Source organism: Streptomyces sp. NPDC101234, from assembly GCF_044767525.1.
GTDB classification, from domain to species: domain Bacteria; phylum Actinomycetota; class Actinomycetes; order Streptomycetales; family Streptomycetaceae; genus Streptomyces; species Streptomyces sasae.
Genome location: NZ_JBIWOA010000001.1, coordinates 111,369 through 337,426, shown reverse-complemented (window position 1 = coordinate 337,426; position 226,058 = coordinate 111,369). Strand labels below are relative to the sequence as shown.

General features: G+C 71.2%; 210 protein-coding genes, 5 pseudogenes and 2 riboswitches (1 of these 217 only partly in view). Of the genes and pseudogenes, 95 read left to right on the top strand and 120 right to left on the bottom strand.

Features of this window, described 5'->3' with window-relative positions; all coding sequences use genetic code 11:
* Together ACIRR9_RS01625 and ACIRR9_RS01620 are read left to right on the top strand one after the other, a co-directional pair.
* On the top strand, positions 1-8 hold the final stretch of the coding sequence (locus tag ACIRR9_RS01625) for a hypothetical protein (RefSeq protein ID WP_403746423.1). It extends 790 nt beyond the left edge of the window; the window shows 8 of its 798 coding nt (coding positions 791-798); its start codon lies off the left edge, out of view; it ends in the stop codon at positions 6-8.
* Positions 9-173: 165 nt separating this feature from the next.
* Positions 174-458, top strand: coding sequence for a hypothetical protein (locus ACIRR9_RS01620; protein WP_403746420.1), 285 nt, complete (start codon positions 174-176; stop codon positions 456-458).
* Positions 459-701: 243 nt separating this feature from the next.
* Here ACIRR9_RS01620 and ACIRR9_RS01615 read toward each other — a convergent pair whose 3' ends face one another.
* The 4 genes from ACIRR9_RS01615 to ACIRR9_RS01600 all read right to left on the bottom strand — a co-directional run bounded on the left by ACIRR9_RS01615 (position 702) and on the right by ACIRR9_RS01600 (position 4,944).
* Entirely contained in the window at positions 702-2,009 is a 1,308-nt protein-coding gene (locus ACIRR9_RS01615; protein WP_403746419.1) for a vanadium-dependent haloperoxidase, read from the bottom strand.
* 286 nt (positions 2,010-2,295) lie between these two features.
* Positions 2,296-2,793: a hypothetical protein gene (locus tag ACIRR9_RS01610; protein ID WP_123974550.1), complete on the bottom strand. Its 498-nt coding sequence runs from the start codon at positions 2,791-2,793 to the stop codon at positions 2,296-2,298.
* 296 nt (positions 2,794-3,089) lie between these two features.
* The gene (msrA, locus tag ACIRR9_RS01605) at positions 3,090-3,602 is read right to left on the bottom strand and encodes a peptide-methionine (S)-S-oxide reductase MsrA (protein ID WP_403746417.1); all 513 of its coding nucleotides are present in this window, start codon (positions 3,600-3,602) and stop codon (positions 3,090-3,092) included.
* Positions 3,603-3,747: 145 nt separating this feature from the next.
* Entirely contained in the window at positions 3,748-4,944 is a 1,197-nt protein-coding gene (locus tag ACIRR9_RS01600; protein WP_403746414.1) for an alpha/beta hydrolase family protein, read from the bottom strand.
* 174 nt (positions 4,945-5,118) lie between these two features.
* On the opposite strand from ACIRR9_RS01600, the gene ACIRR9_RS01595 reads away from it, so the two are divergent.
* Positions 5,119-6,225, top strand: coding sequence for a serine hydrolase domain-containing protein (locus tag ACIRR9_RS01595; protein WP_403746411.1), 1,107 nt, complete (start codon positions 5,119-5,121; stop codon positions 6,223-6,225).
* A gap of 42 nt (positions 6,226-6,267) precedes the next feature.
* Here ACIRR9_RS01595 and ACIRR9_RS01590 read toward each other — a convergent pair whose 3' ends face one another.
* Positions 6,268-6,786 (bottom strand): hypothetical protein, encoded by a 519-nt coding sequence (locus ACIRR9_RS01590; RefSeq protein ID WP_403746408.1) that lies wholly within the window; start codon positions 6,784-6,786, stop codon positions 6,268-6,270.
* A gap of 89 nt (positions 6,787-6,875) precedes the next feature.
* On the opposite strand from ACIRR9_RS01590, the gene ACIRR9_RS01585 reads away from it, so the two are divergent.
* Positions 6,876-7,316 (top strand): GNAT family N-acetyltransferase, encoded by a 441-nt coding sequence (locus ACIRR9_RS01585; RefSeq protein WP_403746404.1) that lies wholly within the window; start codon positions 6,876-6,878, stop codon positions 7,314-7,316.
* 161 nt (positions 7,317-7,477) lie between these two features.
* The gene (locus ACIRR9_RS01580; RefSeq protein ID WP_403746403.1) at positions 7,478-8,215 is read left to right on the top strand and encodes a hypothetical protein; all 738 of its coding nucleotides are present in this window, start codon (positions 7,478-7,480) and stop codon (positions 8,213-8,215) included.
* Here the strand turns inward: ACIRR9_RS01580 and ACIRR9_RS01575 are convergent.
* Together ACIRR9_RS01575 and ACIRR9_RS01570 are read right to left on the bottom strand one after the other, a co-directional pair.
* Positions 8,197-8,580 (bottom strand): VOC family protein, encoded by a 384-nt coding sequence (locus ACIRR9_RS01575; RefSeq protein ID WP_403746400.1) that lies wholly within the window; start codon positions 8,578-8,580, stop codon positions 8,197-8,199. The genes ACIRR9_RS01580 and ACIRR9_RS01575 overlap by 19 nt on opposite strands.
* A gap of 88 nt (positions 8,581-8,668) precedes the next feature.
* A complete protein-coding gene (locus ACIRR9_RS01570) occupies positions 8,669-9,712 on the bottom strand; it encodes an NAD(P)-dependent alcohol dehydrogenase (RefSeq protein ID WP_403746398.1) in 1,044 nt (347 codons plus the stop codon).
* Positions 9,713-9,886: 174 nt separating this feature from the next.
* Here ACIRR9_RS01570 and ACIRR9_RS01565 point away from each other — a divergent pair, with 174 nt between their 5' ends.
* Positions 9,887-10,810, top strand: a complete 924-nt coding sequence (locus ACIRR9_RS01565; protein WP_403746396.1) for a helix-turn-helix domain-containing protein — start codon at positions 9,887-9,889, stop codon at positions 10,808-10,810.
* Between the two features lie 145 nt (positions 10,811-10,955).
* Here the strand turns inward: ACIRR9_RS01565 and ACIRR9_RS01560 are convergent, their stop codons facing one another.
* From ACIRR9_RS01560 to ACIRR9_RS01540, 5 genes are all read right to left on the bottom strand, one after another.
* Positions 10,956-14,261 (bottom strand): S8 family peptidase, encoded by a 3,306-nt coding sequence (locus tag ACIRR9_RS01560; protein WP_403746393.1) that lies wholly within the window; start codon positions 14,259-14,261, stop codon positions 10,956-10,958.
* Positions 14,262-14,491: 230 nt separating this feature from the next.
* Positions 14,492-15,175, bottom strand: coding sequence for an ABC transporter ATP-binding protein (locus ACIRR9_RS01555; protein ID WP_403746390.1), 684 nt, complete (start codon positions 15,173-15,175; stop codon positions 14,492-14,494).
* A gap of 252 nt (positions 15,176-15,427) precedes the next feature.
* Positions 15,428-16,924, bottom strand: coding sequence for an ABC transporter permease (locus tag ACIRR9_RS01550; RefSeq protein WP_403746387.1), 1,497 nt, complete (start codon positions 16,922-16,924; stop codon positions 15,428-15,430).
* A 155-nt stretch (positions 16,925-17,079) separates the two neighbouring features.
* Positions 17,080-18,330, bottom strand: coding sequence for an Ig-like domain-containing protein (locus ACIRR9_RS01545; protein ID WP_403746385.1), 1,251 nt, complete (start codon positions 18,328-18,330; stop codon positions 17,080-17,082).
* A gap of 232 nt (positions 18,331-18,562) precedes the next feature.
* A complete protein-coding gene (locus ACIRR9_RS01540) occupies positions 18,563-18,910 on the bottom strand; it encodes a hypothetical protein (protein ID WP_365340258.1) in 348 nt (115 codons plus the stop codon).
* Between the two features lie 109 nt (positions 18,911-19,019).
* Between ACIRR9_RS01540 and ACIRR9_RS01535 the strand changes: the two genes are divergently transcribed.
* The gene (locus ACIRR9_RS01535) at positions 19,020-19,346 is read left to right on the top strand and encodes an LAETG motif-containing sortase-dependent surface protein (protein ID WP_365340259.1); all 327 of its coding nucleotides are present in this window, start codon (positions 19,020-19,022) and stop codon (positions 19,344-19,346) included.
* 41 nt (positions 19,347-19,387) lie between these two features.
* Positions 19,388-20,158 (top strand): hypothetical protein, encoded by a 771-nt coding sequence (locus ACIRR9_RS01530; protein WP_403746381.1) that lies wholly within the window; start codon positions 19,388-19,390, stop codon positions 20,156-20,158.
* A gap of 89 nt (positions 20,159-20,247) precedes the next feature.
* Here the strand turns inward: ACIRR9_RS01530 and hutH are convergent, their stop codons facing one another.
* The 3 genes from hutH to ACIRR9_RS01515 all read right to left on the bottom strand — a co-directional run bounded on the left by hutH (position 20,248) and on the right by ACIRR9_RS01515 (position 23,963).
* The gene (gene hutH, locus ACIRR9_RS01525; protein WP_403747021.1) at positions 20,248-21,786 is read right to left on the bottom strand and encodes a histidine ammonia-lyase; all 1,539 of its coding nucleotides are present in this window, start codon (positions 21,784-21,786) and stop codon (positions 20,248-20,250) included.
* A gap of 76 nt (positions 21,787-21,862) precedes the next feature.
* On the bottom strand, positions 21,863-23,008 hold the full coding sequence (locus ACIRR9_RS01520; protein WP_403746378.1) for a diguanylate cyclase domain-containing protein: 1,146 nt from the start codon (positions 23,006-23,008) through the stop codon (positions 21,863-21,865).
* A gap of 160 nt (positions 23,009-23,168) precedes the next feature.
* Entirely contained in the window at positions 23,169-23,963 is a 795-nt protein-coding gene (locus ACIRR9_RS01515; RefSeq protein ID WP_403746376.1) for an enoyl-CoA hydratase/isomerase family protein, read from the bottom strand.
* A gap of 208 nt (positions 23,964-24,171) precedes the next feature.
* Between ACIRR9_RS01515 and ACIRR9_RS01510 the strand changes: the two genes are divergently transcribed.
* Together ACIRR9_RS01510 and ACIRR9_RS01505 are read left to right on the top strand one after the other, a co-directional pair.
* The gene (locus ACIRR9_RS01510; RefSeq protein WP_403746373.1) at positions 24,172-24,732 is read left to right on the top strand and encodes a hypothetical protein; all 561 of its coding nucleotides are present in this window, start codon (positions 24,172-24,174) and stop codon (positions 24,730-24,732) included.
* 72 nt (positions 24,733-24,804) lie between these two features.
* Positions 24,805-25,101, top strand: a complete 297-nt coding sequence (locus ACIRR9_RS01505) for a hypothetical protein (RefSeq protein WP_403746370.1) — start codon at positions 24,805-24,807, stop codon at positions 25,099-25,101.
* A 31-nt stretch (positions 25,102-25,132) separates the two neighbouring features.
* Here the strand turns inward: ACIRR9_RS01505 and ACIRR9_RS01500 are convergent, their stop codons facing one another.
* Entirely contained in the window at positions 25,133-26,245 is a 1,113-nt protein-coding gene (locus ACIRR9_RS01500; protein ID WP_384576701.1) for an adenylate/guanylate cyclase domain-containing protein, read from the bottom strand.
* Between the two features lie 278 nt (positions 26,246-26,523).
* Entirely contained in the window at positions 26,524-27,390 is an 867-nt protein-coding gene (locus tag ACIRR9_RS01495) for a biotin--[acetyl-CoA-carboxylase] ligase (protein WP_403746368.1), read from the bottom strand.
* 110 nt (positions 27,391-27,500) lie between these two features.
* Between ACIRR9_RS01495 and ACIRR9_RS01490 the strand changes: the two genes are divergently transcribed.
* The 4 genes from ACIRR9_RS01490 to ACIRR9_RS01475 all read left to right on the top strand — a co-directional run bounded on the left by ACIRR9_RS01490 (position 27,501) and on the right by ACIRR9_RS01475 (position 30,192).
* Complete coding sequence (locus ACIRR9_RS01490; protein WP_403746365.1) at positions 27,501-29,096, top strand: acyl-CoA carboxylase subunit beta; 1,596 nt, start codon at positions 27,501-27,503, stop codon at positions 29,094-29,096.
* Positions 29,097-29,105: 9 nt separating this feature from the next.
* Positions 29,106-29,318 carry an acyl-CoA carboxylase epsilon subunit gene (locus tag ACIRR9_RS01485; RefSeq protein WP_365340276.1) on the top strand — a complete coding sequence of 71 codons (213 nt, stop codon included), beginning with the start codon at positions 29,106-29,108 and terminating at the stop codon, positions 29,316-29,318.
* 105 nt (positions 29,319-29,423) lie between these two features.
* Positions 29,424-29,552: a morphogenic membrane protein MmpB gene (gene mmpB, locus ACIRR9_RS01480; RefSeq protein ID WP_260327982.1), complete on the top strand. Its 129-nt coding sequence runs from the start codon at positions 29,424-29,426 to the stop codon at positions 29,550-29,552.
* Positions 29,553-29,589: 37 nt separating this feature from the next.
* On the top strand, positions 29,590-30,192 hold the full coding sequence (locus ACIRR9_RS01475) for a Maf family protein (protein ID WP_403746361.1): 603 nt from the start codon (positions 29,590-29,592) through the stop codon (positions 30,190-30,192).
* Here the strand turns inward: ACIRR9_RS01475 and ACIRR9_RS01470 are convergent.
* Positions 30,164-30,727 carry a hypothetical protein gene (locus tag ACIRR9_RS01470; protein ID WP_403746358.1) on the bottom strand — a complete coding sequence of 188 codons (564 nt, stop codon included), beginning with the start codon at positions 30,725-30,727 and terminating at the stop codon, positions 30,164-30,166. The two genes, ACIRR9_RS01475 and ACIRR9_RS01470, sit on opposite strands and share 29 nt — an antisense overlap.
* Before the next feature lie 375 nt (positions 30,728-31,102).
* Here ACIRR9_RS01470 and ACIRR9_RS01465 point away from each other — a divergent pair, with 375 nt between their 5' ends.
* Both ACIRR9_RS01465 and ACIRR9_RS01460 read left to right on the top strand, forming a co-directional pair.
* A complete protein-coding gene (locus tag ACIRR9_RS01465) occupies positions 31,103-32,875 on the top strand; it encodes an acetyl/propionyl/methylcrotonyl-CoA carboxylase subunit alpha (RefSeq protein WP_403746356.1) in 1,773 nt (590 codons plus the stop codon).
* Positions 32,876-32,949: 74 nt separating this feature from the next.
* Entirely contained in the window at positions 32,950-33,498 is a 549-nt protein-coding gene (locus ACIRR9_RS01460; RefSeq protein WP_403746353.1) for a TetR/AcrR family transcriptional regulator, read from the top strand.
* A gap of 14 nt (positions 33,499-33,512) precedes the next feature.
* On the opposite strand, the gene ACIRR9_RS01455 is transcribed toward ACIRR9_RS01460, so the two are convergent.
* Positions 33,513-34,472: a DeoR/GlpR family DNA-binding transcription regulator gene (locus ACIRR9_RS01455; RefSeq protein ID WP_316777354.1), complete on the bottom strand. Its 960-nt coding sequence runs from the start codon at positions 34,470-34,472 to the stop codon at positions 33,513-33,515.
* A 166-nt stretch (positions 34,473-34,638) separates the two neighbouring features.
* A complete protein-coding gene (locus tag ACIRR9_RS01450; protein ID WP_403746349.1) occupies positions 34,639-36,087 on the bottom strand; it encodes an NAD(P)H-quinone dehydrogenase in 1,449 nt (482 codons plus the stop codon).
* A 97-nt stretch (positions 36,088-36,184) separates the two neighbouring features.
* Between ACIRR9_RS01450 and ACIRR9_RS01445 the strand changes: the two genes are divergently transcribed.
* From ACIRR9_RS01445 to ACIRR9_RS01430, 4 genes are all read left to right on the top strand, one after another.
* A complete protein-coding gene (locus ACIRR9_RS01445) occupies positions 36,185-36,625 on the top strand; it encodes a gamma-glutamylcyclotransferase (RefSeq protein WP_365336545.1) in 441 nt (146 codons plus the stop codon).
* Positions 36,626-36,790: 165 nt separating this feature from the next.
* Entirely contained in the window at positions 36,791-37,615 is an 825-nt protein-coding gene (locus ACIRR9_RS01440; protein WP_403746346.1) for a purine-nucleoside phosphorylase, read from the top strand.
* A gap of 445 nt (positions 37,616-38,060) precedes the next feature.
* Positions 38,061-39,692 carry a phospho-sugar mutase gene (locus ACIRR9_RS01435; RefSeq protein ID WP_403746343.1) on the top strand — a complete coding sequence of 544 codons (1,632 nt, stop codon included), beginning with the start codon at positions 38,061-38,063 and terminating at the stop codon, positions 39,690-39,692.
* 192 nt (positions 39,693-39,884) lie between these two features.
* Complete coding sequence (locus ACIRR9_RS01430; RefSeq protein ID WP_403746340.1) at positions 39,885-41,072, top strand: hypothetical protein; 1,188 nt, start codon at positions 39,885-39,887, stop codon at positions 41,070-41,072.
* A 25-nt stretch (positions 41,073-41,097) separates the two neighbouring features.
* Here the strand turns inward: ACIRR9_RS01430 and ACIRR9_RS01425 are convergent, their stop codons facing one another.
* From ACIRR9_RS01425 to ACIRR9_RS01365, 13 genes are all read right to left on the bottom strand, one after another.
* Positions 41,098-41,847 (bottom strand): hypothetical protein, encoded by a 750-nt coding sequence (locus ACIRR9_RS01425; RefSeq protein ID WP_403746337.1) that lies wholly within the window; start codon positions 41,845-41,847, stop codon positions 41,098-41,100.
* Positions 41,844-42,662: a phosphate ABC transporter ATP-binding protein PstB gene (gene pstB, locus ACIRR9_RS01420; RefSeq protein ID WP_403747018.1), complete on the bottom strand. Its 819-nt coding sequence runs from the start codon at positions 42,660-42,662 to the stop codon at positions 41,844-41,846. Before pstB ends, ACIRR9_RS01425 begins: the two co-directional genes overlap by 4 nt.
* A gap of 67 nt (positions 42,663-42,729) precedes the next feature.
* Positions 42,730-43,644, bottom strand: coding sequence for a sortase (locus ACIRR9_RS01415; RefSeq protein ID WP_403746334.1), 915 nt, complete (start codon positions 43,642-43,644; stop codon positions 42,730-42,732).
* A gap of 75 nt (positions 43,645-43,719) precedes the next feature.
* Entirely contained in the window at positions 43,720-45,198 is a 1,479-nt protein-coding gene (locus tag ACIRR9_RS01410; protein ID WP_403746332.1) for a hypothetical protein, read from the bottom strand.
* Positions 45,199-45,311: 113 nt separating this feature from the next.
* The gene (locus tag ACIRR9_RS01405; protein WP_403746330.1) at positions 45,312-46,277 is read right to left on the bottom strand and encodes a substrate-binding domain-containing protein; all 966 of its coding nucleotides are present in this window, start codon (positions 46,275-46,277) and stop codon (positions 45,312-45,314) included.
* Between the two features lie 241 nt (positions 46,278-46,518).
* Positions 46,519-48,978: a hypothetical protein gene (locus tag ACIRR9_RS01400; protein WP_403746327.1), complete on the bottom strand. Its 2,460-nt coding sequence runs from the start codon at positions 48,976-48,978 to the stop codon at positions 46,519-46,521.
* Complete coding sequence (pstS, locus tag ACIRR9_RS01395; RefSeq protein WP_403746324.1) at positions 48,975-50,678, bottom strand: phosphate ABC transporter substrate-binding protein PstS; 1,704 nt, start codon at positions 50,676-50,678, stop codon at positions 48,975-48,977. Before pstS ends, ACIRR9_RS01400 begins: the two co-directional genes overlap by 4 nt.
* Before the next feature lie 41 nt (positions 50,679-50,719).
* Positions 50,720-51,988 (bottom strand): phosphate ABC transporter permease PstA, encoded by a 1,269-nt coding sequence (pstA, locus tag ACIRR9_RS01390; RefSeq protein ID WP_403746322.1) that lies wholly within the window; start codon positions 51,986-51,988, stop codon positions 50,720-50,722.
* A gap of 130 nt (positions 51,989-52,118) precedes the next feature.
* Positions 52,119-53,141, bottom strand: a complete 1,023-nt coding sequence (pstC, locus tag ACIRR9_RS01385) for a phosphate ABC transporter permease subunit PstC (protein ID WP_403250726.1) — start codon at positions 53,139-53,141, stop codon at positions 52,119-52,121.
* Between the two features lie 176 nt (positions 53,142-53,317).
* On the bottom strand, positions 53,318-53,650 hold the full coding sequence (locus ACIRR9_RS01380) for a hypothetical protein (RefSeq protein WP_365336556.1): 333 nt from the start codon (positions 53,648-53,650) through the stop codon (positions 53,318-53,320).
* A 351-nt stretch (positions 53,651-54,001) separates the two neighbouring features.
* Entirely contained in the window at positions 54,002-55,261 is a 1,260-nt protein-coding gene (locus ACIRR9_RS01375) for an esterase/lipase family protein (protein ID WP_403746319.1), read from the bottom strand.
* Positions 55,262-55,416: 155 nt separating this feature from the next.
* Positions 55,417-55,746, bottom strand: a complete 330-nt coding sequence (locus ACIRR9_RS01370) for a branched-chain amino acid transporter permease (RefSeq protein ID WP_403746316.1) — start codon at positions 55,744-55,746, stop codon at positions 55,417-55,419.
* Entirely contained in the window at positions 55,739-56,446 is a 708-nt protein-coding gene (locus ACIRR9_RS01365; protein WP_403747015.1) for an AzlC family ABC transporter permease, read from the bottom strand. Before ACIRR9_RS01365 ends, ACIRR9_RS01370 begins: the two co-directional genes overlap by 8 nt.
* A 167-nt stretch (positions 56,447-56,613) precedes the next feature.
* Here ACIRR9_RS01365 and ACIRR9_RS01360 point away from each other — a divergent pair, with 167 nt between their 5' ends.
* Positions 56,614-57,072 (top strand): Lrp/AsnC family transcriptional regulator, encoded by a 459-nt coding sequence (locus ACIRR9_RS01360; protein WP_403746314.1) that lies wholly within the window; start codon positions 56,614-56,616, stop codon positions 57,070-57,072.
* Between the two features lie 33 nt (positions 57,073-57,105).
* Here ACIRR9_RS01360 and ACIRR9_RS01355 read toward each other — a convergent pair whose 3' ends face one another.
* Together ACIRR9_RS01355 and ACIRR9_RS01350 are read right to left on the bottom strand one after the other, a co-directional pair.
* Positions 57,106-58,008, bottom strand: coding sequence for a hypothetical protein (locus tag ACIRR9_RS01355; protein WP_403746312.1), 903 nt, complete (start codon positions 58,006-58,008; stop codon positions 57,106-57,108).
* A gap of 210 nt (positions 58,009-58,218) precedes the next feature.
* The gene (locus tag ACIRR9_RS01350) at positions 58,219-58,902 is read right to left on the bottom strand and encodes a PH domain-containing protein (protein ID WP_384561621.1); all 684 of its coding nucleotides are present in this window, start codon (positions 58,900-58,902) and stop codon (positions 58,219-58,221) included.
* Between the two features lie 157 nt (positions 58,903-59,059).
* Between ACIRR9_RS01350 and deoC the strand changes: the two genes are divergently transcribed.
* From deoC to ACIRR9_RS01335, 3 genes are read left to right on the top strand one after another with little or no spacing between them, the layout of a single operon-like run.
* Entirely contained in the window at positions 59,060-60,013 is a 954-nt protein-coding gene (gene deoC / locus ACIRR9_RS01345) for a deoxyribose-phosphate aldolase (RefSeq protein ID WP_403747012.1), read from the top strand.
* A gap of 20 nt (positions 60,014-60,033) precedes the next feature.
* A complete protein-coding gene (locus ACIRR9_RS01340) occupies positions 60,034-61,470 on the top strand; it encodes an aldehyde dehydrogenase family protein (protein ID WP_403746309.1) in 1,437 nt (478 codons plus the stop codon).
* On the top strand, positions 61,463-62,362 hold the full coding sequence (locus tag ACIRR9_RS01335) for an aldehyde dehydrogenase family protein (RefSeq protein ID WP_403746308.1): 900 nt from the start codon (positions 61,463-61,465) through the stop codon (positions 62,360-62,362). The genes ACIRR9_RS01340 and ACIRR9_RS01335 overlap by 8 nt, the downstream gene beginning before the upstream one ends.
* A 103-nt stretch (positions 62,363-62,465) precedes the next feature.
* Here the strand turns inward: ACIRR9_RS01335 and ACIRR9_RS01330 are convergent, their stop codons facing one another.
* The gene (locus tag ACIRR9_RS01330) at positions 62,466-62,861 is read right to left on the bottom strand and encodes a hypothetical protein (protein WP_403746305.1); all 396 of its coding nucleotides are present in this window, start codon (positions 62,859-62,861) and stop codon (positions 62,466-62,468) included.
* A 127-nt stretch (positions 62,862-62,988) separates the two neighbouring features.
* Between ACIRR9_RS01330 and ACIRR9_RS01325 the strand changes: the two genes are divergently transcribed.
* Complete coding sequence (locus tag ACIRR9_RS01325) at positions 62,989-63,630, top strand: uridine kinase (RefSeq protein WP_403746302.1); 642 nt, start codon at positions 62,989-62,991, stop codon at positions 63,628-63,630.
* Positions 63,631-63,924: 294 nt separating this feature from the next.
* Here the strand turns inward: ACIRR9_RS01325 and ACIRR9_RS01320 are convergent, their stop codons facing one another.
* The gene (locus tag ACIRR9_RS01320) at positions 63,925-64,662 is read right to left on the bottom strand and encodes a SigE family RNA polymerase sigma factor (RefSeq protein ID WP_123974596.1); all 738 of its coding nucleotides are present in this window, start codon (positions 64,660-64,662) and stop codon (positions 63,925-63,927) included.
* Positions 64,663-64,928: 266 nt separating this feature from the next.
* Between ACIRR9_RS01320 and afsQ1 the strand changes: the two genes are divergently transcribed.
* The 5 genes from afsQ1 (at position 64,929) to ACIRR9_RS01295 (ending at position 68,789) form a co-directional block, all read left to right on the top strand.
* Positions 64,929-65,606 (top strand): two-component system response regulator AfsQ1, encoded by a 678-nt coding sequence (afsQ1, locus tag ACIRR9_RS01315; RefSeq protein WP_177232965.1) that lies wholly within the window; start codon positions 64,929-64,931, stop codon positions 65,604-65,606.
* Complete coding sequence (locus ACIRR9_RS01310) at positions 65,603-67,159, top strand: ATP-binding protein (RefSeq protein WP_403746299.1); 1,557 nt, start codon at positions 65,603-65,605, stop codon at positions 67,157-67,159. The genes afsQ1 and ACIRR9_RS01310 overlap by 4 nt, the downstream gene beginning before the upstream one ends.
* Complete coding sequence (locus tag ACIRR9_RS01305) at positions 67,159-67,770, top strand: hypothetical protein (RefSeq protein WP_403746297.1); 612 nt, start codon at positions 67,159-67,161, stop codon at positions 67,768-67,770. The genes ACIRR9_RS01310 and ACIRR9_RS01305 overlap by 1 nt, the downstream gene beginning before the upstream one ends.
* A 174-nt stretch (positions 67,771-67,944) precedes the next feature.
* On the top strand, positions 67,945-68,496 hold the full coding sequence (locus ACIRR9_RS01300; RefSeq protein ID WP_403746294.1) for a VanZ family protein: 552 nt from the start codon (positions 67,945-67,947) through the stop codon (positions 68,494-68,496).
* A 95-nt stretch (positions 68,497-68,591) separates the two neighbouring features.
* On the top strand, positions 68,592-68,789 hold the full coding sequence (locus ACIRR9_RS01295) for a PspC domain-containing protein (protein ID WP_123974599.1): 198 nt from the start codon (positions 68,592-68,594) through the stop codon (positions 68,787-68,789).
* Positions 68,790-68,863: 74 nt separating this feature from the next.
* Here the strand turns inward: ACIRR9_RS01295 and ACIRR9_RS01290 are convergent, their stop codons facing one another.
* Both ACIRR9_RS01290 and ACIRR9_RS01285 read right to left on the bottom strand, forming a co-directional pair.
* Positions 68,864-69,217, bottom strand: a complete 354-nt coding sequence (locus tag ACIRR9_RS01290; protein ID WP_365336569.1) for an ATP-binding protein — start codon at positions 69,215-69,217, stop codon at positions 68,864-68,866.
* Between the two features lie 157 nt (positions 69,218-69,374).
* A complete protein-coding gene (locus tag ACIRR9_RS01285) occupies positions 69,375-70,532 on the bottom strand; it encodes an adenosine deaminase (RefSeq protein ID WP_403746290.1) in 1,158 nt (385 codons plus the stop codon).
* A gap of 123 nt (positions 70,533-70,655) precedes the next feature.
* Between ACIRR9_RS01285 and ACIRR9_RS01280 the strand changes: the two genes are divergently transcribed.
* Positions 70,656-71,420, top strand: coding sequence for an alpha/beta hydrolase family protein (locus tag ACIRR9_RS01280; protein WP_403746288.1), 765 nt, complete (start codon positions 70,656-70,658; stop codon positions 71,418-71,420).
* 99 nt (positions 71,421-71,519) lie between these two features.
* Here ACIRR9_RS01280 and ACIRR9_RS01275 read toward each other — a convergent pair whose 3' ends face one another.
* The gene (locus ACIRR9_RS01275) at positions 71,520-72,473 is read right to left on the bottom strand and encodes a LysR family transcriptional regulator (RefSeq protein WP_365336572.1); all 954 of its coding nucleotides are present in this window, start codon (positions 72,471-72,473) and stop codon (positions 71,520-71,522) included.
* 62 nt (positions 72,474-72,535) lie between these two features.
* Between ACIRR9_RS01275 and ACIRR9_RS01270 the strand changes: the two genes are divergently transcribed.
* Entirely contained in the window at positions 72,536-73,804 is a 1,269-nt protein-coding gene (locus ACIRR9_RS01270; RefSeq protein ID WP_403746285.1) for an MFS transporter, read from the top strand.
* Between the two features lie 158 nt (positions 73,805-73,962).
* Here ACIRR9_RS01270 and ACIRR9_RS01265 read toward each other — a convergent pair whose 3' ends face one another.
* The gene (locus ACIRR9_RS01265) at positions 73,963-74,340 is read right to left on the bottom strand and encodes a zinc ribbon domain-containing protein (protein ID WP_403747009.1); all 378 of its coding nucleotides are present in this window, start codon (positions 74,338-74,340) and stop codon (positions 73,963-73,965) included.
* Between the two features lie 71 nt (positions 74,341-74,411).
* Positions 74,412-74,609 (bottom strand): annotated as a pseudogene (locus tag ACIRR9_RS01260) (transposase); the annotation flags it as partial.
* 888 nt (positions 74,610-75,497) lie between these two features.
* On the opposite strand from ACIRR9_RS01260, the gene ACIRR9_RS01255 reads away from it, so the two are divergent.
* Positions 75,498-76,511 (top strand): sigma-70 family RNA polymerase sigma factor, encoded by a 1,014-nt coding sequence (locus ACIRR9_RS01255; protein WP_403746282.1) that lies wholly within the window; start codon positions 75,498-75,500, stop codon positions 76,509-76,511.
* Here the strand turns inward: ACIRR9_RS01255 and ACIRR9_RS01250 are convergent.
* A complete protein-coding gene (locus ACIRR9_RS01250; RefSeq protein WP_403747007.1) occupies positions 76,395-76,670 on the bottom strand; it encodes an STAS domain-containing protein in 276 nt (91 codons plus the stop codon). The genes ACIRR9_RS01255 and ACIRR9_RS01250 overlap by 117 nt on opposite strands.
* A 274-nt stretch (positions 76,671-76,944) precedes the next feature.
* Between ACIRR9_RS01250 and ACIRR9_RS01245 the strand changes: the two genes are divergently transcribed.
* A complete protein-coding gene (locus ACIRR9_RS01245) occupies positions 76,945-77,865 on the top strand; it encodes an AEC family transporter (RefSeq protein WP_403746281.1) in 921 nt (306 codons plus the stop codon).
* A gap of 28 nt (positions 77,866-77,893) precedes the next feature.
* On the opposite strand, the gene ACIRR9_RS01240 is transcribed toward ACIRR9_RS01245, so the two are convergent.
* The 8 genes from ACIRR9_RS01240 to ACIRR9_RS01205 form a co-directional block, all read right to left on the bottom strand.
* Entirely contained in the window at positions 77,894-79,177 is a 1,284-nt protein-coding gene (locus tag ACIRR9_RS01240; RefSeq protein ID WP_403746279.1) for a thymidine phosphorylase, read from the bottom strand.
* Positions 79,178-79,256: 79 nt separating this feature from the next.
* Positions 79,257-79,661, bottom strand: coding sequence for a cytidine deaminase (locus ACIRR9_RS01235; RefSeq protein ID WP_316777293.1), 405 nt, complete (start codon positions 79,659-79,661; stop codon positions 79,257-79,259).
* Entirely contained in the window at positions 79,658-80,920 is a 1,263-nt protein-coding gene (locus ACIRR9_RS01230) for an ABC transporter permease (protein ID WP_403746276.1), read from the bottom strand. Before ACIRR9_RS01230 ends, ACIRR9_RS01235 begins: the two co-directional genes overlap by 4 nt.
* The gene (locus tag ACIRR9_RS01225) at positions 80,920-82,041 is read right to left on the bottom strand and encodes an ABC transporter permease (RefSeq protein ID WP_123974611.1); all 1,122 of its coding nucleotides are present in this window, start codon (positions 82,039-82,041) and stop codon (positions 80,920-80,922) included. The genes ACIRR9_RS01230 and ACIRR9_RS01225 overlap by 1 nt, the downstream gene beginning before the upstream one ends.
* Positions 82,038-83,738 (bottom strand): ABC transporter ATP-binding protein, encoded by a 1,701-nt coding sequence (locus ACIRR9_RS01220; RefSeq protein ID WP_403747005.1) that lies wholly within the window; start codon positions 83,736-83,738, stop codon positions 82,038-82,040. Before ACIRR9_RS01220 ends, ACIRR9_RS01225 begins: the two co-directional genes overlap by 4 nt.
* Before the next feature lie 272 nt (positions 83,739-84,010).
* Entirely contained in the window at positions 84,011-85,069 is a 1,059-nt protein-coding gene (locus tag ACIRR9_RS01215; RefSeq protein ID WP_403746273.1) for a BMP family protein, read from the bottom strand.
* A 255-nt stretch (positions 85,070-85,324) separates the two neighbouring features.
* On the bottom strand, positions 85,325-86,356 hold the full coding sequence (locus ACIRR9_RS01210) for a BMP family protein (RefSeq protein ID WP_403746271.1): 1,032 nt from the start codon (positions 86,354-86,356) through the stop codon (positions 85,325-85,327).
* A gap of 344 nt (positions 86,357-86,700) precedes the next feature.
* Positions 86,701-87,918, bottom strand: coding sequence for a M20 family metallopeptidase (locus tag ACIRR9_RS01205; RefSeq protein WP_403746269.1), 1,218 nt, complete (start codon positions 87,916-87,918; stop codon positions 86,701-86,703).
* A gap of 271 nt (positions 87,919-88,189) precedes the next feature.
* On the opposite strand from ACIRR9_RS01205, the gene ACIRR9_RS01200 reads away from it, so the two are divergent.
* Positions 88,190-88,846, top strand: a complete 657-nt coding sequence (locus ACIRR9_RS01200) for a class I SAM-dependent DNA methyltransferase (RefSeq protein WP_385679651.1) — start codon at positions 88,190-88,192, stop codon at positions 88,844-88,846.
* Between the two features lie 426 nt (positions 88,847-89,272).
* Here the strand turns inward: ACIRR9_RS01200 and ACIRR9_RS01195 are convergent, their stop codons facing one another.
* Complete coding sequence (locus ACIRR9_RS01195; protein ID WP_403746266.1) at positions 89,273-90,106, bottom strand: helix-turn-helix transcriptional regulator; 834 nt, start codon at positions 90,104-90,106, stop codon at positions 89,273-89,275.
* A 151-nt stretch (positions 90,107-90,257) separates the two neighbouring features.
* Here ACIRR9_RS01195 and ACIRR9_RS01190 point away from each other — a divergent pair, with 151 nt between their 5' ends.
* Both ACIRR9_RS01190 and ACIRR9_RS01185 read left to right on the top strand, forming a co-directional pair.
* Positions 90,258-90,524 carry an Atu4866 domain-containing protein gene (locus ACIRR9_RS01190; RefSeq protein ID WP_403746265.1) on the top strand — a complete coding sequence of 89 codons (267 nt, stop codon included), beginning with the start codon at positions 90,258-90,260 and terminating at the stop codon, positions 90,522-90,524.
* Positions 90,521-91,255, top strand: coding sequence for an SDR family oxidoreductase (locus ACIRR9_RS01185; RefSeq protein ID WP_403746262.1), 735 nt, complete (start codon positions 90,521-90,523; stop codon positions 91,253-91,255). Before ACIRR9_RS01190 ends, ACIRR9_RS01185 begins: the two co-directional genes overlap by 4 nt.
* Positions 91,256-91,345: 90 nt before the next feature.
* Here ACIRR9_RS01185 and ACIRR9_RS01180 read toward each other — a convergent pair whose 3' ends face one another.
* On the bottom strand, positions 91,346-91,750 hold the full coding sequence (locus tag ACIRR9_RS01180; RefSeq protein WP_403746260.1) for an ATP-binding protein: 405 nt from the start codon (positions 91,748-91,750) through the stop codon (positions 91,346-91,348).
* 193 nt (positions 91,751-91,943) lie between these two features.
* Between ACIRR9_RS01180 and ACIRR9_RS01175 the strand changes: the two genes are divergently transcribed.
* Positions 91,944-92,795, top strand: coding sequence for a helix-turn-helix domain-containing protein (locus ACIRR9_RS01175; RefSeq protein WP_403746258.1), 852 nt, complete (start codon positions 91,944-91,946; stop codon positions 92,793-92,795).
* Positions 92,796-92,803: 8 nt separating this feature from the next.
* Positions 92,804-93,001 carry a DUF397 domain-containing protein gene (locus ACIRR9_RS01170; RefSeq protein ID WP_403746256.1) on the top strand — a complete coding sequence of 66 codons (198 nt, stop codon included), beginning with the start codon at positions 92,804-92,806 and terminating at the stop codon, positions 92,999-93,001.
* A gap of 62 nt (positions 93,002-93,063) precedes the next feature.
* Here ACIRR9_RS01170 and ACIRR9_RS01165 read toward each other — a convergent pair whose 3' ends face one another.
* Complete coding sequence (locus tag ACIRR9_RS01165) at positions 93,064-93,507, bottom strand: nuclear transport factor 2 family protein (protein ID WP_403746253.1); 444 nt, start codon at positions 93,505-93,507, stop codon at positions 93,064-93,066.
* A 258-nt stretch (positions 93,508-93,765) separates the two neighbouring features.
* On the opposite strand from ACIRR9_RS01165, the gene ACIRR9_RS01160 reads away from it, so the two are divergent.
* From ACIRR9_RS01160 to ACIRR9_RS01145, 4 genes are all read left to right on the top strand, one after another.
* Entirely contained in the window at positions 93,766-94,041 is a 276-nt protein-coding gene (locus tag ACIRR9_RS01160) for a winged helix-turn-helix transcriptional regulator (protein WP_403746250.1), read from the top strand.
* Between the two features lie 93 nt (positions 94,042-94,134).
* Positions 94,135-94,827 carry a metal-dependent hydrolase gene (locus ACIRR9_RS01155; RefSeq protein WP_403746247.1) on the top strand — a complete coding sequence of 231 codons (693 nt, stop codon included), beginning with the start codon at positions 94,135-94,137 and terminating at the stop codon, positions 94,825-94,827.
* Entirely contained in the window at positions 94,824-95,393 is a 570-nt protein-coding gene (locus ACIRR9_RS01150) for a helix-turn-helix domain-containing protein (protein ID WP_403746244.1), read from the top strand. Before ACIRR9_RS01155 ends, ACIRR9_RS01150 begins: the two co-directional genes overlap by 4 nt.
* A gap of 37 nt (positions 95,394-95,430) precedes the next feature.
* The gene (locus ACIRR9_RS01145; RefSeq protein ID WP_403746241.1) at positions 95,431-96,483 is read left to right on the top strand and encodes a threonine aldolase family protein; all 1,053 of its coding nucleotides are present in this window, start codon (positions 95,431-95,433) and stop codon (positions 96,481-96,483) included.
* Between the two features lie 26 nt (positions 96,484-96,509).
* Here the strand turns inward: ACIRR9_RS01145 and ACIRR9_RS01140 are convergent, their stop codons facing one another.
* Both ACIRR9_RS01140 and ACIRR9_RS01135 read right to left on the bottom strand, forming a co-directional pair.
* The gene (locus ACIRR9_RS01140) at positions 96,510-97,016 is read right to left on the bottom strand and encodes a carboxymuconolactone decarboxylase family protein (protein WP_403746238.1); all 507 of its coding nucleotides are present in this window, start codon (positions 97,014-97,016) and stop codon (positions 96,510-96,512) included.
* Entirely contained in the window at positions 97,016-97,294 is a 279-nt protein-coding gene (locus ACIRR9_RS01135; RefSeq protein ID WP_403746235.1) for a hypothetical protein, read from the bottom strand. The genes ACIRR9_RS01140 and ACIRR9_RS01135 overlap by 1 nt, the downstream gene beginning before the upstream one ends.
* Here ACIRR9_RS01135 and ACIRR9_RS01130 point away from each other — a divergent pair.
* A pseudogene (locus ACIRR9_RS01130) lies at positions 97,218-97,444 on the top strand (aldo/keto reductase); the annotation flags it as partial. The gene ACIRR9_RS01135 and the pseudogene ACIRR9_RS01130 overlap by 77 nt on opposite strands.
* A 42-nt stretch (positions 97,445-97,486) precedes the next feature.
* On the opposite strand, the gene ACIRR9_RS01125 reads toward ACIRR9_RS01130, so the two are convergent.
* The 4 genes from ACIRR9_RS01125 to ACIRR9_RS01110 are packed head-to-tail and all read right to left on the bottom strand — an operon-like array spanning position 97,487 to position 102,233.
* Complete coding sequence (locus ACIRR9_RS01125) at positions 97,487-98,626, bottom strand: hypothetical protein (protein ID WP_403746232.1); 1,140 nt, start codon at positions 98,624-98,626, stop codon at positions 97,487-97,489.
* A 35-nt stretch (positions 98,627-98,661) separates the two neighbouring features.
* Positions 98,662-99,597, bottom strand: coding sequence for an N-acetylneuraminate synthase family protein (locus tag ACIRR9_RS01120; RefSeq protein WP_403746230.1), 936 nt, complete (start codon positions 99,595-99,597; stop codon positions 98,662-98,664).
* A gap of 15 nt (positions 99,598-99,612) precedes the next feature.
* The gene (locus tag ACIRR9_RS01115; protein WP_403746228.1) at positions 99,613-100,863 is read right to left on the bottom strand and encodes a cytidylyltransferase domain-containing protein; all 1,251 of its coding nucleotides are present in this window, start codon (positions 100,861-100,863) and stop codon (positions 99,613-99,615) included.
* A 47-nt stretch (positions 100,864-100,910) separates the two neighbouring features.
* Complete coding sequence (locus tag ACIRR9_RS01110; RefSeq protein ID WP_365336600.1) at positions 100,911-102,233, bottom strand: DUF6716 putative glycosyltransferase; 1,323 nt, start codon at positions 102,231-102,233, stop codon at positions 100,911-100,913.
* A gap of 198 nt (positions 102,234-102,431) precedes the next feature.
* On the opposite strand from ACIRR9_RS01110, the gene ACIRR9_RS01105 reads away from it, so the two are divergent.
* The 5 genes from ACIRR9_RS01105 to ACIRR9_RS01085 all read left to right on the top strand — a co-directional run bounded on the left by ACIRR9_RS01105 (position 102,432) and on the right by ACIRR9_RS01085 (position 110,230).
* On the top strand, positions 102,432-103,409 hold the full coding sequence (locus ACIRR9_RS01105) for a glycosyltransferase family 2 protein (protein WP_123974624.1): 978 nt from the start codon (positions 102,432-102,434) through the stop codon (positions 103,407-103,409).
* Complete coding sequence (locus ACIRR9_RS01100) at positions 103,406-104,740, top strand: alpha-2,8-polysialyltransferase family protein (RefSeq protein WP_365336602.1); 1,335 nt, start codon at positions 103,406-103,408, stop codon at positions 104,738-104,740. The genes ACIRR9_RS01105 and ACIRR9_RS01100 overlap by 4 nt, the downstream gene beginning before the upstream one ends.
* 252 nt (positions 104,741-104,992) lie before the next feature.
* Positions 104,993-107,668 carry a glycosyltransferase gene (locus ACIRR9_RS01095; RefSeq protein WP_403746224.1) on the top strand — a complete coding sequence of 892 codons (2,676 nt, stop codon included), beginning with the start codon at positions 104,993-104,995 and terminating at the stop codon, positions 107,666-107,668.
* Positions 107,669-108,010: 342 nt separating this feature from the next.
* Positions 108,011-109,120, top strand: coding sequence for an acyltransferase family protein (locus tag ACIRR9_RS01090; RefSeq protein WP_403746221.1), 1,110 nt, complete (start codon positions 108,011-108,013; stop codon positions 109,118-109,120).
* A gap of 189 nt (positions 109,121-109,309) precedes the next feature.
* Positions 109,310-110,230 (top strand): class I SAM-dependent methyltransferase, encoded by a 921-nt coding sequence (locus ACIRR9_RS01085; RefSeq protein WP_403746220.1) that lies wholly within the window; start codon positions 109,310-109,312, stop codon positions 110,228-110,230.
* Between the two features lie 122 nt (positions 110,231-110,352).
* On the opposite strand, the gene ACIRR9_RS01080 is transcribed toward ACIRR9_RS01085, so the two are convergent.
* Positions 110,353-111,003: a TetR/AcrR family transcriptional regulator C-terminal domain-containing protein gene (locus ACIRR9_RS01080; RefSeq protein WP_403746218.1), complete on the bottom strand. Its 651-nt coding sequence runs from the start codon at positions 111,001-111,003 to the stop codon at positions 110,353-110,355.
* Positions 111,004-111,074: 71 nt separating this feature from the next.
* Here ACIRR9_RS01080 and ACIRR9_RS01075 point away from each other — a divergent pair, with 71 nt between their 5' ends.
* The gene (locus ACIRR9_RS01075; protein ID WP_403746216.1) at positions 111,075-112,466 is read left to right on the top strand and encodes an FAD-dependent monooxygenase; all 1,392 of its coding nucleotides are present in this window, start codon (positions 111,075-111,077) and stop codon (positions 112,464-112,466) included.
* A gap of 10 nt (positions 112,467-112,476) precedes the next feature.
* On the opposite strand, the gene ACIRR9_RS01070 is transcribed toward ACIRR9_RS01075, so the two are convergent.
* Positions 112,477-113,103, bottom strand: a complete 627-nt coding sequence (locus tag ACIRR9_RS01070) for a TMEM175 family protein (RefSeq protein ID WP_403746213.1) — start codon at positions 113,101-113,103, stop codon at positions 112,477-112,479.
* 141 nt (positions 113,104-113,244) lie between these two features.
* On the opposite strand from ACIRR9_RS01070, the gene ACIRR9_RS01065 reads away from it, so the two are divergent.
* Positions 113,245-113,766, top strand: a complete 522-nt coding sequence (locus ACIRR9_RS01065; RefSeq protein ID WP_403746210.1) for a PadR family transcriptional regulator — start codon at positions 113,245-113,247, stop codon at positions 113,764-113,766.
* A 4-nt stretch (positions 113,767-113,770) separates the two neighbouring features.
* On the opposite strand, the gene leuE is transcribed toward ACIRR9_RS01065, so the two are convergent.
* Both leuE and ACIRR9_RS01055 read right to left on the bottom strand, forming a co-directional pair.
* Positions 113,771-114,421, bottom strand: coding sequence for a leucine efflux protein LeuE (gene leuE, locus ACIRR9_RS01060; protein WP_403746208.1), 651 nt, complete (start codon positions 114,419-114,421; stop codon positions 113,771-113,773).
* A gap of 45 nt (positions 114,422-114,466) precedes the next feature.
* Positions 114,467-116,047 (bottom strand): methylmalonyl-CoA mutase, encoded by a 1,581-nt coding sequence (locus ACIRR9_RS01055; protein ID WP_384561508.1) that lies wholly within the window; start codon positions 116,045-116,047, stop codon positions 114,467-114,469.
* A 99-nt stretch (positions 116,048-116,146) separates the two neighbouring features.
* Between ACIRR9_RS01055 and ACIRR9_RS01050 the strand changes: the two genes are divergently transcribed.
* On the top strand, positions 116,147-117,010 hold the full coding sequence (locus ACIRR9_RS01050; RefSeq protein ID WP_403746204.1) for a L,D-transpeptidase family protein: 864 nt from the start codon (positions 116,147-116,149) through the stop codon (positions 117,008-117,010).
* Positions 117,011-117,231: 221 nt separating this feature from the next.
* On the opposite strand, the gene ACIRR9_RS01045 is transcribed toward ACIRR9_RS01050, so the two are convergent.
* The 5 genes from ACIRR9_RS01045 to ACIRR9_RS01025 all read right to left on the bottom strand — a co-directional run bounded on the left by ACIRR9_RS01045 (position 117,232) and on the right by ACIRR9_RS01025 (position 120,986).
* The gene (locus ACIRR9_RS01045; RefSeq protein WP_403746201.1) at positions 117,232-118,299 is read right to left on the bottom strand and encodes a hypothetical protein; all 1,068 of its coding nucleotides are present in this window, start codon (positions 118,297-118,299) and stop codon (positions 117,232-117,234) included.
* A complete protein-coding gene (locus ACIRR9_RS01040; RefSeq protein WP_123974636.1) occupies positions 118,299-118,961 on the bottom strand; it encodes an RNA polymerase sigma factor in 663 nt (220 codons plus the stop codon). The genes ACIRR9_RS01045 and ACIRR9_RS01040 overlap by 1 nt, the downstream gene beginning before the upstream one ends.
* A 334-nt stretch (positions 118,962-119,295) precedes the next feature.
* Positions 119,296-119,481 carry a hypothetical protein gene (locus tag ACIRR9_RS01035; RefSeq protein ID WP_403746199.1) on the bottom strand — a complete coding sequence of 62 codons (186 nt, stop codon included), beginning with the start codon at positions 119,479-119,481 and terminating at the stop codon, positions 119,296-119,298.
* 74 nt (positions 119,482-119,555) lie between these two features.
* Positions 119,556-120,290, bottom strand: a complete 735-nt coding sequence (locus tag ACIRR9_RS01030; protein WP_403746197.1) for a hypothetical protein — start codon at positions 120,288-120,290, stop codon at positions 119,556-119,558.
* Positions 120,291-120,368: 78 nt separating this feature from the next.
* Positions 120,369-120,986, bottom strand: coding sequence for an RNA polymerase sigma factor (locus ACIRR9_RS01025; protein WP_365336726.1), 618 nt, complete (start codon positions 120,984-120,986; stop codon positions 120,369-120,371).
* Between the two features lie 295 nt (positions 120,987-121,281).
* On the opposite strand from ACIRR9_RS01025, the gene ACIRR9_RS01020 reads away from it, so the two are divergent.
* Positions 121,282-123,561 (top strand): N-acetylmuramoyl-L-alanine amidase, encoded by a 2,280-nt coding sequence (locus tag ACIRR9_RS01020; protein WP_403746195.1) that lies wholly within the window; start codon positions 121,282-121,284, stop codon positions 123,559-123,561.
* A 10-nt stretch (positions 123,562-123,571) separates the two neighbouring features.
* Here ACIRR9_RS01020 and ACIRR9_RS01015 read toward each other — a convergent pair whose 3' ends face one another.
* From ACIRR9_RS01015 to ACIRR9_RS00995, 5 genes are all read right to left on the bottom strand, one after another.
* Positions 123,572-125,044, bottom strand: coding sequence for a DHA2 family efflux MFS transporter permease subunit (locus tag ACIRR9_RS01015; RefSeq protein ID WP_403746193.1), 1,473 nt, complete (start codon positions 125,042-125,044; stop codon positions 123,572-123,574).
* A gap of 90 nt (positions 125,045-125,134) precedes the next feature.
* A complete protein-coding gene (locus ACIRR9_RS01010) occupies positions 125,135-125,515 on the bottom strand; it encodes a hypothetical protein (RefSeq protein ID WP_403746191.1) in 381 nt (126 codons plus the stop codon).
* Positions 125,516-125,776: 261 nt separating this feature from the next.
* Positions 125,777-126,334 (bottom strand): hypothetical protein, encoded by a 558-nt coding sequence (locus ACIRR9_RS01005; protein WP_403746188.1) that lies wholly within the window; start codon positions 126,332-126,334, stop codon positions 125,777-125,779.
* A 206-nt stretch (positions 126,335-126,540) separates the two neighbouring features.
* Entirely contained in the window at positions 126,541-127,302 is a 762-nt protein-coding gene (locus tag ACIRR9_RS01000; RefSeq protein ID WP_403746186.1) for a DUF4328 domain-containing protein, read from the bottom strand.
* 121 nt (positions 127,303-127,423) lie between these two features.
* Positions 127,424-129,091 carry a glycoside hydrolase family 20 protein gene (locus ACIRR9_RS00995; RefSeq protein ID WP_403746183.1) on the bottom strand — a complete coding sequence of 556 codons (1,668 nt, stop codon included), beginning with the start codon at positions 129,089-129,091 and terminating at the stop codon, positions 127,424-127,426.
* A 155-nt stretch (positions 129,092-129,246) separates the two neighbouring features.
* Between ACIRR9_RS00995 and ACIRR9_RS00990 the strand changes: the two genes are divergently transcribed.
* The 11 genes from ACIRR9_RS00990 to ACIRR9_RS00940 all read left to right on the top strand — a co-directional run bounded on the left by ACIRR9_RS00990 (position 129,247) and on the right by ACIRR9_RS00940 (position 136,901).
* Positions 129,247-129,819, top strand: coding sequence for a 2-oxo-4-hydroxy-4-carboxy-5-ureidoimidazoline decarboxylase (locus ACIRR9_RS00990; protein WP_403746180.1), 573 nt, complete (start codon positions 129,247-129,249; stop codon positions 129,817-129,819).
* Between the two features lie 191 nt (positions 129,820-130,010).
* Positions 130,011-130,391: a succinate dehydrogenase, cytochrome b556 subunit gene (gene sdhC, locus ACIRR9_RS00985; RefSeq protein ID WP_362312441.1), complete on the top strand. Its 381-nt coding sequence runs from the start codon at positions 130,011-130,013 to the stop codon at positions 130,389-130,391.
* A gap of 5 nt (positions 130,392-130,396) precedes the next feature.
* Positions 130,397-130,879: a succinate dehydrogenase hydrophobic membrane anchor subunit gene (locus ACIRR9_RS00980; protein WP_384561478.1), complete on the top strand. Its 483-nt coding sequence runs from the start codon at positions 130,397-130,399 to the stop codon at positions 130,877-130,879.
* A 19-nt stretch (positions 130,880-130,898) separates the two neighbouring features.
* Positions 130,899-132,653 (top strand): succinate dehydrogenase flavoprotein subunit, encoded by a 1,755-nt coding sequence (gene sdhA, locus ACIRR9_RS00975; protein WP_403746178.1) that lies wholly within the window; start codon positions 130,899-130,901, stop codon positions 132,651-132,653.
* On the top strand, positions 132,653-133,417 hold the full coding sequence (locus tag ACIRR9_RS00970) for a succinate dehydrogenase iron-sulfur subunit (RefSeq protein WP_359218005.1): 765 nt from the start codon (positions 132,653-132,655) through the stop codon (positions 133,415-133,417). The genes sdhA and ACIRR9_RS00970 overlap by 1 nt, the downstream gene beginning before the upstream one ends.
* A 148-nt stretch (positions 133,418-133,565) precedes the next feature.
* Positions 133,566-133,973 carry a hypothetical protein gene (locus tag ACIRR9_RS00965; RefSeq protein WP_403746176.1) on the top strand — a complete coding sequence of 136 codons (408 nt, stop codon included), beginning with the start codon at positions 133,566-133,568 and terminating at the stop codon, positions 133,971-133,973.
* A 72-nt stretch (positions 133,974-134,045) separates the two neighbouring features.
* Positions 134,046-134,456: a VOC family protein gene (locus ACIRR9_RS00960; RefSeq protein ID WP_365336626.1), complete on the top strand. Its 411-nt coding sequence runs from the start codon at positions 134,046-134,048 to the stop codon at positions 134,454-134,456.
* Between the two features lie 94 nt (positions 134,457-134,550).
* Positions 134,551-134,958, top strand: coding sequence for a hypothetical protein (locus tag ACIRR9_RS00955; protein ID WP_365336627.1), 408 nt, complete (start codon positions 134,551-134,553; stop codon positions 134,956-134,958).
* Positions 134,955-135,449 carry a thiol-disulfide oxidoreductase DCC family protein gene (locus ACIRR9_RS00950; protein WP_403746174.1) on the top strand — a complete coding sequence of 165 codons (495 nt, stop codon included), beginning with the start codon at positions 134,955-134,957 and terminating at the stop codon, positions 135,447-135,449. Before ACIRR9_RS00955 ends, ACIRR9_RS00950 begins: the two co-directional genes overlap by 4 nt.
* 9 nt (positions 135,450-135,458) lie before the next feature.
* Positions 135,459-136,202 carry a TetR/AcrR family transcriptional regulator gene (locus tag ACIRR9_RS00945; RefSeq protein ID WP_403746172.1) on the top strand — a complete coding sequence of 248 codons (744 nt, stop codon included), beginning with the start codon at positions 135,459-135,461 and terminating at the stop codon, positions 136,200-136,202.
* Positions 136,203-136,292: 90 nt separating this feature from the next.
* On the top strand, positions 136,293-136,901 hold the full coding sequence (locus ACIRR9_RS00940) for a Uma2 family endonuclease (RefSeq protein ID WP_403747002.1): 609 nt from the start codon (positions 136,293-136,295) through the stop codon (positions 136,899-136,901).
* Here ACIRR9_RS00940 and ACIRR9_RS00935 read toward each other — a convergent pair.
* Positions 136,894-139,302: an MMPL family transporter gene (locus ACIRR9_RS00935; RefSeq protein WP_403747000.1), complete on the bottom strand. Its 2,409-nt coding sequence runs from the start codon at positions 139,300-139,302 to the stop codon at positions 136,894-136,896. The two genes, ACIRR9_RS00940 and ACIRR9_RS00935, sit on opposite strands and share 8 nt — an antisense overlap.
* 177 nt (positions 139,303-139,479) lie before the next feature.
* On the opposite strand from ACIRR9_RS00935, the gene ACIRR9_RS00930 reads away from it, so the two are divergent.
* Positions 139,480-140,178, top strand: coding sequence for a response regulator transcription factor (locus tag ACIRR9_RS00930; protein ID WP_403746170.1), 699 nt, complete (start codon positions 139,480-139,482; stop codon positions 140,176-140,178).
* Positions 140,175-141,608: a sensor histidine kinase gene (locus ACIRR9_RS00925; protein ID WP_403746167.1), complete on the top strand. Its 1,434-nt coding sequence runs from the start codon at positions 140,175-140,177 to the stop codon at positions 141,606-141,608. The genes ACIRR9_RS00930 and ACIRR9_RS00925 overlap by 4 nt, the downstream gene beginning before the upstream one ends.
* A gap of 75 nt (positions 141,609-141,683) precedes the next feature.
* Here ACIRR9_RS00925 and ACIRR9_RS00920 read toward each other — a convergent pair whose 3' ends face one another.
* Together ACIRR9_RS00920 and ACIRR9_RS00915 are read right to left on the bottom strand one after the other, a co-directional pair.
* Positions 141,684-142,085 (bottom strand): ATP-binding protein, encoded by a 402-nt coding sequence (locus ACIRR9_RS00920; RefSeq protein WP_403746165.1) that lies wholly within the window; start codon positions 142,083-142,085, stop codon positions 141,684-141,686.
* Between the two features lie 59 nt (positions 142,086-142,144).
* Positions 142,145-143,686, bottom strand: a complete 1,542-nt coding sequence (locus ACIRR9_RS00915; protein ID WP_403746162.1) for an ABC transporter substrate-binding protein — start codon at positions 143,684-143,686, stop codon at positions 142,145-142,147.
* A gap of 528 nt (positions 143,687-144,214) precedes the next feature.
* On the opposite strand from ACIRR9_RS00915, the gene ACIRR9_RS00910 reads away from it, so the two are divergent.
* Both ACIRR9_RS00910 and ACIRR9_RS00905 read left to right on the top strand, forming a co-directional pair.
* Positions 144,215-144,889, top strand: a complete 675-nt coding sequence (locus tag ACIRR9_RS00910) for a trimeric intracellular cation channel family protein (protein WP_403746159.1) — start codon at positions 144,215-144,217, stop codon at positions 144,887-144,889.
* A gap of 800 nt (positions 144,890-145,689) precedes the next feature.
* A complete protein-coding gene (locus ACIRR9_RS00905; RefSeq protein WP_403746157.1) occupies positions 145,690-146,061 on the top strand; it encodes a hypothetical protein in 372 nt (123 codons plus the stop codon).
* A 56-nt stretch (positions 146,062-146,117) separates the two neighbouring features.
* On the opposite strand, the pseudogene ACIRR9_RS00900 reads toward ACIRR9_RS00905, so the two are convergent.
* Positions 146,118-146,287, bottom strand: a pseudogene (locus tag ACIRR9_RS00900) (metallophosphoesterase); the annotation flags it as partial.
* A gap of 276 nt (positions 146,288-146,563) precedes the next feature.
* Positions 146,564-146,803: an SCO4848 family membrane protein gene (locus ACIRR9_RS00895; RefSeq protein WP_123974656.1), complete on the bottom strand. Its 240-nt coding sequence runs from the start codon at positions 146,801-146,803 to the stop codon at positions 146,564-146,566.
* 91 nt (positions 146,804-146,894) lie between these two features.
* Between ACIRR9_RS00895 and ACIRR9_RS00890 the strand changes: the two genes are divergently transcribed.
* Entirely contained in the window at positions 146,895-148,169 is a 1,275-nt protein-coding gene (locus ACIRR9_RS00890; RefSeq protein WP_403746154.1) for a D-alanyl-D-alanine carboxypeptidase family protein, read from the top strand.
* Here the strand turns inward: ACIRR9_RS00890 and ACIRR9_RS00885 are convergent.
* Genes ACIRR9_RS00885 through ACIRR9_RS00870 form a run of 4 tightly spaced genes read right to left on the bottom strand, consistent with a single transcriptional unit; the run spans position 148,117 to position 150,960 of the window.
* A complete protein-coding gene (locus ACIRR9_RS00885) occupies positions 148,117-149,022 on the bottom strand; it encodes a YihY/virulence factor BrkB family protein (RefSeq protein ID WP_403746153.1) in 906 nt (301 codons plus the stop codon). The genes ACIRR9_RS00890 and ACIRR9_RS00885 overlap by 53 nt on opposite strands.
* A gap of 14 nt (positions 149,023-149,036) precedes the next feature.
* The gene (locus tag ACIRR9_RS00880; protein ID WP_403746150.1) at positions 149,037-149,435 is read right to left on the bottom strand and encodes a GtrA family protein; all 399 of its coding nucleotides are present in this window, start codon (positions 149,433-149,435) and stop codon (positions 149,037-149,039) included.
* On the bottom strand, positions 149,432-150,439 hold the full coding sequence (locus tag ACIRR9_RS00875) for a decaprenyl-phosphate phosphoribosyltransferase (protein WP_403746147.1): 1,008 nt from the start codon (positions 150,437-150,439) through the stop codon (positions 149,432-149,434). Before ACIRR9_RS00875 ends, ACIRR9_RS00880 begins: the two co-directional genes overlap by 4 nt.
* Positions 150,436-150,960, bottom strand: coding sequence for a phosphatase PAP2 family protein (locus tag ACIRR9_RS00870; RefSeq protein ID WP_403746144.1), 525 nt, complete (start codon positions 150,958-150,960; stop codon positions 150,436-150,438). The genes ACIRR9_RS00875 and ACIRR9_RS00870 overlap by 4 nt, the downstream gene beginning before the upstream one ends.
* A 139-nt stretch (positions 150,961-151,099) precedes the next feature.
* Between ACIRR9_RS00870 and ACIRR9_RS00865 the strand changes: the two genes are divergently transcribed.
* A complete protein-coding gene (locus tag ACIRR9_RS00865) occupies positions 151,100-152,455 on the top strand; it encodes an FAD-binding protein (protein WP_403746142.1) in 1,356 nt (451 codons plus the stop codon).
* Positions 152,456-152,481: 26 nt separating this feature from the next.
* Positions 152,482-153,237, top strand: a complete 756-nt coding sequence (locus ACIRR9_RS00860) for a decaprenylphospho-beta-D-erythro-pentofuranosid-2-ulose 2-reductase (RefSeq protein ID WP_365336647.1) — start codon at positions 152,482-152,484, stop codon at positions 153,235-153,237.
* Between the two features lie 96 nt (positions 153,238-153,333).
* Here the strand turns inward: ACIRR9_RS00860 and ACIRR9_RS00855 are convergent, their stop codons facing one another.
* From ACIRR9_RS00855 to ACIRR9_RS00845, 3 genes are all read right to left on the bottom strand, one after another.
* The gene (locus ACIRR9_RS00855; protein ID WP_403746139.1) at positions 153,334-153,912 is read right to left on the bottom strand and encodes a 2'-5' RNA ligase family protein; all 579 of its coding nucleotides are present in this window, start codon (positions 153,910-153,912) and stop codon (positions 153,334-153,336) included.
* Between the two features lie 199 nt (positions 153,913-154,111).
* Positions 154,112-155,125, bottom strand: coding sequence for a tryptophan--tRNA ligase (trpS, locus tag ACIRR9_RS00850; protein WP_123974665.1), 1,014 nt, complete (start codon positions 155,123-155,125; stop codon positions 154,112-154,114).
* Between the two features lie 144 nt (positions 155,126-155,269).
* Positions 155,270-156,724 (bottom strand): glycine hydroxymethyltransferase, encoded by a 1,455-nt coding sequence (locus ACIRR9_RS00845; RefSeq protein ID WP_123974666.1) that lies wholly within the window; start codon positions 156,722-156,724, stop codon positions 155,270-155,272.
* 32 nt (positions 156,725-156,756) lie between these two features.
* Positions 156,757-156,847: riboswitch (ZMP/ZTP riboswitch) on the bottom strand.
* Positions 156,848-156,950: 103 nt separating this feature from the next.
* Between ACIRR9_RS00845 and rocD the strand changes: the two genes are divergently transcribed.
* Positions 156,951-158,156: an ornithine--oxo-acid transaminase gene (rocD, locus tag ACIRR9_RS00840; RefSeq protein WP_403746137.1), complete on the top strand. Its 1,206-nt coding sequence runs from the start codon at positions 156,951-156,953 to the stop codon at positions 158,154-158,156.
* A 108-nt stretch (positions 158,157-158,264) separates the two neighbouring features.
* Here the strand turns inward: rocD and ACIRR9_RS00835 are convergent, their stop codons facing one another.
* Both ACIRR9_RS00835 and ACIRR9_RS00830 read right to left on the bottom strand, forming a co-directional pair.
* Positions 158,265-159,449: a glutathionylspermidine synthase family protein gene (locus ACIRR9_RS00835; RefSeq protein ID WP_403746134.1), complete on the bottom strand. Its 1,185-nt coding sequence runs from the start codon at positions 159,447-159,449 to the stop codon at positions 158,265-158,267.
* Positions 159,450-159,458: 9 nt separating this feature from the next.
* Positions 159,459-159,803 carry a hypothetical protein gene (locus tag ACIRR9_RS00830; RefSeq protein WP_316777146.1) on the bottom strand — a complete coding sequence of 115 codons (345 nt, stop codon included), beginning with the start codon at positions 159,801-159,803 and terminating at the stop codon, positions 159,459-159,461.
* A gap of 259 nt (positions 159,804-160,062) precedes the next feature.
* Between ACIRR9_RS00830 and ACIRR9_RS00825 the strand changes: the two are divergent.
* Both ACIRR9_RS00825 and ACIRR9_RS00820 read left to right on the top strand, forming a co-directional pair.
* A pseudogene (locus ACIRR9_RS00825) lies at positions 160,063-161,001 on the top strand (hydrolase); the annotation flags it as partial.
* Between the two features lie 109 nt (positions 161,002-161,110).
* Complete coding sequence (locus ACIRR9_RS00820; RefSeq protein ID WP_403746998.1) at positions 161,111-161,974, top strand: DMT family transporter; 864 nt, start codon at positions 161,111-161,113, stop codon at positions 161,972-161,974.
* On the opposite strand, the gene ACIRR9_RS00815 is transcribed toward ACIRR9_RS00820, so the two are convergent.
* Positions 161,955-162,743 (bottom strand): DUF3050 domain-containing protein, encoded by a 789-nt coding sequence (locus ACIRR9_RS00815; protein WP_403746131.1) that lies wholly within the window; start codon positions 162,741-162,743, stop codon positions 161,955-161,957. The genes ACIRR9_RS00820 and ACIRR9_RS00815 overlap by 20 nt on opposite strands.
* A 216-nt stretch (positions 162,744-162,959) precedes the next feature.
* On the opposite strand from ACIRR9_RS00815, the gene ACIRR9_RS00810 reads away from it, so the two are divergent.
* The 6 genes from ACIRR9_RS00810 to ACIRR9_RS00785 are packed head-to-tail and all read left to right on the top strand — an operon-like array spanning position 162,960 to position 171,171.
* Positions 162,960-163,574: a hypothetical protein gene (locus tag ACIRR9_RS00810; protein WP_403746995.1), complete on the top strand. Its 615-nt coding sequence runs from the start codon at positions 162,960-162,962 to the stop codon at positions 163,572-163,574.
* 30 nt (positions 163,575-163,604) lie between these two features.
* Positions 163,605-166,010, top strand: coding sequence for an aminodeoxychorismate synthase component I (gene pabB, locus ACIRR9_RS00805; RefSeq protein WP_403746130.1), 2,406 nt, complete (start codon positions 163,605-163,607; stop codon positions 166,008-166,010).
* On the top strand, positions 166,007-167,578 hold the full coding sequence (locus ACIRR9_RS00800; protein WP_403746128.1) for an AMP-binding protein: 1,572 nt from the start codon (positions 166,007-166,009) through the stop codon (positions 167,576-167,578). Before pabB ends, ACIRR9_RS00800 begins: the two co-directional genes overlap by 4 nt.
* Positions 167,579-167,618: 40 nt before the next feature.
* Positions 167,619-169,169 (top strand): class I adenylate-forming enzyme family protein, encoded by a 1,551-nt coding sequence (locus ACIRR9_RS00795; protein WP_403746125.1) that lies wholly within the window; start codon positions 167,619-167,621, stop codon positions 169,167-169,169.
* Complete coding sequence (locus ACIRR9_RS00790; protein WP_403746123.1) at positions 169,166-170,350, top strand: FAD-dependent oxidoreductase; 1,185 nt, start codon at positions 169,166-169,168, stop codon at positions 170,348-170,350. The genes ACIRR9_RS00795 and ACIRR9_RS00790 overlap by 4 nt, the downstream gene beginning before the upstream one ends.
* Before the next feature lie 29 nt (positions 170,351-170,379).
* The gene (locus ACIRR9_RS00785) at positions 170,380-171,171 is read left to right on the top strand and encodes an aminotransferase class IV (protein ID WP_403746994.1); all 792 of its coding nucleotides are present in this window, start codon (positions 170,380-170,382) and stop codon (positions 171,169-171,171) included.
* A 146-nt stretch (positions 171,172-171,317) separates the two neighbouring features.
* Here the strand turns inward: ACIRR9_RS00785 and ACIRR9_RS00780 are convergent, their stop codons facing one another.
* Together ACIRR9_RS00780 and ACIRR9_RS00775 are read right to left on the bottom strand one after the other, a co-directional pair.
* Positions 171,318-171,803 carry a carboxymuconolactone decarboxylase family protein gene (locus ACIRR9_RS00780; RefSeq protein ID WP_403746121.1) on the bottom strand — a complete coding sequence of 162 codons (486 nt, stop codon included), beginning with the start codon at positions 171,801-171,803 and terminating at the stop codon, positions 171,318-171,320.
* A gap of 63 nt (positions 171,804-171,866) precedes the next feature.
* Entirely contained in the window at positions 171,867-173,294 is a 1,428-nt protein-coding gene (locus tag ACIRR9_RS00775; protein ID WP_403746118.1) for a PLP-dependent aminotransferase family protein, read from the bottom strand.
* A gap of 46 nt (positions 173,295-173,340) precedes the next feature.
* Here ACIRR9_RS00775 and ACIRR9_RS00770 point away from each other — a divergent pair, with 46 nt between their 5' ends.
* A complete protein-coding gene (locus tag ACIRR9_RS00770; protein WP_123974679.1) occupies positions 173,341-173,838 on the top strand; it encodes a carboxymuconolactone decarboxylase family protein in 498 nt (165 codons plus the stop codon).
* Positions 173,835-174,590, top strand: coding sequence for an isocitrate lyase/phosphoenolpyruvate mutase family protein (locus ACIRR9_RS00765; protein ID WP_403746116.1), 756 nt, complete (start codon positions 173,835-173,837; stop codon positions 174,588-174,590). The genes ACIRR9_RS00770 and ACIRR9_RS00765 overlap by 4 nt, the downstream gene beginning before the upstream one ends.
* On the opposite strand, the gene ACIRR9_RS00760 is transcribed toward ACIRR9_RS00765, so the two are convergent.
* From ACIRR9_RS00760 to ACIRR9_RS00725, 8 genes and pseudogenes are all read right to left on the bottom strand, one after another.
* Positions 174,587-175,537, bottom strand: a complete 951-nt coding sequence (locus tag ACIRR9_RS00760) for an ABC transporter substrate-binding protein (RefSeq protein WP_403746114.1) — start codon at positions 175,535-175,537, stop codon at positions 174,587-174,589. The genes ACIRR9_RS00765 and ACIRR9_RS00760 overlap by 4 nt on opposite strands.
* 2 nt (positions 175,538-175,539) lie before the next feature.
* Entirely contained in the window at positions 175,540-177,471 is a 1,932-nt protein-coding gene (locus tag ACIRR9_RS00755; protein ID WP_403746112.1) for an ABC transporter permease, read from the bottom strand.
* Entirely contained in the window at positions 177,471-178,802 is a 1,332-nt protein-coding gene (locus ACIRR9_RS00750) for a glycine betaine/L-proline ABC transporter ATP-binding protein (RefSeq protein ID WP_403746109.1), read from the bottom strand. The genes ACIRR9_RS00755 and ACIRR9_RS00750 overlap by 1 nt, the downstream gene beginning before the upstream one ends.
* On the bottom strand, positions 178,802-180,322 hold the full coding sequence (locus ACIRR9_RS00745; RefSeq protein ID WP_403746106.1) for a GMC family oxidoreductase: 1,521 nt from the start codon (positions 180,320-180,322) through the stop codon (positions 178,802-178,804). The genes ACIRR9_RS00750 and ACIRR9_RS00745 overlap by 1 nt, the downstream gene beginning before the upstream one ends.
* A 49-nt stretch (positions 180,323-180,371) precedes the next feature.
* Positions 180,372-181,883, bottom strand: a complete 1,512-nt coding sequence (locus ACIRR9_RS00740) for an aldehyde dehydrogenase family protein (protein ID WP_403746104.1) — start codon at positions 181,881-181,883, stop codon at positions 180,372-180,374.
* Positions 181,884-182,079: 196 nt separating this feature from the next.
* Positions 182,080-182,817: a DUF2637 domain-containing protein gene (locus tag ACIRR9_RS00735; RefSeq protein ID WP_365336667.1), complete on the bottom strand. Its 738-nt coding sequence runs from the start codon at positions 182,815-182,817 to the stop codon at positions 182,080-182,082.
* Positions 182,818-182,840: 23 nt separating this feature from the next.
* The gene (locus ACIRR9_RS00730; protein ID WP_123974687.1) at positions 182,841-183,020 is read right to left on the bottom strand and encodes a hypothetical protein; all 180 of its coding nucleotides are present in this window, start codon (positions 183,018-183,020) and stop codon (positions 182,841-182,843) included.
* A gap of 186 nt (positions 183,021-183,206) precedes the next feature.
* Positions 183,207-183,449 (bottom strand): annotated as a pseudogene (locus ACIRR9_RS00725) (LysR family transcriptional regulator); the annotation flags it as partial.
* 236 nt (positions 183,450-183,685) lie between these two features.
* On the opposite strand from ACIRR9_RS00725, the gene ACIRR9_RS00720 reads away from it, so the two are divergent.
* Positions 183,686-184,372, top strand: coding sequence for a siderophore-interacting protein (locus ACIRR9_RS00720; RefSeq protein ID WP_403746101.1), 687 nt, complete (start codon positions 183,686-183,688; stop codon positions 184,370-184,372).
* A gap of 3 nt (positions 184,373-184,375) precedes the next feature.
* Here the strand turns inward: ACIRR9_RS00720 and ACIRR9_RS00715 are convergent, their stop codons facing one another.
* From ACIRR9_RS00715 to ACIRR9_RS00680, 8 genes are all read right to left on the bottom strand, one after another.
* A complete protein-coding gene (locus ACIRR9_RS00715) occupies positions 184,376-185,200 on the bottom strand; it encodes a hypothetical protein (RefSeq protein WP_403746099.1) in 825 nt (274 codons plus the stop codon).
* 661 nt (positions 185,201-185,861) lie between these two features.
* Positions 185,862-186,851: a malate dehydrogenase gene (locus tag ACIRR9_RS00710; protein WP_403746098.1), complete on the bottom strand. Its 990-nt coding sequence runs from the start codon at positions 186,849-186,851 to the stop codon at positions 185,862-185,864.
* Between the two features lie 306 nt (positions 186,852-187,157).
* Entirely contained in the window at positions 187,158-188,300 is a 1,143-nt protein-coding gene (locus tag ACIRR9_RS00705; protein ID WP_403746097.1) for a DUF2690 domain-containing protein, read from the bottom strand.
* Positions 188,301-188,653: 353 nt separating this feature from the next.
* On the bottom strand, positions 188,654-189,115 hold the full coding sequence (locus ACIRR9_RS00700) for a helix-turn-helix transcriptional regulator (RefSeq protein WP_365336674.1): 462 nt from the start codon (positions 189,113-189,115) through the stop codon (positions 188,654-188,656).
* Between the two features lie 254 nt (positions 189,116-189,369).
* Positions 189,370-190,047: a response regulator gene (locus ACIRR9_RS00695; protein ID WP_403746095.1), complete on the bottom strand. Its 678-nt coding sequence runs from the start codon at positions 190,045-190,047 to the stop codon at positions 189,370-189,372.
* Positions 190,044-191,207, bottom strand: coding sequence for a sensor histidine kinase (locus ACIRR9_RS00690; protein ID WP_403746092.1), 1,164 nt, complete (start codon positions 191,205-191,207; stop codon positions 190,044-190,046). Before ACIRR9_RS00690 ends, ACIRR9_RS00695 begins: the two co-directional genes overlap by 4 nt.
* 268 nt (positions 191,208-191,475) lie before the next feature.
* A complete protein-coding gene (locus tag ACIRR9_RS00685) occupies positions 191,476-191,883 on the bottom strand; it encodes a DUF3017 domain-containing protein (RefSeq protein ID WP_123974696.1) in 408 nt (135 codons plus the stop codon).
* Positions 191,873-192,727: a bifunctional methylenetetrahydrofolate dehydrogenase/methenyltetrahydrofolate cyclohydrolase gene (locus ACIRR9_RS00680; RefSeq protein ID WP_403746090.1), complete on the bottom strand. Its 855-nt coding sequence runs from the start codon at positions 192,725-192,727 to the stop codon at positions 191,873-191,875. The genes ACIRR9_RS00685 and ACIRR9_RS00680 overlap by 11 nt, the downstream gene beginning before the upstream one ends.
* Positions 192,728-192,955: 228 nt before the next feature.
* Between ACIRR9_RS00680 and ACIRR9_RS00675 the strand changes: the two genes are divergently transcribed.
* Positions 192,956-193,561, top strand: a complete 606-nt coding sequence (locus ACIRR9_RS00675) for an RDD family protein (protein ID WP_403746088.1) — start codon at positions 192,956-192,958, stop codon at positions 193,559-193,561.
* 91 nt (positions 193,562-193,652) lie between these two features.
* Here the strand turns inward: ACIRR9_RS00675 and purH are convergent, their stop codons facing one another.
* Together purH and purN are read right to left on the bottom strand one after the other, a co-directional pair.
* A complete protein-coding gene (purH, locus tag ACIRR9_RS00670; protein WP_403746085.1) occupies positions 193,653-195,218 on the bottom strand; it encodes a bifunctional phosphoribosylaminoimidazolecarboxamide formyltransferase/IMP cyclohydrolase in 1,566 nt (521 codons plus the stop codon).
* Positions 195,215-195,844 carry a phosphoribosylglycinamide formyltransferase gene (gene purN / locus ACIRR9_RS00665; protein WP_403746083.1) on the bottom strand — a complete coding sequence of 210 codons (630 nt, stop codon included), beginning with the start codon at positions 195,842-195,844 and terminating at the stop codon, positions 195,215-195,217. Before purN ends, purH begins: the two co-directional genes overlap by 4 nt.
* A gap of 370 nt (positions 195,845-196,214) precedes the next feature.
* Between purN and ACIRR9_RS00660 the strand changes: the two genes are divergently transcribed.
* Complete coding sequence (locus tag ACIRR9_RS00660; RefSeq protein ID WP_123974701.1) at positions 196,215-196,955, top strand: hypothetical protein; 741 nt, start codon at positions 196,215-196,217, stop codon at positions 196,953-196,955.
* A 22-nt stretch (positions 196,956-196,977) separates the two neighbouring features.
* On the opposite strand, the gene ACIRR9_RS00655 is transcribed toward ACIRR9_RS00660, so the two are convergent.
* Positions 196,978-198,885, bottom strand: coding sequence for a DUF6350 family protein (locus ACIRR9_RS00655; RefSeq protein ID WP_403746080.1), 1,908 nt, complete (start codon positions 198,883-198,885; stop codon positions 196,978-196,980).
* Positions 198,886-198,981: 96 nt separating this feature from the next.
* Between ACIRR9_RS00655 and ACIRR9_RS00650 the strand changes: the two genes are divergently transcribed.
* Positions 198,982-199,824, top strand: coding sequence for an RNA polymerase sigma factor (locus tag ACIRR9_RS00650; protein WP_403746079.1), 843 nt, complete (start codon positions 198,982-198,984; stop codon positions 199,822-199,824).
* A 143-nt stretch (positions 199,825-199,967) separates the two neighbouring features.
* Here ACIRR9_RS00650 and sucD read toward each other — a convergent pair whose 3' ends face one another.
* From sucD to ACIRR9_RS00615, 7 genes are all read right to left on the bottom strand, one after another.
* The gene (sucD, locus tag ACIRR9_RS00645; protein ID WP_123974704.1) at positions 199,968-200,852 is read right to left on the bottom strand and encodes a succinate--CoA ligase subunit alpha; all 885 of its coding nucleotides are present in this window, start codon (positions 200,850-200,852) and stop codon (positions 199,968-199,970) included.
* A gap of 27 nt (positions 200,853-200,879) precedes the next feature.
* Positions 200,880-202,061, bottom strand: coding sequence for an ADP-forming succinate--CoA ligase subunit beta (gene sucC, locus ACIRR9_RS00640; RefSeq protein WP_403746076.1), 1,182 nt, complete (start codon positions 202,059-202,061; stop codon positions 200,880-200,882).
* Positions 202,062-202,519: 458 nt separating this feature from the next.
* The gene (locus ACIRR9_RS00635) at positions 202,520-204,136 is read right to left on the bottom strand and encodes a hypothetical protein (protein ID WP_403746074.1); all 1,617 of its coding nucleotides are present in this window, start codon (positions 204,134-204,136) and stop codon (positions 202,520-202,522) included.
* A gap of 229 nt (positions 204,137-204,365) precedes the next feature.
* Positions 204,366-205,259: a hypothetical protein gene (locus ACIRR9_RS00630; protein WP_403746071.1), complete on the bottom strand. Its 894-nt coding sequence runs from the start codon at positions 205,257-205,259 to the stop codon at positions 204,366-204,368.
* Between the two features lie 248 nt (positions 205,260-205,507).
* Positions 205,508-206,692 (bottom strand): VWA domain-containing protein, encoded by a 1,185-nt coding sequence (locus tag ACIRR9_RS00625; RefSeq protein WP_316777052.1) that lies wholly within the window; start codon positions 206,690-206,692, stop codon positions 205,508-205,510.
* Positions 206,689-209,310, bottom strand: coding sequence for a DUF5682 family protein (locus tag ACIRR9_RS00620; protein WP_403746068.1), 2,622 nt, complete (start codon positions 209,308-209,310; stop codon positions 206,689-206,691). Before ACIRR9_RS00620 ends, ACIRR9_RS00625 begins: the two co-directional genes overlap by 4 nt.
* Positions 209,307-210,425 (bottom strand): AAA family ATPase, encoded by a 1,119-nt coding sequence (locus ACIRR9_RS00615; RefSeq protein WP_403746065.1) that lies wholly within the window; start codon positions 210,423-210,425, stop codon positions 209,307-209,309. The genes ACIRR9_RS00620 and ACIRR9_RS00615 overlap by 4 nt, the downstream gene beginning before the upstream one ends.
* A gap of 132 nt (positions 210,426-210,557) precedes the next feature.
* Between ACIRR9_RS00615 and ACIRR9_RS00610 the strand changes: the two genes are divergently transcribed.
* Both ACIRR9_RS00610 and ACIRR9_RS00605 read left to right on the top strand, forming a co-directional pair.
* Entirely contained in the window at positions 210,558-211,913 is a 1,356-nt protein-coding gene (locus ACIRR9_RS00610) for an SWIM zinc finger family protein (RefSeq protein WP_403746063.1), read from the top strand.
* 61 nt (positions 211,914-211,974) lie between these two features.
* Positions 211,975-213,570, top strand: coding sequence for a DUF5691 domain-containing protein (locus tag ACIRR9_RS00605; RefSeq protein ID WP_403746061.1), 1,596 nt, complete (start codon positions 211,975-211,977; stop codon positions 213,568-213,570).
* A gap of 147 nt (positions 213,571-213,717) precedes the next feature.
* Here ACIRR9_RS00605 and ACIRR9_RS00600 read toward each other — a convergent pair whose 3' ends face one another.
* Positions 213,718-214,134 (bottom strand): cobalamin B12-binding domain-containing protein, encoded by a 417-nt coding sequence (locus ACIRR9_RS00600; protein ID WP_403746060.1) that lies wholly within the window; start codon positions 214,132-214,134, stop codon positions 213,718-213,720.
* Between the two features lie 316 nt (positions 214,135-214,450).
* Between ACIRR9_RS00600 and ACIRR9_RS00595 the strand changes: the two genes are divergently transcribed.
* A complete protein-coding gene (locus ACIRR9_RS00595; RefSeq protein ID WP_403746059.1) occupies positions 214,451-215,305 on the top strand; it encodes an esterase/lipase family protein in 855 nt (284 codons plus the stop codon).
* A gap of 267 nt (positions 215,306-215,572) precedes the next feature.
* Entirely contained in the window at positions 215,573-217,051 is a 1,479-nt protein-coding gene (locus ACIRR9_RS00590; RefSeq protein ID WP_403746056.1) for a M23 family metallopeptidase, read from the top strand.
* Between the two features lie 57 nt (positions 217,052-217,108).
* Here ACIRR9_RS00590 and pcrA read toward each other — a convergent pair whose 3' ends face one another.
* Positions 217,109-219,595, bottom strand: coding sequence for a DNA helicase PcrA (gene pcrA / locus ACIRR9_RS00585; RefSeq protein ID WP_403746055.1), 2,487 nt, complete (start codon positions 219,593-219,595; stop codon positions 217,109-217,111).
* Positions 219,596-219,918: 323 nt separating this feature from the next.
* Positions 219,919-220,090, top strand: a riboswitch (cyclic di-AMP (ydaO/yuaA leader).
* Positions 220,091-220,098: 8 nt separating this feature from the next.
* Between pcrA and ACIRR9_RS00580 the strand changes: the two genes are divergently transcribed.
* The 5 genes from ACIRR9_RS00580 to ACIRR9_RS00560 all read left to right on the top strand — a co-directional run bounded on the left by ACIRR9_RS00580 (position 220,099) and on the right by ACIRR9_RS00560 (position 225,489).
* The gene (locus ACIRR9_RS00580; RefSeq protein WP_403746053.1) at positions 220,099-221,265 is read left to right on the top strand and encodes an NlpC/P60 family protein; all 1,167 of its coding nucleotides are present in this window, start codon (positions 220,099-220,101) and stop codon (positions 221,263-221,265) included.
* A 217-nt stretch (positions 221,266-221,482) separates the two neighbouring features.
* Entirely contained in the window at positions 221,483-222,241 is a 759-nt protein-coding gene (locus ACIRR9_RS00575; protein ID WP_403746052.1) for a hypothetical protein, read from the top strand.
* Between the two features lie 11 nt (positions 222,242-222,252).
* Positions 222,253-224,166, top strand: coding sequence for a WD40 repeat domain-containing protein (locus ACIRR9_RS00570; RefSeq protein WP_403746049.1), 1,914 nt, complete (start codon positions 222,253-222,255; stop codon positions 224,164-224,166).
* Positions 224,167-224,184: 18 nt separating this feature from the next.
* Complete coding sequence (locus ACIRR9_RS00565; RefSeq protein WP_403746993.1) at positions 224,185-224,289, top strand: PQQ-binding-like beta-propeller repeat protein; 105 nt, start codon at positions 224,185-224,187, stop codon at positions 224,287-224,289.
* Between the two features lie 231 nt (positions 224,290-224,520).
* Positions 224,521-225,489, top strand: a complete 969-nt coding sequence (locus ACIRR9_RS00560) for a tellurite resistance/C4-dicarboxylate transporter family protein (protein ID WP_403746047.1) — start codon at positions 224,521-224,523, stop codon at positions 225,487-225,489.
* A 3-nt stretch (positions 225,490-225,492) separates the two neighbouring features.
* On the opposite strand, the gene ACIRR9_RS00555 is transcribed toward ACIRR9_RS00560, so the two are convergent.
* On the bottom strand, positions 225,493-225,846 hold the full coding sequence (locus ACIRR9_RS00555) for a hypothetical protein (protein ID WP_362312304.1): 354 nt from the start codon (positions 225,844-225,846) through the stop codon (positions 225,493-225,495).
* Positions 225,847-226,058: the final 212 nt, after the last annotated feature.

The following is a 226,058-nucleotide window of genomic DNA, read 5'->3' as shown; positions in this document are numbered from 1 at the left end:
GCGGCTGACGCCGCACAGCACCGCCGGGGCGGGTGTCCGGGCCGACGGCCGCCGTTCGGATCGCCCGAGGCGGCCCTTCAGGTGATTGCGGACGCCGCATGGGCCGGACAGCCACCGCGGGGGTACGACGTCTCAGCAGAGGACGAACCCAGAACGCCGTGAGGAGCTTGGGGATGTACGCAGCAATCCGGCGGTACGAAGGCGTGACCGATTCGGCCGAGGCGGCCCGTCTCGTGAACGAGGAGTTCGTGCCGCTCATGCGTCAGGTCTCCGGTTTCGTGGCCTACTTCTGGATCGATGCCGGGGACGGAGTGATGGTCTCGACCAGCGTGTTCCAGGACCAGGCCGGTGCCGATGAATCGATCTCGAGGGCTGCGGACTTCGTACGGAACCACCTTGCGTCACTGCTTCCCAACCCGCCCGAGGTCATGGCCGGTGTGGTGGTGGCTTCCGCGTGACAGCGCCCGGACCAGCCGCACGCGATGGTTTCCAAGGCCGTCCCGACCTGCGCGCTCGGGCCGATCGGAGCGGTTGACGTCGGTCGGGCGGAGCTCGGTCGGGTGAAGCTCGATCGGGTAGGGCTCGATCGGGTAGGGCTCGGTCGGGTGAGGGGGCGTGGGACTGGCGGGCACCTGGTCGCGGCTTGCCCTGGGCGCGGATCGGAGGCCCGGCTCGGCGCCGGGCCTCCTCGGCTCTGTGGCTCAGGCTTTGCCGTCGCCGCACTTCGGCTCGGCGGGCCTGTCCTGCCCGGCCGTCGGCGGGAACGGCTGGGTGCCGTTCTTGGTGACCGGCCGGAAGTAGTGGTCCAGGGCCCAGGCGGCCACGTGAGCGCCGGCCCGGCAGCCGGCCACGTCCGCCGTGCGGGAGTGGACGCCGCCCCACACCCGGGCGTCGACGACGTCCCGGTCGAGGTCAGCGGCGGACCCGTAGTACCGCGTGGTGCCGGTGACGTCGGAGGGCACGTAGAGGTCGATGTGCGAGGTGCCGAGGACGCCGGTCAGGGCGCGTGCCACGGCGGCGGCGACGGTCGTATGGCCGGCGACGTAGTCCGGGTGCGGTGGGGTGACGAGCAGCGGCTCCCAGGCGGGGTCCGCGGTCGTCGCGGGGTTGCCGTCGGTGTCGGCGAGGCGGATGGCGGTGATCGGCCGCCAGGTGCCGTAGTGGAGCTTGGCGTCCCATGCCGTGACGACGGCGTCGGTCGCCGACGCGTTCACCGCGGCGAACAGTCGGGCCGTCTCGGCGATGCCCAGCCGGTGCCGGGCGGCGTGGTCCCGTACGGCGGTCTGGATCTGTCCGTCCAGGTTGCCGCTGAAGAAGAGGGCGGTCTCGGTCTGCTGTGCGCTCCTGCCCGAGCCGGTCTTCGCGCCCATGGTCTTCAGCTCCTGAAGATCCTTGGCGTAAGCGGTCGAGGTGAGGGCGGGAGGTACGCCGGGGCGGAACTGCTGCGGGGAGGAGAGCAGGAGGGGGCGGAGCCTGGCGAGCCAGGTGTCGATGAAGGGCTGGAACGCGGGTGGGGTGGGCCGCCAGACCCCCGGCGCCGGGGAAGCGGTGAAAGGAACGTCCGCGAACCTTCCGTCCCCTTCCCGGAGTTCGATGATGCGGGCGGCGGCGCGCTTTCCGTAGTTCACGCCCTGGTCTCTGGCCTGACCGGCCGGGAGAGCGGCGAGCGAGTCCGCGTAGGCGGTGTCGAGCCGCGCCTTGGCGGCAGGGAAGCAGGTGAGCAGCACGTCGTGGGCCGCGGTGGCGGCGGCCGCCGCGGAGGAGGCCTTGGCCGGACCGCGCTCGTGCCATTTGTAGAGGGCGTAGCCGCCTTCGATCCCCACCACGGCGTTGTACACGGCGACGGAGACGAACCCCTCCCAGATCGCCGCCTGCCCGGAGGGACGTGGGCCGAGGCCGGCCTTGATCGTGTCGGTGGCGACGGCGTTCCACTCGCGGACCACGGCCGCCGGGTCCGCCGCGGTTCGGGTGCCTGCGGCGGAGGGACTTGTCGCGGCGGTGAGCGTCACGAGGGCGAGGGCCGCGACGGCGCAGACGAATCCCCGGACACGTGAACGCGGAGGAACGGCAAGAGGGGGCTCTTGATGCACAGCTTGCTCCCTGGAGTCGAGTGCCCAAGGCTTAGCAACGGCCCACTGGACGAGCAAGACAACTCGCCGCGAACCGGGCAGGCCGAGGGTGCGCTCGAAGGCCTCAGGATCAAGCCGTCGTTCCGGTGGATGATCTACCACTGCGGCGGGGGGCGCCGGGGAGTGGCTCTGTCGAGCTACGTGCGCGGGATGCAGCCGGCTGCGGTCACATCCCGCGGCGCTGCTCCCGGACGGCCTTCATGAGCTCCTCCATGGCGGACTGGGTCTCGCGGCCACGCCGGTCGTCGATCGCTTCGAGAGCGGCGGCCGCGGCCTCGCGGATCTGATGAGGGAGCCCGTCGGCCGCCGTGAGGCGGTATGCGGCCTTGCGGCGCGCCATGCGCTCGGTGGCGTCCACCGCGTCGGGGCCGGCCAGCGGAAAGGCGGCGGCCCGGTATGCCGATATCCCGAGCACCATCATGTCCGCGATTCCGTCGGAGTATCCGAGGGCGGCGGCCTTGCCCTGGCCTTCCCGAATGGTTGCGATCATCAGACGGCGGGACAGGATCGTGCCGAGCGTGCCGCCGCCGGCCAGAGAAAGTGCGCAGGTGACGGCGAGGAACGGTCCGTCCCACGCGTAGCCGGTGAATCCTCCCAGGATCGCGAGCGCGACGGTCCATGCGGCCGCTGTCCGGGCGCTTATCTGCTCGGGTGTGGTGTCCATGGCGAAAGTGTCCCAGCCGGTACGGCAGGCACCGGCGCGGGGTGGACCGCCGACGCCGGACCGCCGGACGTTGGACATCGACCGCCGGAAACCGGACAACGGAGCATCGGCCGGTCAGCGGTCAGCCCCCAGACGTCGAGCACCGAGTCCGGCTCAGTGCCCGCGCCCTCGCCGTGCCCGCGCCCTCGCCCTCGCCCTCCGTCTGAGGGACCCGATCGCAGTGGGCGCCGGTCATGGGTTTCATGGGTATGACCGGCGCCCCTCCGCCGTCCGCCGGGCCGTCTCGTGTCTGTCGGTCAGTCCTTGGCTCGGGTGGGCAGTCGCCATCCCGGGCGCGGGAAGTGGCAGGTGTAGCCGTCCGGGTAACGCTCCAGGTAGTCCTGGTGCTCGGGCTCGGCCTCCCAGAAGGGGCCGACGGGCTCGACCTCGGTGACGACCTCGCCCGGCCACAGCCCGGACGCGTCCACGTCCGCGATGGTGTCCTCGGCGATCCGCTTCTGCTCGTCGTCCACGTAGTAGATCGCCGAGCGGTAGCTGAGGCCGATGTCGTTGCCCTGGCGGTTCTTGGTGCTCGGGTCGTGGATCTGGAAGAAGAACTCCAGGATCGCGCGGTAGTCGGTCTGCTCGGGGTCGAAGAGGATCTCGATGGCCTCCGCGTGCGTGCCGTGGTTGCGGTACGTCGCGTTCGCCACGTCACCCCCGGTGTATCCGACCCGGGTCGCCGTCACCCCCGGGAGCCGGCGGATCAGGTCCTGCATCCCCCAGAAGCATCCGCCCGCCAGCACGGCCCTCTGCGTCTGCGCAGCCATTTCGGCCCCTCCAATATCTGTCAGCTCGGTCATCCGGGTCACCCGGTCGGCACACCACCGGCATCCCACGGCCACTCACCTCAACACGCGAGGGCTCCGGACGATTCCGAGGCCCGTTGGTCCGTCCGCCGCCCGGGTGTCCTGGTCACCGCGAGTGGAACGTCACCTCCGGGTAGGCCGGGGAGGGGCCGTTCAGGATGGGTTCGGGGATACCCCGTAGGTGGAGGGCGAAGAAGGCCGCCACGTAGGTGCGGGTGAGCTGGACGGCGCGTCGGGCGGAGAGCGTCGTGTCCGGGGGTTCGGGGATGCCCAGCTTCTCGGCGAGGACCGGGATGTCGGTGAAACTGGAGTGATCGGAGCCGGTGACGGTCAGCCATCGTTTCCAGCCGGTGAGGCGGTTCCAGGTGTCCGTCCAGGTGGGATCCTCGTCGGTGCCCACGGGGTGGCCCATCAGCATGAACGGGCGGCCGCCCAGGCCGTCGTCGGGGACGGGCGAGAAGATGGTGCCGTCGAGGTCGACCCCCGCCAGGACCCGTTTGTCATGGGCCATCGTGGAGACCGCGGCGGCGCCGCCGAGGGAGTGTCCTGCCACGCCGATCCGGCTGCCGTCGATCATGCCGGAGTGGCGCCAGGCCGGGTGGCGGCGGTCGGTCACCGCGTCGATGACGAACGACAGATCCTTCGCCCGGCTCTCCTGGATGGTCGCGGGCGGGTACGCGTCGGGGTCGTCGCAGACGGCGCAGGTGAGGGTCTGCCCGTCGGGGAACGTGGTGCCGGTGTTCTCGTAGGTGTGGTCGACCAGAGCGACGACATAGCCACGGCTGGCCAGGTCCTCGGCGAGGCTGGTGATCTCCGTGCGGGGCATGGTGAAGCCCGGGGAGAGCAGCAGCAGCGGGTACCTGCCGTGCCGCGGGACCGCGTCGGTGTGCGACCAGGTGCGGGTCCCGCTGACCGCCTCGGCCGGGATCGTGGTTCCCGGGAGCTTCGTCCGGAGCAGCAGCCGGGCGGCCTCGGTGGTCATGTAGGGGGCGGGGCCGCCGGTACCGGGGCGGGCGGGGTAGTACATCGACACCATGAGTTGCCGGGGACCCGCCGAGGGGACCCAGGGGTCCTGACGGTACTCGTCGACGAGGTGCAGGATGTGCCGGCCGACGGCGTACGGCCCGGTCGGGGCGGGCAGTTCGGCCGGGGACACGTCGGTGTCGGTGGCCGCCCGGGTGCGGTTCACGGAGGTGGCGGCCGGGGCGGCCGATGCGTGGGCCGCCGCGAACATGGGCAGCGGCAGTGCCAGGGCCAGTAAGGCGGCGGTGACGGCGCGACGGGTTCTGGGTCGTCTGGTCATGCCGGTGACGCTAGGTCCCCGGCGGCGGATCCGGCGTCCGCTCGGAGAGGTAACCCGGTGTCCCCTCAAAGAAGTAGCGGACCCCCGCTGTAAACCCCCTGGAGAACCCACCTGCCCGGAACAGCCCCGGAAATTGGGTTGCCCCGGCCCCGCCGGGACGGCTGAATACGCTGTATGGCCGACATCCATGGCTCTTACGACGACCTGTTCACCGCCGTGCCCGCCGCGCTCGCCGCACTCCTGGACGAGGGGGACGTGGGGGGCGCCGTCGCCGTCTTCGTGGACGGGGAGCCCGTGGTGGACGTGTGGGGTGGGTTCGCCGACGCCGGACGGACGGTTCCGTGGGAGCGGGACACGATCGTCGGGGTGTATTCGGTGACCAAGACGATGACGGCGTTGTGCGCGCTCGTCCTGATCGACCGGGGTGAGCTGGATCCGGACGCGCCGGTCGCCCGGTACTGGCCCGGGTTCGCCGCGGTCGGCAAGGAGAAGGTGCTGGTGCGCCAGCTGCTGTCGCACACCGCGGGGCTGCCCGACTGGGACGGCCAGGTCGAGGAGTTGTACGACTGGACGACCGCCACGGCGCGGCTCGCCGGTCAGGCTCCGCGGTGGGAGCCGGGTACCGCCGCCGGGTACCACTCGCTCACCCAGGGGTTCCTGGTGGGTGAGGTGGTGCGGCGGATCACCGGGCGGAGCCTGGGCGAGTTCTTCGCCGCGGAGGTGGCCGGACCGCTCGGCGCGGACTTCCATATCGGACTGGGGGCCGAGCACGACCGGCGGGTGGCGCTCAGCGTGCCGCCGCCCGGCAAGGACGAGGACTACGTGGCCGGTGCGGCGAGCCGCGACGCGACACCGACCGCCGCCACCGCCCTGCGGGTCCGGGACGGCAACAGCATCGCCTGGCGTCGTGCGCAGATCCCCGCGGCGAGCGGCTTCGGCAACGCCCGCTCGGTCGCCCTCGTCCAGTCGCTGCTCGCCTGCGGCGGAACCGTCGGCGGGGTGCGGGTCCTGTCGCCGGAGGGGTGCGAGCGGGCGCGGGATGTGCAGTTCGAGGGCGAGGACCGCGTCCTCGGCATGCCGGTCAGGTACGGCCTGGGCTACGGCCTCTTCGGCAACGCCATCGGCTGGGGCGGCTGGGGCGGCGCGCTCGTCTGGGTCGACCCCGAGGAGCGGATGGCAATGGCGTACGTGACGAACCAGATGCGCGAACCCGCGGCCGACAACCGGGGCATCGAGCTGGTCATGGCCGCGCAGGACGGCCTCAAGGGGCTGCGCGCCTGACGGGGGCTGCGCGCCTGACGGGGGCTGCGCGCCTGACGGGGCTCAGCAGGGCGGCTTCGCCTCCAGGTGGTATGTCGTGTCCACCCAGAAGCCGCCCATGGCCTCCGCCCTGATCTCCAGGACGTACTGGCCTGGCGTCAGCGGTGTGATGCCACCCCAGATTCCCCAGGCGAAACGGCGGATCAGGCCGGTGCGGAACGGGCCGGCGAACTCCTGCAGCCGCAGCTCGACGCCGTTCAGGAACGCCGTGGCCCTGCTGACCCCCGGTATCTGGGGAACCTTCGAATGCCCCCTGGTGTGCTGCATGTTGAGCACCGGGAAGAACACCGGCCGGTCCGAGGGCACGGCACAGGTGCGGACCACCCGGCCGCCGTAGGTACCGGCGAGGAACCAGAGGTCGTCCGGCTGCTTCCAGTCGGCGTGCTCGCCGGTGGTGTCGAATACGGGGCTCACCGCCTCCGGGGCGGACAGCGCCCACTTCCACCACCGCCCGGCGAGCGCCCCGCCCTGCTCGTCGCTCAGCCGCCACGTGCTGCTGCCCACCGACTCCGTACCGCCCACGACGCCCTCCCCTGCGCGCCCCCGGAAGCGGGGCCCGCCTCGATCACAAGGTCATTATCCGGGGTGAGGCCCGGGGTTAGGCTCGCCGCATGGACGTCCAAGTGGAGATCGCCGGGGACGTGGGTCCCGAACTCGTCGACGCCTTCGGCCGGCTGCTGCCGCAGTTGTCCCCGACCGCCGCACCGCTCGACCACGCGGCGGTCGAACGGATGCTGACCTGCGACGCGAACACGGTGCTGGTCGCCCGGGTGGCGGGCTCGATCGTCGGCATGCTCACCCTCGTCCTGCTGCCCCTGCCGGCCGGGCTGCGCGGCCGGATCGAGGACGTGGTCGTGGACGGGGACGCGCGGGGCAGGGGGATCGCCGGTCTGCTCGTCCAGGAGGCGCTGCGGATCGCCGCGCAGGCCGGCGCCCGGACCGTCGACCTCACCTCACGGCCGGACCGCGAGGCCGCGAACCGGCTCTACGAGCGCATCGGTTTCGAGGCACGGCAGTCGAAGGTGTACCGGTACCCGGTCGAACGGGCCTGACCGGTCCGCACCGGCGGACAGGCGGACAGGCGGACAGGCGGACAGGCGGACAGGCGGACAGGCGGACAGGCGGACAGGCGGACAGGCGGGCAGGCGGGCAGGCGGGCAGGCGGGCAAACAGACATGCGCGGACAAACAGACATACAGGGGGAGGCAGCGGAATGAGCGGTGGGATCTTTCTCATCGGTGGGGGCTGGGACGCCGTCGAGATGTACGAGCCCCTGGTACGGGCCGCGGGAGGCGGCCGTATCGGGTGCGTGATCGTCGACGAGGGGGACGGGGAGGAGCAGTTCGCGCGGTACGCGGGGGCGTTGCGGGCCGCCGGGGAGTGTGTGCCGGTGCCGCTGCTGGTGCCGCTCGGCGGAGCGTTCGAGGCGGGCCTTCTGAAGGAGGGCCTGGACGGGTTGCTGGTGTGCGGTGGACTGACACCGGCCTATCAGGAGGCGTTCGCGCACTGCCTGGAGCCGCTGCCGGGGCTGCTCGCCGAGCACGGCCTGCCCTACGCCGGGTTCTCCGCGGGTGCCGCCCTCGCCGCCCGGCGGGCCGTGGTCGGGGGCTGGCTGGTGGACGGCGTCCCGGTCTGTCCGCCGGACACCGCCGAGGACCTGGAGGAGGTCGAGGTACGGCCGGGTCTGGGGCTCGTGCCGTTCGCGGTGGACGCGCACGCGGCGCAGTGGGGCACGCTGGGCCGGCTGGTCGCGGCCGTGTCCCGCGGGTCCGTGCCGTACGGTGTCGCGATCGACGAGAACACCGTGCTGGAGACGGCGGACGGCGAGGGCCGGGTCGGCGGGCGCGGGCGGGTGCATGTCGTACGGCCGTCGGGCGACGGGGCGGGCGCGGTCGTACGGTCCTACGCGGCCGGCGAGGCCGTCCCGCTGGGTCAGCCGCCGCTGCCGTAGGGGCGGGTGAGGATCTCCAGGCGGTGGCCGTCGGGGTCGTCGAAGTAGGCGCCGCGGCCGCCGTCGTTGGTGTTGATCTCGCCGGGGCGGCTGTGGGACGGGTCGGCCCAGTAGGGGAGACCGGCCTCCTGGACGCGGGTGAAGATCTCGTCGAAGTCGTCCTCGGAGACCAGGAAGGCGTAGTGCTGCTTCGGGATGTTCCCCGGGGTGTCCATGTAGTCGAGGGTGACGCCGTTCGGCAGTGCGACCGGGGCGAACGGGCCGTAGTCCGGGCTGACCTCGAGGCCGAGGATGTCGGCGAGGAACCTCGCCGAGGCGTGCTTGTCGTGTGCGGCGACGATGGTGTGGTTCAGGTTCACGGTCATCGTGGGACCTCTTCCTGTCCGACTTCCTGTCCGGCGCACCTCCGGCACCGCATGAGGCAGGGCCTGCCTCATGCGGTGCCGGGGAGGATCAGATGGTCGCCGTGTCGATCACGAAGCGGTAGCGCACGTCGCTGTTCACGACCCGCTCGTACGCCTCGTTGATCTGGTCGGCGCCGATGAGCTCGATCTCGGCGCCCAGGTTGTGCTCGGCACAGAAGTCGAGCATCTCCTGGGTCTCCGGGATGCCTCCGATGCCGGAGCTGCTCAGGCTGCGGCGGTTGCCGAAGACGGAGGAGAGGAGGATGTGGACCGGCTCCTCCGGGATGCCGACGTTCACCATGGCGCCGTCGGTGCGCAGCAGCGACAGGTAGGCGTCGAAGTCGAGCGGTGCCGACACCGTGTTCAGGATGATGTCGAACGTGCCCTTGAGATCGGCGAAGGTCTGCGGGTCGCTGGTCGCGCGGTAGTGCGTGGCGCCCAGCTTCAGGCCGTCGTCCTTCTTGCGGAGGGACTGGGACAGGACGGTGACCTCGGCGCCGAGCGCCGCCGCGATCTTCACGCCCATGTGGCCCAGGCCGCCGAGACCGACGACCGCGACCTTCTTGCCGGGGCTGGCGTTCCAGTGCTTCAGCGGGGAGTACGTGGTGATGCCGGCGCAGAGCAGCGGGGCGGCGACGTCGAGGGACAGGCCGTCCGGGATCCGGACGACGTAGTTCTCGTCGACGACGATCTTCTGCGCGTAGCCGCCGTAGGTGGGCTGCCCGTCCTTGCCGACGGCGTTGTACGTCCAGGTCGGGCCGCCACCGGTGCAGTACTGCTGCAGACCGGCCTTGCAGTTGTCGCACTCGCGGCAGGAGTCGACCATGCAGCCGACGCCCACCCGGTCCCCCACCGCGTACTTCGTGACACCCGGGCCGACCTCGGAGACGATGCCCGCGATCTCGTGGCCGGGCACCATCGGGAAGATCGCCGTCCCCCAGCCCTCGCGGGCCTGGTGGATGTCGGAGTGGCAGATACCGGCGAACTCGATGTCGATGAGGACGTCGAACTCGCCGACCGCGCGCCGCTCGATCGTGGTCCGCTCCAGCGGGGCCTTCGCGGCGGGCGCGGCGTAAGCAGCAACAGTGGTCATGAGGGGGGTTCTCCTAGTGGTGTCTTCGCGCCCGGTCGTCTTCTGCCTCCCCGGGCGCGCCTCCAGCCTCCTCCACGCTACGTCCGTCACCCAGCCCCCGCCTCTGCGTACGTCTGCCGTGCCTACCACTGGCGGGGTCAGGTTCCGGTGCGTACGACCGTGAATACTGGATGTATGGAAGACCACCCCCTGCCCTCCCCCACCCCCTCGGAGCCCCTGCCCTCCTCCGCGCCCCTGGACCGGCGCGCCGAGCTCAGCGAGTTCCTGCGCTCCCGGCGGGCCCGGCTGCTCCCCTCCGACGTGGGGCTGCCGGACTTCGGGCGGCACCGCAGGGTGCCGGGGCTGCGGCGCGAGGAGCTGGCGCAGCTGGCCGGGGTGTCGGTGGCGTACTACACGCGTCTTGAGCAGGGCAACGGACGGAACGTCTCGGCGGAGGTGCTGGACTCGATCGCCCGTGCGCTGCGGCTGACCGACGCCGAGCACGCGCATCTCATCCACCTCGCCAAGGGCAAGCAGCACAAGAAGAAGGCGTCGGCGCGGCCGCAGCAGGTGCGGGCGTCGCTGGGGCAGCTGCTGGAGGCGATGGACGGGGTACCGGCGTACATCGTGGGGCGCCGCTCGGAGATCCTGGCGTGGAACCGGATGACGGCGGCGGTCTTCGGTGACTGGGCGGAGCTGCCGGTGACGGAGCGCAACTGGGCGCGGCTGACGTTTCTGCGCCCCGACTACCGCGATCTCTTCGTGGACTGGGAGCAGAAGGCGATCGACATCGTCTGCCAGCTGCGTATGGACGCGGGCTGCTATCCCGACGATCCGCGGCTGTCCGCGCTGGTCGGCGAGCTCTCCGTGAAGAGCGAGGAGTTCCGCCGGCTGTGGGCGACGCACGACGTCAAGGAGAAGAGTTACGGGCTGAAGCGGATGCATCACCCGCTGGTGGGCGAGCTGTCGCTGAGCTACGAGTCCTTCCGTATGCCGGGCGATCCGGACCAGGCCCTGGTCACCTACCACGCGGAGCCGGGCTCCCCGTCGGCGGAGGCCCTGCGGCTGCTGGCCAGCTGGGGGACGGACGCGACCCGGGTCGCCCCCACCACGCGCTGAGACCGCACACCGAGACCACGCACTGAGACCACGCGCTGAGCCCTCGCGCTGAGCCCCCGGAACATGGAGAACGGCCCGCCGGAAGCCGCGCTTCCGACGGGCCGCTCGCTGTGGATCCACTCAGCGGCTACGACTCAGGCATGTCTCACTTGGCGTAGTACGCGTTGTAGATGGAGATCGTCGACTTGTTTCCGTTCTTGTCGGCGATCTTGGCGTGGAACGAGATGGCCTTGCCCTTGGCCGGGTTCTTGACGGTGATCCTGCCGTTGGTGACCGTCAGCTTCTTCCAGGTCTGGCCGTAGTCGTACGACACGTAGACCGTGAGGGACTTCAGGTTGCGGCCGGCGGCGGCACCCTCGACGGTGACCGGGAAGGTGACCGTCCTGCCCGCCTCGACGCGGCTGTCCAGGCCGGTCGCGGCGCCGAAGTGGACGGTGGAGGCCGGGAGCTGGACCGAGCGGCCGTTGGCCGGCTTCTTCGAGTGGAAGGTCCAGCTCGCGTCGATCCGGGTGGAGGCGGCCGCGACCTTGACCGAGCGGATGACCGAGGTGGTCAGCTTGTACTCGGCGTCGGCGGACGGCACGGTGAAGGCGTCGCCGCCGAACAGCGGGTCCTTGTTGGAGCCCACCTTGGTGCCGTTGCGGTACAGGGTGGTGTTCACCGACAGGAAGTCGGAGGACCCGGGGTGCTTGTTGCCGTCGGCGAACAGCGGGACCACGCCGTAGATCTGGTTCTCCGCGCGGAACAGGCCGTACTCGCTGCTCAGGTGCGGGCCGAAGACCGCCGTGTTGAAGGTGTTCCTGTAGGTCAGGCCCGCCTTGTAGGCCTTCGGGTTGTCCAGGGTGTAGCCGGCGTCGGCGATCGGCAGGCCCTGGGCGTCGTGGCCGCTGTACTGCAGGGCGTCGAATCCCCACATGGCGCTGTCGGCGGTGGAGACGTGGAAGGTGCGGGTGCTGGGCAGCTTCTGCTCGACCGCGTCACCGATGACCACGTCCGCGCCGACGACACCCCAGGGGCTGACCGCGCCGGTCTTGCCGGGGGCTGAGGCGCCGACGGTGTTCTTCACCGTGGCGAGTTCACCGGCCTTGAAGTGCCGGACCTTGTCGCCCTGGACCTTCTTGACCTGGGCGCTGGTGGCGACGTCGTACTCCTCGTTGTCGCCCTTGGTGAACTGGCCGCTCCAGGTCTGGGTCAGACCGCCCGTGACCTCGCCGCCCAGCGGCGCGATCCGGATCCTGTCGAAGGAGTCGAAGCCGACACCGATCCCGATGCCCGCCGGGTCGTACATGTAGTCGACCATCGCGAAGTGCGGGGTGGCCTGCGCGTCCGGCACGGTGATGTCGGCCGACTTGGCGGTGCGGGCGTCGATGGTGACCGTGAGGTCCTTGGTGACGCTCAGCTTCGGCTGGACCAGCCAGTCGAGACCGCCGTCGAAGGTGGTGAAGTCCTTCGCGATCCAGGAGTCGAGCAGGTACGTGCCCTTCGGTACCCGGATCGTGGTGGTCCCGGAGTCGGACGTCGGCACATTGATGCTGCGGTCCTCACCGAGGCCCGAGTAGCCGCTCAGGCCGGTGTTGTAGACACCGGTCGGGTTGCCGTCGCGTCCGATGTGCTTGACGGTGACGCTGTACGACTGCACCTCGCGCTGCACCGCGGCCGCCGTGCGGACGCTCTGGCCGCCGCCGGTCGCGGTGACGTACGCCGAGTAGGCGCCGTCGAGGGTGCCGCCCAGCTTGGTGTCGACGGCGAGGTCGACGGAGGCCTTGCCGCCCGCCGGGACGGTCACCTTGGTGGCGCCGAGCTTGAAGAAGCCGGCCGGGGCCGCCGCGCCCTCGGGGCCGGTGGCGGACGACTTCAGTGTGAGCGTCACATCGGAGGTGCCGAGGTTGCGGTAGGTCAGCTGCTTGGTGACCGGGGTGTCGTCGGTGTGCGGCCACTGCTGCACACCGAAGTTGACCGACACCGGGTCGGAGATCACCGTCTGCCTGATGGCCTTGTCGACGGCGATCCGGCCCGAACCCTGCTCGAACGGCGTGTAGTTGCCGCCCTTGGCGGAGCCGGTCAGGGCCGCCTTCAGCTCCTCGTAACCCCAGTCGGGGTGCTCCTGCTTGAGGATCGCGGCGGCGCCCGCGACATGCGGGGTGGCCATCGACGTACCGGAGATGGTCAGGTAGCCGGGCGGGTTCTCGCCGACCTCCTGGTCGATGACGCTGCCCTTGGCCGCGGCCGCGGTGATGTCGACGCCGGGCGCGGTGACGTCCGGCTTGATGGAGCCGTCGGCGGCGGGGCCGGTGGAGGAGAAGTCGGCCAGCTTGTCGTTGCCGTCGACGGCGCCGACGGTGAGCGCGGACTCGGCGCTGCCCGGCGAACCGATCGACTCGGGGCCCTCGTTGCCCGCGGCGATCGCGAACAGGATGCCCTTCTCCTTGGAGAGCTTGTCGACCTCGGCTTCCAGGGGGTCGATCTCCGGGGTGTCGGTGCCGCCCAGGCTGAGGTTGACGACGGAGGCGCCCTCGGCGGCCGCCCACTCCATGCCGGCGAGGATGCCGGAGTCGTCGCCGGAGCCGGTGTCGTCCAGGACCTTGCCGTTGAGGATCTTCGCGCCGGGCGCGACACCGGTGTACTTGCCGTGGGACTTGGCGCCGGTGCCGGCCGCGATGGACGCGACATGCGTGCCGTGGCCGAAGTGGTCCATGGCGTCGGCGGCCGAGGTGAAGTTCTTGGAGGCGATCACCTGGTCCTTGAGGTCCGGGTGGGTGGTGTCCACACCGGTGTCCAGGACGGCGATCTTCACGCCCTTGCCGTTGTAGCCGGCCGCCCATGCCTTGGGGGCGCCGATCTGCGGCACGGACTTGTCGAGGCTGGCCTTGCGGACACCGTCGAGCCAGACGTGCGCGATGCCGGCGGCGGCCTTGTCCCCGTCGGTGACCGCGTCCCACAGTTCGGGCGCGTCCTTGACCGGGGTCTGCACGGCGTCCGCGTTCAGCGTCCTGAGGCTGTGGCGCAGGGTGCCGGCGTCCCGGACGTCGGCCTTGGCGGCGGTGGCGGCACCCTTGTACCCGACGATGACCTTCAGGCCGTTCCGCTGGGCCCCACGGGTCGCCGCCTTGTTCAACTCGGTGACGTCGAACAGCCGTTGGTCCAGCTTGCCGGAGGTCACCAGCTGCACGGCGTCGCCGGGGACGACGAGGGTGTGCCCGTCGACCTTGCTGATCCGGAAGGGGATGCGCTCGCGTCCCTTGGCCCGCTCCAGGCCGACGACGCGGCCCTTGGCGTCGAGGGCGACGCGGTCGCCGGTGATCAGGGTGACGTGGTACTTGGCGGTGAGCGACGCGGAGGCGGCCGGGACGGCGGCGCGCTGCTCCGGCTTCGCCGACGCCGGGCTGGTCATGCCTGCGGCGAGGGCGACGGCCGCTGCCGTGGCCACCGTGGCCGCGGCAGCTCTTTTCACTTGTCTGCGCAAGACTCCCCCTGGAGACGGTGTGCCGGGCGAATTCCCCGTTCACCCGGTCGGGGGCAGTCCCGTACGCACATACGTCAACCCCCCGGTACACGGAGTATGCCGGGGGGTGATCAGCGGGCTCAATAGATGAGAGACCGGTAAGAAGAGTGCGTGACAACTGTTACGCGCCGGGGCGAACACCGTTACGCAACCGCGCGGTTGTGCGAAGGGGTTCGATGTTACGCGCCGGCGTTCTCCTTGACGGTGATCTTGCCCTTGCGGATGGTCGCGAGACGCGGGGCCTTCTTCGCGATCGCGGAGTCGTGGGTGACCATGATGAAGGTCAGCCCGTGCTCCTTCCACATGCTCTCCAGCACGTCCATGATCTCGTCGCGCATGCCCTCGTCGAGGTTGCCGGTGGGCTCGTCGGCGAGCAGCACCTTGGGCTGCTTGACCAGGGCCCGGGCGATGGCGACGCGCTGCTGCTGGCCGCCGGACATCTCGCCGGGGAGGTGGCCGAGGCGCTCGCCCAGACCGACCGACGTCAGTGCCTCGGCGGCGCGTTCACGCCGTTCCTTGGTCTTGACGCCGAGGGGGACGAGGGCGGTCTCGACGTTCTCCTGTGCGGTGAGCGTCGGGATCAGGTTGAAGGACTGGAAGACGAAGCCGATGTTCTCGCTGCGGACCCGGGTCAGCTTGGTCTCGGAGAGCTTGGCGAGGTCGGTGCCGTCCAGGACGACCTCACCGGACGTCGGACGGTCCAAGCCGCCGAGCATCTGCAGGAGGGTGGACTTGCCGCCGCCGGTGGGGCCCTGGATGACCAGGCGGTCGCCGTCGGCGATGGTGAGGTCGATGCCGTCGAGGGCGCGGACGGTGTCCTTGCCGCGTGAGTAGAGCTTGGTGACGTTTCTGAGGTCGTACATGGGGGCTCCTGGTTTCCGTCGGGGTGGGGGCGGATCGTTGTCGGCTGCCGGCCGGTGGGGGCTGGTCGCGCAGTTCCCCGCGCCCCTGACGGGGCGCTGCAGTCGCGTCAGCTACATAGCTGTGGGCAGGCGTGCCGCAGGGCGGCACGGGTGGGCGATGGGGGTCCCCCGCTCGAGCGAAGTCGAGAGTGGGGGAGGCACCCCGCAAGCGCGGGCGAGCGAAACCCCCACCCCAGCCACACCCAACGGCGGCTACTCCACGCGCCGCAACGCGTCCGCCGGGCGGAGCCGGGACGCGCGCCAGCCGCCGAACGCGCCCGCGATCAGGCCGCCGGCCACTGCCAGGCCCACCGCGAGGACGATCGTCGTCACGCTGACCGGGGCCGTCAGGGCGACCTCCAGGGTCTTCGCGGCCTGCCGGCCGGGGCCGAAGCCACCGCCGCCGCCACCGCCGAAGCCGCCACCGCCGCCGGGGCCGCCACCCGTGTTGCCGCCGCCGCTGCTGCCGAGGGAGGCCTGCAGGGTGGGGCTGATCTCGGTGACGACGTACGCGCCCGCCAGACCGAGCGCGATGCCGAGCGCGCCGCCGACCAGGCCGTTGACCATGGCCTCGCCGATGACCTGCCGGGTGACCCGGCCGGACTTCCAGCCCAGCGCCTTCAGCGTGCCGAACTCACGGACGCGCCGGGAGACCGCCGAGGAGGTGAGCAGACCGGCGACCAGGAACGCGGCCACCAGCACCGCGATGGACAGCCACTTGCCGACGTTGGTGGCGAGGCTGGAGGCGGTGGAGAGGGAGCCGGAGACGGTCTTGGCGAGGTCGGCGGAGGTGGTGACCGTCGTACCCGAGACGTTCTTCTGGATCGCGCTCTTGACGGTGTCGATCTGCTTGGAGTCGGTCGCCTTGACGTAGATCGTGGTGACCTTGTTCTTCTCGCTGGCCAGCGTCTGCGCCTGCTGCAGCGGGATGTACAGGTTGGCCGCGGAGTCACCGGAGTTGGCGGTGGCGACGCCGATCACCGTGAACTTGACGCTCTTGATGGTGACCGTGGAGCCGACCTTGTACTTCTTCTGCTTGGCGTAGGCCGAGTCGACGACCAGGACCTTGGCGTCCGTCTCGGACGACTTGAAGGTACGGCCGCTGGTGATCTTCGAGGAGGTCAGCGGGCCGAGGTCGGCGTTGCTGACGTCGGTGCCGAAGACGCTGTAGCTGTTGACGTCGAAGTTGGCGCCGCCGCCCTGGACCTGACCCTGCGGCGCGCCGGTGCCGCCGCCGTTGCCGCCGCGTTCGCCGCCCTGGCCGGTGCCGCCCGAGTTCTGGTTCTGCTGGAACTGACCCCGGGTGAACTGGCCGCTGATCTTGACCACGTTGAGGCTCAGTCCGCCGACCGCGGTCGAGACGCCCTTCTGGTCGGAGACCTTGGTGACGGTCGAGGAGGCGAGGGTGGTGAACCCCTGCACCATGACCCGGTCACTGCTCTGTGTCTTCGACGAGCCGTTGTTCTGCGCGTCGAAGTTGAATCGCGGACGCTGCGCGTCACTCGTGGTCGCCGACGCGGCCTTGGTGACCGTCATGTCCGTACCCAGGCCGTACAGCGACTGGAGGACCTTGTCCTGCGCCTTCCCCATGCCGTTGGACACGGAGTTGACCACGATGACCAGTGCGATGCCCAGCGCGAGGCCGGAGGCGACGACGAGAGCCGCCTTTCTGCGGCGGCGCAGTTCGCGCCTCAGGTAGGTGAAGAACATGACCGCAAGTTAGGGACGCACCGTGATGGCTCGATAAGGCCGAAATGAGAGAAGCATGAGAAGGCTGTGGTGGACCCCAGAAATGCCGGTGCCGCCCCTGGGGGCGGCACCGGTGAGCTGTGTGGTGGCTGTGCGTCAGGCGCGGCCGGACCGGCTCAGACGGCCGAACCGGCCTTCCACTGGGTCCAGTTCATGTTCCAGCCGTTGAGGCCGTTGTCGGGGGCCACGGTCTTGTCGCCGGTGTTGGAGATGACCACGACGTCACCGACGATCGAGTGGGTGTACATCCAGTAGGCGGGCGTGGTGGTGTCGTTGGCACCCTTGGTGTCGGACAGGCCCACGCAGCCGTGGCTGGTGTTCACGGAGCCGAAGATGGACTTGGCGCCCCAGTAGTTGCCGTGCAGGAAGGTGCCGGAGCTGGTGAGGCGGATGGCGTGCGGTACGTCCTTGATGTCGTACTCGGCCTTGCCGTCGTTGTCGGTGAAGCCGACGGTCGTGCCGTTCATCCGCGTCTGCTTGTACTTCTCGGACATCACCATGATGCCTTCGTACGTGGTGTGCTCCGGCGAGCCGGCCGAGATCGGGATGGTCTTGACGGTCTTGCCGTCTTCGGTGACCCGCATCTCCTTGGTCTTGGCGTCGACGTAGGAGATCTGGTTGCGGCCGATGTGGAAGGTGACCGTCTTCTGCTGGACGCCGTAGACACCGGAGGCGCCCTCGACACCGTCGAGCGCGAGCTTCAGCGTGACGGTGGAGTTCTCCTTCCAGTAGGTCTCGGGACGGCAGTCCATGCGCTGGGTGGAGAACCAGTGGCAGGCGACCTCCTGGCCGCTGCTGGAGGTGACCGTGACGCCCTTCTGGACGGCGGCCTTGTTGGTGATCTGCTTGTCGAAGTTGATCGACACGGGCATACCGACGCCGACGGTCGAGCCGTCCTCGGGGGTGAAGGTGCCTATGAAGCTGTTGGACGGGGAGACCGTGGTGAAGGTGGCGTTCTCGTGCGCGACCAGGCCGGCGGAGTCCTTGGCCTCGGCGGCGACCTTGTAGGTGGTGGACCGCTCCAGCTGGGCGTTGGGCTTCCAGCTCGTCTTGTCGGCGGACAGGGTGCCGGCGACCGCGGTACCGGTGGCGGTGGTCATGGTCACGCCGGTGAGCGTGCCCTTGCTGACGGTGACGGCGGCCGAGTTGTTGATCGACGCGCTGTCGGAGCCGTCCTTGGGGGTGATGGTGATGTCGGCCTTGGACGACTTCTTGGCCGCGGCCGCGTCCGCCTGGGACTGCGAGCTGTCACCGCCGCTGCCGGAGGACGACTTGCCGTCGCCGCCGGAACACGCCGTGAGCACCAGTACACCGCCGAGCAGTGCGGACGCGGCCATCAGGCCCTTGCGCCGCTTACTGTCCGTCATCACACGCTTCTCCATCGCTGCCGAGTCCGCGAACACACCGGGAGTCCCCGTCAAGAACCTTCAACGCTACGGCCGCTTCGCCCCGTTCCACATTCGCCGGATGTGTGGGGCACACCACGTCCGCCGGGGCGGCCGGTACGGGAGGGGCGGGCGGGGCCGGTCCGTGCGCCCCCTGAGACGACGAAACCCCGGACGGCGGTTGCCGTCCGGGGTCACAGGTTCCCCGGGACGCTCAGCCGATGCCGCCCTCTTCTTCTTCGTCGTCCTCGCCATCATCCTCGTCGAGATCCCAGTCCGGCGAATCCGGATCGTAGGAAATGCGCTCGCTGGACCAGGAGGCCTGCTGGAGCTCGACGCCGGGCACCTCACCTACCAGGTCGAACGGATCGACGAGATAGGCGAGGGCCTCGGCGGTGTCTTCCGTCACAGCCGCCTCGGCGTGCGTCCGCTCCTCGTCGGGCAGCTCGGGATCGTCCGCGATCCTGCGCAGTGCGGCCTTGGTGACCGCGTCGACGTCCTCGACTTCGACGACCAGCTCCACCCGAAGCCGTACAAAACGTGATGTCTCTGGAGTGCTCATGCCCGGAGCGTACGACCGAAACCTCCCGTGACTTTCCCGTGACCCGCGATTTTCACTAACATCTGCCCACACGGCCAATTCGCCAGCGTCACAAGGGGATCGATATTCCGTGTCATCCGCTCGCCGCCCGTTGCTGACCGCCACCGCCGCAGGCACGCTCCTGTGCGCACTGTGGTTCGTTCCGTCCGCCAACGCGTCGCAGGACGCCCCGGCGAGAACCGGCGCGTCGGAAAGTACGGAGAGTACGGCGACACAGGTCACCCAGCAGGCCAGGGCGCTGTCCGTGGCCACCACCGAGGCGACCGGGGACGCCACCCGCCTCGCCGACACCGGCAGCCCGGACACCACGCCGTACGTCGTCGGCGGCACCCTGTTCCTCGCCGTCGGCGCGGGCTTCGTGGTCTATTCGGTCCGCCGTGAACGGCTGGAATTCTAAATTACTTGACCGATCTTTGACCTGGGACCCACAGTCCTCCCATGAAGAGATCACCGGGCATGCGGACCTGCGCCCTCGCGGTCGGCGGCGCACTGTCCCTCGCCATCATCACGGGCTGCTCCGAGGGGAGTTCGAAGGAACCGTCCGGCTCGTCCTCCGTGCGGGCGCTGAGCGCCGCGGAGTTGAAGCAGCGGATCCTCGCGCAGGGCGAGGTGGACGGCTACAAGGTGAACGCGATCGGCGAGGCCGCGCCGACCAGGAACAAGATCAGGTCCAGCGACGAGAAGTGCCGCCCGCTGGCCTACGTCCTCACCGGCCTCGCACCGGCCGCCCCGGCCGCGGAGATCGGCCGCACGGTGCGGGAGGACAAGAAGGACCCGACCGACGACGCGACGTCCATGGACGACCTGGCCGACGGCAGGTTCGAGAGCGCGCTCAAGGAGTCGATGGACCTGGACGTCACGTCCGTGGACCTGTCCTCGTACGACGGCAAGGGCGCGGAGGACGCCCTGAAGGCGGTCTCCGCCGCGCTCCGGTCCTGCGCGACCGGCTTCACGGGCGGCGCGTCCGGTGACGAGCAGAAGATCACGAAGGTGACGGCGGTGAAGCCGTCGGGCGCGGGCGACGGGTCGGTGGCCTTCACGGCGATCACCGACATGGACGGCGACAAGGCCCCGCTGCACGCGGAGGTGGTCCGCCACGGCCCCACGCTCGCGACGTACTTCACGATGAACATCGGCGCGATGATGGCGGGCAAGACGTACAGGATACCGACAGCGGTGATCAGGGCCCAGTCGGCGAAGCTGGGCTGAGCGCTCCGGCGAAGGGGCGCTGCAGAGGAGCGCCCCTTGGGGGCGCGGGGAACTGCGCGACCAGCCCCCACGCACCCGCACCCGACGAACTACCGCAACGGCCCGGTCACCGTCTCCGCCGCCACGACAACCGCCCCGCCCCGCACGAACTCCTCCGCCGCAGCAAGGTCCGGCGCCAGGTACCGGTCCGGCCCGACACCCTGCACCCCCGCGGAGCGCACCGCCTCGATCACGGCCCGGGACGCCGGCGCCGGCGTCAGCCCTTCCCGCAGCTCGATCGCCCGGGTCGCCGCGTACAGCTCGACCGCGATGATCCGCGTCAGATCGCCCACGGCCGTCCGCAGCTTGCGTGCGGCCGACCAGCCCATGGACACATGGTCCTCCTGCATCGCGGAGGACGGGATCGAGTCGGCCGACGCCGGAACGGCGAGCCGCTTCAACTCACTGACCAGCGCCGCCTGCGTGTACTGGGCGATCATCAGCCCGGAGTCGACGCCCGCGTCGTCGGCGAGGAACGGCGGCAGCCCGTGGCTGCGGTTCTTGTCCAGCAGCCGGTCGGTCCGCCGCTCGGCGATGGACCCGAGGTCGGCCACGGCGATGGCGAGGAAGTCGAGGACGTAGGCGACCGGCGCCCCGTGGAAGTTGCCGTTGGACTCGACCCGCCCGTCGGGCAGCACCACGGGGTTGTCGACGGCGGACGCCAGCTCCCGCTCGGCCACCAGCCGGGCATGGGCGAGGGTGTCCCGGCCCGCCCCGGCGACCTGCGGAGCACACCGCACCGAGTACGCGTCCTGGACGCGCGGCGCGTCGTCCTGGTGGTGCCCGGTGAGCTGGGACCCCTTGACCACGGCGAGCATGTTGGCGGCGCTGTCGCCCTGCCCGGGGTGCGGCCGGATCGCGTGCAGCTCGGGCGCGAGCACCTTGTCCGTGCCGAGCAGCGCCTCCAGGCTCAACGCGGCGGTGACGTCGGCCGACTTGTAGAGCATGTCGAGGTCGGCGAGGGCCATGACCAGCATGCCGAGCATGCCGTCGGTGCCGTTGAGGAGCGCGAGCCCCTCCTTCTCGCGCAGTTCGACGGGCGCGATCCCGTGCTCGGCGAGCAGCTCACCGGCGGGCCGGACGACCCCGTCCGGACCCTCGGCCTCCCCTTCGCCCATCAGCGTGAGGGCGCAGTGGGAGAGCGGGGCCAGGTCGCCGGAGCAGCCGAGGGAGCCGTACTCGTGCACGACCGGGGTGATACCGGCGTTCAGTACGTCGGCCATGGTCTGGGCGACCTCGGGACGCACACCGGTGTGTCCGGAGCAGACGGTCTTCAGCCGCAGGAACATCAGCGCCCGTACGACCTCGCGCTCGACCCGCGGTCCCATGCCGGCGGCGTGCGAGCGGACGATGTTGCGCTGCAGCTGGGCCCGGAGCTCCTGGCTGATGTGCCGGGTCGCGAGGGCACCGAAGCCGGTGCTGACGCCGTAGACCGGCTCCGGCTTGGCCGCCAGCGCGTCCACGATCTCCCGGGCCGCCGCGAGCGCCGCGACCGCCTCCGCCGACAGTTCGATCCGGGCGCCGCCGCGCGCCACGGCGAGAACGTCGGACGCGGTGACACCGGACGTCCCCACCACCACAGTGTGCATATCCATATTCAGGAGCGTACGCATTGAATGCGGGCGCTGTCACTAGTGGGGTACAGGGTTGCCCCTTACTTGTACGTCACAGTCCCCGGCGTCCGCGGAAGCTGCGCCGCTCGGCCCGTTCCGGCGGAGGCGCGTCGGCCAGTCGCAGGACCGGGTCGTCCGGCCCCTCCCGCCCGGCCACCACCGGCCGGTCCGCACGCAGGGCCTTGGCCCGGTACTGGGCCGCGTCGGCGAGCCGGAACAGACGGCGGGCGGAGCGCACCGGACCGATCGGGTCCGCGGTCGAGGCGATCCCGCAGGCCACCCCCTCCCCCAGCTCCAACTCCCCGGCCCGGCGGCAGAGTTCGTCGGCCGCCTTGACCACGTCGTCGGCCTGCGGGCCGACCGCCAGCAGACAGAACTCGTCCCCGCCGAGCCGCGCGGCGAGGGTGCCCGGGAGCATCGCCCCGCACAGGGACAGCACCGAGCCGAAGCGTTCGAGGAGCCGGTCGCCGACGGCGTGCCCGCGGGTGTCGTTCACCTTCTTCAGCCCGTTGAGGTCGCAGACGACGAGACTGACCACGGCCCCCTCCGTGCGATACCGGTCGATCGCCTCGTCGAGGCCCGCGTCGACGGCACGGCGGTTGGCGAGCCCGGTCAGCGCGTCGGTGTACGCGAGCCTGCGGGCCTCCTCCAGGCGCTCGGTCTGTGCGATCCCGGCGGCGACGACGGAGGCCAGGACGGTGGCGAAGTCGGCGTCGGCGCGGCCGAAGACGGGGGCGTGGACGGGGCGGGCCACATACAGCTCGCCCCAGGCCCTGCCGTGCAGCACGATCGGGGCGACCAGGCAGCAGCCGCGGCCCCTGCGGCGCAGGGCGGCGACACGCTGGTGGGAGTAACCGGGGCGGCCGGCGGCGGGACCCTCCGCCGTCTCGACCCAGGCGTTGGGGCCGCCGCCGCCCGCCCAGCGTTCGTGGAGGAACTCGGTGATCTCCGGGAACTGGTGCACCGGATAGGCCTCGGCCTCGGGGAACTCCTCCTCGCCCGGGGCGCGCTCCCCGACGTTCACGAGGACCCGCAGCCGGCCGAGTTCGCGCTCCCAGACGGAGAGCGCGGCGAAGCTGCCGTCCAGCGCGCGGCAGGCGCCGGCCGCGGCGGCGTGCCAGCACTCACGTGGGGTGTGCGCCGCGGCCATGCCCTGCGCCAGCGCTACGACGGCGGCGAGCCGGTGGTCATCGCCCATTACTCCAGGTTAGGGATGATTTGGCTCATTCGGGACGTTGGTGCGGCGAACAGGTGTTGCGACCGATCGTCTCGTCGCGGACTGCGGGCCGGTGGGGGTTGCTCGCGCCCGCGCGGCGGAGCCGCATATCGATATAGCCCCGCGCCCCTCACGGGGCGCTTCACTCCCCCGGCCACTCCGGCTTGCGCTTCTCGTTGAAGGCTGCGACTCCCTCCGTGCGGTCGCCGGAGAAGGCCACCGTGCGCCAGGCCGCGTCCTCGATCTCCAGGCCCGCCCGGAGATCCAGCCCATGGCCCAGCCGCAGCGCGCGCTTCGCCGCCCGCAGCCCCACCGGCGAGTTCGCGGCCATGCGTTCCGCCAGCGCCAGGGCGGCCTCGCGGTCCTGCCCCGCCGCCACCAGCTCGTCGACCAGGCCCAGCTCGTGCGCCTCCGCCGCCTCCACCCGCCGCGCCGAGAAGATCAGCTCGGCCGCCCGGGCCGCCCCGACCCTGCGGGGCAGCAACTGCGTACCGCCGCCGCCCGGGATCACCCCCACCGACACCTCCGGCAGGCCCACCACCGCCGTACCGTCGGCCACGATCACATCGCATGACAGCGCCAGTTCGAAGCCCCCGCCGAGCGCGTAGCCGTGCACGGCGGCGATCGTCGGCATCGGCAGCTCCAGCACACCGGTGTACGCCCCGCGCGACAGCGGCCGCGCCCGGTGCAGCTCCGCGTCGGTGAGCGAGTTGCGCTCCTTCAGGTCGGCGCCGACACAGAACGCCCGCTCGTGCGACGAGGTCAGCACCACCACCCGTGCGTCCCGGTCGGCGCCCAGCGCGGTACACGCGGCCACGATGGAGCGGACCATCTCCGCCGACACCGCGTTCATGGCCTTGGGCCGGTCCAGTACGAGCTCCACGACGTGACCGTGCCGCCGTACCAGCACGAACTCCCCGTACCTCTCCTCGCTCATGACACCCTCCGCTCGACTCGCCAACGAGTTAACGCCTGTTAACCGCCCGATCATCGCAGCCTGGGCAGGCCCGGGAAAAGGCCCTCGGCCAGTCTCGAACACCCTCGTTCGGGTGACATCCCGGGAGACTCCCGGCGCACGCCCCACAGGAGCGCATAACGTGCGCTCGCCGCGGCGCATCGGGGGCGCGCAGCGAGGAGGGGATGTCATGACAGGAACTCCGTCGGCCGGTCGCCGAGGACGGCACCGCAAGCCCCGGCCGCGCAAGGTGCTGTTCGCCGCCGGAGGGCTCGCGCTGGCGGCCGGCGCGCTGAGCCTCGTACACCTGGTCCCGGAGGGCGGTACCGGCGCACCCGGCACGGCGGAGGCCGAGCCACGGCTGGATCCGACCGCCGACGCGACGCCGGACCGGTCCGCGAACACGGCCGTCAGCGTCGGCACGGTCCTCAGGGCGACCCCCTCCGGGGCCGACGTCATGGGCGGCACGAGCGCGACACCGACGACCACGGCGGCCGCCGCGCCGTCCGGGTCGCCGTCGTCCTCATCGACCGCGCCGCCCGGCCCTGCCACGGTCCCCACGACCATCCCGACGGCCCCGGCACGACCGACGAGCCCTCCACCTGCACCACAGGCCACCGGCACCCCCGCGTCCACTCCCGGCCCGACCTCGACCGCCGGCGCACACCAGCCCGGCGTGGGCGTCTGCCTGCCGATCGTCGGCCTGTGCGTGGACCCGCTCGCGGCCACGACTCCCCGTCGGGGCGGGTGAGCGGCCCGCGTTCACCTCGTGTCCATCCACCACGGCCAACATGGCACGGCCCCCGGAGCGACGAGGTGTCTGGTGATCAGCTTTCAGGTACGCAGGGAAACCGGCGACATGGTGGCGCACGGTTCGTCCCGACTGGACTGGATGAACACACTGCAGCACGTGGACGCCGACAGGTTTCCCTTCCTGGGGAGCCTGCTGCCGTACGCGGACACGATGTTCAACTCGCGGCAGATCGTGAGGCTTCGGCAGGAGCTCGCCGACCGGTCGGTGCGTGAGCTCCTGGGACAGGACACGGCAGCGGAGATCGAAGCGCTCTGCCTGCAGGTGGAGGGCACATCGCATCTCTACCTGTGGTTCCTGGGGGACTGATCCGGCAGAGCGGTGCCGCCGGCCGGGAGGATCAGGGGGCCGGCGGGTCGTCCCGGCGGGTGAGCAGCCACGGCTCCACCACGCCCAGGCCGCGGACCGGGCGCTGCCACATCGGCTGGAGTGCGAAGCGGTACGTCGGAGGCTCCTCGCCCTCCTTCTCGGCGGTCGCCGCCTCCTCCGCGGCGGCCGCCTCCGACGCCGGGGCCTCGCCCACCCGGATCAGTTCCTCCGCGAACGCGCTGTCCACCAGGACGGCGTCGCGGGGGGCTATGGAGGTGAGGCGGGAGGCGAGGTTCACGGTCGTACCGAAGACATCGCCCATTCGGGTGGTCACGGTCCCGAAGGCCATGCCGACGCGCAGCTCCGGCATCGTCTCGTCATGTGCCATGGTCTCGACGAGGCGCAGCGCGATGTCGGCGGCGATGCCCGCGTCGTCGGCGGCGTACAGCACCTCGTCGCCGAGGGTCTTGATGAGCCGGCCGCCGCGGGCCGCCACCAGGTCGGCGGCGGTGGTCTCGAAGGCCTCGACCAGTTCGCCGAGCTCCTCCTCCTCCATCCGGCGGGTCAGCCGGGTGAACCCGACGAGGTCGGCGAAGCCGACGGCCAGCCGCCGGTCGACCATCTCCTCGTCGTCGGCGGCCTGTACGACCCGGCCCGCCGAGGCGGCGAGCTGGCGGCGCCAGACGTAGACGAGGAACTCCTCCAGTTCGGGGAGCAGCAGTTCGACGATGGGGTACGTGACCTCGGTACGGGTCATGCCCGGCTCCGGGGGCTCGGTCAGACCCTCCAGGAAGGAGTCGATCTGCCACTCCGCCAAACGGGCGGTGGTCTGCCCGGTCGACCGCGCCACCTGCACGGCCATGGCCTCGCTGAGCAGCCCCGCCTCGACGAGACCGGCGAGCCGGCGCAGGGCCAGCACGTCGGCCTCCGTCAGCGCCTTGGCCTGCCCGATGTCGGCGAAGCCCATCGCGCGCCAGAACCTCGACGCCAGCTCCATCGAGACACCGGCGCTGCGGGCCGCCTGGAACGGGGTGTAGCGACGCTCGGCTCCGAGGATCAGGCCTTCGAGGCGCAGCGCGAGGGGGTCCTCGCCGGAGTCGGCGGCGTCCGCGCCCTCGCCGGAGCCCGTGTCGTCGACGGTCACGCGTGCTGCCCTTCCGATCTACCGCGGTCGCATACCGACCGGCCTCAACTCTACGGCAGGTGTGCGGTAGCTCACTTCGTGAGGTAAGCCGACATCAGGGGTTGCGGGGTGGTGAGTGCGGGGCGGTGTTGCGGTGGGCGTGCACTGGGGGCTGCCGCCCCCAGACCCCCACAGGGATCGCCTTGCATTCCGGCTGCGGGTGAGCGGGGGCTGGTCGCGCCCACGCGGCGGAGCCGCACATCGATAAAGCCCCGCGCCCCTTGCGGGGCGCGCTGCCCTTACGCAGGTCGCAAGTGGACGATGTCGCCTGCTCCCACCGGTTCCTGGACGCCGTCCGCGGTGGCCAGGACCAGGCGTCCGTCGCCGTCGATCGCCACCGCCTCGCCCACCAGCGAACGGTCCCCCGGCAGCTCGGCGCGTACCGTGCGCCCCAGCGTCGAGCAGCCCGCCGCGTACGTCTCCTGGAGTCCGCTGCGCGCCGGGTCGCCGCCCGCCGCGCGCCAGCGCCCGTACCAGTCCTCCAACGACCGCAGGACCGCCCGCAGCAGCGGATCCCGGTCCGTGTTCACCGCCCCCGCCAGCGCCAGCGACCCCGCCTGCGGTACCGGCAGCTCCTCCGCGCGGAGCGTGACGTTGATGCCCACGCCGACCACCACCGTGTCCTCCCCGGCCCGCTCCGCCAGGATGCCCCCGGCCTTCCGCTCCTCGTCACCGACGGTGACCAGGAGGTCGTTCGGCCACTTGAGTGCCGTGTCGATGCCCGCCGCCCGCGCCAGGCCCGTCGCCACCGCCACGCCGGTGAGCAGCGGCAGCCACCCCCAGCGGGCCACCGGGACCTCGGCCGGCTTCAGCAGCACCGAGAAGAACAGGCCCGAGCGCGCCGGCGCCGACCACTGCCGGTCCAGACGGCCCCGCCCGGCCGTCTGCTCCTCGGCGACCAGCACCGCGCCCTCCACGGCCTTGCCCGCCGCCGCCCGGGAGACCAGCTCGCTGTTGGTGGAGCCGATGCGCTGGACGACCTCCACATCGCTCCACAGCCCGCCCTCCCGCACCACGGCCCTGCTCAGCGCCGTGGCACTGAGTGGTGGACGGTCCAGGTCGGACCAACGATTGTTGTTGTCGTCTGCTGCATCTCGCGGCGTCATGCAAGCCACCCTAGGTGTGTTGTACGCCGCACCGCCGTTTGGTAGGCACGCCACTACTCTACGAATGAGTAACCGTCCCCCCTTTTGAGCAGGCAGGGAGCCGCATCCCGATGTCCGAGCCGGAAGAGATCGACATTCACACGACCGCGGGGAAGCTCGCGGATCTCCAGCGCCGTGTCCATGAAGCGACACACGCCGGTTCGGAGCGCGCGGTCGAAAAGCAGCACGCCAAGGGCAAACTGACGGCCCGTGAACGGATCGAGCTGCTCCTCGACGAGGGTTCCTTCGTCGAGCTGGACGAGTTCGCCCAGCACCGCTCCACCAACTTCGGCCTGGAGAAGAACCGGCCGTACGGCGACGGCGTCGTCACCGGCTACGGCACCGTCGACGGCCGGCCCGTCGCCGTCTTCTCCCAGGACTTCACCGTCTTCGGCGGCGCCCTCGGCGAGGTCTACGGCCAGAAGATCGTCAAGGTGATGGACTTCGCCCTGAAGACCGGCTGCCCGGTCATCGGGATCAACGACTCCGGCGGCGCCCGGATCCAGGAGGGCGTCGCCTCGCTGGGCGCCTACGGCGAGATCTTCCGCCGCAACACCCACGCGAGCGGTGTGATCCCGCAGATCAGCCTGGTCGTCGGGCCCTGCGCCGGCGGCGCGGTCTACTCCCCCGCCATCACGGACTTCACGGTCATGGTCGACCAGACGTCCCACATGTTCATCACCGGCCCGGACGTCATCAAGACGGTCACCGGTGAGGACGTCGGCTTCGAGGAGCTCGGCGGCGCCCGCACCCACAACTCGGTCTCCGGCGTGGCCCACCACATGGCCGGCGACGAGAAGGACGCCGTCGAGTACATCAAGCAGCTGCTGTCCTACCTGCCGTCCAACAACCTCTCCGAGGCCCCGGTCTTCCCCGAGGAGGCCGACCTCGCGGTCACCGCCGAGGACCTGGAGCTGGACACGCTCGTCCCGGACAGCGCGAACCAGCCGTACGACATCCACACGGTGATCGAACACGTGCTGGACGACGCCGAGTTCTTCGAGACGCAGGCCCTGTTCGCCCCGAACATCGTCACCGGCTTCGGCCGTGTCGAGGGCCACCCGGTCGGCATCGTCGCCAACCAGCCGATGCAGTTCGCCGGCTGCCTGGACATCAAGGCCAGCGAGAAGGCGGCCCGCTTCGTCCGCACCTGCGACGCCTTCAACGTCCCGGTCCTCACCTTCGTCGACGTCCCGGGCTTCCTGCCCGGCGTCGACCAGGAACACGACGGCATCATCCGCCGCGGCGCCAAGCTGATCTACGCCTACGCCGAGGCGACGGTCCCCCTGATCACCGTCATCACCCGCAAGGCCTTCGGCGGCGCCTACGACGTCATGGGCTCCAAGCACCTGGGCGCCGACCTCAACCTCGCCTGGCCGACCGCCCAGATCGCCGTCATGGGCGCCCAGGGCGCGGTCAACATCCTGCACCGCCGCACGATCGCCGAGGCGGCGGCGAACGGCGAGGACGCCGAGGCCGTCCGCGCCCGCCTGATCCGGGAGTACGAGGACACCCTCCTCAACCCCTACACGGCGGCCGAGCGCGGCTACGTCGACGCGGTGATCATGCCGTCCGACACCCGCCGCCATGTCGTACGGGGCCTGCGCCAGCTGCGCACCAAGCGCGAGTCCCTGCCCCCGAAGAAGCACGGCAACATCCCCCTGTAAGGAGCCGCTGTGACGATCAAAGTCGTACGGGGCAACCCCACCCCGGAGGAGCTGGCCGCCGCACTGGCGGTGGTGAGGGCGAGGGCGGCGGCCATGGCGGCGGCCGTCCCCGACCAGGCCCCGGGCACGAAGGACGCATGGTCCGACCCGGCCCGCATCGCCCAGCACCGGCTACCGCAGCCGGGCCAGAGCGCCTGGACCCGCTCTTACTGGCCGAGCTAGACCTCATCAGGGGAGCGGGGAACCGCGCACTGAAGAGGAACCCCGCCCACCGATTTGAGTACCCCTACTCAGGCGCCGCCCCCGGCCCAGCCGCACGCTGGTGACATGCTGTGGTCGGACCCCGAAGACGAGCCGCCGAAGGACCTGCAGGACATGCAGAACACCCTCCGGCGGCTCGGCGTCTTCCTGGCCCTGGTCATGCTCCTGCTGATGATCGTGCTCGGCGTGCGATGAGAGTCCCCCGGTCGGCCCGCACCGATACGCTGACGCCATGCGCAGACTCGTCCTCGCCTCCCAGTCCCCCGCCCGGCTGAACCTCCTGCGCCAGGCAGGCCTCGCCCCCGAGGTGATCGTCAGCGGTGTCGACGAGGACGCCGTCACCGCCCCCACCCCGGCCGACCTGGCCCTCGCCCTCGCCGAGGCCAAGGCCTCCGTCGTCGCCGCCCGTCCGGACGTGCACGGCGCCATCGTGATCGGCTGCGACTCCGTGCTGGACCTCGACGGCCAGGCCCTCGGCAAGCCCGCGGACGCCGAGGAGGCCACCGCCCGCTGGAAGTCGATGCGCGGCCGGGCCGGCACCCTGCAGACCGGGCACTGCGTCTGGGACACGGTGACCAACCGGCACGCCTCGGCGACCGCATCCACCGTCGTACGGTTCGGCGAGCCCACCGACGAGGAGATCGCCGCGTACGTCGCCTCGGGCGAACCCCTCTACGTGGCGGGTGCGTTCACGCTGGACGGCCGCAGCGCGCCGTTCATCGACGGCATCGACGGCGACCACGGCAACGTGATCGGCATCAGCCTGCCCCTGGTCCGCCGGCTGCTCGCGGAGCTCGGCGTCGGCATCACGGAGTTGTGGGCGCCGGCGGAGTGAGCGGTCCGGGGACCGGCGCGTCCTTCGTCACCGGCTCCGGTTCCGCTTCCGGTCCGGGGCCGTCCTGCGGACCCGGACCGGCCCCGAGGCCGCCCTCGCCGCCGTCCTGGCCCCCGTCGGCGTCCGCCCCGGCGCCGGCCTCGTCCGCGCGGTCGTACGTCATCAGCAGCAGGACGACGAGCGCGAGGACGACCACCATGAACAGGAACGCCTGCGTGCCGACCAGGCCCCACACCAGGGCGCCCAGCAGGCCGTGGACGACCGCGACGCTGATCAGCAGGACCCGGCCGAGGCCGGCGGGCGCGCGGTTGCGTATGGCGACCAGCAGGGCCACCAGGGCGCAGAGCGCGAAGTAGAGGCCGAAGACCACACCGCCGATCTTCGCGGACATCGACATCTTTTCCGGGTCGAGGCCGGCCATCGACATGTTCTGCCGGCTGACGACCTCTCCCGTGAACCAGTTGAGCGCCGCAATGCCGAGTGCCTCGACGAAGAGTACGACCGCCACGACCCACGCCACCGGTCTGCGCACCACCGGTCCCCACCCGCCTTCGTTCCCCGGCCCGACCGAGCCGGTGTTACTTGAAGTTCGTTCAAGACATCGCGAACGCTACTAACGGGTAAAGCGGGGGACAAGGGTTCGGGCGGCAGCAAAGATTCGTTGGGCCATTCGTAGGGACTCGACAAAGAAACGTTGTGGGGCGCGGCACGCTCTCACAGAGACCTTGAGCACATCACGGGGCTAGGGTTTCCCGGAGGAGTCCTGCGTACCTCGGTGCGACAAGGGATTTCACGGGTAGGGCGAGCCTCGCATCACGCTCCGTGTGGGCAAGCTCACCATTGGGGACGGGTCGAAGTGCCGTGTCGGCCTTCCCTAAACTCGGCTTGTTTCAAGGAGGGAGCCTCAATCGTGCGCAAGGTGCTCATCGCCAACCGTGGCGAAATCGCTGTCCGCGTGGCCCGGGCCTGCCGGGACGCCGGGATCGGGAGCGTGGCCGTCTACGCGGACCCGGACCGGGATGCTCTGCATGTCCGCGCCGCGGATGAGGCGTTCGCCCTGGGCGGTGACACCCCGGCCACCAGCTACCTGGACTTCGACAAGGTCCTCAACGCGGCGCGTGAGGCCGGGGCGGACGCCGTTCATCCGGGCTACGGCTTCCTCTCGGAGAACGCGGAGTTCGCGCAGGCGGTCCTGGACGCGGGCCTGACCTGGATCGGCCCGCCGCCGCAGGCGATCCGGGACCTGGGTGACAAGGTGGCGGCCCGTCACATCGCCCAGCGTGCCGGTGCCCCGCTGGTCGCCGGTACCCCGGACCCGGTCGCGGGTGCCGACGAGGTGGTGGCGTTCGCCGCCGAGCACGGCCTGCCGATCGCCATCAAGGCGGCCTTCGGCGGTGGCGGACGCGGTCTGAAGGTCGCCCGTACCCTGGAGGAGGTCCCGGAGCTGTACGAGTCGGCGGTGCGTGAGGCGGTGGCCGCGTTCGGCCGCGGCGAGTGCTTCGTCGAGCGCTACCTCGACCGCCCCCGCCACGTGGAGACCCAGTGCCTGGCGGACACCCACGGCAACGTGGTCGTCGTCTCCACCCGTGACTGCTCGCTGCAGCGCCGCCACCAGAAGCTCGTCGAGGAGGCCCCCGCGCCCTTCCTGACACAGGAGCAGACCGCCCAGCTCTACCAGGCGTCCAAGGCGATCCTGCGCGAGGCCGGCTACGTCGGTGCGGGTACCTGTGAGTTCCTGGTCGGCCAGGACGGCACGATCTCGTTCCTGGAGGTCAACACCCGTCTGCAGGTCGAGCACCCGGTGACCGAGGAGGTCGCCGGTATCGACCTGGTCCGTGAGATGTTCCGGATCGCCGACGGCGAGGCACTCGGCTACGGCGACCCGGAGCTGCGCGGTCATTCGTTCGAGTTCCGGATCAACGGCGAGGACCCGGGCCGTAACTTCCTGCCCGCCCCGGGCACCGTCACCCGCTTCGACGCGCCCTCCGGCCCCGGTGTCCGCCTGGACGCCGGCGTCGAGGCCGGATCGGTCATCGGTCCGGCCTGGGACTCCCTGCTCGCCAAGCTGATCGTCACCGGCCGCACCCGCGCCGAGGCGCTCCAGCGGGCCGCCCGGGCCCTGGACGAGTTCCAGGTCGAGGGCATGGCCACCGCCATCCCCTTCCACCGCGTCGTCGTCCGCGACCCCGCGTTCGGCCCCGAGCTCACCGGCTCCGAGGACCCCTTCACGGTCCACACCCGCTGGATCGAGACCGAGTTCGTCAACGAGATCAAGCCCTTCACCGCCCCGGCCGACGCCGAGGCCGAGGAGGAGAACGGCCGTGAGACGGTCGTCGTCGAGGTCGGCGGCAAGCGTCTCGAGGTCTCCCTGCCCGCGTCCCTGGGCATGACCCTGGCCCGCACCGGCCTCGCCGCCGGTGCCAAGCCCAAGCGCCGCGCCGCCAAGAAGTCGGGCCCGGCCGCCTCCGGTGACAGCCTCGCCTCGCCCATGCAGGGCACGATCGTCAAGGTCGCGGTCGAGGAGGGCCAGGAGGTCAAGGAAGGCGATCTGATCGTCGTCCTGGAGGCCATGAAGATGGAGCAGCCGCTCAACGCCCACAAGGCCGGCACCGTCAAGGGCCTCGCCGCCGAGGTCGGCGCCTCCCTCACCTCCGGCGCCCTGATCTGCGAGATCAAGGACTGACCACACCCCGAACCGCGTCGCCCGGCGAACGGCATCCGACCGTTCGCCGGGCACCCGACTTTCTGGAACGGCCCATGCGTGCCGACGCCCGCCGCAACCACGACCGGCTGCTCGCCGAGGCCCGCACGGTGTTCGCCGAGCACGGCACCGACGCCTCGCTGGAGGATGTGGCCCGCCGGGCGGGCGTGGGCATCGGCACCCTCTACCGCCACTTCCCGAACCGGCACGCCCTGATGAGCGCGGTGTTCGAGGACGCGGTGAACGAACTCCTGTTCCGGGCCCGCGAGTTGCTGACCGCCCCCGACCCGTGCCAGGCCCTGCTGACCTGGCTCCACGAGGTGGTCAGCCACGCGGCGGAGTACCGGGGCCTGTCGAGGACCCTGATGTCGGTGTCGTCCACCGACTCTGCCTCGGCCCTGTCCCGCTGCGGCACCCCGATGAGGGAGGCGGGCGCCGCACTGCTGACCCGCGCTCAGGAGGCGGGGACGGTACGCGAAGACGTACAGATCGCCGACCTGCTCCAACTCACACATGCCATCGCCCTGGCAAGTGAGGAGTCACCGGGAGACCCGGGGTTGGCGGACCGCTTGCTGACCCTGACGTTGAAGGGGCTCAAACCCTGACTCCGCAGTGGCGCTCAGCGCCGCCGCATATCGGCGACCCGCCCCCGCTCGGCTCCGGCCGGCGGCTCCCCCAGCACCGACGCGGACCGCAGCCCGTTCCCCGGCACGCCTCGCCGCGGCCCCGGAAGGGACACGTCCCGACGCTGTTGATGCTGTTGCCGCGCCGGGACCTGATCACCCCCCGGGTTTCCCGACGCCCCGGCCACGGCGATCTGCACCCCCTGATCGGCGAGGGCCTGGAGCTCGGTGGCCGCCCGGTCGTCGTGGGCGGGAGGCTCGTCGGTGACCAGCCGGGTGATGAGGTCGGTCGGCACCGTCTGGAACATCGTGTCGGTACCGAGCTTGGTGTGGTCGGCGAGGACCACGACCTCCGAGGCGGCCTGCACCAGCGCCCGGTCGACGGACGCCGACAGCATGTTGGACGTGGACAGTCCCCGCTCGGCCGTCAGGCCGCTGCCCGACAGGAAGGCCTTCGAGACCCGCAGCCCCTGCAGGGACTGCTCCGCACCGGAGCCGACGAGGGCGTAGTTGGAACCGCGCAGGGTCCCGCCGGTCATCACGACCTCGACTCTGTTGGCATGGGCCAACGCCTGCGCCACCAGCAGGGAATTGGTGACGACGGTGAGTCCGGGTACCCGCGCCAGCCGGCGTGCGAGTTCCTGTGTGGTGGTTCCCGCCCCGACCACGATGGCCTCGCCTTCTTCGACGAGGCCCGCGGCGAGATCGGCGATGGCCGTCTTCTCGGCGGTCGCGAGATGAGACTTCTGCGGAAAGCCGGACTCCCGCGTGAACCCGCCCGGCAGTACCGCACCGCCATGCCGGCGGTCGAGGAGTCCTTCTGCCTCCAGTGCGCGCACGTCCCGCCGTACGGTCACTTCGGAGGTCTGGACGACGCGGGCGAGCTCACGGAGCGACACGGCCCCGTTCGCTCGCACCATTTCGAGGATCAATTGGCGACGTTCTGCAGCGAACACGAAACTGACAGTAACCCCAACGACCGTCTGCTTTCAGCAGTTTGCGCCGAATAGCAGAAGTTGTTCGCACAGCAGGGTCGCAAGTGGTATAGAGCCTGGGCCAGCCGCCTATGCCGCACGCATGCTCGACAACTCCCCGTGACCAGCGGGGAGTCGGTTCCGGCCGTCAGAGCTCGCTGCCGGTCTTCCGGGTGTGCAGCTGCCGTGCGACCTCGGCGATCGACCCCGAAAGGGACGGATACACGGTGAACGCGTTCGCGATCTGTTCGACCGTCAGATTGTTGTCGACGGCGATCGAGATCGGATGGATGAGCTCCGAGGCGCGCGGCGACACGACCACACCGCCCACCACGATCCCCGTCCCCGGCCGGCAGAACAACTTCACGAAGCCGTCCCGGATGCCCTGCATCTTGGCGCGCGGGTTGCGCAGCAGCGGCAGCTTCACCACCCGGGCGTCGATCTTCCCAGCGTCCACGTCCGCCTGCGTGTAGCCCACCGTCGCGATCTCCGGGTCGGTGAACACGTTCGACGACACGGTCTTCAGGTTCAGCGGCGCCACGGCATCACCGAGGAAGTGGTACATGGCGATACGACCCTGCATGGCGGCGACCGACGCGAGAGCGAAGACCCCGGTCACGTCACCGGCCGCATACACACCCGGCGCGCTCGTCCGGCTCACCTTGTCGGTCCAGATGTGCCCGGAGTCGCGCAGCTTGACGCCCGCTTCCTCCAGTCCGAGACCCGCGCTGTTCGGAATGGCACCCACGGCCATCAGACAGTGCGACCCGCTGATGACCCGTCCGTCCGCGAGCGTGACCTCGACCCGGTCCCCCACCCGCTTGGCGGCGGCAGCCCGCGACCGGGCCATGACGTTCATGCCCCGCCGCCGGAAGACGTCCTCCAGCACGGCCGCCGCGTCCGGGTCCTCACCGGGCAGCACCCGGTCCCGCGACGACACCAGCGTGACCTTCGACCCCAGCGCCTGATAGGCACCGGCGAACTCGGCACCGGTCACACCCGACCCGACCACGATGAGCTCCTCGGGCAGCTCGGTCAGGTCGTACACCTGCGTCCAGTTCAGGATCCGCTCGCCGTCGGGCAGGGCGTCGGGCACCTCACGGGGATGACCACCGGTGGCGATCAGCACCGCGTCCGCGACAAGAGTCTCCTCACTGCCGTCCGCGGTGGTGACGACGACCTTCCGCGACCCGTCCAGGGCCTGCATGCCCTCCAGCCGCCCCCGCCCCCGCATGACCCGCGCACCCGCACGCGTCACCGAGGCCGTGATGTCGTGCGACTGGGCAAGCGCGAGCCGCTTCACACGCCGGTTGACCTTCCCCAGATCGACCCCGACCACCCGCGCCGCCTGCTCCAGCGGCGGAGTGTCATCGGCGACGATGATCCCCAATTCCTCGTACGACGAATCGAAGGTCGTCATGACCTCGGCCGTAGCGATAAGGGTCTTCGACGGCACGCAGTCGGTCAGCACCGACGCCCCGCCCAGACCGTCGCAGTCGACGACGGTCACCTCCGCGCCGAGCTGCGCGGCCACCAGCGCCGCTTCATAGCCGCCGGGTCCGCCACCGATGATCACGATCCGAGTCACGTACTCCATTGTCCCGCACGCCTCAAGGTGCTACTGCCCGGGGGGCGGCACCCGGTGCTTCCTGGGGCAGGAGTGACACCCGGGACGGCTGCCGTACCCTCTCTCCATGTCGTCGCTCTACGCCGGGTACGCCGGCAATCTCGACGCGCGGCTGATGTCCCGCCGCGCCCCGCACTCCCCCCTGCGCGCCACCGGATGGCTGAACGGCTGGCGGCTGACCTTCGGCGGGGAGCAGATGGGCTGGGAAGGCGCGCTGGCGACGATCGTCGAGGACCCCCTCTCCCAGGTCTTCGTCGGCCTCTACGACATCGCGCCGATGGACGAGGAGTCCATGGACCGCTGGGAAGGTGTCGGCCTGGGCATCTACCGCCGCGCCCGGGTCCGTGTCCACACCCTGGAGGGCGAGGAGACCGCCTGGCTCTACGTCCTGGACGGCTACGAGGGCGGCCTCCCGTCCGCGCGCTACCTGGGCGAGATCGCGGACGCGGCGGAATCGGCGGGTGCGCCCCACGACTACGTGATGGAGCTGCGCAAGCGCCCCTGCTGAGGCAGGCCGCGGCGGCCGGTGACCGGCTGGACGGTCGGCAAGGGCCGTCACCGACGAGTGACCACCCTCACCCGCACCCCTCGTTGGAAACGACAAGACAACGATCGCCATCCCGTGACCTCCGTCATCTACGCGCGTAGGCCCAGACCGGCTACTCTCATCGGCGTGAACGCATCTCTTCTTCCGGACGACATCCAGGGCGACCCCCACGCCGCCGCCGACGCGGCCGCCGCTCGCCTGCGCGAGCTCACGGGCGCCGACACCCACGACGTCGCCCTCGTGATGGGCTCCGGCTGGGCTCCGGCCGTCGACGCCCTGGGCGCTCCCGACGCCGAGTTCCAGGTCACCGAGCTGCCCGGCTTCCCGCCGCCGGCCGTCGAGGGGCACGGGGGCAAGATCCGCTCCTACGCCATCGGTGACAAGCGCGCGCTGGTCTTCCTGGGCCGCACGCACTACTACGAGGGCCGGGGCGTGGCCGCCGTCGCACACGGCGTCCGCACCGCCGTGGCCGCCGGCTGCAAGACGATCGTCCTCACCAACGGCTGCGGCGGCCTGCGCGAGGGCATGCGCCCCGGCCAGCCGGTCCTGATCAGCGACCACATCAACCTGACGGCGACCTCCCCCATCGTCGGCGCCAACTTCGTCGACCTCACCGATCTCTACTCCCCCCGTCTGCGCGCCCTGTGCAAGGAGATCGACCCCAGCCTCGAAGAGGGCGTCTACGCCCAGTTCCCCGGCCCGCACTACGAGACCCCGGCCGAGATCCGCATGGCCCGCGTGATCGGCGCGGACCTGGTGGGCATGTCGACGGTCCTCGAAGCGATCGCCGCGCGCGAGGCGGGCGCCGAAGTACTGGGTATCTCGCTGGTGACCAACCTGGCGGCGGGCATGACCGGCGAGCCGCTGAACCACGAGGAGGTCCTGCAGGCGGGTAGGGACAGTGCCGCGCGGATGGGTTCCTTGCTGGCGCAGGTACTGGGCAGGCTCTGAAGAACGCCGTAGGGGGTGCCACGACGGTCGTAAGGCGGCTACGGGCTCGTCGTGGCCGATCGCGCAGCTCCTCCCCCGGCCGAAGGCTGGGGGTACCCCCAGCCTTCGGCCGGGGGTACCCCCAGCGCCCCTGACGGGGCGCTGCAGCCACCGTCGGCAGACGGGCGACGACGAACCCGGAGTGCCGCAGTCACCGTCTCCGACGGTTGGTGGGACTCTGAAGCCGCCCACGGTGAGAAGGGGACGGGGTGGGGAGTTTCCGCCCGCAGCGGTCGGCGTTCGGCACCCCGCGCAGCCCGAGAGACAGCACCGCCGACCCGAGGACGGAGACTCCCCCGCCCGGCCCCGACCCACCCACCGCCCGTAGGCGCTACGCGCACCCCCACCGAAGCCGCACCGGCGCCGCAGGCATCCACGCGGACCACCCGAGACCAGGAGACCGACCGTGCAAGACGATCTCATCGCCCGGGCCAGGACCTGGCTCGCCGAGGACCCCGACCCGGACACCCGCGACGAGCTGGCCAAGCTCATCGACACCGGCGACACGGAGGAACTGTCGGCCCGATTCGCCGGCACGCTGCAGTTCGGCACCGCCGGCCTGCGCGGTGAGCTGGGCGCCGGCCCGATGCGCATGAACCGCGCCGTCGTGATCCGCGCCGCGGCCGGTCTCGCCGCGTACCTGAAGAAGCAGGGCCAGGGCACCGGCACCGTCGTCATCGGCTACGACGCCCGCCACAAGTCCGCCGACTTCGCCCGCGACACCGCCGCCGTGATGACCGGCGCCGGCCTCCGCGCGGCCGTACTGCCCCGCCCCCTCCCCACCCCCGTCCTGGCGTTCGCCATACGTCACCTGGGCGCGGTCGCCGGCATCGAGGTCACCGCCAGCCACAACCCGCCCCGCGACAACGGCTACAAGGTCTACCTCGGCGACGGCTCCCAGATCGTCCCGCCGGCGGACGCGGAGATCGCCGCCGAGATCGACGCCATCGCGAGCCTGCACGACATCCCCCGCCCGGACACCGGCTGGGAAACCCTCGACGACACCGTCCTGGACGCCTACCTGGCCCGTACGGACGCCGTCCTGGCCCCCGGCTCCCCCCGCACCGCCCGCACGGTCTACACGGCCATGCACGGCGTGGGCAGGGACACCCTCCTCGCCGCCTTCGCCCGCGCCGGCTTCCCCACCCCCGTACTCGTCGCCGAACAGGCCGACCCGGACCCGGACTTCCCCACCGTCGCCTTCCCCAACCCGGAAGAACCCGGCGCGATGGACCTCTCCTTCGCCCGGGCCCGCGAGACGAACCCCGACCTGATCATCGCCAACGACCCGGACGCGGACCGCTGCGCGGTGGCCGTCAAGGACGGCGACGCCTGGCGCATGCTCCGCGGCGACGAGGTCGGCTCGCTGCTCGCCGCCCACCTGGTCCGGCGCGGCGCGGCCGGCGTGTTCGCCGAGTCGATCGTCTCCTCCTCCCTCCTCGGCCGGATCGCCGAGAAGGCGGGACTGCCGTACGAGGAGACCCTCACCGGCTTCAAGTGGATCGCCCGCGTCGACGGCCTGCGCTACGGCTACGAGGAGGCCCTCGGCTACTGCGTCGACCCGGAGGGCGTCCGCGACAAGGACGGCATCACGGCGGCCCTCCTGATCACGGAACTCGCCTCACAGCTCAAGGAGGAGGGCCGCACCCTCCTCGACCTCCTCGACGACCTCGCCGTGGAGCACGGCCTGCACGCCACCGACCAGCTCTCGGTCCGCGTCCAGGACCTCTCCCTCATCGCCGACGCGATGCGGCGCCTGCGCGAGCAGCCCCCCACCGAACTCGCGGGCCGCGCCGTCACCAAGGCCGAGGACCTCACCCAGGGCACCGACAAGCTGCCCCCCACCGACGGCCTGCGCTACACCCTCACCGGCGCCCGGGTCATCGTCCGCCCCAGCGGCACCGAGCCCAAGCTGAAGTGCTACCTGGAGGTCGTGGTCCCGGTGACCGCGCACGCCGACCTCCCGGCGGCCCACGCCGAGGCGGCCAGGACGCTGGCCGCGATCAAGCACGACCTGTCGGCGGCGGCCGGCATCTGACATCCCGTCGGGGTGCCTCCCCTCCCGGGGGCACCCCAACGGGTGATTTCGCGGCGGCGACCGCCCCACCCACCGCTCCCCGCCCCGGCTCCCGGGGAACGGTGAACCGGTACCGAACGAACCGGTATCGAACGAACCGCTGCCGAACGCACCGGTACCGCCCGCCGCAGCCGTCGCACTGGAGCCGCCGCCGTGTCCTCGACCGCCCCCGACACCGTCCCCAGCGGGCACATCCCGGGCACCCGACGACGACCCCACCGACCCATGGCGCCCGTCCCCCGGCACGCCCTGCGCCGGGCGGCTCCCGCACTCGCCGCGTATCTCGCCGTACGGCTGACCGGGCTGGCGTTCTTCGCCGTCTGGGCGCACCGGCGGCACCACGGGGTGTGGCCGATGCTGGCGACGCAGTGGGACTCCCGCTGGTATCTCGGGATCGCCGACCACGGGTACGCGCACGAGCTGGGCCTCGCGTACGACCACAACAACCTGGCGTTCTTCCCGCTGTACCCGCTGCTGGTGAAGGCCGTCGCCGTCCTGACCCCGGGCACCCGCGCCAGCACCGGCCTGGGCATCGCCGTGCTCGCGTCGCTCCTCGCGGCCTGGGGGGTGTTCGCGGTGGGCGACCGGGTGGCGGGGCGCCGCACAGGGGTGCTGCTCACCGTGTTGTGGGCGGCGTACCCGGTGGCTCTGGTCCAGTGGATGGGGTACACCGAGTCGCTGTTCACGGCGTTCGCCGCGTGGACGCTGTACGCGGTGCTGGACGAACGCTGGCTGTGGGCGGCGGCGGGCTCGGTCCTCGCCGGGCTGACCCGGCCGACGGGCATCGCGGTGGCCGCGGCCGTCACGGTGACCGCGCTGCTCTCCCTGCGTTCCCGCTTCTCGGCACGCGCCCTGACGGCGGCTCTCGCGGCCCCGCTCGGCTGGTGCGCGTACGTCGGCTGGGTGGGGCTCAGACTCGGCCGCTGGGACGGCTATTTCGCCGTACAGCGGATGTGGCACAACGAGCTGGACGGCGGGGCGCAGACCGTGCGCTGGCTGCGGCAGCTGTTCGGGCAGGTCTCGCGGCCGGAGCTGTTCCTGGTCGTGGTGAGCCTGACGATGCTGGTGTCGGTGGTGCTGTTCGGGTGCGCGGTGTGGGACCGGCAGCCGGTGCCGCTGCTGGTGTTCACCGGAGTCCTGCTGGTGATCGTGCTGGCCAGCGGCGGCGTCTACTTCCCGCGCGCCCGCTTCCTGCTCCCCGGCTTCCCGCTGCTGCTGCCGGTCGCCGGGTATCTCGCCCGCGCCTCGGGACGACTGCGCGCGCTCGTACTGACGGCGGCGGTCCTGGGATCCGCGTACTTCGGGGCGTACATGCTGCTGGTGTGGCCGAGCGCGCCGTGACACCTGCCCCGCCCGGAGGCCTCCGTCAGAGCCGCACGAGGTAGCTGAAGCCGGTGTCCGGGCCGACGCAGGACTGGAGCGTGAGATCGCCCCAGTACAGCCCGGCCGCGGGTACTCCCCGGCCGGGGGTCACGTAGTCGGCGTACACCTCGTAGGTGTAGGTGCCCCTGGTGGTGGTGAGGGTGACCCGGGTGCCCTGGGGGAGCTGCGCGAAGCGGTCGTAGCCGCCGCAGTAGTCGTGGCCGACGATCACGACGGTGCGCAGCTTGTAGCCGTCCTCGCGGCCGATGTCGGGGCCGGTCCACTGCACGGCGTTCCGGCAGGCGTCGACCGCGTCCTGGCCGCCGCGGGCGACGTACGACGACCAGTCGCCGATGCGGATGACGGCGCGGCCGACGGCCGCGGTGAGGCCGACTGCCCTGGCCGTCGCCTTCGCGGAGGCGGTGGGCGACGGGGACGGGGACGGGGTCCGGGAGAGATCGGGCCCCTTGACGCGGGTGGCCGCGGGGGCGGGCGACCGGGTCGTAGCCGTCGGCGCCGGCGCGCGCACGACACGGGTGTGCGTGCGGGTGGCGCTCGGGGAGGGCGACGCGTGGGCGGGCGGTACGGCACGGCCGGTGTCCCCCGCCGCGACGGCGGCACCGGACCGCGTGGCCGACGCCGTGTCGCCCGTCCGTGCCGCGTCCACACCCTGCGCCTCCGCGCAGCCGGCGAGCAGGATCCCGGTAAGCAGGGCGACGGGTGCCCGCAGCGCCCGTCCCGGACCGGCCGTCACCCGAACCGTCCGTTCACGTAGTCCGACGTGCGCTCGTCCTGCGGGGAGTGGAACATCGCGTCCGTGTCGCCGTGTTCGACGATCACACCCGGGGTGCCCTGGGCGGCGAGGAAGAACGCGCACTTGTCGGAGACCCGGACCGCCTGCTGCATGTTGTGGGTGACGATGACGATGGTCACCTCGGACTTGAGCTCGGCGATGGTCTCCTCGATGCGCCGGGTGGAGGTCGGGTCGAGGGCGGAGCAGGGTTCGTCCATCAGCAGCACCCTGGGCCGTACGGCCAGCGAGCGGGCGATGCACAGGCGTTGCTGCTGGCCGCCGGAGAGCGCGCCGCCGGGCTGGCGGAGCCGGTCCCTGACCTCTTTCCACAGGCCGCCCTTGGTCAGGCACTCCTCGACCAGGTCGTCCTTGTTCTCGCGGGTCGCCTTCACGCCGTTGAGCCTGAGTCCGGCCACGACGTTGTCGTAGATCGACATCGCCGGGAACGGATTGGGCTTCTGGAAGACCATGCCGATCTCACGGCGGGCGTGGGTGATGCGGCGGCCGCGGTCGTAGATGTCGTCGCCGTCGAGCAGCACGCGGCCGGAGAGCGAGGCCGAGCCGATCAGCTCGTGCATCCGGTTGAGGATGCGCAGGAACGTCGACTTTCCGCAGCCGGACGGGCCGATGAGCGCGGTCACCCGGCGGGCGGGCATGGTCAGCGAGACCCGGTCGAGGACCTTGTGGTCGCCGAACCAGGCGGAGACCTCCTCGGCCTGGAGGGTGGCCGGTCCGGCGGCGGGTCCGGCGCCGGGGACGACGGCCGGCTGGACGATCGTGTCGATGAAGTCGGACGACGACACCGTGCATCAACTCCCGTATCAGAACGCTATTTCAGGGGGGTCACAGGACGTTCGGCAGCAGCCGGGTGAGGGCCGAGGAGACGGCGAGCCCGAGGGAGAGCAGGACCGGCACCGCGCAGATCCAGGTCTTCCAGCGGCCCCAGGCGCGGTACGTCCACACGGTCAGCAGCGCGGCGGCCAGCAGCGCCTGGGACCAGAGGAAGACCGCGAGCCAGGCGTCGCCGTCGGTGCCGAGGGCCTCCTCGGCCGGGGTGATCCAGCCGGTCTGCAGCAGCCGGGGCGGGTTGGGCTGGACGGCGGTGACCAGGCGGGCGTCGACGCGCAGCACGCCGTTCGGGGTGTACGGGCCGCCGGTGGCCGTGATGAGGGTCAGCCGGCCCTGTCCCGAGGTGAGGGGGGCGGGCAGTTCGTCGCCGGCCCGGCGGATGCCGGTGACCTCGTAGACGGACCTGCCCTGGCCGGTGGTGAACTCGATCCGGCTGCCGACGGGCAGGTCGCCGATCTTGAGGAAGGGACTGCCGTAGGCCCACTGCCGGCCCATGATCACGACGGTGCCGACCTGGCCGGGCAGCGGGGTGTCGCGGCGGTGCCCCGGCCCCTTCATGAGGATGCCGGAGGTGGTGCCCTCGCCGACGACCTCCTTCGTGCCGAGCGCGGGGATGCGCAGCAGGGCAACCGGGGCGCCGGGGGCGAGGGGCTTGCCGTCGTAGGTCTGCTGACCCACGGGGGCGGTGCCCTCGGCGAGTTCCTTGCGCAGTTCGGCGTACTGGGTGCGCTGGTCCCGGGCGTGCTGGAGGTGGCCGACGAGGGTGAGGTTCGCGGCGAAGCCGAGCAGCACGGCGGCGAGCACGCACAGCGCGGCCCCGGCCAGGGCGAGCCCGGGGCGCGCGGGCGGCCGTTCCCCGGCCTGCCGGATGAGGGGAGGCGCCGGGGGCGGCGGGGCGAGCACGGTCACGGTGGTGCGCTCCTCAGGCGGATGCGGCCCGGGACGGGTTCGGTGCCGTCCCGGGCCGGTCGGGTGTACGTGGGCTCACAGGTGCTTCGGGGTGTCGCTGTTGCCGCCGCCGAACACGTCGGCGAAGGTCAGCAGGCCCTTGCGGCGGACGTGCACGACCAGCGCGGCACCCGCGCACAGCAGGGCGACCGCGCCGGCCCCGTACGCGCCGATCCGGGCACCGGTCGAGGCCATCGCACCGCTTCCCGAACCGCCGGACGAGCCCGCGGAGGAGCCGCTGCCGGAGGTGCCGGAGCCGGAGGTGTCACCGGCGGACGGGCTCGGGCTGCCGCTCGACGCGCCCGTGGTGAACGGGAAGTCGACGCTGTTGCCGCCGGCCTGGGCGAAGGTCAGGACGTGGTCGCCGTCGGCGATGTCCTTCGGCACGGTGAAGGAGTAGTCGGTGACGGTGCCGTCGGTGCCGGCGGTGGCGTCGCCGAACTTGGCGTCGCTGTCGGCGAGGGTGACGCCGACCTTGGCGCCGGCGTCGTAGCCGCGGGCCGTGATCTTCACCTTCTCACCGGCCGTCAGGTTCGGGTCGGCCCCCAGGGTGTTGCCGTCCTCGTCGGTGACGGTGAGATCGGGGTTCGTGGACGCGGACGCGGAGGGCGAGTCACTGGGCGAGGACGAGCCGCTGGGGGACGCGGAGCCGCTGGGGCTCGGGCTGGTGCTGGTGCCGGCGGAGGGCGACGGGGAGGGGCTCGGCGCGGTGATCACCACGCGCTGCGAGGCCTCGCTGGGGCTGTAGGCGTCGGTGCTGGTGGGTGTGAACGTGGCGTAGTACAGGTAACTGCCCGCGGTCGCCGGGGCCGTGGTGGTCAGCACCGCCTTGCCGTCGGTGACGGTCGCCGTGCCCAGCGAGGTGCGCGTGGCGTCGGCGCTCGTGGCGTACGAGAAGGCGACGGTTCCGGCGGCGCCGCTCGGGGTCAGCGCGGCGGTGAGGGTGAGGGCGGCGCCGGTCGTGCCGCCGTCCGCGGTCAGGGCGGTGGTGGTGGGCTGGGCCTGGACGAGGCTCCAGGTGGTCCCGCTGACCTGGACGGTGGCCATGAACGCGGCGGCCGAGGTGCCCGCGCCGCAGGCCAGGGCGAGCGTGTACCGGCCGTCCAGGGAGGAGCCGTCCGTGATGTAGCCGCGCAGCCGGGTCTCCAGGGACGGGTTGCCGGTGCTGCCGGTCATCGGGACGGTGAAGGGCGCGGTCGTGGAGATGGTGTCCCCGGCCGAGCTCTTGGCGAGCTGCAGGCCCGCGGTGGTGCTGCCCGGCTTGAGCAGCCACATGTACATGATCGTGGCGGCGCTCGGGCAGGGCGAGTCGGTGGTGGCGGACGTGATCGCCATCGGCGCGTCGGTGATGCTGCCGGAGGCGGGCGACAGCGTGAACTTGCCCGCCGAGGTGAAGGCGCTCGCCCGCCCGGCGAACGCCAGCACGCTCGCGAGCGCGCCCAGCAGCAGCGCGCAGCACATCAGCAGCGAGACGGGTGATCGCAGCGGCGATCTCGGTGTTGCCTGGCCGTTCATGAGGTGGTCCCCCCAGAGGTGGTTGCGGTCGGGAACGGGGCGTGGGAAGCGCCGCTGGGCCGGGCACCCGCGAGGGGTGCCCGGCCGTGGTGCGGTTCAGGGAGAGGTGCTGGTCAGCGCTCGCCCTTGAGGGTGGTGGTGCCGCAGTTGCTGATCGCGCCGAAGCCGTAGAGCTCGATCGTGGCGGTCTCGGCGCAGACGCTGGAGTTCGCGCCGACGAAGGTCGGGTTGATGACCGAGTCGCTCAGCTTCGAGGTCGGGACGACGTCGTAGACGTCGCGGGAGTAGGGGAAGCTGACGTTCAGGGTGCCGTCGGCGTTGGTCGGGGAGACGCCGTTGACCTCGCCGAGGACGGTCTTGCCGTGGATGTCGGTGACCACACCGCTGGTCTGCGCGATGTACTTGGCGATGGAGTACGGCGCGATGTTGCCGGCCGCCGTCAGGTACCGGCCGTCGTGCTCCTCCATGGTGCCGACGCAGGAGCCGACCTGGGCCTCGGTCACACCGATCTGGCCGAGGAAGAAGGAGCGGGTGCCGGAGTTGGCCTGCGGCAGCAGCGGGGCCAGGGTCACGCCGTTGAGGGTCGTGGTCTGGCAGGTGTAGATGGCGGCCAGCTGGGCCGTGGTCAGGTTCAGGTTGTTGTTCAGGGCGCTGTCCGAGCGGACCGCGACGGTCACGGCGTCCCGGGCGAACGGGATCCAGGTGAGGTCGGTCGTGGAGGTGTCGGCCGGCACCCGCGAGGAGCGCGCGAAGTCCAGGCAGCCGGTGTTGTTGTCGACGGCGTTGCGCAGCGCGTCGATGCCCGCCGAGGAGCCGTTGGGGCGGTTGATGACACAGCCGGTGTCACGCGTCTGGATGGTGGCGGAGCCGGTGGCGTCGTAGGAGGCGATGGTGCCGCCGCCGTCGACCGTCTCGCTCAGGCCGTTCACGACGTCCTGCGTGGTGTCGGAGCCGACGCCGGCGAGCAGACGGTGGCTGCCGTCCGCCGGGTCCGCGACGGCCGGTGCGGCCATGGCACCGAGGGCGAGGGCGGCGACACCGACGACAGCACCGAGACGTGCACGGGACTTGACGTTCACTGTTTCTCCTCCGTGAATACGAATTCCGGGGAATGCACGATTTCCGGGGAATGCACGGCCGGGACCGGTTTCCCGAGGCCGACCGCCGTAAACAATTCCGCACGGCAGATCGCGGCGGCCACCAAATCCAGCCGCCCATTGAGTTAAGAGAACATTTCCAAGGTCACACATAGAGAATTCATTGATCGGTACGCGTTTTCCCCGGCGGAGCGTCCGCCGGGGAAATGCCGGCGGTATCAGCTCATCGGGCCTCCCCCGTGGTGGCGCCGCGCCGTGCGGACAGCCGCCACAGCACCGGTCCGCTCAGCGCGGCGGCGCCGCCGACGATCAGCACGGCGAGCAGCACCCAGCGGATGATGCCGAGCGCCTCGGCCGGGGTGAGCCCGCCGGAGGAGGCGACGTTCTGCTTGACCGGATCGCCGGGTGCGGCGGACGGGCCGGCGGAGCCGCCCGACGCCGAGCCGGGCGCGGTGGAGGAGCCGTGCGTCGCGGCGCCCCCGCCGGCCGTTCCGGTGCCGCCGGCCGCACCGCCCGCGCTTCCGGCGCCGCCGGAACCGCCGCCCGACGAGCCGCCGCTGCCGGAATCGGCGACACCACCGCCGTCGTCGGAGCCGGTGACGCCCTTTTCCAGGACGGCGGCGGCCTGTTCGGCCTGGGTGCGCCAGGCGGTGGGCAGCGGGGCGTACCCCAGGGGCAGTTCACCGCGGGCGGTGCCCTGGGTCTGGCCGGTGCCGGCCGCGTAGCGGATGAGACGCGCGTAGTCCTGACGGACGTCCTTGGCCTGGTCGACCGAGGCGGCGGCGTAGACCGGGATGGCCAGCGGGTAGGCGCCGTTCCTGGCCCTTCCCGGGGCGGGCGCCTTCACTCCTTTGACCGAGGAATCGGGCATCTCGGCCGCGGCCTTCAGCAGCGAGGTGCCGGTCGGCTTGACGTAGTCGCCGTCGGCGTTCTTCATCGCGGCGATGTCGAGCTGGTAGCGGCTGGCCGAGGCGGCGTCCGTGATGGCGTAGGCGCGCCGCTGTCCCGCGACGGGTGTGTCGCCGACCAGCTTCGGGGGGATGTTCTCGCCGACCCGGTAGGCGCTGCCCTCGTTGCCCCGGCGGGTTTTCAGTGCGGCGTCGTGCATGTCCGCCGCGTACGGGCCCAGGTCCAGGACGCCGTAGTCGAGGGACGCCGTGCCCGCGGTCACCGTGGTGGTGGTGGGGTCGGCCTTGGGGAAGTCACTGACGGTGGTGTCCGTGGCCAGGTTCAGTTCCTTGTAGTAGGGGTTTATTTTCATCCCCCACGGATCGGCCTTTCCGATCAGGAAGTTCCGTGCATCGGTATCGGACCGCAGATAGTTCCAGACCACCTTGTTCACATCGGAGTTGTCGGTGGTCACCATGACGGGAAAGGGTGCGTCGGCATCGATGGCGCCCTTGAACTCCGGATTCAGTTCCAGGAACTCGGGGTCCGAGACGATGGATACCGGATTTCCCTTGAGATGGTCGGGGACCGTCTGCCCCGACGTGAGCAGCCGCACGTCCCTCGAATAGGACTCGGTCAGCATCTTCGCGAGCAGCCGGGCGTTCAGTCTCATGTCCTTCATGTGGCCGCCGAGCTTCGGGTCCTCCCACAGGAAGCCGACGGCCAGACCGCTCAGCGCGACGGGCGCCTGGACCACGGGCGCCGCCCCCTCGGGGGCCACGACGGGATCGACCGTGAAGGCCAGGCCGGGGGACGAGGTGCCGGGGTCGGTGATCTGCGACCTGGCGTAGTCCTCGCCGCTCTGTGTGAACGTGAACCGGTTGCTGCCGCTCTCGCACAGCTTGGCCTGCCACGAGGTGATCGCATCGGTGACCAGCTCGGAACCGATCACCCGGCGCTCCGCCTTGTCGGCGGCGCAGTTGTCGCCGACGGGCAGGAAGTCGAGCCGGAAGACGATCCGCTGGTTCCAGTTGGACTGGCTGAGCGCGGAGGTGCGCAGCTGGCTGTCGCTGGGCGAGCTGCCGTCCGGGTCGTGCGTACCGCGCGGGACCACCACCAGCCAGCAGGGCTCGACCGTGCCCGAGGAGGTGGTGCGGGCCCCGCAGCCCAGGTGCGGGGACTCGCGCGAGGACTTCATCTCGAAGACCGTCTCGCCGCTGCCGTCGGCCTGGTCCGGCAGGAACGACTGGGAGTTGGTGTCCTCGGGGCCGAAGTAGGTGTGGTCGGTGGACGAGGTCGTCGCGGCTCCCGACACGGGCTTGAAGGGCACCCAGGCGTTGGTGAACCGGTCCGGGTCCTTCAGCGTCTCCGCCGGGTCGCCGAGGATCTGCGGAACCTGCCGCAGGGCCTCGTAGTAGGTCGAGGCGCCCGCCTCGGTGCCGAACTCGCACTGCGTGCGGTCCGGTCCGTTCGCCGCGTCGTCGCCCCAGCACTGCATGACCTGGAGGAAGTTCACGTGCTTGCCCTCGGCGTTGCCCGGCCCGCCCCCGGTCCAGGTCACCTTCACCCCCTGCCCTCGCAGATCCTTCGTCTGGTGCACGGTGACCTTGAGCCGGGAGAAGTCGTCGTACGGCCCCTTCGCCCCTGACTCGGTCACCGCCGAGTCCTCGGTGCCGGCCGCCGTGGCGGGCTGCGCGGGCAACGGCGCCAGCCCCACCAGCACCGCCGCGGCCAGCGCGCCGACCCCGGCCGCCACCCGGGCCCGTCCGGCCGACCGGAACGCCGCGAACCTCATGCCGCACCGCCTCTGCGCCGGGCCCGCGCCGCCATCGTGCGGGCGACGAGCGGCGGTCCCACCACGACCCCGAGCAGCAGCACCGCGGACAGCGCCATCAGCGCGCCGCGCATGCCGAGTCGGGAGCCGTAGCCGACGTTCATGGGATTCGCAGCGATGTTCGTGGTGCCGGTGCTCGCCCCGTCGCCGAGGACCTGGCCGGTGTCGGGGTCGACGGAGGCGCCGCCCGTGCCGCCGGCCGAGGTCCCCGTGCCGGGCTTGCCGTCACCGTTGGCGTCGGTGCCGCCCGAGGAGCCGGAACCCCCCGTCGTACCGGACGAACCGCCGCTGCCCGAGCCGCCGCCGCTGCCCGACCCGCCGGATGTGGACCCGCCGTTGGCCGACTGGTTCACCTGGGTCGGGGTCTTGGCGCCCGCCGTGCCGTCGGAGCACTGCGTGGCGCCCTTCTTGTCGCAGGACTTGGGGTACGGGGCGTTCTTGATCAGGGTGTTGACGCCGCCGGAGAAGGTGGGGTTGCGGCAGTCGTTGATGTTGATGGACGACGTCGGTGCGCCGGGCACCTTCTCCAGCTGGTCGAACCCGGCCTGCACCAGGTTCTTCGGCAGCGGCGAGTAGCCCAGCTCCTCGGCCTGCTGCTGGCCGTCGCAGAGGAAGTAGCGGCCGAAGGTGCCCAGCGAGAGGCCCTTGGCCTCGGTCATCGGGTTCTTGTCGCCGCCGATCGACGTCGGCAGGATCATGTAGCTGTAGCTCGACATCGGGTAGGTGCGGCGGTCGCTGTTCTCGTAGACGTTGTCGAGGATCTGCGTCAGGTAGTCGGACGAGCTCTTGTCCTGGTCGATCTGCGCGCCGGTGAGGGCGACGGCCACGCTGGAGGCGGTCGGCTCGACGTAGTAGCCCGAGCTGTTGAGCATCTTGGCCACCGGGAAGCCGGTCTTGATGGCGTAGGAGTACTCGACGTAGGTGATCGAGCCCTCGGCCTGCGGCTGCCGGACGAAACCGGAGACGCCGAGCGAGCCGGACTTGGCGATCATCGAGGAGCCGGTCAGCACCGGGTAGTACGAGGTCATCCCGCAGTTGCCGCCGCGCCCGACCTGTGCGCAGTACGCGTTCCAGGTGGCCGGCTGCTCCTTGGCCATCCAGGTGGTGAACTGGGCCGTCGTACCGGAGCCGTCGGAGCGCACCACCGGGACGATCCGGCGGGCGGGGAGGGTCAGACCGGGGTTGTCGGCCTTGATCTCCGGCGCGTTCCACATGGTGATCCTGCCGGTGAACATCTTGGCGATGGAGTCCCCGGACAACCGGAGGTTCGTCACCGCCTTGCCGCCGATCTTGAGGTTGTACATGAAGGCCGTACCACCGGCCACGATCGGCATGTACGCGTAGCCGCGGGTCGGCGGCGCGTCGGTGACCCCCTGCTCGGTGAGCCCGTACGGGATCTCCGACACGGCGAAGTCGACGACACCGTTCTTGAACTGCTCGCGGCCCTGCGAGGAGCCGTTGGCGGTGAAGTTGACGGTCATGCCGAGGTTGGCGGAGATGTTGCGCCGCCACTGGTCGAGCGCGTTGGAGCTCCAGGTCGAACCGGAGCCGGTGATCTTCGTGTACGACACGGCGTGGGCGTCCGGCGGATGGACGGCGAGCAGCGCGCACAGCAGCGCCGCGACGGTCGCCCCCAGACGGAAGGCGGTTGCGGGTCTCACGGGAGAACTCCTCGTATGCGTACGGGCGTTGGAGTCGGGGGCTAGGTGCCGACGGCGTCTTGGGGGGTGCTGGGGGTCTCGCGGTCGCGAACCGCGAAGCGCTGGGCGTCCCGGCGGGAGGCGGTGACGCGGCGGTGTTCCTGGCGGCGGGTGAGATGCCCCGGGCCGCGGCCGCCGATGATGCGGGCGGCCACGAACAGCAGCAGCACCAGCGCCAGCAGGGTGGCCGCCGTGCCGAAACCGCGGGCGATCATGGCGGGTTCGGGCGACTGGACGAAGGTGAAGGTGGCCAGCGGCAGGGAGACCATCGGGCCCGAGGTCGGGTCGAGGTTCATCTCGGCGGTGAAACCGGCGGTGAGCAGGACCGGGGAGGTCTCGCCGATGCCGCGTGCGGTGCCGAGGATGACGGCGGTGGTCAGGCCTGAGCGGGCGGTGGGCAGCACGACATGCCACACCGTGCGCCAGCGCGAGGCGCCGGTGGCGTAAGCCGCCTCGCGCAGCGTGCCGGGCACCAGGCGGATGACGACGTCGGCGGCGCGGATGATGATCGGCAGCATCATCACCGACAGGGCCAGCGCGGCGGCGAGGCCGGAGCGGTCCAGCCCCAGGCCCAGGATGAGGGTCGCGTAGATGAACAGACCGGCGACGATCGAGGGCAACGCGGTCATCGCCTCGACGATCGTCCTGACGAACCGGGCGAAGCGGCCGGGGACCTCGTTGAGGAACACCGCGCAGATGAGGCCGATCGGCACGGTCACGACGAGCGCGATGGTGATCTGCATGAGCGTGCCGGTGATCGCGTGCAGGATGCCGCCGACGCTCAGCGGGTCCAGCGGGCCGGCCAGCTTCATGTCCTGGGTGAAGAAGTTGAGGTGGGGCAGCGCCCTGCGGCCCTCCCACAGCGCGTACCCGACGACGAAGACCAGTACCGCGACCAGCAGCAGCCCCATCGACCTGACGAAGGCCCCGGCGATCCGGTCGGCCACGGCCGGGCCGTCCTCGTCGAAGGACACGAGCAGCGCGTACAGCGCCAGGAACAGCGCATAGGCGATGACGACGAAGCCGACCGCGCCGTCGAAGGGCAGCAGCCTGGTGAACAGCAGCCAGGTCAGGGAGAGCGACCCGAGGGCGGCGCCGACGACCGCGAAGACGTCGCTGGCACGCAGCCGCGTGAGGGCGCGGCGCCGCTCCCCGCCGGGCCGGCCGGGGCCGGGGGCGGGCAGGACGGTGCGCGGTGGTCCGGAGGCCGCGGTCGACGCCTCGGGTACGGCGACCGCGGGCGTGTCGGGAACCTGGGGCGCGAGGGTCATACGCGCTCTCTCCTTGTGAGCCCGGAAACCCTTGTGGACCGGGAAAGCGGCGTGAGTCGGGAAAGCGGTGCGGGCCGGGGTGGCCGTGCCGGTGCTGACGGCCCAGCCGGCACTGACGGCCTGGTCGGGCTCATGCGTCGCTCGCCGCGCCGGACCTGCTGCGGGCGACGATCGAGGACGCGGCGAAGTTGACGACGAGGGTCATCAGGAACAGGGCGAAGCCGGCCGCCATCAGCGCGGACATGCTGAACTCGCCGGCCTCGCCGTAGCGCAGGGCGATCAGCGAGGAGACCGAGCTGGTGCCGGACTGCAGGATGTGCGGCTGCACGGCGAAGACCGGCGAGATGACCATGTAGACGGCGATGGTCTCGCCGAGCGCCCGGCCCAGCCCGAGCATGGTGCCGCCGATCATGCCGCCCTTGCCGAACGGCAGGACGACGCTGCGGATCATGCCCCACTTGGTGGCGCCGAGCGCGTACGCACCCTCGCGCTCGCCGGCCGGGGCCTGGGAGAAGACCTCGCGCATGATCGAGCAGATGATCGGCGCGACCATCATGCCGACGACGAGGCCCGCGATGAAGGTGGACGAGGTGTAGACGGTCTCGGGCGCGAGCGGATCGTGCGGATCGGCGCCGTCGACCTTGAAGAGCGGGATCCAGCCGAAGTACGTGGCGATGAACCGCGCCGTCGGCAGCACATGACCTTCGAGCCAGAAGAAGCCCCACAGGCCGTACACCACGGAGGGCACGGCGGCCATCAGGTCGACGACGCTGATGAGCGTCTGCCGCAGCCGGGGCGAGGCGTACTCGGAGATGTACAGGGCGGCACCGGTGGCCAGCGGTACGGCCACGCACACCGCCACCAGCGCGATGAGCACGGTGCCGAGCAGCACGGCCGCGATACCGAAGTGGCCGCTGTCCGGGTCCCAGGCGGCCGTCGTCAGGAAGGACCAGCCCGCCCTGCGCAGCGCCTCCCAGGCCCTGAGCAGCAGGAAGCCGCCGACCAGGAGCATGACGGCGAGCACCAGGCCGCCACCGCCCCGGGCGACGGCACGGAAGACGCGGTCGGGTACTCCCGGGTCCGCGAACAGCCGTCTGGGTACGTCGTCCGCCTCACCGGCCGCGGGCAGGGGGCGTCTCTTCAACGTGGGCACGGGTCCGACGCTCCGGCCGCCACGTTGACATGCTCATCCCGAGGTGTGAACTACGGGTTCCCTAAGGGCAACTTCGGTCCCCGGCGCACGGGCACGCCTCATCCACAACCAGGGACTCTGCGGCTCCGGTTGACGGAAGACCGTGGACTACGCCCGCGGACCGACGGGCTCTTGACCTACTCGCCCCATAACTCCGGCCCCGCATAGACCAGTTCGGCGATCGTCGCGCGGAACCGGTCATAGGACGCGCGGCAGGTGGCATGCCTCTCGTACGTCCGCGCCGAGCCGGCCAGATGGCGGCCGGACTCGTCCCAGACCGCCCACACCCAGCCGCCGCCGTCGGAACTGTGCTGCACTCCGCCCCCCGTACGGGAGTGCAGCGCGCACATGCGGTGGAACGCGGCGCGACATCGGGCGTGGGTGTCGTGCGCGGTGAGCGACACCGCCACCGATCTCCCGTTCGGCGCCACCAGGCGCCAGCCGAATCTGCCCTGCCCGTCGATGTCCACCTGGCATCTCATTCCGGCTGCCCCGGCGGCAGGTCTTGCCGCCCTCTCGGACCGGTCCATGTCCCCACCCCCGCCGCCCAATCAAGAAGCAAAATCCGCAGGTACGGCACTCCGGGGCGGCAGCAGCAATCTACTGAGAGGCAGGTGACGGCGCCCGGACAAAACTGACCGCCGAGGCCACGCTTCATGTAGAGGTATCCCCTAGGTAACCCGTAGGCAAGACACAGAGAAAGCGCTCCCACGCGGACCGGGACAACGTTGCCAATTGGGGCGCCTCCACAACCCGTTGCCCTACCGCCTGGTGGGGTGGGCGGGTTTCCCTTCGGTGCGGTCCGCCCACCCCACCGATGGTCAGCTGCTCGCGACGATCTCGTTCACGATCCACGCGCCGAGTTCTTCGGTCATGGTGGTGTGTCCTTCGTTGCGGCTGGCGCACAGGTAGGCGTCGAGTGCGCTGCGGTCCGGTGTGATCGCCCGGTAGAGCGCCTTCGGGTCGTTGATGTCGCCGGCGTCGACGGCGCTGATGCTGGGGATGAAGCAGGACGTGGTGATGACGTCCGGGTCCACCTCGTTGCCGATGAGGGCCATGAGCAGGGCGGCCAGACCGAAGCTGCCGGTGTCGCCCGCGGGGGACGGCAGGACGAACAGGCCACCGGGAGCGCCGTCGATGTCGGGCAGCCCGCTGGTGCGGACCTCCGTCGCCTCCTCACCCGTCTTCTGCAGGCGGGCGACCACCTGGTCACCCTTCGCCTGGGTCTTGAGCCAGGTGTCGTGCAGCGTTTCGCCGTCGCACCTCACCGCGATCACACCGGCCTTGACGCCGTTGCCGGTGCCGGTGTCCACGCCGTTGGCGACACCGATCCTGCGGACGTTGCGCGGCCATCCCCCGACCTTGTCGAGCTCCTTGAGGAACGCCGTCCGCTCCGGTGCCTGCGCCGGGGTGTCGCCGACCTTCTCGATGTGCCACCGAGCCATCTGCTTCGCCGCGGGACTGTTGAGCAGTCCGGAGAACTGGCGCAGGACGGGACCGATACCGGGAGCGTCTCCCCACTTGTCCGTCGCGTAGTGCGTGAACGCCTGGAGGGCGATGGGGAGCCAGCCGCCCTGGTGGGGGGAGTCGTAGGAGAAGTAGAGGGCCGTCTCGTGGTCGGGACAGGCGGGGTCCTGCTCCATCCTGGCCAGCGCGTAGCGGGTGACCATTCCGCCCATGCTGAAGCCGCCGACGGCCAGCTTCGCCCGGCCCACCCGCTCGGAGAGGGCCCGGCGGATGCATTCGATGGCGGTGTCGGCGTTGTCCGTGATGGACGCCGTCCGGTCGTCGTAGCCGAGGATGATCACGTCCCGGCCGGACGCGTGGAGCTCGGAGATGAAGCGGTAGTCGCCGTTCTCCTCCAGGCCGTGAAAGAGCTGGTCGAGGTCGCTCGACCCGCTGGAGAAGCCGTCGGAGAGGATGACGGGCCTGACGAGCTGCCTGCGGTTCAGCGGGCTGTAGTAGACCCAGGCCTTTCCTCCGGAGAGGTGCCATGCCTCATGCGGTTCCGGAGCGGAGGGGTACGAGGAGCGGGCTCCGGGGGCGACCGGGCCCCAGACGTCAACGACGGGTGCGGACATGATCAGCTGACTCCTTGCGCGGTTCGGGGGTTCGTCGAACGGCGGCCCCGTCACGTCGTCATCGCGCGATCAGGACCGCCCGGACACCATGGTCGCAGAATGTGCACATATGGCTACTTAAAGCATCTGTCCGGTCGCGCCCTCACGCTGTTCGGTCAGCCCGCGAAGACCGTGCTGGCCAGCGCCACGCTCACGACGGTGCCGCCGACGATGCTCAGCAGGGCGTTGCGGCGCCACAGATGCAGCCCGACGGTGACCGCCAGGGCGGCCAGGGGCGCGACGGCGCGGGACTGGGTCAGCGGCAGGTCACGCAGGCAGTAGACGAAGAGGATCACCATGACGCCGGCGGGCATCCGGGCGCCGAGGTAGCGCACGGTGCCGCTGGCCCGCAGCGAGGCCAGGACGGTGAACGGCAGCGCGCGCAGCGCCCAGGTGACGGCGGCCGAGACGGCGACGGCCAGCAGCAGGTAACGGGTGTCAGGCACGGGACTCCTCCACACGGCTCTCCATACGGCTCTCCATACGGCTCTCCTTGCGGCTCTCCGTACGACTCTCCTTCCCGCCCTCCTTGCGGCTCCGGACCAGCAGCGCGGCGGTGAACAGTGCGAACGCGGCGAGCAGCATCTGGCCGGGCAGGACCAGCCTCGCGACCAGGGCGCTGAGCAGCGCGAGGAGCGGGGTGGGCAGGTCGCCGCTCCGCTCCCGGACGGCGTCCAGGGCCAGTACGGCGAACAGGGCGGTCATCGCGAAGTCCAGACCGGTGACGCTGTCGGGTACAGCCGAGCCGAGCAGGGCACCGGCGGTGGCACCGCCGACCCAGTACAGCTGCATGAACAGCTGCAGCCACAGGATGCGGGCACCGGACCAGGACCGGGCCCGGTCACCGGTGGTCAGGGCGTAGGCCTCGTCGGTCAGGGCGAAGGTGCTGTAGGCCTTGCCGAACCGGCCCCGCACGCGGTCGAGGGGGAAGGACAGTGCGTAGAACACATGCCGGACGTTCACCAGGAAGGCGGTGAGCGCGACCGCCGCCAGCGGGGTGGCCGCGACGGCCAGGTTCACGAGGAGGAACTCGAACGACCCGGCATAGACGACGGCGGTGAACAGGCTCGCGCACCACCAGGGCAGGCCGGCGTGGGTGATCAGCACCCCGAAGGCGAGACCGAGCGGGAGCAGGCCGAGCCCCACGGAGGCGGAGTCCTGCAGGGCGGCCAGGGCCGTGGACCGGAGCGGCGGCGGAGAGGCGGGAGCGGACCGGGGAGGATCGCCCGCGGCGACGGAAAGCGTGCGCATATTGAAATTTTAGGAGGATTGTCGCCACATATGGTTTCCAATAATTCCCGTAAGCTGATGTGATGCGCAATGAATTGCAGCTCGATGCCGTCGACCGGGACATTTTGTTTCACCTGCGCCAGGACGGTCGGCTGACCAACGTCGAGCTGGCCAAGCGGGTCGGGCTGACCCCGCCGCCGTGTCTGCGCCGGCTGAAGCGGCTGGAGGACGCCGGTGTCATCACGGGCTACCGCGCCGTCATCAACCCGGAGGCCGTCGGCCGGGGCCTGGAAGTCATGATCGACATCGAGGTCTCCGCCAACGACCTGAAGACCGTCGAGACCCTGGAGGAGACGCTCTCCTCGTACGAGGAGGTCATCGAGTTCCGCCGGATGTACGGGCGCCCCGACTATTTCCTCCGCGTGGCCGTCGCCGACGACGCCGCGTACAACGCCTTCCTCATCGGCAAGCTCACCGGACTCCCCGGCATCCTGCGCGTCGAGTCCCACCTGACGATGAAGAAGATCAAGACCGACGACTGACGGCCGACGGGCCGCCGCCCACGGCAGCCCCCGTCAGTCCAGATGGCGGCGGTTCCATACGACCACCCGGAAGGAGACACGGTCCGGCGCTCCTGTCTCGTCCTTCCGGACGCCGGTGATGCGCAGCATGGCGACGAGGTCGTCGCTGGTGATGTCGCACAGTACGCGGCCGGTACGGATGCCGTTTGCCGCCAGCTTCACGCCGTAGTCCTGTTCGTCGGCGCAGTCGGTGAAGGTGCCGGCCTTTCCCGGAGGCAGTACGGCCATGTCCGCGTTCCGCAAGCCGGTGAGCGCGCGCGCCGACTCGAACTCGATGTCCGCGGACGGTGGACCCGGGTCGCCGGTGACGCCCCAGCCGCGCGCCGTGGAGTCCAGATCCACGACCTGATCCGGCACCAGCTGCAGAGTTCCCTGCCGGCGTACGGGCACCTCGTCCACGACGGTGCCGCCGGTGCCGGTGCTGGTGCCGGTGCGTGTCCCGGAGGGCCGGTGGGGTGTTTGGTGCCCGTCGTCGCGGGCCACGGCGAGGGCTCCCGCGGTGGCCGCCAGAGCCACGCAGGACGCGGCCACGGCCCTCACGAGACGACGTGGGCGACGACGTCCGCCGGACACGGGAACGGCGTCCGGGGACGGGGGCAGGTCCGGCTCCGGGGCGTTCGGGGCCGGCCGGGGTGCGGTGCCGGGGGCAGTCGCGGCGGGGGATGCCGGCGCCGCCGAACCCTCGGACAGTTCCTTCTTCACCGCGTGCCAGCGCCGCGCCCACTCGGCCTGGGCGGACTGATCTCCCCGGCAGGCGCGTACGAAGGCCAGCGTGGCCTCCAGGGTGGGGAAGCGGCGGCCCGCGGCGGCCGTGGACAGGGTGCTGGGAGCGCACCCCGCACGGCGGGCCATCGACCGGTAGTCCGGGTTTCCCACCGACTCACGCAGGATCTGCAAGTCGTACGCGAACCGTTCCCCCGGACCCGCCTGTGGATCCGGCCGATTGCGTAAGCCCGCCACGAGGTTCCCTCCCGCGCCCTGCCCAGCCTCCACGGTGTTCCGACGCACCCCATGTTCGACCTGGTCACCGCCGCGCACAACGCCGCGTGTTCGAAGTGTTCGACAAGAGGTGTCAAACAACAGCCCATGGGCTCTGCCCGGCTCGCGCTACCCCACCAGCAGCAGGATCACCAGCAGCACCGCGCCCGCCACCGCCGGCGCGGCCACCTCGTACGCCCATCGCACCGTGACCTCGCCCTGCGCCGACTCCGCCGGGCCCCTGTTCTCCAGCATCTCCCGCAGATCGTCCATGATCTTGTCGGTCTCCGCGCGCATCGGCCCGGCCGCGTCGTCGGCGTCCCGCAGCCCCCCGAACCCGCCGCCGAAGCCGCCACCGAACCCGCCGATGCCGCCGGACCCACGCCCCGCGGACCCCGTCCGCCCACGCCGCGCGTCCGCCTCCGCCCTCGCGCTCCGGCGTGCCGCCTTCTTGCGACCCCGCAGGGACACCGGGATCGCCCACAGCTGGTACTTCGTCCCGGACTTCGTGATCGCCTCGTTCGAGTAACCGGAGCGGAAGGAGGCGACCTCACCCCACGGCAGGGTGATCACCCGGAACGGGTTGCGCACCCGCAGCCGGTCCTCGCCCGCGAACACCGCCGGGCGCAGGGTGAAGGCGACGACCAGCGGCACGATGAGGATCAGCGCGGCGAGCGCCAGCCAGGGGGCGTGGCCGTGGCCCCGGAGCAGCGCGTCGATGCCCAGCCAGCCGACGATCGCGAGCAGCAGGACACCGCCGATCAGCGCCTGGGGCGAGCGGTAGATGCGGTCCTTGACGAGGGGCGAGGTCATAGGGCCGATTCTGCACCAGACGTTCGCATTGGTGCGGTGGGGGCATCGTCGCCACGGCCCGCGCCTCTTCGGGGCGCGGACACCACCCCACCTCAAGAAGAACCGGTCCCTCGGGGTGTACAGCTGCTACGCGCGTAGATATGCTCGGCTGGTGACCATGCCCACCACCGCACCCCACGCACTTGCTGACGTCACCGGGTCCGACAGCACGCTGCGCCGCTTCCTCCACGGGCTGCCCGGCGTCGACGCGGTCGGCCTGGAGGCGCGTGCCGCCTCGCTCGGCACCCGTTCCATCAAGACCACCGCGAAGGCGTACGCCATCGACCTCGCCATCTCGATGGTCGACCTGACGACGCTGGAAGGCGCGGACACCCCGGGCAAGGTCCGGGCGCTCGGCGCCAAGGCGGTCCACCCGGACCCGACGGACCGCACGACCCCGGCCACGGCCGCCGTCTGTGTCTACCCCGACATGGTGGCCGTCGCCAAGGAGGCCGTCGCCGGCTCGTCGGTCAAGGTCGCCTCCGTCGCCACCGCCTTCCCGGCCGGCCGCGCGGCGCTCGACGTCAAGCTCGCCGACGTGCGGGACGCCGTGGCCGCGGGTGCCGACGAGATCGACATGGTCATCGACCGCGGCGCGTTCCTCGCGGGCAACTACCTGAAGGTGTACGACGAGATCACCGCCGTACGCGAGACCTGCGGCACCTCGGCCCGCCTCAAGGTCATCTTCGAGACCGGCGAGCTGTCGACGTACGACAACATCCGCCGCGCCTCCTGGCTCGGCATGCTCGCCGGTGCCGACTTCATCAAGACCTCCACCGGCAAGGTCGCCGTCAACGCCACCCCCGCCAACACCCTGCTCATGCTGGAGGCCGTCCGCGACTTCCGTGCGCAGACCGGCGTCCAGGTCGGCGTGAAGCCCGCCGGCGGCATCCGGACCAGCAAGGACGCGATCAAGTTCCTCGTCCTGGTCAACGAGACCGCGGGCGCGGACTGGCTGGACAACCACTGGTTCCGGTTCGGCGCCTCCTCGCTCCTGAACGACCTGCTGATGCAGCGTCAGAAGCTGGCCACCGGCCGCTACTCCGGCCCCGACTACGTGACGGTGGACTGATCACCATGGCCAAGGAAAAGATGACCACCGCATTCGAGTACGCACCGGCGCCCGAGTCCCGCTCGGTCGTCGACATCGCGCCCTCCTACGGCCTCTTCATCGACGGCGAGTTCACCGACGCCGCCGACGGCAAGGTCTTCAAGACCGTCAGCCCGTCGACCGAGGAGGTCCTCTCCGAGGTCGCCCAGGCCGGCGAGGCGGACGTCGAGCGCGCCGTGAAGGCCGCCCGCAGGGCGTTCGAGAAGTGGTCCGCACTGCCGGGTTCCGAGCGCGCCAAGTACCTCTTCCGTATCGCCCGGATCATCCAGGAGCGCAGCCGTGAGCTGGCCGTCCTGGAGACGCTGGACAACGGCAAGCCGATCAAGGAGACGCGCGACGCGGACCTCCCCCTGGTCGCCGCGCACTTCTTCTACTACGCGGGCTGGGCCGACAAGCTCGACCACGCGGGCTACGGCGCGAACCCGCGGCCGCTCGGCGTCGCCGGCCAGGTCATCCCCTGGAACTTCCCGCTCCTGATGCTGGCCTGGAAGATCGCCCCGGCGCTCGCCACCGGCAACACGGTGGTCCTGAAGCCCGCCGAGACGACCCCCCTCTCGGCGCTGTTCTTCGCGGACATCTGCCGCCAGGCGGGCCTCCCCAAGGGCGTCGTCAACATCCTCCCCGGGTACGGCGACGCGGGTGCCGCGCTCGTCGCGCACCCCGACGTGAACAAGGTCGCCTTCACCGGCTCCACCGCCGTCGGCAAGGAGATCGCGCGCACGGTCGCGGGCACCCGCAAGAAGCTCACGCTGGAGCTGGGCGGCAAGGGCGCGAACATCGTCTTCGACGACGCCCCCATCGACCAGGCCGTCGAGGGCATCGTCACCGGGATCTTCTTCAACCAGGGCCAGGTCTGCTGCGCGGGCAGCCGTCTCCTCGTCCAGGAGTCGATCCACGACGAGCTGCTCGACTCCCTCAAGCGCCGCCTGTCGACGCTCCGCCTCGGCGACCCGCTGGACAAGAACACGGACATCGGCGCGATCAACTCCGCCGAGCAGCTGGCCCGCATCACCACCCTCGCCGACCAGGGCGAGGCGGAGGGCGCCGAGCGCTGGTCCCCGGCCTGCGAACTCCCCGCCTCCGGCTACTGGTTCGCCCCGACGCTCTTCACGAACGTCACCCAGGCGCACACCATCGCGCGCGACGAGATCTTCGGTCCCGTCCTGTCGGTCCTGACCTTCCGCACGCCCGACGAGGCGGTCGCCAAGGCCAACAACACGCAGTACGGCCTCTCCGCCGGCATCTGGACCGAGAAGGGCTCCCGGATCCTGGCCGTCGCGAACAAGCTGCGTGCCGGTGTCGTCTGGTCCAACACGTTCAACAAGTTCGACCCGACCTCGCCGTTCGGCGGTTACAAGGAGTCGGGCTTCGGCCGCGAGGGCGGCCGCCACGGCCTGGAGGCGTACCTCGATGTCTGACCGCACCAATGAGCGTCTGAGCGTCTTCAAGACCTACAAGCTGTACGTCGGCGGGAAGTTCCCGCGTTCCGAGAGCGGCCGGGTGTACGAGGTGACCGACTCCAAGGGCAACTGGCTGGCCAACGCACCGCAGTCCAGCCGCAAGGATGCCCGGGACGCGGTCGTCGCCGCGCGCAAGGCGTTCGGCGGCTGGTCCGGGGCCACGGCCTACAACCGGGGCCAGGTCCTCTACCGCGTCGCGGAGATGCTGGAGGGCCGCCGGGACCAGTTCGTCCGCGAGGTGGCGGACGCCGAGGGGCTGGGCAAGTCCAAGGCGGCCGCGGTCGTGGACGCGACGATCGACCGCTGGGTCTGGTACGCGGGCTGGACCGACAAGATCGCCCAGGTGGTCGGCGGCGGCAACCCGGTCGCGGGCCCGTTCTTCAACCTCTCCTCCCCCGAGCCCACGGGCGTGGTGGCCGTCCTGGCCCCGCAGGAGTCGTCGTTCCTGGGCCTGGTGTCGGTGGTCGCGCCCGTGATCGCCACGGGCAACACCGCCGTCGTCATCGCCTCCGAGAAGGCCCCGCTGCCGGCCCTCTCCCTCTCCGAGGTCCTCGCCACCTCCGACGTCCCCGGCGGAGTCGTCAACGTCCTCTCCGGCCGTACGGCGGAGATCGCGGCGCCCCTCGCCGCCCACCAGGACGTCAACGCGATCGACCTCGCGGGCGCCGACGAGGCGCTGGCGAAGGAGCTGGAGATCGCGGCGGCCGACAACCTGAAGCGCGTGCTGCGTCCACAGCCTGTGGACGACTGGACGGCGACGCCGGGGACCGACCGCATGACGGCGTTCCTGGAGACCAAGACGGTCTGGCACCCGACGGGGGCGCTGGGAGCGTCCGGCTCTTCTTACTGATTTCACCCCTGCGAGTGGGGAACTGCGGGCCGTCCGTGGCTGGTCGCGCAGTTCCTCCCCCAGCCTTCGGCCGGGGGCACCCCCAGCGCCCCTTGCGGGGCGCTCAGCCCCCCAGAATCTTCCCCACCACCGGAAGCGACCCGATCGACGGCGCCTGCGCCAGCGGTCCCGTCAGCATCTTCGACGTCAGCGGCTTGAAGTCGGCCAGTTGCGCCCCCACCCCGTTGTCCAGCGGGTCCACGCCGGTGCCCGCGAGCGGGTTGGGCTTCAGCCCGGCCACCGGCCCGGTGACGTACGGCAGTACACCGCCCAGCACCTTCAGGCCCGTCTGCGGGTCGATCTGACCGAGCGCGGTGGGGTGGGTGCGGACCACGTCCAGCGCGGGCCGGGTGTCCGCGGCGGCCGTCGCGGCGCCCGCGCCGAGCGCCACCCCTGCCGTGGCCAGGGCCGCCAGGGCACGCCGAGCGGTCGGGTTCGGGGAGGACGTGTGTCGGGGCATTGCTGGTGCCACCTTCCGGTGCGCAGGGTAGTAACGTCGGCACACAGGGTAGTTGAGGTGTGACTCACGCTCCAAAGCCGACCCGCGGGGTCGGCAGGAGGCCCACCATGCGTCAAACTGGTGTTCCGTGAGCATTCATCCTCCGCCCCCCGCCCGCGTCGTGCTGCTGTGCGGCCCCTCGGGTTCGGGCAAGTCACTCGTCGCCGCCCGTTCCGGGCTTCCCGTCCTGCGCCTCGACGACTTCTACAAGGAGGGCGACGACCCGACTCTGCCCCTGGTGACGGGGAGTTCGGACATCGACTGGGACCACCCGGAGTCCTGGGACGCAAAGGTCGCGGTCGAGGCGATCGGCCGGCTGTGCGCCACGGGCTCGGCGGCGGTGCCGGTGTACGACATAGCGCTGAGCGCCCGCACCGGCGAGGAGATGCTGCACATCGGCCGTACCCCGCTGTTCATCGCGGAGGGCATCTTCGCCGCCGAGATCGTGGAGCGCTGCCGTGAGCTGGGGCTGCTGGCCGACGCGCTCTGTCTGAGCCGGGGGCCGGTGAAGACCTTCCGGCGCCGTTTCCTGCGCGACCTCAAGGAGGGCCGCAAGTCGGTGCCGTTCCTGCTGCGCCGCGGCTGGCGGCTGATGCGGGCCGAACGCACGATCGTGAGCCGTCAGGTGTCACTGGGCGCGCACCCGTGCGACCGGGACGAGGCGCTGGGCCGGATGGCGGCGGCCGCGGTGGGTCGGCAGCACCGGGACCGGACACAGGCACCGGCGTGACAGCCGAAGAAGAAGCGCCGTAGAGAAGTCGTACAAAAAAAGTCGCAGGACGAAGTCGCGGGACGAAGTCGCAGAAAAAAAGCGGGACTGGATGGACCCCCCGGCCCTCCAGTCCCGCTTCCCCCGTTGCTCCGCCGAACACCCCCGTGTCCCCCGTGGCGGAGCTCCCCCGTGCTTTCCCCCCAGGTCCCCCCCGGACCCGCTTTTCCCCCGTGAGTCCCCCCGGACCCTCCCCCAGGTCCCCCGTGTTCCCCCGGTTCTCCCCCGTCAGGATCCCCCCGGATCCCCTTACCTTCAGGCGACGAGCTCCCCGAAGGCGTCCTCCTCGTCACGGCCGAAGCTGAGGACCTCGTCCTCGCGCAGCCGGCGGAGCGACCGCCAGATGCTGGACTTCACCGTGCCGACACTGATGTCGAGGATCTCCGCGATCTCCGGGTCCGTGCGGCCCTCGTAGTAGCGCAGGACCAGCATGGTGCGCTGGAGTTCGGGGAGCCGGGCGAGCGCCTGCCACAGGACCGCGCGCAGCTCCGTGCCGCTCATCGCGTCCGTGTCGCCGGGCGTCTCCGGCAGTTCCTCGGTCGGGTACTCGTTGAGCTTGCGGCGCCGCCAGGCACTGATGTGCAGGTTGGTCATCGTCCGGCGCAGGTAACCGCCCACGGCCGCCTTGTCGCTGATCCGGTCCCACGCCTTGTACGTCGAGAACAGCGCGCTCTGCAGCAGGTCCTCGGCCTCGTAGCGGTCACCGGTCAGGTGGTAGGCGGTCGCGTACAGGGAGGCGCGGCGCTCCTGGACGTAGGCGGTGAACTCCGCCTCGGTCAGCGAACGACGCTCCCCCGTGTCCTCCCTGTATGCGGTTCCCCCGTGTGCTTCCCCCGTGAAGCCGTCAACCACCGTCATGTAACCGGTGTGCTGACGCCCGGTGCCGCGAGCGCACCCCCGCCCGCTCACGGCACCGGACTTCTCGGAACCCCGGTGCACGTCGTGCAGACGCGTGACTACTGCGCTGGTGCTGTGGCTGATCAGCGTGTTCATCTCGCGCCCCCCGTCGTGGACTTCCGGTAGTTCGGCTTGCCCAGGCCCCGCGCCGCCCGGCTCTTGGCCGCTTGCTCGTCTGCCTGTGCCGAGAACTCTGCCGGGCCACCTTCACGGCCGTATCCGCCGACTGTCACAGACCTGTCACAGGGGTCCGGTACAGAGAGTCCACAGTCGATGCACAGGTGGTGGCGCTAAGGAGGTTTGCGGGCACCTGCGAGCCGCACAGGTCGTACGACGGGCCCCGCATGGGCCAGAATGAGCCCGTGCCTTCCCTGTTGCTGATCGAGGACGACGACGCCATCCGTACGGCCCTGGAGCTCTCACTGACGCGCCAGGGGCACCGGGTGGCCACCGCTGCGACCGGTGAGGACGGTCTGAAGCTGTTGCGTGAGCAGCGGCCCGATCTGATCGTCCTCGACGTCATGCTGCCCGGCATCGACGGGTTCGAGGTGTGCCGGCGCATCCGGCGCACGGACCAGCTGCCGATCATTCTGCTGACCGCGCGCAGCGACGACATCGACGTGGTGGTCGGGCTGGAGTCCGGCGCCGACGACTATGTCGTCAAACCCGTCCAGGGCCGGGTGCTCGACGCCCGGATCCGGGCCGTGCTGCGGCGCGGGGAGCGGGAGTCCACCGACTCGGCGACGTTCGGCAACGTCGTCATCGACCGGTCCGCGATGACCGTGACGAAGAACGGCGAGGACCTCCAGCTCACTCCGACCGAACTGCGGTTGCTCCTGGAGCTGAGCCGGCGGCCGGGGCAGGCGCTGTCCCGGCAGCAGTTGCTGCGGCTGGTCTGGGAGCACGACTACCTCGGTGACTCCCGGCTCGTCGACGCCTGTGTGCAGCGGCTGCGCGCCAAGGTCGAGGACGTGCCCTCGTCCCCGACCCTGATCCGTACCGTGCGTGGTGTCGGCTACCGCCTGGACGCCCCTCAGTGACCGACCGGCAAGAGGGTTTCCGCGGCTGGGCCGCGGATCGCAAGGGAGCCGTGTCCCGGCTGCGCTTCACCAGTCTGCGGCTGCGGCTCGTCGTCGTCTTCGGGCTCGTCGCGCTGACCGCCGCGGTGTCCGCGTCCGGCATCGCGTACTGGCTCAACCGCGAGGCCGTGCTCACCCGTACCCAGGACGCGGTGCTGCGTGACTTCCAGCAGGAGATGCAGAACCGGGCCGGCGCGCTGCCCGTCCATCCCACCCAGGACGAACTCCAGCGCACCGCCGGGCAGATGGCCAACAGCAGCCAGCGTTTCAGTGTGCTGCTGGTCGGCGAGGACACCGGCGGCAAGGTGGTGTACGGCAATTCGGGCGGGCTCAGCGGGTTCGCGCTGGACGACGTGCCGACCTCCCTGCGCAAGGCCGTCGACAAGCAGCAGAAGATGTCCGACAGCAACAAGTCGGCGTACCACCTGTACTGGCAGCGGGTCGTCGACCACGGCACGCCGTACCTGGTGGCCGGGACGCGGCTGATCGGCGGCGGGCCGACCGGCTACATGATGAAGTCCCTGGAGCCGGAGGCGAAGGACCTCAACTCGCTGGCGTGGTCGCTGGGGATCGCGACCGGGCTGGCGCTGATCGGCTCGGCGCTGCTCGCGCAGGCCGCCGCCACGACCGTGCTGAAGCCGGTGCACCGCCTCGGAGTCGCCGCCCGCCGGCTCGGCGAGGGCAAGCTGGACACCCGGCTCCGGGTCTCCGGCACCGACGAACTCGCCGATCTCTCCCGGACGTTCAACGACGCGGCCGAGGCACTGGAGAAGCGGGTCGACGACATGGCCGGGCGCGACGAGGCGTCCCGGCGGTTCGTCGCCGACATGAGCCATGAACTGCGAACCCCGCTCACCGCGATCACCGCCGTGACGGAGATCCTGGAGGAGGAGCTGGAGGCGGAGTCGGGGTCGATCGACCCGATGATCGAGCCCGCCGTCCGGCTGGTCGTCAGCGAGACACGGCGGCTCAACGACCTCGTCGAGAACCTCATGGAGGTCACCCGCTTCGACGCCGGTACGGCCCGGCTGGTCCTCGACGACGTCGACATCGCCGACCAGATCACCGCCTGCATCGACGCCCGCGCCTGGCTGGACGCGGTGGACCTGGACGCCGAACGCGGTATCCACGCCCGCCTCGACCCGCGCCGCCTCGACGTCATCCTGGCCAACCTCATCGGCAACGCCCTCAAGCACGGCGGCTCGCCGGTGCGGGTGTCGGTGCGGATCGAGGGCGACGACTTGGTCATCGCCGTGCGCGACCACGGTCCGGGCATCCCCGAGGACGTCCTGCCGCATGTCTTCGACCGGTTCTACAAGGCCAGCGCCTCCCGGCCGCGCTCCGAGGGCAGCGGCCTGGGCCTGTCCATCGCGACGGAGAACGCCCGTATCCACGGTGGCTCGATCACCGCCGCGAACTCCCCCGAGGGCGGTGCGGTGTTCACGCTGCGGCTGCCCCGGGACGCCTCGGAACTGGCCGAGGAGACCAAGGACGGCGGGGCGAAGGACGCGTGATGCAGGAACTGCGGGTACGAAGACTCCTTGCCGTCGCCGGGCTGGCGCTCGCGCTCTCCGGGTGCGGGATCCGGGCCACCGAGGTGCCGACCGACTTCGGCGGGGCACCCTCGCGGGTGCCGTGCTCGATGAACCAGCCGGATCTGTCGGCCCAGGACGAGCACGGGGTGCCGGTGCAGGTGTTCCTGCTGTGCGGCGCCTCGCTGGTGACCGTCGACCGGGAGGTGCGGGTCCCGGACGGTACGGCGGACGCCAAGCGACGGGTGATCGTCGCGCAGGGGCTCCTCGACCAGCTCGCCGAGACGCCGTCGGCCGCCGAGAAGGAGGCCGGCTACACGACGTATGTGCGCGGCGGGATGAGCGTGGGCGGGCCGCGGGCCGGGGACCCCGACGACACGCTGCGGCTGAGCACGTCGCCGCCGCAGCTGACGTCGTACGCGCTCGCGCAGATCGTGTGCACGCTGTCCGACTCGGCGGCGGCGGAGGGGGACGGGTCGGTGATCCTCGGCGGGCCGGGGACGGAGCCGTTGCGGCGGTACGAGTGCACCGACGCCGTGCGGAATGCGCCGAGTGGGAACCGGCCGCCGTCCAGTGAGGTTGCTTCCGGGTGAGGGGTGTTCGGGCGCCTCAGGGGGTGCCACCTGGGGTTGTGGGGCGGGTGCGGGTCGCATTCGGTTGCTCGCGCAGTTCCCCGCGCCCCTGACGGGGCGCTGTTGCCGGCCTGTGTTTCAGGCCTCATCGGCTGATCCGGAACCGATCGTGTGCGTGGGTGCGTCTTGGGGGGCGTGCAGCGTCAAGGCTCCATCGGCGGCAGCGCCGCGATCCGCGTCCGTGTGACAGGGGGTGTCCTCCTTGTCGCACATCTCGCGTTCGTCGCCTGGCTGATGCTGCGGCCGCTGGACGTGCCCTGGGTGATGCCCGCCAACCTGCACCCGTTCGCCGGTATCCGTACCGACCTGTCGCTGGGCTGGCGGGAGGCGGCGCACCGGATCGGTGAGGGGCTCGCGCTGCTCGCCCCGCTGGGTGTGCTGCTGCCGATGGTCCACGGCAGACTCGACGCCTCCCCGCTCGGCTCCCTGATCCGTACGGCCACCGCGGGCGCCCTGATCTCGCTGGGCATAGCCCTGCTGCAGACCGGGGTGCCCGGTCGTGTGGTGGACGTCGACTCGATCCTCCTGAACACGACCGGTGTGGTGCTGGCGCATCTCGCCGTGGTGCCGGCGGGCCGGTCCCGGCTGCGCCGCAAGGGGGAGCGGGTGAGGCGTACGGCCGTACCGCAGGAGGAGACGGCTCAGGGTCGTACCCCGACGATTCCCAGGGTGGGGATCGCCCCGTAGAGCGACGCTTCGACCCGGTTCGTCACCGTAGCGTGGAGGGCAGTCGAGAGGCCGTACGGGCCGCCTCGCACCGGACGCTCACGAAGGAGCCGCAGATGTCCAGCCTCGCCCGCCCCACCAACGGCCGCATGATCGGCGGAGTGTGCGCCGCGCTGGCCCGGCGCTTCGGCACCTCCGCGACGACGATGCGGGTGATCTTCCTGCTCTCCTGCCTGCTGCCGGGCCCGCAGTTCCTGCTCTACATAGCGCTGTGGATCCTGCTCCCCGCGGAGGAGAAGGCCTCGGCCTGGTAGTCCCTTACACGACAACGCCGTTGGGGCGCCCCGGTCGGATCCGGGGCGCCCCAACGGCGTTCGCTCGGGCGGGGTCAGCCGAGCGGAATCCCGTTCACGGGCAGGCCGTGCGTGGGCAGGCCCTGGAGCGGCAGTCCGCCGAGGAGGCCGGCGACGGGCTTGGTCGGGCCTGCGGCGAGAAGCTGCTGGGCGGCGGGCTGGGCGGCGGCGAGCCCCGCACCGAGGGCGGTCTGCCCCTGCCCGAGGACCTCACCGGCACCGGGCAGGGTCTTGGCGACGTTCTCGGCCGGCAGCGTCCTGGTGACGGTGTCCAGGGCCTGCGGGGCGTCGGGGACGGCCGGGGCCGCGTTGGCCGCGCCCGCACCGACGGCGGCGAAGGCGGCACCGAGGGCGGCGACACCGAGGGTCTTGGCAGCAGACTGCTTCATCGTTGATGCGTCCTTGGATTTTGGAATGCGGTAACGGGGTCGATAACACGCTGAGCGGTCCACGACCGTAAACACGACGGACCGCCCGCCGCAAACACCGAAATGCGGACGACTTGTGAACAGCCGTCCGCATTCCGTGCCCCGTCCGGACGCCCGGTCAGTCCTCCGGGTCGACAGAACCGCTGGTGGAGGCGGTCTGCCGGAACAGCCATTCGGACTTCAGCTCCGCATAACCCGGCTTGACGACGTCATTGATCATCGCCAGGCGTTCATCGAAAGGAATGAACGCTGATTTCATCGCATTGACGGAGAACCACTGCAGGTCGTCGAGCGTGTAATCGAATGCCTCGACGAGATGCTCGAATTCCCGGCTCATACTGGTCCCGGACATCAGCCGGTTGTCGGTGTTCACCGTGGCCCGGAAGTGCAGCCGGCGCAGCAGCCCGATCGGGTGGTCGGCATAGGAGGCGGCGGCGCCGGTCTGGAGGTTGGAGCTGGGGCACAGCTCCAGCGGGATCCGCTTGTCGCGGACGTACGACGCGAGCCGGCCGAGCTTGACCGTGCCGTCCTCGTGGACCTGGATGTCGTCGATGATCCGCACGCCGTGCCCGAGCCGGTCGGCGCCGCACCACTGGAGGGCCTGCCAGATGGACGGCAGTCCGAAGGCTTCGCCGGCATGGATGGTGAAGTGGTTGTTCTCGCGCTTGAGGTACTCGAAGGCGTCGAGGTGCCGGGTGGGCGGGTAGCCGGCCTCGGCGCCGGCGATGTCGAAGCCGACGACGCCCAGGTCCCGGTAGCGGTTGGCGAGTTCGGCGATCTCCAGGGAGCGGGCCGCGTGCCGCATCGCGGTGAGCAGGGCGCCGACCCGGATCCGGTGGCCGTTCTCCCGCGCCAGGGCCTCGCCCTGCCGGAAGCCCTCGTTGACGGCCTCGACGACCTCTTCGAGGGACAGGCCCTGTTCGAGGTGCTGCTCGGGCGCGTAGCGCACCTCGGCGTAGACGACGCCGTCCTCGGCGAGGTCCTCGGCGCACTCGCGGGCGACCCGGATGAGCGCGTCCCGGGTCTGCATCACGCCGACGGTGTGCGAGAAGGTCTCCAAGTACCGTTCCAGCGAGCCGGAGTCGGCGGCCTCGCGGAACCAGATGCCGAGTTTGTCCGGGTCGGTCTCGGGGAGCTGGGAGTACCCGCCCTCCCGGGCCAGGTCGGCGACGGTACCGGGACGCAGGCCGCCGTCCAGATGGTCGTGCAGCAGAACCTTCGGTGCCCGGCGGATCTGCTCCGGCGTCGGGGTGTTCGCGGTGCTCTGGCTCGTCATTTCCGCACTCTAACTCCTACGCGCGTAGATCGCTCGGTGTCCCACGTTTTACTTATGCGTCGATACGTAACGGTGACCGCACGGACCGGTGGCGTACACCGCTTCTTCTGACACTGTTCTGTCATGGCACAGCAAGCGACGCCGGTCCGAACGGCCAGGCTGGGCAGGGCAGTCGGCCAGGAGCCGACGACGGCGACCGGGGTGGTTCTGCTGCTCCCGGGCGGCGAGGAGGTTTCCGAGCGCAAGCCCTCCCCCGTATGGGCGACAGGGCTCGTCCGCGCGCTGGGACGCCGGCTCGCCCGGGACGGCCGCGACGAGGGGCTGGCCGCGCACATCGTCCACTACCGCTATCGCGGCTGGAACGGCAGCGAGGCACACCCCGCGGGGGACGCGACCTGGGCCGCGGACGAGGTGGTAAGACGGTACGGCGATGTGCCGGTATGCCTGATCGGGGTGGGCATGGGCGGCCGGGCCGCACTGCGCGCGGCCGGACACGAGGCGGTCAACTCCGTCGTCTCCGTCGCCCCTTGGCTGCCGGAGACGGATGTGGCGGCACCCGAGGAGCCGGTACGGCAGCTGGCGGGGCGGCGGGTGCTGATCGTGCACGGCACGAACGACGAACGGACCGATCCCGAACTGTCGTTCCGGCTGGCGGCGCGGGCGAAGAAGGCGAACCGGGAAGTGTGCCGGTTCGAGGTGCACTCGGACGGGCACGGGCTGCATCAGCACCGGGACGAAGTCCTCGCTCTCGCTTCGGACTTCGTCATGGGGGCGTTGTACGGGGATGCGGTGTCGCGGCCGGTGGAGGATGCGTTGGCTGCGCCGCCGCCGATCGGGTTGCGGATGCCACTTGCCGCGGGCTTCGGCCGGTCGCTTCGTAAGGGCTGACGATCGGTTTCGGGGTGCGGGTCGTGGGTGGCTGGTCGCGCCCACGCGGCGGTAGCCGCATATCGGATACAGCCCCGCGCCCCTGACGGGGCGCTGTTCCTAGGTCGGGAGCAGGTTGCCCCTTCTCGAGAGCAGGAACTTCTTGAAGGCTGCCACCGGTGGGGTGTCCGGGTGGCCGTCCAGCCATGCCACGCCGATCTCGCGGACCGCACGTGGGGCCGTGACCGTCAGTTCCGCGACTCCCGGTCGGGGGAACGCCGGTGGCGGCAGCAGCGCCACCCCCAGTCCGGCCGCGACCAGGCCCCGCAAGGTCTCCGCCTCCTCGCCCTCGAAGGCGATGCGCGGTGTGAAGCCCGCCTCCTTGCAGAGGTCGTCGGTGATGCGGCGCAGACCGTAGCCCGGTTCCAGGGTCACGAACGTCTCCTCGGCCGCCTCCGCCAGGCGGATGCGCTTGCGGGTGGCCAGGGGGTGATCCACGGAGACCACCAACCGCAGTTTCTGTTCGTCCAGGCGGCGCGCCACCAGGTCGGGGGCGTCCGGGACCGGGGAGGTCAGACACAGGTCCAGCTCCCCCGCCCGAAGCTTCTCGATCATCGCCTCGCCGTAGTTCTGGACGAGGCTGAAGCGGATGCGGGGATGGTCGGCGCGGAAGGCCTGGAGGAGACCGGGGACGGTCTCCACGCCCATCGTGTGCAGGAAGCCGAAGGCGACCTTGCCGGTGGTGGGGTCGGCGTCGGCGCGTACCTCGTCGGCGGCGCGCCGGACCTCGGCGAGGGCGCGTTCGACCGAGGTGAGGAAGGTACGGCCGGCCGGGGTGAGGGAGACGGTGCGGCCGTGGCGGCTGAAGAGGTCGACGCCCAGGTCCTGTTCCAGGCGGGCCATCGCACGGGAGAGCGTGGACTGGGGGACGTTGAGCTCCTGCGCGGCCCTGGTGACATGCTCCGTGCGGGCCACCCCGGCGAAGTACGCGAGGCGTGGAGCCAGCAACATCGTCATGTCTTCTGTGTCACTGTACGGTGACAGGCGCTCGGCTGACCTCTGCTGATGCATCACGGGAACGATTATGACGATTCCATGCATTGGACGGATGACAGCGGGGTCCGTACGTTCGAAGCATGTCTCCCGCCAGTACCGGGGCGTCCACCATCATGGGCGCCGCAACGACCGTCCCCGCCCCCGACTCCCGGCTGACCCCGGGCGGCCCCGGCTACCGCCGGATGAGCTTCGCCCTCTTCCTCGCCGGTGTCGCGACCTTCGCCCTCCTCTACTCCACGCAGGCCCTGCTGCCACTGATCTCCAACGGTTTCGGGGTGAGCGCGAGCGACGCGAGCTGGACGGTGGCGGCGGCGACGGGCGGCCTGGCGCTGTTCGTCCTCCCCATGAGCGCCCTCTCCGAGCGCTTCGGGCGCCGTACGGTCATGACGGCCTCGCTGGCGGTGGCGGTGACCGTCGGACTGCTGGTCCCCTTCGCGCCCTCGCTGGGCGTGCTGGTGGTGCTGCGGGGCGTCCAGGGCGCGGCGCTGGCCGGACTGCCGGCCTCGGCGACGGCGTATCTGGCGGAGGAGGTCCGCCCGAAGGCGCTGGTCACGGCGATCGGTCTGTTCGTCGCGGGCAACAGCGTCGGCGGGATGAGCGGCCGGGTCATCACCGGCTGGGTCGCGCAGGAGTGGGGCTGGCGCATCGCCGTCGGCGTCGTGGGCGCGATCGCCGTCGGCTGCGCCATCGCCTTCCGGCTGCTGCTCCCGGCCCCGCGGCACTTCAAGGCGGGCTCGCTGCACCCGCGCCGGCTGCTCGGCACGGTCCGCGACCACCTCGCGAACCCGCTGCTGCGCCGCCTGTACGCGATCGGCGCGCTGTTCATGACCGTCTTCGGCGGCGTCTACACGGTGATCGGCTACCGCCTGACCGAGGAGCCCTTCTCGCTCCCCCAGGGCATCATCGGCTCGATCTTCCTGGTGTACCTGGTCGGCACGGTGTCGGCGTCGACGGCGGGCCGGCTGGTGGGCCGCCTGGGCCGCCGAGGCGCCCTCTACCTGGGCGGCGGCACGACGGCCGCCGGTCTCCTCCTCTCCCTGGCCGACTCGCTCCCGCTGGTCCTGCTGGGCCTGGTCCTGATCACCGCGGGCTTCTTCGCGGGCCACGCGGTGGCCTCCTCGGCGGTCAGCAAGACGGCGACCCACGGCCGGGCCCAGGCCTCGGCCCTCTACCAGTCCGCGTACTACATCGGCTCCAGCGCGGGCAGCACGATCGGCGCGATGGCCTTCCACGCGAGCGGCTGGTCGGGCACGGTCGGCGTCGGCCTCCTGGCGATCCTGGGCGTCGTGACGATCACCGTCCTCGGCTCCCTGGCCGCGCGCCGCGCACCGGTCGCCGCCCACTCGTAAGAGCGCGCGTTCCCCGTATCTGCTCATGTCGGTCACCTTCTCGGCCGTGAACGGCCGAGAAGGTGCACTCGGTCGTTCACACCTCGTCGCGCTCCCGACTGCCCCCTACGACAGGACGGTCACGGGTCGCATCCACCCAACCCCCGAAGATTTCAGGGTTAGAGTGCGGGTGCGGTGACAAGCACCCACGCCGAGCGTGCGCGATCACGCACATTGACCCCGGCGACGACATCGGCCGGGCCAGCGAGCCCGCACCGACGACAGCGGAAATGGTCCCGGTCGGGCCGGTTGGCCCGCTCGGTGTGCCCGCAGCGCGGGCAACGCTGCGAGGTATGACGCGCGTCCACCTCAAGGAACGGGACCCCGGCCCGCCTGGCCTTGTAGGCAAGATACTGTCCGAGCTGGTGGAAGGGCCAGGAGGAGAGCGTGACCCGCTGGTCGCGACGAAGCCGTACCCGCTCACGGATCCCGCCGAGCTCTTCGACGGCGATCCCGCGACCGGTGCTCCCCCAGCCTTCGGCCGGGGGTACCCCCACGCGCGAAAACCGGACACGATCTCCTTGCTGATGCGGTGGTTCACGTGCGCGGCATGGCGCTTCTCCTTCTGCGCGCGGCGGGCGAGGCAGCGGGTGGCTGAGCGGGTCTGCTTCGCCTGGAGCTCGGCGCGTTTGCGGGCCGGCCAGCGCCGGTAACGGGAAAGTCGACGGCCCTGATGGTTGGTTCCGTCGGAGGTGGTGGCCAGGTTCACGATCCCCCGGTCCACCCCGATCCAGTCGACCGGCTCGTACACTTCCGGCTCGGGCATGTCACAGGTGGCAACCAGGTACCACTTGCCGTCGCGCCGGAGGAGATCGCTCTCACCTTTTCGGTACTGCACCAGTGTCTTGAGCTGGTCAGGCGAGCAAGCGAACCGGATCCCTTTCATCCGCCTGTTCACGGTCCAGATCGAGACTGTACGGGTGTCGTACTGCCAGGACAGACAGCGGTCATCGAACGGCTGGGCCGCCTCAGGCCTGAAGACGATCGGCGTACCAACCGCCCTGCGGTACCGCGTCGAGGTGGGCGGACCCAGATTTCCGGCCTGCAGACTGGCCTTCAAGGCCGTGTAGGCGTCGACGACCTTCTTCACCGCCCGCACCACCGGCTGAGCAGACAGTCCGAACGTCGCCTTCAGATTCGTGTACACCTCCTTCTGCAGGCCGTTGCGGTCCTTGAGGCCTTTGGTAAAGGCGATCTGCGAGGCGTAGGTGGCGGCCCGGTTGCAGGCGTGCAGGGTCGCCTCAAGTGCCGACGCCTGTTCGGGTGTCGGCAGCAATTTCACCTGGAGCACCAGCTTCATGACATCGGACCGTAGTTCGGCCACCGTACGCACGATCGCCATTCGTTCGGCGATCACTACGACCAGCGATCCCTAGGTCAGGTGTTCGCATTCGTCGCCTTTGCCGAGCAGCCTCTACGGGTACCCCGCGCCTGGCAATGTGCATGCGGCGACGCTCCACGTCACTGGGACGGGAGGCAGTCCCTCCTCGGGATGAACGTCGGGGCGTCCTCGCCAGGACCATGTGAAGCAACTGGTCTGAGCTGGGCTTTTCCGCACTTCAGGGGCCATTGTCAGTGGGCTGCGGTAGCTTCCGAAGTGCTGGGGCGCAACGGCGCGCGAACAGGAACGGCCACAGGGGTGGGTGGACGGACGATGAGTGACAGCACGGCGACGGCGGACCTCGACGTCGCTCTGGAGAAGCACCGGACCGAGCTGACCGGGTACTGCTACCGCATGCTCGGTTCGTCCTTCGAGGCCGAGGACGCCGTACAGGACACGCTGGTGCGGGCCTGGCGGAGCTACGACAAGTTCGAGGGCCGCTCCAGCCTGCGGTCGTGGCTGTACCGGATCGCGACGAACGTGTGCCTGGACATGCTCAGCGCCGGCAACAAGCGGGCCCGCCCGATGGACCTCTCCGAGTCGACGCCGCTCGCACAGGCGGCGCTCTCCCCCCGGCCCGACAACACCTGGCTGGAGCCGGTGCCGGACGCGCGTGTGCTGCCGACCGTGGACGACCCGGCGGAGGCGGCCGTGGCCAAGGAATCCATCCGGCTCGCCTTCATGGCGGCCCTGCAGCAACTGCCGCCGAAGCAGCGGGCGGTGCTGATCCTGCGCGAGGTGCTGGCCTGGAAGGCGAGCGAGGTCGCCGAGCTGCTCGGGACCTCGGTCGCGTCGGTCAACAGCGCGTTGCAGCGGGCCCGGGCCACGCTGGCGGAGCAGCAGCAGTCGGGGGCGGCCGCCGAGGTCTCCGATCCGCTGGACGAGGAGCAGCAAAAGCTCCTGGAGCGCTATGTCGCGGCCTTCGAGGGCTACGACATGGCCGCGCTCACAGCGCTGCTCCACGAGGACGCCGTGATGACGATGCCGCCGTTCGACCTGTGGCTCACCGGCCACGACGACATCACCGGCTTCATGACCACCCTCGGCTCCGCCTGCGAGGGCTCGCGGCTGTTCCCGGTCCAGGTCAACGGCCTGCCCGGGTTCGCCCAGTACAAGCCCGACCCGGACACCGGCGGCTGGAGCCCCTGGTCCGTCCAGATCCTGGAGATCTCAGACGGCCGGCTCACCGGGTTCCACTTCTTCCTCGACACCAAGCGCTGGTTCCCGCTCTTCGGCCTCCCCCTCCACCTGGAAGCCAAGACCGACGAGACGGAGGAGGGAGCGTAGGGCCGGGTCGGGATCCCGCAGCCGGATCCGCCCGCCGGCCCGGCGAGCCGCCAGCTCCAGCCGGGCCAGCAGATCGACGACGGCGAGCCCGGGCGGCCCCACACCGCCCACATCGCAGACGACGACCCCGGCCTCGGTGACATCGAGCAGCTCACGCACCGCGTCGCACAGCCCCGGCACCTCATCCCTGGCGACGGGGCCGGACAGTACGAGTACGGCGGGGGTCACGGCATCCACGAACCGGTAGACCGCCGACGGTCTGACAACTCATCGGTAGGGCAGCGGACTCCCGCTGGGTCACGTAGATCACAAGGGTCATAACGTTGACCTGCGACTGACCGGACTCGAGGGTTAGGTGCATGCCCCACGGATCACCTCACGGATCAGCACCGCCCCGGACGACCCGCGGGCTCCTCCCCCTCAAGGGGGTGCCGTGCAGGGGGTGTTGAGCGGCTTCGCGGTGATCGCGATCGTCATCGCCGTCGGCTACCTGCTCGGCCGCGGCGGCCACCTAGGCACCAACGGCCGTGAGGTCCTCACCAAGCTCGCCTTCCACGTCGCCTCCCCCGCCCTTCTCTTCACCACCCTCGCCAAGGCCGACCTGGCGGTGATCTTCTCCAGCCGCCTCCTGGTGACGGCCCTGTCCACGGCCGCGGCGGCGGGCGCGTTCGTGACGGTGGGTGTCGTACGGCACTGGGGCGTGGGCCGTACGACGATCGGCGCGCTGTGCTCCAGCTACGTCAACTCGGGCAACCTCGGCATCCCGATCGCGGTGTACGTGCTCGGCGACGCGTCACTGGTGGCACCGGTGCTGCTCTTCCAGGTCGTCGTCCTCACCCCGGTCGCCCTGACGATCCTGGACCTGTCGGGCGCGGGCGAGAAGGGCCCGTGGTGGCGCCGTCTGCTGACCCCGCTCCGCAACCCGATAGCCGTCGGCTCACTGTCCGGCGTCGCGGTCTCGGGGCTCGGCATCCATGTCCCCGGCCCGGTGATGGACCCGCTCACCCTGATCGGCAACATGTCCGTGCCGGCCGTCCTGCTCGCCTTCGGCATCTCCCTGCGCGGCAGCACGCTCCCCGGCCGGGGCCGCGAACGGCACCCGGTGTTCCTGTCCGTCGCCCTGAAGTCGGTGGGCCAGCCCCTGGTCGCCTGGGCCCTGGCGTCGGCCGTCTTCGACCTGCACGGGGCGCCCCTGCTCGACGTGACGGTGACATCGGCGCTACCGGCCGCGCAGAACCTGTACACGTACGCCGGCACCTACCGGGTCGGCGAGGAACTGGCCCGTGACTCGATCCTGCTCTCGACGGTGCTGTCGGTCCCGGTACTGGTGGTGGTCGCGGCGCTGCTGGGGTGACACCCCTGCAGCGCCGCATCCGACCCGGTCAGGCGATGCGCTCCAGCACGACCGGCGATGCCGTGAACTCCGTGCCCGCCGCCGCGATGTCGTACGAGCCCTCGACCGACTGGAGCGCGTACTCGAAGCGCTCCGGGGTGTCCGTGTGGAGGGTGAGGAGGGGCTGGCCCGCGGTCACCGTGTCGCCGGGCTTGGCGTGCAGTTCGACGCCCGCGCCCGCCTGCACCGGGTCCTCCTTGCGGGCGCGGCCGGCGCCCAGGCGCCAGGCGGCGACGCCGATGCCGTAGGCGTCGAGGCGGGTCAGGACACCCGTCGACGGGGCCGTGATGACGTGCTGCTCGCGCGCCACCGGCAGCGCCGCGTCCGGGTCGCCGCCCTGGGCCGCGATCATCCGGCGCCAGACGTCCATCGCCGAACCGTCGGCCAGCGCCTTCGCCGGGTCCGCGTCCTTCACACCGGCCGCGTCCAGCATCTCGCGGGCCAGGGCGATGGTCAGCTCGACGACGTCCGCCGGGCCGCCGCCGGCGAGGACCTCGACCGACTCGCGGACCTCCAGGGCGTTGCCCGCCGTGAGACCGAGGGGGGTGGACATGTCCGTGAGCAGCGCGACCGTCTTCACGCCGTGGTCGGTGCCGAGGCCCACCATGGTCGAGGCCAGTTCGCGGGCGTCCTCGATGGTCTTCATGAAGGCGCCGGTGCCGACCTTCACGTCCAGGACCAGGGAGCCGGTGCCCTCGGCGATCTTCTTCGACATGATCGAGGAGGCGATCAGCGGGATCGCCTCGACCGTGCCGGTGACGTCGCGGAGCGCGTAGAGCTTCTTGTCGGCGGGGGCCAGACCGTCGCCCGCCGCGCAGATCACCGCGCCGGTGGTGTCGAGCACGTGCAGCATCTCCTCGTTGGAGAGCAGGGCGCGCCAGCCGGGGATCGACTCCAGCTTGTCGAGGGTGCCGCCGGTGTGGCCGAGGCCGCGGCCGGAGAGCTGCGGGACGGCCGCGCCGCAGGCCGCCACCAGGGGCGCGAGCGGCAGCGTGATCTTGTCGCCGACGCCGCCCGTGGAGTGCTTGTCGGCCGTCGGGCGGGACAGCGACGAGAAGTCCATGCGCTCGCCGGACGCGATCATCGCGGCCGTCCAGCGGGCGATCTCGCGGCGGTTCATACCGTTGAGGAGGATGGCCATCGCGAGCGACGACATCTGCTCGTCGGCGACCTCGCCGTGCGTGTACGCGTCGATGACCCAGTCGATCTGCTCGTCGCTGAGCTCACCGCGGTCCCGCTTGGTGCGGATGACGGAGATGGCGTCCATGGCCATGACGTTCCCTTCGAAGCATTGCGAAACGCGCGGCCCCTCCGGGCGACGGGCGGGGAGGGGCCGTACGGGATTACCTGGATTACTTGGTGAGGTGGGCCGGGCCGAAGGCCTGGGGCAGCATCTCGGAGAGGGGCAGGACGCCCTCCGGGGTGTCCAGGAGGAGGTCCGGGCCGCCGAACTCGTAGAGGAGCTGGCGGCAGCGGCCGCACGGGACGAGGAGTCCGCCGGTGCCGTCCACGCAGGTGAAGTGCGTGAGGCGGCCGCCGCCCGTGCGCTGCAGCTGGGAGACGAGTCCGCACTCGGCGCACAGGCCCAGGCCGTAGGACGCGTTCTCCACGTTGCAGCCGGTGACCGTGCGGCCGTCGTCGACCAGGGCCGCGACCCCGACCGGGAAGCCGGAGTAGGGGGCGTAGGCGTGGGACATGGCCTCCCGTGCCTCGGCCCGCAGGGGCTCCCAGTCGAAGTCCGCGGCCGCGGCCGTCACTTGCCCTGTCCCTTCCGGTACGGCAGACCGTCCGCCTTCGGCATCCGCAGGGACTGCGCGGACAGCGAGAGCACCAGGAGGGTGACGATGTACGGGGTCGCGGTCACCAGCTGGCGCGGGACCTCGTTGGTGGTGGCGTACCAGATGAACATCAGGACCGAGACGACGATCGTGATGACGGCCGGGACGTACTTCTTGCGCCAGGCCAGGTAGGCGGCGCCGAACACCAGGAGGATCGCGATCAGCAGGATCAGCGCGTGGACGTTCACGGTGCCGCCGCGCAGGTTGAGGCTGTCGGTGTAGCCGAACAGGCCGGCGCCGAGGGCGAGGCCGCCCGGCATCCAGTTGCCGAAGATCATCGCGGCGAGACCGATGTAGCCGCGGCCGGCCGTCTGGCCGTCGAGGTACACGTTGGAGGCGACGATGGACAGGAAGGCGCCGCCGAGGCCCGCGAAGCCGCCGCTGATGAGCACGGCGATGTACTTGTACTTGTAGACGTTGACGCCGAGGGACTCGGCCGCGACCGGGTTCTCGCCGCAGGAGCGCAGGCGGAGGCCGAAGGCCGTACGCCACAGGACCCACCAGGTGACCGGGACGAGGGCGACCGCGAGGACCGTCAGCGGGGAGAGGTCGGTCAGCAGACCGCCGACCAGGCCCGCGATGTCGGAGACCAGGAACCAGTGCTTCTCGTTGAGCGTGTTCAGCCAGTCGGAGAGGCCGGGGACGCTGAAGGTGCCGGGCGAGTTGATCGGCGGGGACTGCTTGGAGGAGCCGCCCTGGGCGTTCTCGAAGGTGAACTTGGAGAGGTAGCGGGTGGCGCCCAGGGCGAGGATGTTCAGGGCCACACCGGAGACGATGTGGTTGACGTTGAAGGTGACGGTGGCGATGGCGTGCAGCAGGGCGCCGAGCGCACCGCCGATGATGCCGAAGACGACGCCGACCCAGGGGCCCCACTGGTAGCCGGCCCAGGCGCCGAACCAGGTGCCGAGGATCATCATGCCTTCGAGGCCGATGTTGACGACGCCCGCGCGCTCGGCCCACAGACCGCCGAGACCGGCGAGGCCGATCGGGACGGCGAGGCGCAGCGCGGTGGACATCTGGCCGGTCGAGGTGATGCCGTCGGCGCCGGTGATGAGACGGACGGCCGAGGTCAGGACCAGTACGCCGGCGATGACCAGCAGCAGGACCGGGAGGGACATTCGGCGGCCGCCCTTGCGGGGCTGCTTCGCCTGCGGCTTGGCGACGGTCGCGGTGGACATCAGGCCGCCACCTCCTTCTTGGTGTTCTGGGCGGCGGCCGCGGCGAGTTCCGCGCCGACCTGGCGCTGCTGGCGGCGCAGGCCCCACTGGCGTACGGCTTCGTAGGAGATGACGACGGAGAAGACGATCAGGCCCTGCATGATCGTGGCGATCTCCTTCTCGTACGCCACCGGGGTGGCGTAGTCGAGGGCGGGCGAGGCCTTGTCGAGGAAGGACCACAGAAGGGCGGCGAAGGCGATGCCGCCGGGGTTGTTGCGGCCGAGCAGGGCGATGCCGATGGCGGTGAAGCCGAGGCCGGCCGGGAAGTCGAGGCTGTAGGTGTGGGAGTCGCCGAGCAGCAGCGGGAGGCCCGCGAGGCCGGAGACGGCACCGGAGATCAGCATGGAGACCAGGACCATGCGCTTGGCGTCGACGCCGGAGGCGGCCGCCGCGGACTCGGAGGCGCCGGTGGCGCGCAGGTCGAAGCCGAAACGGGTGCGGTTGAGGACCACCCAGTAGCCGATGCCGAGGGCGATGGCGACGAAGACCATGCCGTAGATGTCGCCGACGTCGGAGCCCAGGTTGATGCCGGGGAACCAGCCGGACTTCTTCATCACGCCGGTCGTCATGTTGTTGCCGACCTGGACGCCCCACACGTTCGCGAGGGTGACATAGCCGATGACGCTGGTGGCGATGGCGTTCAGCATGATCGTGGAGACGACCTCGCTGACCCCTCGGGTGACCTTGAGGACGCCCGCGATACCGGCCCAGAAGGCGCCGGTGAACATGGCGACCAGGAGCAGCACCGGGATCTGGAGGAAGGCGGGCAGGCCGATGTTGGCGCCGACCACGGCCGTCATCACGGCGGCGAGGCGGTACTGGCCGTCGACGCCGATGTTGAAGAGGTTCATGCGGAAGCCGAGGGCGACCGCGATGGCCGCGATGTAGTACATCGCCGCCTGGTTGATGATCAGGACCTGGACGTCCGAGTACGGCAGCTGCTGGAGCATCAGCACATACGGCTCGAACGGGTTGCGGTTCGAGGCCAGCAGCACGATCGAGGTGAGCGCGATCGCCAGGACGAGCGCGATGACCGGGCCGGCCACCGCCAGGAGCACCCGCTCCTTGTTGAACTTCTTCATCGGTCCTGGTCCTCCCCGGACACACCGTCGGAATCGTGATGCTCCAGGTGGCCGGTGGCGGCACCTGTCATGGCCGAGCCCAGTTCCTCGGGCGTGATGGTGGCCGGGTCGGCGTCGGCGACCAGCTTGCCGTCGTAGATCACCCGCAGGGTGTCGGAGAGGCCGATCAGCTCGTCGAGGTCGGCGGAGATCAGCAGCACGGCCAGGCCCTCGCGGCGGGCGTCCCGGATGCGGTCCCAGATCTGCGCCTGGGCGCCGACGTCCACACCGCGGGTGGGGTGGGCGGCGATCAGGAACTTCGGGCTGTGGCTCATCTCGCGGCCGACGATCAGCTTCTGCTGGTTGCCGCCGGAGAGGGAGGCGGCGGTGACGTCGATGCCGGGGGTGCGGACGTCGTACTCCTCGACGATCCGACGGGTGTCGTCCTGGGCACCCTTGATGTCCAGCCAGAAGCCCTTGGCGTTGGGCTTCTCGGTGACATGGCCGAGGATGCGGTTCTCCCAGAGCGGGGACTCCAGGAGCAGGCCCTGGCGGTGGCGGTCCTCGGGGATGTAGCCGACGCCGGACTCGCGGCGCTTGCGGGTGGCCCAGCCGGTGATGTCCTCGCCGAGGAACTCGATCGCGCCGGAGTCGGCGTTGCGGGTGCCGATGAGGGCGTCGATCAGCTCGGTCTGGCCGTTGCCCTCGACACCGGCGATGCCCATGACCTCACCGGCGTGGATGGTGAAGGTGACGTCGTCGAGGACGCGCTTGGCGGCGCCGGGGGTGGTGGCCTCGGTGAGGACGTCGGCGCCCGGGGCGGCGCCGGCCGAGCCGGCCGTCGCGGTCTCGGGCTGGGCGCCGAGCTCGCCGAGGGAGGCGATGCCGCCGCTGGCGTGGACGGTGAGGTTCTTGACCGTGACGACGGCCCGGTCGGTGACCGTGGACTCGGCGGTCTCCGGGGTGGGGAGCTCGCTGCCGACCATCAGCTCGGCGAGCTGGCGCGGGGTGGTCTGGGACGGGATCGCCGTGCCCACCGTCGTACCGCGGCGGATGACGGTGATGTCGTCGGCGACGGACAGCACCTCGCCGAGCTTGTGGGAGATGAAGATGACCGACAGGCCCTCGGACTTCAGCTCGCGCAGGTTGTCGAAGAGCGCGTCGACCTCCTGCGGGACCAGGACGGCGGTGGGCTCGTCGAGGATCAGGATCCGGGCGCCGCGGTAGAGGACCTTGAGGATCTCCACGCGCTGCCGGTCGGCGACACCGAGGTCCTCGACCAGGAGGTCCGGGTGGATGCCGAGGCCGTAGCGGTCGGAGATCTCCTTGATCTTCTTGCGGGCGTTGCCGCCGATGCCGTACAGCTTCTCGCTGCCCAGCACGACGTTCTCGAGCACGGTCAGGTTGTCGGCCAGCATGAAGTGCTGGTGGACCATGCCGATGCCGCGCGCGATGGCGTCGGCCGGGGACGAGAAGGCGGCCTGCTCGCCGTCGACCGCGATGGTGCCCTCGTCCGGCTTCTGCATGCCGTAGAGGATCTTCATCAGGGTCGACTTGCCGGCACCGTTCTCCCCGACGAGGGCGTGGACAGTGCCCTTGCGGACGGACAGGTGGATGTCGTGGTTGGCTACGACACCCGGGAATCGCTTGGTGATCCCCGCCAGCTCGACCGCGGCTGTCGTCTCTGCGGTGAGCGGAGGGCTGCTGGACGCGTCGATGGCGCACTCTCCTAGGGAAAGGGGCCGCTCTACGCGCGTAGCGCCCCTGCTTTAAATAGTGCCCGGACCTGACCGAGTTCTTACGACTCTCGATCCGTTCCGAGCATTCTGCCGCGCGAACGAGGTGTGTCCCCGCCGTAGACCGTCTGGACGGTACTGGTTCTACGGCAGGGGCGCGGGAAGGTCATCCTTCCCGCACCCCGTTCCGTGGCCGTAACGCTGCCATTACAGCGTTCTTTTGGCCATGGGCCGAGCGGCCCGATGACGCCGGATCAAGAAGTCTTGACCGTGATGGAGCCGTCCTTGATGCCGGCCTCGGCCTTCTTGAGCGCGGCCTGCAGGGCGGCGTTGTTCTTGAAGACCGGGTTGGAGTCGGCCAGGCCGACGCCACCGTTGGTCAGGGAGCCGCGGACCTCGCCGGACAGCGGCTTCTTGTCCTTGATGACCGACTTGGCGAGGTCGTAGACCGCACCCTCGACGTTCTTGAGGGCCGAGGTCAGGATGTAGTTCTTGTACTTCGACAGCGCGGCCTGGTTGTACTGGTCGGAGTCGACGCCGATCGCCCACACCTTGTGCGCGGCGGCGGCCTTGATGACGCCCTGGCCGGAGAGGCCGGCGGCGGCGTAGACCACGTCGGCACCGGAGCCGATCTGGCCCTCGGCGGCGGCCTCGCCCTTGTCGGGGCTGGAGAAGCCGCCCTCCTGGGCGGTCTGGGTCAGGTACTGGGCCTTGACCTTGACGTTCTTCTTGGTGGCCTTGACGCCCTGCTCGAAGCCCGCCTCGAACTTGTGGATCAGCGGGACGTCCACGCCGCCGATGAAGCCGACGGTGTTCGACTTGGTGGTCAGCGCCGCGGTGACACCGGCCAGGTACGAGGACTGCTCCTCGTGGAAGACCATGTCGGCGATGTTGCTCGCCTGGTCCTCGTTGTCGTCGATGATGCCGAAGCTGATCTTCGGGAACTTCGCGGCGGCTTCCTTGACGGCGGGCGCGTAGGCGAAGCCGACGCCTATGACCGGGTTGTAGCCGGCGCGGGCCAGGGTCTCCAGCCGCTGCACCTTGTCGGCGTCCGTCTCGTTGTCCTGCGGCTCGATGTCCCGGCCGGTGACACCGAAGTCCTTCTCGGCCTTCTGGAAACCGGCGTAGGCGGCGTCGTTGAAGGACTGGTCGCCCTTGCCGCCGACGTCGTACGCGAGACCGACACCCTTGGACGCGCCGCCCTTGCCGGCGGACGAGCTGGACGAGCTGGAAGAGCTGCCGCACGCTGAAACGGTGACGGCGAGGGCTGCGGTTGCAACGCCTGCAACCGCGATACGGGACACCCGGCGCATGGAACGTGACTCCTTCGTGCAAGCGCCCAAACCAGGCGCTGGTTCCGCGGCAGCGTAACGCGCGTAGACCAGACGGAAAACCCCCAATGTCCGGTCCGTTATCTACCTGTGGCCACTGTCACGGCCGAGGTGACGGACAGCAGTGCGCCCCTTGCGGGAGGCAAGGGGCGCACGAACTGCAACGGGGCACGGCGGCCGTACGTCCGGCCGTCCGCATACGGCCCGGTGATCACCCGGCCGTATATATATGTCCCATTACTTGGTGTTGACGGTGACCTTGCCGTCGATGATGTCCTGCTTGGCCTTGTCGACGGCGGCCACGACCTTGGTCAGGGCCTTGTACTTCGGGTTGGTGTCGGCGAAGCCGACACCGCCGGTCTTGAGGGTGCCCTCGATGACACCGCTCTCCGGCTTGCCCTGGTAGACGGACTTGACGAGGTCGTACACCGCGCCGCCGACGTTCTTCAGGGCGGAGCCCAGGATGTAGTCCTTGTACTTGGCGAGAGCGCTCTGGCCGTACTGGTCGGAGTCGACACCGATCGCCCAGATCTTGGCGGTGGCGGCGGCCTGGATCACACCCTGCCCGGAGAGACCGGCCGCGTGGTAGATCACATCCGCACCCGCGTCGATCTGGCCCTGCGCCGCGGCCTTGCCCTTGTCCGGGCTGGAGAAGCCGCCCTCCGCAGGCGTCTGGGTCAGATACTGCGACGAGATCTTGATCTTCGGGTTGACCGACTTGGCACCCTGGTCGAAGCCCGCCTCGAAGGTGTGGATCAGCGGGATGTCCACGCCGCCGATGAAGCCGATGTGGTCCTTCTTGGTCGCGGAGGCCGCGGCCACACCCGCGAGGTACGACGACTGCTCCGCCGCGAAGACCATGTCGACGACGTTCTTGGCCGCCACTTCGTTGTCGTCGATGATGCCAAAGGTGATCTTGGGGTACTTGGCCGCGATCTCCTTGACCGCCGGCGCGTACACGAAGCCGACACCGATGATCGGGTTGTAGCCGGCCTTGGCCAGCTGGTCGAGCCGCTGCACCTTGTCGGCGTCGGTCTCGTTGTCGGCGGGCTCGACGTCCCGGCCGCCGACGCCGAACTCCTTCTCGGCCTTCTGGAAGCCGGCGAAGGCGGCGTCGTTGAAGGACTGGTCACCCTTGCCGCCGATGTCGTAGGCGAGGCCGATGCCCTTGCCGTTGTACTTGCCGGACGAGCTGGTGCTGGAGGCACCGGTGTCCTGGCTGGACTTACCGCACCCAGCGGCCGCGAGGGCGATGACGGCGACGGTCACCGCAGTTTGGGAGAACCTCGTCCTCCGAGAGACAGAACGCACAGCACGTACCCCTTCGTCCCCACGGCACCGTCACCGGCCCGCTTCCCCAACCGGCCACCTGCGGTGGCGATTTCGGCGCACAGTAACGCGCGTAGAAGCGGAGGGGAACGGGGTTTCTCCGGGCCGTTATCGAACCGTGCCGACTCCGGGTTACAAGCGGAGATCACCGGTTACAGCGGGGTGACACAAGGGGGTGAAAGGGTGCCGATCGGACACCCCTTCGCCCCCTGCGCCAAGCTGACCGTTTCTCCAGCCGTTCGAACCGTTTCTCCAGTCGTCCGATACGACTCCCGCCGATGCGACTACCTCGTCGCGTCGATCAGGGCGGCGGCCGTGAACAGCTCCACGCCCACGGTGATCGCCCGCTCGTCGGCGTCGAAGTCGCCCTGGTGCAGGTCACGCACCGTCCGCTCGCCCGGTGTCCGCACCCCGAGCCGCGCCAGCGCGCCCGGCACCTGCTCCAGGTACCAGGAGAAGTCCTCGCCGCCGAGGCTCTGCTCGGTGCCCTCGACGGAGTCGGTCCCGCGCCGGGCGGCCATCGCGTCCCGCAGCAGTTCGGTGATCACCGGGTCGTTGACGACCGGCGGCACCCCGCGCACGTAGTTGATCTCGGACTTGGCCCGGTGCAGCGTCGCGACCTCGTCGATCGCCGCGTGCACCACGTCCGGCGCCGTCCGCCAGGCCTCCAGGTCCAGGCAGCGCACGGTCCCGGACAGCTCGGCGTGCTGCGGGATCACGTTCGGCGCGTGCCCGGACTCGATCCGTCCCCAGGTCACGGCGAGTCCGCTACGGCTGTCCACGCGCCGCCCGATGATCGCGGGCACGTCGACGGCGACCCGGGCGGCGGCGGTGACCAGGTCGGTGGTCAGATGCGGCCGGGCGGTGTGCCCGCCGGGCCCGTCCAGGGCCACCTCGATGCGGTCGCAGGCGCTGGTGATGGCGCCGGTGCGCAGCCCGATCCTCCCCACGTCCACCCGGGGGTCGCAGTGCACGGCGATGATCCGCCCCACTCCGTCCAGCACCCCGCAGTCGATGGCGTCGGTGGCACCGCCGGGCAGCACCTCCTCGGCGGGCTGGAACAGCAGCCGCACCGGACGGGGCAGCAGCCCCCGCTCGTGCAGCTCGGCGAGTACGAGCCCGGCGCCCAGCACGACTGTCGTATGTACGTCATGTCCACAGGCGTGGGCCCGGTCCGGCACGGTCGACCGGTAGGCGCACTCGGTCTTCATGTCCGGGATGGGCAGCCCGTCGATGTCGGCCCGCAGGGCGAGCATCGGCAGCCCGTCCCCCACCGGCCCGATGTCACAGATGAGTCCGGTCCCCATCGCGAGGACACGCGGCCGGAGCCCGGCCTTCTCCAGCCGTTCCTTGATCGCGGCCGTCGTGCGGAACTCCTGGTTGCCTAGCTCGGGGTGCATATGCAAGTCGCGGCGGAAGGCCACGAGTTCGGCGTGCAGCTCCTCGCTGAGCACGCCGGGGAGCACATCCCCGGGGAGGTCGGCCTCGGACTCTAGGGACATCAATTGGTTCACCCTCTGAAGGGTAGGACGCCCGGACGGTCAACTGACCCGAGATCAACAAAAGTTCAACCCGTTAGGTGAAGAAAATCTGACCGCGGAGGTATGACCTGGGGCGTGGCTGGGTAACAACTATGTTTCCTCTTCCACGCTTACCACGCCTCTCGACGATCGCGCCGGTCCTGTCCACCCACCGGAACAGGACCGGGCCGGAACCGGGCCGGAACCGCGACTTCCCCACGCCGGGCGCGCCCGACCGGTAGCGTGCGCGACCGTGACGGACTCGGACACGACCGATTTCATAGAGACCACCCGTACGTCCTACGACACGATCGCCAAGGACTACTCCGCCGAATTCCCGGGCCTGCCCGACCGGCCGGTGGACATGTCGTTGATCGCCGCCTTCGCCTCACTGGTGAAGGCGAACGGCACCGCCCCCGTGGCCGACCTGGGCAGCGGCCCCGGCCACATCACCGCCCACCTGAACGACCTGGGCGTCCCGGCCTTCGGCATCGACCTCTCCCCCGCCATGGTCGCCCTGGCCCGCGAGAGCCACCCCGGCCTGCGCTTCCACCGGGGCTCGATGACGTCCCTGGACCTGCCCGACGAGACCCTGGGCGGCATCCTCGCCCTCTACTCGATCATCCACATCCCCGACGCCCACCTCCCGGCGACCTTCGCCGGCTTCCACCGGGTCCTGGTCCCGGGCGGCCATGTCCTGCTCGCCTTCCAGAAGGGCGAGCAGTCCGGCCTCCACGTCACGGAACGCTTCGGCCACGAGATCGACCTCCACTACCACTGGCGCCCGGCATACGCGGTGGGCGACATGCTCGTGACGGCGGGCCTGGAGGTGGCGGCGACACTGATCCGGGAGCCGCTGGGCCCGGAGAAGTGGCCCCGGGCCTTCGTACTTGCCCGCAAACCGGGCTGACCCCCCGCCCGACCACCGACAGGCCGCCCGCACTCCCTCTCCCCGCCCCGCACCGAGGGAAACGGGCGGCCCCGACGGTCGCTCCTCGACGAACAACTCCGCGGCGTCCGTGACGTGTACCGCCAGTTGCGTCCAGGCCTGCAGCTGGTCCAGGTCCGTGCACACCGGACTCGGCACCCCTGTGCGGCCTTGGTGATCAGCGACCGCCACAGAGAGGCCGGGCAACCGGACCGGTGCGGAGAGACGGACACCACTTCACGGTCCGGACCGACCCTGATCGCCTTCTGCGCGGCTGCCGGCCACAACACCGCCGCGTCCAGAACCGAGGCGAGCAGGTGGGCGCGGGGGGGGCGCTCTCGGCCGTGGCGTGCGGAAATATCTCCGCCCTGGCCACCGAGAAGCAGTTGTTCACGGGGTGCGCCGGGGCTACCTGGCGTCCTGGTTCGAGGTCGCGTGGAGCGAGCCGAGCAGGGTCAGCGCCTGGGCGCTGGGGCTGCCGGGTTCGGCCTGGTAGACGACGAGTTGCTGGCCCGGCGCGTCGCGTACGTCGAACGCCTGGTAGGTGAGCGTAAGGGGGCCGACGTCGGGATGGAGCAGGTGCTTGGCGTCCTGGGTCTTGCCACGGACGGCGTGGGTGTTCCAGAGGCGGGTGAAGTCCGCGCTGTGCTCGGTGAGGATGTGGACGAGTTCCCGCAGGCGTGGGTCGTCCGGGTCGAGGCCGGCCGCCTGGCGCAGGTGGCCCACAGTGGTCTGCGCCGTGTGGCTCCACCGGGTGTAGAACTGCCGGCCCGCCGGGTCGAGGAAGGTCATGCGGGCCAGGTTGTGCGCCTGCTCGAAGGGGGAGTGCAGGGCCTCGGCCAGGGCGTTGCCCGCCAGGACGTCCAGCGTCCTGTTGACGACGAACGCAGGGGCGCCCGGGTAGCCGTCCATCAGCTGGCGAAGGGCGGGACTGACGCGGTCCGTGGTGTGGCTGAACTGGTTGCCCGGCACCGTCCCCGCCAGCTGGTGCAGGTGCGCGTGGGCGTCGGGGTCCAGCCGCAGGGCGCGGCCGAGCGCATCGAGGACGGGGGCCGAGGGGTGGCGTTCGCGACCCTGTTCCAGGCGGGTGTAGTAGTCCACGTTCACCCCCGCCAGCACCGCGACCTCCTCACGGCGCAGACCGGCGACCCTGCGCACGCCGTGGCTCGCCATCCCGACGTCCTGCGGCCGCAGGCCCGCCCTGCGTGCGCGCAGGAACTCTCCCAGGTGGTTGTCGGTCATGCCCTCAGGCTAGGCCGAAGGGGTGTGTGTTGCCTGGGTGTACGGCACCCAGGCAACACACGCCCTGGCCGGCGGCCTCCGACCAGCCCAGACTCGGCCGGGCAGACAGATCCGCATCATTCGACGTCGACTTCGACGAGAGGAGCCCGTCATGACCGGGAACACCGACGAGACGCATGCCGACGTGGTCGGCATGTGGGTGACCGCGGACGGTTACATCCGCCAGGAATTGCGGGCGGACGGCCGCTACGACGAGGCCCGTGGCAACCGGTGCAGCGCCTACACGGGCCGCTACACCGCGACCGGCCTCCACATCGACTACGTCGACGACTCCGGGTTCACCGCGACGGGTGACATTCGCGCCGGAGTGCTCCATCACGAGCACCTCGTGCTCTACCGAGAGGAAAAGCAGGTATGACGAACGCAGCCAAGGTCGTGGCGGTCACCGGAGCGAGCAGCGGGATCGGCGAGGCAACCGCCCGTCGGCTCGCCGCCGACGGCCACCGTCTGCTCATCGGCGCACGTCGCACCGACCGTCTCGAAACGCTGGCCGAGGAGATCACCACGGCAGGCGGCACCGCGGCCTTCCGACGGCTGGATGTCACGGACGCCGCCGATGTCCGGGCCTTCGTGTCCACCGCCCGGGAGCGCTACGGCCGGGTGGACGTGATCGTGAACAACGCCGGCGTCATGCCGCTCTCGCCACTGGACGCGCTCAAGACCGACGAATGGGATCGGATGATCGACGTCAACGTGCGGGGAGTCCTGCACGGTATCGCCGCCGCCCTGCCCATGATGCGCGCCCAGGGCGGCGGGCACTTCGTCAACGTCGCCTCTGTCGGGGCGTACGAGGTCTCGCCCACCGCCGCCGTCTACTGCGCCACCAAGTTCGCCGTCCGCGCGATCTCCGAAGGACTGCGGCAGGAGTCCAGCGGGAACATCCGGGTCACCCTCGTCTCCCCGGGCGTGACCGAGTCCGAACTCGCCGACAGCATCTCCGACCCCGCCGCCAGGGAGGCCATGAAGACCTACCGCGCCGTGGCACTCCCCGCCTCGGCCATCGCGGAGGCCATCGCCTACGCCGTCTCCCAGCCTGCGCAGGTCGACGTCAACGAAATCGTCGTCCGCCCCACGGCGAGCGCTCAGTAATCTCAGGCGCGCAGCTCGGTCGGCGTGCGCGGAAGCGGTCAACCGGGCTGAGCCCCGACCAAGACGAACTGCACGTACCTGTGCTCCCTTCTACGCCTCGGCCAGCTCGCACCACACGTACTTCCCCCGGTTCCCGAACCTGGACAGCGGCTGCCAGCCCCACAGATCCGAGCAGGCACGTACGAGTGCCAGCCCCCGCCCCTCCTCCAGTTCACCGAGCCGCTCCAACGGCACGGGCGGCTTCGGCGGTTCAGGGTCCGCGTCCCACGCGCCGATCCGCAGCGTCCCGGGCGGTGACCAGCACACGCGCAGAGCGGCCGGCCCCTTCGTATGCCGTACGGCGTTGGACACCAGCTCCGCCGCGAGGAGTTCCGCCGTGTCGGCGAGACCGATCAGGCCGTGCATCGTCAGGATCAGACGCAGGGTGCGGCGGCAGATCGTCACCGCTCTGAGGTCGTTGGGGACGGAGAGGGTGTAGTCCCAGGTTTCGGGCATGCGTCATCAACTCCGGTCGATGGTGGGGGGTTTCATGCACGGTGGCATCGCCGCATGACGGTGCGGCGTGCTTCCGCAGCGTGTGCGTTGCGTCACCGACGGTAGATCTTAGAATTAAGAAGAGGCAAGGCGATCCCGTAATCTGACCCCGAACGAGGGGCGTGGACAGACACGTTGAACCAAGGAGCGGCCGATGGGGACCAAGCGCGAGCCCACCGCACGTCAGATGCGACTGGCGGTGGAACTGCGCAGGCTCCGCGAGGCAGCGGGCCTCAGCTCCCGCGAGGCGGCCGCACTGCTCGACGTGAACTCGGTCCAGATCAGCCAGATCGAGGCCGGCACTTCAGGAGTGAGCGAGCAGCGTCTGCGCCGCATGGCCGCCAACTACGCATGTGCGGACGGCGAGTTCATCGACGGGCTGGCGGCGATGGCCACCGACCGGACCCAGGGCTGGTGGGAGGAGTACCGGGGTGTCCTCCCGGCGGCCTACCAGGACCTGGCCGAGTTGGACCATCACGCGCGGTTCCGCAACGACGTGACCGTGATCCACGTGCCGGGGCTCTTCCAGACCGAGGCCTACGCCCGCGCCCTCTTCGCCTACATGAACCCGGAGTTCCCGGACAGCGAGGTGGGACTACGGGTGGAGCACCGGATGAGGCGGCGGGTCGTCATCGAGGGCCCCGACCCCATCCCGTACGAGACCGTCATCCACGAGGCGGCGCTTCGCATCAGCGTGGCCGGACGCGCCGCGACCCGGGCTCAACTGACCTGCATTCTGGGCATGTCCGAGGCCGACCACATCACGGTCCGGGTCATCCCCTTCGCCCTGGCCGACTTCGCGGGGGCCGGGAGCACCTTGGTGCACCTCGGTGGCGTGGTGCCACAGCTGGACACCGTCGTACGCGATGCTCCGCACGGCACGGCTTTCGTCGACTCCGACGCACAACTGGAGCACTTTCGAAAACTCTTCCGTAGGGTGAAGGAAGCAGCGCTGCCCCCGCAGCAGTCACGTGACCTCATCCATCAGTTGGCCAAGGAGCTGTGAGGACCGGCATGACCGCCCCCACCCCGTGGAAGAAGTCGTCGCATTCCGGCGGAGGCGAGGGCAACGACTGCGTCGAAGTCGCGGACACGGCCACCCACATATCCATCCGCGACTCCAAGGCCCCGGCCGCCGGAACCCTCACCTTCGCCGTCGCTTCGTTCGCCCCCTTCGTCAACGCTCTCAAAGACCGCGCGTCGCGCCCCTGAGCCGGTTCCGTGCCGTTCGCGTCCGGCCGTGGCCTGCGGCCGGACGCCGTTCCGTTCCGGGGCTACGGTGCCGAGACGAGCGCCGGCTCGGTGGACTCCTGGGTCACGGCCGACACGACCTTGGCGGTGCGGTGGGAGATACGCCAGCCGTCCGGGGTGCGTACCAGGGTGTCGTCGTAGGTGCCGTGCAGTTCCAGGAACTTCTCGGGGTGTGCCCGGTCGGCCTGGAGGACGGCGTTGCCGTACGAGCGCGCGGTGGCCGTGTCGCCGTCGACGGTGACGACGACGTTGTCGACGTGGTGCACGGTCAGGCCCAGGTCCGCGTGCCATTCCGCCATGAAGGACGCGAGATCCTCCCGGTTCGTCCAGGTGCCGGTGGGGAAGTCGGCCGTGACGTCGTCGGTGAAGCAGGTGCGGTACAGCGTCCAGTCCCTGAGGTCGATCGCGGTCGAGTACCGGGTCAGGACGTCGGAGATCGCCGTCCTGTCGTCGTGGTCGATGGGCATGGTTCTTCTTCCTCCTGGTCTTGGTATCGGTTCGTGGCCACGGATCGATCCTCTGGCAGTCGGTATCTGTTGTGAAGTAGGCACCTTTTTGCTACCCAGGTTCCTTATGGATACCAATGAGCGGGCCGCCGTACTCACGGACCCCGAGTGGTTCGCCGCCCAGATGCGCGACTGCCCCACCCGTACGGTCGTCGAGGTGCTCGCCAGCAAGTGGGGGTGCTGTACGTGCTCGGTGCTCTTCAGCGGAGCGGCGGTCCGATGCGCTTCAGCGAGCTGCGCCGCCTGCTGGACGGCATCACACAGAAGATGCTCACCCAGACCCTGCGCGCCCTGGAGCGGGACGGCCTCGTCACGCGCGCCGTGTATCCGACGGTGCCGCCCCGGGTCGAGTACGCGCTCACCGAACTCGGCGCGGACATCGCGAGGTTGACCAACGCCCTCGCCGACTGGTCCTACCTGCACACGGAGCAGATCCTCGCCGCCCGGGAGCGGTTCGACGCCCGTGACGACCTTGCGGAGCCCGTGTCGCCGTAGCTCCGGGACTGCGGACCGGGGTGCGGACGCGCTCGCCGTCGACCGATGCGTTCGTTATAGTGAACGCATCGTTCATCGATTATGGAGTATGTGATGCAGGTCAGGAGCTATCTCGACGACACCTACGCGGAGCAAGTGGATACCCGGGTGATCGCCGTGGGTGAGCGCGAGGGGCGGGCCTGGGCCGCCGTGGAGCACTGTCTGTTCCATCCGCAGGGCGGTGGCCAGCCCGCCGACCACGGGTGGCTGGACGATGTCGAGGTGGTCCCCGTGCGGGACGCGTCGTCGGGGCTCGTCGTGGTCGAACCCGTCGGCGACGAGCGCGGGTGGCCCGGGTTCGCCGACGGGCAGCCGGTGCGGGCACGGATCGACCTGGAGACACGGCTCGCGCACGCGGCCCTGCACACGGCCGGTCATCTGGTCGAGGCCGCGGGCCGTGCCCAGGGCTGGGAGCTGGCCGCGAACAACCACTTCCCCGGCCAGGCGCGCATCGAGTTCACCGCCCCGCGGCCGGATCCCCGGCTCACCGAGCCCGAGGGCCGGGAGGAGGTGCTCACCGAACTGCGCAAGGCGGTCGCGGCGGCCGTCGCCGAGGACCTGCCGGTGACCGCGGCGGTGGACGGCCAGGGGCTGCGCGTGGTGTCCCTGGGCGCCCTGCACTCCGCACCCTGCGGCGGCACCCATGTGCACGGCCTCGGCGACCTCCGTGACGTGGAGCTGTCCCTGAAGGTGAAGCGGGGCCACATCCGGGTGTCGTACTCCGCCGCGCACGGGCCGCGCCGATGACGCCGCCGCCCGGACAGTCGACGAGCAGCACCGCCGCCGCGGTGGGAGCGCAGATCCGCCGGCGCCGTGAACAGCGCGGGATGAGCGGGTCGGAGCTGGCCCGGCGCGCCGGTCTCAGCAAGGCGACGCTGTCGCAGCTGGAGGCCGGCCGGGGCAACCCGACGATCGAGACACTCGACGCGCTCGCGATCGCGCTCCGGATCCCGCTGACCGACCTGCTGACCCGTGACACCGACCCCGGCCCGGTGTTCCTGGCCGGTACCGACCTGCCCGAGGACGAGGTCGGCCGGGAGCTGCTCCGCCGGATCAGCAGCGGCCACAGCCTGGAGATCTGGCGGCTGCGGATGCCCGCCCACACCGAACTGGCGGGTGTGCCGCACGCGACCGGCACCGTGGAGCACCTGCTCGTCGCCGCGGGGCGGCTGACCGCCGGACCCGCCGACGCCCCGCGCCTGCTGGGGGCGGGCGACCTGCTCGCCTTCGCCGGAGACGCGCCCCACGTCTACCGCACCGAGACCGAACCGGCGGACGTCACCGTCGTCATCGCCTCGCCCATCGTCAGCTGACCGACAGCCGACCGACGACAGAAGCCGGAATCGCACCGTGAGCACGACCACCCCCTACGCCCATGCCTTCGCCAGCGACAACGTCGCCGGTGCGGCCCCCGAGATCATCGACGCCGTGGCCCGCGCCGCCGCCGGACCGGCCGCGCCCTACGGCGCGGACGACGTCACCGCCGACGTCCGGCGCCGTCTGTGCGAGATATTCGAGCGCGACGTCGACGTACTGATCGTCTCGACCGGCTCCGCGGCCAACGCGCTGAGCCTGGCCGCCCTGACCCCGCCCTGGGGCAGTGTGCTGTGCCACCGCGACAGCCACATCAACAACGACGAGTGCGGTGCGCCCGAGTTCTACACCGCGGGTGCCAAACTCGTCCCGCTGCCCGGCGCCGACGCGAAGATCGACCCCGGTGCGCTGCGGGCGGCCGCCCGGCACAAGCGGGGGGACGTGCACAGTGTGGAGCCGTCCGTGGTGAGCGTCACCCAGGCCACCGAGACCGGCGCCGTGTACACGCTCGGCGAACTCCGCGCCCTCGGGGCCGTCGCCGAGGAGGCGGGGCTGCGCCTTCACATGGACGGCGCGCGTTTCGCGGGCGCGGTCGCCGCGCTCGGCTGCAGCCCCGCCGAGACGACCTGGCGGGCGGGTGTCGACCTGCTGTCCTTCGGGGCCACCAAGAACGGCACCATGACCGCCGACGCGATCGTCGTCTTCGACCGCTCCCTCACCCCCGAACTGGCCTTCCGCGCCAAGCGCGCCGGCCAGCTCGCGTCCAAGATGCGCTTCCACGCCGCCCAGCTGGACGCCTATCTGACGGACGGCCTGTGGCTGCGGAACGCGGACCGTGCCAATGCCATGGCCGCCCGCCTCCAGGAGGGGCTCAAGACCGTGCCGGGCGTCCACCTCCCGGGCACGGCCGAGGCCAACATCGTCTTCTGCCACCTGCCCCAGCAGGTCGTCGACGCGCTCCTTGCCGAGGGCTACGCCTTCTACCACGACCGCTGGGAGCCGGGCGTCGTCCGCCTCGTCACCTCCTTCGCGACCACGGCGCAGGACGTCGACGGTCTGGTCGACGCCGTCCGCCGGGCCGTGGTCTGAAGGTCACGGCGCCGCGGGCGGCGGTCTCACTTCCAGGGCGCGTTGAACGACCGCCCCGGTACCGGCTTGGCGATCAGCGCGATCGGGACGAAGAAGTTGACCTGGCCGATCACGAACATCAGGGTGGCGAGCGCCTTGGGCTCGTAGTGCTCGGCCGCCTGGGCGTACAGCTCGTCGGAGACCCGCTCGCCCCCCGCCGACGGCCGGAGGACGGCCTCCACCAGGGCCAGCGCCGCCCGCTCGGGCCCCGTGAAGTACGGCGAGTCCTGCCACGACGCCACCGACGTGATCCGCTCCTCCGACTCCCCCGCCTTGCGCAGGAAGCCCGTGTGCAGAACGGTCAGATACGTGCTGCCGACGATCTGACCGGCCCGCAGCTGGACCAGGCTGATCGTGGGACGCGGTACGGAACCGTTGCCGGCGGCCCGGAACAGCGCCGCGGACACCTCCGCCAGCTCGGGGACGAGCTGTGCCGGGTCCTCGGACATCCGCGGGCCCGTCGGGACCTCGGCCGTGATCGCACGTGTTTCCATCACCGTCTCCTCAGCGCTTGTGTGTTGCTGTCATCGCACTGACGGATCGGGACGCGGGAATGTGACCGGCGGGGCTGCGACCCCGTCGGCGCGGGGGTCGCACGGGTGAGGCGGGCGCGCAGCCGGGCCGCGTCCTGGACCGGGGGGAGGCCGCAGGTGGTGCGGTACTCGCGGCTGAACTGGGTGGCGCTGACGTAGCCGACCGCCCTGGCGGAGGGCAAGGGCGCCACGGTCACCCAGCCGGCGCCGGCCTGGCTGCTCGCGCAGGGCGACGACATCGTGCCCATCCCGGGTACCCGCAGCCCGCACCGCCTGGCGGAGAACATGGCCGCCGCGCAGTCACCCTCACCCCGGATGACCTGGCCCGCGTCCAGGAGATCCTGCCGCACGGGGCGGCCGGCTCCCGCTACCCCGAGGCGGTCAGCCCACCTGGGAGTGAGCGGGCCCCGGCTGCCCCGGAAAGCCGCCGGTCACGCCGGGCTCGTCACCGCCGCCAGCCGGTGTACGTCCTTCGCCGTTCCCGTGACACCGGAGAGGAACCCCTGCGCCCGAGGTGACGCGTTCTCCGTCAGCCACGCCGGGTCGATGTCGCAGACGGCCACCCGGACGCCCGTGCCGACCAGGGCGAGGGGCAGGGTGTGCACGACGGTCGAGGGGAAGCTCAGGATCGTACGGCCGATGGGCCCGCGGCGGGCGATCAGCTCCAAGGGCAGATCCGGGCGGACTATCTCCAGGCCCGTCTCGGCCGCCAGCCGGTGGAGCTTGTCCGTGCTCTCGCGGCGGTGCGCGAAGTACCGGGTCGCGCCGTGGGCCTTGGCCAGGGTCTGGACGGCCTCCAGGTAGCGGTCGCCGTCCACGACTCCGGTCTCCACCAGCGAGGTGCCGACCATGTCCGCGCCCTTGGTGATGCGCGGCGGCCCGAAGCGGGCCCGGGTCCAGGAGAAGTCGTTCGCGGTGACCGTCACGCCCTGCGGCGTCTCCGTCATCGGCATGGAGGAGAAGACCTCCACCCGGCTGCGGGAGCTGGGGGTGAGGCGGCGGCGGGCGGAGGACGAGACCGGGGCGAAGAGCAGGTCCCGGGCGCCGGGCCGGCCGCCCTTGCGGTGCCAGCGGACCAGGCGTTCACCGCGGGCGAGCTGGGCGACGAACTCCATCGTCGCCGTGCCGTCGTCGACGACGACCAGGTCCCGGGCACGGGTGATCGTCAGGAGCAGCTGTACGTAGCGGGAGAACGGATCCCCCATCACGATCCGGTCGGCCCGGCGGAGCGGGCCCGCCAGGCCGCCGATCGTCTGGAAGGGCGCGGTGGTGCCGCCCCGCGCCTCCTCCCAGCGGACCCGGTAGCCCTCGTCACGGGCCAGGTCCGCCATCCGGCGGAGCTGGCCCCGGGTCATGGGGTCGGTCGGGGACAGGACGACGATCGTGAGTTCCGCGCCGGGCGCAGCTATGCCGGACACCGAGCGCCGTACCTGTCCGGGTACGGTCGGCCGCGGCTCCGCCGAACCGCGCAGGGCGTGGACATGCGCCCACTCCAGCACGTTCAGCAACTGCACCGGACTCTCGACGAACGCGAGTGTGTGGGGGCCGGTGTTCCCGGCGCGGGGGCTCATCGACGTACGACCGTCCCGTCGTCTTAACAAAGGGGTCAGACCTGGACCGGCTCGCCGGCGGCCGCGGCGATCTCCGCCTCGGCGACGACACCGGTGACGCGGCGGAGCTTCTTCATCGGGCCGAGCTCCGAGTCGTAGACCTTCTTGACGCCGTCGCCGAGGGAGGCCGAGATGGTGCGGATGTCGCGGACCAGGCGGGTGAGGCCCTGCGGCTCGACGGAGGCGGCCTGGTCGGAGCCCCACATGGCGCGGTCGAGGGTGATGTGACGCTCGACGAAGGTCGCCCCGAGCGCGACCGCGGCGAGGGTGGTCTGCAGGCCCGTCTCGTGGCCGGAGTAGCCGATCGGGACGTTCGGGTACTCCTTCTCCAGCGTGTTGATCACGCGGAGGTTGAGCTCCTCGGCCTTCGCCGGGTAGGTGGAGGTGGCGTGGCACATGAGGATGTTGTCGCTGCCCAGGACCTCGACCGCGTGGCGGATCTGCTTCGGGGTGGACATGCCGGTGGAGAGGATGACCGAGCGGTTGGTGGCGCGCAGGGCCTTGAGGAGCTCGTCGTCCGTGAGGGACGCGGAGGCGACCTTGTGGGCCGGAACGTCGAACTTCTCCAGGAAGGCAACGGCCTCGGTGTCCCACGGGGACGCGAACCAGGCGATGCCCTTCTCCTTGCAGTACTCGTCGATCTGACGGTACTCGTCCTCACCGAACTCCACGCGGTGGCGGTAGTCGATGTAGGTCATGCGGCCCCAGGGGGTGTCGCGCTCGATGTCCCACTGGTCGCGCGGGGTGCAGATCTCCGGGGTGCGCTTCTGGAACTTGACGGCGTCACAGCCGGCCTCGGCGGCGACGTCGATCAGCTTGAAGGCGTTCTCCAGCTCACCGTTGTGGTTGATGCCGATCTCGCCGCAGATGTAGACGGGCTGACCGGGGCCGACCTCACGGGAACCGAACGTGCGCAGACGGGAGTTGCTCATGACTGTGGGGTGTCCTTACTTCGGGAGGGAATCGAGAGAGGGGCCGAGGATCCAGCTGGCGATCTCTCGGATCGCGCCGTCACCGCCGGGGAGGGTGGTGACCGCGCGTGCGGCGCCGCGTACGACGTCGTGGGCGCTCGCGACCGCCACGGGCCAGCCGGCTACGGCGAAGCACGGGAGGTCATTGACGTCGTTTCCGACGTAGAGCACGCGCTCGGGAGCGATGCCCTGCTCCTCGCACCACTGCTTGAGTGCGAGGTCCTTTCGGTCGATGCCGTGCAGGACCGGGATCTGGAGTTTCCGGGCCCGGGCGGCGACGACCGGGTTCTGCTCCGTGGAGAGGACCAGCATCTTGAGCCCGCTCTTTCGCAGGGCGGCGATGCCGAGTCCGTCGCCGCGGTGCACGGAGACGAACTCCTTTCCATCGGCGTCGATCAGCACCCGGTCGTCGGTCTGGGTGCCGTCGAAGTCCAGTACGACCGCGTCGACGTCGTCGGCGGTCGGCAGCGAACCGGGCCGGTCCGCGTCGAAGAGGGGGGCCAGCGCGCGGGCGCGGGCGAGCTCGTGCGGGTCGTCGATCTCCAGCACGCGCGCGGGGTCGGTGCGCACCAGCTCGGTGTGGCCGAAGAAGCGGTGCTGGTGCTCGCGGAAGCCGTCGGCGCGCATCGCGTAGGCGGCGCCGGTCTCCAGGAAGTCCTGCGGGCGGTCCTGGCGGCGCGGGCGGAACGACTTGTCGTGGTTGACGCCGAAGCCGCCGCTCGCGGAGGCCTCGTCGGCGCCCGCCGGCACCGGGGCGTGCACCTCGTCGCGCCAGACGAAGCCGTGGAACGGGGCGACGGTCAGGGCCGTGTCGGCGCCGTTCTCGACGACCGCGCCGGCCACCCCGTCGATGTCCTCGCGGACGATGAACGGGCTGGTGCACTGCACGAGCAGCACGACGTCGACCGGGGCGCCGTGCAGCGCCTCGTGGGCGTCCATGGCGTGCAGGACGGCGGCTTCGGAGGTGGCGGTGTCACCGGCGATGGCGGCGGGACGCAGCACCACCTCGGCGCCGGCCGAGCGGGCGGCGGCGGCGATCGCCTGGTCGTCGGTGGAGACGACCACGTCCGTCACCAGGCGGGCGGCGACGCACTCGCGGACCGCGCGGGCGACCAGCGGGACGCCGCCGACCGGGGCGAGGTTCTTCGCGGGCACGCCCTTCGAGCCGCCCCGGGCGGGGATCACGGCGAGGACGCGGGGGACGACGGCGGTTTCGGGGTGGGACATCGGCTCTGTTCCTTCGGCAACTGACGCTTGACGCGGGATCCGGTCGCTCACAGCTCTCCCATTCGGCGGATCACGGGGGCCACTCGCTGGACGCCGTGGCGGTAGGCGCCGCGTGCGGCCCGGCGCACGATCTGGCGGACGGGGCCCGGGGCCTTGTCGGCGGCCGGTGCGCCGGGCAGCGGGACACCGTCGGGGCCGAGGTGGTGGCGGGCCAGGATGCCGGGCAGGTAGCCGGGCGCGGTCTCGGGTGTGTAGTACGGGTTCAGCGGCGGCAGCCCGCCCGGCCGGTCGAGCAGCTTCGCGATGCGCTCGCGGCCCGCGTCGAAGGCGGTGGCGTACGTGCCGTCGGCGGCGACGCCCTGCCGGGCGACCCAGTCGGCGTCGGGCGCCGGGCGGTGGCCGGCGTCGAGCTGGTCCCAGGAGGCGAGACACCCGGAGCCGACGAAGTGGTGGTTGCCGAGCGCCTCGCGGATGCCGAGGTCGGTGAGGACCACGGTCGGGATCCGGCGGTGCAGGGCCTCCAGGGCGGCCGTGGAGCTCATGGTGACGAGCAGGTCGGTGTGGTCGAGCACATCGCCCATGTGCCCGTACACCAGCCGGAAGTTGGCGGGCACGTCCTTGCCCTGGACCAGCTTCTGGTACGGCTGTTCCTCGATGTGGGTGGTGTGCTCGCCGGGCTTGGAGCGCAGCTTGAGCAGTACCTCCCGCTCGGGGTGCTTGCGGGCGTGCTGGATCAGCCGGTCGAGCAGGTAGGTACGGTCCTTGCGGCTGTCGGGGACCGAGGGTTGGGCGGCGAACACCACCGTGTACGGCTTGTGTTCACCTTCGTACGGCGCCCCGCCGAGGAAGGGCAGCGCGACCTCGGTGACGGCGGTCGCGTCGGCGCCGACCCCCTCGTACACGGCCCGGAAACGGTCCGCGTCCTGCCGGGAGTTGGCGAGGACCAGGTCCGCGCCGTGCCGCAGCAGCAGGCCGTCGGCGAGCTTCTCGTAGACGACACCGACATAGCCGGTGACGACGACGGGCCGCTTCTCCCGGCCGGCCCAGGCGCTGCGCAGTCCGTGCAGCATGGCCTGCACCCCGCCGCCGACGAGGGAGAGGACGAGGATGTCGTACGACTGCTGCTCCATCTCTCTCAGGAACTCGACGGCCGTCACCTCACGGAGCGAGTCCGCGTGGACGCCGACTTCCTGGAGCTGGCGGGCGGTGGGGGTGGCACGGCCCCGCAGGAGGTAACCGTCCAGTCTGATGTCCGGATCATCGCTTTCAGAGGGGATCAGGCGCTTCGCGGTGAGCGCCCCCCACTTCCACCGAGTGTCGGAATCCGCCAGGACGGCCACCCGCAGGGACTTCGTTGCACTTGCTGGCACACCGAAGACGCTAGGAAGCCATTCCGAGGATCTCCCGAACCCGAATCCAACAAATGGTTAACAACACATCGCCGAATGGCGAATCAGCCCGGGATCGCCCCTCAAAAAGGCCCGGTTCACGACCTCGCCACATGTCGTTCACCTGGTATCAAGGCGGCGGTCAAGACGCACGACGGGGGCTCCTCTAACGTCCCCCACGTGGTCAAGCTCTCCGTCATCGTGCCGTTCTACAACGTGCAGCAATACGCGCCCGACACCCTGAGGAGTCTGCGCGCGAACGCGCGTGACGACTTCGAATTCATTCTCGTCGACGACTGTTCGACCGACGGGACCCCAGAGATTCTCGCCCGAGCCGAGCGCGAGTTGCCAGGGGCGGTTCATGTCAGACACGAGAAGAACGGAGGGCTGGCCACCGCGCGCAACACCGGCATCGACAAAGCGCGCGGCGAGTACGTGACCTTCCTGGACGGGGACGACTGGCTCGCGCCGGGCTACTACCCGGATCTGGTGTCCGCCATCGAGTCCCTGGGCTGCGACTTCGTCCGCACCGATCATGTGCAGTGCACCGCGCGGGCCCGGCTCGTGCAGCGGGCGCCGATCGGTCGCCGCAACGTCGTGATGGACCCGCGCAAGGCGATCCTGCCCGCGGACCGGTCCACCTCCGTCGACTACGCGTACGCGTGGGCGGGGGTCTATCACCGCCGTCTGGTGGACAAGGGACTGGTGCATTTCACCGACGGACTGCGGACGGCCGAGGACCGGCCGTGGATCTGGAAGCTGCACCGGGAGGCGGAGTCCTTCGCCGCGGTGAACCTGCTCGGTGTCTTCTACCGGCGTGGCGTGGCCACGTCACTCACGCAGATCGGCGATGTCCGTCAGCTCGATTTCATTCGCGCGTTCGACCAGGTGGTCGAGGAAACCGCACAGGACGCCGACGCGAAGGATCTCCTGCCCAAGGCCGTCCGTACGTATTGCGCGATCATTTCCCATCACCTGGGATCCATCGAAAGGTTCGAGCCCGCGGTGGCGAAGAAGCTGAAATCAATGAGTGCCGCCGCGCTACGGCGCATGCCGCAGGACGTGCTGGACGACGCCCTGGACTCCATGGACCTCCAGCGCGCCACCAAGCTGCGCCGGCTGCGCCGCCGTCCCGCCCCCGCGGGAGCCGCCGCGTGACCACCCAGATCTTCCAGGCGTCCACCCTCTACGGCACCGCGACCCTCGCCGCCGCCCTGGACTCCGGCGCGTTCCGCCCGGCCGACCGGCGCATCCTGCTGGTCTGCAACAACGCGGCGACCCCCGAGACCACCCCGGGCCTGGACGAGGCGCCCGGCTTCGAGCGGCTGCGCGACCGGTTCGACGACGTGATCTCGTACAACGAGACGATCTTCCCGTTCCACCCGGGCGGCTGGGCCCCCCGGGTGGAGGACATGCCCCTGTGGGAACGCTTCCTGCGCCACGAGTGGCAGCTGGGCGACGAGGACGTCGAGCTCGCCGTGGAGTCGATCCAGGTCAACCCCTCGCTCAGCCTCACCCAGATCTTCAACGGCGCCCCGGTCACGGTCTACGCCGACGGCCTGATGAGCTACGGCCCGACCCGCAACAAGATCGACCCGCTGGTCGGCACCCGGGTGGACCGCGTTCTCCACCTCGACCTGGTGCCGGGCCTCAAGCCCCTGCTGCTCACCGAGTTCGGTGTCGAGGGCGAGGTCGTCCCGACCGCCGCGTTCACCAAGGTGCTGGCCGAACTCGCGCCCAGCGGTGACGAGCTGCCCGAGATCGAGGAACCGGCCCTGCTGCTCGGCCAGTACCTCTCCGCGCTCGACATCCTCACCGCGGAGCAGGAGGAGAACCTGCACGTCCGGATGTTGAAGGGCGCCGTCGAGCTCGGCCACACCAAGGTCGTGTTCAAGCCGCACCCCTCCGCACCGGCCCGGTTCGCCCGCACCCTGGAGCAGGAGGCCGAGAAGCTCCAGGTCGAGCTCACCGTCCTGGACACCACGGTCCTCGCCGAGGTGCTCTACCAGCGGATGCGCCCCGCCCTGGTGGTCGGCTGCTTCTCCACCGCGCTGCTCACCGCGTCCGCGCTCTACGGCCTGCCGACCGCCCGCATCGGCACCGACACGCTCCTCGACAGGCTCACCCCGTACGAGAACAGCAACCGCGTCCCGGTCACCGTCGTCGACGCGCTGGTGCCCGCGCTGACCGACCGCAAGGCGGTCCAGGAGCAGCGCCCCGGCATGAGCGTCGAGGCGCTCGGCGAACTGATCCGCGCGGTGGGCTTCGCGATGCAGCCGAAGATCTACCCGTATCTGCGCACGGAGACCGAGCGCTACCTCGCCGGCCATCTGAAGGGCCGCTCCATGCGCTACTTCAAGCGCAAGCGCCTGACCTCGCTCGGGCTGCCCGGTGGCATCCCGGGCCGGCTCGCCTTCATCCCCCGCAACTCCACGGCCCGGCGGATGGTCCGCCGGGCCCGCGCGCTGCAGAAGGCCGTCAAGCGCTGAACCGAGGCCCCCGGCCGATAGAGCCCCTTGTGTTCCAGGTGTGAAAAACCTATGGAACCCAAGGGGCTTCTTGCATCCCGATTTCCTTTTTTGTCCACCTGTGCCAACTCCGTGTCGCACAGAGTTCACCTACGCTTCCCCATCGATTCGGATGCGCGCAGGACAAGGTCGTATTTCATTCACTCACAAGAAGGAACGGGTGTGATCACGGTAAGAAACTGTGATTGAACCCAGTGAGGATTGATTGCGTCCATGCGTATCGCTGTGTTTGTCGAGAACCGCAACGGTGTCGGCCTCGCCTCGGAGATCATGCGGGCACCCGGAGCCGAAGCCCACTCCTTCCACCTGGTCACGGCGGACCGGGACGGCGATGTCGCCGGATGGATCGAGCAGGAGGCGGCGGCCCGTTTCGACAGCCTGAAGGTGCACAACCTGTTCCAGGTCGACGAGGCGCTCAGCGGTGCGGAGTTCCTGGAGGAGGTCGGCCACCGCATCCACGCCTTCACCGACCAGGAGCGCATCGACCGGCTGGTGTTCTTCAACGACCAGTCGCAGCGCGGCCGCCGGGTCGCCGGCGAGCTGGGCGGCACGCTCCCGCTGGTCCTCGTCCAGGACGGGCATCTGGACTTCCACTTCAAGAAGACCGACCCGGGCCTGCGCGACCAGAACTGGTACTACGGCTCCTCCTCCCCCGCCGCCGTCTGCGTGTGGGGACCGGCGACGGCCCACCACCTGATGTTCCGCTCGGCGGACAGCGACGCACCCGTCCACATCACCGGCGCACTCGGCCACAGCGACGACCCGCAGCTGCTGCGGGCGGCCCGCTCCACCACCCACCGGCACGCCAAGCGCCCCGGTGAGCCGCTGCGCATCGTCGTCCTCGACCAGCCGCTCAGCGACCAGCGCAAGCTCTCCAAGAACGACCACCGCGAGGCGCTCACCGAACTGTGCGCGGCGCTCACCGCCTTCGGCGAGGTGGAGATCAAGCCGCACCCCTCCACGCTCCGCGGCCACCTCGAATGGCTGCAGACGCTGCCCGACGTGACCGTGCTCGACGAGAGCGCGCTCCTTGAGGCCGAGACCCTCGACGGCTACGACCTCGCGATCACCTTCTTCTCCACCACCTACCTGCAGACGCTGCGGGCGGGCACACCGCTGATCCTGTTCAGTCCGCCGGCGCTGAACATCGTCTTCCCGACGGTCAACCACCCGCTGCTGCGCAACGTCGGCACGGTCGGCGAACTCGTCGACGTCGCCGCCGAACTGCAGCGCACGGGCAAGTTCACGCCCAACGCCCACGGCGAGCCCGTCGAGCACTTCCTCACCTTCCACGACGACGTCCCCTCCCGCGTGCTGCGCCGGATCGAGGAGGCCGAGGTCCCCGTCGAGCGGGCCGCGCCCCGCTGGTCGGCCCCGGAGGGCGGACCGCGGGCCCACGTCCCGCGGGCCGAGCGCGCCCTGCGCGCCGTCGAGGGACGGCTGAACCGGCCGCGTTCACTGGCCGTCCTCGGCCTGGGCTTCTCCTACGTCACCGGCGTGGCGATCCCCGTGCTCACCTACACCCAGGCGCTGCTCGCCCAGAGCCCGGTCGACATCCGCTACTTCGACCTCGGTGTCTACTCGCGCACCGAGGACGTCCTGGCCGACCTGGAGGACGCCGAGGTCGTCCTGATCAACAGCCTCGCCCCGTTCTGGCGCTCGCCGCTCGCCAACGAGCTGACGCAGGCGCTGCACGCCCTGGGCCGCTCCGTGGTGCTGTACGCCCACGAGACCGAGTACGTCATGAACTTCGAGGGCGAGCAGCACGCGCTGCGGCACGCCGAGATGCTCCAGGTGCTGCCCAAGATGACGGTGCTGTGCGTCTCCACCGCCCAGGCCGACATGTTCCGGCAGCTCGGTGTGAGCGACCCGGTCGTCGTCTACAACACCGTGCCGCTGGACACCCACCGCGCCCGGGCCCGGCAGACGCCCGGTGAGCGGCCGCGGATCGTGATGGTCGGCTCGATGCAGGACCGCAAGGGCCTCGACCTCTTCTCGCGGGTCGCGGAACTCGCGTACGCGCAGGGCCTGCCGTGGCGGTTCGCGTGGATCGGCCACAAGACCTGGCGGATCGGCGCCTCGACACTGCTGTCGGACCGCGTCGAGTGGATGGGAGCGCTCTCCCGCGACCGGGTGCGCGAGGAACTCGCCGCCTCCGACGTGTTCTTCCTGTCCAGCGTCGACGACCCGATGCCGCTGTCGGTGGTCGAGGCGGTCCAGCAGCGGCTGCGGACGGTCACCTACCACCGGGTGGGCTCCCGTGAGGTGCTGGAGGGGGTGTCCGGCTACCGCTCCTTCGCCGAGTACACGCCCGAGGCGGCGCTGGACGCGCTGCGGCACGTCCTCGACGAGGAGGTGTCGGAGGAGGAGTACCGGGACGTCGAGGAACTGTTCGACATCTCCGCCTTCACCGCCCGGATGACGACGGCCCTGAACCTGGCGGGCCCCGACGACATGGCGCGGACCCTGCCCGCCGAGGCCCCGGGACAGGAGCCGGACGACGAGACGTCGTACGCCGAAGGGCCGTTCTCCGCGGTGCTCTCCCGGCACGCCAAGTACCTCGCCGAGGACTTCACCCGGCATTTCGCCGCGGGACGGCAGGACGAGGCGCTGCGGGTGGGCACGGAGATCCTGCGCCGCCGGCAGCCGGTGGACGTGCTCATCGGCATGGCCGAGATCCGTGCCTCGCGCGGTGACACCGACGAGGCGTTCCGGCTGCTGTCCGCCGCCGCGATCGCGGGCGGCGAGCGGGGCCGGGTGTGGTCGGAGATCTCCCGGGTGGCCGGGAACATCGGCGCACGGGGCAAGGCGATACGGCAGATCGCCCGCAAGGAGGCGATCCGCATCGACCTCGCCAACCGCTCCGCCCGGCTGCTGAAGTCCGAATGAGCGCGGTGTGAGGCCACCGGTACGGCCGTGACGGTCCGACCACACCCGTCACGGCCGTACCGGTCACCCGGGCAGCCCGTCGGGCCGGCCCCAAGGGCCGCCTTCGCACCGGGGACTTGGGAACAGTCCGGATCGCCGACGGCTCGTCGCCGCGCCGCCGGCGGGCTGTCACCGTCGCGTCCTCCGGGTGAACAGTGCGCCGCCGTCACAAGAACCGTCGGAGCCGCCGACCACACGGCTGCGGTGATTCGCCCAGGTGACGGTGGTGCGCCTCCTTCGTACCGGCGATGTCCAGGCTGATCGGATGATTAGCGGCCCGGGTGCGGGTAGGCGTGCCGCACCATGTCACTCGCATCCCCCACGCTGGCGTCCCCGCCCGCGAAGACCGCCGCCGTCCCGGCCCCACCCGGACGGCCGCACACCCGGCTTCTCGCCCTCGACGGACTGCGGCTCGTCGCCGCGCTGATGGTCTGCCTCTACCACTACGCCGGCCGCGGCGGAGTCGTCTCCGCGTCCTGGCACCAGAACCCCGGCCTCGTCTTCCCGACCCTGTCCGGGGCGGCCGTCTATGGCTGTCTCGGCGTCGAGTTCTTCTTCGTCATCAGCGGTTTCGTGATCTGCATGAGCAGTTGGGGCCGCCCCCTCGGCGACTTCTTCCGCTCCCGGGTCGCCCGCCTCTACCCCGCCTACTGGGTCGCGCTGTTGCTGGTCACCGGCGCGTCCCTGGTCCTGCCCGCGGTCGTGCACGCGGTGCGGACAGACGAGTTCCTGGTCAACCTGACGATGCTGCAGCAGCCGATGGGCGTGCCCCGCGTCCTCGGCGTCTGCTGGACCCTCTGGGTCGAGGTGCGCTTCTACGCCCTGTTCGCGCTGACGGTCGTCCTGCCGGGCGTCACCTATCGCAGGGTGGTGCTGTTCTGCTCGGTGTGGACCCTGGCCGCCGTCCTGTCCACCGCGGCCGGCGGCCCCTGGACCGAACTGGTCGTCATGCCCGGGTACGCCCCCTACTTCATCGGCGGTCTGGCCCTCTATCTCGTCCACTGCTTCGGCGGCCGGCTGCTGCCCTGGGGCATCGTGGCGCTCTCCTGGATCCTCGGACTGCACATGGCCACCCAGGGGCTGTGGCGGGCGGACGCGCCCCGTGACCCGTATGTCGTGATGCTCGTCGTCACCCTCGCCTTCGCCGCCGTCGCGGCGGTCGCGGCGGGCTGGACGCACCGGGCGAACTGGCCGTGGCTGACCACGGCCGGGGCACTGACATACCCCTTCTATCTGGTCCATGAGCACCTGGGCTGGTTCGTGATCCGGGTGCTGCACCGCGCATGGGGACTGCCGCCGTGGCCGACGCTCGCGGTGACGGTGCTCGGGATGCTCGGCCTGGCCTGGCTGATCCACCGGTTCGTGGAGAAACCTTTCGGTCCGCGCCTGAAGAGGGCACTGAAATACGCGTGACGTCGAAGAACGCTTGATTCGGCCGGAATTCACTTCTCATTAACCCCTGGATGTTGGCCCGTCGTTCATCTCTGGATGGGTTTCGGAGTGGCACGGCGGGCAGGCACCTTAGAACCTTGCCCGTACACAGGCTTTCCGCAGGGATTCCACAGACAGCCGTATCGCGTATCGAGGGAGTGCCTCCTCCGCATGGCCATCACCACCCAGGAAACGACCCGACCGCCCCGCCGTCTCGACGACGTCCCCGGCTGGTTCCCGGTGCTCGACCAGTTGCTCTTCGACTGGTTCCTGAACCGCCAGGAGGCCGCCGGCATGCAGGGCGACCTGCTGGAAGTCGGGGTCTACATGGGCAAGAGCGCGATCTTCACCGGCAGACACCTGCACCCCGGCGAGAAGTACACGGTGTGCGACCTCTTCGAGGGTGACGCCCCGGACGACGCGAACCGGGCCGAGTCGACGAAGTCGTACAGCAAGCTCACCCGGCGCATCTTCGAGGAGAACTACCTCGCCTTCCACGACGAGCTGCCCCGGGTGCTGCAGGGCCCCAGTTCGGTGGTCTCCTCCGAAGTCGCGCCCGGCTCCTGCCGGTTCGTGCACGTCGACGCCTCGCACCTGTACGAGCACGTGCACGGCGACATAGGGGCCGCGCACGACCTGCTCCTGCCCGAGGGGATCGTGGTCCTCGACGACTTCCGCTCCGAGCACACGCCCGGCGTCTCCATAGCGACCTGGGAGGCCGTCCTCAACCGCGGCCTGAACCCGATATGCATCAGCACCCAGAAGCTGTACGGCACCTGGGGCGACGCGGGCCCGGTCCAGGAGGCGCTGCTGGAGATGGTGCAGGGGCGGACCGACTGCGATCTGAGCACGCAGGAGGCGGCGGGGCACCGGATCATACGGCTGAAGTCGAGGGGGATGCGGGCGCCGGAGTTCCCGCCGTCCCGCTACGCGGACGTGCCGGAGGAGCCGGCCCCGGTACCGGCACCTGCGGTGGAGACGCCGGCTCCGGTGACGCCCTCGGTGCCGCGGCGGCGGAGTCGGGTGCGGCGGGTCGCCGTGGACCTGATGCCGCCGGTGCTTACGCGGGCTCTTCGGAGGGCGATGCGGTAACGCATTCGGGGGTGCCTCGATCCGTCCGTGGGCGGCTGCGGGATCGTCGTGGTTGATCGCGCAGTTCCTCCCCCAGCCTTCGGCCGGGGGCACCCCCAGCGCCCCCTTGGGGCGCGCTGCCCTCAGGCCTTCTCGTAGCGCGACCCGATGCCTGCGATCACGATCTCCAGGCCCTCCTCGAAGTGGCGGTCGTAGTCGGTGAAGATCTCCCGGCCTGCTGCCGCCGCCAGGGGGAAGTCGGCCAGCAGGCGGGCGCGTTCCTCGACGTCGTACCCCTCCCGGCGTTCTCCCGGGAGGGGTACGACGCCCTGTTCCTCGGTCACGAAGCCGATGGTGTAGGCGTGCGTGGTGCGGCCCGCTGCCGCCGCCTGGGCGAGGGTGAGGCCCGCCTCCGTCAGGACGCGCAGGTTCGCCTCCTGCTCGGCAGCGTGATCCATGCTCGTGAAGCGTGAGCCGCTGAAGACCTTGGCGCCGTCGCGGTAGCCGAGCAGGGCCGTACGCAGTCCCCGGTTCACCTTGCGCAGCCGGTCCTGCCAGGTGTCGGCGGGATCGAGTTCCGCGCCCGCGACCATCCGGCGGTACATCTCGGTCGCCATCTCGTCGAGCAGCGCCTGTTTGTCCTTGAAGTGCCAGTAGAGGGCCGGGGCCTTGACGTCCAGCTCCCTGGCGATGGCCCGGAGGGTCAGCCCCTCCAGCCCGGCCTCGTTCAGCAGGCGCAGGGCCGTGTCGGCGACCCGCCGGCGGTCGAGGGGCGCGCGTCGTTCCGTACTCACACTTGACAGCTTAACAGCGTTAAGGGCAGCCTTGTCATCGACGGCACTTAACAGCGTTAAGGAGATTTGTGATGGATGTACTGATCGTGGGCGCCGGCCCGACCGGACTCACCCTCGGCATCGACCTGGCCCGGCGCGGAGTGGAAGCGCTGGTCGTGGAGGCGGGCGAGAAGCTGTTCCCCGGCTCGCGCGGCAAGGGGATCCAGCCCCGCACCCAGGAGGTCTTCGACGACCTCGGGGTGCGCGACGCGATCCGCGCGGCCGGCGGCCCCTACCCGCCCCGGCTGCTCTGGAAGAACGGCGAACGGGTCGGGACGGAGCCGATGTTCGACGAGGTGACGGGGGACGAGGGCACGCCGTACACGGATCCGCTGATGGTCGCGCAGTGGCGGACGCAGGAGGTGCTGTACGCGCGGCTGCGGGAGCTGGGCGGCCGGGTCGGGTTCGGGCGCGGCGTGAAGGATCTGGAGCAGGACGCGGACGGCGTGACGGTCCGCTTCACCGACGGTACGACGGCCCGCGCGCGGTATGTGGTGGCGGCGGACGGGGGGCGGTCGACGGTACGGCGTGCGGTGGGCGTCGGCATGACCGGCGAGCCGGTCGACCCGAGCCCCTTCCTGGTGGCCGACCTGCGGGTGCGAGGCCTGGACCGGGAGCACTGGCACACCTTCGCCGGCGCCGACGGGAACGGCGTGGCGCTGTGCCCGCTGGCCGGCACCGAGGACTTCCAACTGGCGGCGAAGCTGCCACAGGGCACGGTCCCCGACCTGTCCCTGGACGGGATACGGCGGCTGGTGACGACGTACTCCCACCTCGACGCGGCGGATGTCACCGAGCTGCGCTGGGCCTCCGACTTCCGCACCCGGGCCGCCCTGGCCGACCGCTTCCGGGTGGGGCGGGTCCTCCTGGCCGGGGACGCGGCCCATGTCCACTCCCCGGCCGGCGGCCAGGGCCTCAACACCAGCATCCAGGACGCCTACAACCTGGGCTGGAAACTGGGCGCGGTGCTCGACGGCAGCGCCCCGGACGGACTCCTCGACACCTACGAGGAGGAGCGGCGCGCCAACGCCGCCGCCATGCTGGACCTCTCGACGGGCGTACACCGGGGCGAGGTCCGGCGCGGCGAGGCGACGGTCCAGCTCGGCCTCGGCTACCGGGACTCCTCGCTGGCGGAGGAGACCCGGGCGGACCCGGGGCGGGTGCGGGCGGGCGACCGCGCGCCCGACGGGCGCAACGCGGACGGGGTGCGGATGTTCGACGCGTTCCGGGGCCCGCACTGGACCCTGCTGGCCCCGGACCCGGTCGACGGCGTCCCGGACCCGGTACGCCGGCTCCCGGCCCCGGAGTCGTACGGCCCCGGAGTGTTCCTGGTCCGCCCGGACGGCTATGTCGGCTGGGCGGGCGAGACCGCCGAGGGGGTGCGCAGGTACGCGGAGCGCACCGGGGCCCTCGGCGGCGCGTAGGACGCGCGGATCACGCGGTGACGGTCCGCGGCCCTCGCTGCAGAAGGCGCAGTCCGGCCCGCACCGCCGGCAGCAGCGCCCAGCACAGGGACGCCCAGTGCGTGACGAAGGCGACGGGTATCGAGACCAGGAACGTCACGATCATCGCGGTCAGCCAGCCCAGCGTGTCCGACACGGCCTCCGGCGCTTCGTCGGTGCGCAGCAGCCCGGACCTGCGCAGGTCCGCGAAGGCCAGCCGGAAGAACAGGCCGGTCAGGACCTGGTTGGCCGCGTACACGATGAACTGGACCTGGAACGCGTCGGCCTCGCTGGTCAGCAGCTTCGTGGTGAACGGCGTCACGACGATCGCGAGCAGCCACAGCAGGTTCCACCGGATGGCACCGCCCGAGAGTCCGGTCGCGTACCGGAACAGGCGCTGGTGGATCAGCCAGTGGATGGCGATGGCGGCGAAGCTGACGAGGAACGCGACGTATTCCGCGAGATGTTCGTGCAGGAAGTGCAGTACGCCGCTGTTGCCGTGCACGCCTTCGCCGGGGACCGGCAGTTCCAGGGCCAGCAGGGTGATCGCGATGGCCACCACCGCGTCCGAGAAGTAAATCAACCGCTCCGGAGTCACCGGCCGGTTCGCCTCGACCATCTTCTGTTGCTTCCTTCTGCGCGACGGAAAAGCGAGAGTCCACAAGACACTAGAGTCCAATATTGGACTGTCCAAGTCTGACCGGTCGATCTTGCTCTGTCCAGCAGTGACGGGTGAATTCCGGAACGGTAGGGTGAGGCCATGAGCTTGCCCCACGCCCTCCTCGGCCTCCTGGCCGAGCAGCCCGCCAGTGGATACGACCTGCTCAAGAGGTTCGACACGGGGCTGGCCATGGTGTGGCCCGCCCAGAAGAGCCAGGTCTACGGCGAGTTGGCCAAGCTCAGCGAGAACGGTCTGATCGAGGTCACCGGGACCGGCGCGCGCCACCGCCGCGAGTACGGCATCACCGACGCGGGGCGCGCGGAACTGCGCCGCTGGCTCACCGAGCCCGGTCTCGACCTCGCCTTCCGCAGCGCGGCCCTGCTCCGTGTCTTCTTCCTGTGGATCCTCAGCCGCGAGGAAGGCGTCGACTACCTGGAGAAGTTCGCGCAGGTGAACCGGGAGCGGGTCACCGCCCTGGAGTCCATCCGGGACAACGCCGAATGGGTCGGGGACCCGGTCCAGATCTGCGGCTGGCTCATGCTCGAATACGGCCTGCGCGGCTCCACGACCTCAGAGGAATGGGCCGGTTGGGCCGCCGAGCGGCTCACCGAACACCTGTGAGCGCTCAGGCGCTGGCCAGCGTCAGCTTCACCGCGAAACCGAGGAACAGCACCCCCGCCGCCGAAGTGGCCGTCGCCGACATCCGCTTCCGGCGGCGGAACGCGTCGGCCAGCCTGGTGCCGCTGAATATCAGGGCGGTCAGGTAGAGGAAGCTGGCCAGCTGGGCGAAGGCGCCGAGGACGACGAAGGACAGGGCCGGATAGGCGTACCCCGGGTCGACGAACTGCACGAAGAAGGCGACGAAGAACAGGATCGCCTTGGGGTTGAAGAGGCTGATCAACAGGGCCCGGCGGTACGGCCGCTCCTGGGCGGCGGCGACCGGCGCCGGCTGCTCCGCCGTCCGCTCCTTCCGCGTCCGCCACATCCCCCAGGCAGCCCGCAGCATGCCTATCGCCAGCCAGGTCAGATAGCCGGCGCCCGCGTACTTCACGATCCCGAACAGCACGGCGTTGGCCTTCAGCAGCGAGGCCACCCCGGCCGCGGACAGCGTCATCAGCACGGTGTCCCCGCACCACACGCCGGCGGCGGCGGTGTAACCGGCCCGTACGCCCTGCCGGGCTGCGACGGACAGCACATAGAGGGAGTTGGGGCCGGGCAGCAGGACGATCAGGACGAGTCCTGCCAGATAGGTGGGGAGATCGATGACGCCGAACATGTGAAGAAGTCTCGCACGGACGTCCGACAATGCCCCCGTCGCGGGTCAGAAGGCGTCAGTCGGGACGTACACACCCCACACCTCCCGCAGCGCGTTGCACACCTCCCCCACCGTCGCCCGGGCCCGCAGCGCCTCCTTCATCGGGGGCAGGACGTTGTCCTCGCCCCCGGCGGCCTTCCGCAGGGCGGCGAGGGCCGCGTCGACGGCCGGCCCGTCCCGGTCGGCGCGCAGCCGCGCGAGACGTGCCACCTGCTGGGCCTCGATGGCCGGGTCGACGCGGAGCGGCTCGTACGGCTCCTCCTCGTCGAGCCGGAAGCGGTTGACGCCGACCACCACCCGGTCGCCGGCGTCCGTCTCCTGGGCGATGCGGTAGGCGTTGCGTTCGATCTCGGCCTTCTGGAAGCCGTGCTCGATCGCCGCCACCGCGCCGCCCAGGTCCTCGACCTTCCGCATCAGCGCGACGGCGGCGCCCTCCACGTCGTCCGTCATCCGCTCCACCGCGTACGAACCGGCGAAGGGATCCACCGTCGCCGTCACATCGGTCTCGTGGGCCAGGACCTGCTGGGTGCGCAGCGCCAGCCGCGCGCTCCGGTCCGTGGGCAGGGCGATCGCCTCGTCGAAGGAGTTGGTGTGCAGCGACTGGGTGCCGCCGAGGACCGCGGCCAGGGCCTGCACCGCCACCCGGACCAGGTTCACCTCCGGCTGCTGGGCCGTCAGCTGCACCCCTGCGGTCTGCGTGTGGAAGCGGAGCATCAGCGACCTCGGGTCCCGCGCCCCGAACTCCTCCCGCATCACCCGGGCCCAGATCCGGCGCGCCGCGCGGAACTTGGCGACCTCCTCCAGCAGCGTCGTACGGGCCACGAAGAAGAAGGACAGCCGGGGTGCGAACTCGTCGACGCCCATGCCGGCCGCGACCGCCGTCCGTACGTACGCGATGCCGTCCGCGAGGGTGAAGGCGATCTCCTGCGCGGGGGACGCCCCGGCCTCGGCCATGTGGTACCCGGAGATGGAGATGGTGTTCCACCTCGGGATCTCGGCCCGGCAGTACCTGAAGGTGTCCGCGACGAGGCGCAGGGAGGGCTTCGGCGGGTAGATGTACGTCCCCCGCGCGATGTACTCCTTCAGGATGTCGTTCTGGACCGTCCCGGTCAGCCGGTCGGCGGCCACCCCCTGCTCCTCCGCCACCAGCTGGTACAGCAGCAACAGCACGGCCGCCGGGGCGTTGATCGTCATCGACGTGGAGACCTTGTCGAGCGGAATCCCGTCGAACAGCACCCGCATGTCGTCGATCGAGTCGATCGCCACGCCCACCTTGCCGACCTCGCCGTGCGCGAGGGGCGCGTCGGAGTCGTGGCCCATCTGGGTGGGCAGGTCGAAGGCGACGGACAGGCCCGTGGTGCCGTGGGCGATCAGCTGCCGGTAGCGGGCGTTGGACTCCGTCGCCGTACCGAAGCCGGCGTACTGGCGCATCGTCCAGGGGCGGCCGGTGTACATCGTCGGGTAGACACCCCTGGTGAAGGGGTACGACCCCGGGTCGCCGAGCCGCTCGGCCGGGTCCCAGCCCGCGAGGGCCGAGGGGCCGTAGACCGGGTCGACGGGCAGTCCGGACTCCGACTCACGGACCATGATGGGTGACCTCCGCAGTACGCCAGTAGGCCGGTACGTCTGTCACTCCCCACCATGCCCCCTTGTTCGACGGCGGTCACGCGGGGAAGCATCCTCGGCATGAAGGTGACGGGGTTCTCAGGGATCGTCGGGCGGCCCGGTGTCGCGTTCGCCTCGGCCGCCGTACTGGCGGTGCTGTGCGGATGCACCGCGCAGCCGGCGGACGGCAAGGGGAACTCCCCCGTCCATATCGAGCTGCCGCACAGCCGAACGCCCGGCAAGGCGCCCGGTACGACACCCGGCAGCACCCCCGCCCCGGCCTCGACCCCGTCCGCCGTCGAGACCACCCCGCCGCACATCGTCTTCACCCGGGGCGACACCGGCACCGGTGTCCGTGAACTCCAGGCCCGGCTGCGTCAGGCCGACTGGCTGTTCGACGGGCCGACGGGGACGTACGACGACCTCACCGCCGAGGCCGTCAAGGGCTTCCAGGGCAAGCGCGGACTCCCGCGGACGGGTGAGACCGACGCCGTGACCTGGCGGCGGCTGGTGCGGATGACGCACCGGCCGGGGAAGTGGGAGCTGTACCTGATGGGCGGTCAGCCGGCCGCCGCGCCCGACCCCCGGTGCCTGACCGGCCGGGTGCTGTGCATCAGCAAGACCAGCCGGACACTGCGCTGGATGATCGACGGGCGGACGGTGTCGACGATGTCGGTGCGGTTCGGGGCGCAGTACACCCCGACCCGTGAGGGTGTGTTCCACATCTACTGGAAGTCACGGCACCACGTGTCGACGCTCTACCACTCCCCGATGCCGTACGCGATGTTCTTCAGCGGCGGCCAGGCGGTGCACTACTCGTACGACTTCGCGGCCCGGGGCTATGCGGGTGGTTCGCACGGGTGCGTCAACGTGCGGGACGAGGCGGCGATCGCGGATCTGTTCGCCCAGGTGCGGAACGGCGACAAGGTCGTCGTCTACTGGTGAGCGAACGGCTCGGGACGTTTGGGGCGCGGGCGGGACCGGGGGAACGTGTCCCGCCCGCGCCAACGCACGAGCCACGGGTACGGGGGGAACCCCGGCTCTGTGCTACGGCCGATGACCAGTCGGCTCACTCAGTACTGCGCCACTGCCGCCGAAAACGTCACACCCTGCGGGAAAAAATTTCAGCGAGTTACAAAACCGCAGGTCAGAGCGGTTCGTAAAGGTCAGAGTGCGCTGTACGTCGGGTCGGGGGTCGCCACCGACCGGCTCGGCAGCAGGGGTGCGAAGCCCGTCGGGGCGGGTGAGGCGGTGCCGTCCTCGTGGTGGTCGTTGCCCCCGCCGTTGCCCTCGTCGCTCCCGGAACCGCTTCCGGAACCGCTTCCGGAACCGCTCCCGCTCCGGCCGTCGCCGCCCTGGCCGTTGCCGTCGCCCTGGCCGCCGTTCCAACCGTCGTTGCCGCCCTGCCCGCCGACGCTGCCCTTGCCGTCGCCGTAGCCGCCGTCCTTGCCGTCCTTGCCGGCGGCGAGGACGGTCCGGCAGAACCTGTCCACCCGCCCGGCACCGCCCGCGAGCCCCTCCAGGGCGCGTCTGCGGTCCGCGCCCAGGGACTTGCCGTGCTGGACGGCACGGCAGGACGCCAGCGCACGGCGCCATGCGTTCCCGGTACCGCCGTCCGATCCGGTGCCCTTCTCCTTCGACCTGCCGGACGGGTCGGGCGAGGGCTGCCCGGAGCCGTCGGACGTCGTACCGGAGGTGGGGGTGCCGGTCTCGCCGCCGAGCAGGGACTCGGGCGAGGCCGAGCCCTGCGGGAGTCCGGGGGTACGGGCGGCCGAGACGGAGGCGGCGGGTCCGGGGCGGTCGCCGCCGAACGGCGTCGGCAGGACTCCGGTGCCGGCGGCGACCGCGACCCCGCCGAGCATGCCGGCGGCCAGCGCGGCGGCGAGGCCGAACCGTGCGGGGCGGGCCCAGCGGGAGGCACGCGGCGGCACGGAGCCGGCACCGATGCGGACGAGGCCCGCGTCGGCACTCCGCCCGGCCCTCCCCCGCCGCCCCGCCATCGCGGTCCGCTCGTCCTCGGCGGATTCGCGCGCTTTGCGGAAGGCAGCCAGCGCCGCTTCCTCGCCGGGGAGTTCGACGGCGGCGGGGGCGCTCTGCGCGGAAAGCGCACCGAGCGCCTTGCCGAGGCGTTCTGCCTGGTCACGGGCGGAGGGATCGACGGCTCCGAGCGACTCACCGCGCAGCAGACGTTCCGCCGTCGCCCGGTCCAGCCACTTGTACTGCTCGTCGGCCATCACATGTCCTTCTGCGTCCGCGAACGCGTATGCGTCACACTGGCGGACGTCACCGCACGACCATCCGGTTCTCGCTGGGGCGGAAGCGCGTCGAGGACGTCCGCCTTCTCCGGGTCGGCGCCGAGCAGTTCCGCGAGTTTCTTCAGGCCCCGGTGGGCTGCCGTCCGGACGGCGCCGGCGCGTTTGCCGAGGGTCTCGGCGGCGGTCTTGGCGTCCAGGCCCACGACGACCCTGAGGACGACGGCCTCGGCCTGGTCCTGCGGCAGCCGGGCGATGAGGGAGAGGGTGGAGTCGGTGGTGAGCGCCTCGATGGCCTCGCCCGCGGTGTCGGACTCGGCGGCCCGGCCGGTCAGTTCCGTCTCGTCGCCGCCGATCGCGGGGCGGCGGCCGCGCATCCGTATGTGGTCGAGGGCGCGATTGCGGGCGATCCGGGCCGCCCAGCCGCGGAACCGGTCCGCGTCGCCTTCGAACCGGTCGAGGTCCCGGGCGATCTGCAGCCAGGCCTCGGAGGCGACGTCCTCGGCGTCCGGGTCACCGACCAACGTTCGGACGTATCCGAGCAGGCGTGGCTGGACAGCGCGGTAGACGATGCGGAACGCGATCTCGTCCCCGTCCTGTGCCGCACGCACCGCGGCGGTCAACTCCGCGTCGTCCCCCAGCACCCGATACCTACTCTGCGCCTAAACCGGCGCCGCTCTCGCGGTCGTGGTTCTCGCCGTCGTGGTTCCTCAATTGATGATTGCGGTGTTCGGGACCGCGGATCGTTGCGGTGGTCATGCGTCGTCCGCGCCCCGGCGCGAACTGCACGTTACGTGCTCAATCCGTTCCCCGTCCACGTCCGTACAAAGCGCAACTGACTCGTGACGCCCTGGGGTGTGACAGAAAACGCACTCATGGCGCTGAACAGAGTACGGGCCGCCGCGCGGCCCGTGCCGCGCGACGGCCGGGGCCTCTCCTGTGGGGGGTGGCGGCCTCGGCCGTTGCTTCGGTTCCTGGTCAGCGGCGCAACTTCCTGCGCACCCAGAGAAGGCCGATCACCCCGCCCACGACGGCCATGTACGCGGTCAGCGGCCCGTCGTTCACGATGAGTCCGGGCATGGCGATGACGGCCACGAACAGAAGCCATCCGCATCCGGCGACGGCGAGGTCCGCCGAATCAGGGCGGCGCCGTTGGTCTTCCACCCGTTCCCCCGTTCCCCGGTTCGCACTTGGTCGGTGCAGCGGCATGGTACGCGCCGCGCCCCCGATGCGCGGGGTCAGCCGCCCTTGCCGCTCGCGGACTTGCCCTTGCTGGATTTGCCGGTTTCTTCGGGCTTCTTCGTGTTGTTGCCGGAATTGCCTGGCTTCTTGGTGGAAGTCGTCGTCTGCGACAGCAGGTCGGCGCAGTACGCGGTTACGTTCGTCTCGCCGCCCGCGGCCCGGATCAGCCGCTGCCAGGCGGTCGAGTCCAGCGCCTTGCCGTTGCCCTTGACCTTCTCGTAGGCCCGGCAGTGGGCCTCGGTGTCCTGGGCGGTCGACGGGCGCTCGGACGGGTCGGTGCGGCCGGGCGTGCCGGGGGCGTCGGTGGCCGGCCGGCCGGCGGAGGTGCCGGGGGCGGTGGGCGCGGAGCCGGCCCGTCGGGCGTCGTCGTGGCCGCCGCCGGAGGAGTGCACCGACCCGATCGCCGCGACCGCGACCCCGCCGAGGGTGAGGCTCGCCAGGGCCATCGTCACGGTCGCCTTCACCGAGCGGTGGGTGCGCCGCTGTTCGCGCGGCCGCCAGTCGTCCCTGCGCCGGGTCCGCGCCCGGTGCTCACCGGTGTCCCGGGCGGTCCGGAACGCGGCCACCGCCCGCCGCTCGCCCTCGGCGTCGATGCCGTGGTCGCGGATGGCGGCGGCGAGCAGTACCTCCAGCGCCGGACCGGCGGGGTCGGCCCCGGGGCCGGGCACATGGCCGTCGGGGCGCACGTGCCGCCGGCCGCGGCCGGCGTCGTCGCTTCGCCGTTCACCCATGTCCCTGTCCATCCCTGTCCGACGGCCGTTCGCCGGGGCCGCCCCTGCCGCCCTTGACGTTCATGCCGTCGTTGGCGTTCATTTCGATTCCCCCAGCGTCCGGGGGTCCTCCTGCGTCACACCTGTGACACCCAGCCGCCGGGCCAGGCCCTTCAGCCCGCGGTGGGCTGCCGTACGCACCGCGCCCGGGCGCTTGCCGAGGACCCGGGCGGCGGCGGGACCGTCCAGGCCCACCACCACGCGCAGCAGCACCGCCTCGGCCTGGTCCCGGGGCAGCGAGCGGACCAGTTCCAGGGCCCGCTCCGTGGAGAGGGACTCCAGCGCCTGGTCGTACGTGCTGTGCGCGCCGGGCAGTTCCAGCAGGTCCTGTTCCAGGGCGGACGCCCGGGGCCGCACCTTGAGCCGGCGCAGATGGTCCAGGGCCCGGTGCCGGGCGATGGTCGCCGTCCAGCCCCGGAACCCGGCGCCGTCGCCCTTGAACCGGCCCAGGTCCCTGGCTATCTCCAGCCAGGCGTCGGAGGCCACGTCCTCGGCGTCGTCACCGACGATCCCGCGGACATAGCCGAGCAGACCGGGCTGCACCAACCGGTAGGCGACCGCGAAAGCGGCCTCGTCGCCTTCCTGGGCTCGCGCCACGGCTGCTCCCAGCTCGCCGTCGTACGCCTGCACGCGGCGGGTTTCCCCTCCTTGGCCCAACACGTTCCTCGTTCGTACCGAGTGCGAATCGGGCTCTGCCGAACCCGAACCGGTGCCGTGCGCACGTCCGGTTGTGTGCGCGGCCCCCACGATCACCAGCGTCCGCCCTCACAGAAGTGTCACAGCGGTCCGGATCACGGCGGCGGCCGGTGGCGAGTGACGTTTGGTCAGGACCGGACGCTGTGTCTAAGAGTCACCTGTGCGACAGGCGTGTCAGGTGTGACAGTCATGGCCTTTTTTCTAGGGGTGGGGACGAGTGAGTCCACGCGGGAAGCGTGCGTACAGTCCGCTGAGCATGAAGCGACGGGCGTGGCTGACGCTCGGCGCGGTGGTTCTCGGCGGCGGGGGTGTGGTGACGTACGCCGTCGCCGACCCGGCCGCCGGCCACAAGGCCGGCGGACAGGCCAAGCGGCCGGTGAAGGTCTACGACCTGACGCTGAAGGGCGCCACGAACGGCGGGCGGGAGCTGCCGCGCACGGACACCGAACGGTTCTCGATGCTCGGCGTCTCCTGGACGGGGGCGACGAACCGGCTGCACGGCACGGCCCAGGTGCGCACCCGGAGCGTCGGGACCGGCGAGTGGTCCGGCTGGCACGACCTGGAGGCGACCGACCCGCTGGTGGACCCCGAGGCCGGCCCCGACGCGCGCGGCGCGTCCGAGCCGCTGTGGGTCGGTCCCTCCGACGGCGTCCAGGTCCAGGTAGTCCACCAGGACGGCTCCACCAGCTCCGGGCTGCCCAAGGGGCTCCAGGTGAACCTGGTCGACCCCGGGGTGGCGACCGCCGCGGAGACCAGGGCGGAGCCGGCCGCGTTCGTGGCGGACGGCACCGCGAGCGACAGCCCGTCGCCGACGGACGCCACGTCGCCCGACGACTCGGTCTCCCTGTCCGACCCGGCCGCCCCGTCCGACTCCGTTCCGCCCACCGACTCCTCGTCGCCCAGCGAGTCCGTGACCGCCACCGACTCGCCGTCCCCGAGCGACTCCGTGTCCGTCACACCGACGGACAGCGCCTCCGCGAGCCCGTCGGCCTCCGCCACGCCCACCGCACCGCCGTCCACCGTGCCCGAACCGCCGATCGTCTCGCGCGCCGGCTGGGGCGCCGACGAGTCGCTGAGCCCGGACCCGTCGGACTACAACGCGGACGTGAAGGCCGTCTTCGTCCACCACTCGGACGGGACGAACGACTACACCTGCGCCGACTCCGCCGCGCTCGTACGGGGCATCTACGCGTACCACACGCAGGTCAGCGGCTGGAACGACATCGGCTACAACTTCCTGGTCGACAAGTGCGGCACGATCTTCGAGGGCCGCAAGGGCGGTGTCGGCCTGCCCGTGCTCGGCGCGCACACCTACGGCTGGAACCGGGAGGCGGCCGGTATCGCGGTGCTCGGTGACTACACCACCATCGGCGCCACGGACGCGGCCCTGGCCTCGGTCGCCCGGATCGCGGCCTGGAAGCTCGGCCAGTACGGCGCCGACCCGGCCACGACCGTGCAGCTCAAGGCGGGCGCGACGCAGAAGAACTTCTTCGGCACCAGCTTCACCGCCGGCAGTTCGTACACCTTCAACCGGATCTCCGGTCACCGTGACGGCTACAACACCCAGTGCCCCGGCAACTCGCTCTACCCCCAGCTGCCGACGATCCGCGCCTGGGCGTCCGGCCCGGTGCAGGGTCTGAAGCTCACCTCGCTGTCGGGCGCGGCCCTGTCCGGCTCGACGTACTACACCAAGGGTGCGATCACGGCGAAGTGGTCGACCACCACGCCCGGTTCGCTGATCTCGAAGTTCGAGCTGCTGGTGGACGGCAAGGCCGTCGCCACCGCCGCCGGTACGGCCACCTCGGTGGGCGCCACGCTCACCGCCGGCAGCCACACCGTCGCCGTACGGGCCGTGCACCAGTCGGGCAAGACCACGACGACCGCCGCGCTGACCGTCGTCACCGACACCACCGCGCCCACCTTCAGCACCGCGCCGACGCTCTCCCTGCGCACCGGCACCGTCAGCACCACCGCCGTCCCGGTCACCCTCGGCTGGAAGGCCGCCGACAACGCGGCCCTGAAGTCGGTGAGCCTGCTGACCCCGACGACGGCCACCTTCGGCCCGACCACGACCAGCTCCAGCCGCACCGCGGGCTCCGGTGCCGCGTCCGTCTGGTCGATGAAGGCGTACGACTACGCGGGCAACACCCGTACCTCGTCCCCGTCCTTCACGCCGATGATCCTTCAGGAGACCTCGGCCGCCAGGACCGGTACCTGGACCTCCCGTTCGTCCTCCAGCTACCTGGGCGGCAAGTCGTACTCCAGCACCTCCAAGGGCGCCGGCCTGAGCTGGACCTTCACCGGCCGGTCCGCCGCCTGGGTGGTCAGCAGGGCGTCCACCTCGGGGCAGGCGTACGTGTACGTCGACGGCACCAAGGTCGCGACCGTCGACCTGAAGTCCACGACGACCTCCTACCGCCAGGCGATCTGGACCAAGACCTGGTCGTCCAGTGCCAAGCACACCGTGAAGATCGTCGTCGTCGGCACCAGCGGCCGCCCGACGGTCACGACGGACGGCCTGGTGTACATCAAGTAGGCCGAGCGGTTCAGGTGGCCGAGTCCACCGGTTCGGGCGTCCGTTCCTGCGCGGCTTGCGGGGCGGGCGCCCGGTCCGCGTTCACGACCACTCCGGCGACGAGCGCGGCCAGCAGCAGCGCGGCCATCGCCCACCAGGTGGCCACGTTGAAGCCGTGCACCGCGGCCTTCGCCTCGAGCAGCGCCCGGTTCGGGATGCTCGCGGCATGGGCGGTGGCGTACCGGGTGGTGACGCTCGCGGCGATCGTGTTGAGCAGCGCCGTACCGATCGAACCGCCCACCTGCTGGGCGGTGTTGAAGGTGGCCGAGGCCGCGCCCGAGTCCCGCGGGGCGACCCCGCCGGTGGCCAGGGAGACCGAGGTCATCATCGCCGTGCCCATGCCGAGTCCGAGCATCAGCATGCCGGGCAGGATGTGCGAGGCGTACGCGGGCTCGACCCCGACCTGGGCTATCAGCGTCAGCGCCCCGGCCGCCAGCAGCAGCCCGGGGACCATCAGCAGGCGGGGCGGGACCCGGTGCAGCAGCCGGGCGGCGACCTGGGTGGAGCCGGTGACCATGCCGACGGTGATGGGGAGATAGGCGACGCCGGTCTTCACGGGCGAGTACCCGAGGACGCGTTGCATGTAGTACGTCAGGAAGAGGAAGACGCCGAACATGCCGATGGTGGTCAGCAGCACGGTGAGGAAGGCGCCGATGCGCTGCCGGTCGCGTACGACGGTCATCGGGAGCAGCGGGACCCGGGCGCGGGTCTGCCAGAACCCGAAGAGGCCGAGCAGCGCGACCCCGCCGAACAGCAGCGTCAGGACCAGGGAGTCGCTCCAGCTCCGGGACTCCGCCTCGGAGAAGCCGTAGACCAGGGCGAGCATCCCGGCCGAGCCGAGCAGCGCGCCGGGTACGTCGAGGCGGGCGTCGGGGTGCCGGCCGCCGCCGGACAGCAGCACCCAGGCGCCGGCGAAGGCGGCCAGCGCGATCGGCACGTTGACGTACAGGCACCAGCGCCAGTCCAGGTACTGGGTGAGGAAGCCGCCCGCGAGCAGCCCGACCGCGGCACCGGCGCCGATGATGGCGCCGAAGATGCCGAAGGCCTTGCTGCGGTCCTTGGGGTCGGTGAACGTCGTCGCCAGCAGCGACAGCGCGGCCGGGGCGAGCAGCGCGGCGAAGACGCCCTGCAGCGCCCGCGCCCCGAACAGCATCCCCTGGTCGGCCGCGGCCCCGCCGAGCGCGGAGGCGGCCGCGAAGCCGACCAGGCCGGTCATGAACGCGATCTTGCGTCCGGCGAGGTCGGCGATCCGGCCGCCGAGCAGCAGCAGTCCGCCGAAGGCGAGTGTGTAGGCGGTGATGACCCACTGCCGGTTGCCGTCCGACATGTGCAGGGCGGTCTGGGCGGAGGGGAGCGCGATATTGACGATGGTCATGTCGAGCACGACCATCAGCTGGGCCAGTGCGATGACGACCAGGGCCCACCAGCGTCGGTTGTCGGCCATGCGCCAATCGTGCTCCCGCCCGCGCCGCTTGGGAACGCCCGCGTTTCCTATTGCGGGGTTTTTGCCAACCCTCCGGCCCCGGGCCCCTCGCTAACCCACGGCGTCCCGGCACAGCAGCCGCAGCGAGCCCTGGCCCTCGTAACAGCGCCGGGCCTCCTCGATCGGGTCCCAGAGCCGGCCGTCGGGGGTGCGGATCCAGTGGTCGCCGCCGGACGCCCACCACTCGGCGCCGGTCTGACGGACGATCACCTCGCCGGCGTAGGCGCCGAGACCGCGCAGCATCTCCCGTACCGCGTTGTACGGCGCGCCCTCCCCGCGTATCTCGTCGATCACCCGGTCGACGCGCCACAGGCTCTGCGCCGAATAGTCCAGCCGGACCCGCGCGCCCTCGCGCATCATGGCCACCGCGTCCGCCGCCCACCGGGCCGGTTTCCCGGCGGCATGCGGCCTGCTCTGCTGCTGTGCTGTCACGTAGTGGGCTGTCACATAGGGAAGAGCGAGGTCAGCCCACGTTTCGTCACCCTGGATCGGGGCGTTTCCGCAACCGGTGCAGGACCCCCGCAAGTCCGCCGCAGCTCCACCGCACGACACCCACAGGAATCTCCCAGGTTCGCCGCCCGACTCACGCCCGGTTCCTGCCCGGCTCACGCTCGGTTCCTGCCCGGCTCACGCTCGGTTCCTGCCCGGCTCACGCTCGGTTCCTGCCCGGCTCACGACCGGTTCCTGCCCGGCTCACGACCGGCCGCGGGCCCGGCGCGAGACCACCGCGCGCAGCACCCGGCGGCCCTCGGTGGACACGTCCAGTGCGTGGCGCAGCCCCGCCGCGCCGTGTCCCGCGAGGAGTTCGAGGACGGTGACCTGGCGGCGCAGTTCGGCGGCGACCAGCGGGGACATGCCGTCGGTGCCGCCCTCGCGGCGGGTGTCGACCGAGGGCGCCGCGTCCTCGGCGGGGTCGAGCAGCCGGTGTATCCGGAGTGAGGCGACGGAACAGGCGTCGGCCCACAGCCGGATGCCGTCCCCCTCCTGCGAGGCGGGCGCGGCGTCCAGCATCCGGCGGGCGAGCACCTCGGCCTCGTCGGTCTCGCCGGAAGCCTCTCCGGACGCACCGAGAGCGCCGCGTGCCTTCTCCAGCCCCTCGCTCCAGTCGGAGCCGTCGGCGAGGCTCGCCCACAGCGGCCGCAGCACCAGATCGTCCCCGCCGAGCAGCGGCACGCACCGATCCAAACAGGCCAACCCGCTGGCGGCCAGCCCGCGTTCATCGGCCTGAGCGATCAGCTCAACCAGGCTCATCCCACGCCTCCCACAACCGGTACAGACCAGGCCGCCGCCCTTACGGAGCCCGCACTTCCCCCTACTGCGTGCAATCTACCTGGAGCGTCACAGCGGTACTACGCCCAGCAGATCAAGGAATGTGAAGAAAGGGTTTTCGGCCAATGACACCGACGGGACGGGGCCGACGGTCGGCGGTCGGTACGGCGAGGGTGTGCGAGCACGGGTCAGAGCGCGGCCGGGGCGGCGCCCGCCATCGCCTTCTCGTGCTGCATCCGGGTCAGCCGCACCACGACCAGGATCGCGAGGACGGCGGCGGCGATGTCGAGGGAGTCCGAGAGGATCAGCTGCAGGGCGCCGTCGCGGAGCCGGGCGGCGCCCTCCACGTCGTCGCCGGGCGTCGCGAGGGGGTCGGCGACCAGCGCGGCCAGCCACAGCGTCCACCAGGCGTTGACCAGCGTGTGCGAACGGGCCGTGCCCCAGGGGCTGCTGGCGTCCCAGATGTCGAGGGTGATCCGGCGCGGGTACCAGAGGTTCACGACCGGCACGAACCAGCCGCCGATCGCCCAGCCCGGCGACTTGCTCTGCCCGAGCGGGTCGAACACCTGGGCGTTGGCCCGTACCCGCTGGAACCAGGTCAGGTACACGATCCCGCAGGCGACCAGCGAACCCACCTGGGCACCGCCGGCGACGCCCAGCATCCGGTCGGCGCGGTCGGCCCGGCGGAACGCGGCGGCGCCGGTCTCGCCGTCCGCCAGCGCCCCCGTGGCGTCGTACTGGAGGAAGTCCGCCCAGACGGAGAACAGGTCGGCGGCCACGACCACCCCGAGCAGGACGACGGTGGCCCAGCCGAGACCCACCGGCGAGCGCAGCCACAGGCCCGGCGTGCTGCCGAAGGGCGGGACCGGCTCGGGCGAGTCGCCCAGGCAGCGGTGGCACAGGGTGGCGCCGGGCGCGGCGGCGAAGTGATGGCAGCGGGCACAGATCAAGTCGGTTCCCCCGGGATGCGGTTGGGCACGGCGCCCTCCCCTGGCCCGCGCGCGGAAGCGGAACATACGGCCCGTCCGCGCCGTACGTCCACCCTTGATGCGTCGGGTGATCGGTCGCGGATCAGCCCAGCTTGCCTGCGAGCGTCTTGAACCGGGTCCAGGACATCGACGGGGTGCGCGGGTCCCAGAGCTTCTGGGCGGTGGCCCGCAACGGCATCCGGATGCCGGCCGCGACCTGGTCCTGGGTCTGGGAGTTGGCCAGGTCGCTCCAGACGGCGAACGACCCGCCGAGGATCCGGGAGTCGTACGCCGAGGACACGGCCGTGGTGCCGCGCAGCACCCGCGGGGTCCACAGCTGGTAGATCCGCTGCCCGGTCGGATAGACGAAGGTGTTGGGCTCCCCGAGGACGTAGTAGAGGAACTCGTCGTTGTAGTTGAGGACCTTCCGCCCCGCGCCCAGGTACTCCGCCGGCTTCCGGGCGCCGATCTCCTTGCCGGTCCAGTAGCCGACCTGGAGGTCCTTGGCGGGCTGCACGGAACTGCTCCGCAGGAAGCCGTCGTTCCAGGCCCGCATGGTGCGGGCGCGGGCGCGGACCGTGTCGGCGCGGGCGTTGAGCCACCCGGTGGTGAGGTCGGCGACGGTGCCGCCGGAGCCGTACTTCTGCCGGGCGGCGGCCGCGAGCTGCGGGTAGGAGGCCTGCGGGTTCGCGACGGTCAGCGCCTGGTACTCGTCGCCGCCGAGGTTCCAGTAGGAGCCGGGGAAGACATCGGCGTACTCGCCCAGCAGATCGTCGACGATCTTCGCCGACGCCGGCTTGGAGATGTCGATGGCGCCCTTGGTGGGGACCCCCTGCGCATTGCGCAGTTGCAGCTCCGGGTGCGCGGCGAGGACGGCGCCCAGGTGTCCGGGCGAGTCGATCTCGGGCACGACCTGGATGTGCCGGCCGGCCGCGAGGGCGACGATCCGCCTCACCTGAGCCTTGCTCAGATGGTTCCTGGAGACGATCTCCGGGTGGGTGCCGGACTCGATCCGGAACCCCTGGTCGTCGGAGAAGTGCAGCCCGAACTCGTTGAACTTCAGGTCGCCCAGCTCCCTTATCCGGGCCTCGATCCACCCGGCGGTGTAGGGCTTACGCGCGATGTCCAGCATGAACCCGCGCTGCGGCTTGGCCGGCTGGTCCTTCACGACCCCCTCCGGGGCGCTGCCGCCGCCGTGCACCTCCTGCTTCAACGTCCGGGTGCCGTAGAAGACGCCCGCGTCACCGGGCCCGCTGATCCGCACCGACCCGCCGCGCACGGTCATGGTGTACGACTCCGGGTCCCCCGTGCCGCCGAGGTCGAGGCGCAGATCACCGGCCTTGACGTCCTCGTTCGCGCCCTTCTGCCCGGCGTACGACAGCCCCAGCTCTCCCGCTATCAGCCGCCCCTCGTCGGCCAGCGCCGCGTCGCTCACCACGACGCGCTCGCCCTGAACGGGGCGCCAGCCCGGCCCGCGGGCGGCGGTGTGGGAGCGAACGGCGGGGATGGTCAGCGGGGCCTGGGAGAGGGGATAGCTGCGCGTGGGGGTGGGGGTCGGCGTCCCGGCCCCGGCGGCGGACGAGGCGGCCCGCCCGCTTCCGGAGGGCTGCTGCTGCGGGGCTTCGGCCGTGGACCCGCCGCCGCCGTGGCCCGTGGCGGCCCATACGCCGATGCCCGTACCGAGCACGACGGTCCCCACGACGGCGGCGGCGACCACCGTCCGCCGCCGTGCGATCTGCCGTCCCGAAGGCCTACGCCTGTGCTGGCTCACACGGCCACGCTACGACGCGTCGCCCACTCAGACGTCATCCAACCGCTCCGAAACTCTCCCGTTCGGGTGAAAAACAAGCAACCAACGGACACGCCGTGAACGTCCTCGATAACGTCAACGACACATCTCTCACAGCATTCCCTGCCACACCGCATGTGACGCGAGGACCCACGCTGCCCGCCCACCGCCTGCCCCATCTCCCCACCCCGCTGGACGCGTTCAACGCCGCCCCCGCCGACGAGGCCGGCGCCCTGCTCCTGCACTGCCTGCACAGCATGCGCTGGTCCCGTCGCATCACGGACCACCGTCCCTACCCCGACGTGGCCTCCCTCCTGGCAGCGGCGGACGAGGCGACGTACGACCTGTCCCCGGGGGACCTGTCGGAGGCGCTGGCGGGCGAGTGCCTGCCGCCGGTGCCCGAGGGCACCTACCCGGCCGCCCACACGGCCCTGAGCGCGGCCCACGCGACCTACGAGGCCCGCTTCGGCCACGTCTTCGTCATCTACCTGGGCGACACGCCGCCCGCCGAATCCCTGGACCACGTCCTGGCAGGCATCCGATCACGTTTGACAAACGATCCGGAGGAAGAGCGGGTCATCGCGGCGGAGCAACTCCGGCGCCTGGCCAGGGGACGGCTCGAGTCCCTGCTGAGGGGCGCGGGGCAGCATCCATCAGCGGCTCCGCCGCGGGGCGCGACCAGCCCAAACGGCGCCGCACCCGGCAAATAACCGAACAACCCACCCCAGATGCCGCACGGCTAACCCATACGCGTGCCAGTTTGATCACACCGGTAGGCCCGGCGTAAGCCCATCGGTAGCGCATCGCTACGATGCTGGGGGCCGGTGGACCGTACCCGGCCGGGCCCGACCGACAGCACAAGCCGGCGCGGCCCCGATACCCCGCTCCCGGAGGGACTTCCGTGCCGGCTGGAACGCTGTACCGCGGCCGGGAAGGAATGTGGTCCTGGGTGGCTCACCGAGTCACCGGCGTCCTCATTTTCTTCTTCCTGTTCGTTCACGTGCTGGACACCGCTCTCGTCCGCGTCTCGCCCGAGGACTACGACAAGGTCGTAGCCACGTACAAGACGCCGATCGTCGCACTGCTGGAGTACGGCCTCGTGGCCGCCATCCTCTTCCACGCCCTCAACGGCCTGCGCGTCATCGCCGTCGACTTCTGGTCGAAGGGCCCGCGCTACCAGAAGCAGATGCTCTGGACGGTCGTCGGTGTCTGGGTCGTCCTCATGGTCGGGGCCATCTACCCCGTTCTCGGCCACGCCGCTCGTGTCCTGTTCGGGAGCTGACGCAGATGTCGACCACTGAAACCCCCGCCGCCGGCGTCGGCCCCGTCGAGGGCGCCCCGCTCTTCAACGTGGACAACCCGGCACCCCTCATCGAGGCCCCGCGCAAGCGCACCAAGAAGACCCCGCGCTCCACCCGCGGCAACTTCGAGATGGCCGCCTGGCTGTTCATGCGCCTGTCCGGCGTCGTCCTGGTCGTCCTGGTCCTCGGCCACCTGCTGATCCAGCTGGTGCTCGACGGCGGCGTGTCGAAGATCGGCTTCGCGTTCGTGGCCGGCCGCTGGGCGAGCCCGTTCTGGCAGGTCTGGGACCTGCTGATGCTGTGGCTCGCGATGCTGCACGGCGCGAACGGCCTGCGCACGATCATCAACGACTACGCGGAGCGCGCGAACACCCGGCTGTGGCTCAAGGGCCTGCTCTACACGGCCACGGTGTTCACCATCCTGCTGGGCTCACTGGTGATCTTCACCTTCGACCCGAACATCCGCTAGGCACGGGGCTGCGAGAATCATGAAGATCCACAAGTACGACACCGTCATCGTCGGCGCCGGCGGCGCGGGCATGCGCGCGGCCATCGAGTCGACGAAGCGCAGCCGCACCGCGGTCCTGACCAAGCTCTACCCCACCCGCTCCCACACGGGCGCCGCGCAGGGCGGTATGGCCGCCGCGCTCGCCAACGTGGAGGAGGACAACTGGGAGTGGCACACCTTCGACACGGTCAAGGGCGGTGACTACCTGGTCGACCAGGACGCCGCCGAGATCCTGGCGAAGGAGGCCATCGACGCCGTCCTCGACCTGGAGAAGATGGGCCTGCCGTTCAACCGGACGCCCAACGGCACGATCGACCAGCGCCGGTTCGGCGGTCACAGCCGCAACCACGGCGAGGCCCCGGTCCGCCGGTCCTGCTACGCGGCCGACCGCACCGGCCACATGATCCTCCAGACGCTGTACCAGAACTGCGTCAAAGAGGGCGTGGAGTTCTTCAACGAGTTCTACGTCCTGGACCAGCTGATCACCGAGGTCGACGGCGTCAGGAAGTCGTCCGGTGTGGTGGCGTACGAGCTGGCCACCGGCGAGATCCACATCTTCCAGGCGAAGGCGGTCATCTACGCCTCCGGCGGCACCGGCAAGTTCTTCAAGGTGACGTCGAACGCCCACACGCTGACCGGTGACGGCCAGGCCGCGGTCTACCGCCGTGGGCTGCCGCTGGAGGACATGGAGTTCTTCCAGTTCCACCCGACCGGCATCTGGCGCATGGGCATCCTGCTGACGGAGGGCGCCCGCGGTGAGGGCGGCATCCTCCGCAACAAGGACGGCGAGCGCTTCATGGAGAAGTACGCGCCGGTCATGAAGGACCTCGCGTCCCGTGACGTCGTGTCCCGCTCCATCTACACGGAGATCCGTGAGGGCCGCGGCTGCGGTCCCGAGGGCGACCACGTCTACCTCGACCTCACCCACCTCCCGCCGGAGCAGCTGGACGCCAAGCTCCCGGACATCACCGAGTTCGCGCGCACCTACCTCGGTATCGAGCCGTACACGGACCCGATCCCGATCCAGCCCACCGCGCACTACGCGATGGGCGGCATCCCGACCAACGTCGAGGGTGAGGTGCTGAGCGACAACACGACGGTCGTCCCGGGCCTGTACGCGGCCGGCGAGGTCGCCTGCGTCTCGGTCCACGGCGCCAACCGCCTCGGCACCAACTCGCTCCTGGACATCAACGTGTTCGGCCGCCGGGCGGGCATCGCGGCCGCCGAGTACTCGCACACTGTGGACTACGTCGAACTCCCCGAGAACCCGGCCGAGTTCGTCGTCTCGCAGATCGAGCAGCTGCGTACCTCGACGGGCAACGAGCGGGTCGCCACGCTCCGCAAGGAGCTGCAGGAGACCATGGACGCCAACGTCATGGTGTTCCGCACCGAGCAGACGATCAAGACGGCGGTCGAGAAGATCGCGGAGCTGCGCGAGCGCTACAAGAACGTCTCGATCCAGGACAAGGGGCGTCGCTTCAACACGGACCTCCTCGAGGCCATCGAGCTCGGCAACCTCCTGGACCTCGCCGAGGTCATGGCGGTCTCCGCCCTCGCCCGCAAGGAGTCCCGCGGCGGTCACTACCGCGAGGACTACCCCAACCGCGACGACGTCAACTTCATGCGCCACACCATGGCGTACCGCGAGGTGGGCGACGACGGCGCCGAGTCCATCCGTCTCGATTACAAGCCGGTCGTCCAGACCCGCTACCAGCCGATGGAGCGTAAGTACTGATGGCAACCCCCGTTCTGGACAAGGTGGAGGCGGAGGCCGCGGCCTCGGACCACCTGATCACGGTCACCTTCCGGGTCCGCCGGTTCAACCCGGAGGTCTCGGCGGACGCGGTCTGGGAAGACTTCCAGCTGGAGATCGACCCGAAGGAGCGCGTCCTCGACGGCCTCCACAAGATCAAGTGGGACGTCGACGGCACGCTGACGTTCCGCCGCTCCTGCGCGCACGGCATCTGCGGCTCGGACGCGATGCGGATCAACGGCAAGAACCGTCTTGCCTGCAAGACCCTCATCAAGGACATCAACCCCGAGAAGCCGATCACGGTCGAGCCCATCAAGGGCCTGACGGTCCTGAAGGACCTGGTCGTCGACATGGAGCCGTTCTTCCAGGCGTACCGGGACGTCATGCCCTTCCTCATCACGAAGGACACGAACGAGCCCACGCGCGAGCGTCTCCAGACCGCCGAGGACCGCGAGCGCTTCGACGACACCACGAAGTGCATCCTCTGCGCCGCCTGCACCTCCTCGTGCCCGGTCTTCTGGAACGACGGCCAGTACTTCGGCCCGGCCGCCATCGTCAACGCGCACCGCTTCATCTTCGACTCGCGCGACGAGGCCGGCGAGCAGCGCCTGGAGATCCTGAACGACCGCGACGGCGTGTGGCGCTGCCGCACGACCTTCAACTGCACGGACGCCTGCCCGCGCGGCATCGAGGTCACCAAGGCGATCCAGGAGGTCAAGCGAGCGCTGATCACGCGCCGCTTCTGACGTCTCCTTCGGTACGTCGGCCAGGGCCCCGTCTCCCGGTTTCACACCCGGGGGCGGGGCCCCGCCCGTTGCCCGAGTCCCTGGCCTCCCGATCGTCACTGCTCCTGGAATCGACGGCGACGGCGGCAGGCGTGGAGGGAGCGCCGGGTTGTCAGCTCTCTGGCCATACGACCAACGCCAGGCGAATACGGACGAGTTGCGCACCGCGACGAACGCGGCCACCTCGCTCGGGGAGTTCCTGCGGCCCGGACTGCGCACACTGGAGCGGCATCTCGACGAAGCCCGGGCCGGCCGAGAGCTGTCGCAGCTGCGGGTCGCCCTGTCCACCCGCCTGGAGGCCAGGTACGGCGCCCGGGTCCGGTCCCTGCCGTCGACCTCCACCGTGCCCGACCACCTCTTCGTGCTGCGCAGCCATGTGGACAGCCTCGACGGACTGATCGCGGTCGCGCGCAACGACTTCAGCCGGGCCGTCCCGCTGCCCGACGGCTGGGACCCGTCGATCGCGGTACAGGTCCAGCCGGCACGGCGGAGGGTCCAGCACCGTTTCGGCCGTTGAGGCGACAGCCGGGTGGGTGACCCCCTGGTCCGGCGGCAGGGGTGTCCGGAATGCCCCGCCTAACCTGATGACATGTCAGATGACGAGTCGTACGAACTGCTCGGGTTCGACAACGTGCTGGTCCCCGTAGGGGATCTGGCGGATGCCGTCGCCTTCTACGAGCGCGTCGGATTCACCGTCGGCTTCCGGTTCGACGAGGGCGGGATCGCCCTGCTGAAGGTCGGGGGCGAGACCCCCGGGGTGCTGCTGCGGGTCGAGGAGGGTCTGGGGTACCGGCCCGCGGTGTGGGGCTCGCCACGGGTGTGGCTGGAGGTGCCGGACGCGCGCGCGGCGACCCGGAGGCTGAAGACCGCCGGGATCACCGTGCTCGACGAGCCGTTCTCCGTCGCCACCGGCTGGACCGTCGAGATCGCCGACCCCTGGGGCAACATCCTCGGGTTCACGGACTACATCAAGCGGCCGGAGCTCGGGCGCCGGACGTGAACGGGGTCACTCCACAACCGAGTTGAACACGTTCAAAAGCAGGTCTACAGTCATCCCTGTCAGCGTTTTGAACGCGTTCAAGAAGGGGTGGGGCATGGACCGTACCGTCATCGCCTACGTCATCTACCTGCTCGTCAGCATCGGGCTGACCATCTGGGTGGCCCGCACGCTCAGCCGCAACGGGCGGATCTTCCTCTCCGACGTCCTGCAGGGGAACGAGAAGCTCGCCGACGCCGTCAACCACCTCCTGGTGGTCGGCTTCTACCTCGTCAACCTCGGCTTCGTCGCGCTCTACCTGCACACCAGCGACACCATCGAGGACACCCGCGGGATCTTCGAGGCGCTGTCCTCGAAGATCGGGGTCGTGCTGCTCGTGCTCGGTGTGATGCACCTCGGCAATGTGTACGTGCTGAACCGGATCCGGCGCCGCGGGGTCATGGAGAAGGAACAGCTCCCGCCGGTCCCGCCGCAGGGCTGGACCGCGCCGGCGGCCGGGGCGTGAGCACCGTGACCGCCACCGACGACCGGGGCGCCGTGCGCGTCCCGGTCCACGGGCTGACCGTTCTCTACGACGCGGAGTGCACCCTCTGCACCCACCTGCGCGACTGGCTCGTCCGGCAGCCGCAGCTGGTGCCGCTCGCCCTCGTCCCCGCCGGGTCGGACGAGGCCCGGGCCCGGTTCCCCGAGCTGGATCACGCGGCCACCTTCGACGAGGTCACCGTCGTCGGCGACGGAGGGCAGGTCTACCGGGACACCGCCGCCTGGATCGTCGTCCTGTGGGCGCTGCGGGAGCAGCGGCCGCTCGCCCACCGGCTGAGCACACCGGCGGGGGCGCGGCTGGCCCGGGGCGCGGTGCTGGCCGCCGCCAGGTGGCGGGGCGCGCAGTGGGGCGGGAAGGTGTACCGGCGGGCGGACGGATGGGCGTACGACCCCGGTCTCGGCTGGACTTACGACCCTCCGGGGTGTGACAGCGGCGTCTGCGCCACTCATTAGGATCTGTCCGTGTCCGCGAAGAACGACGGTCCCGTCGAGGCCGGTGCCCAGAGCAAGTCCGAGCAGACCCGCGCGCTGATCCTGGAGACAGCGATGCGGCTGTTCCGGGAGCGTGGCTACGAGAAGACCACGATGCGGGCCATCGCCACGGAGGCCGGGGTCTCGGTCGGCAACGCGTACTACTACTTCGCCGGCAAGGAGCACCTGATCCAGGGCTTCTACGACCAGCTCGCCGCCGAGCACCGGGTGGCGGTCCGCGAGGTCCTGGACCGGGAGACCGACCTGGAGGCGCGGCTCGCGGGCGTGCTCAAGGTGTGGCTGGACATCGCGCTGCCGTACCACGAGTTCGCGGTCCACTTCTTCAAGAACGCCGCCGACCCCGACAGCCCGCTCAGCCCCTTCTCCCCGGAGAGCGAGCACGCCCGCGACGAGGCGATCAGTGTGCACCGGGAGGTGCTGGCCGGGGCGAAGACCAAGGTGGCCCCCGAACTGCGGGACGTACTGCCCGAGTTGATGTGGCTCTCGCAGATGGGCCTGGTCCTGTACTGGATCTTCGACCGGACGGAGGGCCGGGAGCGCAGCTACCGGCTGGCCGAGCGGGGGGCCCGGCTCACGGCTCGGGGCGTCTCGCTGGCCCGCTTCCGGATGCTACGACCGCTGGTCCTGGAGGTCCACGAACTGTTCACGGACTTCCTGCCGGGGATGACCCGGGTACTGCCGGATCCGGGGGGCAAGGGGCGCCGGGGCGAGTGATCACTTTCGGGTGAACGGGGTCGAACGGGACACCGAGGGTGCCGCGTGCCTACGATGATGCTCTCGACACCAGCCCATGGGAGGCACGTGATGTCCGCAGCATCCGTCGAGCGGCCGCATGAGGACCGTCCGCTTATCGCGGAGGCCAATCGGCTCATGGACCGCAATCCGGGGCATCGCGTCGAGATCATCGGAGGCAAGATCGTCGTGGCCCCGCCACCGGACGGACCGCACGCCGTAGCGTTGACCGACCTCATGCTGCCCTTCTGCACAGCCGGTCTCCACGGGGATGAGTCCAGGGTGGTTCAGGGCATCGGCCTCTGGCTGCCGACAGGCACGGAAGACTATGCGATCCCTGATCTCTCCCTGGTCGATGCCGATTTCCAGGACCACTACGTCGAGAACAACTGCTACGAGCCGGCCTGCTTCCGCTTGGTCCTGGAGGTCACCTCCAACAACTGGAAGCACGATCTGCGGGACAAGGTCAAGGCCTACGCAAGCGCCAAGCTTCCGGTCTACGTGATCGTCGACCGGAAGCACCAGCGTCTCCACGTCCTCACAGACCCCGCCGGGGACGACTACGAGAACCACCGTCCGTACTCACCTGACGAGATCGTCACCCTGCCCGCCTCGATCGGCGCCGACGTCACGCTCCATGTCGGCAGGGTTCTGAAGGCCGGTCAGCCGAGGACTAGCTGACCGCGTCCACCTCCCCCTCAGCCAGCTCCACGTCGTACACCACAGGCCCCTCCGTCACCGTCACCTGCCGGGCCTTCGAGCCGTACGACGATGACGACACCGCCAGCAGATACGCACCCGGCACCGGGACCGACACGATGTAGGAGCCGTCCGCCAGGGACGTCACGCGGTCCAGCTGGCGCCCGCCCTTGGACATCAGGGCCACCGACGCGTCCTCCACCGGTTCGCCGTCCGGCGTGCGGACGAAGCCGTGGATCGCCGTCGCCGGGCCGGTCGGCTCGGTCGGCTCCGGGGCCGGCTCCTCCTGCGGCTCCACCGCCAGATGCGGCAGCCGCTTCTCCAGCCAGTCCGGCAGCCACCAGTTGGAGCCGCCCAGCAGGTGCATCGCCGCCGGGACCAGCGCCGTACGCAGGATGAACGCGTCCAGGGCGACCGCCGCCGCCAGGCCCACGCCCGCCATCGCCGCGCCCGAGTCGCCGCTGAGGACGAAGGCGAGGAAGACGCAGACCATGATCAGGGCCGCGGAGTTGATGACGCGGCTGGTCTCGGCGAGGCCGACCCGGACCGCCCGCGCGTTGTCCTTCGTGTGCACCCACTCCTCGTGCATCCGGCTCACCAGGAACACCTGGTAGTCCATCGAGAGGCCGAAGAGGAGGGAGAGCATGATGACCGGGAGGAACGCGTTGATCGGGCCCTCCTTGCCGAGGCCCAGCAGACTCAGGCCCCAGCCCCACTGGAAGACCGCGACGAGGACGCCGAAGGAGGCGGCCGCGGCGATCAGGTTCATCAGGGCCGCCGTCAGCGGGACGACCAGGGAGCGGAAGGCGACCAGGAGGAGCAGGAATCCCAGGCCGATGATCGTCGCGATGAAGAGGGGCAGGCGGTCGCCCGTGACGGAGGCGAAGTCCTTGGAGACCGCCGTCACGCCGCCGACGTGGGCCTCGGCTCCGGCCTTCGGGATCACCTGGTCGCGGAGGGTGTCGATGAGGTCGTCCGTCTCCTTCGACTGCGGGGACGTCGTCGGGACCACCTGGATGACCGTGACGCCCTTCGCCTCGGGCAGTTCGGCCACCTGGGCGATGCCCGGGGTCGACTTCAGGTCCTTGACCAGCGTGGTCGTGTCGCCGCCGACGCTGACGACCTGGAGCGGGCCGTTGAAGCCGGGGCCGAAGCCCTCGGCGAGCAGGTCGTAGGCCTTCCTGGTGGTCGTGGACGCGTCGTCGTTGCCCTGGTCGGTGGCGCCGAGGCGGAGGGAGAGGACCGGGATGGCCAGGACCGCCATGACGACGAGGGCCAGGGCGGCGATCCGGCGCGGGCGCTTCTCCACGTTCACCGACCAGCGGGCCGCCAGGCCGCTCGCCTTTTCCGGCTCGGGACCCGCGGCGGCCAGCCTGCGGCGCTGGCGACGGCTGAGGACGCGCGGGCCGAGGAAGCCGAGCAGGGCGGGCAGGAGGGTGGTGGCCGCGAGGACGCTGAGCACCACCGTCAGGGAGGTGCCGATGACCACGCCCTGCAGGAAGGCCAGTCGCGTGACCAGCATGCCGGCGAGCGCGATGCAGACCGTGCCGCCCGCGAACAGCACCGCCCGTCCCGAGGTGTTGAGGGCGGTGACCGCCGACTCCTCGGGGTCCAGGCCGCGCAGGATGCCGCGCCGGTGCCGGGTGACGATGAACAGGGCGTAGTCGATGCCGACGCCGAGGCCGATCAGGGAGGCCAGCAGCGGGGCGATGTCCGGGATGTCGGTGGTGTGGCTGAGCAGCTGGGTGGAGAACAGGCCCATGCCGACGCCGAAGACGGCGATCGCGATGGGCAGGGTCATGGCGAAGAAGGAGCCGAAGGCCAGGAAGAGGACGACGGCCGCCGCGATGATGCCGACCATCTCGGAGAGGCCCTGCGGCGGCTCCTGCACGCGCTGGATGGCCTGGCCGCCCAACTCGACCTGCAGTCCGCCGCGTTCGGCGTGCTGCGCGGTGTCGAGGACCTTCTGGACGAGGTCCTTGGGTATTTCGTTCGCACGCTGGGCGAAGGTCAGCTGGGCGTACGCGATCTTGCCGTCCTGGCTGATCTGCGCGGCCCCCCGGGCACCGGAGTACGGGCTGGTGACCGCGCCGACGCCCGTCATCTTCGCGATCTCGTCGAGGGCCGGCTGGATACGGCCGCGGACCGCCTGGTCCCGCACCGAGCCGTCGGTGACCTTCCAGACCACGGTGTCCGTGTCACCGGACGTGCTCGGGAAGGCCTTCGTCATCAGGTCGTACGCGGTCTTGGAGTCCGTGTCGGGAAGGGAGAAGACGTTCGCGTAGTTCGTGCCCGCGGACGAGGCCGAGAAGCCCACGCCGAGGAGTGCCCCCACCCACAGCAACAGGACCACCAGCCGGTGCCGATAGCACCACCGTGCCAATGCCGTCACGCTCAACAGCTCCTTGAAATCAGATCCGGTTCGGTCGGTTGGTCCCCCAGGTCCTGGGCAACAGGATTGGTGGCGGGACGGGCGCCGGGACACGCGGCGCGCATGACTCTCAAGGAACTCCAAAGTTGCGGGCCCCCGGCTGTCGGCGGGGACGCCGATACTGGGGGCATGACGGCTCCAGGCAGCACCGTGCTGATCGTGGAGGACGAGCCGAGCATCGCGGACGTCCTCGCCATCGCCCTGCGCTACCACCGGTTCGAGGTGATGACGGCCGGCACGGTCCAAGGCGCCCTCGCGCTGGCCGAGCGCACCCGGCCGGACGCGGCCCTGCTGGACGTGATGCTGCCGGACGGCGACGGGCGGGCGCTCGCCCGTGAACTGCGCGTGCGGCAGCCGGACCTGGCCCTCGTCTTCCTGACCGCGCGGGACGCCCCGGCCGAGATAGTCGGCGCCCTCGGCTACGGCGACGACTACATCACCAAGCCCTTCAACATCGACGAGGTCGTCGCCCGTATCGGCGCGGTGCTGCGCCGCACCCGCCCGGCCGACGTCATCCAGCAGCGGCCTCCGCTGCGCTACGGCGACCTGGAGCTGGACGAGACGACGTACTCGGTGCACCGCGCGGGCCGCACGGTCGAGCTGACCCCGACCGAGTACGCGCTGCTGCGCTTCCTGGTGCGCAACGGCGGCCGGATCGTGCCCAAGGAGCAACTGCTCAAGCACGTGTGGCAGTACGAGCACGCGCCGTCCGAGTCCACCGTCGTCGAGACCTACATCAGCTACCTGCGGCGCAAGCTGGACGCCCTGGGCGCGCCGGGCACACCGGTGATCACCACCCGGCGGGGCGTCGGATACGGCCTGGCATGAGCCTCCAGAAGCGCCGGCACCGGCACGGGGCGCACTCGCTGCGCGGCAAACTCACCCTGGCCAACGTCGGGCTCCTCGCCGTCGGCATCGTGGTGGCGACCACGGTCAGCATCATGGGCATGCGGCTGTACCTGCTCGACCAGGTGGACTCCGAGCTGCTCAAGACACGGACGTCACTGGGGGGTTCAGGGCTCACCCTGCGGCAGGTCGACTCGCTGACCGCGCTCGGCGTCGTCCGGGAACGGATCTCCCCCTCGGAGTCCGATCCGACCCCGGACTCGATCTTCACCGTCGTCGACACCAAGGGCGAGCCGCTCAGCGTCTTCGACATGAAGCCGACGCAGGCGCAGCGCGCGCTCGCGGCCGCCGTGGACGACCCGCGCGCCCTCACCGCCGCCCGCGACCCGCACGACATCGACGTGCACGGCGCGGCCTACCGGGTGACGGCGACCCGGCTCGCCGACGGCCCCTACATCCTGCTGGCCACCTCGACCGAGCTGCTGCACAAGGGCATAGCCAAGGCGCTCAAGCTGGACTTCGCCGTCGGCTCCCTGCTGCTCGCGCTGCTGTGCTGTCTGACCATGTACAGCGTGCGGCGCCGGCTGCTGCCGCTGGAGGACATGGTGGAGACGTCGTCGGCGATAGCCGAGGGCGACCTGACCCGGCGGGTGCCGTCGAGCCAGCATCCGACGGAGGAGGTCGAGCAGTTGCGGCTCGCCCTCAACTCCATGCTGCACCAGGTGGAGACGGCGTACCGGACGCGCGAGCGCAGTGCGGCGCAGCTGCGCCGGTTCGTCGCCGACGCGTCGCACGAGCTGCGGACGCCGCTCGCCGCCATCCGCGGCTATCTCCAGCTGTACGACAAGGGGATGCTGAACGAGCCCGGGGAGCGGCGGCGGGCCTGGGACCGGATGCACGGGGAGGTGGACCGGATGGGGCGGCTGGTCGACGAGCTGCTGCTGCTGGCGCGGCTCGACCAACGGCCGGAGATCCGGTTCCGGCACGTCGATGTGAGCCGGCTGGTGCGGGACGCGGCGGAGGATCTGCGGGTGCAGCAACCGAGTCGGCGGGTCGCCGTCTCCGCCGACGGCGCGGTGCTGGTGCGGGCCGACGAGTCCGGACTGCGGCAGGTGCTGGGCAACCTGGTGTCAAACGTCCGTACGCACACGCCGGTCGAGGCGGCTGTGCGGTTGGGGGTGGAGCGGTCGGACGGGGTGGTGCGGGTGTGTGTGGCGGACGAGGGGCCGGGGCTGGGGGAGGCGGACGCGGGGCGGATCTTCGACCGGTTCTTCCGGGTGGGGAGTGCGGAGGGGAGCGGGCTGGGAATGGCGATCGTGCAGGGGGTGGTGGAGGCGCACGGGGGTGAGGTGTGCGTGCGGACGGCGCCCGGGGAGGGGCTGGCCGTGACGGTCACGTTGCGATCGGTTTGAGTCTCGGGTGCGGGTGCGTGGGGGTTGATCGCGCCCACGCGGCGGTAGCCGCACATCGGCACAGCCCCGCGCCCCTTACGGGGCGCTCGATACCAACGCCCACACGGTCTTGCCGTGGGTTCCCCGGCCCCATACACCCCACGCCGCCGCGATCGTCTCCACCAGGTGCAGGCCCCGGCCCGTCTCGTCGTCATCCCTCACGATCCTCAGCCGGGGCTCCACCCGCCCCTCGTCCGAGACCTCCACCAGGCACGAGCCGTCCGACAGCGCCGTCACCGCCACCTCGAACTCCCGCTCCGGCAAGGGGCCGTAGCGTACGACGTTGGTGGCCAGCTCGGAGACGAGCAGCATCGCGTCGCCGGCCGTCGGGGTGTCCGGGCCATGGCCCCAGGAGGCCAGATGGTCCCGGACCCGGTGCCGGGCCAGGCCCACGGATGCCGGGTGCCCGGGGAGCCGGAAGGCGTTGCGTCTCAGCACGTCTGCTCCTCACCCCACGCGCGCCGCCGTCGCACGACGCTGCGTCGGGTGTCCGCCGGTCAGATCCAGTTCAGACTCCACAGCCGGAACACACCCGTGCTGTCGTTCAGGTACTGGCTGCCGCCCACGTCCTCGCTGCTGACGACGTAGTCCGTGCGCTGCCAGAGCGGGATCAGCGGCACGTCTTCCGCCACGTCGGTCTGGATGGTGCGGAAGTCCTGGTCGACGCGGCTGCGCTCGGCGTACCGCTGGCTGTCCTGGATGAGGTGGTCGACGGCCTTGTTGCTGTAGCCGGTGCTCATCACGGAGTCGCTGCCGACCAGGGAGGCGCCGAAGGTGTCCGGGTCGGGATAGTCGGCGACCCAGCCGACCGCCCAGGCGTCCATCTTGCCCGCGGCCCACGACTTCTGGAAGTCGGTCCACTCGTAACCCTTGACGTCGACCTTGAACAGGCCGCCCGCCTCCAGCTGCTGCTTCAGCGCGGCGGCCTCCTCGGCTCCCGAGCCGTGGCCGATGCCGTAGCCGAAGGTGAACTTGACCGGGGTACTGACGCCGGCCTCCGCCAGCAGCGTCTTCGCCTTGGCGACGCTCTGCTTGGGGTACGTGTCGAAGAAGGACGTGGTGTGGCCGGTGAGGCCGGTCGGGATCAGCGAGTACAGCGGCTCCACCGTCCCGTCGTACACGGTGGCGGCCAGTTCCTCGCGGTCGACCAGCCAGGCCAGCGCCCGGCGGACGAGGACGTCGTGCAGGGGTGACTTCGCACGGGTGTTGAGGTACAGGTTGCGGGTCTCGGAGCTGTCGGACTCGGCGACGCGCTGGTCGGGGTCGCTCGGCGAGAGCTTGGACACCATGGCCGGCGGCAGCGTGCGGGTGGCCACGTCGATCTGCTTGGCCTTGTACGCACTGCTGAGCTTGGCGGAGTCGGCGTAGTAGTCCAGCCGGACGGGGCGGCCGGTGCCGCTGAGGTCGCCCTTGTAGTTGTCGTTGGGCTTGAGGGTCGCCTGCTTGTTCTTCGTGTACGACGTCAGGGTGTACGGGCCGGTGCCGTCGACCGAGTCACCGGTGCGCAGCCGGTTCGCCGGGTACTTGTCCTTGTCGACGATCGAACCGGCGCCGGTGGCCACCTTGAACGGGAACGTCGCGTCCGCCGACGACAGGTGGAATTCGACGGTCCTGCCGGAGGCGGTGACCGAGTCGAGCGTCGAGAGCAGGGAGGCCGGGCCGACGGGATCGTTGATCCTCTTGATCCGGTCGAAGGAGTACTTCACGTCCTCGGCGGTCATCGCCCGGCCGCTCGGGAAGGTGATCCCGTTGCGCAGTACACAGCGGTACGTCTGCAGGCCGGAGTCCGTGAAGTCACAGCTCTCGGCCGCGTCCGGGACCGGCTTGACGCCGTCCGGCTCAAAGGTGAGCAGTGACTGGAAGACGTTGTTGTACAGCGCCCAGGAACCGGCGTCGTAGGCGCCTGCCGGGTCGAGCGAGGTGACGGCGTCGGTGGTGCCGACGGTGATCGTCTTGTTCTTGTTCTCCTGCGCCGGCAGTAACTGCCAGCCGCCGATCCCCACGACCGCCAGTACGAGAAGCGTGACGAGAATCCGCATGCGAACAGATCGCACGGTTGGTTGCCCTCCCCATAAACGTCACTCCCCTAAGTGACGCGGCTCACCTAACCACAGGAGTTTCATGTGAGGGAAGAGTGATCTGACGAGATGAGGAAGAACTTACCGACCGCTCGTTTCCTCCGGATTTCACAGCTCGCCCACAGGGAATACGGGGGCGGTTTCGGCCAGGTGGTCAGGTGGTCAGGCGCGCTTCGACGCGAGTTCGATGACCGTGATGCCCGACGGGGCGCCCACCCGGGCGGGATCTGACCGCCGACGGCTTCAAGCCCTCCCGTTGCCCCTCGCCGCGGTGCGCCGCCGGAACGCGCTCGGCCCGCTGCGTCGCCCAGGCGCCTGACAGCGCTTGTCGCAACCCCCTCCTCAGCGGATCTTTCCACCCGTACGGCACCTGACCTGCGAACCAGTCCGGCCGGCCGGTGGCGGAAGAGGCTGGCTCGCATGCCGTGCCCGGCGGGCATGTGGCGCCTTCGGCTGCTTCGATGGTGGAAGGTGTGAGGGGAGACGCTCGTGTCCGTGGCCGGGTCGTTGTCGCCGGAGAGCGTGACCGAGCTGACCCGGGCGCTGGACCTGAGCGGGGTGTTCGCCAACGGCACGCTCGGCGGGGTGCCGGCCCGGTCCAGCCGTCTGGATCTGTTCGGCTTCCTGGTCATCGGCATCGTCTCCGGGCTGGGCGGCGGAATCCTCCGCGACACCCTGCTGCAGCACGGCACGCCCGTCGCCCTGACCGACTACACCTGTCTCGCGGTCGCCACCGCCGGCACCCTGCTGGCCTTCGTAGCCGACCTGAGCCGCCCCACGTCCAGCTGGGCCTTCAACCTCCTGGATGCCTCGGCGCTGAGCGTCTGGGCGGTCGCGGGGGCGCAGAAGACGCTCGCTGTCGGCCTGGGCTGGCTGCCGGCCGTGCTGCTGGGCACCATCACAGCGGTCGGCGGCGGAGCCATCCGGGACCTGTTGCTCGCGCGGACCCCTTCCGTCTTCGGCGGCACCCCGTTGTACGCGACCGTCGCGATCGTGGTGAGCGCGGTGATGGTGGTCTGCAGCCGGCTCGGCGTACCCACCGTAGGTGTGCTGGCCGGGATCACGGTCGGTATCTCGCTGCGGCTGGCCGCGTTCCACTGGGGCTGGAAGCTGCCGGGCAGCCGCGACTGGCGGCCGGGGGCGTCCAAGGGCCGGGATCCCTGACCTGAACGGGCGCTGCGATCACCCACCGGGAGGAGGAGTACAGCCATGACGCTCAAGGACTCCGCGGATGCTGTCAGCATGGGAACGTCTGGGCCGGCGAAATCTTCCAATTCCGCCGATGGGCAGTGCAGTTCTTTCCCCCGAGCTATCGACTGAAGCCGTAAAGGGACTACGGCGTGGCTTCAAACCTTCCCGTTGGCCTTTCGCGCTGCGCCCCTTCCGCCGGAGGCACGTAGCCCTGCGAACCCGCCAAGACCACACGGCCGAGTCACCGAACCGCACGATCCCTACCTGCGGCCACCACCACAACCAGCCTCCGGCGGGGGCACTCAGGCTCCGAGATCGCGTCCAGGCCGTTCGTGGCCTGTACCAGAGTTTTACGGCACCGCCAGGCCGCGGGCCGCGCCCGTGCAGTAGCTTTCCCTCGGAGGGGTGCCATGTCTTCGTGGATCATTCTGGGCTCCGGCTGCTTTGTCGTGGTCCTGGGCGTGTTGACCTTGACCGGCAGCCGGGGAATCGCAGCGTATGCGCGGTCGCCCAGGGCTGGTTGGGGTCGGATAGCGATGGGTGGCGGCGCCGTCCTGGACGGCGGAGCCAAACTCCTCGGCTTCTCTTACGGAGCGGGGATGGCTGCTTCCACCATTGCCCTGGGCCTCGTCGTGCTCAGTGCGGTGCTTCAGCTCCGGGCCGGAGTGTTCGCCAAGGCCCGTCCTGCCGGCGACACAGATTGAGCTGTGGGCTCGGCCCAGAGTCCCAGCCAGGCCTCACGGTCACTTTCCGCCCGAAGGTACGTTGCCGACATGGATGTGAAGCGGCTCGCCGCCCTCGACATGTACGGCACCCGCGGCACCAGACGCCGTCGGCGGATCGTCCTCGTCGAGTACATCGCCGGCGTGATCGTCGCGTCCGGCCTCGGCCTCTGGGTACTGCTGAATTCCTCAAGCACCGGCGGCCGTGTGTTCGGCGCTTGGCTGATCGCTGTCGGAGTGAACTACATCCCGCTGGCCAGTCACGCGATACGGCTCAGCGCGCCGGGCGGATGGGACGCAGAACTGGTCGGCGTCGACGTCCGGCGTGAGCTGGCCCGGTTCGGGATCCTCCAGCTTTGGATCGTGGTTCCGCTCGCGGTGGTGTTCTTCGCAGTCCGGGGCAAACCAGCTCGAACTGGCTGATCGGAGTGCTCCCAGAACCTACTTGGGGATGAGACCCGCGAGTCTTCTCAAGCTTGGTTCCCGGTGACGAAGAAGGCGCCGTGGCGGGCCGACAGGCCTCTGCCGAGGATGGGGCCCAGGTGGATGTCGCTCACGACGCGACCGCGATGCGATAACCGTGGGCGGCTCGGGGGAGTTCGGCGAGCGGGACGGTGACGCGTTTCACGCCGGGGCCGCGGAGTACTCCCTAGGGGGTGGGGGTGGGGTTTTCGGTGCGGGTGGGTTGCTTCAGGGGTGCTTCGGTGGGTTGTGACGGTTGCTCGCCGTCGTGGCTGGTCGCGCAGTTCACCGCGCCCCTTACGGGGCGCTCCGGTTCGGGGCGCTCCGAGGCGGGGCGCTCCGAGGCGGGGCGCTCCGTCTCGCGGCCCTTCGGGATCCGGGTCGGCAGGGGGCGTACGGCCTCCCCGTCGCCACGGCCAGGGTGAGGAGCCCGAAGGCGACGGTCAGCCTGTGCTGCCTCTTTCTATGACGTGCGGCGCAGTGCGCGTACTCCGCGCAACCCGATGCCCCCGATGACCGTCCCCAATACGAAGGACACGACGGCCAGCGTCAGGTGGACCCAGAAGTACGCCGTGGGATGGCCGTTGTCGAAGGCGAGTCCGCTGCCGTCCTTGACGAGGTTTTTGACGAAAGTGATCCAGATGAACCAAGACCACACCCCGAACGCGAGCAGGAACCAGGACACCGGGCGGCTGAGCTTCATGGGTTCAGTATCGCCGTCCGCTGTCCGGTTCCGATTCCGGGGTGGGGTGGGTGGTGGGACTTCGCGCTCCGTGCCGGGTACGTTCTCGTCCGTGCCCGCACCGAAGCCTCATGCCAGCCGATCTCTGCTGGTCGCCTCCGCCGTCCTGCTCTCCCTCTCGCTCACCGCGCCGACCGCGCTCGCCGCGCCGACGCCCTCGACGAGTCCGTCGGCCACTCCCCCGGCGAAGATGTCGACGGTCGGCGGTACCCGGCTCGGACAGCCGGGTACCCAGGTGAATCTGACCGCCGGGGTGCCGGTGCTGCCGAAGGACGTCACGGCGCGTTCCTGGATCGTCTCCGACGCCGAGTCGGGCGAGGTGCTCGCCGCGCACAACGCGCACTGGCGGCTGCCCCCGGCGAGCACCCTGAAGATGCTGTTCGCGGACACCGTGCTGCCCCGGTTCCCGAAGTCGACCCCGCACAAGGTGGTGCCGACCGACCTCGCGGGGATGGGCGCCGGCTCCAGCATGGTCGGGATAAAGGAAGGCCAGACGTACACGGTCCACGATCTGTGGCTCGGGGTGTTCCTGCGCTCCGGCAACGACGCCGTGCATGTGCTGTCCGCGATGAACGGCGGTGTCGAGCAGACCGTCAAGGACATGCAGGACCACGCCGACGAACTGCAGGCGCTGGACACGCATGTGGTGACTCCGGACGGGTACGACCAGGCCGGGCAGGTGTCGTCGGCGTACGACCTGTCGCTGTTCGCCCGTTCCGGGCTGCAGAAGAAGGACTTCCGGGAGTACTGCTCGACCGTACGGGCCAAGTTCCCGGGTGACACGACGAAGAACACCAAGGGGCAGTCGGTCCGCGGCTCCTTCGAGATCCAGAACACCAACCGGCTGCTCAGCGGTGACACCGACATCCCGGTCTACCAGGGCATCGCCGGTGTGAAGAACGGCAACACCACCAACGCCGGCGCCACCTTCACCGGGGTCGCGGAGCGGGGTGGCAGGGTGCTGCTGGTCACGGTGATGAACCCGGAGAAGAAGGAGCACAACGAGGTCTACAAGGAGACCGCCAAGCTGTTCGACTGGGGCTTCCAGGCGGCCGGCAAGGCGACTCCGGTGGGGGAGCTGGTCCCGCCCAGGGGGGCGGTGGGCTCCACTGCCCAGCCGGGGGCGAGCGCCTCCGCGTCCGGCTCCGGTTCCGGGAAGGGCGCCGGGTCGAAGCCGGTGGCCGCCTCCTCCGCGAACGGCTCCGGCGGGATCGGGGTGGCCCTGGCGATCACGGCCGGGGTGCTGGTGCTGCTCGCGGGCGCGGCCTTCCTGGTCAACCGCCGTTGGCCACTGCCGGATCTGGTGCGTCGCCGGACTCGTCCCTGATCCCTCTGCCGCTCTCCGTCGCCGTCCAGGCGGCGGAGAACAGGACGAGTCTCGACGTGAAGTTGATCCACAGCTGCAGGGCGACCGGGACGCCGAACGCGCCGTACATGCTCTTCGCGGCGACGCCCTGGATATAGCCGCTGAGCAGCAGCTTGAGGAGTTCGAAGCCGACCGCGCCGATCAGGGCCGCGACCAGCAGCCGGCGGCGCGGCGGCTCGACTCCGGGCAGCAGGGTGAGGACGTAGAGCAGGAGCAGGAAGTCGGCGGTCACGGCGACGGTGAACGCGGCGGTCCGCAGCAGCAGGGGACCCCAGCCGTGCTCGGGGAGGCCCAGCCGGTGGGAGATCCAGCCCACCGCCGCCGAGGCGATCGTGGACACGGCGAGCGTGACGAGCACGGCGCCGCCGAAGCCGACCAGGATGCCGGCGTCCTTGAGCTTGGCGAGGATCGGGTTCTCGCCCTTGTCGGACAGCTCCCACACCGCGCGCAGACAGTCCCGCATCTGGCCGACCCAGTTGATGCCGGTGAACAGCAGGACGGCACCGGCGATGAGGCCGACGGTGCCGGCGTTCTGGACCAGGGCGTTGATGTCCAGCTGGTCGGAGATGCCGGGGACCTGGTCGGCGATCTTGTTCTGCAGGTTCTGCTGCTGCGACTTGCTCAGGGTGGCGGCGGCGACCGCGGCGCCCACGGTCAGCAGCGGGAAGAGCGAGACAAAGCTGATGAAGGTCATGGCGGCGGCCAGCTGGGACCAGTTCACCCGGTCGAGCCGATCGTACGACCGCCAGGTGTGCGTGGTCATGAGCCAACCCACCAGCGGGCCGACGACGGGGAGTTTTCTCAGCCAGTCCATGATCCGACTCTGCCCTATGCGCGGAACACCAATGTGCGGGTACCCCAGAAGCGCAGAACTGTGGCCAGCGCCATGCCGACGATCGCACCGGAGACGGTGTCGGCGCGCTGTGAGGTGAGGCCGAGACCGTAGTGGCTGACGGCGAGGCAGAGCAGCTGGACCAGGGCACCGGCGAGGTTCACGGCGACGAAGACGGCGTAGGGGCGCACGCCGGTCGTGTGCGCTCGGCGGTAGGTGCCGCGTGCGTTGCCGAGGTAGGCGACCGTGCAGCCCGCCACGAAGGACAGGGACTTGGCGGTGAGCGGGTCGAGGGCGGCCGGGCCGCGCAGGCTCGTGAAGAGGGTGAGGTCGACGGCGTAGGCGAGCAGGCCGACGGCGGCGAAGCCGATCAGCTCACGCCGGTCCGTGCTCACCAGTGGGCCACCGCGAGGCCGTACATCGCCAGCCAGGCCAGGCCGATCAGGGCGAGGGCGCGGTCGCTCAGGACGACGTCCTCGGGTTCGCCTGCGGTGCCCCGGTCGGCGAAGACGGCGTAGCGCAGGATCGCCAGGATGAACGCCACCATGGACAGCTGGCGCCAGGGCAGCAGGCCGTCCGGATGCCCGGTGCCGTGTCCGGCGCCGTGTCCCTCCAGGGCCCACAGGCAGTAGGCGAGGACGGCCACCCCGGCGGCGAGCTGCCAGACGAAGCGGAGGTAGCCGGTGGTGTACTCGGTCAGCAACGCGCGCGTGGCGCCCGCCTTCCCAGCCATCTGGACGGCCTCGGAGTAGCGCTTGGCCGACACCATGAAGAGCGCGCCGAAGCCGGTGGTGATCAGGAACCAGCGGGACAGCGGGATGCCGAGGGCGACCCCGCCGATCGCCGCCCGCATCAGGAAGCCGGTGGTGACGACGACGAGGTCGACGACCAGGACGTGCTTCAGGACGACGCAGTACGCCAGTTGCATGCCCAGGTAGGCGATCAGGAGGGCCGGGACGAGCGGCGGGGTCAGCCGGGCCGCGAGCAGCGGTCCCAGGACGGCCAGGAGGCCTCCCGCGGCGTAGGCGACGGGGACCGGGACCTGTCCGGCGGCGACCGGGCGGTGGCACTTGACGGGGTGGGCGCGGTCGGCCTCCGCGTCGCGGGCGTCGTTGATCAGGTAGACGGCGGCGGCGCAGGCCGTGAACAGGACGAAGGTCAGGGTGAGGCGGAACAGCGCGTGCAGGGAGAACAGCTGGCCGGCGGCGGCCGGGGCGGCGATGACGAGGGTGTTCTTGACCCACTGCTTGGGGCGGGTGGTCCTCAGCAGGCCCTTGAGGAGACCGCCGGCGGTGATCCGTGCGGGCGCCGGTCCGTGCGGCCGGGAGGGGTGGGCGCGCTGTTCATGCAGAGTCGTTTCAGCAACCGCTTCGCCGGCCGCGTGGGCGGTCTCGGTCATGTGAGCCTCCCCGGGTACGGGGTGTCGGGCGCTCCCCCGCTCACCCAGCGCGCCCCGGCCCGCGCCACGAGCGCCCCGAGGGCCGCGCCCGCCGCCACGTCCGTGGGCCAGTGCACACCGACGACCAGCCGGGAGAGGCACATCGCGGCCGCGAGAGGAGCGACCGCGGGTGCGCCGAGCGCCCCGTAGGCGACGGCGGCGGCCGCCGCGGAGGTGGCGTGCGAGCTGGGGAAGGAGTACCGGCCCGCGGTGCGCACCAGGGGCCAGACATGCGTGGGGCGCGCCCGGCGCACGACCCGTTTGACGCCGATGCTGCCGAGGTGCGCGCCCGCGACCAGTGCCGTACCGCGCAGCCAGGCGCCGCGCCGCGTGCCGTCCACGGCGGCACCGGCGAGGCCCGCCGCGAGCCAGAGCGCACCGTGTTCACCGGCGAGGGAGAGACCGCGCGCGGCCGACGCGACGCGTGGATCGGCACCGCAGGCGAGCAGCGCGGAGAGGATCCGGTGGTCCATGTCGTCCATTGGACTCACTGTTCACCTTCGCCCCGCCAAAGCAGCGACCATATTGAGCGACATTCCGATAATCACCCGTTTCGGGGAGTCAGGCGATCCCTCGCAGCCAATGGCGCGAATTACCCATACCGGGCGTTACGGTCGCCGTATGTCTGGAGACACCGTGTCCGTCACCGGCTGGGGCCGCACCGCCCCCACCGCAGCCCGCCTGATCCGGCCCCGGACCTACCAGGAGGCGGCGGACGCGATCCGGAACTGCGGGGCGCGCGGCGGTATCGCGCGGGGCCTGGGACGCGCGTACGGGGACGCGGCGCAGAACGCCGGCGGAGCCGTGCTCGACATGACGGGCCTCGACCGCATCCACGCCATCGACGCGGACGGCGGCACCGTGCTGTGCGACGCCGGGGTCTCGTTGCACCGCCTGATGGAGGTGCTGCTGCCGCTCGGCTGGTTCGTCCCGGTGACCCCGGGGACCCGGCAGGTGACGGTGGGCGGCGCGATCGGCGCCGACATCCACGGCAAGAACCACCATGTCTCGGGATCCTTCTCCCGTCATGTGCTGTCCTTCGAACTCCTCACCGCCGACGGCCAGGTCCGCACGGTGAGCCGCGGCACCCCGCTGTTCGACGCGACGGCCGGCGGCATGGGTCTGACCGGAGTGATCCTCACGGCGACCGTCCGCCTCCTCCCCGTCGAGACGTCGTACATGTCCGTCGACACCGAACGCGCCGCCGACCTCGACGATCTGATGGCCCGTCTCACCGCCACCGACCACCGCTACCGCTACTCGGTCGCCTGGATCGACCTGCTGGCGCGCGGGGCGGCGACCGGACGCGCGGTGCTCACCCGGGGCGACCACGCGCCCCTGCAGGCGCTCGGCAGGGAAACGCGCGCCGGGCGCGCACCCCTTGCCTTCCGTCCCCGACAGCTTCCGGCCGCTCCCGCCTTCGTCCCCGGGGGTCTCCTCGGCCGTACCACCGTCGGCCTCTTCAACGAGCTCTGGTACCGCAAGGCGCCCCGCACGCGTACGGGCCAGCTCCAGGGCATCTCCGCGTTCTTCCACCCCCTGGACGGCGTCCCGCACTGGAACCGCGTCTACGGCCGCGCCGGCTTCGTCCAGTACCAGTTCGTCGTCGGACACGGCCGGGAGGACGTCCTGCGCCGGATCGTGGCCCGTATCTCCGAGCACCGCTGCCCGTCCTTCCTGGCCGTCCTCAAACGCTTCGGCGACGCCGACCCCGGCTGGCTCTCCTTCCCCGTGCCCGGCTGGACCCTCGCCCTCGACATCCCGGCCGCCCTGCCCGGCCTCGCCGCCTTCCTGGACGAACTGGACGAGGAGGTGGCGGTCGCCGGCGGCCGTGTCTACCTCGCCAAGGACTCCCGGCTGCGCCCCGAGCTGCTCGCCGCGATGTACCCACGGCTCACCGAATTCCGCTCCCTGCGCGCGGAGTTGGACCCGAGCGGGGTGTTCGTCTCCGACCTGTCCCGCCGTCTCGGTCTCTAGTCTTCCCCCAGCCCTCAGGAGTTGCCGTGAAGGACGCCTTCGGAATGCCCCAGTCCCTGCTCGTCCTCGGCGGTACGTCCGAGATCGCGCTGGCCACCGCACGCCGGCTGATCGCCCGCCGCACCCGCACGGTCTGGCTGGCGGGCCGCCCCTCCCCCGCGCTCGACAAGGCCGCCGAGCGGCTGCGCGACCTCGGGCCCGATGTCCACACCGTCGCCTTCGACGCCCTCGACCCCGAGTCCCACGAGGCGGCCCTCGGCAAGATCTTCGCCAACGGCGACATCGACATGGTCCTGCTCGCCTTCGGCATCCTCGGCGACCAGGCCACGGACGAACGCGAGCCGGTGAACGCCGTGCGCGTCGCGCAGACCAACTACACCGGCGCCGTCTCGGCGGGCCTGGTCAGCGCACGGGCCCTGCAGGCACAGGGCCACGGCTCACTGGTGGTCCTGTCCTCGGTCGCCGGCGAACGGGCGAGGCGCTCCAACTTCATCTACGGCTCCAGCAAGGCGGGCCTCGACGCCTTCGCCCAGGGCCTGGGCGACGCGCTGCACGGGACGGGCGTGCATGTGATGGTCGTACGGCCCGGGTTCGTCCGCTCGAAGATGACGGCGGGGCTGGCGGAAGCACCCCTGGCCACGACACCGGAGGCGGTGGCGACGGCGATCGAGGCGGGCCTGCGCAGGCGCTCGGAGGTGGTGTGGGTGCCGGGCACGCTGCGCGTGGTGATGTCGGCACTACGGCACGCGCCGCGGTCGGTGTTCCGCCGGTTGCCCATTTGATGGGGCGACTGGGACGCGCCCCTTCAGGGGCGCTGGGGTCCCCCCGGCCGAAGGCTGGGGGAGGAACTGCGCGACCAGCCCCCACCGGCCCGCGGACTACCGACCGGCGATGCTCTCCTGCTCCACATGCCCCGCCTGAGGCGGAACGACAGAGCCCCCGAAGGCGTACTCACGCAGCTGCCGCCACACGCCGTCGAGCCCCTGCTCGTACAGCGCGAACCCCATACAAGGCCACTCCGCCTCGAAGTCCGCCAGCTCGGCGAACGCCCGGTCCATGGCGGCCTCGTCGATCCCATGGGCGACGGTCACATGCGGGTGGTACGGGAACTGCAGCTCACGGTCGAGCGGCCCGGACTCGTCCCGGACCCGCGACTGGAGCCATGCACAGTCGTCCGCGCCCCGAGCCACCCGGACATAGACGACAGGCGAGAGCGGCCGGAACGTGCCCGTACCGCTCAGCCGCATCGGAAACGGCCGGCCCACCGCGGCGACCTCGCCCAGATGGGCTTCCACGGCGGCCAGCGCCTCCGCGTCGATCTCCGTCGGCGGCAACAAGGTCACGTGTGTCGGAATGCCATGGGCCGCGGCGTCGCCGAAGCCCGCGCGCCGCTCCTGGAGCAGGCTGCCGTGAGGCTCCGGGACCGCGATCGACACGCCGATCGTTACGGTCCCCACGTCATCTCCCGTCGGTCGTGTTGGTCGGTCGTGACAGTCGGACGCGTGTCGGGTTCGTACCCGGCCGTCCGTCTATCGACTGTACGGCCACGGCCGCCCTCGGGGCAGCCGTGGCCGAAGTGATGTGCAGCGCTCCCGTGCGCTCCCCGGAGCGCCCCGAGCGCCCCCGGCGCCTCGCTCGGTGCCGTCGGCGCTTCGCTCAGTGCTTGGCGGGCAGGAAGCCGACCCGGTCGTAGGCCTGGGCCAGCGTCTCCGCGGCGACGGCACGGGCCTTCTCCGCGCCCTTGGCCAGGATCGAGTCGAGCGTCTCGGGGTCGTCCAGGTACTGCTGGGTGCGCTCGCGGAACGGGGTCACGAACTCGACCATGACCTCCGCGAGGTCCGTCTTGAGCGCGCCGTACATCTTGCCCTCGTACTCCTGCTCCAGCTCGGCGATCGACTTGCCGGTGAGGGTGGAGTAGATGGTGAGGAGGTTGCTGACGCCCGGCTTGTTCTCGACGTCGTAGCGGATCACCGTGTCCGTGTCGGTGACCGCGCTCTTGACCTTCTTCGCCGTCGTCTTCGGGTCGTCGAGGAGGTTGATGAGGCCCTTCGGCGTGGACGCCGACTTGCTCATCTTGATCGACGGGTCCTGGAGGTCGTAGATCTTCGCCGTCTCCTTGAGGATGTACGGCTTCGGGATGGTGAAGGTCTCGCCGAACCGGCCGTTGAAGCGCTCGGCGAGGTCACGGGTGAGCTCGACGTGCTGGCGCTGGTCCTCGCCGACCGGGACCTCGTGGGCCTGGTAGAGCAGGATGTCGGCGACCTGGAGGATCGGGTACGTGAACAGGCCGACGGACGCACGGTCCGTGCCCTGCTTGGCCGCCTTGTCCTTGAACTGGGTCATCCGGCTGGCCTCGCCGAAGCCGGTGAGGCAGTTCATCACCCAGGCGAGCTGGGCGTGCTCGGGGACATGGCTCTGCACGAAGAGGGTGCAGCGGTCCGCGTCCAGGCCGGCGGCGAGCAGCTGGGCGGTGGCGAGCCGGGTGTTGGCGCGCAGGTCCGCGGGGTCCTGCGGGACCGTGATCGCGTGCAGGTCGACGACCATGTAGAAGGCGTCGTGGGACTCCTGGAGGGCTACCCACTGGCGGACGGCGCCGAGGTAGTTGCCCAGGTGGAACGAGCCGGCGGTGGGCTGGATGCCGGAGAGCACGCGGGGTCGGTCAGAAGCCATGCTCACCATTCTCTCAGAGGGTGAGGGGGTGGTCGGCCCTTGAGGGGTGGGGTGGTTTCGGAACGCGGGGGACTGCGGGTCGCATGTGGTTGCTCGCGCAGTTCCCCGCGCCCCTTACGGGGCCGCTGCCCCTGAGGGCGTCGATCAGCCCAGGTCGATCTCCGGGTAGAGCGGGAAGCCCGCCACCAGATCGGTCGCGCGCTGGGCGATCTCCGTCGAGACCTTCTCGTCCAGGACGTGGGAGGCCTTGGACGGGGCGCCGGACTTCGTCGTGCCCGGCTCGGTGGCGGTGAGGACGCGGTCGATGAGGCCCGCGACCTCGTCCATCTCCGCCGTGCCCAGGCCACGGGTGGTGAGCGCCGGGGTGCCGATGCGGATGCCGGAGGTGTACCAGGCGCCGTTCGGGTCGGCCGGGATCGCGTTGCGGTTGGTCACGATGCCGGAGTCGAGGAGAGCGGTCTCGGCCTGGCGGCCGGTGAGGCCGTAGGACGTCTCGACGTCGATCAGGTTGAGGTGGTTGTCCGTGCCGCCGGTCACCAGCGTGGCGCCCCGGCGCATCAGGCCCTCGGCCAGCGCGCGCGAGTTGTCGACGATGCGCTGGGCGTAGTCCTGGAAGGCGGGCTGCCGGGCCTCGGCCAGGGCGACGGCCTTGGCGGCCATGACGTGCGGGAGCGGGCCGCCGAGGACCATCGGGCAGCCGCGGTCGACCTGGTCCTTGAGGGAGTCGTCGCACAGGACCATGCCGCCGCGCGGGCCGCGCAGCGACTTGTGGGTGGTCGTGGTCACGATCTGGGCGTGCGGGACCGGGTCGAAGTCGCCGGTCAGGACCTTGCCGGCGACCAGGCCCGCGAAGTGCGCCATGTCGACCATCAGGGTCGCGCCGACCTCGTCGGCGATCTCGCGCATGATCCGGAAGTTCACCAGCCGGGGGTACGCCGAGTAGCCCGCGACGATGATCAGCGGCTTGAAGTCACGCGCCTGGGCACGCAGCGCGTCGTAGTCGATCAGGCCGGTGGCCGGGTCGGTGCCGTAGGAGCGCTGGTCGAACATCTTGCCGGAGATGTTCGGGCGGAAGCCGTGGGTGAGGTGGCCGCCCGCGTCCAGGGACATGCCGAGCATCCGCTGGTTGCCGAAGGCCTGCCGCAGCTCGGCCCAGTCGGCCTCGGAGAGGTCGTTGACCTGGCGGGCGCCGGTCTTCTCCAGGAAGGGGACCTCGACGCGGTCGGCGAGTACGGCCCAGAAGGCGACCAGGTTGGCGTCGATGCCGGAGTGCGGCTGGACGTAGGCGTGCCGGGCGCCGAACAGCTCGCGGGCGTGCTCGGCGGCGAGGCCCTCGACGGTGTCGACGTTGCGGCAGCCGGCGTAGAAGCGGCGGCCGATGGTGCCCTCGGCGTACTTGTCGCTGAACCAGTTGCCCATCGCGAGCAGGGTCGCCGGGGAGGCGTAGTTCTCGGAGGCGATCAGCTTGAGCATCTCGCGCTGGTCGGCGACCTCCTGGCCGATGGCGTCGGCGACCCGCGGCTCGACCGCGCGGATCACATCGAGGGCCGCGCGGTACGCGGTGGACTCGGTGGACAGGGGCGCAGAGTTGTCTGACATTCGGGACCTCCGGACATGGCGTTCGGCATTCACGGTTCGGCCCAGGCGCACGGCACTCGATCACGACGCGGGCCGCTCCCCGATGGTCGGTCCCATCCCAGCGCGCCAGTCACGGCCCGCTGGTCACATTACCGGCCACGCCGGGCCCGGGGGCCGTGGCGTCCACCAGTCGGGCACGGACAGACGGTAATAAAGGGATCATCTCGCCGCGTTCTCTGGAGTCGCCGTGACCACTGCCGAAGCCCTCATCGCCGCCGCCGACGCGCACAGCGCGCACAACTACCACCCGCTGCCGGTGGTGATCGCCACGGCCGACGGCGCGTGGATGACGGACGTCGAGGGACGCCGGTACCTGGACTTCCTCGCCGGGTACTCGGCGCTGAACTTCGGGCACGGCCACCCCCGCCTGGTCGCGGCGGCGAAGGCCCAGCTGGAGCGGGTGACGCTGACGTCCCGGGCCTTCCACCACGACCGGTTCGCCGCGTTCTGCACGGAGCTGGCGGAGCTGTGCGGGATGGAGATGGTGCTGCCGATGAACACGGGGGTGGAGGCGGTGGAGACCGCTGTGAAGACCGCCCGGAAGTGGGGGTACCGAATCAAGGGGGTGCCCGGTGAGATGGCGAAGGTGGTGGTCGCCGGCGGGAACTTCCACGGGCGTACGACGACCGTGATCAGTTTCTCGACGGATCCGGAGGCGCGGGCGGACTTCGGGCCGTACACGCCGGGCTTCGAGATCGTGCCGTACGGGGACCTGACGGCGATGCGGGCGGCGCTGACCGAGAACACGGTCGCCGTGCTGCTGGAGCCGATCCAGGGCGAGTCGGGGGTGATCGTGCCGCCGGCCGGTTATCTGCCGGCGGTGCGGGAGCTGACGCGCGAGCGGAACGTGCTGTTCGTCGCCGACGAGATCCAGTCGGGGCTGGGGCGGACCGGGCGGACGTTCGCGTGCGAGCACGAGGGGGTCGTACCGGATGTGTACGTCCTCGGGAAGGCGCTGGGGGGTGGGGTGCTGCCGGTGTCCGCGGTCGTGTCGAGCGCCGATGTGCTGGGGGTGTTCCGGCCCGGGGAGCACGGGTCCACGTTCGGCGGGAATCCGCTGGCCTGTGCGGTGGCTCTTGAGGTGATCGCGATGCTGCGGACCGGGGAGTTCCAGGAGCGGGCTGCCGAGCTGGGGGAGCTGCTGCACCGGCGGCTGGCGGAGATCGCGGGGAGTGGACGGGTGACGGCCGTACGGGGGCGGGGGCTGTGGGCGGGGGTGGATGTGGATCCGGGGGTGGGGTCCGGGCGGGTCGTTTCGGAGCGGTTGATGGAGCGGGGCGTGCTGGTGAAGGACACGCATGGGTCGACCGTGCGGATCGCTCCGCCGTTGGTGGTGGAGGAGGACGACTTGGAGTGGGGGATCGAGCAGTTGTGGGGGGTTTTGAGCGCCTGATGGGGAGGGCCGAGCCGAGGGTGGGCGACTGCGGGTTCGTTGTGGCTGGTCGCGCAGTTCCTCCCCCAGCCTTCGGCCGGGGGTACCCCCAGCGCCCCTGTCGGGGCGCTAAAGGATCACGTGGGGCAAGAAGCGGGCGTAGTCGTCTGTCACCAAACCCGCCGACTCGCGGATTCCCAGGCCTGCGGGCTCATCGCCCACCACCCATGCGCCCAGCACCACCCGGTTGCCGTCGAAGTCGGGCAGGGGGGCCAACTGCTGGTAGCAGCACGGCTCTTCGCGTATCACCGGGGCATGGCCGGGCTCGTGTACGACCACGCCCGCGCCCTCCCGGCCCAGCAGCGGCTTGCTGACGTAGCCGCCCGTGGCCGCCAGCTCCCTCGGGCCGTCCAGGTACGCCGGGAGCAGGTTCGGGTGGTCCGGGTACAGCTCCCAGAGGACGGCGAGGAGGGCCTTGTTGCTGAGCAGCATCTTCCAGGCGGGCTCGATCCACATCGTCGCGCCCGTGCCGCCACCGTTGTCCAGGGTGGCGAGGGCGTGGTCCGCGAAGGCGTCGGTCGTGAGCCATTCCCACGGGTAGAGCTTGAAGCAGGCACGGATGAAGCGGAGCCGGTTGTCGACGAAGCGGCCGGAGAGCGTGTCCCAGCCGATCTCCTCCATGGAGATCCAGTCGGTGTCCAGGCCCGCCTGCTCGGCGGTCTCCTTGAGGTACGCGACCGTCATCAGGTCCTCGCCGAGTTCGTCGGCGGCGGAGTGGGCGAAGTGGAGCGGGGCGCCCGGCGGGAGGAGGCGGGCCTGTGCCCGCCAGGCCTCTACGAGGCGTTCGTGGAGGCTGTTCCACTGGTCGGCGCCCGGGAAGCGGTCCGCCATCCAGAACCACTGGGCCGAGGCCGCCTCCACCAGGGAGGTGGGGGTGTCGGCGTTGTACTCCAGGAGTTTCGCCGGGCCCGTGCCGTCGTGGCGGAGGTCGAAGCGGCCGTAGAGGGAGGGGAGTTCGGCGCGGCGGTGCCATGACTCGGTGACGGCCCCGACCACGCGCGGGTCGGTGATGCCGAGGTCGGCGAAGCGGTTCTTCGCCACGATGTGGCCGGCCGCCGCCAGACACATCTCGTGCAGTTCCTCGACGGTCCGCTCCAGCGCCTCCACCTCGTCCAGGGTGAAGGCGTAGTACGCGCTCTCGTCCCAGTACGGGCGCAGGACGCCGTCGGGGTGGCGGGTGAGGGGATAGATCAGGCCCTGTTCCTCGACGGTGCGCTGCCAGTCGGGGCGGGGTTCGGTCGTATGGCGCCGCATGGGAACCGGTCAGCCGCCGGAGCTGTCGTGGCCGCCGCCGAAGCCGCCGCGGTGCACGCTGTGACCGCCGCTCGACGAACCGCCCGAGCCTCCGCCGGACTTGGTGAACGAGCCGCCCTTGACCCAGCCGCTCCGCTTCTTGCCGCCGTAGTAGTAGCCGGCGTTGACGGCGGACTTGGTGGAGGTGCAGTTCTTGTCGGAGACGACCTGGTAGCCCTTGGTGGCGCGGTAGCTGTCGCGGTCGACGCAGCGCTTGTCGGGGTCGGAGGAGCAGGCGGTCAGGGCGGCGGCCAGGAGGCCCATGCCGCCGAGGACGACCGTGCCCGAGCGCATCTGCCGACGTATGTCCGCCATGTCCGTGATCCCCCGTGCCGCCCCGTGCGATGTCCGGCGACAGTCTAGACGAGCGGTTTCGGCCAGCCCTGGATTGTCATGTACAGGTAAGAAAATCATGTGAAGCCCCCGGGGATCCTTACGGCGCCCCGAGTCGCCCGGGTACCGTCCACCCTGCCCCTGGGTGAACGATCAACTTCGAATCTACGCGCGCAGAACGATCGACGCACGACCCGCACCGCCATCCCTCTCGCATCCCCCACCGATGGAGGAATGACAGATGCCCGGCTTTGCCGCCTCACGCCGCAAACTCACCACGGCCGCAGCCGTGTTCGGCCTGCTCGCCGCCGGTGCCGCCGTCCAGGCCACCAGCGGCGCCACCCCCGCCCACGCGGCCACCAGCTACCGCGTCCTGTTCGACGACGGCCACGCCGAGGAGGCGGGCAACGCGGACTGGATCATCTCCACCAGCAAGCCGGACCCGCTCGGCGAGGACTCCTCCCCGTCCTCCGAGACGGACTGGACGGGCGCGCTGTCGTCGTGGGGCGTCGCCCTGCAGCAGACCGGCGACTACAGCCTGAAGACCGCCACCAGCGCGCTGACGTACGGCGGTTCGTCGACGACCGACCTGTCGAAGTTCGACGCGCTGGTGCTGCCCGAGCCCAACACGAAGTTCACGACCGCCGAGAAGACGGCCATCATGAACTTCGTCAAGAACGGCGGCGGGCTGTTCATGATCTCCGACCACACCGGCGCCGACCGCAACAACGACGGCTACGACGCGGTCAAGATCCTCAACGACCTGATGACCAACAACAGCGTCGACTCGTCCGACCCGTTCGGCTTCTCCGTCGACTCGCTGAACATCAGCTCCGGCTACCCGAAGGCCATCAGCGACAGCAGCAACGCCGTCCTGCACGGCTCCTTCGGCACCGTCACCAAGAGCCTGATCGCCAACGGCACGACCGCCACCCTCAAGCCCTCCGACAACTCGGACGTCAAGGGGCTGCTGTACCGCAGCGGCTACTCCGGCAACACCGGCGCCTTCTTCCTGACATCCACCTTCGGCAGCGGACGGGTCGCCTTCTGGGGCGACAGCTCCCCGATCGACGACGGCACCGGCCAGTCCGGCAACACCCTGTACGACGGCTGGAACGACAGCGGCGCCACCAACGCCGCCCTCGCCCTCAACGCCACCGCCTGGCTCGCCGGCGCCAGCTGACGCACCAGGGGTCGAGCGGGTCCGGGGTGCGCCCCGGGCCCGCTTCTTACTTTCCCCCGGGTCACCGTTTGCTCCTCTCGCCTAGAGTCCCTATGTGCTCTTTGGAATGGTGTGCGCGCTCACAGCCGCGATCTGCTTCGGTACGGCGACGGTCCTGCAGGCGATGGCCGCGCGGGAGGTCGGGGACGGCGCGGGCGGGGAGGCCGCGCTGCTGCTGCGGGCCGTACGGCAGTGGCGGTACGTGGTCGGGCTGGGGCTGGACGGGCTCGGGTTCGTGTTCCAGATCCTGGCACTGCGGTCGATTCCGATCTACGCGGTGAGCGCGGCCCTGGCGTCCTCCCTCGCGGTGACGGCGGTGGTCGCGGCGCGGCTGCTGCGGGTGCGGCTGAGCGGGGCGGAGTGGGCCGCGGTGGCGGTGGTGTGCGCGGGGCTCGCCATGCTGGGGCTGGCGTCGGGGCCGGAAGGGGACCGCTCCGGGTCGATGACGCTGAAGTGGGTCACGCTCGGGATCGCCGTGGGCGTGCTGCTGCTCGGGCTGGCCGGCGGACGGCTGTCCGGGCGGTGGCGGGCGCTGGTCCTCGGGCTCGGCGCGGGGTTCGGGTTCGGGGTGGTGGAGGTGTCGGTCCGGCTGATCGACACCCTGCGGCCGGCCGGACTGCTGACCAACCCGGCCACGTACGCCCTGCTGGTCGGCGGCGGCGCCGCCTTCATGCTGCTGACCTCGGCCCTGCAGCGCGGCTCGGTGACCACGGCGACGGCCGGCATGGTGATCGGCGAGACGATCGGTCCGGCGGCGGTCGGGGTGGTGTGGCTCGGGGACCGTACCCGGGAGGGCCTGACCTGGCTCGCGGTGCTGGGGTTCACGGTGGCCGTGGCGGGGGCGCTGGCACTGGCCCGGTTCGGCGAGGCGCCGGACGTGGCGGACGCCGGCCCCGAGGCGGCGGAGCCGCTCAGCCCATCGCGTCCGTGATCCCGTCCCAGAGGCGGGTCCGGGCCTCCAGGGCGACGAGGACGGTCTCGACGGCCTCGCTCCAGCGCTGTTCGTCGGTGCCGCACAGGTCGGCGACCATCTGCAGGGCCATGGGGGTGTGCTCCTCGCCGTCGACCTCGATATGGCGGGCGAGGTAGTCGCGGAAGAGCGGGAAGCGGCCGGTGCCCTCCTCCTCGACGACCTGGTCGAACATGTCCGGGATCAGGTCCTCGCGGGAGAAGGCGAAGGCGGCGGCCCGGCAGTGCAGCGGGCGTTCGGCGATGATCTCGAAGGTGGTGCGCACGAACTCCGCGGCCGGGGCCGGGACCTGGGCCACCCGGAGGGCGGCGTCGACGTCATGGCCCTCGGTGAGCAGCGCGACGAAGGTGTCGACGGGGGCGGTGTCGGCCGACGCCTCGGTCATGGCCGCGCGGTAGAGCTCGAAGTGGCTGGTGAAGCCGCCGTTCAGCTCGTCACTCTCCTCGACCAGCACGATGTCGTTGATGAGCCGGCGGGCGACGGCGGAGCCGCGGGGCACCCAGGGCACGTCGATGCAGGTCAGCTCCCGCTGGAGCGACTTGAGCAGGGACATGAAGTCCCAGACGGCGAAGACGTGATGGGTCATGAACGTCGCCAGGTGATCCCGGTCGGATATCCGCCGGTAAAGCGGGTGGGCGGTCACTTCTTTTCGCGCGGATTCGATCACCGAACGCGCCTGGTCAATTGCCTCCTGGCCTTCTCGGGTCAGATTCCAGACGTACCTCGACATGACGTTCTCCTTTGTTCCGGGACGGCGATCGTGCAACGTTCACAGCCACCCGGCAAGCACTTTCTGAAATTCCGCGCGAGTTACCCGAAGTAGCCGACGACAGAAGGCAGCAAGACCATAGAAAGCGCTATAAAAAGTTACGTTCCGGACACGTTCCAGACGTCTCCCCAGGCACGCCCCCGGGCCGCAAAAAATCTCGTTGAACCTTTGAACGCCATGTGTGTCCATTCCGTAAAGGACACCGTGACCAGTAATCCCGTCACCGTCACCGTGGCCTATCACGTGATGCCGGGTCGCGAGGCCGACTTCCACTCCTGGGGGTGGGCCATGCTGGGCGCGAGCGCCCGGCAGCCGGGGTTCCTCGGCGGTGGCGTCCTTGTCGACCAGGAGGCGGAATGGCATGTCGTGTATCGCTTCGCCACCGAGGACTCGGCGCTGGCCTGGGAGAACTCCCTGGACCGCGGAGAGTGGGAGACCCGGACGGACGGCATCGCCCGGCCCACCGGTCGCCGTAGCGTGCGCGGCTCGAAGGTGTGGTTCGACTCGCTGGCCGGGCCGGCGCCCGTGCCACCGCCGCCCACCCCTCCGGCGAAATGGAAACTGTGGTTCATCAACATGAGCGCGGTGTTTCCGCCGGTTCTGCTCTTCAACATCATCGTGATTCCCCATCTCGGCGGCCTCAATCCGCTCATCCGCACTCTGCTGCTCTGTCTCTGTGTGACTGCGCTTGTCACCTGGATTCTCATGCCGCGACTCCAGCGTTTCTTCAAGAAATGGCTGTACCCGCCGCTGCAGGCACTGCGCGGGCGGCACAAACGACGGGCTGCATAGGCCCGGGAACTACCCGAGGGAGGTGGGCGGGTGAAGACCTTGCTCATCGACAATTACGACTCGTACACCTACAACCTGTTCCAGTTGATCGCCGAGGTCAACGGCGAGGAACCGGTGGTGGTCCGCAATGACGAAAGGGGCGGCACACCCTCCGGTCTCCCCTCTCTCGCGGAGTTCGACAACGTGGTGGTGTCCCCGGGGCCCGGGCATCCCGGAAACGCCCGTGACTTCGGCATCAGCGCCCACGTGATCGGCGAGTCCACGGTCCCCGTGCTCGGGGTCTGCCTGGGCCACCAGGGCATCGCGCTCGGGGAAGGGGCCCGGGTGGCGCCCGCCCCGCAGCCGAGACACGGGCATCTGACCAGGGTCCGGCACGACGGGCGGGACCTGTTCGAGGGACTGACCCAGGACTTCACCGCCGTGCGCTACCACTCGCTGGCCGTGCACGAGCCGCTGCCCGCCGCCCTGCAGGCCACCGCCTGGGCCGAGGACGGCGTCCTGATGGGCCTGCGCCACCGCGAACGGCCGCTGTGGGGCGTGCAGTTCCACCCGGAGTCGGTGCTGACCGAGTACGGCCACCGCATGCTGGTGAACTTCCGCAACCTGACCGCCCGGCGGGCCCGCAGAGCGCGCACCAAGAACACCGCGGTCCCGCCTGCGGCCGCGGTGATACCGAGGCCCAGGTCCGCGGCGGCCGCCTCCGCCGCTGCCACCGTCTCCGCCGCCGTCTCCGGGAGCGGACCGGCGGCGGCCGTCCCCCGCCCACGGCAGGGGGACCGCTCCGGGCCGGCGGCTCTCGCCCCGCCAGTCGATCTCTCCCGGCCACGCGATCTCCCCCAGTCGGGTGATCCCACCCGGCCAGGTACTCACTCCCGGTCGGGGGATCCCGCCCGGTCCGGTGTCCTCTCCCAGCCGGGCGAGCTGTCGCGGTCGGGTGATCCCTCCCGGTCGGGAGAGCTCCCGCGCCCCGCCCACCGACTGCACACCCGCCAGATCGCCGGCGCCGTCGACACGGAGGCGGCCTTCTCCCGTCTCTTCGCCGCCTCGCCCCGGTCGTTCTGGCTGGACAGCTCACTCGTCGAGCAGGGCCGCTCACGCTTCTCCTTCCTGGGCGACGACAGCGGCCCGCTCGCCGAGTTCGTGCGGTACGACGTCACGGCCGGGCGCTGTACGGTCGAGCGGGCGGGGCGGCCGCCGCGCAAGGTGTCGGCGAGCGTCTTCGACTATCTGAAGCGGCAGCTGACCAGCCGCCGGGTGGACGCCGACGGGCTGCCCTTCGACTTCACCGGCGGCTATGTCGGCTACTTCGGCTACGAGACCAAGGCCGACTGCGGCTCCCCCAACACGCACCGGGCCGAGACCCCGGACGCCTGCTGGCTGTTCGCGGACCGGCTGATCGCCGTGGACCACGAGGAGGACGTCACCTACGCGGTCTGCCTGGCGGAGGACACCCCGCGGGCCGCGCAGGAGGCCGAGGAGTGGCTGACAGAGACACTGGCCCAGCTGACGTTCCTCACCCCGGGCACCCCGGCGCCCGCCCCGCCCGCCGCCGAGGGACCGGACCTGGAGGCCGCCGAGCCCTGGCTGGTGCGTGACCGCGCCGGCTACCTCGCCGACATCGAGGCCTGCCAACGGGAGCTGCGGGCCGGCACCAGCTACGAGGTCTGCCTGACCAACGCGGCCCGGCTGCCCGCCCCGGCCGACCCCTACGCCTTCTACCGGGAGCTGCGCCGCGTCAACCCGGCGCCGTACGCGGCCTTTCTGCGCTTCGGCGACCTGGACGTGGCCGGTTCCTCGCCGGAGCGGTTCCTGCGGATCACCCGGGACGGGGTGGCCGAGGCCAAGCCCATCAAGGGCACCGCGCCGCGCGGGGCGACGCCCTTCGAGGACGACCGGCTGCGGGACGCGCTGGCGGCCGACGCCAAAACCCGCGCCGAGAACCTGATGATCGTCGACCTGCTCCGCAACGACCTGGGCCGGGTCTGCCGTACCGGAACCGTCCGGGTGCCCCGCCTGATGGCCACCGAGTCGTACGCGACCGTGCACCAGCTGGTGTCCACGGTGACCGGACGGCTGCGGGCCGGGACGGACGCGGTGGACTGCGTACGCGCCTGCTTCCCCGGCGGGTCCATGACGGGCGCCCCGAAGCTGCGCACGATGGAGATCATCGACGGTCTGGAGACCGAGGCCCGGGGCGTGTACTCGGGGGCGCTGGGCTACCTCGGGTGCAGCGGCGGCGCGGACCTCAACATCGTGATCCGTACGGCCGTGATCGCGGACGGCCGGATGCAGCTGGGCGCGGGCGGGGCGATCGTCCTGGACTCCGACCCGGCCGCCGAGTACGACGAGATGCTGCTGAAGACGGCCGCGCAGATGCGGGCGCTGCGGGAGCACACCGAGGCCACGGCGGACGCCGTGGAGGAGGCCGCCCGATGACGCTGCCCCTGTCCCGTACGGACACGCGTACGGACATCCGTACGGACCCGCGCACGGACCGCCGCACGGACCGCCGCACGGACACCGTCAACCTCGCCGGCCGGCTGGCCGACCTGGCCCGGCGCAACGGCTGGGCCGACCGGCCCGCCTTCCACCAGGGCCACCGTGCCTGGACCCACGGCGAGGTGCACGGGCTCGGGGCCCGCGCCGCCACGGTCCTCGCCGGGCAGGGTGTCGGCCCCGGCGACCGGGTGGTGCTCGCGCTGCCGGACGGGATCGCCTGGGTGGTGGCGTTTCTCGCGGTCGCCCGGCTCGGGGCGGTCGCCGTCCTGGTCAACCCCGAACTGCCCGCCGCCGACCACGCGTTCATGGCCGCCGACACCGAGGCCGTGCTGTGTCTGACGGGACCGGGCATGGAGGATCGTTTCACCGACCGTCCCCGCTTCGGCGCCGACCAGCTGCTCGCGCTGGCCCCCGCCGCCGATCCGGCGCCCGTCCATCCGGTCGACGCGGACAGCCCGTTGTATGTGCAGTACACCTCGGGGACGACGGGCGCGCCCAAGGGGGTCGTCCACACGCATGCCCACCCGGCGGCGTACTACGACCTCATCGGCTGGCCGCTGCTCGGCATCACCGCGAACGACGTCACCCTGTCGGTGTCCAAGCTGTACTTCGCCTACGGCTTCGGGAACGCCTTCGTCTTCCCGCTCTTCTCGGGGTCCAGCGCGGTCCTGGTGGACCGGCGGCCGGCTCCGGCCGCGGTGGACGAGCTGGTCGCCCGGCACCGGGTGACCCTGCTGTACTCGGTGCCGTCCGCGTACGCGGCGCTGGTCGCCGACCGGGGCACCGGGCAGCACCGGACCTGCTTCGCCTCCGTACGGGCCGCCGTGTCGGCCGGTGAGGGGCTGCCGGCCGGGCTGGGCGACCGGGTGGCGGAGTTGCTCGGCGCGCCGGTACTCGAACAGATCGGCTCCACCGAGGCCGGGCACGCCTTCTGCGCCAACAGCCTGGACCACAACCACCCCGGCACCGTGGGCCGTCCGGTGCCCGGGTTCGAGGTGGAGCTGCGCGACCGCGACGGACGGCCGGTCCCGGACGGGCACGAGGGCGAGCTGTGGGTGCGCGGGCCCACGGTGACGCCCGGCTATCTCGACCGGCCCGAGGACACCGCCCGCACCCTGGTCGGCGGCTGGCTGGCCACCCACGACCGGGCGGTCCGCGAACCCGACGGCGCCTACCGGCACCTGGGCCGCACCGACGACATGGAGATGGTCGGCGGGATCACCGTCTCCCCGCTGGAGGTGGAGGCCGTGCTGCGCACCCATCCGGCGGTGCGGGAGGTCGCGGTGGCGGCGGTGCCCGACGGCACCGGCGCCGGACGGCTGCGTGCCTTCGTCGTCCCGGCCGTGAGCCCGGCGCCGACGGGGCTCCAGGAGGAGCTGCTGGCGCTGGCCCGGGAGCGGCTGGCCGCGTTCAAGGTCCCGCGCAGCGTCAGTCTTCTGCCCTCCCTGCCCCGCACCCCGACCGGGAAGCTCCGCCGCCATCTGGTCCGCCAGGGCGCCTGGTGACCGTGCCGGAATGAACAACCTGTCTGAAAGGAACGTCTCCATGCAGGAGTCCCTCATCGGCGAGCGCGGGTTCTATCTGGGCCCGCTGTTCCGGCGGGCGGCCGACCGGCACGGCGGGGTGTTCGTCACCCTGGACCGCCCCCTGGACACCCACCCGGACCTCGGCGTCCGCCTCAGCTATGTGGAACTTGCCGACGCCGTCGAGGAGTTGTCGGCGCGGCTGTGGGCGGCCGGGGTACGGCCCGCCGAGCAGGTCGTCGTCCACAAGACGGACAACGTCGACATCGTGCTGCTGACCTGCGCGATATCCCGGATCGGCGCGGTGCCCGTACTGCTCTCCCCCGCGCTGGCCGGCGAGGTGGTGGGCAAGATGCTCCCCAGACTCCGGCAGCCGTGGCTGGTGACGGACGCGGCGAAGCTGGCCGGCCTGGACGTCAAGGGCCTGGTCCGGCAGACGCTCACCGTCGACACCGTGCCCGGCCTGGTGTCCCTGGCCGAGCACGCCGGCGCCGAGGTCCCGCCGGCGATCCGGCTGCACCCGCGCGAACCCGCCCTGATCACCCACAGCTCGGGCACCACCGGCGTCCCCAAGCTCGCCGTGCACTGTCCGCAGACCATGTGGAACCGTCTGGTCCCGCAGCAGGCGATGGGCTGGCCCACCCGCGGCGAGGTCGCGGCCCTGCACATGTCCTTCGTGCACTCCCGCTTCTACCACCTGCTCGGCGTCCTGCTGCACTTCGGCAGCCCGCTGCTGCTGATCACCGACCCGGACCCGGCGAAGGTCGGCCCGATGCTGGCCCGGCACCGCCCCGGCATCGTCGAGACCCACCCCAACACCTTCGTCCTGTGGGAGGAGCTGGCGGACGCGCCGGGCGCCCCGCTGTCCCGCGTGAAGTCGTACGGCTCGACGTTCGACGCGATCCATCCGCGCACGGTGCGAAGGCTGCTGAACGCCTCGAAGCGCCGGACTCCCTGGCTGATCCAGCTCTACGGGCAGAGCGAGACCGGGCCGGTCGCCTTCCAGTGGTTCACCCGGCGGACCGTGGCCCGTGCGGACGGACGGCGGGTCGGGATCGGGATACCGGGGTTCACGCGCGTCCGCGTCACCGGCTCCGACGGGCTGCCCGCCGCGCCCGGCACACCCGGCCGGATCGAGGCCCGCACCCGGGGCCGCATCCTCACCTACCTCGGCGCCCGGGACCAGTACGAGCGCCAACTGGACGGCGAGTGGTGGCAGATGGGCGACATGGGCTACCGGAACCGGCTGGGCGCCCTGTATCTGATCGACCGCGAGATCGACCAGATCGACTCCGTGCACAGCAACCTGGAGGTCGAGGACACCCTCATGGACCGCCTGGAGGAGCTGCGCGAGGTCGTGATCGTGCCGGGCGCGGACCGGGAGCCGGTCCCGGTGGTGTGCGTGCGCGGGGAACGGCCGCTGGATCCCGAGCGCTGGCGGGAGGCGACCGCCGATCTGCCCGCGATGGCGGAGCCCAGGCAGTGGAAGTTCGAGGAACTGCCGATGACCGCGACCTGGAAGGTGAAGCGGGTGGAGATCACCCGGATGCTCGCGGCGGGTGTGCACGCGTGAGTGCGACCCCGGTCGTGGTGGTCGGCGCCGGGCCCGTCGGCCTGTCGGCGGCACTGGCGCTGCGGGCGCGCGGACTTCCGGTGCTGCTCCTTGAGGCCGACCCCGAGGACCGTGAAAGACCCGGCAGCCGGGCCCTGTTCGTGCACCGTGAGACCCTCGCGCTGCTCGACGCCATGCGGCCGGGGCTGGCCGACGAGATCACCTCGTACGGCCGGACCTGGCACACCCGGCGCACCCTGTACCGGGGGCGGGAGGTGTACTCCCGCACCTTCCCGCCCCCTTCCGGCCGGCCGCCCTTCACCAGCCTGCGCCAGGTGGACACCGAGCGCTTCCTGCGGGACGCGTGCGGGCGGGCGGGTGTGGAGTTCGCCTGGAACGCGCGCGTGATCGGCGTCCGCAGCACCGCCTCGGGTGTCTCGCTGAGCTGTGCGGACGGGCGGGAGGTGAGCTGCGGCCATGTCATCGCGGCGGACGGCGCCCGCTCCGCCGTCCGGGCCGGGCTCGGCATCGCCATGGAGGGCACGCACGGCGAGGGCTTCCACGTGGTCGTGGACGTCGCCGACCTGCCGGGCGAGGAACTGCCGCTGGAGCGGGTCTTCCACTACGAGCATCCGGGCGTCGGCGGCCGCAGCGTCATGCGGGTGCCGTTCACCGGGGGCTTCCAGGTGGACCTGCAGTGCCACGCCGGGGACCGGGCGGAGGAGTACGGCACGGAGGAGGCCGTACGCGGCTGGCTGCCCGGGGTGGTGGGCGAGGGATACGAAGACTACGCGGACCGGATCCTGTGGGTGTCCACGTACCGCTTCCTGCGCAAGGTCGCGGCCTCCTTCACCGACCCGCACGGGCGGGTGCTGCTCGTCGGGGAGGCCGCGCATCTCTTCCCGCCGTTCGGGGCGCGGGGCATGAACAGCGGGATCGCGGACGCGGCGGCCGCGGCGGAGGCGGTGGCGACCGGGACGGTGGCCGACTTCGCGGCCCTGCGGCGGGCGGCGGGCCTGTTCAACAGCGAGGCGGCCGGGGTCGCCCTGGACCATCTGCGGCCCCGCCGCCGGATCGTACGGCTGCGGCAGCGCGCGGCCGCCGCGCTGGCGCCGGTCCTGCCGTCCTGCGGATCCTGGCTGGAGCACGCGCCGTACGGGCCACGGCACGGGGCGCCTGCGCTGGCGGGCCGGAAGTACTGAGGAGGCGAGCGATCGTGGGCTCACGAGTGATGTCCGGTGAAGGGCTGCTGACGTGGACGCCGGCCGGCGGACTGCGGCCCGCCGAGGACGGCGCGGTGTCCGGCGGGCGGCTGCTCGTCGCGGACTCCTGGCTGGTCCGGGACGGCAGGGTGCGCGCCCTCGACCGGCACAAGGAGCGCTTCCTGCGGTCCTGCGGAGAGTGCGGCGGGCCGCCGCTGCGCCGGCTGCTGGAGTTCTGGCAGGACATGACGGCCGCGCTGCCCCGCACCGGCGAGTGGTTCCCGCGGGTCGAACTCGCCCCCGGCTCGATGGAGTTGCGGCTGCGGCTGCGGCACACGCCGCCGCTCGGGTCCGAGGTGCGGGTGTGGGCGGCCGGCCAGTCCGATCCGCGGACCGTCCCCCGCCGCAAGGGTCCCGACCTGGACACGCTGGCCCGGGTCCGCGGCCGGGCGTCCGACGCCGGTGCGGACGAGGCGGTGTTGGTCTCGCCCGCCGGGACCGTGCTGGAAGCGCCCACCGCCAGCGTGCTGTGGTGGGAGGACGACACCCTGTGCCTGCCCTCACCACGGCTGCCCGTGCTGCCCGGGGTGACGGTCGCCCTGATCCAGGAGCGGGCCCAGCGGTCCGGGATCCGGTTGGCCCACCGGGAGCGGACCGTGGCCGAGCTGGACGGCCGCGAGGTGTGGCTGGTCAACGCGCTGCACGGGATCCGGCCGGTCACGGAGTGGGTCGGCGAACCGCTGCGGGCGCCACGGGCGGCCCGCGCCGGGGAATGGCGGACGTGGCTGGACGACGCGATGGAGCCGCTGCCGGGCGACTGAATTCCAAGGAACTCCGGGAGTCCGGGGCCCCGGGACTCCGGGACCCCAAGAGTCCGAGAACGAGTCCGAGAACGGAGAATGCGCCGAATCGAATCCGACCCGGCGCTTTTTCCGCTGCCTTAATTGATTCTGATTCCGCCGACGAATTACTTCTGCTTGGCCTGATAAGCCCCCGGCACCATCCGGGTGGCGATCGCGATCCGGTTGTAGGCGTTGATGACGGTGACCGCCCAGATGAGGGCCGCGGTCTGGGCCTCGTCGAAGACCCCGGCGGCCTCGGCGTACACCGCGTCCGGGACATGGCCGTCCGCCACGAAGGTCACGGCCTCGGTCAACTCCAGCGCTGCGCGCTCCCGTTCGGTGAAGAACGGGGTCTCCCGCCAGGCGTTCAGCGCGTAGATGCGCTGTTCCGTCTCGCCCTCGGCGCGGGCGTCCTTGGTGTGCATGTCGAGGCAGAACGCGCAGCCGTTCAGCTGGGAGGCGCGGATTCTGACCAGTTCGAGGAGTTCCGGTTCGACCTTGGCGTCCTGGGCCGCGGTGACGGCGGCGGCATGCAGGGAACCCATCGCCGCGGAGACGTCGGGGGTGATTTTCTTGAGGGCCACACGGGAAATCTGATCACCATTGCTCATGGGGAGACTCTAGCCTCCGGAATTCAATTCCGAGGGCCGTTGTCCGCGAATTCGTGGGCTCATTCATGGGACGCTGATCACAGCCGGGTCGGACAGCACCGTGCACAGGGTGTCCAGCGCTCCCGACCAGGCGTGGTCGGCGGGGGTGCCGTAGCCGAGGACGAGGGCGTCCGGAGGTGTGACGGCGGCGGCCGGGTGGCGGTGGCGCGGGGTGAGGCCTTCGAGGGCGAGGCCGCGTTCGGCGGCGGCCCGGATCACCCGCCACTGGGTGCCGGGCGGGAGCCGCAGGACGATGTGCAGTCCGGCCGCGATGCCGGTCACCCGGATCGCCGGGGCGCGTTCGGCGAGCGCGGCGACCAGCTCGTCCCGGCGCCGCCGGTAGCGGGAGCGGGACGCGCGGACATGGCGGTCGTAGGCGCCGGAGGTGATGAACTCGGCGAGCGTCAGCTGGTCCGGCACCCCGCAGGTGTCCACGCCGCCCTTGGCCTCGGTCACCTCCCGGGCCACGGCCGGCGGCAGCACCATCCAGGCCAGCCGCAGCCCGGGGGCGAGGGACTTGCTGGCCGTGCCCAGGTAGACCACCTCGTCGGGGGCGAGTCCCTGGAGGGCGCCGACGGGACGGCGGTCGTAGCGGAACTCGCCGTCGTAGTCGTCCTCCAGGACCAGGCCGCCGGTGCGTCGCGCCCAGTCCACGACGGCCGCCCGCCGGTCGTGGTGCAGCGCGACGCCCATCGGGAACTGGTGTGAGGGGGTGAGCAGCACCGCGGCCGGACCCGGCCCCAACTGCCGGGTGTCCGTGCCTAGTTCGTCCATGGGCAGCGGGAGCTGGCGCAGCCCGGCCGCGGTCAGCAGCTGCCAGTGCTCGTCGAGACCGTACGACTCCACGGCGACCGTGTCCGCGCCGCGCGCCCGGAGAAAGCGGCCCAGCAGGATCAGGCCGTGGCTGAACCCGGCGCAGATCACGATGCGTTCGGGGTCGGCGCGCACGCCCCGGGCGCGGGCCAGATAGGCGGCGAGCGCGGTGCGCAGTTCGACGCGGCCGCGCGGATCGCCGTAGCCGAAGGCCTCGTTGGGGGCGGCGGTGAGGGCGCGCCGGGCCGCCTTGAGCCACTCGGCGCGCGGGAAGGAGGAGACATCGGGGAAGCCGGCCCGCAGGTCGTAGGCGGGGCGGTGGGCGGCCGTGCCGTCGGCCGGGGTCGGGGTGCGCTTCCCCGAGGGCAGGGCCGGTACCCCGGTCGCCACCCTCGTGCCGGAACCCTGCCGGGCGGTGAGCCAGCCCTCGGCGACCAGGTCGGCGTAGGCGTCGGCGACGGTGTTGCGGGCGATGCCCAGGTCGGCGGCGAGGGAGCGGGACGAGGGCAGCCGGGTGCCGGGGACCAGCCGGCCGCTGCGGACGGCCTCCCGCAGGGCGTCGGTCAGGCCCCGGCGCAGACCCGGACCGGCCGGTTCCAGGTGCAGGTCGATACCGAGAGTGGCCCATGTTCTCCCCATGGAAATGGACCATACCTCTGGGCTGCCTGGCTCCTACGCTGGAGACATGACCACCGAAGAGACGATTCAGTACGCGCCCGAGCACACCCCCCGCCTGGCCTGGGCGCAGCACGCGCCCGAGGTCTACAAGGCGATGGTCCGGCTGGACGGAGCCGCCCGTAAGGGCCTGGACGCCAAACTGTTCGAACTGGTGAAGATCCGTGCCTCGCAGCTCAACCACTGTGCCTACTGCCTCGACATGCACACCAAGGACGCGCTCGCGGCGGGCGAGAGCATCGAGCGCATCGTCCAGCTCAGCGCCTGGGAGGAGTCGAAGCACTTCTACACCGAGCAGGAGCTCGCCGCGATCGAGCTGACCGAGGCGATCACCGTGCTGACCGACGGTTTCGTGCCGGACGAGGTCTACGAGCGGGCCGCCAAGCACTTCGACGAGGTGCAGCTGACGCAGCTGATCGCCTCGATCATCGTGATCAACTCCTGGAACCGGTTCGCCGTGACGACCCGGATGGTCCCCGGGCACTACACGCCGGGGCAGCACGGGTGAGCAAGGCCGGCGTCTTCCGGTCGCTGCACCACGGGCGCCTGCCGGGAGACCCCCTCGTCCTGCCCGGACCGTGGGACGCGGCCAGCGCCCGGGCCCTGGCGGCGGCCGGGTTCCCGGCACTGGCGACGCCCAGCGCCGGGGTCGCGGCCTCGCTCGGGTACGCGGACGGGCGGACCCCGGCGGCGGAGATGTTCGCGGCTGTCGCCCGTATCGCCCGGTCCGTGGACGTGCCGGTGTCGGCGGACGTGGAGGACGGCTACGGGCTGCCGCCGAAGGAACTGGTCGAGCGGCTCCTGGAGGCGGGGGTGGTCGGCTGCAATCTTGAGGACTCCCACGGGGGCGCCCTCAAGGACCCGCACCGGCATGCCGAGTGGCTGGCCGAGGTCCGTTCGGCGGCCGGCGGCCGGCTGTTCCTCAACGCCCGCGTCGACACCTTCGCCCGCGGGGTCACCGATCCCGACCGGGCCATCGAGCGGGCCGCGCTGTACGTGGCGGCGGGCGCGGACTGCGTCTACCCGATCCACGCCCCGGCCGCCCTGCTCCCCCTCCTGCGCTCCGGCATCGAGGGCCCGCTGAACATGTACGCGCGCCCGGACGGCGACGGCCCCGCGCCCGCCGGACTCGGCGAACTCGGGGCCACGCGCATCACGTTCGGACCCGGACTGCTCCGGCTGGCGCTGCGGTCGCTGGACGGATTCGGACGCCAGGAGACTTCAAGGGCCTCAGGAGAGGACGCTGGGAGAGGGCGCTAGGAGAGCCACTCCTTCCACACCGAGGGATGGTCGTCCACCCACTTCTTCGCGGCCTCCTCGGGGCTCAGCTTCTGGTCGGCGATCATCAGGGAGACCTGGTCCTGGTCCTCGGTCGTCCAGCTGAACTTCTTCAGGAAGGCCGCCGCCCTGCCGCCGCCGCGCGCGAAGTCCGCGTTGAGGTACTTCTGCAGCGGGGTGTGCGGATAGGCGCAGGCGACCTTGGCCGCGTCGGCGTCGCAGCCCTCCTTGTACGCCGGGAGCCGCACCTCGGTCATCGGCACCTTCTTGAACAGCCACTGGGGTGCGTACCAGTAGGTGAGGAAGGGCTTCTTCTCCTTGGCGAACTGCTTGATCTGGGTGATCTGGGCGGCCTCGGACCCGGCGAAGACGACCTGGTAGTCCAGCTTCAGGTTGCTCACCAGCGCCTTGTCGTTGGTGACGTAGGACGGCGAGCCGTCCAGGAGCTGCCCCTTGCCGCCGCTCTCCGCGGTGCGGAAGAGCGAGGCGTACTTGTTCAGGTTCTTCCAGTTCGTGATGTCCGGGTGCTGCTTGACGAGGTAGGTCGGCACGAACCACCCGATGTGCCCGGTGACCCCGAGGTCCCCGGCGTGGGCGATGGTCTTCTTGTCCTCGACGTACCGCTTCTCCTGGTCCGGGTGTCCCCAGTCCTCCAGGATCGCGTCGACCCGCCCCTGGCTGAGCGCGTCCCACGCGGGTACCTCGTCCACCTGCACCGTGTCGACGCGGTAGCCGAGCTTGTGCTCAAGGAGGTACTGGGCGACGGCGACATCGGACTGCGCGCCGACCCAGGACTGCACGGACAGGGTGACCGTCTTCGAGCCCTGCGCGTTGGCGAACGGCGAGGCCTGCTTGGTCATGTCGGCGGCACCGCAGCCGGTCGCGAGGACCAGCACGGAGGCGGCGGCGACGAGTGTCGTACGACGCATGGTCACGCTCCCTTCTCCGTGCGGCGTTCCGTGGGCTGGGTGACCCGGTCGAGCATCAGCCCCAGGCAGACGATGGCGGCACCGGCCACCAGCCCGGTCGCCAGGTCGCCCTGGGCGAGGCCGAAGGCGACGTCGTAACCGAGCGCGCCGCCGCCCACGAGCCCGCCGATGATGACGACGGCGAGGACGAGCACCACACCCTGGTTGACGGCAAGCAGCAACGCGGGCCGGGCGAGCGGGAGTTGGACCTGCGTCAGCTGCTGGCGGCCGGTCGCGCCGAGCGACCGCGCCGACTCCAGGGCGGCCGGGTCGACCTGGCGCAGACCCTGCGCGGTGATCCGTACGACAGCGGGCAGCGCGTAGACGACGGCCGCCGCGACGGCCGGGGCACGGCCGACGCCGAACAGCGCGACGACCGGGATCAGGTACACGAACTGCGGCATCGTCTGGAAGACGTCCAGGACCGGACGCAGCGCGCGCTCCACGCGGTCGCTGCGGGCGGCGGCGATACCGGCCGCGAAACCGAGGACGAGCGTGACCGCGACGGCCGCGAGGACCTGCGAGAGCGTGTCCAGCGACGGCTCCCACACGCCGAGCACACCGATGGCGGCCATCGCGAGGACGGCGGTGAGCGCGGTGCGCCAGGTGCCGATCAGCCAGGCCAACGCGGCGACGACCAGCAGCACCGCCCACCAGGGCAGCCACTGCAGCCCGTCACGGAGCGGATCCAGGACCCAGGTGGTGAAGTGCCCCGCCCAGTCGGCGGTGCCGCCGACGACCGGGACACCCGAGTAGAGATGGGCGGTCATCCAGTCGACGGCGCGGTTGACCGGTTCGGCGAAGTTCAGGGTCCAGGCGGTGGGCCAGTCGAGCCGGCCGAGGAGACGGGCGGCGAGCGCGACGGCCACGGTGCCGCCGAGGGCGTACGCCCACGCGCGGGGGTGGGCCTGCGCCTCGGTACGCTCCCCCGCTGCCGCCGTGATGCGGTCCAGTACGACCGCGAGCAGCACGATCGGAATACCGGCGGCGAGGGCCGCGCCGACGTCGACCGAGGCGAGGGCCTGGTAGACGCGGTCGCCGAGGCCGCCGGCGCCGATGACGGAGGCGATGACCGCCATCGACAACGCCATCATGATCGTCTGGTTGAGGCCGAGCAGGAGTTCCTTGCGGGCCAGCGGGATACGGGCGGTCAGCAGCCGCTGCGTACGGGTGGCGCCCAGCGACTCCACGGCTTCCAGGACCTCGGGGTCGGCCTGGCGCAGGCCCAGGGCGGTGAGCCGGGCCATGGGCGGGGCGGCGTAGACGACGGTGGCGAGGACGGCCGCGGGGACGCCGATGCCGAAGACCAGGACGACGGGGAGGAGGTATGCGAAGGCGGGGAGCACCTGCATGGTGTCGAGGACGGGACGCAGGGCGCGGTGCAGCCGGTCGGAGAGCCCGGCACCGAGGCCGAGGACGACACCGACGGCGACGGACGCGAGGACGGCCACGACCATCAGCGCGAGGGTCTGCATCGTCGGCACCCACATGCCGAGGACACCGCAGACGAGGAACGCGGCGGCCGTCCCGACGGCCAGCCTCGTCCCGGCGACACGGTGGGCGACGGCGGCGGCGAGCACGGTGACACCGGGCCAGCCCGCGGCGAGGAGGGTCAGGTAGACGGCACGGACGGTGAGGACGACGCCGTCGCTGATGTAGCCGAGGAAGTAGAGGAAGAGGGGGTGGGTGTCGCGGTTGTCGATGACCCAGTTGCTGGCGGAGGTCAGGGGCGCGGAGAGACTGACGGTGAGGTTGTGCGGCCAGGCTGCGGAGCCCCAGCGGGAGCCGGCGACGGGCACGAGGATCGCCGCGACGACGGCCAGGGCGAGGAGCTTGCGTACGGCGGGATGAACCGTGCGCATCGCTCGCGGAGTGGGAACACTGATCGTCGCCATCAGACGCCCTCCGGATCGGTGCCGGGGGTGGGAGGCGTCGCTCGCCCACGCTGACGGGGTACGCCCGCGGAACGCCCCGTCAGGGGCGCGGGGAACTGCGCGACCGGCCCACGACCACCCGCGGCCGAACCGCTGCCCGCAGCCTCGCCCGCAGCCGGATCACCTTCCAGCGGACGCTCCCCATCCCTCCCCAGGGGCGCGGGGAACTGCGCGACCGGCCCACGACCACCCGCAGACGAAGCACTGCCCGAATCCTCGCCCGCAGCCAGACCGCTGCCCGCATCCGTCTTCGCCACGATGCCGAGCAACGCGTCCGCGTCCACGACCCCGACACACCGGTCCCCCTCCACGACCCGTGCCGGGACGCCGGATCCCGCCACCACCTCGATCGCTTCGGCGACCGTCGCCCCCGGGCTCACCGCCGGCCCCGCCGCGGCCTCCCCGCCCTGCGTCGGCCTCATCGCGGTGCGGACCGTCATCACCTGCTCGCGCGGTACGTCCCGCACGAACTCCCGGACGTAGTCGTCGGCGGGCGAGCCGACGATCTCCTCCGGGGTGCCCAGCTGGACCACCCGGCCGTCGCGCATCAGGGCGATACGGTCGCCCAGTTTGAGCGCCTCCGACAGGTCGTGCGTGATGAAGACCATCGTGCGGCCCTCCTCGCGGTGCAGGCGGACGACCTCCTCCTGCATGTCCCGCCGGATCAGCGGGTCGAGCGCGCTGAACGGCTCGTCGAAGAGGAGGACCTCGGGGTCGACGGCCAACGCCCGCGCGAGGCCGACACGTTGGCGCTGGCCGCCGGACAGCTGGCTCGGCCGGCGCTGCTCCATGCCCTCCAGGCCGACCTTGGCGACGACCCCGGCGGCCCGCTCGCGTCGCTCGGACCTGCCGACGCCCTGGATCTCCAGGCCGTACGCCACGTTGTCGAGGACGGACCGGTGCGGCAGGAGTCCGAAGTGCTGGAAGACCATCGCGGCCCGGTGCCGGCGCAGTTCACGCAGTCGGCCCTTGTCCATCGCACGGACGTCCTCCCCGTCGATGGCGATCGTGCCGGCCGTCGGCTCGATGAGCCGGGTCAGGCAGCGGACCAGCGTCGACTTGCCGGAACCGGACAGGCCCATCACCACGAAGACCTCGCCCTTGCGCACATCGAAGGAGACGTCGCGGACGGCGGCCGTACAGCCGGTGCGGGCGCGCAGATCGGCCGGTGACAGGCCGGTCAGCTCGGGGTCCGCGGGGATCCGGTCAGCCTTCGGGCCGAAGACCTTCCACAGCCCGTCGACGGAGAAGACGGGGGTCGTCACAGTTGTCGTGACCGGGGTCGTACTCATCACGCACCGCCCTTCAGCAGGTCCACGGCCCTCTCGCCGACCATCAGCACTCCGATCATCGGGTTCACGGCCGGCATGGTCGGGAAGACGGACGCGTCGGCGATCCGGATGCCGTCGAGACCGCGGATGCGCAGCTCGGGGTCGACGACGGCCTGCTGGTCGTCGGTCGCGCCCATCCGGCAGGTGCCCGCCGGGTGGTACACCGTGTGCGCGGCCTTCCGGGCGTACTCGCTCAGCTCGGCGTCGCCCTGGATCTCCGGCCCGGGGCACACCTCGCGCTTCAGCCAGCCGGCCAGCGGCTCGGCCTTCGCGATCTCGCGGGCGATGCGGATGCCGTCGACGAGGGTACGGCCGTCGTAGTCGTCCTCGTCGGTGAAGTAGCGGAAGTCCAGCGCGGGCTTCACGGCCGGGTCGGCGCTGGTCAGGTAGAGGCGGCCGCGGCTGTGCGGCTTGGGGATGTTCGGGGTCATCGAGACGCCGTGCGCGGGACGTTCGTAGCCCAGCCGCTCGGGGTTGTCGGTGAAGGGGACCTGGTAGAAGTGGAACATCAGGTCCGGGCCCGCGTGTCCGGGGTCGCGGCGGACGAACAGGCCCGCGTCGGAGTCCATCGCGGAGTTCTCGGGGATCGGGCCGTGGGTCTCCCAGACGATCACCGACTCGGGGTGGTCGAGGAGGTTCTCGCCGACGCCCGGCAGGTCGTGCGCGACCGGGATGCCGAGGGCTTCGAGGTCCTGGGCCGGGCCGATGCCCGAGTGCAGCAGCAGCCGCGGGGAGTCGACCGCGCCCGCGCACAGGACGACCTCGTTGCGGGCCCGTATCAGCAGGTCCTCGCCGTCCTTGGTGCGCACGTGCACGCCCGCGGCGCGGGTGCCGTCCAGTTCCAGCCGGTACGCCCAGGTCTCCAGCAGGATCGTCAGGTTCGGACGCTCGTCCATCACCGGGTGGAGGTAGGCGACGGACGCGCTGGACCGCTTGTTGTTCTCGGGGTGGTAGGCGAGGTCGAAGAAGCCGACGCCGTCGGTGAACGGCTTGCGGTTGAAGCCCTCCACGCGCGGGACGCCCAGCGCCTGCTGCGCCGCGTCGACGAAGTCGCGGGCGATGGCGTTCCGGTCCTTCGCATCGACCGGGACGATGTTGTTGAGGAGGCGGGCGTAGTACGCCTCCATCGGGACCGCGCCCCAGCCCTTGGCGCCGGCTTCCTCCCACTCGTCCCAGTCGGACGGCAGCGGCTTGAAGGAGATGAGGGTGTTGTGCGACGAGCAGCCGCCCAGCACCCGGGCGCGGCTGTGCCGGATGTGGGAGTTGCCGCGCGGCTGCTCGGTGGTCGGGTAGTCGTAGTCCAGCTCGCCGCCGAGCAGGCCCATCCAGCGGCGCAGGGTGAGGACGTCGTCGCGGTCGACGTCGCTGGGGCCGCCCTCGATGACGGCGACGGTGACGTCCGGGTTCTCGGTGAGGCGGGAGGCTATGACGGAACCGGCGGTTCCGCCGCCTATGACGACGTAGTCGTAGGTGTGGGACATGGGGAGGTACTCCAAGAGAGCTTTGTGCGTACGGCGGTCGGCGGTGGGCTCAGCCGGCGAACCAGCGCACCGGCCTCGGCGCGAGGTTCTGGTAGACGTGCTTGGTCTCGCGGTACTCGGCGAGCCCGGCGGGGCCCAGCTCGCGGCCGGTCCCGCTCTTCCCGAAGCCGCCCCACTCCGCCTGCGGGAGGTAGGGGTGGAAGTCGTTGATCCAGACGGTGCCGTGCCGCAGCCGGCCGGCCACTCGGCGGGCGCGTCCCGCGTCGGCGGTCCAGACGGCGCCGGCGAGGCCGTACTCGGTGTCGTTGGCGAGGGCGACGGCCTCGTCCTCGGTGCGGAAGGTCTCGACGGTGAGGACCGGACCGAAGACCTCCTCGCGGACGACCTTCATCTCGCGGTGGCACTGGTCGAGGACGGTCGGCTCGTAGAAGTAGCCGGTGGCGGGCCGGTCGGGGGAGGGGTCGGGGCGCTTGCCGCCGGAGCGCAGCACCGCGCCCTCGGCCAGCGCCGACGCGACGTACGCCTCGACCTTGGCGCGCTGCTGCTCGGAGACGAGGGGGCCGCACTCGGCGCCGTCGGCGGTGCCGCGGCCCAGCCGGATCTTCGCCGCTCTGCGGGCGAGTTCGGCGACGAACCGCTCCCGGACCGGTTCCTCGACGATCAGCCGGGAGCCGGCCGAGCAGACCTGGCCGCTGTGGATGAACGCGGCGTTCAGGGCCTGGTCCACGGCGGTGTCGAAGCCCTCGTCCGTCGCGCAGGCGTCGGCGAAGACGACGTTGGGGTTCTTGCCGCCGAGTTCGAGGGCGACCTTCTTGACCGACACGGCGGCCGCCTGCGCGACCTTGACCCCGCTGACCAGTCCGCCGGTGAAGGAGACCAGGTCGACGTCGGGGTGCTCGGCGAGACGGGCGCCGACGGTGTGGCCGGGGCCGGTGACCAGGTTGGCGACGCCGGCGGGCAGCCCGGCCTCCACCAGCAGTTCGATCAGTGCGATCGTCGTCAGCGGGGTGATCTCGCTCGGCTTGATCACGAAGGTGTTGCCGGCCGCGAGCGCCGGGGCGATCTTCCAGCTGGCCTGGAGCAGCGGGTAGTTCCAGGGCGTGATCAGCGCGCAGACACCCACCGGTTCGTTCACGACGACGCTGTGGATGTCGGCCGAACCGGCGTCGACCACCCGGCCCGCGCCCTCCGCCACCACCAGGTCGGCGAAGTAGCGGAAGGCGTCGGCGACGCAGTCGATGTCGACGCGGCCCTCTTCCAGGGTCTTGCCCGCGTCCCGGCTCTCCAGCAGGCCGAGTTCCTCCCGGACGTGCACGAGCAGGTCGGCCGCCCGGTGGAGCAGGGCGGCGCGTTCGGCGACCGGGGTGCGGGGCCAGTCGCCGGTGTCGAAGGCGCGGCGGGCGGCGGCCACCGCCGCTTCCGCGTCCTTCTCGTCGCCCTCGGCGACCACGGCGAAGGGCAGGCCGTCCGCGGGGTCGATGATCTCGCGTGTCGCTCCGGAGACGGCTTCCAGCCATTCGTCTCCGACCCGGATGGTCGCTCGTGCCGTTCTGTCCGCCATGATCGGTATTGCCTTCCGTTCCTGTTCGGTGCCCCTGTGTGACAGACAGGTCACACTCGGGGACCGTCACCGCCTGCCCGTGCTCCCGGATTGCATGCGCAATCGATGGCCGAAAGTGCGCTGCATCACTGAACAAGCGGTCAAAGCGGGACAAACAGTCAACGGGGGGTCTTCGTGGCGTGGTGACAGAGGACCGTCACGTCGTGGCGGGCGCCGGCTCGGCCTGCGTGGCGTGCCGGGGCCGGCTCTTCGTCGAGATCTGACCCACCAGTTCCCAGAAGCACACCAGCGCGGTGATGGGCGGGATCCCGAAGATCACTAAGGAGAGCAGCGCATGTGACGAGTGACTGACACAGAGCGCCACGGCCACGACGGAGGCGGCCAGCACCACACACCAGGACCGGCGTGTGCTCCGGCGCTGGACGGTGGCCCGCACCACGGAGAGCGCCGCCACGAACCACGGCCCGTACACCGTCAGCGGCCAGTACTGCGCGAGCCCCACGGGCAGCACCGACGAGGCGATGCCGCGCAGCTGCTCGTAGGAGTAGCAGACGGACCAGGTCAGCATGCACACCGCGCACAGCGAGACCGCCGCGATCAGGAGCGTGATGTGCGTGACGCGCCGACCGCCGTCGAGCAGATGGGAATCGTGACGGATCCGCCGGCGGTTGCTCCGGCGCCGGGCCGGCACGTCCAGCAGGGTGGGGGCCGTACTCACACTGGTCGGTGCGGACAGTATCTGGGCCAGTTCCTCGACCGGGTCCCAGTCGCTCGGTGCGCCGTCCGGTTCCGGGGCGCCCCATGCGTGGTCGTAGAGACCGGCATGCTCGAAGCGACCGGTGTGGTCGTAGGGACCCGTGTGATCGTAAAGACCCGTGGGGTCGTAGAGACCCGCGTGATCATAGAGACCGCTGTCGCGCTGAATCCCGTCCATCGGTAAAACCTCCACCCCCTGCCTCAGAACGCTTCGTACAGATCTGCCAATGTCCGCCGATACTCTTTTTCCATCGCGTTGATTCTCTTCAGGAAATCATCGAGCAGGTCCGAGCATGAGGTGATATCCATACTGCCGGGCCAGCGGAGCGCGGTCATCGGGTGATCTTCGGCGGTACGCCAGTCCAATCGCGTCACGGTCACCTAACGACCGTCACACGGGACGGGGTTTGGGGCGTTCGGGGGAATTCAGTCACCCGAACGAGAACTTATAGAATACCCGGCGATTCACAATTGAAGAAATTCAGAATATGAGGGTGGTTACATTCCGTGAAAACGGAGACCGAATGAACGACGATGTGACCGCGCCCGGTCCGCGGCCGCCGTCGGTCAGGCCGGCCCCGCCGCGCCCGTCATCAACTCCCGCACACAGCGCCGCAGCCAGGCGTGCGCCGGGTCGGCGTCGTGGCGCGGGTGCCAGGCCAGCCCGAGACCGAGCGGCGGAAGCGGCAGCGGCAGCGGCACCTCGAACAGGACCAGGCCGAGCGCGGTGGCCAGCGGCGCGCTCCAGGAGCCGACGAGACCGATCAGGTCGCAGTCGCGGAGCACGAAGAGGGAGGCCGGGAAGGTGCCCTCGGCGTCGCGGTCACCGGCACGGTCCTGTCCGCCCACGCCGACCTCACCACCGGCATGGGCCCGGCGCTGCGCACGGTCGCGCTGCTGGTCCTCGCGGCGACGGCGCTCGTCGTGGCGGGTCACGGCGGCCGCGCATCGACACGTACTATCGCGTCCGGCAAGGAACGCGTACTATCGCGTTCCACCGGTGCCTGAGCAACTCCCCTCACCATAAGGCCCGTTGAGGAGCCACCATGCCCGCACTCCTGAACCCCGTCCTCGATCTGCTGACCCTGCGCGGCACGGTCACCGAGGCCGAGCAGATCACCGCCCGGATGCGCCGGTTGCGCATCGACGGCGACCAGCTCGCCGGCCTCGACGTCCGGCCCGGCCAGCAGGTACGCGTCCTGGTCACCGGGCTGACACTCCGTACGTACTCCGTCTGGCGCTACGACCCGTCCGGCGTCGTCGAGTTGTGCGTCCTGGACCACACCGAGGGCGGACCGGGGGCCGGGTGGGGGCGCACCGTCGGAACGGGTGACCAGGTGCGGCTGCGCAGGCCCGAGGGCACCTTCACCCTGCGCCCCGAGGCCGCCCACCACGTCTTCGTCGGCGACGAGACGGCCTCGGTCGCCTTCGGCGCGATGCTCGCGGAGCTGCCCGAGGAGGCCCGGATCTCCGGCTGCGTGGAGACGGGAACGGCCGCGGACCGCCTCCCCCTCGCCCACGCGGAACACCTCGACTGGGTGCTCCGCGGCGAGATGTCACTCCCGGAGGCGGTACGACGGCTCGCCCCCGAACCCGGCGGGATCGCCTATGTCGCCGGGGAGGCGCGGGACGTGCAGGCGGTGCGGAGGGTGCTGGTCCAGGAGGCGGGGTGGGACCGGCGGGCGGTACTCACCAAGCCGTTCTGGACGCCGGGGAAGAAGGGCATGGAGTGAGGCTCAGGAGCACTGGGCGTCCGCGGGGCAGAAGGAGTCGACCGCGGTCGTGAGCGGCCCCCGGACCAGTCCTGCGGACAGGCTCTCCGGGCCGCTGGAGCGGATCGCGTAGAGGGTCCCGTCCGCGGCCCGGAAACGGTGGTCGACGACCTGGCGGGCACCCTTGTCCTTGTCGTCGTAGCGGTACGACAGTTCGGCCCAGGTGTCGCCGGAGGTACGGTCCCCGGCCCGGTAGCCGGGCTGGTGGGAGTAGCCGTAGCCCGGGTCGTTCTCGGCGAGGTCGAGGGACTCCGCCGGGGTGGCCTCGGAGAGCTCGAAGATCTGCAACTGGCGCCCGCCGGACGGGGAGTCGTAGTACACGACCGGTGCCTTCTCCCCCTGCTGCTGCCGCCGCGTCCAGCCCCGGGGGACGTCGAGGGTGTAGCCGACGGGGTCGTGTGCGACGCGGTAGCCGGAGGGGACGGAGGAGGCGGGGGTCGTCCCGGAGGCGGGAGACGCGGGCGACTGCGGCGACTCAGGCGACTCCGTCGAGGAGGACTTGACGCTGACGCTCGGCGCGGGGTCGGCAGCGGTGCCGGTGCCGTGGTCTCTCCCCAGATACCAGACACCCAGCCCGGTGGCCGCGGCGACCAGCACCAGCGCGAGCACGGCGGCGGCCGTACGGCCGGTACGGCGGCGCGGCGGGACGTACCGGCCGGACGGCGGGAGGACCTGGCCGGGGGAGGTGGGGGCCGCGGACCAGGGCGGCGGGGTGTAGCCGCGTGACTCGTCCGAGGCCGGGGGCAGGGCGGGAACCGGAGCCCGGGGCGGGGACGGGAACGAGGACACGGGCGGGAACGAGTCCGGGAGCGGGGGCAGTGCGGAGGGCTGGGTCGGGGTCGGCGACCAGGCCGGACGCCCGCTCTCCTCACCGGGCTCCCGCTCGGCACCGTACCGCTCATGACCGCCCGGAACCTCCGACCGCTCCGACCGCCTCGGTCTCTCGGGGATTCCCGGTCCCCACGGCGTCTCCGCCGCATCACGGAGCTCCGACCGCTCCGATTCCTCCGGCTCCGGTGCCTCCGGCCCTTCCGGCGCGTCCCGGCTCCCCGCGGCCTCGGGCCACCTCACCCCCTCCGACCGCTTCGCGAGCTCCACCCGCCCCCGGTCCGCGCGCTCAGGCTGTTCCGGCGGCTCCGCCTCCGCCGGAATTTCGCGACGGCCCACCACCTCCGGCCCCACCGGAACCTCTTGCCGTCCCGCCGTCGCCGGCCGGTCCGCCGGCCCCTGGTTTCCCGGGTCCCCCGTCGCCTCCGGGCGGCCCGGCGTCTCCGGGCGCTTGGAGAGGTCCGGGTGCCTTCGGTCCTGCGGTCCGTCCTCTTCGTTCCATCCGCTCATCGCGAACCCCCCGATTCACTTCACCGCGTAGCCCTTTCGACGGTAGCGGCGAAAACGGGAACGGGCCCCGTTCCGGACGAAACCGGATCGGGGCCCGTGGGGTGCGGGAGGCTCAGATGAGGCCGAGGCCGCGGACCGCGTCGCGCTCCTCCGCCAGCTCCTGCACCGACGCGTCGATGCGGGCGCGGGAGAAGTCGCTGATCTCCAGGCCCTGGACGATCTCGTACTGGCCGTCCTTGGTGGTGACCGGGAAGGAGGAGATCAGGCCCTCCGGGACGCCGTAGGAGCCGTCCGACGGGATGCCCATGGAGGTCCAGTCGCCGTCCGCCGTGCCGTTGACCCAGGTGTGGACGTGGTCGATGGCGGCGTTCGCGGCGGAGGCGGCCGACGAGGCGCCGCGGGCCTCGATGATGGCCGCGCCGCGCTTGGCGACGGTCGGGATGAACTCCTCGGCCAGCCACTTCTCGTCGCTCACGACCTCGGCGGCGTTCTTGCCGGCGACGGTGGCGTGGAAGATGTCGGGGTACTGGGTGGCGGAGTGGTTGCCCCAGATGGTCAGGCGCTTGATGTCGGCGACCGTGGAGCCCGTCTTCTTCGCGAGCTGGGTCAGCGCGCGGTTGTGGTCGAGGCGGGTCATCGCGGTGAAGCGCTCGGCCGGTACGTCCGGCGCGGCGGCCTGGGCGATCAGCGCGTTGGTGTTGGCCGGGTTGCCGACGACCAGGACCTTGATGTCGTCCGCGGCGTGGTCGTTGATGGCCTTGCCCTGGGGCTTGAAGATGCCGCCGTTGGCCTCCAGGAGGTCACCGCGCTCCATGCCCTTGGTGCGGGGGCGGGCGCCGACGAGGAGGGCGACGTTGGCGCCGTCGAACGCGACGTTCGGGTCGTCGCTGATGTCGATGCCCGTCAGGAGCGGGAAGGCGCAGTCGTCCAGCTCCATGGCGGTGCCCTCGGCGGCCTTGAGCGCCGGGGTGATCTCCAGGAGGCGGAGCCGGACCGGCACGTCCGCGCCGAGCAGCTGGCCGGAGGCGATGCGGAAGAGCAGGGCGTAACCGATCTGGCCGGCCGCGCCGGTGACGGTGACGTTCACGGGAGTGCGGGTCATGGCGTTCTCCGTATGACAGCTGGCGGTGGGCGTCCTTGCCCTGGCGAGCGGACGTACAAATGATCGATCTCTTGGCATCAAGAGATCCACCGGTCAGGCTATCGCGCATTCCGGAGGCCGTAGAGCGAGGGGTGGGTGTGGCTCACCCCACAAACAAGCGGCAGCCGCCCGTCCGGGAGAGGTGAGACGAGGCGGCTGCCACTCGGGGGTGCCGGTGACCGGACTCCCGTGGGGGTACGTTTCGCGTGCCCGGGAAACTGCCTGGCATTCCTCGGTGCCGCGACTTTCTCCGTCGGGGTCACCCCGTCAGGTCGTGCACCCCGTCCGCCCCGACGCCAGCGTGGCGCAGGCCTTCGCCCCGGTCGCGTCCTTCACCGCGACCATCGGCGTGTACGCGATGGTGTCGCCGGTGGCCGTGATGTCGCCGCGTTCCGTGGTGGTGCCGGCCGTGATCCGCACCGAGTCGCCCCGGGCGGCGCCCGTGATCCGGCCCCAGGCGGCGCCGCAGGTCCTGCTGTAGCGGACCTCCAGGGTGGTCGCGCCGACCGTGGCGGTCTTGGCGGTGGTCACCAGGTCGCCGCTGCACCCCATGGCCTCCGCGTCCTTGCCGGTGCAGCCGGCGCCCGCGCACTTCACCCCGGCCGGCAGGTCGGTGCCGGTGCCGGCGGAGGGCGAGGCGGAGGCGGTGCCCTGGTTCTTCTTCCCGCCGTCGTCGTTGCCGGTGAGGAAGAGGACCGCGGCGATGACGACGACCATGCCGACGATCCCCGCGAGGAACATCGTCAGCCGCCGCTTGCCGGCCCCGGGGGCGGCCGGACCGCTCCGGGGCGCGGCGGGCCCCCGGGATCCGGTGCCCTCCCGGCGGTTCGCGTCGGGCGCCGTCGGCTGGGGCGGGATGGTGGGCGAGACACCCGCCGGCCCGGCGATCCCGGGCGTCGCGACGGCACCGGCCGCGCGGCGCGCAGCCTTGCCCCCGGACCCGGTCCCGGCACCACCCCCGCCTCCGGTGCCGGCACCGGCACCGGCCGCGGCACCGGCACCGGCCGCGGCTCCGGAACCGGCCGCGGCTCCGGTGCCGGACGCGGACGGGGACGCCGACGGGGGCGCCCCGAACTCCCCGAGCGCGGCCCGCGCCTGGGAGATCCGGATCGCTTCCATGGTCATGTCGTGGCGCTGCTCCGAACGGCTCCAGGCCCGTTCCGCCAGCTCCCACATGGTCGTGAGATGGACGGGATTGCTGCCGGTGACCTCGGCGAGCGCGACGACCGCGCCCTTGGGTGCCAGCAGCCGTCCGCCGAGGTACCGCTCCCAGGACGTCCTGCTGTAGCCGGTACGGTCGGACAGCGCCGCGACGCTCATCCCGCTGCGGTCCACGAGCCTCCGCAACTGGGTGGCGAACTCCCTCACCTGCGGATCGAGTTCATCCGGCAGGGCTTTCCAACGAGGCATTGCTCCCCCTCTTCCCCCGGTCCGCTTTCCCCCGGTTCGGTGCCGTGTCTTCCCCGCGTTCCCCTTGCGCGTGGTGCCCCCGCGCCGGTCCCCGTTCTGGCTACCCACCGAACCGCGGCGACCCCGGAACCCGGTCCCCGAACAGGGGGCGCACAGGAGCATCGGCCCGCCGAGGTGCACCGTCGCACGCCGACCGCCATGCGGTCCAACGGGCCTCCAGCTCGTCCCGATTGGACACGTTAGCCCGCTTGTGAGGCGGCTTCGTAACATATCCGCGAACTTGTCAACACATCGACACACCGGTCACCGGCTTGTGACCTCGCAGGTCACAGGGGACTCATCGCACCCGGGTCTCACCCGAGAACCACGGCACCGACGACCGTCACGAGGAGCAGCACGAGCAGCAGCAGAACTGCGTACAGCAGCAGCCGGCCGTGCGGGCGGGGCGCCGGTTCCTGCTCCGGGCGGTCCCACCACGGCAGGGTCGGGTCGTCCTCGTACTCCCCCGCGCCCGGCGGCCGTTCCGGCTCGGCCGCCGGGCGCGGCCAGGCCTGGACGGCCAGTTCCCAGCGCACGGCGTGCCGTTCGGCGTCCGCGCCGGCGAGGCCCGCGACCCGGCACAGCGCGACGACGGCCTGTCTCGGCGGCGGCTGCACGGCGTTGAGGTAGCGCTGCCAGGAGGACTTGCTGTACGCGGTGCGGGCGCCCAGCGCGACCAGGCTGAGGCCCGTGTCGTCCTTGAGGAGCCGCAGCTGCTCCACGAAGTGCCGTACCTCCGGCGGGAGCCCTTCCGGCAGCGGCTGCCAGCCGCTCATGACGCACCTCCACGGCTTCGCTCGTTGCCAGTTCGTTGCCAGTTCAGACCGGGTGACGACAGCGGGTGGTCCGGCGGTTCCCGCAGGCAGTGGCGGTGCGGGCGGTCCGTACCGGAACTGTCACCTCTGTGCCACAGGCGTCGGACAGCCGTTGAACGGGCCCCGCGCGGTGGGAAGGCTGAATCCTGACGGCGGTCCGTCCTGCTCGGGGGAGGGGACGGGCCGCCGGTCCGCCCCCGGGGCCGCTGTCCGGATCAGCCCGCCGGGCCGCCCGGCGTCACCAGCCCCGTCTCGTACGCCACCACCACCGCCTGCGCCCGGCTGCCCAGGTCCAGCTTGGTCATCGTGCGGTTGAGGTGGGTCTTCACGGTCGCCTCGCTGATGTAGAGGCGGTCGGCGATCTCCAGGTTGGTCAGCCCGCGCGCGGTGAGCCGGAGGACCTCGACCTCGCGGGAGGTCAGCACCTCCAGGTCGGGCGGTGGCCCGGCCTGGGGGCCGCCGCCGTGCTGCCGGGCGAAGGCCTCCACCAGGCGCCGGGTGACGCTGGGCGCGAACAGGGCGTCACCGCCGTCCACCGCGGTGACGGCGGCCAGCAGCCGTTCCGGGCCGGAGTCCTTGAGGAGGAACCCAGAGGCGCCGGCGCGCAGCGCGCCGTACACGTACTCGTCGAGGTCGAAGGTGGTCAGGACGAGGACGCGGGGCGGCGGTCCGCCCGCCTGGGCGATGATGCGCTCGGTGGCCTCGATGCCGTTGAGCCCGGGCATCCGGATGTCCATCAGGACGACGTCGGGCCGGGTCTCGGCGGCCAGCCGCACCGCCTCCGCACCGTCCCCGGCCTCCCCCGCCACCTCGAACCCGGGGGCGGCCTCCAGCAGCCCCACCAGGCCCGCGCGGATGAGGAACTGGTCGTCGACCACGAGCACTCTGGTCATCCGGTACGGTCGTCCCCCCGCCGTGCGAGTGTGGCCGAGGTCGGCAGGATCAGTTCGACCGCGAAGCCGCCCTCGGGGCGCGGGCCGACGCTGATCGTCCCACCGTAGAGCTTGGCCCGCTCCCGCATGCCGATCAAGCCATGTCCGGCGCCCGTTCGCACTCTGTCCGGATTCACCCCCTCCCCGTCGTCGTGGACGGACACGGTCAGCTCGTGCGGCCCGTACCGCAGCAGCACGCGCGCGTGGGCGCGGCCGGCGTGCTTGAGGACGTTGGTGAGGGCCTCCTGCACGACGCGGTAGGCGCACAGTTCGACACCGGGCGGCAGCGGCCGGGGCTCTCCCTCGACCGTGAACTCGACGGGCAGTCCGCCGCTGCGCACCCGCTCGACGAGTTCGGCCAGCCGCTCCAGGGTGGGCATGGGAGCCCGCTCGGCGGCCCGCGGATCCTCCTCCCGCAGCACCTGGAGCATGCGCCGCAGTTCCTCCAGCGCCTCCCCGCTGGTGTCGGCGATCGTCCCGAGCGCGCCCCGCGCCTTACCGGGATTCGTCTCGAAGACGAACCGGGCGAGTCCCGCCTGCACGGAGATCACCGACATGTGATGGGCGACGACATCGTGCAACTCCCGCGCTATCCGCCCGCGTTCCTCGGCGACGGCCCGCCGGGCCCGCTCGGCCTGCTCGGCCCGCAGATGCCGGGTGAGGATGGCGGACCGCTGCGCGAGATGCCCGAACCAGAGCAGCACCGAGCAGTACAGCAGCGCCTGCGTAACGACCGACAGCATCGAGGAGTCGGCCGTGACGATCCCCGCGTACACCCACATGCCGGTCAGACAGAGCGCACAGCCGACGGCGATCCGGAGCGGCCGCACCGACGCGACCGTGTACAGCGCCACCATGGAACCGAAGGTGCACACCACGGGCCAGTAACCGAGGCTGACATAGACGAACGAGGCGCACAGCACGACGGCGAACACCTGCAGCGGCCACCGCCCCCGCAGCGCGATGGGCAGATGCGCCAGCCCGACCAGCGCGTACGCCCGCGCGTCGAGCACCGGCCAGCCCTGTGTGGGCGACTCCCGCCCCAGCGACACGGCCATCACGACCGTCATGCACGCGAACAGCGTGTCGACGGCGAGCGGCGGCGGGTTGCGGAGGCGCATCGCCGCAGCGTAACGCCGGGGTCGAAGGCGGGGAGTCAATCACCGGGAGTACCGCGGAAGTTGTAGCCGGTTCAATCAGCGGTGGGATTCGCCTGCGCCACCGACGCCCTACCTTCGATCAGGGGGAAGCAGGCCCGCACCCACCGGGGGAGGTGCGGGCCACTTTCTCAGCGCCCCGAAGGGGCGCGGGGCTGTATTTGACATGCGGCTACCGCCGCGCGGGCGCGACCAGCCCCCACCGGCCCGCAGCAGACACTGAACCCGATCCCTAGCTCCGCATGGTGAAGTGCAGGGTGTCCTTCAAGTACGGGATCACCAGCCACGGCTTGGGCTGCGCCATCAGCGCCAGCAGCACTATCGCCAGCCCCAGCACCCCGTACGTCACGATGTCCGTGAACCGTGACCGGACCGCCAGCATCCCCACGCTCGGCAGTACCCAGCGCATCACCGCACCGGCGAGCAGCGCCGCCCCGATCAGCAGCGCTCCGATCCGGAACTGGTCCAGCGAGGTCACCAGCAGCCCCACCGCGGCGGTCGCGAGCACGACCAGCAGCGGCCACTGCCGGGCCGGCGCCGGCAGGTCCCCCGACGCGGCCCGGCCGCCCCCTTCGGGGCGAGCCGTGTCCCGGGTGAACAGCGGAAAGCGCCGGGTCGCGCGACGCCCGTCAGCCGACACTGCGCTCCGCCGCCTCGACCACGTTGACCAGCAGCTGCGCCCGGGTCATCGGCCCGACACCGCCGGGGTTGGGAGAGATCCACCCGGCGACCTCGGCGACGCCGGGGTGGACATCGCCGACGATCTTGCCGTCGGCGTTGCGGGAGACACCGACGTCGAGGACGGCCGCGCCCGGCTTGACGTCCTCGGGGCGGATCAGGTGCGGGGAGCCGGCCGCGGCGACGATGATGTCCGCGCGCTTGAGATGCGAGGAGAGGTCGCGCGTGCCGGTGTGGCACTGCGTGACCGTCGCGTTCTCGCTGCGCCGGGTGAGCAGCAGCGGCATCGGGCGGCCGATGGTCACGCCACGGCCGACGACCACGACCTCGGCGCCCTTGATCTCGACGCCGTGCCGGCGCAGCAGGGTGAGTACGCCGTTGGGGGTGCAGGGCAGCGGCGCGGGCTCGCCGAGGACCAGCCGGCCGAGGTTCATCGGGTGCAGGCCGTCCGCGTCCTTGTGCGGGTCCATCAGCTCCAGGATGCGGTTCTCGTCGATGCCCTTGGGCAGCGGGAGCTGGACGATGTAGCCGGTGCAGTCGGGGTCTTCGTTGAGCTCGCGGACGACCGCCTCGATCTCCTCCTGGGTCGCGGTGGCCGGGAGTTCGCGCTGGATGGAGGCGATGCCGACCTGCGCGCAGTCGCGGTGCTTGCCGGCGACGTACTTCTGGCTGCCGGGGTCGTCCCCGACGAGGATCGTGCCGAGGCCGGGCGTGACGCCCTTCTCCTTCAGCGCCGCCACCCGGGCGGTCAGATCGGACTTGATCGCGGCTGCGGTGGCCTTGCCATCGAGAGTCTGGGCGGTCATGGCTCCATCCTCCCGGATGGCGGCCCCCTGGTTCCACTCGGGTGCGCGGTCATGATCAATGATGTTGCACTTGCACAACACATCGCTAATCGGACTGGACAACAACTCGCCCGTACTTAACGATGAACGGCGCAGTATCGCGGTCCGGTGGGGGGCAAACCGCTCAGATCATGACGTACCTCCGTGCTTGTCCGCGTCGTCCCCGCAGGTCCAACGGAGGAAACCGCCATGAGTTTCGGCTCGCCCAACAACCCCTACGGTCAGCCGCAGAACCCGCAGCAGGGTCAGCCCGGCTACGGCTACCCCCAGCAGGGCCAGCCCGGCTACCAGCAGGCCCCGCAGGGCGTGCCGCCGCAGCAGGGCTACGGCTACCCCCAGCAGCAGCCCGGCTACCCCCAGCAGGGCGGCTACGGCTACCCGCAGCAGGGTTACGGCGCGACGCCGCCGTACGCGAACTGGGGCTGGCGTTTCCTGAGCAAGGTGATCGACATGCTGCTGTACGGCATCCCGTACATCCTCGTGATCGTGGGCGCCGGCAACAAGACCCCCGCACTGACGATCATCGGCTTCCTCGGCCTGATCGGCCTGTTCGTCTACCAGATCATCCTGGAGGGGCGTACCGGTCAGAGCCTGGGCAAGAAGGCGGTCGGCACCCGCACGCTCAAGGAGGAGACGGGCCAGCCGATCGGTGCGGGCATGGCGTTCGTGCGCCAGCTGGCCCACATCCTGGACGGCCTGCCCTGCTACCTCGGCTACCTGTGGCCGGCGTGGGACAGCAAGCGCCAGACGTTCGCGGACAAGGTCTGCGGCACGATCGTGATCCGCAGCAACTGAGCGGCTGAACCGCCGGACCGCACTCCAAGGGCCGTGTCCCCCTCCACGGGGGGGGACACGGCCCTGGTGTTTGCGCCTACGCTTCCGCGACTCAGTGGAAGAAGTGCCGCGTCCCCGTGAAGTACATCGTCACGCCGGCCTTCTTCGCGGCCTCGACGACGAGTTCGTCGCGGACCGAACCGCCCGGCTGCACCACGGCCTTCACACCGGCCGCGGTGAGGATCTCCAGGCCGTCGGGGAAGGGGAAGAACGCGTCGGAGGCGGCGTAGGAGCCGCGCGCCCGCTCCTCGCCGGCCCGCTCGACCGCGAGCTTCGCGGAGTCGACGCGGTTGACCTGGCCCATGCCGACGCCGACCGAGGCGCCGTCCTTGGCGAGCAGGATGGCGTTGGACTTCACGGCCCGGCAGGCCTTCCAGGCGAAGGCGAGCTCGGCGAGCTCCGCCGCGCTCAGGGCCTCGCCGGTCGCGAGGGTCCAGTTGGCCGGGTCGTCGCCGTCGGCCTGCAGCCGGTCGGTGACCTGGAGCAGCACACCGCCGTCGACGGGCTTGACCTCGACCGGGTTGGCCGGGGCGCCCGGCGCCTTCAGGACGCGGATGTTCTTCTTCTTGGCGAGGGCTTCGAGCGCCCCCTCCTCGTAGTCGGGCGCGACGATGACCTCGGTGAAGATCTCGGCGACCTGCTCCGCCATCTCCTTGCTCACCGGCCGGTTGACGGCGATCACGCCGCCGAACGCGGACAGCGGGTCACAGGCGTGCGCCTTGCGGTGCGCCTCGGCGACATCCGAACCGACCGCGATGCCACAGGGGTTGGCGTGCTTGATGATCGCGACGCACGGCTCGTCGTGGTCGTACGCGGCACGGCGGGCGGCGTCCGTGTCCGTGTAGTTGTTGTACGACATCTCCTTGCCGTGCAGCTGCTCGGCCTTGGCGAGGCCGCTGCCGGCGGCGTCGACGTAGAGGGCGGCGGGCTGGTGCGGGTTCTCGCCGTAGCGCAGGGTGTTCTCGCGCTCCCAGGTGGCGCCCAGGAAGTCGGGGAACCGCGACTCGTCGACGGGGGCGTACTCCGAGGCGAACCAGGAGGCCACCGCCACGTCGTAGGACGCGGTGTGCTGGAAGGCCTCGGCGGCGAGCCGCTTGCGGGTGGCGAGGTCGAAGCCGCCCTCGGCGACCGCGGCGAGGACGTCGGCGTACCGGGCCGGGCTGGTGACGACGGCGACCGAGGGGTGGTTCTTGGCGGCGGCGCGGACCATCGAGGGGCCGCCGATGTCGATCTGCTCGACGCACTCGTCGGCCGAGGCACCGGAGGCGACGGTCTCGCGGAACGGGTAGAGGTTGACGACGACGAGGTCGAAGGGGGCCACGCCCAGCTCGTCGAGCTGCTTGCGGTGGCTGTCCAGGCGCAGGTCGGCGAGGATGCCGGCGTGGACCTTGGGGTGCAGGGTCTTGACCCGGCCGTCCAGGCACTCCGGGAAGCCGGTGAGCTCCTCGACCTTGGTGACGGGGACTCCGGCGGCGGCGATGCGGGAGGCGGTGGAGCCGGTGGAGACCAGCTCGACGCCCGCCTCGTGCAGCCCGCGCGCGAGGTCTTCGAGGCCCGTCTTGTCGTAGACGCTGACGAGCGCCCGTCGGACGGTCCGCTTGTTGCTCTCGGCGGTCACTGGATAACTACCTTTCGTCCCTCAATGCGATAGCCGTTGCGGGCGATCCGCCCCACGACCTCGACGAGCAGCCTTCGCTCGACGTCCTTGATGCGCTCGTGCAGAGCGCTCTCGTCGTCCTCGTCCCGGACCTCCACCACGCCCTGAGCGATGATCGGCCCGGTGTCGACGCCGTCGTCGACGAAGTGGACGGTGCAGCCGGTGACCCTGGCGCCGTACGCGAGCGCGTCGCGTACGCCGTGGGCCCCCGGAAAACTGGGCAGCAGCGCGGGGTGCGTGTTGACGGTGCGCCCGCCGAACCGCGCCAGGAACTCCTTGCCGACGATCTTCATGAACCCGGCGGAGATCACGAGGTCCGGTTCGTGGGCGGCGACGGCGTCGGCCAGCGCCCGGTCCCACTCCTCCCGGCTCCCGAAGTCCTTCACCCTGGTCACGAAGGTGGGCAGCCCGGCGTGCTCGGCACGCGCGAGCCCCTCGATGCCGTCGCGGTCGGCGCCCACGGCGACGACCTCGGCGCCGTAGCCCTCCGCCCCGGTCTCGGCGATGGCGTCGAGCAGCGCCTGGAGGTTGGTGCCGGATCCGGAGACCAGCACGACGAGGCGCTTGGCCACGGGCTTGGCGGCCACGGCGGGGCCCTTTCTCGGGGGAGCGTCGGTACGGCGGCCGACCCCGTACGGCACTTGTACATTCGTACGAGTGCTTCGCGCCCCCGGATACGGGGAAGTCTACGAAGCGGCCGACCGTCAGCAACGATACCGGCACACCGGGCGGCCCCCACGGGACGGGGGCGTGGCCGGAAGGTAGCGTCTGGGAAGTACCGCGACGGGAACGTGTCCGGGATACGGCACGTTCACGAGGTAACCAGCCGTTTCATCCGCCGTATCGATCCGCCATATCCGTCAGCATTCACCAGCCGTGTTCATCAGCCGTGTTCATCAGTCGCATTCATCCGCCGTACTCATCAGTCGTATCGATCTAGGGGAAGACGCTCACTTGATGCCGGACCGCAGCCTGGGACTTCGCCTGCTCCCCCCGCAGTCGGTGCAGGGAGGGACGCGTTTCGCCGTGCTGTTGCGGGAGCGGCCGGCCTCGCCGCCGGACGCGCCCTCGGACCGGCCGAAGAGCGACCAGCAGGACGACAACCCCTTCGCCCCGCCGCCGGAGGGCACGCCGGACAGCCCGTGGCGGCCGCGCCGCCCCGCCGGTGACCGCGACGAGCAGTCACCCTGGGGCAGCCAGTGGAGCGACCGCCAGCCCGGCCGGCAGTCCGGCGGCTTCGGCGAGCGTCCCGGCCGCGGCCCCGGGGGCGACGGCCAGGGTGGCCCCGGTGGCCCCGGCCCCGGCATGCGCTGGGACCCCACGGACCCGACCCAGCGCCGGGCGCGGTACGCCCTGCTGTGCGGGATGTGGGCGTTCTTCTTCGCCCTCTTCAGCTGGCCGTACGTCGCGCTGCTGCTCGGCGCGCTGGCCATCTACTGGGGCGTCAGCGCGCTCCGCGCCAAGCCGCGCAACCCCGACGAGGCCGCAGGCGGCCGCCCCCAGACGACGGCGGCGATCAGCGGCCTGGTCACGGCGTCCCTGGCGCTGGCCCTGGTGGCGGCGAGCTTCACGGCCCAGCTGGTCTACCGCGACTACTACACGTGCGTCACGGACGCGCTCACCAACGAGGCCCAGCAGTCCTGCGACCATCTGCTGCCGAAGGAGCTGCGGCCCTTCATGGGGAGCACGAACAGCTGACGGCCCGGACGAGGCCCCGCGGTCAGGAGCCGTCCACGCCGTCGCCCGGTTCGGAGACCTCCCGCAACGTCGCCCACCTGGCCCTGCGCGCCACCTCGTCCTGCCAGGGATCGGGCAGCGGGGCCGCGGACGGGGGTGTGCCGGGCTCGGCGGACAGGGGCGCGTAGGGATGGCGGGCCGGTGGCGCCTCGCGGGGCTCGGCGGGCGGTACGCCGTAGGGGTCGGCGGGGGGAGCCGGGAAGGGCCGGACCGGCGGAACGGGGTACGGCTCGGCCGGGAGCGCCTCGTACCACTCCTCGAACGTGTCGCCGTCGCCCTGGCCGGGCAGGGGTGCGGCCGACGCGACCGGGGTGGAGGGCTCCGACCGCTCACCGGTCCGCTTCTCCGTGGTCCGCCGCTCGGCCGCCTCCGCCCGCTGCCTCTTGGCCGCCTGCTTCTCCGCGGCCCGCCGCTCGGCTCGCCGCCTCTTCTCCGCCCGCCTGTCCGCGGTCCGCTTCTCCGCCGTCCGCTGCTTGGCCGCCCGCCTCTCCGCGGTGCGTCTCTCCGCGGTCTGTCTCTTCGCGGTGCGGCTCTCCTCGGTGCGGTTCTCCGCGGTCGTCGTGCTGCCGAGCCCCAGCCAGGCCGCGAGCGAGGCGATACCCCGCCCCCGCCACTTCCGCACCGCCAGGGCCGTCGGCACCCCCACGCCGGCGAGCCAGACTGCGGTCGCCGTGCCCGTCTGCCACCAGACGGGGCCGAAGCGGGTGAGCCCGGAGACGCCCATGGGGCCGCCGGCCAGCCCGGCCAGCGCCGCGAGCAGCAGCGCGCACAGCAGTGCGGCCAGCGTCACCACCCCGGCCGTGCGCCCGGTCGTCCACTGCCGTTCGGCCGTCCTCTTCACCACGAACCACGCCACCGTCACCCCGGCCGCCACCGGTACCGCCGCCCCGGCCAGCCAGTTCACCGGTGTCCCGGGCCCGTTCACCGGCACGGCCGCCAGCAGGGGAAACGGCGGGAGGAACGGTGCCCGGTCGGAGGCAAGAGGGTTCACGAGATGCCCGGCGCCGAGCGCGAAGCCCGGGCCGACGGCGTACGACGCCGACCACACCGCCGCGTTGGGAACGAGGCAGACGCAGAGGAGCAGGACGGCACAGCGCCCGGTCCAGCCCGCCGTCAGCTGGAGGAAGGACGCCCGCGTCGCGTCGCCGTGCCCCACCAGCGACACCGCGAGCAGCGTCGTCCCGCCCCCGAAGAACACGACCGTTCCGGCCAGGGACGCGCGGACGGCCGTACCCCACCGCACCCGGGTGTCCCGCCCGGACAGCAGCCGCCGTACCGCCCCCGGCAGCACCCGGACCAGACCCGGCAGCGGCTCGCGCGGACGGCCGTACGCCGTCCACACCCCGGCGCCCGCCGCGCCCGTCGCGAGCAGTGGCAGACACACCGCCACCCACCCCCACACCGGCCGCAGTTCACCGCCGGACGCGTACAGCGCGACGCAGCCGCCGACACCGAGGTAGCCGGTGACCACGCCGGTCCACGCCGTCCGGGCCCGGACCGGCGGCGCGTCGGCACCCGCGCCGTCCGGGGCGTCCACCGCCTCCCGCGCGCCCCGGTACACCAGCAGCGCCGGCACCACGAGCAGCAGCAACGGCGTCACCCCGACCGGCGCCGGCACCCCGGACAGGGTGTGGATACGGACCAGTTCGACACCGTGGGCGAGGAGCCACAGCGCCGCCGCGAGATGCAACGCGCCGCCCGGACCGCTGTCGGGATAGGGCGAACTGACCCAGAGCGCCATCACCAGCACGGAGAAACAGCCGAGTCCGAGCCCGGCCGCGATCGCGCCGCCCAGGAGGCTCGCGCCGAGTCCGGGGGAACGGTCGCGCAGCCGGGCGAGCAGGGCCGAGAACGACGGTCGGCGGACGGTCATGTTCATCACGACCGCCATGCTCCCAACGACACGCGCTTTCCCGTCGTAACGGGCGAACCACCGAAGTGTCGCTCAATATATGTTTATGTGCTTTTTCGTAGGAAGGTACGCCAAGTGACGCAGAGCCCGGCCCACGCCGACCAGGCCGTACCGGCTGCCGCCCTGACGCCCGCTCAGGCCTTCGACTCGCTGTACGCGTTCTGCGCCCCGGCCCTGGTACGGCAGACCTATCTGCTCACCGGGCGCCGGGAACTGGCGCGGGAAGCCGTCGAGCAGGCCTTCCAACTCGCCTGGCAGAACTGGCCGCAGGTGGCCCGCGACCGGGACCCGGCCGGCTGGGTGCGCGCGGTGGCGCACGAGTGCGCGCTCTCCCCCTGGCACCGGTTCCGGCTGCGCTACCGGCACCCCGAGCCCCCGCCCGCCGACGCGGCCGACCGCGCCCTGCTGGACGCGTTGCTGAAACTGCCGCCGACGTACCGCCGCACGCTGCTGTTGTACGACGGCGTCGGGCTCGATCTGCCGGAGACGGCGGCGGAGACGGAGGCGAGCACACCGGCGGCGGCGGGCCGGCTCACCCGGGCGCGCCGGGAGGTCGCGGCGCGGGTTCCGGAACTGGCGGACGCGGCGGAGCTGCACCGGCGGCTGGCCGAACTCGCCTCGGCGGAGCGGTTGCGTGCCGCTCAGCCGCCGTCGGTCCGTACGTACGCGGAACGCCGGACCCGGTTCTGGACCCGGTCCGCCCTCGCCTTCACGGCGGCGATCGTCGCGGCGACGACGCTGACGCTGCGGACGGCGCCGACGCACTACGAGGCGCCGGTCGGCCCGGCACAGGCGATCAGTGGGGTACCGGCGGAGGTGGGGCTCGGGCCGTTGTCGGCGGGGGAGCGGGCGTTGCAGGCGAAGCTCCGCAGGGCGGCCGAGAAGGGGCCGGAGAGGTTGGTGCCGTTGCCTCGGTGAGTGCGTTCGGCTGCGGGCCCGGTGGGGGCTGGTCACACAGTTCCCCGCGCCCCTTGGTTTCTCGGCCGCAGGTAGGACAGAACATCGGTAGGCCCGCTCCCACCCTGGGGAACGGGCCTACCTGCGTGCGGTCACGCAGTTGTTCAGCCGGCGAGGATCTCGCGGGCCAGCTTCGCCGTCTCGGTCGGGGTCTTGCCGACCTTGACGCCCGCGGCCTCCAGGGCCTCCTTCTTCGCCTGGGCGGTGCCCGACGAACCGGAGACGATGGCGCCGGCGTGGCCCATGGTCTTGCCCTCGGGGGCGGTGAAGCCCGCGACGTAACCGACGACCGGCTTGGTCACGTTCTTCGCGATGAAGTCCGCGGCCCGCTCCTCGGCGTCGCCGCCGATCTCGCCGATCATGACGATCAGGTCGGTCTCGGGGTCGGCCTCGAACGCGGCGAGCGCGTCGATGTGCGTGGTGCCGATGATCGGGTCGCCACCGATGCCGACGGCGGTCGAGAAGCCGATGTCACGGAGCTCGTACATCATCTGGTACGTCAGCGTGCCGGACTTCGAGACCAGGCCGATACGGCCCGGCTTGGTGATGTCGCCCGGGATGATGCCGACGTTCGACTGGCCCGGGGTGATGATGCCGGGGCAGTTCGGGCCGATGATGCGGGTCTTGTTGCCCTTCTTGCCGGCGTACGCCCAGAACGACGCCGAGTCGTGCACGGCGATGCCCTCGGTGATCACGACGGCGACCGGGATCTCGGCGTCGATGGCCTCGACGACCGCGTCCTTGGTGAACTTCTCCGGCACGAAGATGACGGAGACGTTGGCGCCGGTCTTCTCGATGGCCTCGGCGACCGTACCGAATACCGGTACCTCGGTGCCGTCGAAGTCCACGGTCTGCCCCGCCTTGCGCGGGTTGACGCCGCCCACGACGTTGGTGCCGTCGCCCAGCATGAGCTTGGTGTGCTTCATGCCCGTGGCGCCCGTCATGCCCTGGACGATGACCTTGCTGTCCTTGTTGAGCCAGATAGCCATGGTGTGTTGTGTCCTCGTCCTGAGTGCTTACTTGGCGGCGTGGGCCAGCTCGGCGGCCTTGTCGGCCGCGCCGTCCATGGTGTCGACGCGCTGCACCAGCGGGTGGTTGGCGTCCGTGAGGATCTTGCGGCCCAGCTCGGCGTTGTTGCCGTCGAGGCGGACGACGAGCGGCTTCGAGACGTTCTCGCCGCGGTCCTCAAGAAGCTTGAGGGCCTGGACGATGCCGTTGGCGACCTCGTCGCAGGCGGTGATGCCACCGAAGACGTTGACGAAGACCGACTTGACGTCGGGGTCGCCGAGGATGATCTCCAGGCCGTTGGCCATGACCTGGGCGGAGGCGCCACCGCCGATGTCGAGGAAGTTGGCGGGCTTGACGCCACCGTGGTTCTCACCGGCGTACGCGACGACGTCCAGGGTGCTCATGACGAGACCCGCGCCGTTGCCGATGATGCCGACCTCGCCCTCGAGCTTGACGTAGTTGAGGTTCTTCTCCTTGGCGGCGGCCTCCAGCGGGTTGGCCGCGGCCTTGTCGTGGAGCTCCTCCCAGTCCGCGTGGCGGAACTCGGCGTTGTCGTCCAGCGACACCTTGCCGTCGAGGGCGATGACGTCACCGGAGGCGACCTTCGCGAGCGGGTTGACCTCGACGAGGAGGGCGTCCTCCTTGATGAAGGTGTCCCACAGCGTGACGAGGACGTTCGCGACCTTGTCGGCGACCTCGGCCGGGAACTTCGCCGCGGCGACGATCTCCTTGGCCTTGGCCAGGTCCACACCGTCGATCGCGTCGATCGGGGTCTTGGCGACGGCCTCGGGGCGGGTGGCCGCGACCTCCTCGATCTCCATGCCGCCCTCGACGGAGGCGATGGAGAGGAAGGTGCGGTTCGCACGGTCGAGGAGGAAGGAGACGTAGTACTCCTCGAGGATCTCCGGGGCGGTCTCGGCGATCATCACCTTGTGGACCGTGTGGCCCTTGATGTCCATGCCGAGGATGTCCGTCGCACGGGCGACGGCCTCGTCCGCGGAGGCAGCCAGCTTGACGCCACCGGCCTTGCCGCGACCACCGACCTTCACCTGCGCCTTGACGACGGACTTGCCGCCCAGTCGCTCGGTGATCTCGCGCGCCGCCTCAGGCGTGTCGATGACTTCACCGGCCAGCACCGGTACATCGTGCTTGGCGAAGAGGTCCCTCGCCTGGTACTCGAACAGGTCCACGCGCTTCCGTCCCTATCAGTGATCTCGCGGTTCGTTGGATGCGTGGGCGTGCCGCGAAGGGCAACGTGACGTCCGCATGGGTCACAGGGGAAGCGCACACGGTGTCCGAGCGCGCGGCATGTCCGTCTCGCAGGTTATCGCCGGTTGCGGGGGCACCCTAAATCGAGGGTCACACCTGAGCGGTGATACCTGTCACATGATGCCGGGTATCCAGCGGTTTTCTGGCACGGCGTGCCGTCTTGAGGCGCCTTTGGAGTGCCTTCGGGACGAAGTGCGAGGCCTCACCGGGCCGGGGTTGGCCCGGTGAGGCCTCAGCCTCCAGGGCCGGCCTTAAGGAACGGCCCTGGAGGCTTGGCCGGCGATCACCGTCCCCATGGGATCACCGGCCGGATCCGCGAGGCTCCGGGCCCGGACGAACCGACGGTGTTCGGTCGTCCGGGCGCGGCCGCCCCCCGGAGTCAGACGGAGTAGGTCCGGGCGGCCTGCGGGCCGTGGACGTACTCCGGGGTCATGGAGTCGGCGACCTGCCGGACCCCGGCGACCGCGTGCGCGGCCAGCGGGGTGCCGGTCACGTCCTGCGTGAGCGGCACGGCGGCCGCGACGACCGGCTGCGCGTCGCCGACCGCGCCGTACGCCAGCGCCTCGGCACCGTCGAGGACCGGCCCGGCCAGGTCCTCCGCATAGGTGGTCACATGTCCGGTCACCCCGTACGCGAGCGGCGGCACGGCAGCGACGACCGGCCGGACGTCGCCCACGGCGCCGTACGCCAGCGCCCGGGCGTCCGCCACGGCCTGCCCGGCGACCGGCACGACCCCGTGCACGGCGGTCCCGGCGACGGGCGGCAGCACGGCGCCGACGGCGTCCTGGGTGACCTCCCCGACCAGTCCGGTGGCGTACGGAGGCACGTCCGCGACGGCCGGGTACACATCGCCGACGGCACCGGTGGCGACGCCGTGGACGCCGCCCACGGCCCCCGTGGCGGTGCCGTGGACGCCCGTCACCGCGTACTCGGCGACCGGCAGTACGGCGGCGACGGCGCCGGTGGCCGTGCCCCCGACTCCGGCGGCCGCGCCCTCGGCGACCGGCACCACCCCGGCCACCGCGCCGGTCGCGGCGCCGTGCACGTCCCCGACCGCCGATCCGGCCACCGGAAGGACACCGTGCACGGCGTCGGAGGCGACCGGCGGGGCGACGACGGCGGCCGTGCCGGTGACGACCGGCGTGACCGTCCCGGGCACCGCCCGCACCGTGCCGACCACACGCTGCCCGGCCCCGTCGACCGTCCCGGTGACGTGCGCGGGAACGGCGGCCACGGCGGCGTCGGCGGCGGTCGTCACCTGGCCGGCCGTGGCGGTCGCCCGACCGGCCGTGGCGGTCACGGGACCTGCGGTACGGCCCGCGCCGGCCACCGTGCGCCGCACCTGGGTGCGCACGGCCCCGTCGACGCCCTGCACCTGGGTGCGGGCGGCCGCCTGGGTCGCCTGGAGCTTGGTCTGGACGGCGGCCAGCGCCTGCTCGACCTCGGGGGCGAAGGAGGCGAGGGGGCCGAAGAGGTAGTCGATGTCGTCCCGGGGGACGGCCGGGGAGGTGGTGTCCGTGGCGGTGGCGGCGACCTCGGCGGCCGTGTGGTGGGCGGTGTGCGCGGCCTGGACCACGTGCGCGGCCTTCGCCCGGACCCGGTTCTCGGCGTTCTCGGCCTTGGCCTTCGCCGCGCGGGCCGCCCGGGCGCCCTTGATGGCCTGGCCACCCCTGATCCTGGGGGCGGTCGTGTGAGCGGCCTGCTCGACGGTGCCGGTCGAGGTCTCGGCCGACTGCTGGGTGTCCTGCACGGTGCTCGTCGCCTTCGCTGTGGTGTCCGCGACCGTCGAGGTGACGGTGCCGGTGACGTCGGACACGACGCCGTCGACCGTGTCGGTGAGGGTGCCGGTGATGCCGCCGGTGCCGGCATCCGTGGCGTCCGGTGCGGAGACGGACGCGGCGGGCAGTTCGTCGGCGCTGGCCGCGGCCGAGCCGAGCGCCCACGCGCCGGTCACTCCGGCGGCTATGACGATGGAGCGGCGGATGTTCTTGTTCATGCGTGCGTCAGATCCTTCGGGGCTCCGGTGCGTTCGGGACGCGGACGCGGAGCCGGGAGGGCTTCCGGTGGTGCCGGAAGCGCGGCTGGGGACATCGCCGTCCGGAGGCGTTCGGAGGGGGATCCGATGGAGGGGATCCGAAGGGGGGATCCTCGGGGGTCCGGACGGACGGGCAGACCTGTTCCGCCCCCGCGCGACAGGTCCGTGGCGGGGAAGGGGGTCGCCGGTCCTAGCCGGGGAAGACGGGGATGTCCCGGAACCTGTCCCGGGTCCCGGCCGCGTCGACACACGCGGCGGCACCGGGCACGAGCCGCAGCGGCGCCCGGTCTGCGAAGGTCACGGCGTACGCGTCGGCGTGCCGCGAGGCGGTGCCGTCGACCGCCGACTTGCCCAGCGCGCCGTCCGGGTCTCCGGCGGGCGCGGGACGGGTGGGAGCGTCCGCGGTGCCGACGGCACGGTGGACGGCGGCGCGCTGCGCCTCACCCTGAGCAGGGGTCACGACGGTGATCCGCGGCCCGTACGACACGGCGGTGGCCGCCGGTGCCTTCGTACGGGGCTTCCCCTGCCCGGCGTCATGCATGACCGGCGTCTGCGGCTGCGCGGGACGGGGCGCCGACGTGACCGGCGCCGGGAGCAACACGCCCGGCAGCTCGGAGACGACGGGGAGCTCCGGCACCTGCACCACCGGCGTGACGGGCAGCGCGGGCAGCTCGACCGGCAACCGCTCCGACACCTGGCGCACGGTCTCGTCGAGCGAGCGGGTCACGGTCGAGGTCGTCGAGGTCACCGTCCGGGTCACGGAACGGACGGCCTCGCCCGCCTCGGGAACCCCGAGCGCCTTGTCGGCCACCGGAACGTCGGCCACCGGTACCACGGGCGCCGCCGCGGTGGCGGGCTTCCGCGCGGCGGCCGCCTTGTGCGGCCGGTGCGGCGTCACCAGGTCCCGCAGCGGCACCTTCTGGGTCACGATCGACGTCACGACCGAGGTCGACGACGGTGTCGAGGACACCCCCTCCGCCGCCTGCGCCTGCCCCCCGCAGAGGAAGCCGAGCGCGAGCAGTCCGCCGACCAGCAGCGCCAGTTGCAGCGCACGCCGTCCCACCGCCGTGCGCAAGACACGCACGGCGGCACCGGGCAGAACTGCTGGCGAGGTCAAGACGGGGAGGGTCCTCCCGTGCGGCGGAACAGAGCTGGGGACACGCAACGGCGTGAAGACCGGTGAAAGACCGGTGGAGACATCGATCCTTGCACGGGAGGCCCGAGGTCGCGCAAGCCCCCCGTTACCGATGGGTAGTCATGTCCGTTATGACACCCGGAGTCGGGTATCGCTGAGTCGACAAGTCCCCCGCCGGATCCGGCCTCACTTGGTCCTCACACGGTGTCCGGAACCGGTATGGGGCGCTTCTCGATCGCCGCCGCCATCACCTCCGGGAAGAGATCGGGCGTGCACGCGAACGCCGGTGCCCCCAGCGCCGCGAGCGCGGCCGCGTGCTCCCGGTCGTACGCGGGCGCCCCCTCGTCCGACAGCGCGAGCAGCGCCACGAACTGCACCCCCGACGCCTTCATCGCCGCGACCCGCTTGAGCATCTCGTTCCGTATCCCGCCCTCGTAGAGGTCGCTGATGAGGACGACGACGGTCTCGGCCGGCCGGGTGATCTGCGACTGGCAGTACGCCAGCGCCCGGTTGATGTCCGTACCGCCGCCGAGCTGGGTACCGAACAACACGTCCACCGGGTCGTCGAGCTGGTCGGTGAGATCGACCACCGCCGTGTCGAAGACGACGAGCCGGGTGTCGATCGACCGCATGGACGCCAGCACCGCCCCGAACACGGACGCGTACACCACCGACGCGGCCATCGACCCGGACTGGTCGATGCAGAGCACCACTTCCTTCTTCACCGACTGCGACGCCCGCCCGTACCCGATCAGCCGCTCCGGCACGATCGTCCGGTACTCCGGCAGGTAGTGCTTGAGGTTGGCCGAGATCGTGCGGTTCCAGTCGATGTCGTGGTGGCGCGGCCGGTTGATGCGGGCGCTGCGGTCGAGGGCTCCGGTGAGGGTGGCCCGGGTGCGGGTGGCCAGCCGCTTCTCCAGGTCCTCGACGACCTTGCGGACGACCGCCCGTGCCGTCTCCTTCGTCGTCTCCGGCATCGCCTTGTTGAGCGAGAGGAGCGTGCCGACCAGGTGGACGTCGGCCTCGACCGCCTCCAGCATCTCCGGTTCGAGCAGCAGCGCGGCGAGCCCGAGCCGGTCGATGGCGTCGCGCTGCATGACCTGGACGACCGAGGACGGGAAGTACGTCCGGATGTCACCGAGCCAGCGCGCCACCGACGGCGCCGACGCCCCCAGCCCCGCCGAACGCTCCCGCCCCGACTGCGCTCTGTCCCCCTTCCCGTACAGCGCGGCCAGCGTCCCGTCCATCGCCGCGTCCCGCCCCGACAGCGCACACCCGGTCCCGTCGGCGGCCTCGCCCCCGAGCACCAGCCGCCACCGCCGCAGCCGTTCCCGCGCCGGGTCGTCCGGACCGCTGCCGGTGTCCCTCACGTCCGTGGTCATCTCCCCGCCCCCACAAGGCCGTTGTCCAGATTCTTGTCGTCGGGTTCATCGAGCCCGAGCAGCAGCCGCAGCACCGGCAGTACGGCGTCGGCGCGCCCGGTGTCCGCCTCGGCACCGAAACCCGGTACCGCGGCGGCCTGCCCCACCCCTCGGGGCCGCTCCCCCGGCCCCCGGCGCACCAGTTCGCCGAGCGTTCTGCGCACCCCCGGCTCGTACGCCGAGAAGGTCCGCCGCAGCAGTGGCAGTACGTCCGTGAACGCCTCCACCGGCACCCCGGTCAGCCAGGCGTCGACCAGACCGAGCAGCCGCTCGTCGTGCACGAGCAGCATCCCGCCCCCGCCGCTCCCCCCGACGAACCCCTCGATCCAGGCCGCCGCGTCCGCCGGCGGGGTCCCCGGCGAGAGCACCAGGCCCATCAGCCGGGCCGCCTCCTCCGCCCCCAGCTCCCCTTCGTCCAACAGGATCCGCACAGCCCGCCCGCGCAGCACCCCGGGCACGGTGTCCCGCCCGGACAGCGTCCGCAGCACGGCCCGCCAGCGCCGACGGAGGCCACGGTGCCCGGGTCCGGATCCGGACCCGTTCCCGGTCCCATTCCCGCTCCCGCTCCCGCTCCCGCTCCCGCTCCCGGCCACCGTCCTCTTCCCTGCGGCCGTCCCCTTCCCGGTCCCTGCGGCCGTCTCATTCCCGGTCCCTGCGGCCGTCTCCTCTCCGGTCCCGGCCGTCGTCCCTCCTCTCCCGGTCTCGTCGAGCAGCCCCACCGCCGTGTGCACCGCGTCCACATGGCCCCGCATCTCCTCCGCCGCGTCCGCGTCGAGGGCGGCGCAGGCGGGCGGGAGTCCGACGAAGACCCGCTCGGCGAGGCCCGCGGCGACCTCGGCGAGCGCCCCGGTGTCGGTGCTCCGGACGTCGCCGTAGCGCAGCGAGCGGACCAGGGCCGGGAGCGCCTGGGCGAGATGGCCGACGTCCGTGTCCAGCGCGGCCCGGTCGGCGAGCACCCGCATCACCACCGGCAGTGCCTCCGGCAGCCCGGCGAGCAGACAGTGCTCGGCGAGCGCGGTGACATCGGCGAGCGCGGTCACCCGCACCGCGTCGGCCTCGGCCCTGGCCGTCGCCGCGCCGTCGACGGTCGTCCCCCACACGCCCGCCTCGGCCACCCGCACCGACAGCTCCGGCTCCCAGCACAGCCGCCAGGTCTCCCGGAACGTGCCCGTGCTCCCCCTCGACTGCACCGGCTCGCCCCACCCGACGCCGAGCAGCCGCAACCGGTGCAGCAGCCGGCTGCGACCGGCGTCGATGTCCTTGCGCAGGTCGAGCTCCAGCTCCCGCTCCAGCGCCTCCGGCTTGAGCCGGAGCCGGCGCTGCTCCCGGGCCAGGTCCCGCTGCAGGGGCACCGCGGGCGCGGACTCCGGCACCTCCCCGAGCACGTCCCCGACCACCAGCCGGTCGTGCACCAGCGCCAGCGGGACGTCCGAGCCCTCGCACAGCACCGCCCGTACCGCGTCGGTCGTCTCGCCCAGGCCGGGCAGCGGGCGGCCGCGCATCACCGCGAGGGTCTCGGCCAGCCGTACCGCCTCGATGACATGGGCCGAGGAGACGATGCGGTCCTCCTCGCGCAGCAGCCCGGCCACCTTGGTGAGCCACCGCTCCACCGGCCGGTCCGGGGCCCGGAACAGGTGGCCGTACCAGCCCGGCGAGTCGATGCCCGCGCCGTATCCGCTCGCCCGGGCCAGCCGACGGTTGGTCCATGGCACCCAGGTCATGTCGGTCTTGACCTTGGGCAGCCCCTTCAGCAGCTCCTTGTCGGCCGCGACGGAGCTCCTCGCGCGCAGGGCCGGTACATGCCACGCCCCGCACACCACCGCCACGGCGTCCCCGAACTCACGCTGAGCCGCTCGCAGTCGGAGCCGCATATGGGCCTCCCGCACGGGGTCCCGGTCGCGCCCGCCGCCCCCGTACGTCTCCCGCAGTGCCCCCATCGCCTCCTCCACCGCGGCGAACGGCGCGAACACGTCCCGCTCCGCCGACCCGCTCCGGTGCTCGACGACGTCCTCCCACCAGCGCTCGGGATCGTCGTAACCGGCCGCCTCGGCGAGAGCGGCGAGGGGGTCGACACGCAGCTGTCGCTCGGCGTCGGGCCGCTCGGCGTCGGGCACGGCGTCGGCAGCTGCCCGGTCGCCGTCGGCCTCGCCGGTGCCGCCTGCCCCGTCCGCTGCCCCCTCCGCTCCCGCCTCGTCGCCGTCGGTCCCCGGAGCCGCGGCCGTGGCCTCCTCCGTCTCCCACGCGAGCGTGTGCGTGGCCGGCAGGTCGATGAAGCGGGCCGGGACCTCGTGCTCCAGGGCCCAGCGGACGGCCACCCACTCGGGGCTGAAGTCGGCCAGCGGCCAGAACGCCGAGCGGCCGGGCTCGTCCACCGCGTGCGCGAGGAGTGCGACCGGCGGCCGCATCTCCGGGTCGGCGGCCAGCGGGATCAGCGCGTCGGCCTCGGGCGGGCCCTCGATCAGCACCGCCTTCGGCCGGGCGGCGTCCAGGGCGGCCCGCACCGCCCGCGCGGAGCCTGGCCCGTGGTGTCGTACCCCCAGGAGCAGCGGACCGGTCCGCCCCCATGCGGAGTCGGTCATGCGCTCACCTCCCGGCAGGCGCGGTAGAAGTCCTTCCAGCCGTCGCGCTCGCGGACGACCGTCTCCAGGTACTCCTGCCAGATGACCCGGTCGGCGGCCGGGTCGCGGACGACGGCCCCGAGGATGCCGGCCGCGACATCGCCGGCCCGCAGCACGCCGTCCCCGAAGTGGGCGGCCAGGGCGAGCCCGTTGGTGACGACGGAGATCGCCTCGGCCGTGGAGAGCGTGCCGCTCGGCGACTTCAGCTTGGTGCGGCCGTCGGCGGTGATGCCGTCGCGCAGTTCGCGGAAGACGGTGACGACCCGGCGGATCTCGGCGATGCCGTCGGGCACGGCCGGCAGGTCCAGGGAGCGGCCCAGCTGGTCGACGCGGCGCGCCACGATGTCGACCTCGGCGTCCGCGCTCTCCGGCAGCGGCAGCACGACGGTGTTGAAGCGGCGGCGCAGGGCGCTGGACAGGTCGTTGACGCCTCGGTCGCGGTCGTTGGCGGTGGCGATCAGGTTGAAGCCGCGGACCGCCTGCACCTCCTGGCCGAGCTCGGGGATCGGCAGGGTCTTCTCGGACAGGATCGTGATCAGCGTGTCCTGGACGTCGGCCGGGATCCGGGTCAGCTCCTCGACTCTCGCCGTCATGCCCTCCGCCATGGCCCGCATGACCGGACTGGGCACGAGCGCGTCCCGGCTCGGGCCGTGGGCGAGCAGCTGCGCGTAGTTCCAGCCGTAGCGGATCGCCTCCTCCGGGGTGCCGGCCGTGCCCTGCACGAGCAGGGTCGAGTCACCGCTGACGGCGGCGGCGAGGTGCTCGGAGACCCAGGTCTTGGCGGTGCCGGGCACGCCGAGCAGGAGCAGGGCACGGTCGGTGGCGAGGGTGGTGACGGCGACCTCGACGATGCGGCGCGGGCCGACGTACTTCGGGGTGATCACCGTGCCGTCCGGCAGTGTGCCGCCGAGGAGATAGGTGGCCACCGCCCACGGCGACAGCTTCCAGCGGGCCGGGCGCGGCCGGTCGTCCTGCGCGGCCAGCGCCGTGAGTTCGTCGGCGAAGGCGTGCTCGGCGTGCGGTCGCAGCGCACTCTCGATGGTCGTCGGATCGGTCGGTTCCACGGACACAGTCATGGCTGAGGCCCCCTCCAGCTCGGCCGGTTCGGATCTGGTGTCCACCGTGCACCACGCCACTGACAATCGCTCTGACCTGCACGAACGTGCTCCCTCGGCCGATTGTCAGTGCCGGGATCTACCTTCGATGACATGACTCAGCAGGGGGTGCGCTGGACTGCGGACCAGGTGCTGGCACTGGCGCCTGACGCCGCGTCACGCAAAGCCGGAAGCAGACTCGGAGCGGCGGGGCCGTGGTCCGGGGCGGGGAGTTGCGAGGAGGGGACGGTATGGGGACTGTGCAAGGGCAGCGGCAGCAAGCCGTACCAGACGATCGTGGACGTCGCGGACCCGGCCGGGCCTGCCTACAAGTGCAGTTGTCCGAGCCGGAAGTTCCCGTGCAAGCACGCCCTCGGGCTGCTCCTGCTGTGGGCCGGCGAGGACGACGCGGTGCCGACGGTGGCGCAGGCGCCGGACTGGGCCGAGCAGTGGATCGCGGGCCGGCGCAAGCGCACGGAGGACAAACGCCCGGCGGGCGGCGGGAGTTCCCCGGCCGCCGCTGATCCCGAGGCGGCCCGGCGGAGGGCGGAGAAGCGGGCCGAGCGGGTCACCGCGGGCGCCACGGAGCTGGAGCAGCGCCTGACCGACCTGCTGCGCGGCGGCCTGGCCGCGGCCGAGCAGGCGGGGTACGGGCTGTGGGAGGAGACCGCGGCCCGCATGGTCGACGCCCAGGCCCCCGGACTGGCCGCGAGGGTGCGGGAGTTGGGGGCGATACCGGCCTCCGGTCCGGGCTGGCCGGTGCGGCTGTTGGAGGAGTGTGCGCTGCTGCACCTCCTCGACCAGGGCTGGCTGCGCCGCGACCGGCTCCCGGAGGGCCTCGCGGCGACGGTCCGTTCCCGTGTCGGTCTGCCCGCATCGGCGGACGGCCCGCCGGTGCGCGACCGCTGGCTGGTCCTCGCCCAGTACGACACGGTGGACACGAAGCTGACGACCCGCCGGATCTGGCTGCACGGCGCCGACACCGGCCGCACGGCGCTGCTCCTGTCCTACGGAGCGGCCGGCCGTGCCCCCGAGCTGGCACTGCCGGTCGGTCTCGCCCTGGAGGCGGAGCTGTCCGCCTACCCCGGTGCGGGCGGGCACCGGGCGGCCCTGGGCGAGCGGTTCGCCGCGCCCGCGCCCCTTCCGCTGCGGCCGCCGAGCATACCGACGGCACGGGCGGCGGCGCGGTACGGGGAGGCGCTGCGTGAGGACCCGTGGCTGGAGTCGGTGCCGGTGACGCTGAACCGGGTGGTCCCCGTCCCGGACGGCGACTCCTGGCAACTGGCGGACGCCGATTCCGAGTTGGCGCTGCCGCTCACGCCCGCCGCTCGTGCCCGGCCGGGCCTGTGGCAGTTGGTCGCGCTCTCCGGCGGCGCCCCGGTCACGGTCTTCGGCGAGTGCGGCCACCGCGGCTTCACCCCGCTGACGGCGTGGGCGGAGGGGGCGGGCGAGGCGGTGCCGCTGTGCTGACCCGACCGGCCCCGCCCGGACCACCCCGGAGAACCGGACCACGCATGAGAAAGGGAACCCCGTGACCACCACTTGGGAGGATCTCGTCACCACGGCCCTGCTGGGTACGGACCGGCGTCCGCCGGTGACCGGCGGGGCCGGCCGTGAGGCCCCGGAGGCCCTGCTGGACGAGGCAGCCGTGGCGACGGTACGACGGCGTGCGGGACTGTGCCCGGCGCCGGCCGCGCGCCGGCCCGAACCGGCCGCCGAGGACCCGCGCCCCGCCCTGCCCGCCGCGGCGGCGCGCAGGCTGGCGATGCTGCTGTCCGGCCGCCCCGGCACCGGGACCGGAGGCCGTCGGGGCACCTCGCCCGACCTCATGGAGCTGCTGCCGCAGTGGCTCGCGGCGGCCAACACGCGCGGGTTCGCAGCGCCTCCGCAGACGCTGCCCGCGCTGCTGGACGCGGCCCGGGGCCGTACCGATCTGCGGCCCGCCGCGCTGGCCTTCGCGGGACCGCGTGCCCTGTGGCTGGCCCGGCTCAACCAGGACTGGCGGTTCGCCCTGCGCGCGGCCCCCGGCGGTGGCACGGCCCTGCCCGGTCCCGAGGACATCGAGGCGATCCGGCAGTTGTGGCAGGAGGGCCTGTTCGCCGAACGGGTCGCGCTGCTGACCACCCTGCGGGCCCGTACACCCGACGCGGCACGCGAGTTGCTGGCCGGGACCTGGGCGACGGAGCGGGCCGAGGACCGGCTGATGTTCCTCGACTCGCTGCGCACGGGCCTGGCCGGCGGGGACGAGCCGTTCCTGGAACAGGCACTGTCGGACCGGAGTCGTAACGTGCGGACGACGGCGGCGGAGTTGCTGTCCGCGCTGCCGGGCTCGGCGCTGGCCGGGCGGATGGCGGTGCGGGCCGGGGCGTGTGTGGCGGTCGACCGCACCGGGGACGGGCCGGTGATCGCGGTGGAGGCGCCGCCGGAGTGCGACGCGGGTATGGAACGCGACGGGGTCGTGGCCAAGCCGCCGACCGGTCGTGGCGAACGGTCCTGGTGGCTGGGCCAGTTGGTGGAGGCGACCCCGCTCACCGCCTGGTCGGCGCGGCTCGGCGGCCGTACGCCCGGGGAGATCGTGGCGCTGCCGGTGGCGGACGGCTGGCAGGGCGAGCTGCACGCGGCGTGGAGCCGGGCCGCCGTGCGGCAGCGGGACGCCGACTGGGCGCGAGCCCTGCTCGGGGCGCCTGCGGCACCGGAGGCGGGCGGCCCGGGGGCGGTGTCCCTGGCCGAGCGGGCGAAACTGCTGGCGACACTGGAGGGCGGGGAGCGGGCCGGCTGGGTGGCCGGTTTCATCGCGGCGCACGGCCTGTCGGAGGCGTTCCAGCTGCTCGGCGTGTGCCCCGTACCGTGGTCCGCGCCGCTCGGCCGGGCCGTGGTGGACGCCCTCGACATCGCGCGGGACGCGGGGAGTTACCCCTGGAGTTTCAGCGGGGTGATGGGCCTGGCCGAGCGCTGCCTGGACCCCGCGGAGGCATCCCGGCTGGACGGACTGCTGGCGGTACCGGACGAACGCGAGGACGCGTCACCGGGAGCCGGCGGCTACTGGGCGGAAGCGTTCCAACGCCTGGTGACGACATTGAGACTCCGGGCGACGATGCTCGCAGAGCTGGACTCGCCCCGCAATTGAACGACCGCTCACTGCAAGCGCCCCGAAAGGGGCGCTGGGGGTGCCGCCGGCCGAAGACTGGGGGAGGAACTGCGCGACCGGCCCCCACCGGCCCGCACCACACACACGCCCCGCACCACCCCGATGTCGGCCCACCGCAACCGCGGCCTACGCCTCCGTCGGCTGCCGGACGTTCTCCCGCACCCACTCCACGATCGACGTCGTCGTCGCCCCCGGTGTGAAGATCGCGGCGACGCCCTTCTCCTTGAGGGGGGCGATGTCGTCCTCGGGGATGATGCCGCCGCCGAAGACGAGGATGTCCTCGGCGTCACGCTGCTCGAGCAGGTCGATGACCGCGGCGAACAGGGTGTTGTGGGCGCCGGAGAGGATGGACAGGCCGATCGCGTCGGCGTCCTCCTGGATGGCCGTGTCGACGATCTGCTCCGGCGTCTGGTGGAGCCCGGTGTAGATGACCTCCATACCCGCGTCGCGCAGTGCCCGCGCGATGACCTTGGCGCCGCGGTCGTGGCCGTCGAGCCCCGGTTTGGCCACCACCACGCGGATCGGACCGGCTGCCACACCCATCACTGCCTCCATGACCGTAAAACGAACGCGCCGACATCCATCCGTACCGACAAGTACCGCACATTCGGCGCGTTCCGCCACCCGTCTCAAGTGAACGAACGTTATCTCCAGCATCCCGCAACCGGCAGTTTCACGGAGGTTACCGAGGGGGAAATCACACACAGTGGGACACGTCAGGGAGCCGCAGCGTGGTCCGCGGGGGCAACAGGGGCATGCGACGCGGTACGTCGTCCTGCCCTCGCCACCTCCGCTCGGCCTCCCATGAGGGCACACGGGGGACGGAGCTGTCCTTCGCGTGCCGACTGGAGGTCGGCCGATGAAGGTCACCGGGGCACTGGAGCCCTTTCTCCCGTTCTGTCGTCGTCTCCTGCCGAGCAGGCTCGCGGGCCTGTCGCTGGCCCTCCTGAAGTCGACCGCCCTGGAGGCGGCCGTCCTGGCCGGGCATCTGCTGCTCTATCCGACCGGTCTCACCCCGGAGCGCCGCTCCCCCGCACCGCCCGCAGAGCCCGACGGCACCGACCGGCTGCCGGTCCGGCCGGCCCCGCCGGTCGTGCTGCTGCACGGCTTCATCGACAACCGCTCGGTCTTCGTCCTGCTGCGCCGCGCTCTCGCCCAGCACGGCGGCCAGCGCGTCGAGTCGCTCAACTACTCGCCGTTGACCTGCGATGTCCGCACCGCCGCCGAGCTGCTCGGCCGGCACATAGAGGAGATCTGCGAGCGCACCGGCAGTCACCGGGTGGACATCGTCGGACACAGCCTCGGCGGGCTGATCGCGCGCTACTACGTCCAGCGCCTCGGCGGTGACCTCCGCGTCCGCACCCTGGTGACGCTCGGCACCCCGCACTCCGGCACCCGGGTCGTACCGCTCGCGAACGCGCACCCGATCGTGCGGCAACTGCGCCCCGGTTCGGAGGTGATCGAGGAGCTGACCCGGCCCGCGCCCGGCTGCCGTACCCGCTTCGTCAGCTTCTGGAGCGATCTCGACTCGCTGATGGACCCGGTGGAGACGGCCTCTGTCGACCACCCGGACCTGATGGCGACGAATGTGCACGTGACCGGGATCGGGCATCTCGCCCTGCCCGTCCATCCGGCGATAGCGACCGGGATACGGCAGGCACTGGACGAGGCGCACCCGGAGGAGCGGATGGCGGGCGGTCTGACAGTGGCGTGAGGGCAATCCGGACAGCGGGAGCATTCGGGTCGGTTCGGACGGACAACGAGCGCCCGGCGCAACCGAATCAGCGCCGCCGGACCGCGGCCCGACTCGAACGCTCATCGAACACAAGGCCAAACCCGCGCCCGTCGTCCCCCGAAAGACGGGCGAATGCCCGTTTCCCGAAACCGCGAAACCTGTTGAAGATTGTCGCGCCCGTATACCGCCGGGTACAGTCGCCGCACTGCTCTGCCAGCCCCTGTTGTCGAGGCGAAAGAGAAGTTGGTGAACGACCGTCACCCGTCGGGGACCATGACCACCCCGGCTCCGGCTTCCGACGCCGGCCAGGCGCACTATGCGTCGTACGGCACCCAGGAAGCCCAGTACGGCGACCTCACCACGTACGGCGACGCCACCGTCACCGGCTCCTCGTTCCACAGCGACCCACTCTTCGGCAACCTCCAGGGCGAGGGCCAGGCCACCGGCGGGTACGACGCCACGCAGTGGCAGACGGCCGGCGACCAGACCCTCACCTACGACGCGTACGCGGCCCAGCACCACGCCGCCTACGACTCCGGTGCCTACGACAGCACCGCCTGGACCATCCCGGCCCAGGGGACGGCCGTCGACGCCGGCAGCGAGTGGGGGTCCCCCCTCTGGGGGAGGGACGCGAACGCCTGGCACCAGCCCGACCAGTCGGCCATGACCGGCGCGACCCAGCACTGGGAGTGGGGCACCCAGGCCTTCGACACCGGCGCGTACGACGCCACGCAGTGGAACTCCGACGGCACCCCGGCGCAGGACCCCGAGCCCGAGCACGCGACTCCGTCCGACGGCTCCTTCGACCCTTTGGCGACCCAGACCTTCGAGCAGCTCCCCTACGAGGAGTTCGCGGAGGAATCCCCGGACGACGGGGAGTCGACCGCGAGCGGTGAGCTACCTGAAGTAACGCCACTGCTGGAGGACCAGGAAGAGGTCGCCCCGGCCGCCCCGGCCTCGGCGACACGCGCCGGCTCCCGCGCCGGAGCGCGTTCCCGCCGTCGTACGCCCCCCAAGAGGTCCGCGCTGCTGACCATCGCCGTGCCCTCCGCGTGCGTGATGGGCGTCGCCGGGATCGCCGCCGCTTCCGTCGGCAATCTCACCGGCGACGACAAGGACACGACGGCCTCGGCCTCCGACGCGCAGTCGGTGAAACCGTCCGCCGCCAACAGCAAGCTGGACGCCCAGCTCAGGACGCTCTCGGCGGGCGCCGACGACTTCGCCGACCGGGCCAGCCGGACCCAGGAGCGCATCGACCTCAAGGCCCAGCAGGAGTCCGAGAAGAAGAAGGCGGCGGCGGAGGCGGCCCGCAAGGAGCGGCTGCGTCCCAAGTACGTGCTTCCGGTCACGCAGAAGGGCCTCAGCGCCTACTTCGGCCAGGCCGGAGTGAACTGGATGTCCGTCCACACGGGCATCGACTTCCCGGTCTCCTACGGCACGACGGTGATGGCCGCGACCGACGGCGTCGTCTCCACGAAGTGGAACAGCGCCTACGGCAACATGATGATCGTGACGGCGAAGGACGGCACGGAGACCTGGTACTGCCACCTCTCGTCGTACCGTGTCGCCGCCGGTACGACCGTGAAGGCCGGCGAGCCGATCGCGTACTCCGGGAACTCCGGCAACTCGACCGGCCCGCACCTGCACTTCGAGGTCCGGCCGGCGGGTGGCGCCGCGATAGACCCGCTGCCGTGGCTGCGGAGCCACGGACTGGATCCCACCTGATCCTCTGAGTTCATCCTCCGAGTGAGCCCCCGCCGGCGGCGGGGGCTCATCCGTCTTCTACAGCTTCTCCACCGGCGCGTACCGCAGCAGCAGTCGCTTCGGCTTGCCGTCCCCGAAGTCGATCGTCGCCTCCTCGTTCCCGCCCGTGCCCTTCACCCCGACGACCGTGCCCAGGCCGAACTGGTCGTGGGTGACACGGTCGCCGACGGCCAGCGAGACCACCGGCTTCTCCGAGGTCCGCCGGGTGGCGAAACCGGACGCGCCCGACGCCGAGGAACGCGAGCGGGTCGAGGAGAGCGAGGCCGCCACGCCCGAAGCGGGCCCGGAGGACACCGGCGCCGTCGCCCCGGTCCGCTTCCACTCCAGATACGAGCCCGGGATCTCCTCCAGGAAGCGCGAGGGCGGGTTGTACGACGGCTGGCCCCAGGCGCTGCGCATCGTCGACCGCGTGAGGTACAGCCGCTCCCGCGCGCGTGTGATGCCGACGTACGCGAGGCGCCGCTCCTCCTCCAGCTCCTTGGTCTGGCCGAGGGCGCGCATGTGCGGGAAGACGCCGTCCTCCATGCCCGTCAGGAAGACCACCGGGAACTCGAGGCCCTTGGCGGTGTGCAGGGTCATCAGGGTGATGACGCCGTCGCCGTTCTCGTCGTCGTCGGGGATCTGGTCGGAGTCGGCGACCAGGGCCACCCGCTCCAGGAAGTCGGCGAGCCCGCCGGGCTGTTCACCCTCGCTGCGCTCCTGCTCGAACTCCAGGGCCACGGCGGCGAGTTCCTGGAGGTTCTCGATCCGGGTCTCGTCCTGGGGATCGGTGGAGGCCTGCAACTCGGCGAGGTAGCCGGTGCGTTCGAGGATCGCTTCGAGGACGGTGGCCGGTCCGGCGCCCGACTCCACGATCGTACGGAGATCGTCCATCAGCGTGTTGAACCGCTTGACCGCGTTCGTCGACCGCGCGGCCATGCCGTACGCCTCGTCGACGCGCTTGAGCGCCTGCGGGAAGCTGATCTTCTCGCGCTGGGAGAGGGCGTCGATCATCGCCTCCGCGCGGTCGCCGATACCGCGCTTGGGGACGTTGAGGATGCGGCGCAGCGGGACGGAGTCCTCCGGGTTGGCGAGGACCCGGAGGTAGGCCAGGACGTCCCGGACCTCCTTGCGCTCGTAGAAGCGGACACCGCCGACGACCTTGTAGGGCAGGCCGACGCGGATGAAGATCTCCTCGAAGACACGGGACTGGGCGTTGGTCCGGTAGAAGACGGCGACATCGCCCGCCTTCGCGTCACCCGCGTCCGTCAGACGGTCTATCTCGTCGGCGACGAACTGGGCCTCGTCGTGTTCGGTGTCGGCGACATAGCCGGTGATCCGGGCGCCCGCGCCCGCGTTGGTCCACAGGTTCTTGGGGCGGCGGGACTCGTTGCGCTCGATGACCGCGTTGGCGGCGGAGAGGATCGTCTGCGTGGAGCGGTAGTTCTGCTCCAGGAGGATCGTCGTCGCGTTCGGGTAGTCCTCCTCGAACTGGAGGATGTTGCGGATCGTCGCGCCCCGGAAGGCGTAGATCGACTGGTCGGCGTCGCCCACCACGCACAGCTCGGCGGGCGGGAGGTCGTGCTCGGCGGGCGGTACGTCGGTGGGGTGCCCGGAGGTGCCGACGAGCTCGCGCACCAGCGCGTACTGGGCGTGGTTGGTGTCCTGGTACTCGTCGACCAGGACGTGCCGGAAGCGGCGGCGGTAGTGCTCGGCGACGTCCGGGAAGGCGCGCAGCAGGTTGACCGTGGTCATGATCAGGTCGTCGAAGTCGAGGGCGTTCGCCTCGCGCAGCCGCGACTGGTAGAGGGCGTAGGCCTGGGCGAGGGTCTTCTCGAAGCCGTCGCTCGCGCGCGCGGCGAAGTCCTCCTCGTCGACCAGCTCGTTCTTCAGGTTGCTGACCTGGGCGCTGAACGACTTCGGCGGGAAGCGCTTGGGGTCGAGGTCCAGGTCACGGCAGACCAGGGCCATCAGCCGCTTGGAGTCGGCCGCGTCGTAGATCGAGAAGGAGGAGGTGAAGCCGAGCTTCTTGCTCTCCCTGCGCAGGATCCGCACGCACGCGCTGTGGAAGGTCATCACCCACATCGCGTTCGCGCGCGGGCCGACGAGCTGCTCGACGCGTTCCTTCATCTCGCCCGCGGCCTTGTTGGTGAAGGTGATCGCGAGGATCTGGCCCGGGTGGACATGGCGCTCGCCGAGCAGGTGGGCGATGCGGTGGGTGAGCACACGCGTCTTGCCGGAGCCGGCACCGGCCACGATGAGCAGCGGGGAGCCGGCGTGCACGACCGCCGCGCGCTGGTTCTCGTTCAGCCCCTCCAGGAGCGCGGCCGGGTCCAGGGCGGGGCGGGCGGCGCCGTCGCGGTAGTAGGCGTCCCGGTCCGGGGGCACGTCGAACCGCCCGCCGAACAGATCGTCCGGAATCGGCTCCGGTACGTGCTCGTCCTCGGGCGGCGGCGGGGGTTCCTCCTCCTGGCCGCGCGGGGGCTGGAGGCTCGCCAGGAAGCTGTCGTCAAAGAGGCTGCTCATCGCTCTCCGAGTCTAGGACGCCCCACCGACAACCGGTCGCCACCCCGAAAACTCACCCCGGCCACCCGACGGATTCGGTCCATCACATTCAGCGATCGCAGGTCACGGGCGCCCTGACCCCCGACCGCCGAAGGAGTGAGTCGCTCACCCGAACCGAACAAGTCGTGACATACGCCACCTAAACAACCGCATCGCATGAGACTCAACACTCAGGTCACGAAAATGTATCGGGCATATCGCACATCAACCTTCACACGGACCACACGAGTTGGCTAGCGTGCCGGGCAGGCCGTACGACACCCACCGGCGAACGTCGCCGGGCCGCACGGCCTCCGCCGAGTCCGGTGCGCCGCCGCGCCGCCGGAGCCGGGGACCCACACCGACCTTGGGGTGAATCGGTCCCGACTTCCCACGGGGAACGGACCGTAGGGCAACCCTTCCGAAGCACCCGCCCGAACCCGACAGCTAACTCGGTAGGCGGAACATGGAAGGAGTCGCCCCCGTTGGCGTCGCACCGAAAGTCCCGACCCTCCGCAACGCGCGTAGCCGGCATACGCACCCCCGCCCTGGCCACCGCCGCCCTCACCTCCGTGGCCCTGCTCTCCCAGACGGCCAACGCCACACCCTCCGACGACGGCAAGCCGAGCCTGGAGGAGGTGGAGAAGAAGGTCGACGCCCTCTACCGGCAGGCGGAGTCGGCCACCGAGAAGTACGACGCGGCCAAGGAGAAGACCGGTACGCAGCGCAGGCAGGTCGACACCCTGCTCGACGACGTCGCCCAGCGGACCGACCGGTTGAACAAGGCACGTGAGGAACTGGGGTCGTTCGCCGCGGCCCAGTACCGGACCGGGGCAACGACCCCCGACACGGAGACCTTCCTGCTCGCGGACAATCCGCAGGACTACTTCGACGAGACACAGCTGATGAGCCGGCTGACCTCGCGTCAGAAGGGCGCGGTCGACGACTACGTCACACAGCAGTCGGCGACCATGAAGAAGCGGCAGGAGGCCGCCAAGAGCCTCCAGACGCTCACCGACACGCAGGACGAGCTCAAGACCGCCAAGACCACCGTCCAGACGAAGCTGGCCTCCGCGCGGGAGCTGCTGTCGCAGCTGACGGCCCAGGAGAAGGCACGGCTCGCGGAGATCGAGAAGCAGAAGCAGGAGGAGGCGGCGCGCAAGGCGGCGGAGCTCGCGAAGCAGCAGGCTGCGGCCGCGGCCGCAGCCAAGCAGGACAGCTCGTCCTCCTCGTCTTCGACGTCGTCCTCCAGCGGCTCCTCGTCCTCCTCGTCCTCCTCCGACTCCGCCTACGCCACGAAGGCCGCCAAGGCGATCGCCTTCGCCCGCGCGCAGATCGGCAAGCCGTACGTCTGGGGAGCGACCGGCCCCGGCTCCTACGACTGCTCCGGCCTCTCCCAGGCCGCCTGGAAAGCCGCGGGCGTCTCCCTGCCCCGCACCACCTACGACCAGGTGAACGCCGGCACCACCGTCTCCCTCGCCGACGCCCAGCCCGGCGACCTGGTCTTCTTCTACGACGACATCAGCCACGTCGGCATCTACATCGGCAACGGCATGATGATCCACGCTCCGAAGCCCGGCGCGTACGTCCGGGAGGAGTCGATCTACTACGGAGGCGAGTCGATCATCCACAGCGTGGTGCGACCGGCCTGATCATCTGCACGTCCGCGGGTGAGCCGGCCTTTTCTCGTCGTTCCTGCCCGCAGCCCGCTCCCCCAGCCCTCACCTCCGCCAACTCGGGTGGGGTGCAGGGCTGGTGAAGGCACGGCCGACAATAGGTGGTAGGTGCGCCGGGATCACTCGGTGCCGGTGTCCGCGGAGTCCGGGCCGTGTCCCGGTGCGCGAGGGGTCTCCTGTGGGGAATTGCGTAGTGGAGGACTTCGCCCGATCCCACGACCGGGCTGCGTGGTCCCGGCCCCTGGCGGCGGTGTTGGCCTGGGAGGCCCTGAGCGGAGACCTCGACCGGCTCGACGCTCTGCTGCGCCCTCCGTCCAGACCCCTCGCCGGCGCCGGGGACAGGCTGTGCGGGTGGGCACTCGCCGACGCCTCCGACCATGACGTGGCCCTCGAAGGAGACGTCGCCGGGTTCGACGCCCGCCCGCCGGCACCCGGATCCTTCCTCGGCGCCGGGGAGATGGCGTATGTGCTGGACGCCGTCCCGGAAACCGCCGGCGATGACGTGTCCCTGGCCCTGGCCGACCGGGCCGAGGCGCTGCTCGGGAACGGCGCCGGCCGTGATCACGACATGCCGCTGAGGGCCGTGACACTCCTGCTGGCCCGGCGAGGGCAGGCCGGGCGGGCCATGGCCCTCGCCGACCGGATCGACCCCGATCTGCGCGTGGGGCGGCAGGCGGAGATCGTGGGGGAGCTGGCCCGCCACGGCGACACGGACGCGGCAGCGGCCCTCGCTCACACGATCACCGACCGCCGGGCACGGGCCAGGGCACTGATCGAGGTGGTCCGGGAGCTGGCCCGGCGCGGCGACACGGACGCGGCCGAGGCCCTCGCCCACGCGATCACCGACCGCTGGGCACAAGGCGAGGCACTGGTCGCAGTCGTCCGGGAGTCGGCCCGGCACGGTGACCCCGACGCGGCGGCGATGCCTGGAGGCAGACCTGGAAGCACCTGAGCGGCGGACTCATGGATGACGGAACCGTCTTCAACGGGACCTATGCGGCCCTGCCCCATCTCGTGGAGGCGGCAGCGGCCTTGCCTCCGGGACAGACCGTGGACTTCTGGGTGGACATGGGATGCGTCGTGACCGCGGAGGACCGGCCCCCCGTCCCGGCCGATCTCGAGGCGGGGTTCGGCGCCGCCCTTCGTCTGGCCGAGCAGGCGGCTGTACGGAGCCTCCTCGCCGCCGGCTCTCCCGCCGAGGTCTGCGCCTCCCTCGCGCTGTGCTGTGTCGCCTTCGCCGGTCATCACACCGCAGCGGCGCTGTGGTCTCTCACGCCCCGGGAAGGGCACCTTCTGCTGGTGTGTCCCGGGTGCGGGGCCGATACCGAGATCCCCGACTTCTTCGTGGACCCCGTGCGTCCACCTTCCGAGGCTCCCGAGCTGCCTGATCCTGCCCATGTCCGTCCCGGGGAACACCCATGGGGCGAGGTCGCAACGGCCCTGCGCGAGGAGGTGCTGGGAGAGGGATGGGAGCCCTTCCTTCGGGTGGCACGCGAAGTCGCGGCGGCCGGGGTACCCCCCGAAACACCGGGGCGGGCCGTCCTGTGTCTCGTCGCCGGCTTGGTCGCGGTCAAGGGCACCCCAGGGCGGGCCGGGAGGGAATGGGCCCGCAGACTGATGCCGCTCACCGGATCCTTCCGCTGCTGGGACTGCGAGCGGAGCTGGGCGATCGCCGACGGTCTGGCGGAGAACCCGGACGGCGCGCACCCGCAGAACCACCTGTGGGAAGGGTGGACGGCTGCCGACGAGCCGGCTGCGACGGTGCGGTCGGCGGCGGCCGACCGGCCGGGTGAAGCGCCGCCCCGGCTCCGGCAGGACGGGAGGGCCCTGCTCACCGCCGACGGCACACCCTGGGGCCACCTGACGGTGTTCTCCGACTCCGCGCCCGTTTCCATGCCCGTTTCCGTCGGAGGCGTCACCTCACTGGCGGTCGTGTCCCGCCCCGGTCGGCCGACGCTCGTCGCCGGCGCCGACGCCGGGGACCGGACCGCGGTGTGCCTGTGGAATCCGGAAGACGGTCGACTAGTCCATGCCGCGCTGCCGGGACATCCCGACCGTATCCGCTCGATGACGGCCCTGCCCCTGCCCGATGGCCGCGTCCTCCTGGCGACCGGAGGCGAGGCAGGGACGATCACCCTGTGGGATCCGGCCACCGGCCGGCCGGTCGGCGAACCGTTCGGCGAACCCGTCCGCGAACCGGTCGGCAACCGGCTCGGCGAGGTGATCGGGATGTGTGCCGCGACCGTCCCTGACGGTCGGACCCTGCTCGTCACGGCCACTCCCCGAGGCGCGGTCCGGTTGTGGGATCCGGTCACCGGCAAGTCCGTCGGACGCCTCAACCCTTACGGCAGTCCGATCCGGTCGATCGCCGCCGTCCCGGTCTCCGCCGGCCATACGCTGATCGCGGCCGCGGACACCGGGGGCCGCGTTCACGTGTGGGATCCGGCCGTCGACGACCCCTGGGACCGAGGCGCGGCCGTGCAGTTGAACGGACGCGCCCTCAACGACGCCGGCCACCGGGTCGCGGCTGTGGCAGCAGTGCCCACACAGGACCGTACGATGCTGGCCACCGGAGACGACCGCGGCGTGGTCAGGCTGTGGGACCTCTCGACCGGTGCCCCGGTCGGTGACGGCCTGCCCTCCTCGGAGGGCACCGCCGGTGTTCCGGTCATGGCCGCCACCACGCTGCACGGCGGGCGCTCCGTCCTGGTCACCGGCAGCGGACTGGGGCGCAGGCTGCGGGTGTGGGAACCGGAGACCGGCGCAGTGCGGCACATCGCCCTGGACGTGACGCTCACCTGTCTGGCCGCCGCGGGTCCCGACCTGATCGTCGGGCACGACGGCGGGGCCATCGGACTCCCGCTCACCAGGCGGTGAACGGGGGCGGCCGCAACGCTGCGCGATGAACACCGGCCGGGCGTTCAGCAGACACCGACGGTCGCCGGCGGAAGCGTGTACGTGGGCAGCGAGGACGATTCCCTGTACGCGATTCACATCTGATGCCCGCGGCCGGGGCTGTGATCAAGGGGCTGCGGGCGCCCCCTCCCCCTCTCCGCTCCCCCTACGCCCCTCTCCGCTCCCTCACACCCGCCTCCGCCCCACCACGCCCGGACGCCCCGCGCCCACGTGTCCGTCCCACGCCCACCCGTCCGTCCCGCGCCCGCGCGCATTTCGTGCGCACGCGCGCGTGCCCCACCCGCACCCCGGCCTGTGCTCCTTAGCATCGGGATCATGTCCGGCATTTCACCCCTCCGCGCCTGGTGGGCGCAGCGTCCGCCGGCGGCCGGGGCCGCTGTGATGGCCACCGGCATCGTGTCGGTGGGGTTGCACCAGACGGGGACGGAGACCCTGTCCCGGGTCATGCTGGTGCCGGCCTGCCTGGCGTGGGCGGCGCTGGCGGCCGACTTCGTCGCGGAGCTGGTACTCGACCGCCGCCACTGGCTGACCGAGGCGAAGACACCGGGCGCGCTCACCGCCGTTGCGGCCACGACGGTGCTGGGGACGCGGTTCTCGCTGCTCGGCCGGCAGACCCTGGCCGAGGCCCTGCTGGCGCTGTCGGCGGTGCTGTGGCCGCCGTTGCTCGTCCTCGTCGTGCGGCACTGGAAGGAGAGGATGCCGGGCGCCGTGTTCCTGGGCTGTGTGGCCACGCAGGGGCTCACCGTGCTCGGGGCGGTGCTGGCGGCGGCCCTGGCCACGGCATGGCTCGCGCACCTGGCGCTGGTGCTGTTCTGGCTGGGACTGTCGATGTACGGGCTCGCCGTGCCCCGGTTCGAGTGGCGGCAGGTCACCGAGGGGCCCGGCGACCAGTGGATCGCGGGCGGCGCGCTCGCGATCTCCGCGCTGGCCGGGGCGAAGCTGCTGGCCGCCGACAGTGCGCGGCTCTACCTGTGGAACAACGACGACCAGGGCGTCCTGCGCACGGTGACGGTGGCGCTGCTGGTCCTGGACCTGGTCTGGTACGTCGTCCTGCTGGCCGCGGAGGTGGCGCGGCCCCGGCTGCGGTACGACGTGCGCCGCTGGGCGACGGTGTTCCCGATGGGGATGACGGCGGCGGCGACGCTGTCGGTCGAGGCCGCCGTCGGCATCCCGTGGCTGAAGTGGCCGGGGCGGCTGCTGGTGTGGATCGCGGTACTGGCGTGGCTGGCGGTGGCCGCGGGCGCGGCGGCGGCCGCCCACGGCGCGCTCAGGAAGACTCCCTGACCGTCACGTCCACAGCACGGCGATGAAGATGTTCGCCATGGTCAGCAGGCCCACCAGACCGAAGGCGCCCTTCTCGACCTTCTCGTCGTCCCGTTTCACGTAGACGAGCCCGAGGATCACGATGAGCAGCGCGAGCTTCACGCCGATCTTGATGGTGTTGACGTGATGGCCGTTCGCCTCGTTGAGGCCGACCAGGATCACACCCGTGGCGAGCATGGTGAACGCGCCGTGCAGCATCCCGGGGACGAACCGGGCCGTGCCCTGGCCCATCGCCTTCATCTGGGTGAGGAAGCCGCCGAGGAGCGCGGCGATGCCGATGATGTGCAGGCCGACGAAGAGATGGATGAGTACGTCCATGGTTGCGGAGCCTAATCAGGCCCCCTGGGACGCCGGGCACCAGCCCCTCCTTCCGCACCCGCGGCCACGCGCCTCCGGGGCACCGCATATATGCACCCCATAGCACCCCGCACTCCCGGCGCGCCTCGGAACCGCCGCTTCGGTCAGCACGCCTCGCGAAGCCGACGGCTCCGGATCGGAATCCCGGCCACATAACGCCAGGTAACGACCCG

Excerpts from the sequence above, each read along its gene's own strand:
- ACIRR9_RS01620 (WP_403746420.1), top strand. The coding sequence starts at position 174 with ATGTACGCAGCAATCCGGCGGTACGAAGGCGTGACCGATTCGGCCGAG.
- ACIRR9_RS01610 (WP_123974550.1), bottom strand. The coding sequence starts at position 2,793 with ATGGACACCACACCCGAGCAGATAAGCGCCCGGACAGCGGCCGCATGG.
- msrA (WP_403746417.1), bottom strand. The coding sequence starts at position 3,602 with ATGGCTGCGCAGACGCAGAGGGCCGTGCTGGCGGGCGGATGCTTCTGG.
- ACIRR9_RS01600 (WP_403746414.1), bottom strand. The coding sequence starts at position 4,944 with ATGACCAGACGACCCAGAACCCGTCGCGCCGTCACCGCCGCCTTACTG.
- ACIRR9_RS01595 (WP_403746411.1), top strand. The coding sequence starts at position 5,119 with ATGGCCGACATCCATGGCTCTTACGACGACCTGTTCACCGCCGTGCCC.
- ACIRR9_RS01585 (WP_403746404.1), top strand. The coding sequence starts at position 6,876 with ATGGACGTCCAAGTGGAGATCGCCGGGGACGTGGGTCCCGAACTCGTC.
- ACIRR9_RS01580 (WP_403746403.1), top strand. The coding sequence starts at position 7,478 with ATGAGCGGTGGGATCTTTCTCATCGGTGGGGGCTGGGACGCCGTCGAG.
- ACIRR9_RS01575 (WP_403746400.1), bottom strand. The coding sequence starts at position 8,580 with ATGACCGTGAACCTGAACCACACCATCGTCGCCGCACACGACAAGCAC.
- ACIRR9_RS01570 (WP_403746398.1), bottom strand. The coding sequence starts at position 9,712 with ATGACCACTGTTGCTGCTTACGCCGCGCCCGCCGCGAAGGCCCCGCTG.
- ACIRR9_RS01565 (WP_403746396.1), top strand. The coding sequence starts at position 9,887 with ATGGAAGACCACCCCCTGCCCTCCCCCACCCCCTCGGAGCCCCTGCCC.
- ACIRR9_RS01555 (WP_403746390.1), bottom strand. The coding sequence starts at position 15,175 with ATGTACGACCTCAGAAACGTCACCAAGCTCTACTCACGCGGCAAGGAC.
- ACIRR9_RS01550 (WP_403746387.1), bottom strand. The coding sequence starts at position 16,924 with ATGTTCTTCACCTACCTGAGGCGCGAACTGCGCCGCCGCAGAAAGGCG.
- ACIRR9_RS01545 (WP_403746385.1), bottom strand. The coding sequence starts at position 18,330 with ATGACGGACAGTAAGCGGCGCAAGGGCCTGATGGCCGCGTCCGCACTG.
- ACIRR9_RS01540 (WP_365340258.1), bottom strand. The coding sequence starts at position 18,910 with ATGAGCACTCCAGAGACATCACGTTTTGTACGGCTTCGGGTGGAGCTG.
- ACIRR9_RS01530 (WP_403746381.1), top strand. The coding sequence starts at position 19,388 with ATGAAGAGATCACCGGGCATGCGGACCTGCGCCCTCGCGGTCGGCGGC.
- hutH (WP_403747021.1), bottom strand. The coding sequence starts at position 21,786 with ATGCACACTGTGGTGGTGGGGACGTCCGGTGTCACCGCGTCCGACGTT.
- ACIRR9_RS01520 (WP_403746378.1), bottom strand. The coding sequence starts at position 23,008 with ATGGGCGATGACCACCGGCTCGCCGCCGTCGTAGCGCTGGCGCAGGGC.
- ACIRR9_RS01515 (WP_403746376.1), bottom strand. The coding sequence starts at position 23,963 with ATGAGCGAGGAGAGGTACGGGGAGTTCGTGCTGGTACGGCGGCACGGT.
- ACIRR9_RS01510 (WP_403746373.1), top strand. The coding sequence starts at position 24,172 with ATGACAGGAACTCCGTCGGCCGGTCGCCGAGGACGGCACCGCAAGCCC.
- ACIRR9_RS01495 (WP_403746368.1), bottom strand. The coding sequence starts at position 27,390 with ATGACGCCGCGAGATGCAGCAGACGACAACAACAATCGTTGGTCCGAC.
- ACIRR9_RS01490 (WP_403746365.1), top strand. The coding sequence starts at position 27,501 with ATGTCCGAGCCGGAAGAGATCGACATTCACACGACCGCGGGGAAGCTC.
- mmpB (WP_260327982.1), top strand. The coding sequence starts at position 29,424 with ATGCTGTGGTCGGACCCCGAAGACGAGCCGCCGAAGGACCTGCAGGAC.
- ACIRR9_RS01475 (WP_403746361.1), top strand. The coding sequence starts at position 29,590 with ATGCGCAGACTCGTCCTCGCCTCCCAGTCCCCCGCCCGGCTGAACCTC.
- ACIRR9_RS01460 (WP_403746353.1), top strand. The coding sequence starts at position 32,950 with ATGCGTGCCGACGCCCGCCGCAACCACGACCGGCTGCTCGCCGAGGCC.
- ACIRR9_RS01450 (WP_403746349.1), bottom strand. The coding sequence starts at position 36,087 with ATGGAGTACGTGACTCGGATCGTGATCATCGGTGGCGGACCCGGCGGC.
- ACIRR9_RS01445 (WP_365336545.1), top strand. The coding sequence starts at position 36,185 with ATGTCGTCGCTCTACGCCGGGTACGCCGGCAATCTCGACGCGCGGCTG.
- ACIRR9_RS01410 (WP_403746332.1), bottom strand. The coding sequence starts at position 45,198 with ATGAACGGCCAGGCAACACCGAGATCGCCGCTGCGATCACCCGTCTCG.
- ACIRR9_RS01400 (WP_403746327.1), bottom strand. The coding sequence starts at position 48,978 with ATGAGGTTCGCGGCGTTCCGGTCGGCCGGACGGGCCCGGGTGGCGGCC.
- pstA (WP_403746322.1), bottom strand. The coding sequence starts at position 51,988 with ATGACCCTCGCGCCCCAGGTTCCCGACACGCCCGCGGTCGCCGTACCC.
- ACIRR9_RS01375 (WP_403746319.1), bottom strand. The coding sequence starts at position 55,261 with ATGTCCGCACCCGTCGTTGACGTCTGGGGCCCGGTCGCCCCCGGAGCC.
- ACIRR9_RS01360 (WP_403746314.1), top strand. The coding sequence starts at position 56,614 with ATGCGCAATGAATTGCAGCTCGATGCCGTCGACCGGGACATTTTGTTT.
- ACIRR9_RS01350 (WP_384561621.1), bottom strand. The coding sequence starts at position 58,902 with ATGACCTCGCCCCTCGTCAAGGACCGCATCTACCGCTCGCCCCAGGCG.
- deoC (WP_403747012.1), top strand. The coding sequence starts at position 59,060 with ATGCCCACCACCGCACCCCACGCACTTGCTGACGTCACCGGGTCCGAC.
- ACIRR9_RS01340 (WP_403746309.1), top strand. The coding sequence starts at position 60,034 with ATGACCACCGCATTCGAGTACGCACCGGCGCCCGAGTCCCGCTCGGTC.
- ACIRR9_RS01335 (WP_403746308.1), top strand. The coding sequence starts at position 61,463 with ATGTCTGACCGCACCAATGAGCGTCTGAGCGTCTTCAAGACCTACAAG.
- ACIRR9_RS01330 (WP_403746305.1), bottom strand. The coding sequence starts at position 62,861 with ATGCCCCGACACACGTCCTCCCCGAACCCGACCGCTCGGCGTGCCCTG.
- ACIRR9_RS01320 (WP_123974596.1), bottom strand. The coding sequence starts at position 64,662 with ATGAACACGCTGATCAGCCACAGCACCAGCGCAGTAGTCACGCGTCTG.
- ACIRR9_RS01305 (WP_403746297.1), top strand. The coding sequence starts at position 67,159 with ATGCAGGAACTGCGGGTACGAAGACTCCTTGCCGTCGCCGGGCTGGCG.
- ACIRR9_RS01295 (WP_123974599.1), top strand. The coding sequence starts at position 68,592 with ATGTCCAGCCTCGCCCGCCCCACCAACGGCCGCATGATCGGCGGAGTG.
- ACIRR9_RS01290 (WP_365336569.1), bottom strand. The coding sequence starts at position 69,217 with ATGAAGCAGTCTGCTGCCAAGACCCTCGGTGTCGCCGCCCTCGGTGCC.
- ACIRR9_RS01285 (WP_403746290.1), bottom strand. The coding sequence starts at position 70,532 with ATGACGAGCCAGAGCACCGCGAACACCCCGACGCCGGAGCAGATCCGC.
- ACIRR9_RS01280 (WP_403746288.1), top strand. The coding sequence starts at position 70,656 with ATGGCACAGCAAGCGACGCCGGTCCGAACGGCCAGGCTGGGCAGGGCA.
- ACIRR9_RS01270 (WP_403746285.1), top strand. The coding sequence starts at position 72,536 with ATGTCTCCCGCCAGTACCGGGGCGTCCACCATCATGGGCGCCGCAACG.
- ACIRR9_RS01255 (WP_403746282.1), top strand. The coding sequence starts at position 75,498 with ATGAGTGACAGCACGGCGACGGCGGACCTCGACGTCGCTCTGGAGAAG.
- ACIRR9_RS01240 (WP_403746279.1), bottom strand. The coding sequence starts at position 79,177 with ATGGCCATGGACGCCATCTCCGTCATCCGCACCAAGCGGGACCGCGGT.
- ACIRR9_RS01230 (WP_403746276.1), bottom strand. The coding sequence starts at position 80,920 with ATGTCCACCGCGACCGTCGCCAAGCCGCAGGCGAAGCAGCCCCGCAAG.
- ACIRR9_RS01225 (WP_123974611.1), bottom strand. The coding sequence starts at position 82,041 with ATGAAGAAGTTCAACAAGGAGCGGGTGCTCCTGGCGGTGGCCGGCCCG.
- ACIRR9_RS01215 (WP_403746273.1), bottom strand. The coding sequence starts at position 85,069 with ATGCGCCGGGTGTCCCGTATCGCGGTTGCAGGCGTTGCAACCGCAGCC.
- ACIRR9_RS01205 (WP_403746269.1), bottom strand. The coding sequence starts at position 87,918 with ATGTCCCTAGAGTCCGAGGCCGACCTCCCCGGGGATGTGCTCCCCGGC.
- ACIRR9_RS01195 (WP_403746266.1), bottom strand. The coding sequence starts at position 90,106 with ATGACCGACAACCACCTGGGAGAGTTCCTGCGCGCACGCAGGGCGGGC.
- ACIRR9_RS01190 (WP_403746265.1), top strand. The coding sequence starts at position 90,258 with ATGACCGGGAACACCGACGAGACGCATGCCGACGTGGTCGGCATGTGG.
- ACIRR9_RS01185 (WP_403746262.1), top strand. The coding sequence starts at position 90,521 with ATGACGAACGCAGCCAAGGTCGTGGCGGTCACCGGAGCGAGCAGCGGG.
- ACIRR9_RS01180 (WP_403746260.1), bottom strand. The coding sequence starts at position 91,750 with ATGCCCGAAACCTGGGACTACACCCTCTCCGTCCCCAACGACCTCAGA.
- ACIRR9_RS01175 (WP_403746258.1), top strand. The coding sequence starts at position 91,944 with ATGGGGACCAAGCGCGAGCCCACCGCACGTCAGATGCGACTGGCGGTG.
- ACIRR9_RS01170 (WP_403746256.1), top strand. The coding sequence starts at position 92,804 with ATGACCGCCCCCACCCCGTGGAAGAAGTCGTCGCATTCCGGCGGAGGC.
- ACIRR9_RS01165 (WP_403746253.1), bottom strand. The coding sequence starts at position 93,507 with ATGCCCATCGACCACGACGACAGGACGGCGATCTCCGACGTCCTGACC.
- ACIRR9_RS01160 (WP_403746250.1), top strand. The coding sequence starts at position 93,766 with ATGCGCTTCAGCGAGCTGCGCCGCCTGCTGGACGGCATCACACAGAAG.
- ACIRR9_RS01155 (WP_403746247.1), top strand. The coding sequence starts at position 94,135 with ATGCAGGTCAGGAGCTATCTCGACGACACCTACGCGGAGCAAGTGGAT.
- ACIRR9_RS01150 (WP_403746244.1), top strand. The coding sequence starts at position 94,824 with ATGACGCCGCCGCCCGGACAGTCGACGAGCAGCACCGCCGCCGCGGTG.
- ACIRR9_RS01140 (WP_403746238.1), bottom strand. The coding sequence starts at position 97,016 with ATGGAAACACGTGCGATCACGGCCGAGGTCCCGACGGGCCCGCGGATG.
- ACIRR9_RS01135 (WP_403746235.1), bottom strand. The coding sequence starts at position 97,294 with ATGTCGTCGCCCTGCGCGAGCAGCCAGGCCGGCGCCGGCTGGGTGACC.
- ACIRR9_RS01125 (WP_403746232.1), bottom strand. The coding sequence starts at position 98,626 with ATGAGCCCCCGCGCCGGGAACACCGGCCCCCACACACTCGCGTTCGTC.
- ACIRR9_RS01120 (WP_403746230.1), bottom strand. The coding sequence starts at position 99,597 with ATGAGCAACTCCCGTCTGCGCACGTTCGGTTCCCGTGAGGTCGGCCCC.
- ACIRR9_RS01115 (WP_403746228.1), bottom strand. The coding sequence starts at position 100,863 with ATGTCCCACCCCGAAACCGCCGTCGTCCCCCGCGTCCTCGCCGTGATC.
- ACIRR9_RS01095 (WP_403746224.1), top strand. The coding sequence starts at position 104,993 with ATGCGTATCGCTGTGTTTGTCGAGAACCGCAACGGTGTCGGCCTCGCC.
- ACIRR9_RS01090 (WP_403746221.1), top strand. The coding sequence starts at position 108,011 with ATGTCACTCGCATCCCCCACGCTGGCGTCCCCGCCCGCGAAGACCGCC.
- ACIRR9_RS01085 (WP_403746220.1), top strand. The coding sequence starts at position 109,310 with ATGGCCATCACCACCCAGGAAACGACCCGACCGCCCCGCCGTCTCGAC.
- ACIRR9_RS01075 (WP_403746216.1), top strand. The coding sequence starts at position 111,075 with ATGGATGTACTGATCGTGGGCGCCGGCCCGACCGGACTCACCCTCGGC.
- ACIRR9_RS01070 (WP_403746213.1), bottom strand. The coding sequence starts at position 113,103 with ATGGTCGAGGCGAACCGGCCGGTGACTCCGGAGCGGTTGATTTACTTC.
- ACIRR9_RS01065 (WP_403746210.1), top strand. The coding sequence starts at position 113,245 with ATGAGCTTGCCCCACGCCCTCCTCGGCCTCCTGGCCGAGCAGCCCGCC.
- leuE (WP_403746208.1), bottom strand. The coding sequence starts at position 114,421 with ATGTTCGGCGTCATCGATCTCCCCACCTATCTGGCAGGACTCGTCCTG.
- ACIRR9_RS01055 (WP_384561508.1), bottom strand. The coding sequence starts at position 116,047 with ATGGTCCGTGAGTCGGAGTCCGGACTGCCCGTCGACCCGGTCTACGGC.
- ACIRR9_RS01050 (WP_403746204.1), top strand. The coding sequence starts at position 116,147 with ATGAAGGTGACGGGGTTCTCAGGGATCGTCGGGCGGCCCGGTGTCGCG.
- ACIRR9_RS01045 (WP_403746201.1), bottom strand. The coding sequence starts at position 118,299 with ATGGCCGACGAGCAGTACAAGTGGCTGGACCGGGCGACGGCGGAACGT.
- ACIRR9_RS01030 (WP_403746197.1), bottom strand. The coding sequence starts at position 120,290 with ATGGGTGAACGGCGAAGCGACGACGCCGGCCGCGGCCGGCGGCACGTG.
- ACIRR9_RS01020 (WP_403746195.1), top strand. The coding sequence starts at position 121,282 with ATGAAGCGACGGGCGTGGCTGACGCTCGGCGCGGTGGTTCTCGGCGGC.
- ACIRR9_RS01015 (WP_403746193.1), bottom strand. The coding sequence starts at position 125,044 with ATGGCCGACAACCGACGCTGGTGGGCCCTGGTCGTCATCGCACTGGCC.
- ACIRR9_RS01005 (WP_403746188.1), bottom strand. The coding sequence starts at position 126,334 with ATGAGCCTGGTTGAGCTGATCGCTCAGGCCGATGAACGCGGGCTGGCC.
- ACIRR9_RS00980 (WP_384561478.1), top strand. The coding sequence starts at position 130,397 with ATGTCGACCACTGAAACCCCCGCCGCCGGCGTCGGCCCCGTCGAGGGC.
- sdhA (WP_403746178.1), top strand. The coding sequence starts at position 130,899 with ATGAAGATCCACAAGTACGACACCGTCATCGTCGGCGCCGGCGGCGCG.
- ACIRR9_RS00970 (WP_359218005.1), top strand. The coding sequence starts at position 132,653 with ATGGCAACCCCCGTTCTGGACAAGGTGGAGGCGGAGGCCGCGGCCTCG.
- ACIRR9_RS00960 (WP_365336626.1), top strand. The coding sequence starts at position 134,046 with ATGTCAGATGACGAGTCGTACGAACTGCTCGGGTTCGACAACGTGCTG.
- ACIRR9_RS00955 (WP_365336627.1), top strand. The coding sequence starts at position 134,551 with ATGGACCGTACCGTCATCGCCTACGTCATCTACCTGCTCGTCAGCATC.
- ACIRR9_RS00940 (WP_403747002.1), top strand. The coding sequence starts at position 136,293 with ATGTCCGCAGCATCCGTCGAGCGGCCGCATGAGGACCGTCCGCTTATC.
- ACIRR9_RS00930 (WP_403746170.1), top strand. The coding sequence starts at position 139,480 with ATGACGGCTCCAGGCAGCACCGTGCTGATCGTGGAGGACGAGCCGAGC.
- ACIRR9_RS00925 (WP_403746167.1), top strand. The coding sequence starts at position 140,175 with ATGAGCCTCCAGAAGCGCCGGCACCGGCACGGGGCGCACTCGCTGCGC.
- ACIRR9_RS00915 (WP_403746162.1), bottom strand. The coding sequence starts at position 143,686 with ATGCGGATTCTCGTCACGCTTCTCGTACTGGCGGTCGTGGGGATCGGC.
- ACIRR9_RS00905 (WP_403746157.1), top strand. The coding sequence starts at position 145,690 with ATGGATGTGAAGCGGCTCGCCGCCCTCGACATGTACGGCACCCGCGGC.
- ACIRR9_RS00895 (WP_123974656.1), bottom strand. The coding sequence starts at position 146,803 with ATGAAGCTCAGCCGCCCGGTGTCCTGGTTCCTGCTCGCGTTCGGGGTG.
- ACIRR9_RS00885 (WP_403746153.1), bottom strand. The coding sequence starts at position 149,022 with ATGGACTGGCTGAGAAAACTCCCCGTCGTCGGCCCGCTGGTGGGTTGG.
- ACIRR9_RS00875 (WP_403746147.1), bottom strand. The coding sequence starts at position 150,439 with ATGACCGAGACCGCCCACGCGGCCGGCGAAGCGGTTGCTGAAACGACT.
- ACIRR9_RS00870 (WP_403746144.1), bottom strand. The coding sequence starts at position 150,960 with ATGGACGACATGGACCACCGGATCCTCTCCGCGCTGCTCGCCTGCGGT.
- ACIRR9_RS00865 (WP_403746142.1), top strand. The coding sequence starts at position 151,100 with ATGTCTGGAGACACCGTGTCCGTCACCGGCTGGGGCCGCACCGCCCCC.
- trpS (WP_123974665.1), bottom strand. The coding sequence starts at position 155,125 with ATGGCTTCTGACCGACCCCGCGTGCTCTCCGGCATCCAGCCCACCGCC.
- ACIRR9_RS00845 (WP_123974666.1), bottom strand. The coding sequence starts at position 156,724 with ATGTCAGACAACTCTGCGCCCCTGTCCACCGAGTCCACCGCGTACCGC.
- ACIRR9_RS00835 (WP_403746134.1), bottom strand. The coding sequence starts at position 159,449 with ATGCGGCGCCATACGACCGAACCCCGCCCCGACTGGCAGCGCACCGTC.
- ACIRR9_RS00830 (WP_316777146.1), bottom strand. The coding sequence starts at position 159,803 with ATGGCGGACATACGTCGGCAGATGCGCTCGGGCACGGTCGTCCTCGGC.
- ACIRR9_RS00820 (WP_403746998.1), top strand. The coding sequence starts at position 161,111 with ATGGTGTGCGCGCTCACAGCCGCGATCTGCTTCGGTACGGCGACGGTC.
- ACIRR9_RS00815 (WP_403746131.1), bottom strand. The coding sequence starts at position 162,743 with ATGTCGAGGTACGTCTGGAATCTGACCCGAGAAGGCCAGGAGGCAATT.
- ACIRR9_RS00810 (WP_403746995.1), top strand. The coding sequence starts at position 162,960 with ATGTGTGTCCATTCCGTAAAGGACACCGTGACCAGTAATCCCGTCACC.
- ACIRR9_RS00800 (WP_403746128.1), top strand. The coding sequence starts at position 166,007 with ATGACGCTGCCCCTGTCCCGTACGGACACGCGTACGGACATCCGTACG.
- ACIRR9_RS00795 (WP_403746125.1), top strand. The coding sequence starts at position 167,619 with ATGCAGGAGTCCCTCATCGGCGAGCGCGGGTTCTATCTGGGCCCGCTG.
- ACIRR9_RS00785 (WP_403746994.1), top strand. The coding sequence starts at position 170,380 with ATGTCCGGTGAAGGGCTGCTGACGTGGACGCCGGCCGGCGGACTGCGG.
- ACIRR9_RS00780 (WP_403746121.1), bottom strand. The coding sequence starts at position 171,803 with ATGAGCAATGGTGATCAGATTTCCCGTGTGGCCCTCAAGAAAATCACC.
- ACIRR9_RS00775 (WP_403746118.1), bottom strand. The coding sequence starts at position 173,294 with ATGGGGAGAACATGGGCCACTCTCGGTATCGACCTGCACCTGGAACCG.
- ACIRR9_RS00770 (WP_123974679.1), top strand. The coding sequence starts at position 173,341 with ATGACCACCGAAGAGACGATTCAGTACGCGCCCGAGCACACCCCCCGC.
- ACIRR9_RS00760 (WP_403746114.1), bottom strand. The coding sequence starts at position 175,537 with ATGCGTCGTACGACACTCGTCGCCGCCGCCTCCGTGCTGGTCCTCGCG.
- ACIRR9_RS00755 (WP_403746112.1), bottom strand. The coding sequence starts at position 177,471 with ATGGCGACGATCAGTGTTCCCACTCCGCGAGCGATGCGCACGGTTCAT.
- ACIRR9_RS00750 (WP_403746109.1), bottom strand. The coding sequence starts at position 178,802 with ATGAGTACGACCCCGGTCACGACAACTGTGACGACCCCCGTCTTCTCC.
- ACIRR9_RS00745 (WP_403746106.1), bottom strand. The coding sequence starts at position 180,322 with ATGTCCCACACCTACGACTACGTCGTCATAGGCGGCGGAACCGCCGGT.
- ACIRR9_RS00740 (WP_403746104.1), bottom strand. The coding sequence starts at position 181,883 with ATGGCGGACAGAACGGCACGAGCGACCATCCGGGTCGGAGACGAATGG.
- ACIRR9_RS00735 (WP_365336667.1), bottom strand. The coding sequence starts at position 182,817 with ATGGACGGGATTCAGCGCGACAGCGGTCTCTATGATCACGCGGGTCTC.
- ACIRR9_RS00720 (WP_403746101.1), top strand. The coding sequence starts at position 183,686 with ATGCCCGCACTCCTGAACCCCGTCCTCGATCTGCTGACCCTGCGCGGC.
- ACIRR9_RS00710 (WP_403746098.1), bottom strand. The coding sequence starts at position 186,851 with ATGACCCGCACTCCCGTGAACGTCACCGTCACCGGCGCGGCCGGCCAG.
- ACIRR9_RS00705 (WP_403746097.1), bottom strand. The coding sequence starts at position 188,300 with ATGCCTCGTTGGAAAGCCCTGCCGGATGAACTCGATCCGCAGGTGAGG.
- ACIRR9_RS00700 (WP_365336674.1), bottom strand. The coding sequence starts at position 189,115 with ATGAGCGGCTGGCAGCCGCTGCCGGAAGGGCTCCCGCCGGAGGTACGG.
- ACIRR9_RS00695 (WP_403746095.1), bottom strand. The coding sequence starts at position 190,047 with ATGACCAGAGTGCTCGTGGTCGACGACCAGTTCCTCATCCGCGCGGGC.
- ACIRR9_RS00690 (WP_403746092.1), bottom strand. The coding sequence starts at position 191,207 with ATGCGCCTCCGCAACCCGCCGCCGCTCGCCGTCGACACGCTGTTCGCG.
- ACIRR9_RS00680 (WP_403746090.1), bottom strand. The coding sequence starts at position 192,727 with ATGACCGCCCAGACTCTCGATGGCAAGGCCACCGCAGCCGCGATCAAG.
- ACIRR9_RS00675 (WP_403746088.1), top strand. The coding sequence starts at position 192,956 with ATGAGTTTCGGCTCGCCCAACAACCCCTACGGTCAGCCGCAGAACCCG.
- ACIRR9_RS00660 (WP_123974701.1), top strand. The coding sequence starts at position 196,215 with ATGCCGGACCGCAGCCTGGGACTTCGCCTGCTCCCCCCGCAGTCGGTG.
- ACIRR9_RS00655 (WP_403746080.1), bottom strand. The coding sequence starts at position 198,885 with ATGGCGGTCGTGATGAACATGACCGTCCGCCGACCGTCGTTCTCGGCC.
- sucD (WP_123974704.1), bottom strand. The coding sequence starts at position 200,852 with ATGGCTATCTGGCTCAACAAGGACAGCAAGGTCATCGTCCAGGGCATG.
- ACIRR9_RS00635 (WP_403746074.1), bottom strand. The coding sequence starts at position 204,136 with ATGAACAAGAACATCCGCCGCTCCATCGTCATAGCCGCCGGAGTGACC.
- ACIRR9_RS00625 (WP_316777052.1), bottom strand. The coding sequence starts at position 206,692 with ATGACCACGGACGTGAGGGACACCGGCAGCGGTCCGGACGACCCGGCG.
- ACIRR9_RS00620 (WP_403746068.1), bottom strand. The coding sequence starts at position 209,310 with ATGACCGACTCCGCATGGGGGCGGACCGGTCCGCTGCTCCTGGGGGTA.
- ACIRR9_RS00615 (WP_403746065.1), bottom strand. The coding sequence starts at position 210,425 with ATGACTGTGTCCGTGGAACCGACCGATCCGACGACCATCGAGAGTGCG.
- ACIRR9_RS00610 (WP_403746063.1), top strand. The coding sequence starts at position 210,558 with ATGACTCAGCAGGGGGTGCGCTGGACTGCGGACCAGGTGCTGGCACTG.
- ACIRR9_RS00600 (WP_403746060.1), bottom strand. The coding sequence starts at position 214,134 with ATGGGTGTGGCAGCCGGTCCGATCCGCGTGGTGGTGGCCAAACCGGGG.
- ACIRR9_RS00595 (WP_403746059.1), top strand. The coding sequence starts at position 214,451 with ATGAAGGTCACCGGGGCACTGGAGCCCTTTCTCCCGTTCTGTCGTCGT.
- pcrA (WP_403746055.1), bottom strand. The coding sequence starts at position 219,595 with ATGAGCAGCCTCTTTGACGACAGCTTCCTGGCGAGCCTCCAGCCCCCG.
- ACIRR9_RS00570 (WP_403746049.1), top strand. The coding sequence starts at position 222,253 with ATGGATGACGGAACCGTCTTCAACGGGACCTATGCGGCCCTGCCCCAT.
- ACIRR9_RS00560 (WP_403746047.1), top strand. The coding sequence starts at position 224,521 with ATGTCCGGCATTTCACCCCTCCGCGCCTGGTGGGCGCAGCGTCCGCCG.
- ACIRR9_RS00555 (WP_362312304.1), bottom strand. The coding sequence starts at position 225,846 with ATGGACGTACTCATCCATCTCTTCGTCGGCCTGCACATCATCGGCATC.